This is a genomic window from Halorientalis marina (genome assembly GCF_023028345.1).
GTDB lineage: Archaea > Halobacteriota > Halobacteria > Halobacteriales > Haloarculaceae > Halorientalis > Halorientalis marina.
In genome coordinates this window covers 2,430,252-2,650,870 of record NZ_CP095487.1, presented here as the reverse complement: position 1 = coordinate 2,650,870, position 220,619 = coordinate 2,430,252, and the positions used below count along the sequence as shown (strand labels likewise).

The following is a 220,619-nucleotide window of genomic DNA, read 5'->3' as shown; positions in this document are numbered from 1 at the left end:
TCGGCTCCATCATCCCGCGGTTGTGCGCCTCCGGACAAGAACGTTCGCACTCGCCGCCGGTCCGGTCCCCGACCCGCGTTCCGCGTCCACCCAACTCAAGTCCCCGCGCCGCCAAGGCCGGCTGTGATCGTCGTCGCGACCGAGGACTTCGAGGTCTACCACGGCGTGGTCAACGAACTCCGCGACCGCGGCGTGGAGTTCACCACCGTCGAACCCGACGAGAAACTCCCCGAGGGAGCCGCGGTCCTCGTCACCGGCCCGGACGCCGACCCGGACGCGCCGATTCCCGTGATCCGCGCCGACCCCGACGACCCCCGCCGCGCGGTCGACGAGGCGCTCGCGACTCTCCGCGGCGATGGGGGCAGAACGGTCGTCGGCGTCGACCCCGGTGAACGGCCCGGCATCGCCGTCCTCGTCGACGACGTGGTGGTCGCCGCCTTCCAGGTTCCCGAATCGGAGGCCGCCTCGGTCGTCGGCCGCGAGGTGGCCGACGCCACGGACCCGCTGGTCCGCATCGGCGACGGCGCCCGCCTCGTCGGCGCTCGCGTCATCGACGATATCGAGGGCCCGGTCGAACTCGTCGACGAGACGGGGACGACGCCCTACCTCGGCAGCGGCGCCAGGGGCATGGGCGACGTGCTCGCGGCCGTCAACATCGCCCGCACGGAGGGCGAGCGAGTCGAATCCCGCGAAATCGAGCCAACCGACGGCGAGATCAAGCGGATCAAGGACCGCTCGCGAAACGCCTCGGAGACCAACCGGGCTATCGACGACGCGCTCGCGCGCCGGGTCGCGACCGGCGACCTCTCCATCGAGGAGGCACTGGCTCGACACCGCGAGCGCGAGTCGGACGCGGACACAGCGGGACCGTCCGACGCGGAGGAGTGAGTCCGCTCGTCGTCAGTGCGGTTCGTCCCGGACCGCTGCCTCGGCGACCCGGACGACTTCCCGTACCGGGCGGTCCGTCTCACGGGCGACCGCGAGCGCGTCGTCGTACTCCGCGCTCACGTCGTAGACTGCCCCCGACTCGTCGCTGGCGACCTTTACGTCGACCGAATACTCGGCTCCGTCGAGGGAAATTTCGGCAGTGACGACCTCTCGGGCGGCGATCCAGCGGTGGCCCGCGCCGTGTTCGCGGACGCCGAGGGTGCCCGTCTCCTCGGCCAGTCGCCGCGCGACGCGCTCGGCGTCCGCGGGCTCGACGACGACCTTCACGAGATGGCCGGGCCGGGATTTCTTCATCGTCAGCGGGACGACGGACACGTCGAGCGCGCCCGCATCCGCCAGCGTCGCCTGCAGTCCGCCGAGGACTTCCGGCGTGGCGTCGTCCAGGTTCGTCTCCAGGACGGTGATCTCGTCGCGCCGGAGGCCCCCGCTCCCGTCGCCGACGATGGCCCGGAGGACGTTCGGGTGGTCGGGCAGGTCGTACCCGCCGGCGCCGTAGCCCGACCCGGAGATGTCGAGCGTCGGGAGTGTGCCGACGCCGTCGGCGACCACCGCGAGGATCGCCGCGCCGGTCGGTGTGAGCAGTTCCCGGTCCACCGGCCCGCCACGGAGCGACCAGTCGGCTCGCTCGGCGATTTCGACGACGGCCGGCACCGGGACCGGATAGGTGCCGTGGCTCGTCTCGACGCTCCCGCCGCCGGTCGCGAGCGGCGTCGTGACGACTCGCGCGGGGTCGAGGTCGGAAAGCAGGAGGGCACAGCCGACCACGTCCGCGATGGCGTCGTCGGCCCCGACCTCGTGGAACGCCGTCTCGGCGAGTTCCGTCCCGTGGACCGCCGCCTCGGCCTCCCCGAGCGTCTCGAAGACCGCGAGTGCCTGCTCCTCGACGGCCGCCGGCAGGCTTAGCGACTCGACGATCTCGACCACTTCCTCGTAGGTCCGCGTCGGCCCGTGCCCTTCCGCGTGCGTGTGGTCGTGGCCGTCTGCGTGGTCGTGGTCCGATTCGCCGCCGTGTTCGTGGCTGTGGCCCGACTTGCCGTCGTCGCGGTCGACATCGCGTCCGCCGTCGAGGAGGACGTCGACGGCCGTGGCGTCGATACCGCCCTTGTCGACGGTCCGGACGGCGTACCGAACGTCGAGGGCGTCGGCGTCCTCGACGGGAGCGAGGGCGTCCCGGTCGGCGCCGGCGGCGAGCAGAGCGCCCAGGAGCATATCGCCGCTGGCACCCATCCGGCCGTCGAACGCGAGCGTGTGCATACCTCAACGAGCGTGGCCGACGAGGAAAAAGTCGTCCGGTCGCCGCGGTCAGTCGCCGGTCTCGACCCCGGCGATCTCGAACCGGGCGCCGCCGCTCTCGCTCTCGGTCACGGTCACCGACCAGCCGTGAGCGTCCGCGATCTCCGCGACGATGGGGAGGCCGAAGCCGGTGCCGTCCGGCGCCGTGGAGTAGCCCGACTCGAAGACACGGTCGCGGTCCGCCTCGGGGATCCCCGGCCCGTCGTCCGCGATGAAAAAGCCCATGCGTCCTTCGTCGTCGAGGGGCCCGACGGTGACCGTCACGTCCGGGCCCGCGTCGCCACCGTCCTGGCTGTCCGTCGACCCGTGTTCGACGGCGTCCTCAGTTTGCTGCGCGCTCGTGGAGCCATGCTCCACTGCGTTGGTGATCAGGTTCTCGAGCAGCTGTTGCAGGCGACCCCTGTCGGCCTGGACGGTCAGGTCCGTCTCGACCTGGAGGGTCGCATTGGCGGTCGCGACGGTGGCCCAGCAGTCCCGGACCACCGCGTCGAGCGCCACGGGCTCGAGCTCCCGGACCGCCTCGCCCTCCTGTGCGAGGGTGAGCAGGTCGTCGATCAGCGTCTCCATCCGGTCGTGGGCGCGGTCGATGTGGTCGAGGTGGTCGCTGTCACAGTCTTCCTGCACAAATTCGAGGCGGCCCCGGGCGACGTTCAGCGGGTTCCGGAGGTCGTGGCTGACGACGCCGACGAACGCCTCCAAGCGCTCGTTTTGCTGCCGGAGTTGCCGCTCGCGTTCCTTGCGCTCGGTGATGTCACGCAGGACACCGACGGTCCCTCGAAACTCACCGTCGTCCATCGGGAGGAGGGCGATGTGGTTCTCGTTGGGGATGCGGTCGCCGTCTCGCGTGACCACCTCCATCTCGAAGGAGCCTCGCTCCCGGTCGGGGTCCGACAGCAGGTCCTCGATCAGGCGTTCGCCCTGTTCGATGTCGTCCGCGTCCATCAGGACCGAGACGTGTTCGCCGATCAGTTCGTCCGGGTCGTAGCCGGTCGTCGTCCTGTCCTTGCCGGCCGGCGGGATTACCGAGGTGAAATAGCCCGCGGCATCGATAGTGTACACCTCGTCGGGGATCGCCGTGACGATGGTTTCGTACTGTTCGAGTTCGCGCTCGCGGTCCCGGCGCTCGCTGATGTCGCGGACGACGCCGACGGTGCCCCGAAACTCCCCGTCCTCTCGCGGGAGGAGCGTGAGGTTCGCCTCGATAGGGATCCGCTCCCCGTCCGCAGTGTGGAGCGTCGCCTCGACCGTCCGAACCCCTCCATCGGTGTCGGCCGAGAGCAGGTCCGCGATGGCGCGCTCGAACCGCTCGACGTCCTCGTCGTCGAGGAACTGAGAGGGTGCGCCCTCGCGCCACTCCTCCTCTTCGTAGCCGGACAGGGCCGCCATGTACTCGTTGATGTCGATGTACTCCCCCTCCTCGTCGACGGCGTAGACCCCGTCACCCATCGCGTCGACGATGCGTTTGTACTGCTCGCGTTCACGTTCCCGCTGTCGGCGGGCCGTGATATCCCGCGTGAACCCGACGATTCGCTCCACGTCGTCGCCGGCCATGATCGGCTCGGCCTGGACCCACACCCACCGCTCCGTCCCGTCCGCGCCTTCGAGGCGGAACTCCAGGTCGAGTGACTCGCCGTCGCCCGCCCGTTCGACCGCCGCTTCGACCCGCTCGCGGTCCTCGGGATGGACCGCGTCGAGGAAGCTCGTCGGTTCCGCGTGGAGCGACTCCCGCGACTGTTCCCAGATCTCCTCGTACGCGGAGTTGACGAACACCAGGTCGTCCCACTCCCCGTCGTAGATCCAGAGGACGTCCTTCGCGTTCGCGGCGAGTTCCCGGAGCCGCCGCTGGGCCCGCTCGGCGGCGCGGCTGGCACGGTAGCCCGCGACCGCGTTCTCGATCCGGTTCGCCAGCAGTTCGTACTGCTCGCTGCCCGACCCCTTCCGGAGGTAGTCCGACACACCGGCCGTGATCGCGTCGCTCGCGATCTCCTCGCTACCCTTGCCGGTGAACAGGATGAACGGGAGGTCCGGGTGTGACTCCCGGATCCGCCTCAGTAGCTCCAGCCCGTCCATCCCGGGCATGTCCTGGTCGCTGACGATACAGTCGACCGACTCCGTCTCCAGACGGGACAACCCAGCCTCGCTGCTCTCCGCGGTCACCACCTCCAGCCGGTCGTCCATCCGCTCGAGGAACTCCGCGGTCAACTCCCGGAACTCCGCGTCGTCGTCGACGTGGAGTACGCGAATCGACGACGCCTCGACTGCCATATTCTCTAATACGACAGACAGTTCAAACCACTTTCGGGTGTTTCACGGTCTCGACGCTCTCGAGAACGTCCTCGGCTGGAACCGAAATCCGGTTGCCGGTGGCTGCCAAACCGCCGGCATATGACGGAGTCGTCGGGGACGCGAGCGACCCTGTGGCTCGTCGTGGCGGCGGCGACGCTGACGGTGATGGCCGGAGCGATCCTCGGACCGGTCGTCCCCGCGATCCGGGACGGTCTCGGGGTCTCGGAGTCGGCCGCCGGCCTCATCATCACCACACACGGCCTCCTGATCGTCGTCGTCAGCCCGGTCGCGGGCGCGCTGATCGACCGGCTCGGCCCGCGCCGACCGTTCGTCGGCGGTCTCCTCCTCTACGCCGCCGGCGGCGGCGCGGGCCTGGTCGTCGACTCGTTTCTTCCACTGCTGCTCTCCCGGGCGGTGCTTGGCGTCGGCGTCGCCTTCGTCTACACCGGGGTCACGGTCCTGATCTACCAGCGGTTCGAGGGCCCGGAGATGGACCGGGCGCTCGGCCTGCGGAGCAGCGCCAACAGCGCCGGTGCGGCCGTCTGGCCGCTGGTCGGCGGCGCGCTCGGCACCGTCTCCTGGCAGCTCCCGTTCGGTGTCTACCTCGTCGCGCTCCCCCTCGGACTGCTCGCGCTCGTCACGATTCCCGAGACTGCTCCCTCGTCGGCCGCCGCCGACGGCAGCGGTGACGGCCGGGACGGCGACCCGTCGGACGAGCCACCGGCGGACGGCTCGGGTACGGATGCCGGCGGATTCGCCGGCGTCGTTGCCGTTCTCGGTCGTCGCCCCGAACTCCTCGCGGTCTACCTGCTGTACTTCGGTGCGAACGCGCTCCTGTACAGTATCGTCGTCTTTTACCCACAGCTGCTCGACGCGCTCGGGACGACCTCCTCGTTCTCCATAAGCCTCTATCTCGCCGCGAACGGCGCGGCGGGCGGGGTCTCGGCCGCCCTCTACGACCGGCTTCTGCGACGGGCCAGCCGGCACGCGCTCACCGGGCTGGCATTCCTGCTGTGGATCGTCGGGTTCGCGACCGCCACGGTCGCCGACTCCGCGCTGACGGCGGTGCCGCCGGTCGTCGCCTTCGGCCTCGGCCTCGGGCTCGTCTTCCCGTCGGCGTTCGCCTGGATCGAGGCGCTCGCGCCTCAGGACCGGCAGGGCCAGTACAGCTCGTATCTCGCCTCCGCGGGGTACGTCGGCCAGTTCGCCGCACCCATCGTCTTCGGCCCGCTGGTGGCACCGTTTGGCGTCCGTGGCGTGTTCGGTGCTGCCGCCACTGTCGCCACCGTCGCCGTCGCCGCGCTCGTCGGTGGGCTACTCGGTCGTCGGTGACCGCCAGCGAATCGCAGGACGTGGGGCGGTCTCCCGGGGGCGTTTTCGCTGGCCCAAACGGGGCCCGGTTTAATATACGGGCATCCTGTTCAATCCATTCAATGGTTGACACGGAGGACCTGCTGGGCAGGGAGGCCGAGTATTCGGACTCGGTGACCGGAACCGGTACGATACCGGAACTGTTCGCATCGGTCGCCGAACGGCACGCGGACGACCCGGCCCAGCGGTACAAGGGCGGTGTCTACGACCGGTCGCTGGCTCCCGCGGTCGTACCCGAAGCCCCCGACGGCGAGTACGCGACGCTCACCTACGAGGAGATGCACGACGTGGTGAAGGCACTCGCCGCCGGGTTCCGTGACATCGGCGTCGAGCCGGACGACCGGATCGGCATCTTCGCCAACACTCGGATGGAGTGGGCACAGACCGACTTCGCCCTGCTGGCCGCGGGCGGCATCGTGACGACGCTGTTCACCGAGTCCTCGGCCAGCCAGGTCGAGTACCTGCTCGCGGACTCCGGGGCCGTCGGCATCGTCGTCGAGAATCAGGAACTGCTCGAACGGGTCCTCGAAGTCAAAGACGACGTGGAAGTGGAGTTCGTCGTCCTGATGGACGACGAGCCGGTGGCGGCGAACCACGACAGCATCTACACGCTGGCCGACCTCTACGAACGCGGGCAGGCGCTGATCTCCGAGACGCGGTACATGTCGTTCCTCGACGAGCGCGGGCCCGACGACCTCGCGAGTCTCATCTACACCTCGGGGACGACGGGCGACCCGAAGGGTGTCAAATTGACCCACCACAACTTCCGGGAGAACGTCAGTCAGGTGCGGAAACGCTACAGTCCACGTCCGGACAAGGACGACGACGTGCCGACGCTCGATGCGGACTCGCTGACCCTCTCTTTCCTTCCCCTCGCACACAGTTTCGAGCGGACGGCGGGCCACTTCACGATGTTCGCGGCCGGTGCGACCGTGGCGTACGCGGAAAGTACGGACACCATCCAGGCGGACATGCAGGCGGTCGCACCGACGACGATGACGAGCGTTCCACGGGTCTACGAGCGGATGTTCGACGCGATGCGCGAGCGGGCGGGCTCCGGGCGGAGTCGCCGCACCTTCGAGTGGGCGATGGACGTCGCCCGCGCGTGCGGCCGCTCGGACAGTCCCGGCCTCGGACTGCGGCTGAAACGGAGCCTGGCGAACCGGCTGGTCTACAGCAAGGTCAAATCACGCATGGGCGGCAACATCGAGATGGTCGTCAGCGGCGGCGGCACGCTCGATACGGAGCTGACGGAACTGTTCCACGGCATGGGCATCAAGCTCTGTGAGGGCTACGGCCTCACCGAGGCCGCGCCGGTCGTGACGGGGAATCCGGCGGAGGATATGCGCCCCGGCCAACTGGGACCGCCACTGCCCGGAATCGAGACGAAACTGGACGAGAGTGTCGTCGAGGAGGACATCCGCGAACTGGCCGACGGGCCGGTCGGCGAACTCCTCGTCACGGGACCGAACGTGACCGAGGGGTACTGGCAGGACCCGGACCGCACCGCCGCCGCGTTCGAGGGAACGCGGGAGACGCTGACGAACGGTGACGAGCGGTGGCTGCGGACCGGCGACATCGTCGAGGAGTCCGACGACGGCTACCTCGTCTACCACGACCGGATCAAGGAGATCATCGTCCTCACGACGGGACGGAACGTCGCGCCCCGGCCCATCGAGGAGGCATTTGCGACGAAGGAGTCAATCGACCAGATCATGGTCATCGGTGACGACCGGACGTTCATCTCGGCGCTGATCGTTCCGAACGCCGAGGCGATAAAACGGTGGGGCGAACGCGAGGGTCACGACCTCCCCATGCGGATCGTCGATCTCATCGAACACGAGACGGTCCACGCCTTCGTCCAGCGTGCTATCGACGAGGTCAACGAGGACCTCGCCGAACACGAGCGCATCCAGGAGTTCGAGTTACTGCCGATGGAGTGGACGCCCGGGAACGATATGCTGACGGCCTCGCTGAAGAAAAAGCGCCGGAACATCCGCGAGAAGTTCAGCGACCGCATCGCCGACATCTACGGCGAGAAGACGCCGGCGAAGTGAGGCGACAGCAGGCCGCGCAGTGCGAGCACCGCCAGGATACCGGTGGCCAGCGCGAGCGCGAGGCTGTCGGTCCGCCACGCGACGACGACCGCCACGGCGCCCGCCCCCCACTCCGGCGGCCCGGCGCCGGCCAGTTCCGGCCCGAGGAGCGCGACGACGATGGCACCCGGGGTGGCTTCGAGCCCCGCCCGCGCCCGCTCCGGGAGGTCAACGCCGCCCAGGAGCCACAGGCCGGCGGCCTTCGTCGCGTAGGTCACGGCCGCCATCGCGGCCACGACGCCGACGACGACCGGGTCGAGGGCGAGGTCAGCGACCATCACGAGCCACCTCCGCGAGACCGCCGGCGAGCCCGCCGAGCAGGATGTAGGATTTCCCGGCGAGCACCGCGTCCGCGGTCAGTGCGACGGCGAGGGCGACACCCCACGGGAGCAGGTCGCCGGTCCCGTCCCAGAGGTCGACGGCGATGACGAGAAAGACCGCCGTCAGGACGAAATCCAGCCCGTAGCGAGCGGGGTCGCCGACGGCGGCGCCGGCGAGGCTCCCGGCGACGGTGGCGGCGACCCAGAACGCCCATATCGCCAGGCCGCTCCCGAGCAGGAACGCACCGCGCCCGCTCCCGGACCGCAGGTCGCGGACGGTCAGCGCCCAGTTCTCGTCGGCGGTGAAGAAGGCGCTCGCGTACCGTTGGGCCAGCGACAGCTCCCCGAGCCACGGGCGGAGCGTCGCGCCCAGCAGCACGTATCGGAGATTGACGACGAGGGTGGCCCCGACGACGGTCGCCGCCGGCACCGGAGCGGCCCAGAGGTCGACGGCGACCAGCTGTGCGGCACCCGCCAGCACCGTCGCACTCATCAGTGTGGCTTCCGCGACGCTCAGCCCCGCCTGGTTCGCGAGGACGCCGAATACCAGGCCGTACGCGCCGACGCCGAGCGCGACCGGGAGGCAGGTCACGAAGCCGGCCCGGAAACCGGTGAACGTGACGGGCCGTTCGGGCGCCGTCGCGTCCGACTCGTCGTCGGTGGTCTCGATTCGGGGTTCCGTAGCGACACCGTTCTCCGCAGTGGTCGGGTGCACCCCCGACCCGTCTGGCGGACCAGTCATCGGAGCAGTTCGAAGGACTGCCAGCTCCCTAAATACCCGGCGAAGAAATCTTCTCTCAGCTGTCCGACGGGTCCCCGAGGCGGGCCTCCTCGAACACGAGTTCGAGGACTCGCTCGCCACGGTCGGTCAGCGTGTAGCCGTCGGGCCCGTCGGCGACGAGACCGTCGAGCTGGCGGAGGTGGTAGTTGAACTGGCCGTTGTCGTCGACGTCCGTGTCGGCCCGGAGGTCGCTGTACGACGCCGGTTCCGTCCGGTCGAGGGTCGCGAGGATGTCGAGGCGAGCGCCGTGGGAGAGGGCGGCGACGGTGTCGGCGACCCGGTCGAGTTGCGCGGGCGTCGGTTCCGCCTCCGCGGTCCCCCAGCCGTCGTCGGCAAGCCAGGTGGGTATCGCCATCGTTATTCACGCTTGCACTCGTTCGATGAAAAACGTGACTTCACGTACCGCGAGAGACGTGCGTATCGTCTCCCCGACCGCGCCCCGGCATGCAAAAAGCATATCTCCGGGCGTACCCGAGTGTGACACATCCCCACAGGTATGAACGAAGTTCAACTGGAGGTGGCGAAGGCGTACCCGAACGATTCGGGTCGTGGAATCGCTCGCCTCGATCCCGACACCCTCTTGCACCTGAAGCTCTCTCCGGGTGACATCATCGAGATCGAGGGTGCCGACACGACGGCCGCGAAGGTCTGGCGGGCGGACCGGCAGGACTGGAACACCGACACCGTCCGGATCGACGGCTTCACGCGTCAGAACGCCGACGTCGGTATCGGCGAGCGCGTCACCATTCGCAAGGCAGAGGCACAGAAAGCGGACTCGCTGGTGCTCGCACCGCCCGAGGAGGCGTCGGTGCAGTTCGGCAGCGACGCCGCCGGCATGGTCAAACGGCAGATTCTGAAGCGCCCGGTCGTCGAGCGCGACATCGTTCCCGTGATGTCCTCGACCAACCATCCGTTCATGCGCTCGCCCGGCCAGGCTATTCCACTCATCGCCGTCGAGACCGAACCGGAGGGCGTCGTCCTCATCACCGAGGACACCGAGGTCGAACTCCGGGAGGAACCCATCTCCGGCTTCGAGAAGACCGGCGGTGGGATCACCTACGAGGACATCGGCGGCCTGCAAAAGGAGATCCAGCGGGTCCGGGAGATGGTCGAACTCCCGATGAAACACCCCCAGATCTTCAAGAAACTCGGCATCGAGCCGCCACAGGGGGTGCTGCTCCACGGGCCGCCCGGCACCGGGAAGACCCTGCTCGCCAAGGCCGTCGCCAACGAGACCTCGGCTAGCTTCTTCTCCATCGCCGGCCCCGAGATCATCTCCAAGTACTACGGCGAGTCCGAACAGCAACTCAGGGAGATCTTCGAGGACGCGAGCGAGGAAGCGCCAAGCATCATCTTCATCGACGAACTGGACTCCATCGCGCCCAAGCGCGAGGACGTGACCGGCGAGGTCGAACGCCGCGTCGTCGCGCAACTGCTGACGATGATGGACGGTCTCGAAAGCCGGGGCCAGGTCATCGTCATCGCGGCGACGAACCGCGTCGACTCGGTCGACCCCGCGCTCCGTCGCCCGGGTCGCTTCGACCGCGAGATCGAGATCGGCGTCCCCGACGAGGTGGGTCGCGAGGAGATTCTCCAGATCCACACCCGCGGGATGCCCCTCTCGGACGACGTGAACCTGGCGAACCTGGCGACCGAGACCCACGGGTTCGTCGGTGCCGACATCGAGAGCCTCACGAAAGAGGCCGCGATGAAGGCCCTGCGGCGCTACCTCCCCGAGATCGACCTCGACGAGGAGGACATCCCGCCGAGCCTCATCGACCGGATGATAATCAAACGGGACGACTTCCGCGGGGCCCTCAACGAGGTGAGTCCGTCGGCGATGCGGGAGGTCCTCGTGGAGCTCCCGAAGATCACCTGGGAGGACGTGGGCGGGCTCACGAGCGCCAAGGAAAAAGTCCAGGAGTCGGTCGAGTGGCCGATGAACTCCCCGGAGAAGTTCCAGCGCATGGGTATCCAGCCGCCCGCGGGCGTCCTGCTCTACGGGCCGCCCGGCACCGGGAAGACGCTGATGGCGAAGGCCGTCGCCAACGAGACCGACGCCAACTTCATCAGCGTCCGCGGGCCCCAGTTGCTCTCGAAGTGGGTCGGCGAATCGGAGAAGGCGATCCGGCAGACCTTCCGGAAGGCCCGGCAGGTCTCGCCGACGATCATCTTCTTCGACGAACTCGACTCGCTCGCGCCGGGCCGGGGCGGTGAGGTCGGTTCGAACGTCTCGGAGCGGGTCGTCAACCAACTGCTGACGGAACTCGACGGGCTCGAGGAGATGGAGAACGTGATGGTCATCGGCGCGACCAACCGGCCGGACATGATCGACCCGGCGCTCATCCGCTCGGGCCGGTTCGACCGGCTCACCTACATCGGCGAACCGGACGTGGAGGGGCGCGAACAGATCCTCCGCATCCACACCGAGGACATGCCGCTGTCGCCGGACGTGAGCCTGCGGGAACTCGCCGAGATCAGCGAGGGCTACGTCGGGTCCGACCTCGAATCCATCGCCCGCGAGGCGGCAATCCAGGCGCTCCGGGAGGACGACGACGCCGAGGCCGTCGAGATGCGCCACTTCCGGTCGGCGATGGAAGCCGTCCGCCCGACCGTCACCGACGACATCCGCGACTACTTCGAGCAGATGGAAGACGAGTTCAAAGGCGGCGGCGCCGAACCCCAGCGGACCGGCAGCGGCCGGATCGGGTTCCAGTAACGGCGCTGCGCGGCTTTCGTGATTTAATCGGCAACGCGTAAGCGACCGTATCAGAGTGATCGGTCCCTTCGTCAGTCCGCCGGCCGGTCCGACTGAACTCGAAGCGGCCGAGACCGGACGCCCCTTCTCAGCGCTGCTCGACGGAGAGCGTGTAGAGGCCAGTGTCGCTGCCGCCGAAGGTGGTGGCCCAGATGGTGTAGGTCCCGGTCTGTTCGAGTTCGGCCTGGAGCCGGCTGTTGAGGCCGCTGCCGCCGTCGTCGTCCTCGGCGACGACGGTCCCGTCCGGTGTCTCGAGCACCAGGAAGGTATCGAGTTCTTCTGACTCCATCGAGATGACGGCGGTGGTACCGCTCTCGGCTTCGAGAGCGACGGGCTCGGCGAGCTTGTCGTATCTGGGGTCCGCTCCGTCCCCGTTGTCGATGAAGCCCTCACGGGATTCGCCGAAGGAGATCGATTCGAGGTCTCGCCCCTCGGGGATGTCCGCCGCCGCCACCGAGAGTATGTAGCTGCCGGTGTCGGTACCGCTGAAGCTCCCGGCCCAGATGGTGTAGGTCCCGGTCTGTTCGAGTTCGGCCAGAATGCGGCTGTCGAGACCGCTGGCGCCGTCGTCGTTCTCGGCGACGATGGTGCCGTCGGGGGCCTCCAGGATCAGATAGGTGTCGAAATCCGCTTCCATCGTGATGTTGGCCTGCATCCCGGACTCCGCCTCGAGCGCGACGGGTTCGGCGAGGTCGCCGTCGACCGGGTCGGTCCCGTCGGCCGTGTCGATGTAGCCCTCGCGGGTCTCGCCGAAGTCGATCGATTCGAGGTCCGGTTGCTCGCTCGGGTCGGACTCCTCGACGGAGAGCGTGTACCGTCCCGTGTCGGTACCGCTGAAGCTCCCGGCCCAGATGGTGTAGGTCCCGGTCTGTGGGAGTCGGGTTCGGATACGGCTGTTGAGGCCGGTGCCGCCGTCGTCGTCCTCGGCGACGACCGAGCCGTCCGGCCCCTCGAGGATGAGGTACGTGTCGAATTCCGCCTGCATCGTGATCTGTGCGGTGATCCCGCTCTCGGCGTCGAGACGGACGCCTTCGGCGAGGTCACCGTCGGCCGGGTCCGACCCGTCCCCGGCGTCGACGAAGCCCTCGCGGGTCTCGCCGAAGGCGATCGATTCGAGATCGGGGCGGTTCGAGACGTCGATCTCCGACACGGAGAGCGTGTACGCGCCGACTTCGTCCCCCTCGAAGGTGCCGGCCCAGATGGTGTAGGTCCCGGTCTGCTCGAGTTCGGCCTGGAGCCGGCTGTTGAATCCCCTGGCACCGTCGTCGTTCTCTTCGACGATCGACCCGTCGGGAGCCTCCAGGATGAGGTATGTGTCGAGGTCCGACGACTCCATCGTGATCTCGGCGACGGTGCCGCCCTCCGCAGCGAGGGCGACGGGTTCGGCGAGGTCGCCGTCGACGGGATCGTTCTCGTCCTCGCTGTCGATGTACCCATCGCGCGTCTCGCCGAAGGAGATCGTTCGGATGCCGTTTTCCTCGGCTGGCGTGGCCGTCGGGGTATCGGTCGACTCCGTTACCTCCTCGTCCTCGTCATCGTCTTCGTCTTCGTCGGCATCGTCGCCGCCACTGTCAGTGATCTGAGAACAGCCAGCCGTTCCGAGACTGAACGCGGCAAGCCCGCCTGCGGCGATGAGCCGACGCCGGGAGACGTCCCGACCCGACCGACTCTCTTCCTGCTGTTCGTCGTCCGACATAATACCAGGACAGTTCCGGCCGAGTGGATTAAACGCTTCGTTCGTGTCGGCGGTCGGAACCGTCGGTGTCGCCGACACGGGTGTGGCCCGGGTCGCGCGTGTGAGCTGGCTTACAGTTCGCCGAGTTTCCGGAGCAACTGGCCGCGGTACTCCTCGTCGGCGCGGACGCCCTTGAGTTCGAGGACGTTCCGTTCGAGTTTGTCCTTGGCGACGTTGAACGACTGCTCGGCACCGTAGCCCTCGCCGGAGCCGGCGAGCTGGCCCTTCGTCGTGCGCAGGCGGATCTGACACTGGATCAGGGGCGTCCCGCGGAGCTTCTCCTTGTGCTCGTGGAACCGGACGTGCGCGTGGCGCACCTGCATGTCCTGGTACTTGTCGACGACCTGCTCGATCTCGGTCCGGATCGTCTCCCGCGAGATCGTATCGAGGAGTTTGATGTTGGTGATCTGGACGTCCATGTACTCCTCTTCGGTGTAGGTGAGCGCCCGGAGCACGTCGGTCTTCGTGAGGATGCCGGCGACGGTCCCGTCGTCGTCCTCGGGGGTGACGACCAGGCCGTTGTAGTCGTTTTCGAGCATCCGCTCGACGCTCGTTTTTACCGACTCCGAGAGGGAGGTCGTCGAGACGGGGCTGACCATCACGTCGTAGACCGGGATGTCGAGAACGCGCTCGTTGTCACCCGCTCGCTCGCCCACGGTGGTCTTGTCGCCCTCGCGGACGACCACATCCACGATGTCGTGGGTGGTGAGGATACCGGAGAGGTAGCCGTCCTCGTCGAGCACCGGGAGCCGGGAGATGCTGTGTTCTCGCAGGAGATTGATCGCCTGCCCGATCCGGGTGTCCTCCGAGATGGTGACGACGTTCTCCGTGTAGATGTCCCCGACGGTCAGCGCGTCGAGGTGTTCGAGGACGGCTTCCAGGATCTCGTTCGTCGTCACGATCCCCCAGAGGCGGCCGGCCTCGAACACGGGCGCGATCTTCGTCCCGCCCTCGACCAGGACGCGCGCGACCTCGCGGACGTCGTCGGTCCGCTCGACTTTCGGCGCGTCGACCATCAGCCGCGAGGCCTTCGTGTCGTCCTCGACGTGTGACCGGACGAGCTGGCGCTTTCCGATCACGCCCGCGTAGTCCCCGTCCTCCGTGACGATGATGCCGCGGGGGTTCTTCCGCTCGAAGATCGAACGAACCTTGGAGAGCCGTTCGCCGTCATCCACCTCTATGTAATCACTCGTAGCGATATCAGCAATATCCATCGTATCTACCTGGTTTGGTACCCCGACTAATCAAACTTAGCAGTTCCGTCTCCGACCGCTTCCGCCTCTGCCTCGGACCTGCCTCACCCCTCTCCCTGTGCCGCGAAACCGGCCCGCCTGCCCCGCCCGGACCCACAGTGGCCCAACCGCGACTGAAACCCGTCGTTCCCCCACGGGTACAGTTCCAGTCTCACTCCCTCGCATTGACCGTGGGACATTATATCGAAGGGGGAGGTATCATGTGGTATTGTTCCGATTAAAGGAACGTTTTAGACTGTTGCGTTACTACATACACATGGGAGGGGAAATCCTATGAGCGCAAATACGACTGATCCACTTCGACTCGAACTTTACGTCCGGACGCTGTCGCCGCCGGGTGCGCGGTCGCGCCAGGAGGCGGTCGTCGACCGCCTCCAGCGCCTCGAGGACGACGACCACGTGGACGACGTCTTCCTGAAGGTCTGGGGCAAGGGGATCGATCCCACGACCAGTGCAGCCGAGACGGAACAGGGTCAGCTCATCCTCAATCGCATCGCCGAGTTCCAGCAGTGGGCACTCGCGAACAACACCACACTCGATTCGTTCTACCAGGCTCGCCAGCAGTCCTCCTCGATCACCGGTGAGGAACACCGGACCATCGTCCTCCCGAAGATGGGACTGGCCGAATACCACGGGGACGAACTCAAGCAGGTCGCCCCCGTCGCCACCGGCGACGAAACCTACACCGTCAGCGACCACCTCGACGAACTCGAACGCCGACTCACCCGCGAGACGACCGCGCAGGCCACCGCCGTCACGCCCGTCGCGGAGGAGTAACGGGGTTCAGTTCTCGCTTTCGGACTCAGCCGCCGGCAAGCCGCTGAGCCGTCAATCCCGGTTCGATTACTCGCTTCCGACCGTCGGCGGCCGTCCCTGTCCGGTCTTGCGGGCTACCCAGTCCCCCGTCCGTGCGCCGAGGAGTCCGACCAGTGCGCCGAGTCCGGCAGCGATCGCCACAAACACCGTCACGTATAACAGGGCGACCGCGAACGCCGTCACCCGGAACCAGACCGGTCCCTCCAGCGCGGGCGCGATGCCCAGCAACTCGAGCAGGACCCACCCCGCCGGCAGCGATCCGACCACCCCGGCACGGAGACCGACGCTCCGTGTCCCTGCGCGGTCGCCCTCGTAGAGGTAGCCCGCGAGCGCGCCGCCCAGAAAGATCGGGATCGGGCTGACTCCGTCGGCCGCGGTCAGATAGACGAGCACCGTGAACGGTACCGAGGCGAGGCCCCCGAGGAGGGCGTACCGCCAGCGGTCGTCGAGCCTCATATCCGACCCGTGGCCCGCCACCGGCTTGAACCCGCACGGCCGGCTGCACAGCGAGCAACACTGCCGACGGTTTAAGTGAGTTACCGCGGGTCAGCCCACAGCTCGTACAGCCCCGTCGGTTCGTGAACTTTCGCCACGTAGTCGGCAGCCAGCAGAACGTTCGGACGGTTGTGGAGGTGCTGTCGGGAGTAGTTAGTCTCGTCGGCGAGATACCCAACCGTACACCGGCCCTCCGATAGACGGTCGAGAATTGCGTGGTCGGCGTCGGTGAGGTCGACAGGCACACCCGCCGACTCGACGGTGGCGGTAATCAGCCTTGCCGTTGCATTGACTGGAGGGTTTACGACTCCAGTTGTCCAGCAGTAGACTCCAATACGAGAGTTTACGTACTGAAACGCGAGGAGCGTGGATCGTGGTCTCGGAAGAGTGGCCGCCTGCTGGGACAGGCGACCGCGCTTCTCGGAGGAGAAGCATGTTCGAAAACGGTACGAGTAGCCAAAACTCTGACTCACGACTCGCAACTGATGGTGGCGAGAACCGACCATACCGAAGCGCGAAATTTCTCCGCGAACAGTACGTCGAACGCCGGAAGTCTTCGAACGAGATCGCCGATTCTTGTGATGTCTCTCCCAGTACTGTACGCCGGTGGCTCGATAGACACGATATCGACCGGACACCGCGATACAAGCAACGTGACTGGCTCTACGAACAGTACGTTACTGAGGGCAGGTATCAGGAAGCTATTGCAGAGGAGTGCGGCGTTGCGAAAACGACCATCTGCCACTGGCTCGCACGACACGAGATTACTGACGGCGGCTCACTCCAGCGGGCCGAGTGCGCGGAGTGTGGTGACGCGTTCCGGTACTACCCGTCCGTACGGGACGGTGCGTTCTGCTCGACCCGCTGTGCCAATAAACAGCGACGGCGGCAGGTCGAAGTTATCTGCCCCTTCTGTGACGAACCGTTCGAGCGCCGTGAATCGCTCGATACCCAGTACTGTTCTATGGAATGTTGGGGCCAGGACCAGCGTACTGGCGCCGACTACCGGCGGTATTACTCGACGTACTGGCTCGCACAGCGTGAACAGGTGCTTGAACGGGACGGATACGAGTGTGCAATATGTAGAATCAGTGATGGTTCACACAGAGACCGATTCGGACGTGGATTGGAAGTCCACCACATCGTCCCCGTCCGAATGTTTGCGGCCTGGGACAAGCCTCCGAAAGACGCTCACAGTATTGGAAACCTGATAACACTCTGCCGAACGCACCACCCGGATGCACCAGGGCGAACAGTTGAGCCCGACGAAAAGTGGTCAGAACCATCGAAAATAGCACTCAAGGAACGCATAAAGTAATCCATCTACCAACACCCGAAAATGTCAGAAAACCGGTCGGATGGGTTCGGACGGATTTGAACCGTCGGCCTCCTCCATGTCAAGGAGGTGTCGTAACCGATCTAGACCACGAACCCGTCCTGCCTGCACCTCACCGTAATCCGGGATGGCAATTGAAGGTTTCGGATTCCGAACCCGCTGCCGTCCGGCACTCGTTGTCGTCCCCCGAACGAACCCCGTCCGCGGCCCGCACGGACCCGACACGCTTAAGTCGGTGAACGGATTTGTACATTACAACTCGAAAAAGTCCATTGGTGTCCACAATGCAGGAACACATCGAACGCGTGACGGAGGGCGAAGACCTGACCATCGCCGAGGCCGAGGAGGCGGCGACGCTGGTCTTCGAGGAGGCGACGGAGGCACAGATCGGCGCCCTGCTCGCGGCGTTGCGGGCGAAAGGCGAGACGGAGGCGGAGATCGCGGGCTTCGCACAGGGGATGCGCGAGGCCGCGCGGACGATCACGCCCGACCGCCAGCCGCTGGTCGACACCTGCGGGACGGGCGGGGACGACTACGACACGATCAACGTCTCGACGACGAGCGCCATCGTCGCCAGCGGCGCGGGCGTGCCGGTCGCCAAGCACGGCAACTACTCGGTGTCGTCCTCGTCCGGGAGCGCCGACGTGCTGGAGGTGGCGGGCGTGACGGTCGACGCTGAGCCGCCAGCGGTCGAGCAGGCCATCGAGGACCGCGGCATCGGCTTCATGCTCGCGCCCGTCTTCCACCCGGCGATGAAGGCCGTCATCGGCCCGCGCCAGGAACTCGGGATGCGGACGATCTTCAACATCCTCGGACCGCTGACGAATCCCGCCGGCGCCGACGCGCAGGTGCTCGGCGTCTACGACCCCGAACTCGTGCCGCTGATCGGACGTGCACTCGCACATATGCCGGTCGACCACGCGCTGGTCGTCCACGGCTCCGGACTCGACGAGATCGCGATCCACGACGAGACGACCGTCGCCGAGGTCCGTGGCGACGAGATCGAGGAGTACACGCTCACGCCAGCCGACCTCGGGCTGGAGCAGGCGGGTATCGAGGCCGTGGCCGGCGGCTCCCCCGAGGAGAACGCCGCGGACCTGACCGGCATCGTCGAGGGCACCGTCTCCGGTCCGAAGCGCGACATCATCCTCGCGAACGCCGGCGCAGCCATCTACGTCTCGGGCGAGGCCGACTCCCTGGAGGCAGGTGTCGAGCGCGCCCGCGAGGCTATCGACTCGGGCGCGGCGGCGGAGAGACTCGAGGAACTCCGCGCGGTCGAAGCCGAGAGCGAGGCATGACCCGAGCCAAAATCTGCGGGCTCACGCGCGAGGCCGACATCGACGCGGTCGTCGACGCGGGCGCGGACGCCGTCGGCGTCACCGCCGCGGTCACCGTGGAGACGCCCCGCGAAGTGGCCGTCGAGCGCGCCCGCGACCTCGTCGCCGCGGTCCCGCCGTTCGTGACGAGCGTCCTCGTGACCATGCCGGAGACGGTCGAACGCGCGGTCGAACTCGTCGAGACCGTCGAGCCCGACGCCGTCCAGCTCCACGGCGCGCTCGACCCCGACGGAATCGCCGCCGTCGCCGAGGAGGCCTCCACGAAAGTCCTCGCCGCCGTCGATGCCGAGGCGGACGACATCGCCGACTACGCCGGGGCCGCCGACGCCGTCCTCGTTGACTCCGTGGACGAGCAGGGCGGTGGCGGAACGGGCGAGACCCACGACTGGGAGCGGACCCGCGAGATCGTCGCGGACCTCGACGTTCCGGTCGTCCTCGCGGGCGGGCTGACGCCGGCGAACGTGACCGAGGCGGTCGAGACGGTCCGGCCGTTCGCCGTCGACGTAGCCAGCGGCGTGGAGGCCGAGGGCGGCGTGAAAGACCAGGAGGCCGTCCGGCAGTTCGTCGAGCAGGCCACGAGCGCCAGGGTGACGGCATGACGGCCCTCGAACTTTCGCGGGGGTCGTTCGTCGAGCGGGCCAGCGGCGACGACGAGGGACCGGTCGTCGTCCGCGTCGCGGCGGAACTGGACGTGGACGTGGAGCCGCTGGCGGCCTACGCGGCACTGACGGGTCGGACGACCGACGCCGACCCCGCGCCGTACGCCTTCCTGCTCGAGAGCGCGGAAAAGATCGCCTCCAGCGACCCCGACGGGGCCTTCGCCCCGTCGCCGGCCGAGGCCCACGCCCGCTACTCCTTCGTCGGTTACGACCCCGAGGCCGTGGTGACGCTCGACCCCGGCGAGACGGACGTGACGGTCTTCGACGACCGCTACGCGGACTACGTGCGACCCGACGACGCCGTGACGGGCGAGGGTGCTGTGGCGGACGACGACGGCGCCGCGGCGGGGGCTGACGGGTCGGCGACGCCGGACGCGGTCGACCGCCTCCGCGCGGCCATGCCCGAGGCGGACCTGCGGGGCTTCGACGGGAACGACCGCCAGCACCTCGAGGGCGGCCTCGTGGGCTTTCTCTCCTACGACGCCGTCTACGATATGTGGCTCGACGAGGTCGACCTGGACCACCCCGAGTCGCGGTTCCCGGACGCCCAGTTCGTCCTCAACACGAAGACGCTCGTCTTCGACGACATCGAGGACACCGTCTCGCTCGTGTTCACCCCGCTGCTCGGCCCCGACGACGACGCCGGTGCGCGGTACGACGAACTCGCCGCCGAGGCCGAGCGCGTCGCCGACCTGCTCGCCGGCGACGCCGCCGTCGAGACCGGCGGCTTCGAATACGGGGGCGAGACGGCCGGCCCGCGCGAGGAGTACGAGGCGGCCGTCAGGACGGCCAAAGAGCACGTCCTCGACGGCGACATCTACCAGGGCGTCATCTCCCGGCAGCGGGAACTGACCGGCGACGTGGACCCGCTGGCCTTCTACGAGGCCCTGCGCGCGGTCAACCCCTCGCCGTACATGTACCTGCTCGGCTACGACGGGCTGACGGTCGTCGGCGCGAGCCCCGAGACGCTCGTCTCGGTCCGGGGCGACCGAATCACGAGCAACCCCATCGCGGGCACCTGCGACCGCGGGAACTCCCCGGTCGAGGACCGCCGGCTCGCGGGCGAGATGCTCGCCGACGGCAAGGAGCGGGCCGAACACACGATGCTCGTCGACCTCGCACGCAACGACGTGCGCCGCGTGGCCGAACCCGGCAGCGTCCGCGTCGAGGAGTTCATGAACGTCCTGAAGTACTCTCACGTCCAGCACATCGAGTCGACGGTCGTCGGGACGCTGGCCGACGACGCGGACGTCTCCGAACAGCGTTCGGGGGCCAGTGCGTCGGAGTCGTACGACGCCTTCGACGCGACCCGGGCGGCCTTCCCCGCGGGGACGCTCTCCGGCGCACCAAAGATTCGCGCCATGGAAATCATCGACGACCTCGAACCCGCGCCGCGGGGTCCATACGGCGGCGGCGTGGGTTACTACTCCTGGACCGGCGACGCCGACTTCGCCATCGTCATCCGCACCGCGACGGTCGAGGACGGGGCCGGCCCCTACACCGCCGACCGCGACGACGACCGCGACCGAATTACCGTCCAGGCCGGCGCGGGCATCGTCGCCGACAGCGACCCGACGAGCGAGTACGTCGAGACCGAACAGAAGATGAACGGCGTACTGACCGCGCTCGACCGAATCGCCGACGCGACCGTCGAGGCGGACGTGACGCCAGAGGGGGAGGGTGACGACGCGCCCGGGCACGACGACGCCGAGGAGGTGGCGCGATGAGCGCCGAAGCCGAGGTCGCCGACCGGGACGGCGACCGCAAGCGCGTCCTCTTCGTCGACAACTTCGACTCCTTCACCTACAATCTCGTCGAGTACGTCAGCGAACACGCCGAGACGGAGGTCGTCCGCAACACGGCGAGTCTCGACGACGTCCGGGCGTTCGACCCGGACGCCATCGTCATCAGTCCCGGTCCGGGACACCCCAAGAACGACCGCGACGTGGGTGTGACTGTGGACGTCCTCCGTGAGGTGAGCCCGGAGGTGCCGACGCTCGGTGTCTGCCTGGGGCTAGAGGCAGCGGTCTACGCCTACGGCGGGTCGGTCGGACGCGCGCCCGAACCCATCCACGGCAAGGCCTTCCCCATCGAACACGACGGCCAGGGTGTCTACGAGGGCCTCGAACAGGGGTTCCAGGGGGGACGCTACCACTCGCTGATCGCCAGCGAGGTGCCCGACTGCTTCGAGGTGACCGCGACCACCGAGACCGACGGCGGCACGGAACTGGTGATGGGCGTCCGCCACGAGGAGTACCCCATCGAGTGCGTCCAGTTCCACCCCGAGTCGGTCCTCACGGCGGTCGGACACGACGTGATCGCGAACTTCCTCGACGGCGTGGAGGCCTGATTACGCGACCGGCGTCGCAGTCAGTACGTCCGTCAGGCCGACCAGTCCCAGCAGCCACAGCGCGCCGACGACGACGAGCGCGATGACGACCAGTTTCCAGGCGAGGCTCAACAGGACCCGGCCGACCAGCAGGACGACCAGGAGTGCGATCAGGCCGAGCAGGAGGGCGGGCGGCGAACCGATACCGAGTGCCATACCGCTGGTCACGATGCCGAGCCTGTTAACGGTGCTGGCCGGCTCTCCCCCACTTTCGTGTCGAGATTCGAACGTGCTCGCAACCGGTGAGTCCCGGCCGACTGCCCTGCCGCCGCGCTCCCCCTGTCCTCGCACCCGAAGACGGCCCGTCAGTTCGGTCACCTGCACCGTCCGCCCGGGTACCTGTCAATCGGCCTGCATCGAAATCGGGCCTCTCCACGGGAACTTCGAACCCCCCTCTAATTTCCACTGGAAACTCCACCCCCGTCTTTCGGTTCCCGGCCCCCGAATTTCACTTTCACTCCGGTCTACCAGTCATTAAGAAGGCCCGTGTCCTTGCTAGTGCCCGTAGACACGACACCCGTGATGGCACGTTCACGGGGCGAGATTCACAGAAAAGCGACATCTGTATCGGCTGCCGAAAACCCCCCAAACGCAAGGGTTAATTGGGATCGACGTTTACAGAAATTCCGTCATAGATGACAGGTCAGCAGGCACGAGGTCGACGGGGAATCGCGCGCGAAACAGCCGGGAGGGACCGATGAGTGGGAGCGGTCTCTCTGCGGACGAACTGACGCTCCCGATCAAGCGGGTCGAGGGCAACACCCTCGAGGAGCGGCTGACGGGCAACGCCTACGACAACATCCTGCCGGCTCGCTACCTCCGGAAGGACGCGAACGGCGACCTGATCGAGGAACAGGAGGACCTCTTCGAGCGGGTCGCGAAGAACATCGCGCTGGCCGAGGCCGTCTTCGAGGCCGAGAAGCAAGACGAGGAGATCACCGTCACGCCCGACCAGCTCAAGCCCGACCACCCGCGCCGGGACGAGCTGGCCGCCGAGGTGTTCGGCAAAGGGACCACCGCCGACGACGATGTCGAGACCTCGCTCTCGGTGTACAACGTCAACAAGTTCGCCTACGAGACGCTGGTCCCCGACCTCCCCGACGGGGTCCGCGACCACGTCGAGGACACGGCCGCCGAGTTCCAGGAACTGATGGAGCGGCTCTCTTTCATGCCCAACTCCCCGACGCTGATGAACGCGGGGGACGAACTCCAGCAGCTCTCGGCCTGTTTCGTCGACTCGCCGGAGGACGACATCGACGACATCCACGAGACCGCAAAGGAGGCCGCACAGGTCTTCCAGTCCGGCGGCGGCATGGGCTACGCCTTCTGGCGGCTCCGGCCCTACGGCGACGCCGTCGGCTCGACCGGCGGCATCGCTTCCGGCCCCATCACCTTCATGCGGACCTACGACCAGATGTGCGAGACCATCGCCCAGGGCGGCGCCCGGCGGGGCGCCCAGATGGGCGTCATGCGCGTCTCCCACCCCGACGTCATCCAGTTCATCCACGCCAAGAACAAGGACGTCTCGCTGGCCGAGACCCTGCGCCTGAACGACCCCGACGACTTCACGCACAACTCCTTCGCCGACGCGCTGGAGGAGGCCCGCGAACTCATCGACGACGACGGCAAAGTACCGAAGCACCTCCGTAACGCCGTCGAGGGGCACCTCTCGAATTTCAACATCTCCGTGGGCATCACCGACCGCTTCATGGAGGCGGTGAAGAACGGCGAGGACTACACCTTCACCAACCCGCGGACCGGCGACCCCCACGTCGCCACCGCGGAGACCAAGGAACTGTACGATATGTTCGACCTCGGCGAGCACGTCGAGGTCGGCGAAGTGCTCTCGGTGCCCGCCGAGAAACTCTGGGAACACATCGTCGAGGGCGCCCACGAGAACGGCGAACCGGGCGTCATCTACCTCGAACGGGTCAACAAGGAGCATTCGTTCGATATAGATAAGCATCCTGAACATAGAATATTAGCGACAAATCCCTGTGGAGAGCAGCCGCTCGAGGAGTACGAGGCCTGTAACCTCGGACACATCAATCTCTCCACCATCGCGGACCTGGACGCGCCGGACTGGCGGGTCTGGTACGACGAGCACGGCGACGAGTACACGGACATCGAGGCCGCGGTCGACGCCTTCCTCGAGGACGCCGTCGACTTCGAGGAGTTCGACTACCGCATCGAGATGGGGACGCGCTTCCTCGAGAACGTGGTCACCATGTCGGACTTCCCGGTGCCCGAAATCGAACAGAAGGTCCGGGAGATGCGCAAAATCGGGCTCGGCGTCATGGGGCTGGCACAGCTGTACATCCAGCTCGGCATCGAGTACGGCTCCGACGCGGGCAACGAGGTCGCCCGCCAGCTGATGCGCCACATCAACCACGGCTCGAAGTGGGCGTCCCACGAACTCGCCGAGGACCGCGGGACGTTCGACGAGTGGGGCAAGTCCAAGTACGCGAACCCCACCGAGTACCGCGAGTGGTTCGAGAAACAGACCGGCGAGGACGCCGACGACTGGGCGGAGGGCTTCCCCATCCGAAATCACAACACGACGACCATCGCGCCGACCGGCACCACGTCGATGGTCGGCAACACCACCGGCGGCTGTGAGCCGATCTACAACGTCGCCTACTACAAGAACGTCTCCGACGACGTCCAGGGCGACGAGATGCTCGTCGAGTTCGACGACTACTTCCTCCGGACGCTGGAGGACAACGACATCGACGTCGAGGCCGTCAAGGAAGAGGCTCAGGAACAGATGGCCACCAACGAGTTCGACGGGCTCGAAGGGCTCGACACCGTCCCGGACGCCATCGGCGAACTGTTCGTGACGACCGGCTCGCTCTCCGCGAAGCAACACGCCGGCGTCCAGGTCGCCTGTCAGGAAGGCGTCGACTCCGCCATCTCGAAGACCGTCAACGCGCCCAACGACTCCACGGTCGAGGACGCCAAGGAGGTCTTCGAGTACATCTACGAGCACGGCGGGAAAGGCGTCACCTATTACCGCGACGGCACCCGCTCGAAGCAGGTGCTCACGACGCGCGCCAAGAACACCGAGTTCGCGGAGATGGACGAGGACGAGGCCGTCGACGTGCTCACCGAGCAGATCGAGGACATCTTCGGGAGCGTCGACGCCTTCCTCGACCGCGAGGAAGTCCGGGCGTCGCTGGCGGCCGACCCCACCGACATCTTCGACATCGACATCGACGCGGACATGTACGCGGACAAGCGCGCACGGCCCGACGCCCTGCGCGGTGTCTCCCAGCGCATCGACACCGGCTACGGGAAGATCTACGTCACCATCAACGAGGACCCCGAGACGAAAGAGCCGTTCGAGCTGTTCGCCAACATCGGCCACTCCGGCGGCTTCACCAACTCCTTCACCGAGGCGCTGGCGAAGGTCATCTCGACGGCCCTCCGGTCGGGCGTCGATCCGATGGAGATCGTCGACGAACTCCAGGGCACGCGGTCGCCGAAGGTCGCCTGGGACAAGGGCGAGCAGATTCAGTCCATCCCGGACGCCATTGGCACCGCGATGCGTCGCTACCTGGAGGACGAGGTCGACAAACCCTACCCCAAACAGAAGACGCTGGAGGAGACCGTCGACGAGACTACCGACGAAACCCCAGTTGAGGGGGCCGAGACCGCCAGCGACCCCAACGCCGAGGTCGCCACCGATACCGGATCGGGTGCGCCCGAACCGGACGGCGGTCCGGAATCGCTCGCCGATTCCGGAGCACACCAGAGCCCGCCGGGCTCTGGGGATGGTGCCACGGCCGCGGCGAAAAGCGGCGAGGACGCCACCCAGGACCTCATCTCGGCGGGCGAAAGCCCCGAGTGTCCCGAGTGTGGTGCCATGACGCTGTACTACTCCGAGGGCTGCAAGACCTGCGAGTCCTGTGGCTGGTCGGAGTGCTGAACTGAGAACTGCGGTCTGAGCGTGTGACACTGCGGGGAATCGAGTGCTCTGCGGTCTTTCTCTTCGATTCGGGGCTTCGGACAGCGCTGCCTGCACGGGACGAGGGAGCCTCCGGAGACGGTTCGACCGCTGCTGTCTTCGAGTTCGCACCGTCGGCGCACCCGCTGACGGGGTCGCGAAGTGTCAGTTCGGGACTTTCAACCCTAGTTATATGTTATCATGGGCCATATATTCCCCCACTCGAGCTCCCAGAAAGAACGCGCCACCATCACGACCCCGCGCCCACACAATGACACACAGTATCTGCACATCGGAAGGTGGGGAGTTGCGCTATTTTCAGCGCCTGTGGCGAACGCTGTTGGCTCCCAATCTCGATCCCAGGACCAAACTCGAACAACTGTTCGAACAGGAGACCGCCGAATTTGGCCTGGACCACGCGTTTCTGTCCCACATCGACCTGGAAAACGAGACGGAACGCTTCGAAGTCACACACGGTTCCCACGCGGCTCTCGAACCAGGGGCCACCGTCCCACTCTCCAAGACCTACTGCCGGAAAACCATCGCAGATCCGGAGGGGACGGTGGCCGTCAGTGACGCGGTCGCTGAAGGGTGGGAGGACGACCCAGCATACGAAGCCTTCGAGTTAGGGAGTTACCTCGGGACGACGGTCTCCGTCGAGGACCACCTCTACGGGACGTTATGTTTCGTTGGTGCCGCTGCCCGTGACGAACCGATCTGCGACGAAGAGAAAGCCATCGTGGAGATGCACAGCCAGTGGGTCGCGTACACGCTGGACCGCTTTGCCAGGCCGCCGTTTCGGGAGACGCGTCCCGATGTGATCGGGGGACGGCCCGTTTCCTCGGACGAAATCGACTCGATGATGGACGCACTCAGAGTCCGGACGAGGCGTGTCATTCTCATGTCGCTGTCGGGAGACACCACCGAGATCAGTGTCGAGGCCCTCGAACGGCACTTGAACCTCGAGAACGCTCGAATGCGACTGCATCATAGTGACTTACCCAGACTGGCGAGCGCCGGCTACATCGAGTGGGACGACGAGTCCGATACTATCTCCACCGGGCCGAAGTTCTCGGAGGTGGAGCCGCTCGTGCAACTGCTGACGGAATACGATTCGGCAGTCCCCGAGTAGACGTTTCGAGGTGGGGCACTACTGGAGCGTCACGTACGTCAGGAAGGCGATGGCGAGAAACTCCAGGCCACGGAGGACGGCGACGAACTGCTGGGCGGTCGGGCTCCCGGAGTAGAGCATCCCCATGGAAAAAAAGAAGTAGATCGCGGCGGCGTTTTCGATGAGCAGGATGCTCACGAACGCGAGCAGGCCGAGGATGAGCGGCGTCTTGAAGGTTCGGTAGTTGCGCAGCCAGACCGTCGCCAGGACGCCCAGCAGGAGGACGTTCAGGGCGGCGAAGGCGGTGGCGACCGTGATCCAGGTACTCATTGCCATGTGGGGTCACTCCATCTGATCGGTGATCGTCTCGAAGGTCTCGCGGTGGTGCTCGAAGCGGTCCGTGAGGAAGTACATCGCGCCGTAGTCGTCGCCGCCCTTCTCGATGACGTCGTGGTCGAGGAGCATATCGAGGTGGTGGCGAACGGTGTTGTAGTCGACGTCGAGCGCTTCGGAGAGCTGGTTGGCGTTGCGCGGGCGGTCGTCGAGCGCGCGGATGATGCGCGCTCTGTTCTCGCCGCCGCGCGTGCCGGCCAGCAGGTACCACAGGGCCTTCTCCATCGACGATAGGGCGGGATTTGCACGGTCTCGGTTTATCTCTGCTGGTTCAGTTGATCGTCTTCGACACCCAGCCCGAGGGGCCGCTCGGGAACGGGTCGGCCTCCTCGCGGGACTGGAGCCGTCCGTTCCCGTCGGTGGCCCGGGCGACGACCTCGTGGCTGGACCCCGGGTGGTCGTACTCGTAGCGCCACTGGCGCCACACGTCGATGCCGTCGAGCGGGGGCGTCAGGTCGGCCTCGTTCCAGGTCGAGCCGCCGTCGGTGGAGACTTCGACTTGCTGGATGCCGCGGGTCCCGGCGTAGGCGTGCCCGCCGACGGTCACGCGGCCGTCCTGCTGGCTGTCGTGGTGAATCTTCGCGACGGTGTTGACCGGGCCGGTGCCGTGCCAGCCGCGCTGTTCCCAGTAACCGTCGGCCTCGCGCTCGAGGATCTCGATCTCGTCGATCCACTTGACGCTGATTTCGCCCCAGTGACCGGGGACGAGCGCCCGCACGGGGTAGCCGTGGGCGCGGGGGAGCTGGTTGCCGTTCATCCCGTAGGCGAGCAGCGCATCTTCGAGCGCGGCCATGGGGAACTCCTCGAAGTAGTCGTCCTCGGCGCGGAGCATGACACACTCACAGCCGCTCTGTGGACCGGCACGTTCGACGAGGTCCATGATCGGCGTCCCGGTCCAGAGCGCCGTGTCCATCTTGTGGCCGTTGAGTTGCTCGCCGACACAACGGAGCGTCTCGAAGCGGTCGGTGGCGGGCATCGACCGCAGTTCCTCGTAGCCGACCGAGACCTCGGTCTCGACGGCGCCGGTGACCGACAGCGACCACTCGGACTCGTCGACGGTCGGGTCGACGGCGTTGATGTCGACCTGGTAGAAGTCGCCGCCCTCGACCTCGGTGACGAGGCCGTCCATCCCGCCGAGGTCGAAGGCCTCCTCTCGTCCCTGCTGGAGCAGCGCCTGCCGACTCGAGGCGTCGGTGCCGTTCGCGCCCGAGTCGCCGAGCGCCGGCGAAGACCCGACTGCGCCCTTTCCCGGCGTTCGCTGTTGGCCGAGCACGTAGCTCGTGGCGCCGATGCCGAGCACGGAGAGGCCGGCACCGACGACCTCGCGGCGGCCGTCGACGGTCCGGCTCTCCGATCCGACCTCGACCGTCCGGACGACGACCGCGAGCGCCACCACCGCAGCGGCGCCGCCGGCCGCGCCCAGCGAGAGCAAGACACTTCCGGTCAGCAGGACGCTCAGCGCCCAGGTGCCGACGCCGGTCAGGACCGCCGGGACCGCGCGGTTGTTGAGGTGGCGCCCGAGCACGAGCCCGCTCGCCGCGAGGACGCCGACGACGGTGGCGACGAGAGCGACAGCCGACAGCAGGTTCAGCTGTTGGCCGAGGCTCCCGAGGACGGTGATCGCGTAGCGGATCACCACGTCCGGCAACTGCCGGGAGAGGAAGCCGGCGACGGGCGCGGCGACGAACGACGGCGTGAACCCGGCGGCCGCGTACGACCCGGCGACGGCGGCGATCCCGGCGAACAGCCCGACGGCTGCCGTCGGGAGCGCCGCGAGCGTCCGGGTCGTGAGTGTGTCGGCATTCATCGTTTACTCCAGGGACTGGAACGGTTTACGCCCTCCGCCGGACGATCAGCAGGCCGACCGCGGCCAGCGCGACCAGACCGATTGCGACGGTGAAGCCCGGCCCCGCACCGCTCGTCGTGCCCGTCCCGCCGTCGTTCACCGTCGTCTCCTCGTTCATGTCGGTTTCCTCGTCCATCTGGGTTTCTTCACCCATGTCGGTTTCCTCGCTCATCTGAGTCTCTTCACCCATGTCAGTCTCCTGCATCGAATTGCCGTCCATGGTCGTCTCCATTGAATCGTCCATCGACCCGTCGTTCATGCTCTCGTTCGTGGAGTCGTCGTCCATCGTGGTCTCCATCGAGCCGTCACTCATCGTGGTCTCCATCGAGCCGTCGTCCATCGTGGTCTCCATGGAGTCGTCCATCGATCCGTCACTCATCGTCGTCTCGTTGCCGCTCGTGTCGTCGCCCTCGGTCATCTCCTGTGCGGTGACCGGTGCGGCGACGAGCGTCGCCGCGACGGCTGCGAGCAGTACCACCAGTAGCGTGCGTGTCGCGTTCATCGCACTCGGGACGACCACTGACCCACATAAACCGATTTTCCGAACTCCGGATAGGTTCCGGACAAACTCCGTTCGGTATGGTTCTAGAATTCGACCGGAGTTGCCAAGGGTGTGGGGCCCCGAGTGTGGTGCATGAGCGACGCGCGCGGCGATGCGGACGGCTCCGACGAAACGGAGGCGGCCACGGCTGGGGCGGCGAGCGACGGGGCTACCGAGTCCAGGGCCGCCGACGGTGACGCGGCCAGCGACACGGCCTCGGACACGGGTGGGCGTCCCTGTCCTCATTGCGACCGCCCGATGATTCACCGCCACTGCAAGTACGTCTGTCCCGAACACGGCGTCGTCTACGACTGTTCGGACACGTTCTACTGAGTCCCCGATTACACGAACTGATACTTTCCGGTACGGGATTTATTGAGTTTCGGCGACACCGAACTCTATGAGCAGTACAGGCAGGGAACCGATCCGGGTGTTGCACGTGGACGACGATCCCGACCTGGCCGAGACGGCGGCCCTCTTTCTCGAGGAGGAACACGACCGGTTCGAGGTGGTCACCGAGACCAGTGCGGACGATGGCCTGCACCGACTCGCCGCCGCCGACGTCGACTGTGTCGTCAGCGACTACGATATGCCCGGAAAGGACGGCCTCGATTTCCTGGAGGCCGTCCGATCTGCACACTCGGACCTCCCGTTCGTGCTCTTCACCGGCAAGGGCAGCGAGGAGATCGCGAGCGAGGCCATCTCGGCGGGCGTGACCGAGTACCTCCAGAAGGGCACCGGTACCGACCAGTACACGGTTCTCGCGAACCGCATCGAGCGGGCGGTCGCGGAGAATCGCGCCAAACAGGCCCTGGAGGAGAGCGAGCGGATGTTCTCGACGCTCGTCTCCAACCTCCCGGGGATGGTCTACCGGGCGTGCAACGAACCCGACTGGCCCATGGAGTTCGTCAGCGACGGCTGTCGAGACCTCACCGGCTACGACCCCGAACTGCTGGAGGACGGCAGCGTCCGGTGGGGGCCGGATGTGCTCCACGAGGACGACGCCGGGACGATGTGGGACGACGTCCAGGCGGCACTCGACGCCCGCGAACCGTTCGAGGTCACCTACCGCATCCGGACGGCGGACGACGAGGTGAAGTGGGTCTGGGAGCAGGGCCGGGGCGTCTACGACGGCGACGACCTCGTCGCCCTGGAGGGCTTCATCACCGACATCACCGAGCGGAAGCGCGCCCAGCGGTCCCGTCGGAAGTACGAGCGCATCGTCGAGACGATGGACGACGCCGCGTTCATCCTCGACATCGACGGCGAGTTCGAGTTCGTCAACGACGCCTTCCTGGAGGCCACCGGATTCGACCGCGAGACGGTCGTCGGCGCCGGAACCGGGCTGTTCGCCGACCAGACGGACACCGGCACCCACGCGGAGTTCGAGCGACTCATCGACGAACTCGGCCGGGGCGACCGGAGTCGGGCCAGCATCGAGTACGACCAGGTCGTCGACGACACTACCCGGACCATCGACCTCCGCCTGGTTCGGTTCGAGGACGACGGGGCGTTCGGTGGCATCATCGGGGTCGCGCGGGACGTCACGACGCGGCGCGAACGCGAACGGGAACTGGAGCGCTACCGGACTCTCGTCGAGACGGTCGGGGACCCGATGTACGTCGCCGACGAGTCCGGGTACCTCGAGATGGTCAACGAGGCGTTCGTGGAGCACGCCGAGTACTCCCGAGAGCGGATCGAGGGGACACACATGACCGAAGCGATGGACGACGTGGACTTCGAGCGCGGCAGTGCGATCCTGCACGACCTGGTGGCGTCGGACGAGCGGGACTGGGGTCGCTTCGAGTTCTCCCTCGGACTCGACGGCGAGACCCGCCGCTACGAGACGAACATGACGCCGCTGGTGGCCGACGACGGGACGCTCGACGGGTCCGTTGGTGTCATCCGCGAGGTGACCGAACGCAAAGAGCGGGAACTGGAACTCAGACAGTACCGGACGATCATGCAGGCCGCGGGCGATCCCGTGTACGCGCTGGACGACCGGGGCCACCTCACGATGGTCAACGAGGCGATGGCGGACGTGGTCGGCGCGGACTCGACGGACGAGGTGACCGGAACACACGTGAGCGACCTGCTCGTGTCCGAGACCGTCGAGCGCGGCCGCGAGGAGATCAGGGCGCTCCTGGACGACGACCGCGACCGCGCTATCTTCGAGGCCTCGGCCACCCCCGACGACCGCGTGTTCGAGATCGACATCGCACTCTTGACCGACCGGTCCGGACGGCTGGAGGGGACCGTGGGTGTCCTCCGGGACATCACCGAGCACAAGGAACGCGAGCTGGAACTGGAGCGCTACGAACTGCTCGTCGAGAACGTGGGGGACCCGATGTACGCCCTGGAGCCCGACGGGACGATCTCGATGGCTAACGAGGCGATGGCCGACCACCTCGACTGCCCCCGCGAGGAGATCGTCGGCGAGCCCGTCTCGACGTTCATGCCGGCGGAAGACGTCGAAACGGGCTCCGGCCTCGTCGCCGACCTCGTCGCCGACGACGACCGGAAGTGGGCCACCTTCGAGATGGAGGCCATCGCGCCCGACGGCGAGCGGACTATCAACGAGGACAAGATCGGCGTCCTGACTGACGGCGACGGGAACTACACCGGGTCGGTGGGCGTCATCCGGGACATCTCCGAACGGAAGGAACGCGAGCGGGAACTGGAGCGCTACGAGACGATCATCCAGGCCGTCGGCGACCCCGTGTACGCCCTCGACGGGGACGGCGACATCACGTTCATCAACGACGCTATCGAGGACCTCACCGGGCGCTCACCCGACGAACTGGTCGGGAAACACATCTCCGAGATCATCGACGACGAGGACGCGGCGAGGGGCCGGGAACTCAACCGCGAACTCCTGCGGAGCGACTGCTCGAACGCGACGTTCGAGATGGACCTCCTCGCCGAGACCGGCGAGCGGACGCCCTGCGAGAACCACATGGCACTGCTCCCCTTCGACGAGGACGGGAACTTCCGGGGTACCGCCGGTGTCGTCCGGGACATCACCGAGCGAAAACAGCGCGAACGCCGGCTCGAACAGTTCGCCAGCGTCGTCTCTCACGACCTTCGGAACCCGCTGAACGTCATCGAGGGCCGCATCGAGATGGCCCGCGAGACCGGCGACGGGTCGAACCTCGACCACGCGCTCGACTCCGTCTCCCGGATGCGCCGGCTCGTCGAGGACCTCCTCACGCTCGCCCGGGAGGGCCGGGCCGTCAGCGAGACCGAGCCGACCGACCTCGCCGGGGTCGCCGACAGCGCGTGGCGTGGTGTCGACACCGTCGACGCGACCCTCGTCCTGAACGACCCCGGGACGGTAGTCGCCGACGGCGACCGGCTCCAGGCCCTGTTCGAGAACCTCTACCGGAACGCGGTCGAGCACGGCGGCCGGGACGTGACCGTCACCGTGGATTCGCTCGCGGACGACGCCGGTTTCTACGTCGCCGACGACGGTCCGGGGGTGCCGCCGGAGCAACGCGACCGGATACTCGAACACGGCTACTCCACGAGCCGGGAGGGGACCGGGTTCGGCCTCTCTATCGTCGAGAACATCGTCTCCGCACACGACTGGGAACTCACGATCACAGAGAGCGAGGACGGCGGGGCCCGGTTCGAGATCGTCGTCTGAGGTGTCAAACGGGGTCGCCGCGCCCGCGCAGGTGTCGGTAGGCCGGGCCCGCGACGAGCAGGACCGCGAGCGCCGCCGCCCCGACGACCAGCGGGAGTCCCGCGTCGGCGCCCCGGAGCGAGAGCGACCGCATCGAACTCCCGGCGACGACGGCGGCGACGACCCACGGGAGTTCGCCGAGCGCGGTCCCGAGGAGGAACGACCGCGGGGACACGTCCGCCATGCCTGCCGCGTAGGAGACTGGGTCGACCGGAAGCGGCGCGAGATGGCCCGCCGCGACCCCGCGGACGCCGCCGGTCACGTCGACCAGTCGTTCCCCACGTCGGCAGAGTACCCCGCCGAACCCGCCACTGCGGGCGTAGTGACCCGCGAGGAAGGGCGGGACACAGGTCCCGACGGAACCGACGAGCGCGACGGGGACGCCGACTGCCGGGCCGTAGACGAACCCGACCAGCAGGGAGACGGCGCTGATCGGCCAGAAGACGAGCGGGCGCAGGAGATAGACCGCGACGAGCGCCGACGCGAACAGGGCCGGGCGGGCCGACAGCGTCGTCAGTCCGTCGAGGACCGCCGCGGGCGAGAGCAGGACCGCCCCAGCGGCCGCGACGCCGCCGACGACTCCGGCACCGAGCAGGCCGCGTCGTGTCGACTCGCGCATCTATCCACCGTCAGCGTCCGGGCCGGGAAACCTCTTGTGGTCGTCAGGCTTACGCTCGCGGCGCTCGCATCGTCGCCCGTGCCAGCCGACGACCCCGTGGAACTGGGCCTCGAACTGCTCGCCTGCCTCGAACACGAGCAGTTGAGCGTCGCCGCCGCCATGGACCGGATCGAGACGATCACCACCGACCCGGCGATCCAGCGCGAGATACTGGACACCGCCGAGGCACGCGGCATCGTCGACCGCGAGGACGGCGTCGTCGCCCCCCGGACTCGCGACTACGTCAGTTTCGAGGCGGACGTGATCACCAAGGAGGGGGAGTTCACCTGCCAGCGCTGTGGCGCCGGCCTCTCGACCGGCTACTTCATCGATTTCGACGCCGGCGAACACGGCCCCTTCGGGTCGTCGTGTATCAGGAAAGTCACTGGCCGCGAGTGAGTCCGGCGGGGCTGGAGGGGCCGGCGAGCGTGGTTAGCGGCCCTTTCGGAGCTCCTCGATGAGCTTCTCGATGGTCTGCTGTTGCTTCCGGATGAGCTCGTGCTGTTCGTCGACCGCGGCCGTGAGTTCGTCCAGTTGTTCGCGCATCGCGGCGATCTCCGCGGCGTCGACCGACTCGGCCGCCGAAGCGTCGGGCGACGCCGTGGACCTCGTCGTCGCACTCGTCCCGGCCGAGCGACTCCCGGCGCGACCGTTCCCGCCCTGGTCCGAGTCGCTGGCGGCGTCCGAACCGGTCGTCGCCGTCGTCGTTTCGTCGGTCGTCGTCCCCCCGGTCTGCGCGTCGCTCCCGTCGTCCTCGCCCGTGGTGAGCGGGTCGATCCCGCCGCCGAGGTCGATGTCGTCGCCGCCGGCGTCGGTTCCGCCCGGGTCCGCTTGGGCCGTCCCTGCGTCGTCGTCGGCCCCGATCCGGTCGTTGAGCGCATCGAGCGAGTCGACGCCGTAGTAGTCGAAGACGGCGTTTTCGACGACCTGCTGGACCTTCCGGGCGCGGTCGTTGGGCGTCTTGATGCGCTGTGGACGGCCGTCGACTTCGAGGACGACCTCGGTGGCGACGCTGGCGCGCTCGAACTCCAGGCCGGTCAGGGCGTCGAAGTCGTAGACCTCGTGGTCGTCGGACCAGACCGACGAGCCGATGTGTTTGACGACGCGGGCCTCGGTGACGAACAGGGCGAGTTCGGAGAAGCGGAACGCGCCGACGACCGACTCGTCGGCCTCGGCGACTTCGGCGCCGCGGAGGACGCCGGTCATGAACAGTTCGAGTGCCTGCTGGTCCCGATTCGCCGGGACGCTGAACGAGCGTGTCCCGTCGACGTACTCGACGACGAACTTCGTCTTGCGGCGGCCTTCCTTGACGTCGAGGCGCTCGATCTCGTGTGGGTACTCCTCGACTTTCTCGTCGCTCAACAGCCCCTCGGCCCGGTAGAGGAGCGTTCGGGTCGGCGTGAGACAGACCAGGTCCTCGTCACCGAGGTTGACGCCGGCCTCGATCTCCTCGCCCCCGAGCGACTGCCGGACGAGGTTCGGGATCTCCATACCCCAGGTGTACCTCGCGGGCGGCTTAAATCCGCGGGTGAATCGCGGGCGCCGAGCGGCGAGACGACCGCAAGCGGCACTGCGCCGACTGTCACTCCCTCCCGTGGTTCCAGAAGATGGGAAGGTTAAAGACGGCCACTCCTCAAGAATCGAGTGCGCCCGGGTGGCTTAGCTGGACATAGCGCCGCACTCATAGGGTTGTCGAGACTCACGCGGCGACGCTCCCGGTCCCGCGAGGCCCGTCGAGCCTCGAACCTGGGACATGCGGAGATCGAGGGTTCGGAGCCCTCCCCGGGCATTTTCCGTTACGTCGCGAACCTCGTGTGAGCGACAGCCACGGAAAATGCTCGCGGGTCGCGGAGAACCCGTAGGTATCACACGAGCGACCAGCGGGAGCGAGTGTGATGGAGGAAAATCTCCGATTTTCCGTGGTTCGGAGCCCTCCCCGGGCATGCTCACGAACCTCGTGTGAGTGACACCGCCGTCGACGGACAGCTTTCCGTTTTCGACGGCTCCTTTCACTTTCCGACGCCAGGGTGGCCGACCGTCGACTGCAACCCCGTTGTGCGAGCCGAAACTGACCGTTCCGACGAACCAGACAAAGAAAAATACATACTTGTTCTAATACCGCAGATAGGGATATGATTGTACACAATATAAGGTATCTAGGAGACGTACACACAGAAGTTTTTAGTATAGGTGGAAGTATGGTAATAACATGAGCGTTGAAGAAACGCCCCCCGAAACGGTATCGACGATCGAACCAGACGGTCCCCGCTACGGTATGTCGGCGAGCTACATGTCCTGTCGCCACTGTGCGGAGGGAAGCCTCGTCTACGATCCAGAAATCAAGGACAGTCGGTGTCGCGCCTGCGGCGCGATAGACCAGTAGGCCGATCAGATTCCCGGGACGCCGATCACGTCGAAGGCGCCGACACCGGCCGAGGCGAGGATCGACATGACCGCCAGTGACGCGATCCAGGCAACCAGCGCGATGCCGGCCGCCGTGAGCCATCCCCCGCGGTACCGCCACTTGATGACGGCCAGGTAGGCCAGCAGGCCGACGAACGGGCCGACGAGGGGAATCCACCCCAGCAGGGCCGCGGCGATGGCCCAGACCAGCGCCCCCACGAGCGCCGTGACGACGGCGTGACCGTAGTCGTCCTCGTCGGCCAGCACGCTCGCGCCGACGTAGACCCCCAGCCCACCGACGAGCAGGCTGACGACGAAGGTGACGAGCGAGCCACTCACCGGAACCGACTGTGCAGGTATCGCTGCCATACCCGAGGCGTCGACGACCGTTCGCTTAGCTCTGGTGGCTACCGATGGACCGTGACGGCCACATCGGATGCCAGCCATCCATCGCCGCTCCCCGATTCCGCCAGCACGAGTTTGTCCCCGCTCCTGTGGGCGGTCACGCGCGGTCCGTGCGCCGCCTGTCCACCCGCTCTGTCCCCCTCGATGCGTCCTCGTTCGGTGTCGTCGCTCGCCGCCATCTCGTTCCCACGCAGTGACCGGAGGCACCTGGCTGTGGTGCGAACGTATCGTGGTCGGTTTAAGTCGACCCTCGTCGCTTTTATCGGTCCCGTCCACAGCAGGGGTATGGACAAGCAGGCGGTTCGCGAGCGGATCTGGGACGCCCTCGAGGACAGCGGTGACGCACGGTTCCCGTTCCCACCCCACGGGCGGATCCCGAACTTCGCCGGGGCCGAGCCCGGGGCCGAGCGGCTGGCCGCAACCGACGCGTGGGCGGCGGCCGACGCCATCAAGGCCAACCCTGACTCGCCACAACGACCGATCAGAAAGCGGGCGCTGGCCGCGGGCAAGGTCGTCTACATGGCCGTCCCGCGACTGCGGGACGCGGACGCGTTTCGCCGGCTCGACCCGGCCGAGATCGACGACATAGACCACGCCACCACGCTCTCCGGGTCAGAGGAACTCGGCGAACAGGTCGGTCCCGAGGCCGTCGACGGCATCGACCTCGTGGTCTCCGGGAGCGTCGCCGTCACCGAGGACGGCGCCCGGATCGGGAAGGGCGAGGGGTACAGCGACCTCGAATACGCGGTGCTGACCGAACTCGGGCTGGTCGACGCGGAAACGCCGGTCGCGACGACGGTCCACGAGCTGCAGGTCGTCGACGACGACCTCCCGACGGCCGCGCACGACGTGCCGATGGACCTCGTCGTGACGCCGGAGCGGACCGTCGAGACGGGTGCGTCCGGCAGTCCTGTCGGGATCGACTGGGACCTGCTCGACGAGGACCGAATCGCCGAGATTCCGGTTCTCGACCGGCTCCGGGATCAGTAGTCGCGCTCGCCGACCGGCTGACGGGTGGACCGACCGAAGGGACTGCCGGTGGCGGCGGGGAGGTTATAAGGCTGGCACACGGACTGCCGATGGATGGAAGTCACCGAGTCAATCGCGCGCGCGGCGCTCGACACGTTGTCGAGTCAGATCGCCGTCCTCGACGACGAGGGCGTGATTCGGTTCACGAACCGGTCGTGGCGGACAGTCGGCGACGACGGATCGAGTGTTCCCGCGGGCGATATGCACGGTGTCAATTACTTCGATGCGGTCGATCCGCGGGCGGACGATTACGCCGCGGACGCGGTCAGGGGCATCCGGGCAGTCATCGAGGGCGACCGGACGGAGTTCTCCCTCGAGTACCCGTGTCACACCGACGAGGAGAAGCGGTGGTACCTGATGCGTGCGACCCCCTTCACTATCGGCTCGGACGAGTTCGTGACGGTCGCACACATCGATATCACCGACCGGCGGCTGGCGGAACTGGAAGCGCAGGCCCACGCCGAGCGGGCCGAGGAGGGGCGGCAGGACCTCGAACACCTCATCGACCGGATCAACGGGCTCGTTCAGAACATCACCACCCTGTTGGTGGAGGCGACGAGCCGAACGGAGGTCGAACGCGGCGTCTGTGACCGGATCGCGGCGACGGACTCCTACGCCTTCGCCTGGATCGGCACCGCCGACCCGTCCAGCGACCGGATCGAGCCGACGGCGTCGGCCGGACGTGAGGCCCTCACCGTCGACCCGGTTGCGGGCGCCGACGACCCCATCGTCCGCGCGATGGCAGACCGCGAGGTTCGGGTCGTAACCGGCGAGGAACGACCGTTCGACGAACTCTCGGACGCGACCGGGGTCGCGACCCGCGTCGTCGTCCCGCTCGTGCGGCCGGACACCTGCTACGGCGTGCTCGTCGCGTACGCCGCGGGGCAGGACGGCATCGACGAGCGCGAGCGCATCGTTCTGGCGGCGCTGGGACGGGCCATCGCCAATGCCATCAACGCCCTGGAGAGCAAGCGCACCCTCACCGCCGACTCCGTGGTCGAACTCCAGTTCACCGTCGAGGACGAGCGCCTGCTCGAGTGCCGGCTCACCGCCGACGCCGACGCGACGCTGACCTACTCGGGGTCGGTCTACCAGTCCGACGGCACGCTCCGGATGTTCTACACCGTCGAAGGCGAGGACGCGGCGGCGGTCCTCGACACCGCCGAGTCCCACTCCGACGTCGGCGAACTCCACTGCCTGTCCGAGTACGAGGACGAACTCCTCCTGCAGATGACCGTCGACGACACGCTGGTCGCCGCCCTCGCCGACCGCGGCGGGGCCACCCAGGAGATTACGAGCGAGCGCGGCGTCGCGCGGTTCACCGTCGAGACGTCACAGGACACGGACGCCCGTGACCTCTTCGAACTCGCCGACAGCCGGTACGACCGGACGGAACTGGTCGGCTATCACGAACACGAACGCCCGTTTCAGACCCGCCAGGAGTTCCGGGCCGACCTCACCGAGCGGCTCACCGACCGACAGCTCACGGCCCTCCGGACCGCCTACCACAGCGGCTTCTTCGACTGGCCGCGGGCCGTCGACGGCGACGAACTCGCCGAGATGATGGACATCGCCCGCTCGACGTTCCACCAGCACCTCCGGGTCGCCGAACGCAAGGTCCTCGAAGCCTTCTTCGAGCGGTCCTGACCGCCACCGCCGCGGGCGGTGTGTCACTCGATCACACATGGTATCAAACGTAACAATTTGGCCAGTACATACTAAGTAAATCAGTCCTCAGAACGGGTGTACATGGCATCGGACAGCGGATTCTCCGGGGGCATCGACCGGAATATCGAGGACGATATCGCTGAGGACATCGACCGGAACGCGGGGTACGACCACGAGGCGGCGAGCGAGATACAGACGGCAATCGCCGAACTGGAAGACTCCTCGGTCGATATCGCGGAGGAGACGAAGGACATCTCCCGGCAGAGCCGCGAGCAGTACGAGGCGATGACCGAAGTGGCCGACGAGGTGTCGACGCTGTCTGCGTCCGTCGAGGAGATCGCCTCTACCTCCGAGGAAGTCGCGGCCGCGAGCAAGCAGGCGACGGAACTGGCCGACGAGGGTCAGGAGTCAGCAGAGGAGGTCATCGACTCGATGGAGGAGATTCAGGACGCGGCCGACAGCGTCGCCGAGGACGTCCGGGCCATCCAGCAGAGCGTCCAGCAGATCGACGAGATCGTCGATATCATCAACGACATCGCGGACCAGACGAACATCCTCGCGCTGAACGCCTCCATCGAGGCCGCCCGCGCGGGCGAGGCGGGCAGCGGCTTCGCGGTCGTCGCCGACGAGGTCAAGGACCTCGCCGAGGAGTCCCAGAGCCAGGCCGGCGAGATCGAGTCGATGATCGCCGAGATTCAACACAAGACCGAGCGGGCCGTCGACAGCCTGGAGGACAACGACGAGCGCATCGACCAGGGGATCGACATCGTCGACGAGGCGATGGGCTCCCTCCGGGAGATCAGCGAGACGGTCCGCGAAGTGAACAACGGCATCGAGGAGGTCGCGGCGGCCACCGACCAGCAGGCCGCCTCCACCGAGGAGGTCGCCAGCATGGTCGACCAGTCCGTCACCAACGCCGAGGAGATCGCCGACGCCGTCGACGAGATCACCGACGAGGCCGACGACCAGACCAACCGCATCGTCGACATCAACCAGGCCGTCGACGACCTCATCGAGGATCTCGCGGGCGCGTCCCGCGCCGACTGACGCTTCGCCCGCCTCCCCGCCGTCCCGTAGCCGGTACGGTCAAGTCCGTCCCGCTCCCACCGTCCGCCATGGGTCCCGAGTCCGACGACCCCACCGTCGTCTCGACCATCGCCGTGCGCGCCGAGGACGTGGTCTCGGCCGTCGAGGCCACGGTCCGGAGCGACCGCGAGCCCGTCCTGCGGATCACGCCGCCGTTCAGCGGCCGCATGCGCGCTCGCATCCACGTCCCCGTCGACGAGGGGTACGCGGCGGACCCCGCGCCGATCCACGTCGACCCCGACACCCTGCTCGACGAGGGCGCACCGCCCATCCCCACGCCGGCGACCACGGAGGACGAACTCCGGGCCGACCCCGACGAGACCTACTCCCGGGACCGCCACCACGACTACCACGCCGAGCGCGTCGCCGAGTGGCGGGCCGAACTCCCCGACCACATCCTCGACACCGTCACACTCGGGACGCCCGCGGGCCCACACGAGGTCACCGTCGCGGTCCTCGGCTGAACCCCGCCACCCTTAATCCCTCGCTACTCCTTCAGTGCGTATGGACGAGAGCCAGTCGATCCTCAGCCACGGCGAACGCGAGATCGCGGCGATGCTCCGCGCTGGCCGGTCGGTCGAGGAAATCGCCGCCGAACGCGACGATCCCGTTCCCGTCGTCGAGAAGGCCATCGACCGTATCCGGGACAAGACCCGGCGGGCGCTCGTGACCCTCCTCCAGAGCCCCCACACCGACGCCGTCGCCGCCGACCTCGACGCCGAGGAGCGGTCCCGGCTTCGGACGGCGCTCGACCGCGCCGAATAAGCACCGTTTTCGCCGACAAACGACGGTGCGAGAACGCGTCATAAAACGTTTCGGCGGACGAGAGTCGACGGTAAAAGGTCCCTGACCCGCCCCCGTCGCCGTGAAACGAATTGAAAGCTCGGCCGGTTATATGTCACTACCGCTCGTGCTACCGTGTGAACCGATGTCCCCGCAAAGTCCCTCTCGTACCGAACTGTCGGGCGCCCTCGATAGCGACCTCCTCCCGTCGCTGAGCCGGTACGGCGCCGGCCTGAAGACCGGCATCACCAGCGTCGCGTTCTGGACGGCAATCATCCTCCCGTTCCTCCACGTTCCGCTGCTTTTGTCGGGACTCCAGCGCTCGTCGGTCCAGTTGGCCTTCGTCACCCTCGTCGCACTGAACGTCGTGGCCGTCCTCCTCGGGCAGCCCCACCGCCGGTCCGACTGACGCGGGTCCGCGCGCCCTCACTCCCCTCCGCCACCGTCGCCCCCGCCGTCGCCGAACACCGTCGCATCGAGCCGTGGCACCGCCGTCCGTAACGCCCGGCGCTTGACCAGCGCGAACCCGACGACGATCACGAGAAAGCCGACGACGGTGAACGCGTCGACGACTTCCCCGAGGAAGAGAAAGCCCGTCAGCGCCGCGAACACCGGGGCGACGTAGGAGACGAGGTTGATCTCGATGGAACCCAGCCGATCGAGGAGATCGAAGTAGAGCAGGAAGCCGACGGCGCTGGCCGCGACCGAGAGGTACGCGAGCGCGGCGACCCCCTCGACCGTCCACTGAATCGCACCGACCGACTCGGCGGGCAGCGCCGCGCTCGCGGCGTGCATGAGGACGGCCCCACCGACCATCGACCAGGCCTCCATCGTCTCGATTGGCAGGCCGGCGTCGAGGCGCTGTGTCAGCACGCTCCCCAGCGCGAACGACACCGTCGCGACGAACACCAGCCCCTTCGCGAGGACGCCGGCGGCCAGGAGGTTCGTCGGGTCCGGCCGTGCGATGACGACGACGCCACAGAGACCCAGGAGCAGGCCGAGGACGCCGACCGGCGTCAGCCGTTCCTCGGGAAGCAGCGCCCGCGCGAACCCGGTCGTCAGCACCGGCGAGAGGCTCACGATGACCGCGGCCGCGGCGCTGGTCGTCCCCTGCTCGCCGACGAACAGGAACGCGTGGTAGCTGGCGATCAACAGCGTCGCACCGACGGCGACGGCGCTCCACTCGCGACGCGTCCGCGGCCGCCAGCGGTCCGTCGCGGCCGCCGCGTAGCCGAGCATGAACAGCCCGGCGATATCGTAGCGGATCGCGGCGAACAGCACCGGCGGGAAGTACGCGAGGCCGGCCTTGATCGCCATGAACGCTGAGCCCCACAGCGCCGCGAGACAGAGAAACGACACGCCGTCACGATAGCTGGTCACGCCCGTCCGTACGTGGCCGCAGCCGTGTAGCTTTCGCTGTGCGGTCGAGAAAAGAGGAGAGGCGTGTCAGGGCGGCTGGACGACGTTACTCGTGGCGGCGAGCGGCCAGCAGCGCAGCTGCCAGCAGCGCGAGCAGGGCGATGCCGACCGTGAGGCCGGGCCCGGTCGTCGTCGTGGTTTCCTCCTCGTCGTCTTCCGGCGCGGTCGTCGTGTTCGCCGTGATTACCGTCGTGGTCGTCGTCGGCGGCGGCGATGTCGTCGTCGGCGGCGCGGTCGTCGTCGGCGTCGGCGTGCGGATCTGGATCGTCGCCGAGGCGTTCACCGCCGAGCCGTTGCTCTCGTAGGCCGGGTCGATGCCTTCCGAGAACTCGCCGTCGTCGTTGTCGTCGAAGTGCGGCACGGCGTATAGCGTCTCGCCGTCCTCGAGGTCGGCGTTGATCGAGATCCCGATGTTCTCGACCGTCCCGTTGTCGAGGAGGTCGCTGGTGCCGACGACGTCACCGGTGGGTGAGTCGCGGTGGATGGCGACGAAGCCGCCGTCGCTCGTGTCGACGGAATCGACCGTCACCTGCGTCCCGAAGGTGCTCTGTTCCTCGAACTCGATGGAAGCCGTCCGCGGCGGGAGGATGATCCCCGTCGTCGTGCCGTCGAAGCGCGAGGCTTCCGCCTCCCAGGAGGTGTTCCCGGGCTGGTCGGAGAAGTCGACCAGCGTCGAGAAGTTCCCGCCCTCGGAAACCGTCACCGTCGGATCCTTGAGGAACGGCGCGTCGTCCTCGGTGCCGCGCAGGCGGAGGCGAATTTCCGTGTTCGGCGCGACGGAGGTCTCGCCGGCGATCAACTGCTCGGGTTCGGCCCGGACCTCGATCACGTCGTCGTTGTTGGTCTCGAACTCCAGTTCACGCTCGACCATGTCGAACGTGTCCGTCACGGTGATCTTCTCGTCCTCGTCGGGAATCCCGCTCTCCGGACCGATGGTGTAGTTCGTCTCGTAGCTGTCGGTCCCGACCCCGAGGTCGTTGTCGTTGTCGCCACGGTCCATGTTCATCTGGTCCGTGTCGAAGAGCAGGTAGACCGAGCTGTTCCCGTTGTCCGGGATGACCGTCAGGCCGCCCCTGTCGGACGTGTCCTGGATGTCGAGGTGTTTCGGCTCCCGGTTGGCGTCGGGGTCTTCCTGCTCCATCCGGAAGGTGAAAGCGTTGGCCTCGACGACGTCGTCGCTGTCGTCGACCAGGTTCGCGAGCCCTTCACCGTAGTCGTCGCCGTCCGTCTCGGCTTCGAGTGCGCCGATGAGGCTACTCGATTCGACCTGATAGACCAGCGTATCGCCCTGTGCGATCTGGTCTGCCTCCGAAAGCAGTTCGTCCTCGTCGCGTGCCTCGAAGAACTCCTCCTGGTCGTCGATCTCGTTGAACGTGCGTTCGGGCGCTGTCCACGACTGGAGGTCGTCGTCGCCGGCTTCCTGGATGTTCATCGCGGCGACGGCCAGCTCCGTGTCGCCGACCGAGACGTTCACGTCGTAGAACGACGCGGCCAGCGGCGGCGAGCCGATCCCGTCACCGAGGCGGCTGACCGAGAGGATCTCGTCGTCGTCGTCGGCCAGCGAGTAGGCTCGCGCGATGTCCGGGTCACCGTCGTCGAGGTCGGTCGGGTCACCCTCTTCGAGGCTCTGCCGACCGGCGAGGTACGTGTTCACGCGGAGCGTCACGCGGTCGTCGTCGTCGTCGTCCTCGACCTCGACGGTCTCGTTGTACACCTGGCCGTCGTAGCCGAGGTTGATCTTCGCGGTGTCGGAGTTCTCCAGTTCGATGGGAATCTCGGCGACCCCACCCTGTGCCGTCTCGTAGACGCCGTCACCGAGGAACGACGCTTCGGCGTCCTCCGCCTGGCTGACAGTGATGGTCGCGTCGTCGTTGGCTGCCGTGTCGTTGACCTGGAACTCGAAGGTGTAGTCGTCGGACTCGATGTCCGAGAAGTCCAGGTCGCGCGTGTCGGAGGTGCCAGTGACTCGAATCGTGATCTCCTCGTCGTCGTCATCGTCGGGATTGTCGACGACCGTGAAGTTCGTGAAGATACCCTCCAACTCGTCACTGTCGAGACCGTCACTGGAGACCACCACGTCGTAGCCGCCCCGGTTCGAGTCAAGCGTGAACTCCGCGAGGTCTTCGGTAATCGTCTCCTCGTCGAACTCGGCCGAGAGGCTCTGGATCGTGATCTCCGCGCTCGCGTCGTCAGGGTTCGCGTTCTCGTCGACCGCCTCACCGTCCGAGTCGAACTCGACCGCGTCCCCGTTCTTGACGACGACGTAGTCACCTTCGAGTTCCTGACCGCCGCCGACACTCGCGGTGTCGATGACCGCTTCACCGTTCTCGTCGAGCGTGATATCCGAAATGAAACTCTCGATATCACCGTCGTCGACCTCACGGAGCTGGTACTCCGCGTTCGGATCGTCGGCGTTCTTGAGGAACAGCTTCTGTCCCTGCCAGTACGGGCCGCCGTTGGAGGTCCACGTCTCGTCCGCTTCGCTGAGGCGCACGCGGTCGCTACTGCCGACGATGGAGTACGTCTCGGAGAAGCTGTCGATGCTGTCGTCGTTCGTGTCGAGGTAATCGACCGACGCCGAGTGACTGCCCGACTGGTCGTTGTCGACGTTGTCGATGTCGACGTTCACGGTGTCACCAGGAGCGACCGTCTGGGCGCTACTCAGCGTGATGTCCACCGTTTCGCTGCCAGTCGATACCGACCCGACGCTGCCGACACTGACCGACACGTCACCGCTGTCAACGTCGCTCGCGTCGGCGCCGCTCCCGAGGTCGACGTTGATGTCCTCTAGATCACCCGAAGATTCGAGGGTAGCGTCGAGCTCGTAGGTTACGTCTGTCGCACCGTTCTGGTCGTCACTGAGTGTGACGCTCGTCGAGTTCGCTGCAGCCGCGGTTCCGGCGAACGCCACGGTCGTACCCACCGCGGATACCACCAGTAACGCCGTCAGGAACAAGCTGCGGAGTTTGTCTCGTGTCTGTGTCATGGTTTGCGGGGAGTGCCCTTCTGTTCCCACCGTTCACCCGTTTGCGGGCGTCAGCCCAACCGAACGGAGGGCATCTCGTACCCTGGGCGAGGGCTCCACTGAGTGGATGTATGGCCTGTAATAAATCCCTTCTGGAAACTAAAAACGGAGTCGTGCCGTCGTGAGACAGCCGAAAGTGCCGTCTCTGGCCCTCCTTACTCTGCAATTTTCGCCGTGCCGCTCGTGGACACCTCGCTCCGGGCGTCGACCCTCGTCAGCCCCGCGTCAGACTCGCGTCGGACCACATCTTTAAATTCCCGCCCCGCCAACTGCGTGTATGGCCGCTTACGGCCGGCCGTCCCTTCGGGACTTGTTCGACGAGTCGCCGACGCCACACATCGCACACCCCCCTCGCACCCACCACCGCGATTATTATCTCGCCACCGACGGTTCCTACAGAGCCGTCAGTGGCGGGTGCGAACCGGGCGAACCGTCCGGTGGTCTCGGGGTCGTTATCGAGACACGCGACGGCGAGCGCGTCGCGCGCCTCTCCGTCGAGGACCACGCGCCCGACAACAACGTCGCCGAGTACCGGGCCCTGCATCTCGGCCTCGACGTGCTCGCCGACCGCGCGCCCGACGACGCGCGTGTCGGACTCCTCATCGACCACGACGACCTCGCCGGGAACGTCAATCAGGCCATCCTCGCCTCGCGTGGCCCCACCTGGGAGTCGCGCGTCTCCGTCCCCGGCGGGACGGGCAACCACTGGCGCGGCATCCGCGCCCGTATCCGCGGCCTCGGGAACGTCCGCGCCGCGCGCATCCCCAGCGACGTGAACCCTGCACACCCACTCGCCAACGCGCCCGACCAGTACGCACACGTCAACCGCGAGCCCGAACGGTGCGTGTTGCCCAGCGACCTCGCCGACACCTCCGAGCAAGTCCCGCCACCGTCGCGGTCCGACCGTGGGGCCTCGGATTGACCGGTGGATCCGGCACCGGTCCCCCGGGCCGACGGCGGCCGGCCGCCGACACCACCAGATTTACTGGGTACCGCCCCTTATAAGTGAGAGTCCGCCGTCTTGACAGCGACGAGATCGACAACATCCTCGTCAGGAGAGGCATCGGTGTTATCGCGATGGTCGACGACGGATAGCCGTACGCGATCCCGATGTCGTTCGGATACGACGCCGACCGGATGGTGTTCCCGATGCAGTGGGGCGGCGGTCAGCAGAGTCGGAAAGGCCAGGCCGTCGATTCGAACCCCAACGTTTGTCTCACCGTGTACGAGCAGGACAGCGACGACGCGGCGATCTGGCGAAGCGTCGTCGTGATGGGCGAACTGTACGAGATACCCGACGATCAAACCGAGCGGGCGTACGCGAGTCTGGCCGCGAACGCGGAGTCCCTCCCGATTTCGGCGTCTGGGGTGTTCCGCTCGAAGATGTCGAATTCCGGCTGTTCGGGTTGAGCAACGCCGACTACACCGGGCGCGAGTTCGCGGCGGAATACGAGGGCTGGGACTGACCGGGTCGCGTTCGAGACGCCGGTATCCGCTCAGTCTGTGTAGTCCGACTCCGCCTGCACACGTCCGCACGAGCGACTGAAAACACGAACGGTGAGCACCGTCGACCGGCGAGTATCCCACTCGTGGTCGGCCGGGCCGCTACTCCTCGTTTTGAGCGTCCACCACCGCGACGCTGGCGAGGTTCACGATGTCTTTGACCTCGTCGCCGCGCTGGAGGACGTGGACGGGTTTGTCCATGCCGACGAGCATCGGACCGATGGCTTCGGCACCGCCGAGGCGCTGGAGGAGTTTGTAGCCGATGTTGCCGGCTTCGAGGTTCGGGAACACGAGGACGTTCGCGGCCTCTTCCAGTTGGGAGAACTCGTAGGTGCCGTTGAGGATGTCGTCGACGACGGCGGTATCGGCCTGCATCTCGCCGTCGACCGGGAAGTCGACCTCTGGGTCGTCGTGGAGCATCTCGGTGGCCCGCCGGACTTTCCGCGTGCCCTCGTTGTCCACCGAACCGAAGTTGGAGTAGGAGAGCATCGCCGCGCGCGGTTCGATGTTGAACCGACGGGCGAGGTTGGCGGTGTGTTTGGTGACCTCCGAGAGCACCTCCTCGTCCGGGTCCTGATTGACCGTCGTGTCCACGCAGAAGACGACCCGGTTCTTGAACGTGAGCATGTAGACGCCGGCCGCGTAGTTGGCGTCGGCGGCAGTGCCGACGATCTGCAGCGGCGGTTTCAGCGCCGACGGGTAGTTGTGCATCAGCCCCGTCAGCATCGCGTCGGCGTCACCCATCTCGACCATGACGCTCCCGAGGTAGTTGCCGTCCTGGATCAGTTCCTCGGCTTCGCGACGCGTGATCCCTTTCCGCTTGCGCAGGTCGTACAGCCGCTCGGCGTAGGGATCGAGGTTCCCCTCGTTGGGGTCGACGATCTCGGGGTCGAAATCCAGCGCGAGCGTCTCCATGATCGCCCAGATTCGCTCGCGGTCGCCGATGAGGATCGGCTCGGCGATGCCCTGATCGACGAGCTGGTGGGCCGCCCGGATCATCTTCTCGTCGTCGCCCTCCGCGAGGACGACACGTTTGGGCTCGCTCTTTGCCTTGTTGAGGACGACCCGCATCATCTCGCGGGACTTCCCGAGGCGGGCCTCTAGCTCCTCGACGTACTCCGCGGTGTCGATCTCGCGGCGGGCCGCGCCGCTGTCCATCGCCGCCTGCGCGACCGAGGGCGCGACCTCGAAGAGGACGCGCGGGTCCAGCGGCTTCGGGATGATGTACTCCGGCCCGAACTGGAGCGGCTGATCGCCGTACGCTTTCACCACCGCGTCGGGCACGTCCTGCCGGGCGAGGTCGGCCAGCGCTTCGGCTGCGGCGACTTTCATCTCCTCGTTGATCTCGGTCGCGCGGGCGTCCAGCGACCCCCGGAAGATGAACGGGAACCCGAGCACGTTGTTGACCTGATTGGGGTAATCGGAGCGCCCCGTCGCCATGATGACGGTGTCGTCGCGGGCCTGCTTGGCTTCCTCGTAGCCGATCTCGGGGTCGGGATTTGCCATCGCGAAGATGATGGGGTCGTCGGCCATCCGCCGGACCATGTCCCCGTCGACGATGCCACCGACCGAGAGGCCGACGAACACGTCCGCGCCGTCCATCGCCGTCGCGAGGTCGCCCTCGGGCACGTCGCGGGCGAACTCCTTTTTGAAGTCGTTCACGTCCTCGTTCTCCGCGCGGGTCTCAGTGATGATCCCCGATGAGTCACACATCGTGACGTTCTCGCGGCTGACGCCGAGGGAGACGTAGAAGCGGGCCGAGGCGATGGCGCTCGCGCCCGCACCGGAGAAGACGATCTCCAGCTCCGAGAGGTCTTTCCCCGCGATATCGGCCGCGTTCAGCAGTGCCGCCCCGGAGATGATGGCGGTGCCGTGCTGGTCGTCGTGGAAGACCGGGATGTCCATCTGCTCGCGGAGTTTCTCCTCGACCTCGAAACACTCCGGGGCCTTGATGTCCTCCAGGTTGATGCCCCCGAACGTCGGTTCCATCGCCGAGATCGACCGGATCATCTCCGTCGTGTTCTCCTCGTCGAGTTCGATGTCGAAGACGTCGATGTCGGCGAACCGCTTGAACAATACTCCCTTCCCTTCCATCACTGGCTTCGAGGCCTGTGCGCCGATGTCACCGAGTCCCAGGACGGCCGTCCCGTCGGAAACGACACCGACGAGGTTCCCCTTCGCCGTGTAGGAGTAGGCGTCGTTGGGGTTGTCGCGGATCGCCCGACAGGGCGCCGCGACCCCCGGCGAGTAGGCGAGGCTCAGATCCCGTTGTGTGTTGGTCGGCTTCGTCGTCGAGATCTCGATCTTCCCAGGCGGATCCTCCCGGTGATAGTCGAGCGAATCCTCGTCTAGTCCCATGCTCTTATGCCCCCCGCCCACGGTAAAAAGGTAACCGAAACCGACATTCGACGATTGCCGTTAGTCGGCTTCGGACGCCCGCATTCGGCTCCGCTGAGCGAGCTCGGCGCTCGCAGTTTCCGCTCCTCCCAGCGTCGTTCTCGCCCGCCGGGAACGAAAAGGCGGGTTCAAGTACCCGGAGTCCCGAGGCCGAGATATGCGATTCGGCTTCCGCCACCTCGCGGCCACGACCACCGGCCTCACTTTCGGACTGATCCTCCTCGGGGTGTACACGGGGGCGATCGGTGCTGGCCTCGCCTGCGAGGCCCGCTGGCCGCTCTGTGACGGCTGGATGGGCCTGTTCCCCGCGACGTGGCCGAGTTTCGTCGAGTGGTTCCACCGCTTCGTCGCCATGATCACCGGCTTCGCCATCCTCGGGACGGCCGCTGCCGCCTGGCGCGGTGGCTACGAGAAGCGGGTCCGCTACGGGTCCGTCGTCGCGCTCGCCGTCCTCCCCGTCCAGGTCCTGCTCGGTGCCAACACCATCTGGTTCTACGGCCCGACCGCGCAGGTCCTCCACCACACTGCCGCGCTGACAATCCTCGTCTCGCTGGTCGCGACCACCGTCTGGGCCTTCGAGTCCGCGCCCGCGGAGACCGCCGCCGATGCGGCTGACGCCGACGCCGACACGAGTTCCGGCCCGGTCCGGCTCTAATCGCGGCCCTGGAACCCGCGGCTCACATGAAGTCGCCCAGTCCCGACTGCTGGTCCTCCGCGGCGGCGTCGGCTTCGTCGTCGGCGTCCCCGTCTGCCTCCTCCTGCGCCGCACCGTCGTCCGACCCGTTCGCGTCGTCCGATTCCGTCCCCGCGCTCGCCGCGAGCGTCGCCTGTCCGTCGCCGTCCGAATCGTTCGCGTCGTCCCCGTCACCGCCCGAATCGCCCGCGTCGTCCCCGTCGCCGTCCGCATCCGCCACCGCGTCCCCGCCGTCGCTCTCGTCCGTCTCGCTGCTCGCGCGCCCGCCCTCGAACGCGCCGCCGGAGGCCTCGACGGCCGCCTCCTCGCGGAGCCGTTCGGCGTCCTCGACGATGGACTGGACCTTGTTCGTGTCCTCGCCGGACCCTGTGATGAGGGAGACGTGGTCGGCGTCGAGGTCGTAGCGAGCGGCCATCGCGACCGTCAGCTCGCGGTTCTTGCAGTGGTGGGTCATCGTCGCGAGGTAGGGCATGACCTCGCGGCGAGCCGTGCTCATGCTCACGCCGCCCTCCGCGGCGATCTTGCGAGCCACGTAGTCGCGCGTGTTCCGCGTCCCCCGCGAGCGCCCGAGTTTCGACCAGTAGCTCGGCGGGCCGTACCGCGTCCAGCCGCCCTTCTTGCCTTCGCGGGCGGCCGCCACGCCCGCGGTCATGTTGTCCGTGGCGTACCGCCAGTAGGTGTAGTCCTGTGTCGCCCGCACGCGCCCGAGCCAGCGGTCGGCGTTGGCGAGGAAGTCGTAGGCCCGCGCCAGTTCCCCCCCTTCGTAATCCTTGGGCATGTTGTCCTCGATCCAGTTGATGAGGTCGTCGGGCGTCTCGTCCACGTCGTAGGCCGTCTCCAGGGCCTCCTGTGCGCCCGCCTCTTTGATGACCGTATCGAGGTAGTCGAACACGCCGTGGGTGCGGTCGCGCTCGCCCGTCGCCACGTCCTCCTCGCGGAGTTCGTCCCGGCCCTCGGCGAGGGCCTGCAGGTCGTTGACCGCCCCGCGGAGGTCGCCGCTGTTGGTCTCGGCGATGGCCTCCAGCGCCGCGTCCTCGAAGGCGATGTCCTCCTGCCGACAGAGGTCACGGAGAACGGGAACGATGGAGCGTTTGCCCACGTCGCGGAACTCGATTTCCTGGCACGCGTTCCGGACGCCGTTGGACATCTCGTAGTAGTCGTTGGCGATGAGGACCATCGGCTGGTCGGACTCCTTGACGATGGACGTGACGGCCTTCGAGCCGCCGCGGTCGACGTTGCCGTGGAAGTTGTCGGCCTCGTCGACGATGATGAGCTGGTGGCCGCTCCCGCCGAGCGTGGCGTTTTTCGACGCGCGTCCGGCCAGCCGCTCGATGTCGTCTTTCGTCCGGGAGTCGCTGGCGTTGAGTTCGATGTGGTCCCACCCCATGTCGCTGGCGAGTGCGTGGGCCGCGGAGGTCTTCCCGATACCCGGACTGCCGTGGACGATGACCGCCTCGCGGTGCTGGTCCCAGGTGTCGGCCCACTCCCTGAGCGCGTCGCGGGCCTTGTCATTGCCCCGGACCTCCGCGAGGGTACTCGGTCGGTACTTCTCCGTCCAGTCTGCCATTACCGATGGCAGGCGTGGGCCGCGTTTAGTGGTTGCGGAGCGGCCACTCCGTGACGTCACTACGAGTCAACCGATTCGCCTTTTCCATCGGCACGTCCCCTCCAGTGGAATCGCCACGGAAAGTCTCGCGTAGCTTTTAGTGGGCCGGCGCCTGCAGGCGTGGTATGGCACGAGGGCCCCGTCGGGAACTGGCCGAGAAGATCGCCGGCGAGATCACGCTCAGCGACGACCCGGGGGCGACCCTCCGGAAGTGGCGGACGGACTTCGACGTGTCCCAGACCGAACTGGCCGACTCCCTCGACGTCTCCTCGTCCGTCATCTCCGACTACGAGAGCGGGCGGCGACAGAGCCCCGGTATCGGCGTGGTCAACCGCATCGTCCAGGCCCTGCTCGACATCGACGAGCGCCGCGGCGGGGGCCGCATCCGCCAGCACGCCCGCGTCCTCTCGGCGGGGTTCGACAGCGACATCGTCCACGCGCTCCGGGAGTACCCGGCCACCATCCCGCTGGAGCGGTACTACGACGCCATCGGCGCCGTCGAGATTGTCGGGGGGACACAGGACACCGTCGCGGGCCACACCGTCATCGACAGCATCGAGGCGATCACGCGCCTCTCCAGCGAGGAGTTCTACCGGCTCTACGGCCAGTCGACGAACCGGGCGCTGGTGTTCACGAGCGTCACCCGCGGGGAGTCGCCGCTGGTCGCCATGCGCGTCGTCACGCCGACGCCCAACGCCGTCGTCCTCCACGGCCTCGACGAGGACGACGTCTGGGAACACGCCGCTGACCTCGCCCGTATCGACGGCTTCTCGCTCGCGGTCGCCGACGGCGACCTCTCGACGATGCTCGACGGGCTCGACGACCTGCCCTGACGGGACTGCTGGCGCCTCGTCCCCGTCAGCCCGACCCGCACACTTCGTGCTGGTAGTAGCCCGACCCTGCGAGTCCGTTCGCGTTAATCTCGCTCGCGGTCGCGTCCGAGAGGAACGCATCGCGGGGATGCGCGGTCGGCGTCAGCCACCCCTCGTCGGTGTGGAGACTGCCGTCCACCTCGCCGACCACGTTGTGGAGCAGTTCGTGCGTGATGACGTGGACGCGTGGCGAGACCTCGCGGTCGAAGTCCGCCTTCTCGGTCAGTTCGACGTAGTTCTCGTTGCGCTCCGTGTCGACGTAGGCGGCGTAGCCGGGCGCGCTCCCCCGACCGGCGAGCGTCTCTCCCTGCACCTGTCCGACGACGACCTGGTGGTACCGACAGGACCGTTCGCCGAGGAACTGCGGGGTGTAGAACCGCGTGATCTCGTCGTCCCCGCTGCCCGCGTACGTCGTGTCCCCGTCGATCAGGCCGCCCTGGGGTCGCTGATCGTCGATGTGGAGCGTGATCCCCTGTGAGCCGTCGGGGTTGTCGACGGGCATCGACGCCCAGACCTCCCGCAACTGCCGCTTCTCGGTGGCCGAAAGCGGTGCCGTGCCGCTCCCGTAGTTGATCTGGACGTACAGGTCCATTCGCTGTGGGTTCGCGTCCGGGAGCTGGACCCCGTCTGGCGTCTCGCCGGCGCGTTCCCAGCTGTCCTTCAGGCGGTCGCCGTCCGTATCGGGCGTCGGTCGCTCGTACTCGGCGCCCCGGTACTCGTCGTGCTGATCGACGGAAGCGTCCGCCGAGAGGATCTGGAGGGCGTCCCGCTCGGTCTCGCTCAGGATGTCGCCGGTCCCGTTGCCGGCCACGACGTCGCTCGTGTTCGCGACGCCGCTGCTATCGCTGAGGTCGCCGATGACGTACGGGAGCGCCCAGACTGAGCCGATGAGAAAACAGATGGTGAACCCGAACGCGAAGGCGGCCTTTCCGATGGGCGTACTAGGTGTCACCTTGTCGAACGCCCACCGCGTGCGCGGGCCGGCGCGCCGCGAGATCGCGTAGAGGACGCGCGCGGTCGACAGCCCGATCAGGATCGTCACGGTCGCCGTCACGAGGAAGATAACGCCCAGAAAGACCGGCTGTGGGAGCGTGACGCTCGCCCACGTCACCGCGTCGACGAGGACCGCGAGCCCAGGGTCGAGCAGGAACGCCAGTTCCGCCGGAAAGACCAGAGACGAGAGGGCGAAGACGAGGAGGACCCCGACCGATACCTTCTCTACGAGACGAGCCATGACCCACAGTTTCGTGCCCCCGGTTTTGAATCTCCCGGCGAAATCACTATTTTTGATAACAACCTGCCGTTACACGGACTGACCGGCACCGCTAGGTCGCCGCAGTCAGGCGGTTTCCCGCTCGCCCGGGCTCGTTCGGCGAGGTTCGTACGTACGAGAATCCTACTCGACGTAGCGGTACTTTCGCTCGCCCATCCGGCCCCAGCCGTCGAAGGCGAACTCCGAGTCGGGCGTGGTGAACTCCTCGGCCTCGGTCTCCTTGTCGTGGTTGTGGACGTCGTGGACGTGTTCGTACTCCTCGAAAGTGAGCGAGTACCGGTCTTCCAGTCGCGACTCGATCTCCAGGGCCTCGATCTCCTCGCGCCAGCCGGGTTGGATCGTCTCCGCGTGAATCTCGGCCTGTGCGCCGCTCCCGTAGGAGCCGACGAGCAGGCGCTTGCCGGTCAGGTCATGGCCCTCCTTTGCCAACTGCCAGAGCCCGCTGGCGCGGGCGACGTGGACCGAACCGGTGTACCAGTTGCCTACCTCGCGGGCGATGGCGAGCGTCGGCTCGATGGTGTCCTCGTACCAGTCCAGGTACGCCTGCGTGTCCTTCAGTTTGTCAGTGTACTCCTTGATCGCGTCGAGATACGCCTCGTCGCTCTCGACCTCCTCACGCCGGGGCTGGCGCCCGATCTCCGCGGCGAGTTCGTCCTCGATCTCCGTGTCGCGGATGGCGTGTCGGAAGCCGAGCAGTGCGGCCTTCCGGACCATCCCCGGGAAGGGCGTGTGGAAGGGAATGAGCTCGAAATCGTCGGGGTGAATCGCGCCCGCGACGGACTCGAAGTCCTCCAGCGCCTCCCGCATCCGGGCGAGGTAGACCTGTACCGAACGCTTGCCGTCGACGCTCGGGAACTGCTGGTTCGGCTTGAGGAAGTCCGTCTCGTCGGCGCTGCCGTAGCCCTGCTCGGCCGATAGCTCCACGAGGTCGGGGTCCTCGCTCACGAGCATCGCCACCGCGCCCGCGCCCTGGGTGGCTTCGCCCGGGTCGCCGCGGGCGTACAGCGCCGTGTCGGTGGCGACGACCAGCGCCGACCGCCCACGATTTCGCCCCGCGCGAATCCAGTTGTACGCGTCGTCGACGCTCTGAGTGCCCGCCACGCACGCGAACTTCCGTTCGCCCTTGTTCGCGTGGTGGAAGTCCCCGTCGAGGACCTCCTCCAGACAGCCCGCGATGTACGTCGAGACGGGTTTGGAGTTGTCGAACGCGCTCTCGGTCGCCACGTCGATGCGGCCGATGTCGTCGGGTTCCAGCCCCTTTCGCTCCATCAGCCGATGGGCCGCGTTCGCGCCCATCGTCACGATGTCCTCGTAGGCGTCCGGGAACGAACTCCGCAGGAGGCCCAGCCCCTTCGTGTACTTTCCGGGGTCCTCCCCCATCGCGGGCGCGAACGTCTCCGCGAGGTCGAGTTCGAGGTTCCCGGTCCAGATCTCGATCGCATCGATACCTACCGACTTCATACCCTCGATTCCGGCGACCAGCTATAAGTCATTGTCGTCTAAACCATCGACGATCGTCGAAATTCTCGTTTCGATTCGCCTGTACGAGTGGGCCCGTTCCCGACGGGGGTCGGGGCCGGACTGATCGTGCATCTTGGCGTTGACGGGAAGGATGGGACATGGTAGTGCACTCTTTTCCGTACTCACCGACTCGCCGACGACGGCGACCTGCCGGTCGGTTCTCTGAACCTTTCCACCGGCTTGGACTTGACGCCCGTCGTTCGCCCCGTGGCAACGCTCCGATCCGACACGTCAGGCGCGGTGGATGCAGTGTGCCTCCACATGAGGAGACGGGAACCTGGGTCCGGCCAATAGTTCTAACGACTGAGGTCCATCAGACATCTACCGTCGCTTGGTCCGAGCCGGTGTTACCGTCGGTGTCAGAGACCGTTATTTCGACGGTGAAGGTCTCTTCAGGATCGTTGTTCCCCCGCAGCGATACCGTCGTCATGTAATCGGTGAGAGAGGCGCTGTCGCCGCTGATATCGTCTGCTGTATCGGTGTAGACGGGATTGCCGTCCTCGTCGCGGACCTCGATGTCGACACTCGTCAGTTCGTTCCCGTCACCCACTGGATCGGAGAAGTCGGCGTCGAGCTGAATTTTTCTGGAGTTCCCCGTTTCTCCGGCGTCGGTGATGGTCACCGACGGATTGTCAGCTCCGCCTCCGTTCCCACCGTCACCGCTGCCGGGTTCGCCCGGCCCGACCTCCGTCCCGAGGGCGGTAATCGTCGGATTGTCGATGAGCCATTCGTCATTGGCGTTGTCCGCACCGATCTGCCGGAACCGGAGCGAGAAATTGTCGTGGATCGCGTCCGACCCAAGTCGCGCGGTGCGCACTTCCCCTGGATTCGTACCGGTCAACGGAAGACTGTCTGCCGTCACCCACGACCCGCTCCCGGTAAGGTACTCGACCCTAAGCCCGCCGTTGCCGTCGCCGATGTCCCCGACGTCACTTTCCTTGACCCAGTACTGGAGGACGACCGACTCGCCGCCGGTCGTGTCGTAGCCGGTGGTCACGATCCCACCGTCGTTCCCTCCTTCAAGCACGACCGCGAACGATCCGCTATTGCTATTCTGGGAGGACTGCTCTGGGTCGTCACCCTCGAAGTTCCCGAACACGCCGTAATCGCCTAGGCCTGACTCGAAGTCGACTGCTGAGGGTGTCGAGACCACGAGTGTGTCGCTCGTCCCACCGCTTTGAGTTACGAGCGTCGTGTTCCCGGTCGACGGTCGGAACTGGACGGTTGTTCCCGCGACGCCGCTTTGGGTCGCGTTCAGCCGTTCGAGCACTCTAACGAGATTCGAGTCGCCAGTCCCGAACCCGACTGGTGCGGCTACCTGTGCGGGGTCAGTCGTCGCCTGAAGCGTCACGTTGCACGGGAACGAATCGCAGACCTCGGCGCTTGAGCCGGTCGGCCCTGGTACGGACGTGGTATCCGTCCAAAACAAGTCGTAGGAGGCTTGGTTCGTACTGCCCGATCGGGGGGTGACAGTGTACTCGACACTCAAGTCTCCTGGTTCGCCGCCGTCGAACGACGACTGGTTGAGCGCCGACTGCGGTCTGGTGATGCTCACGTTCACGAAATCGCGCGTATCGGAGTTGACGCTCGCGCCCTTTGTACGGTACACGAATTCGGCCCGTCCATCGTCGTCGGTCGTCGCGTTTATTTCTGCAAGACTGGCTACGCTGTCGTCCGTGTCCGTACTCGCGTTCACTGTCACGCCGCTTATTGGGTTGTTGTACCGGTCGCGGACCTCCACGACGAGACGATCACTGCCGCCCTCGGTGACCGTGCCGCCCCCTTCGATGTCGGTCACGTACGCTGCCTCTCGCCCCCGTACCCGTGAGCCGACGCCGACCTTGGCCATCCGGAGATCATACTCAGTGTCCGCCGGTAGAGTGATTTCCAGTAGACCGAACTCTCCGGGCGCACCGTTCGGATCGACCGTCACGTCGCTCCGCTCGATGTCGGGTTCGGGAGTGAGTAACTGTCTCCATTCTGACTCAGACAGGCGGGTCGGTGCGGTAAGTGTGAGCGGGTGGCTCTCGTTCATGACGCTTACGACTCGGTCGGAACTGCTGACAGGCCGAACGTTGACGGTGTAACTGCTGGTCTGTGCCCGACTCAGTGAGCCGTTCAACGACACCAATGTGATCGTCCGCTCATCGATCAGCAATTGGTCTCCCACTGTGACGCTCCGATCACGCCGGTGATTGAACAATACCGTGTGTGCATAACTCGTCGTTGGGGCACTCTCGTAGACGTTGTAGTTCGACACGTAATCCAGCGCTCCAGTGTCGTAGGTGCGTGCCGTACCGTTCCAAAAATCGCCGGTTTCGCCGTCAGCAGTCGCGTTTCGGACAGTCAGGTTCAGCGATTCGTTCCCGATCCCAACTGTTCTCAACGAACCGGTCGCGGGCCCCGGGTTTTGTGCGATGAGTCGACTGGGATACCTCGTTCCCAGACTCACCGCGACCGACCGACCATTATCCCCGCCCACGCTCGAAACGATCGCGTTCCGGACCTCCTGAAGCTCTTGTTGCGCCTGCTGATTGTGGTTAAACTCGACCCGTTCGTTCTGTGTGGGAACGACGAACGCCTGATAGCTCGCGAACGCGACCACTAGAATTCCGAACAGCAACACAGCGCCGATCTGGATGGCCTGGCCGCGCTCGTCGAACCCGGAGAGCATTCAAAAAGGCTTGGATACCTGCGTTGAAATATATAGCGGCCGACTTACTCGTGGATATCCGCGCCCGCGGTCGGATCGTTCACCATCGGTCGGCCGTGCTCGGGACGCCCCGGCCCGCCGCCCCCGTCACCGCCAGGCCGCCGCTACTCTTCGCCCTCTTCGACGACTTCGGGGTCGCGCATCGCGGTCTGGAGGGAATCGAGCCCGTTGACCCACTCCGCCACCAGCCCGAACTCCAGTTCCTCGGCCAGCTCCATCGAGAGCTCGTCGCCGTCGATGATGCGCGTCCCCGCCTGGGCGCAGTAACCGAGTGCCGCGTCGGGGTCCTCCTCGGCCTCCGCGTCGGCCGCGGCCTGGATGTACTCCTCGATGGTCCCGTCCTCGGCGACGCCGCCGGCGACGTACTCCTCGGCCGCGTAGAAGACACAGACGAGCGAGGTCTGGACGCCGTCGACGAGCATCAGTTTCTCCTCGTCGTCGATGTTCACCTCGTCGAGGACGATCTCGCGCACGTCCGTCAGCTCCTCGAGGGTCTCCTCCTCGTCGAGCTGCTCGTCGTCGTAGGCCGTGAGAATCTTCGCGATTGCGATGGCCGTGTCGTCCTGTAAGTTGAGTAAGAGCCGCGCGGAGTCCTCGTCCTCGGGGTCGATCTCCTCTTCGCTGATGCGCTCGATCCAGTTCTGCCAGCGTTCCTCGGTGTAGAATTGCCCCGGCGGTTCGCTCTCGCTCATACCTCCCCCTATGTACGGCCGGGGTTATGACTTTCCCTCTCCTCGGCGACGGGAACCGAGCCCGGTCAGTCGTCGACGTCCGCGTACAGCCGCAAGAGCCCGCAGTTCGGGCACATCTTCGTGTTCACGTCCAGTCGCTCTTTGTCCTCGAGGGACATCGTGTCGACGACGCCCAGGGACTGCAGGAGTTCCTCCTGGTAGTTCGTCACCTCCACGTAGCCACCCCCCTCCGCGGTGTTGAACTCGACGGCCTCCAGTTTCACCCCGCAGTCCGGGCACCGTCTGCGCTCCATACACGTCTCTTCACGCTCGGTCAGAATGAGTGTTATGACCGAACAGCCAGCCGTCCGACGGGCGGCACGCGCTCGTCAGTCCCGTAGATAGCTACTCCAGCGTCGCCTCGGTGTCGATACCGTACACTCGGGCCGGCGTCTCGACGTGGGCGCGCTCGACGGCCTCCTCGTACCCTTCCTCTAGCAGCCAGCGGACGCGGCGCGGGACCGTCTTCGGGCCCAGCACGGCGCCGGGGCGGTCCGGGTCGTCGATGAAGTCCGTCTCCATCAGGAACGGGTCGTCGCGCTCGGCGGCCGCCGCGAGGTCGTCCTCGTTGCTCAGGACGCTCGCTATCGGCCCCTCGACGTGGCTCCCCGAGTAGTGTTTGACGACGCGCTCGCGCGGGAGGCCGCGGTCCTCGGCCCACTCCGCGACTTCGGTGAAGTCCTCGCCGCCCTCGGTGTGAAGCTGGACAGCGGAACCGACCTCCGCGCCGAGCTCGAAGGCGTGTTTCATCACGTCGTTGGCGGCCGTCCACACGTCGTCGTCGACGTCGTAGTGCGGGCGGCCGGATTTCAGCGCCAGCGCCGGCCCGTCGGCGACGTATTCGGCGGCCACGTCGAGGCCGGCCTGCATCAGGTCGCGGGCCTCCTCGACGGCGAAACCGCGGTCTAGCAACTGCGAGATCAGCGCCGGGTGGACGCCGAGGACGGGCCAGGCCCGCCCGTCGAGGACCTCGGTGGCGTCCTCGACGGCCGCGACGGTCAGGTCGAACACCTCCCGGAAGTCATCCTTCGCCTCGACGTCGACCCCGAGCAGCCACGAGGGCTTGTTGAGCACGAGGAGATGCGTCCCGCCCAGCGACGCGAAGTCCTCGACGGCCGCGGTGTTGCGACCGTTCACCGGGTCGAGATGGAGGTGATTGTCTAGCACCGGCCGGTCGAGTTCGTCCATACGGCAAGGCCCGACTGCCGGCGGCAAAAACCGTTCGTCTCCGTGGCTGTCGGTGCCCCAGTCCGCAAGCACCGCTTCCTCGTCGACGGAGCGCCGTCCCCCGGAACGGATTTGTGTCCGCCGTGAGGTAGGTTCGGACATGAGCGAGGTCGCCGCGTCGGTGTCGCTGCTCGATGTCGGGATCATCGTCGTCACGACCGGAGCCATCTGGATCGGGAGCGGGTGGCTGGAGACGACGAGCGAACGGCTCGCGGCCATTTACGGCCTCCCGGAAGTCGTGCAGGGGGCCATCATCGCGGCCGTCGGCTCCAGTTTCCCCGAACTCGCGTCGGTGGTGTTCGCGGCGGTGTTGACCCAGCAGATCGAACTCGGCGTCGGGGCCATCGTCGGGTCTGCCATCTTCAACATCCTCGTGGTGCCCGCGCTCTCGGGGATCGCGGCCGAGGACGACATCGAGGCCAATCGGACGCTGGTCTACAAGGAAGCCCAGTTCTACATGCTCGCGGTCTCGGTCCTCGTCATCACCTTCGCGCTCGCGGTGATCTACTACCCCGATACCTCGCCGGGAGCCGCCGACCTCGCGGGGTTCATCACGCGCCCGCTCGCGGCCATCCCGCTCGCGCTCTACGGCCTCTATCTCTTCATCCAGGTGCAGGACACGGGTGACTACGAGGCTGGGGACCCGCCGACGGATGTCGACCCGCGGCGACAGTGGGGCTTTCTGATCGCCGGATTGATCGTCATCCTGGTCGCCGTCGAGCGCCTGGTCCACTCCGTCGATCTGATCGGCCAGGCGCTGGGCGTGCCGGGGTTCATCATGGGCGTCACGATCATCGCGGGGGCGACCAGCCTCCCGGACGCGCTGGTGAGCATCCGCGCGGCCCGCGACGAACGCGGTGTCGCCTCGGTCGCGAACGTCCTCGGGTCGAACACCTTCGATCTGCTCGTGGCGATTCCCATCGGCGTGCTCATCGTCGGGCGCGCTTCTATCGACTTCGCGATGGCGGTCCCGATGTTCGCGAGCCTCACCGCAGCGACGATCCTGCTGTTTACCGTCCTGCGGACGGACCTCGCACTGACCTCCCTCGAAGCGTACGTGCTCCTCGTCGCGTACGTCGGATTCGTCGCGTGGGTCCTCCTCGAAGCGTCCGGCGTTATCGTGGGTATCCTGCCGGCGTGACTCAATCCAGCGTCACGGCATCGTGGGCGGCCGTCCGGAGCGCGTCGGAGCGGCCGTACTCTCCGGGTGCGATGGCGAAGGTCCGCACGTTCCGCCGCGCAGCGAGCTCCACGACCGGCTTGAAGTCGGTGTCGCGGGACGCGATCGCCAACACGTCGAGGCCGTCGTCGGCGACGAGCGCGGTCGCGTCGACTGCGAGTTTCACGTCGACGTCGCCACTCGTCGTGATCACCTCGAAACCGTTGGCCTCGGCCGCCTGTACGAGCCCCGGCGAGGCGTGTTCGTCGAGGTACAACCGCGTGACCGCCAGTCGGCCCTTCTCGCCGGCGACCGCCCGGAGGTCCGCGAGGTCGACGTCGAACTCCGACCGGAGGACGTTCGGCCCGTCGACGAAGAGTCCGACTCGCTCGTCCGTTCGCCCGCCGACCAACCGACCGAGCCATCCCATACTCCCCACTCACGGCCCGGGGACTTAATCGGTCCGCGTACTCCCCGCAGCCGTCGCTGACCGAACGACGAACGGGAGAAACGAACGGCCGATCAGGAGAGGTCGGGTACGAGCGGTGCCTCGGACTCCGCGCCGTCCGCCTCGTGACTCTCGGCGGCGACGGGCTCGCCACCGTCCGCGCGGACGCTCGTGGTTGGCATCTCGGGCACCATCGGTTCGATCTCGGCAGACCGGTTCATTCTCATCCCTACCTGCGGCGTCCATAGATATAAACCTTCATGATTTATCCTGATATAACGAACGGGCACCGCCAGGTCGATATACATCTAATATACGGGTTACCACGGACGAATTTTACCACTAATGCTGACAAATGCCGATAAAAAATTGCGAACGTACGATTCGTCCACGGGCCTGCCGCGTATGCCCAAGCTATATTAGTGGATAATATAACTGTATTGTATGCCGAAGACGCAACTGGAGCGTGCACGCGACGGCGAGATCACGGCGGCGATGGAACGAGTCGCGAAGCGTGAGAACCGCGACGCGGCGTTCGTCCGCGACCAGGTCGCCACCGGGCAGGCGGTCATCCCGGCGAACCACGGCCACGAGTCGCTCGATCCGATGATCATCGGCCGGGAGTTCGCGACGAAGGTCAACGCGAACATCGGCAACAGCGAGACCACGAGCGATCTCGACGGGGAACTCGAGAAGCTCCACACTGCCGTCCACTACGGCGCCGACACCGTGATGGACCTCTCGACGGGCGAGCGCCTCGACGCGATACGGGAGGCCAACGTCGAACACTCCCCGGTTCCGGTCGGGACGGTTCCGATCTACGAGGCGGTCAAACGCGCCGGCGACCCGGCCGACATCACGCACGAACTACTGCTCGAGGTGATCGAGAAGCAGGCCCGGCAGGGCGTCGATTACATGACCATTCACGCGGGCGTGCGCATGGCGCACCTCCCGCTGACCGACGGTCGCAAAACCGGCATCGTCTCCCGTGGCGGCTCGATCCTCGCGCAGTGGATCGAGGAGAACGGGATGGAGAACCCCCTCTATACGAAGTTCGAGGAGATCTGTGAGATCTTCCGCGAACACGACGTCACGTTCAGCCTCGGGGACGGCCTCCGGCCCGGCTGTCTCGCCGACGCGAGCGACGAGGCACAGTTCGCCGAACTCGAAACCCTGGGCGAACTCACCGACGTCGCGTGGGACCACGGCGTGCAGGTGATGGTCGAGGGACCGGGCCACGTCCCGATGGACGAGGTGGCCGACAACGTCGAGCGCCAGCAGGACGTCTGTGACGGCGCACCCTTCTACCTGCTCGGCCCGCTCGTGACCGACGTGGCACCGGGGTACGACCACATCACGAGCGCGATTGGCGCGACCGAGGCCGCCCGCGCCGGCGCTGCGATGCTCTGTTACGTCACCCCGAAAGAACACCTCGGCCTCCCCGAAGAGGGGGACGTGCGCGACGGGCTGGCGGCGTACCGCATCGCGGCCCACGCGGGCGACGTGGCTGCCGGGAAACCGGGCGCCCGCGACTGGGACGACGCCCTCTCGGAGGCCCGCTACGAGTTCGACTGGCGCCGCCAGTTCGAGCTGGCCCTCGATTCCGAGCGGGCCCGCGAGTACCACGACCAGAGCCTCCCCGGTGACAACTACAAGGACGCCCGCTTCTGCTCGATGTGTGGGGCTGACTTCTGCTCGATGCGGATCGACCAGGACGCCAGGGACGCCGACGGCGAGGGCGAGATGGGCGACCGCGACCGCCAGCGGACCGATCTCGACGAGTCGGCGGCCGCCGAGGTCAATCTGCCGCCGGCGGGGACACACGACACGAGCGCCGTGCCGGACCTGCCGGCGGCCCTGAAATCGGACGGCGACGACGCCGCCGAGGCGAACGAGGCCGACGACTGACCGACAGCGGAAGAGTTAGGTCGCTGGCAGGGGGTCGAACACGTATGCCACTGCGGACGCCGCCCCTGCGCGAGCGCCACGCCGACCGCGGTGCGAGCTTCACCGAGTTCGGCGGCTGGGATATGCCCGTCGAGTTCGACTCCATCCGGACCGAACACGCCGCTGTCCGGGAGTCGGCCGGCATCTTCGACGTGTCACACATGGGCGAGACCGCCGTCGCCGGCCCCGACGCCGAACGGCTGACCCAGCGCCTCACCACCAACGACGTGACCGCGCTCGACCCGGGCGAGGCCCAGTACGCGATGCTGACCGACGATGACGGCATCATCGTCGACGACACTGTCGTCTATCGGCTCCCCGAGGCGCGGGACCACGAGCTCCTCTTCGTCCCCAACGCCGGCCACGACGCCGAGGCCCACGACCGCTGGACGACCTACCGCGACGAGTGGGGGCTGGACGCGACCGTCTACAACGCCACCGAGGACTACGCCATGTTCGCCCTCCAGGGCCCCGACGCCGAGGCCCTGCTCGCCGAGGCTGTGGCCGGCGACGCGGCCGAGGACGGGCGCTCCGACGGCGACGCTGCCACCGTCCGAGACCTCCCGCGGTTCGGCATCACGGAACTGGCCGTCGCCGGCGTCGACTCGCTCGTCGCCCGCACCGGCTACACCGGCGAGGACGGCTTCGAGTTGCTCGTCCCGTGGGACGACGCCGGGACCGTCTGGGACGCGTTCGCCGATTCGGGAGACGAGGACGCCGACGACTCGGGCGTCCAGCCCTGCGGCCTCGGCGCCCGGGACACCCTCCGCATCGAGATGGGCTATCTCCTCTCGGGGCAGGACTTCGACCCCGAGGACGAACCCCGGAACCCCTACGAGGCCGGCGTCGGTTTCACGGTGAAACTCGACACGGAGTTCCTGGGTCGGGACGCGCTGGAACGGGTCCAGGCGGAAGGGGTCGACGAGAAACTCGTCGGGATTCGACTCATCGACCGCGGCGTCCCACGGCACGGGTACGACGTGACGAACACCGACGGCAAGGTCATCGGAACCGTCACGAGCGGGACGATGAGTCCGACGCTGGAGGAACCCATCGGCCTCGCCTACCTCCCCGTCGCGTACGCTGACCCGGGGACGAACGTGCGAGTAATGGTCAGGGGCGAGTCGAAAAAGGCACAAACACGGACGTTGCCCTTTCTGGATAGATGAACTTCGCAATCCCCGAGGACTGTCGGTACCTGGCGACCCACGAGTGGGCGAGACCCGAGGACGGGACCGTTCGGGTGGGTATCAGCGACTTCGCACAGGACGAACTCGGCGACGTGGTCTTCGTCGAACTCCCCGACGAGGGCACCGAGATCACCGCCGACGAGGAGTTCGGCGTCATCGAGAGCATCAAGGCCGTCTCGGACCTGTACGCGCCGGTCTCGGGCACCGTCACGGCCGTCAACGACGACCTCTTCGACGCGCCGGAACTGGTCAACGAGGACCCCTTCGGCGACGGCTGGATGCTCGAATTCGACCCCGCCGACGAGAGCGAACTCGACGACCTGCTCTCGCCCGACGAGTACGAGGACCAGATCGCCTGAGCGGTTCTCGGCGTGGGGGAACGTCGGCCGTGACTTAAGTACCCCGCTGTGGTAGTATCACCCATGTACGACAGCATCCTGATTCCGACCGACGGGAGCGAGCGAAGCCGCCGCGCGGCCGCCCACGGGATTTCCCTCGCCGCTACCTACGGCGCGACCGTCCACGCGCTCAACGTCATCGACACCGGCGCGCTGGAAATCGGTGATTTCACCAACCTCGCACAGGTTCACGAAGCCCTCGAGACACAGGGGGAGGCCGCGACCGGCGCGATCGCGGAACTGGCGGCCGTCCACGACCTCGACACCGTCTCGGCCGTCCGCGACGGTACGCCCGCCCGCACCATTCTCCGGTACGCCGAGGAGGAGGACGTCGACCTCGTGTCGATGGGGACCCACGGCCGCACCGGCCTCCGGCGGACCCTGCTCGGCTCGGTCACCGAGCGGGTCGTACGGAAGGCCGAGCGACCGGTCCTGACCGCCCATCCCGGCGAGGAGGAACCGGACACGGACTACGACCGCATCCTCGTCGCGACCGACGGCGGCCCCGAGTCGCGTGCGGCCGCCCGCGCTGCCATCGACTTCGCGGCGCGCGTCGACGCCGAGGTAGTCGCCTTCTCGGTGATCGACACGACGATCACGCGGGAGAGCGCGTTCGTCAACGCCCTCGAGGGGAACAGCCACGACGCGGTTCGACGCGTCGCCGACGAGGCCGCCGAGCGGGACGTGGCAGTCGAGACGGCCGTCAGGGAGGGGTCCCCGGCCGAGGGCATCGTCGACTACGCCGAGGATCACCGGATCGACTTCGTCGTGATGGGGACCCACGGTCGGACGGGCCTCGACCGGTTCCTCACCAGTAGCGTCGCCGAGCGGGTGATCCGTCACGCCGAGATGCCGGTCCTGACCGTCCGGGGTGACGTGGTCGAACCCCTGGAGGAGGCGGCCGACACCGAGGAGTGAGGGCGCCGAGTCGCGGCGACCGTCGGTACTCCGTCGACCGTACCGGGAGAATCTTAAACACCGCGCCGTTACGCTTCTCCATCATGTCCGTTTGCGGGACGGCAAGACGTTTCCTGGGGCAGCGACCATGACAGGCAGTCCGTACGCGCCACACACCGACGCGGAGACGGCGGCGATGCTGGACGCGGTCGGCGTCGACAGCGAAGCGGACCTGTTCGACGTACCCGAATCGGTCCGGTTCGACGGCGAGTTCGGCATCGACGCCCGGAGCGAACGCGAGGCCCGCGCCGAAGTCCGGGACCTCCTCGGGCGCAACGACGACCTCACCGAGTTCATGGGCCGGGGCCACTACGACCACTACGTCCCCTCGCCCGTCGACCACCTCTCGCTTCGCTCGGAGTTTCTCACGTCGTACACGCAGTACCAGCCCGAGGTCGCACAGGGCTTTCTCCAGGCGCTCTTCGAGTACCAGTCCATGCTCGTCGAGTTGACGGGCCTGGCGGTAGCGAACTGCTCGATGTACGACGCCGCGACGGCGCTGGGCGAGGCCGCGACGCTCTCCCAGCGCGTCCGCTCGATCTCCGGCGACCGGATTCTCGTTCCCGAACTGCTCGCCGAGGGCCGCCGGGGTGTCCTCGACAACTACACCGCTGGTATCGACGTGACCGTCGAGACCTACCCGATGGCCGACGGCACCGTCGACGCCGACGCCCTCGCCGACGCGATGGCCGACGACGTGGCGATGGTCTACGCCGAGAGCCCGACGGTTCGGGGCACCATCGAGGAACGCCTCGGCGAAGTCGGTGCCCTCGCCGACGAGCACGAGGCGCTGTTCTGTCTCGGCTCCGACCCGGTCGCGCTCGCCCTGCTCGAAGAGCCGGCGAGCGTCGGCGCTGACGTGGTCGTCGGCGACGCCGCCTCGCTCGGCCTCGGGACGGCCTACGGAATGGGACTGGGGATGTTCGCCTGCCGCGAGGAGTTCCTCCGGCAGGTCCCCGGACGGCTCGTCGGCGCGGCCGAAGACGAGACCGGGCGGCGGACCTACACGCTCACGCTCCAGACCCGCGAACAGCACATCCGCAAGGAGCGGGCGACCTCGAACATCTGCACCAATCAGGCGTGGGTCGCGCTCCGGGCGGCCATCCACGCGGCCACGCTCGGCCCCGACGGGCTCGTTTCCCTCGCCGAGGACTGCGTGACCCTGCCCCGCGACCTCGCCGCGCGGCTGGACGACATCTCTGGCATCACGGCACCGGTCCACGACCGCCACCACTTCCGGGAGTTCTGCGCTCGAACCGACCGGCCCGCGTCGGCGGTGGCCGCCGCCCTCCGCGACGCGGGCTTCGCCGTCCACGTCGTCTCCGAGCACCTGCTTGGAATCGCTGTCACCGAGACGACCGCCGACGAGACCGACGAGTTCGTCGCCGCGGTTCGGGAGGTGGCGCAGTGAGCGACGACAACGGAGCGGCGGACGGCGCTCCTGCCGGCGACGACGCGGACCGACCGGACGACGACCCCCTCACCTACGACCAGGCGCGCTGGACTGCCGACGACGACCGGTACGAACCCCTGCTCTCCGAGAAGCGGACGAGCGAGGTCGAAATCGGCGATGGCGCGCCGCTTCCCGACGACCTGACGCGGGACTCGCTGGCGCTTCCCGACCCCAGCGAACCGGAGCTGGCCCGTCACTACACGCGGCTCTCCGAGATGAACTACGGCGTCGAGAACGGCCCGTTCCCGCTGGGGTCGTGCACGATGAAGTACAATCCGAAGTTCACCGAGGACGTGGCCGCACTCCCGTCGGCCGCGGTCCACCCCGACCGCCACCCCGACAGTGCTCAGGGCACGCTGGCGCTGCTGGCCCGCCTCCAGGACTACCTCGGCCGGATCGGTGGGATGGACGCGGTGACGCTCCAGCCGCCCGCCGGCGCCGCCGGGGAGTTCACCGGTATCCTGATCGCCGAGGCCTACCACGAGGCAAACGGCGAGGACCGCTCGGAGGTGATCGTGCCCGACAGCGCCCACGGGACGAACTTCGCGAGCGCGGCGCTCGCTGGCTTCGACGTGCTCGAACTCCCCTCCGCCGAGGACGGCCGCGTCGACCTCGACGCGCTCGAGGCCGCCGTCGGCGACGACACCGCGGCGCTGATGCTCACCAACCCCAACACGCTCGGCCTCTTCGAGCGCGATATCGAGGCAATCGCGGACATCGTCCACGACGCGGGCGGGCTGCTCTACTACGACGGCGCGAACCTCAACGCCCTGCTCGGCCGCGCTCGCCCGGGTGACATGGGGTTCGACGTCATGCACTACAACGTCCACAAGACGTTCGCCACGCCCCACGGGGGCGGCGGCCCCGGCGCGGGCCCGGTCGGCGTCACCGCCGAGCTCGAACCGTTCCTCCCGACCCCACACGTGCGGCGAGACGGAGGGTCCGGGCAGTACGAACTCGCCGAACCCGAGCAGTCGGTCGGGAAGGTCCACGGCTTCGCGGGCAACTGGCTCGTCCTCGTGAAAGCGTTCGCCTACATCGCCCGCCTGGGCGACGAGGGGCTGGCCGACGCCAGCGCGAAGGCCGTCCTCAACGCGAACTACCTCGCCGAGCAGATCGAGTACGAGATTCCTTTCGGCCCGTTCCACCACGAGTTCGTCGCGAGCGCGGGCGAGCAGGACGCCGCCGACGTGGCGAAGCGGATGCTCGACTACGGCGTCCACCCGCCGACGACGAAGTGGCCCGAGATTGTGAGCGAGGCGCTGATGACCGAGCCGACCGAAATCGAGACCAGGCGGACGCTCGACCAGCTCGCGGCCGCGTTCGACGCCGTCGCCGACGAGGACGACGCGACCGTCGAGGCCGCGCCCGAACGGACCAGCGCCCGGCGGATCGACCAGGTCGCCGCCGCTCGGTCGCCGCGACTGTCCTGGCAGGCCCTCGACGACGAGTAGCTGGACGGGCTACGCCGTCAGCTCCTCGGCGTCCGCCGCGATTCGCTCGCGGACGGCCGCCATCCGCTCGTCGTCGTACCCGGTGTGGTACTCCTTCGGCACGCCCGCCGCGGAGAGGTCGAAGTGGTGATCCGGGCGCTCGCCGTGGCCGTCGAGATACCGTTTCGCACACTGGAGGGGACAGCCGTCGATGACGACGGTCGGCCGTCCCGAAGTCGCGGTCTCGACGAGCGGGTCGACGTCGCCGCCGACGCCGGCGATGCAGGACATCTCCGCGACCCCGTCCCTGTCCAGCGACACGGCGATGTCGTTCGCCATCTGTGCTGCGCTCGAACACCCCGAAGGGGAGTACACCAGCGGGAGTTCGTCGTCCTCCGTCATTTCTTCGGAAGCGTGGCGACGTACTCGTTCGGCCCGACCTCGTCGACCTGGTACCCCTCCGCGTCGAAGGCCGGGACCTCCGCGCTCAGCTGGTGGTACAGCGGCGTCGGCTCGTGGTCGTTGACCAGCGTCAGCGCCTCGCCGCTGTCCAGTTCCTCGAACGCCTCGAAAATCTTCGGATGCCGTTCCGGCGGCGGTACCTCGCGTAAGTCGAGTTGCTGTGCTGCCATGTCGCTCGAACCTCGTGCCCGCGGCCCCGTCGTCGTTGTTCCGAAGGTGTTCGACTTCGCCGCCGAACCGTGCGGCCGGCCATTTGATATCGCGATACGTAGTTTATAGATGTGCTAACCGACGCTCACGGACGGTGGTTCGGGGTGTCAGCCGTCGCTCGCGCGGCCGCTCGCGGGTCGGTCCCGGGAGTGAGGTCGGGAAGCCGCACTGTGCGGTTCTTCGGTGGTCACGTTCGCTCGTCGGCGGCCTGGCAGCGAAACGGCTCGGCCCCCGGGGAACGGTCAGCGCTTGGGGCCCGGGCTCACGACACACTGGTAACCCAGCGGACGAACGGGTCGCGAGCCCGACCAGCCGGCAGGGGGACGCGTCGAAAAGGGGACTTCGGCAGTCGGCGGGGGGTCAGGCTTCGGCGCCGGTGTCGACGGTGCTCCCGATCCGGACGAACCCGTAGTCGCAGTCCGGGCAGTGCCACTTCACTTTCTCGCCGAGGTGGAGTTCCGTGCTCGCGGCGCGGTAGAACGTCTTCGTTTCGCCACACTCCGGACAGTTCCGTTCGAGTTCCATGCTCATACCCATCCGTTCCCCCGCCCGGTAGTTCAGTCTCCCGGTTTTTCACCGATAAACGACGACGTGCTATATCGAACTGCCGAGTAATCCGGTCGAGACGGTCCACCGATCTGGCCCCATCGTCGCCGAAACCAACCGTTTGCGCCCCGGACCGAAAGCGAGCGCACGGTATCAGGAACAAGAATTTGCACGAACCATTCATAAAAACCCGCGGCCTAGCCGTGGTAATGAAGAACACGGACGCCGTCGATCAGGAGACGATTCGCGTTCTCTATGTCAACGACGACACCGATTTCGCCGAGTTGACCCAGACGAAACTCCTGACCATCTCTCCTGACTTCGATGTCACGACTGCCGCGACGGCGGACGCCGCGCTCGACCAGCAGGACATCTCGGCCATCGACTGCGTCGTCACCTCCTATTCACTGTCGGACGGAACGGGAATCGATCTCCTGAAGCGGGTCAGGTCCGAACGCGACGCGCTGCCGACGATCCTGTTCACTGGCCGGGGGAGCGAACAGATCGCCAGCGAAGCGATGCAGGCCGACGTCTCCGATTACATCCCGATCCGGCCGGACCAGAACAACTTCGAGTTGCTCGCACGCCGCATTCGGACGCTGGTCGAGGCAGCGCGAAAGGAGGACATGGCCGAGCGGATGTCCGACCGCCTCCAGCGGACGCTCGAACGAGCGACCGACGCGATCTACGCCGTCGACGACGAGTGGCGCATCGAGTACGTGAACGAAAAGATGGCCGAGCGCGTCGAGCGCGAACCCGAGACGTTGGTCGGTGCAACGCTCTGGGACGAGTTCCCGTCGGTAGTCGGTACGGAACTCGAAGATCGATACCGCGCCGCCATGGAATCCGGCGAACCGACGTCGTTCGATCAGTATCTGGGCGACCCCTTCGACTACTGGGTGGAAATACGTGTGTTCCCCGACGATGACGGCCTGACCGTCTTCTCCCGTGAAGTCACGGCGGAACGGGAGCGCGAACTGGAGTTACAGCGGCGCGAAACCATCCTGCAGAACATTCGCGATCTCGTGTTCGTCCTCGACGATGCGGGCACCATCGAGTTCGCAAACGGGGCTGCGAAGCAGTTGATCGCCGGTGAGCGGTCGGCGCAGATCGCGGGACAGCAGTTCGAAACTGTCGTCGGTGACCGCGTTAGCGACGCCGACGGGGAGCGGTTCTCGGCGGCGGTCGAATCGACGCTCGACGACGGAGAGGGCGACAGCGGCCGCACTAGCCTGTACGACGCGGACCTCCAACTCGATGTCGCGGCCGGGAACGAGAGCCGGTCAGTCGACGTCCGTGTCACGCCGTTCGGGAGGGACACGAGCGATCAAGCGCTCGTCGTTGCGCGAGACGTCACGGACCAAAGCGCGGTCGAGAGACAGGCGGAACGAGAGCGGGATGCACTCCGGGAACTGCAGACCGTCATGTCGGAAAGCGGTCTTTCAGCCGAGACCCGGATTAGGGAACTGCTGGCAGTCGGTTGTCGGACCCTCGACCTCGAAATCGGAATCGTCTCGCAAATCCGGGACGACGAATACACGATCGGGGCGGTTCACGCACCGGAGTCCGATATCGAATCCGGGGACCAGTTCGATCTCGAAGCGACGTACTGCGAGGCGGTCGTGAACGAAGATGCCGTCTGCGCGTTCACGGACGCGGTTTCCGATGGTAAAGAGACCCATCCCGCCTACCGTGAGTTCGAGCTGGAATCGTACATCGGCGTGCCACTCGTCGTCGATGGCGACCGCTACGGGACGGTCAACTTCTCGAGTCCGACGACGCGCGTCGCCCCGTTCGGCACGTTCGAGCGAACCTTCGTCGAACTGCTGACGGAACTGGTGAGTGCCGAGATATCGCGCGGACGCGACCGGGCCGAACTCGAACGCCAGGAAGCCCTGTTCGAGTTGGCCCAGGACATCGCGGACATCGGTGTCTGGGAGTACGCCCCATCGACGGGGGACCTCGAATGGTCGAACGGTGTCCGTCGAATCCACGGCGTCGACGAGGAATACGAGCCGTCGCTGGACGATGCGCTCGACTTCTACCACCCCGCCGACAGGGAACCGATCACGACAGCAGTCAATCGGGCACTCGAGGACGGGGAACCCTACGACCTCGATCTCCGAATCCAACGGACCGACGGTGCGGTGCGTGACGTGCGGGCCTGGGGAGACCGCGTCGATAGTGACCGGGACGATGGCCCCGTGCTCCGAGGCGTGTTCCAGGACGTCACGGAACGAAAAGCCCGGGAACGCGAGTATCGCGAACTGGCGGAGGAGTACGAAGCGCTGCTCGACACGTCCGGGGATGCGATATTCCTGCTCGACGTCGAGACGACCGATGGCGATCCGGGATTCGAGTTCGCTCGACTCAGCCCCGGCTACGAGACACAGACCGGACTCACGACCGAGGAGGTCCGGGGGCTGACCCCACGGGACGTCTTCGGCGACGAACGGGGAGCGGAACTCGAGGCGAACTACACCCGCTGTGTCGAGCGGCGGGCGCCGATCTCGTATCGCGAAGAGCTAAACGTAGCCGACGACGCTCGGTTCTGGGAGACGAGCCTCGCGCCGGTCACCGTCGACGGCGAAATCGTCCGGATCGTCGGCATCGCTCGGAACGTTACCGAACAGGTCGAACGGGAGCGCGACCTGGAGACGACGAACCAGCGACTGGAAGCGTTCATCGAAGCGACGCCACTCACCGTCATGGAAATCGACGCTGCGGGGACCGTCACTCGCTGGAACGACGAGGCCGAGAATATGTTCGGCTGGTCCAGGGAGGAGGTACTCGGCGAGCCCAATCCGATAGTTTCGGACGAGCACCAGGCCGAGTTCGCGTCTCACCGGGAACGTGCCCTCAGCGGCGAGCGGATTCGAGGCAAAGAGATACGCCGGGAGACGAAAGACGGCGAGGAACTGGATCTGCTCCTGTCGGTCGCCCCGATTGCCGACCCCGACGGGGAGACAGATACCATCCTCGCCGTTCTGGAGGATATCACCGAACAGAAACAGCTGGAAAAAAAGCTCCGCTCACTGCAGGAGACTGCCCAGCGGCTCAGCGGCGCACAGGCAGGCGACGAGATCGGGGACATCGCCGCCGAAGCGGTCGTCGAGATTCTCGGCTTCGATCTCACCGGGGTCTGGGAGTACGCCGATCAACCCGACGCGCTCGTCCCACTGACGACGAGTCCAGCCACGACGGAGGTACTCGGCGAGTTGCCCCGGGTAGCGTCCGGGGAGAGTCCCGCCTGGAACGCGTTCGAGGCGGGGGATCTGCGCATCTACGACGACCTCCAGGCCGAAGGGGTCCTCGGTGAATCCGATACGAACCTCGAGCACGGCCTGTTCGTCCCACTGGGGGAGTTCGGAATGATCGGCGTCGGAACGCCCCAACACGAGCCGTTCTCGGAGACGGACCTGGACCTGTTCCAGATACTCGGTGCGACCGTCGAGGCGGCGTTCGCACGTGCGAGTCGTGAAGTAGAGCTGCAGCGTCAGAACGAGCGACTCGACGAGTTCGCCAGTGTCGTCGCCCACGACCTCCGGAATCCCCTGTCCGTTGCGATCGGCTTTCTGGAAGTCGTCGAAGAGACCGGCGATCTCCAGTACGTCGACCGCATCGAGTCGGCACACGACCGGATGGAGCGGCTCATCGGCGACCTTCTCACGCTCGCGCGTGGCGAGACGACGATCTCGGAGACGGAGGAAATCAACCTCGAAACCGTTACGACCGAGGCGTGGGGGTACGTCGACACTGCCGAAGCGACGTTGACAGTGGACGACACGGTCTCGACAGTGGCCGGTGACGGCAGCCGGCTGGCACAGCTCTTCGAGAACCTCTTCAGAAACGCGATCGAACACGGGGGCTCCGGCGTCGAAGTCCGCGTCGGTCTCCTGGACGCGGGTGACGGCTTCTACGTCGAAGACGACGGGCGGGGAATCCAACCCGAAAAGCGTGACGAGGTGTTCGACCACGGGGTCACGTCCAGAGAGGGCGGAACGGGATTCGGACTCTCGATCGTGGCGGACATCGCCAAAGCCCACGGCTGGACCGTCCGTGTGACGGATAGCTCCGAAGGCGGAGCACGGTTCGAGTTCACGGCGGCCGAGTGAGCGGTACCCTCTCAGGCCGCCCTCCACCACTGCATCCCTCTCGAATCGGGACGCTCAGCTACGGGGTGTGCGGTCGGCACGGGCGGTCCCCGTTCGAAGCAGGTGGAGGCGGCCGGACACGAGTCCCACGAACAGGCCGGTGAAGTGGGCGACGAGGGCGACGCCGGGGGAACCGGTCGCGACCGTCACCAGGACCGCGAGCAGTGCGAACAGGACGAACTGGACGTTCGGGGACAGCGAGACGCCCCGTACCACGGCGTCGGTGAGCCGATTGCTCGTGAGGAGATAGCCGATGACGGCGAAGACGGCACCGCTCGCGCCCAGCACGCCGGCTGGTGTGCCGACCAGCCCGCCGAGCGTAACCTCGGCGACGCCGGCGAGCAGCCCCGAGCCGACGAAGAAGGCGTGATAGCGCAGCCGCGTCGTCGCGCGTTCGAGCACGAATCCGGGTACCAGGAGCGCGAGCGCGTTCGCGACGAGGTGGCTGACCCCGGCGTGGGCGTAGACGCTCGTCACGAGCGTCCACGGGTGCTCGGCCAGCGGCGCCGAGAGGACGAACAGCACGCTCCAGGTGCCCCCGAGACCGAGCAGCGCGAGGAGACCGACGACCGTCTCCAGCAGGAAGACGACGGCGAACAGCGCGAGCGTCGTCAGCGTGGGACTGCGGACGGAGACCATACCCACGTGTCGGTGGGCCGCGACCAAAGGTGGTTCGCACGAGCCCGTCGGGTGGCTATAAGACGCTGGCTCCCTAGCCTCCGATATGAAGATTTACACCGGGCGCGGTGACGAGGGGATGACCGACCTTCGGACGATGGACCGCGTCTCGAAGGCGAGCCCCCGAATCGAGGCGTACGGGACCGTCGACGAAGTGAACGCGCTCGTCGGCGTCGTCCGACCTACCGGCTACGACGACATCGACGACCAGCTTCGCGAGATACAGAACCACCTCCACATCGTCCAGGCCGACTTCGCCAACCCCGAGCCCGACGCCGACGACCCGCAAGTCACCGACGAACACGTCGATCAGCTGGAGGCGTGGATGGACGGCTACGAGGACGAACTCGACCCACTGGAGTCGTTCCTCCTCCCGAGCGGGAGCGAGCCGGGCACGAAACTCCACCACGCGCGTGCGGTCTGTCGGCGGGCCGAGCGTCGCGCCGTCTCCTTCGCCTCCGAGGAAGCCGGCGTCAACGACGCCGCCATCGTCTACCTGAACCGCCTCTCGGACTGTCTGTTCACTATCGCGCGGGTCGTGAACAAACGCGAAGGCGTCCGTGAGGAGAGCCCGAGCTACTGAACCGCCTGTTTTTCACCCTCTTCGGGCAGTTCGCGGCGCACCCAGTCCGTATCGAGCAGGTACTCCGACAGTGGCGTCGGCACGAAGTCGTACGTGCGTTCGAGGTCGCGGACCGCTCCCTCGTGGGTCGCCGCGTTGTACCACTCGAAGAGGTCGGCGTACGCGTCGCCGACCTCGGCTCGGGCCACGTCGATTGGGATGTGGACCGGTTCGACCGCCCGGCCGAGGACGCGCCCGACGGTGTCGGCAATGGCAGCCAGTGTGAGTCGCTCGCCGACGAGTGGGATCGACGCGCCTTCGTAGGTATCCGGTTCGAGCAGCGCCCGAACGACCAGTCGCCCGATGTCGAAGGTATCCGCGAGTGGGAGGCTCCGGCCGGGCGCGAGCGGGAGCGCGAGCGTCCCGTCGAGGATGTCCTCGCGCCGGAGCGCGAAGTTCTGGACGAAGTACCCGGGCCGGATCACGGTGGCCGGGAGGCCGAGCCGGTCGATGTGGCGTTCGATCCGGGCTTTCGTCTCGATCATCGGGACGTCCGGGCGCTCCCCAGCGCCGGCGACGGAGCCGAAGACGAACCGGTCGACGCCGGCGTCGGCCGCCGCGTTCGCGAGATTGATGCCCTGTGTTATTTCGCCGTCGGAGCCGGCCTCCCAGTAGTCGGTCATGCCGTAGACGGCGTCGACTGGCTCCATCGCGGAGACGAGCGTCGACGGTTCCCACAGGTTCCCCCTGACGATACGGACACCGCGTTCGGCGAGGTGCCGTGCCGCCCGCGACGACGGGTCGCGGGTCAGCCCGTACACCTCGAAGTCGTGGTCGTCGTCGAGCAGTCGGCGCGCGACCGCTCCCCCCTGGGTTCCGGTCGCGCCGACGACGAGCACCCCCCGAGTGCTCATATGGATTCGCTATACCGGAGAGGAGTTTATAATATCCCCGCCCATACAGGGTCCCTTTTATGAACTCGGCTCGTAGACGAGCAGTCCACCCCGTTCACGGGCGGTCACGGCGCCGCGGGCTTCCAGCACGTCGAGGTGGCCGACGGCCTCGCTCATGCCGGCGAAGTACTCGGTGATCGGGAGGTCGCCGAACAGCCCTTCCATTACGTCTACGGGTGTCGTCGGGCCGTCGACGAGCGCCCGGACGTTTTCGGTTCGTTCCTCGTGCGCGGCGAGGATGTCCGAGACGCGCTCGCTCGGCGCAGTCACGGGGTCGCGGTGGCCGGTGAGCAGGCGGTCGAACTCGCGGTCGCGGAGCCGTTCGAGCGAGCGATTGAACGCCGGGAGGACCGGCGGCCGGTCGCCGCCCGCCTCGGGCGGGGGCAGCAGGAAGGGGTTGGGGGTAATCTCCGCGAGGACGTGGTCGCCGACGATGGCGTGGCGGTCCCCCTCGGCCTCGTAGTCGAAGATCGCTTCCCCTTCGGCGTGCCCGCTCACGACGAGCACGTCCAGGGTCGTGTTCTGGACGACGAGCGTATCGCCGTCGCGGACCGCGCGGTCGGTCTCGACGTCCGGGGCGTAGCGGATGTACGCTTCGGGCAGGTCCGTCACGGTGTCGGCGGTCCGTTCGGCCATGCCACAGCGTTCGAAGAAATCGGTGAAGAACGCGGCCTCGTGGTCGTAGCGGCCGCGGAAGTCCCGCATGATCGCCGCTGCTGGTTCGCTGGCGACGACCGTCGCACCCGCGTCGGACAGTCGCGCTGCCAGCCCGAAGTGGTCGGGATGGGGGTGCGTGACGAGGACGCGATCGATGTCGCCGGGGGCGAGTTCCCGCTCTTCGAGCGCGTCGAGGAGCGCCGACCAGGCCTCCTCGCTGTCCGGGCCGGGGTCGACGAGCGTCCGACCGGCGAGGTACGCGTTGACCGGCCCGACCTGGAACGGCGTCGGAATCGAGAGTCGGGTGAACATGGTACTCCGTAGCACTGCCGCTCACTACTAGTTTGTGTCGAACCGGACGACGGGGAACCGATGCCCACGGTCACCGACGCCGTCGTCTGACGTGCATGGTTGGGACAGACACGGGCCGACGACCTCCGTCGGCCTGGTTTTAGGTTCACCTAAAAGATACTAAAACGTTGTGGTTCCCCGCCCGAATGACCGTTCGTGGCGTTCCCGGTCTCCACGACTCCCGCCGTCGTCGGTCGATTCGACGAGCAGTCCGCCACAAGGGTTTTATTTGTTGTCGACGTAAGGTCACATATGAACAGATACTTCGAAGACGCACGATACTACGCGAAGCGAGCGGGAGAGACGACGATGCGTGGTGTTCGGGAGGAGCTGGCGCCCGTCACCGAGCGGATCGAGCGCCTGACCGGTGAGGACGAGGACCCGGAGCCGACTCGGGGCGAGGCGGTTCGGGCGAAGGCGGAGAAGGCTGTGATGAGAGCGCGGGCGGAGGCACGCCGCGCGGTGGCCGAGGGCCGGGAGAAACTGGCGGCGGTTCGGTCGGCGTAGCGGGGGTCGAAAGCAACCCTTAAGTCGCGGGCACGGATACCATCACCCGCCCGGGTTGGTGATCTAGTCCGGTTATGATACCTCCTTCACACGGAGGAAGCCGGCGGTTCAAATCCGCCCCAACCCACTCGCAGCCTTCCTGATTCTGAAGGAGACGAGGGAGTGCCGAGCTTCACGACGATTCGGTGGCGTACTCGGGGTCGACGAAAATCGTGACTTCGGTGCCGTAGCGACGGAGCTGGTAGGTCCGGGTCTCGTAGTCGGGGACGGCCGCGCTGACGTTTTCCAGTTCGGAGCGGCGGGTGATGACGACCGGCGGGGCGTCGCCGTCCTCGGCTATCTCGCCGACCGTCCGGGCACAATCGACGGTCGCGTCGTGGACCTGGAAGTACCACGGGAGCGGGAGCGACTGGAACCAGTTAGCACACGCGGGCTGGTACTCTGAGTCGGGATTCGCACCGTCCGAGACGAAGTAGGAACCATAGAGCAGCACGTCGGTGCCGTCGGTGTCAGCGGCGGCGGCACCCATCTCCCGCAGGGCCGGTTTCATGTCGTCGCCGGGCTGGGCGTACTGGACCATGTTCTCGTCGTCGAGGGGCGACGCGTAGGCGGAGCTGACGCCGAGAAACGCCATCTGGGAGACGGTCAGCACCACGACGAAGACGGCGACGGCGAGACTCACGGAATCCTCGCGGGCGAGGGCGTCTCGCCCCCAGCGGAGCACGGTGGCGAGGGCAACGGCGGCGGGAATCGTGAGCGGGACGACGACGTTCACGGCGAGCCAGGGGCCGTAGATGTCCGTCCCGAGGGGGTAGCCGACGAAACTGACGGCGCCCCAGTAGCTCGCGAACATCACGAGGTTGCGGGGGTTCGCGGACGCGAACCGCTCTTTCAGGAACCCGGCGACGGCGAATCCGACGAGCACTGCCGCGTAGGTCGCGAGCGTCCCGACCAGTCGCTCGCTGAAGCCGACGTACTTGTCGACGAGCGAGGACCGGTGGCCGGATTCGGTCGCGCCGCCGAACCAGTAGCCGTACCCCTCCTCGAGGTCGGCGACCGTGGCGTCGACGACCTCCGGGAACAGCCCGGGGTTTCCGACGGCGTTGTACAGGCCCACGCCACCGGGCGAGCCGGCGCGTGGCGCGTAGAAAAACAGGATCACGGCGGCGAAGAGGAGGACAATCACGACGACGTGGCCGAGAAACCGCGGCAGGTCGCGGCGGAGCTCGCGACGGCGAACGTTGCGGTCCCACCAGTCCCGGAGTACCTCGGTGCCGGTGGCGGCCGACCGCGGGCGGAAGAGTTCGTGGTCGAGCAGGAGGCCGCTCGCACCGAGCCAGACGAGGACGTAGACGGCGGCGTTCTCCTTCGCGGTGAACGCGAGCGCGAGGAGGACGCTGAAGGCGTAGAGATAGCGGGCGCGGCGCGTGTCCCAGTACCGGACGGCGAAGCCGAAGGCGGCGAACGCGAAGACGGCGACGGGGACGGTACTACGGAAAAAGCGTGAGTAGTACAGGAGGATGGGATTGCCGGCGAGAAAGAGCGCGGCAACGACCAGCTCCGTCCCGTCGAGGTGCTCCCGAAAGAGGAGGACGACGAGTGGGAGGGCGGCGCCGACGACTGCGACGACCAGCCGGAGGGTGAAGTCGTTCGCGCCGAACAGGGAGAACACGAGGTGGTCGACGTGCTGGACGAACGGGCCGTGAATGATGTAGCGGTAGTGGAAGTCGCCGGTCTCGACGTATCGACCGATCCAGTAGCCGACCCGTCCCTCGTCGAAGTGCGCGACGCGGGCCCCGAGCGCGACGAGACGCGCGAGGAGACCGGCGACCACGAGCCCCCAGACCGCCGCGGTCACGCGGTCGAGACCGACCGCGGATAGCCGGTCGTCGACGGTCTCGGTCCACGCTTGGATGCCGGCCATATCTCGTGGTTTCCGGCCAGCGAAGATAGGCTTTCGATGTCCATCGCCGTGACGAGTCGTGAAATAGCACAAGTATTATCATTACAGTAAGCAAACAGGCAGACAGATACGGCCGGCGACGGCCACGATAGCACATGGAGTACGAAATCAGCGGTGAGAACGGGTTCGCGGATGTCGAGGTGCAACTGGACACGAACGAACAGATCGTCGCGGAACCGGGTGCGATGATCAGTTACACGCCGGGGATTCAGATGTCGACCGACACCGGCGGCGGTGGGCTGCTGGATTCGGCCAAGCGCGCGGCCCTCGGCGGGGAATCGCTGTTCATGAACACGTTCACGGCTCAGCAGCCGGGAACGGTCACGCTCGCGCCGCCCGCGCCGGGCGCCGTCCAGGACCGGTTCCTCAACAACCAGACGATGTACGCCCAGTCCGGGGCCTTCCTCGCCGCCGAGCCGAACGTCGAAGTCGACACCGAGTTCCAGGGCGCCTCGAAGTTCTTCCGCAGCGGGAGCACCTTCCTGCTGAAGCTCTCGGGGACCGGCCACGTGTTCTTCGACAGCTACGGGGAGATGGAACGGGTCGAACTCGAACAGGGCGAGCAGTTCAACGTCGACAGCGACCACGTCGTCGCGTTCGACTCGACGGTCCAGTACACGACCAACCGCGTCGGTGGCATGAAGAGCCGGGCTTTCGGCGACGAGGGGAAAGTCCAGCAGTTCGCCGGCCCGGGCGTCGTCTGGTACCAGAACCGTGACTTCGAGAGCCTCGCGGAGAAGATCGCCGAAGAACTGCCCGGCGGTGGCGGGGGCGACGACGATGGCGGCGACGTCGGCGTCAGCGACTTCCTGTAAGCTCGCGTCCGACGTCTCGGCTCGGCCTCACTGGCCCATGTTCTCGTCGATGAGGTCCTCGAGTTCGTCGATGGTCCGCTCGAAGGAGACGGTCACGTCCGTCCCGTTTTGCGAGACTTCCAGGTCTCCGAGGAGCGCCGCCGCGGTCTCGTCGTAGGTGTTCTCCTCGGCGTAGCTGATCGCGCCCTCGACGATGTCCGTGAGGTTCTCGGCGGTGTCCGTGTCCTCGGCGGTCATCGTCACCTCGACGCCGCGAGTGTCCCCCTCGGCGTAGACCGCACCGGCGACCGTCGTCACGTCTTCGAGGACGCCGAGATCGACCTCGTCCTCGCCGCGACCGTACGATTCGGGGACGCTGTCGTGCTCTCCGGGATCGGGCATGATGCTCGCGTACCGGACCGGCGCGGAGCGCGTGTTCGAGTAGGCGCCGTCCAGTTCGTCCTCGATGCCGTCGTCCTCGCCCTGGTCGGCGTCGATGGCGTCCTCCACCGCGTCCTCCTGCCCGATGACCATCCGGTCGTCGCCGAGGACGCCGATGTACGACCCGTAGTCCTCGTCGGGTTCGTAGAACGGTTGGCCCGAGTGCTCCTCCTCGTCGAACTCGTAGTTGTTGTCCTCTTCGATGCTGTCGACCACGTCGTCGACGTCCCAGTCGGCGTCGACGATGACCGCCGTGTACTCGTTGTCGACGAGGCTGTACTCCCCGCCGTACTCGGCGAAGGCGACGATCTCGTGGGCCCCCTCGGGGTCGAGGTCCGACTCGTCTTCGAACTCCTCCAGTGCCTCCTCGTAGTCCTCCGGGCCGTCGTACCACTCGGACTCGCTCCGGGCGCTCAGGTACGCGTCCGTCACCGTCCGGACGCCCTCGTCCTCCCGGATCGCGTCGATGTCGGCGTACACGACCCCGTTCGTGTCCTCGGGGACGGCACTCAGCGACCCGCCGCCACCGATGAGCGGAACCGAGTCGAGACATCCCGCCGTACTGCCCGCCGCCACAACCGTCGCGAGACCGGCCGTCGCCTGGAGAAACGACCGCCGGCTTCGGTCTGACTTGCCCATACGTCGTGTATTCATTGCCCAATGTTATTCCTTTGGTTAATATCCGGGAGCTGAACCGAGTGTTCCCGGAGAAATACCCCTCTGCACGCCGGGTTTTTGTTGTCGCCCCGTCTATGCAGCCGCCGATGACAGCGACACCGTCGTCGGTTCGGCTCCGCCCGGTCGCCGGCGACTGGACCGGCCGCGTTCGCCGCTACCTCGCGGCGACCGACTGGGCGGCCACGCCCGTCGTCGACGTGGTGACCTACGCCCCGGCGACGACACGAGGGCTGGAGGGCGGGCACATGCGAACCGAGTGTTATCGGTACGCCTCTCCGCCCCACCCGTCGACGTACGCAACCGGCGAGCGGGCCTGTCGGGTCGAGCGTATCACACGGCCGCTGTACGAGCGGTTCGCCGACCGGTGACACGGGCAGTCACGCCCGGTGGCGGCCGCGTGCCCGCTCGACGAGGCGCTCGACCCGCTCGTCGGTATCGGGATGTGTCGAGAAGATTCGGCCCAGCGTTCCCTCCTCGTCGCCGCGGGTGTAAAGCGGCGAGAGCAGGCTCCAGTCCGGGTCCGAGACGCGGTCGATCTTCGAGAGCGCGCGGGCGAGCGCCAGCGGCTTCCCGGTCACGGTCGCCGCGCGGTCGTCGGCCGCGAACTCGCGTCGCCGGGAGTGTGCCCGGATCAACAGCGTCAGGACGACGAGCACGAGGAGAACGGCGGACCCCACCAGCTCCCGAAACCGGCCAACGGAGCCGTCCGTCCACCGCGTCGGCCGGCCGCGAATCCAGGCCAGCCCGCGTTCGAGCCCGGTGGCGAAAAGCAGGAGCGGCAACAGCGCGAGCGTCAGGAACCCGACGACGGTCCGCATGGCGCTGTAGGCCAGGGTCTGGACGAGACTGTCCCGGCTCTCCAGGTGGGCACACTCGTGGGCGACGATGGTCTCCAGTTCGTCGGGCGAGAGCAGCGTGAACAGCGAGCGGTCGACGGCGACGATCCCACTCCCGCGGCCGCCGAGCGCTATCGCGTTCGGGAGCGCCATCTCCGCGACCAGCAGGCGTGGCGGCTCGATAGCCATCCGCGACGCGACGGCGTCGACACGCCGGTACAGCTCCGGCGCGTCCCGTCGGGGAATCTCGACTGCGTCCACGCTCGCGAGCAACTCCGACCGCCCGAACTGGTAGCTCAGGAAGCCAAAGACGACCGTCAGCCCGGCGACGATGAGGAGGCTCGTCCCCAGCGGCGGCCGGTTCGCCCACAGCGTCGCGAGCAGGACGTAGGCCAGTCCGGCGACCACCGCGTAGAACACCAGCACGGAGACCCCGACTGCCGCCATGAGCGTTCGCAGGGCGAGGCGGCTCATCCGGTCGGCGGTAGGGTACCGTCCTGCAAAACCGTATCGGCTCCCGGCAGGTGTCGTGGCGACCGTGCCCGCTGCTGTGGCCCGGTTCTCATCCGACCGTGGCCCGCTCAGGCCGGCGCTTCGAGTTCGGCCTCGCCGGTGTACTCCCACTCGTCGAGGTCGGCACGGGCGAGCAGGTCCGCGATGGCGTCGGCGCCGGCCGTGATCGCGCTCGCGTCGCTATCGGCGTCGACGGACACTGTCACCGCTGTTTGGAGGTGGAACCGGTAGGGGTCGAAGGGTGCCGCGGGGAAGTCGTAGACGGACGCGTCGGTGACCTCGGTGTCGACCAGTTCGCCGTCGTCCGCGTCCCTGATCGCGGCCAGAACCGTCTCGGCAGCCTCGTCCTCGGCCGCGCCCTGGCTGGCTGCCTTCGCCGTCCCGACGGCCTCGATCTCGCGTCGCACCTGATAGCTCATTGAACCTCCTTCGGAGGCCGAGACGTAAATACCTGTAGTGCCGGGGCTGGCGTCCGGGCGGTCACTTGTCGGTCACGGTCACGAGCTTTTCACGCAACCGATCGGCTGTCGTCCGGTGGCTCGCGGCCGACCCCGACCGGAACTCGCCGGCCACCGACGCAGCGCTCTCGGCGTGGCCGAGTGCGACCTTGTAGGCTTCCGCGGCGGCCGCGTCGTCCTCGCCGGCCCAGTCGTCGCCCCGGGACTCGGCACGGTCGAGGACCCGCTCGTGGGAATCGAGGAGGTTCCCGGCCGCCCACTCGACCTGCCAGCGGAGGGCGTCGTAGTCCCCATCGAACCCGTCGTGTCTGTGGACGAGTACGAGGGCGTCGTGACACTTCCGGAGCGCGTCCTGCCACGCCTCGACGGCCTCGACCGGGTCCGACGCCGCTTTCGCGGTCTCGCAGGCGTCCATCGCGCTGACGAGTGGTCCGGTCTTGATCCGCGAGAGGGCGCCACGAACCTCCTCTTTTCTCTCCGTGAACTCCTCGACGCGCTGCGGGGCGGCGTCGGCGGCCAGCGACGCGGCGCGGTCGTACCCCTCGAGCGCGGACTGGTAGGCGTCGAACGCCCGCCCGAACTCGTCTGCCTCACGCGCCCGGTCTGCCGTCTCGACGTACTGCGCCGCCCGGACCTCGTAGCCCCTGATGCGCGTGAGCGTCAGCCGCGACTCCACCTGCTCGATACGCCGGTGCATCGCGTGGGTTCCCGAGCGAAAGCGGTCGGCCACGTCCCGGGCCTCCTCGATCAACTCCCGCGTCCGTCGGTAGGCGTCCGCGGCCGCCCGCGGTTCCCCCGCTTCGAGGTGGTCGTCGACGGTCGAGAGGTGCTCTTTGGCCTTGCTGAGCCGCCTGTCGACCGCGACCCAGTGGTTGATCGCACGGGTGATCGTCGCCGCCACCTCGTCGAGGTCCTCGCGCCCGCCAACGAGGAAGTGGTAGCGGTCGCTGGTCCGTGCGGTGACCGTGAGCCGACTCTTGAGGACGCCCTTGTTCGTCTCGACCGACCGGATTTCGGTGTACGGCAGCGAGACGCTGCGGTTTGGGTTCCCGCTCTCGTCGCTGTTGCCGCCGACGATCAACAGGACCCGTTCGTCGGTGATCGCCGCGACCGCCGCGCAGCTATCGCCCGGGGCCACCGTCTTGGACTCGTCGTCCCGTTCGTGTCTGATACCCTTGTCACTGGTCAGTATCGTCCGGGGGGTTTCGCTCCCCTCGAATCGCTCCTCCAGTCGTTTTCCCCGTAGATACTGCCCCTCCCGCTCGCTACCCACCGTCGGCGCTGGTACGTCGGTTGCGTTCATGCTACCCCCAATGCCCGTGGTTGCCACCCACTTGTTGCTCCTCCATAATGAATTGATTGCACCGACACCTCCCACTCGAAGGCGGACATCAAGCCCGGTCGCCGCCGCTCACACCGAACGCGCCTGCCTCGATGCCCTCCCTGACGGTCCGGTCGATAGTCCCCCGCAGCTCCGCCACGGTGGCCGCGTCGTCGTCCGTCCCGTCGGCCACGAGGTCGTGGAGTTCGATCGAGCATTCCGCGAGGCGACGGGCCCGGTCCGTCCCCGGCCAGGACGGCAGGGCGAGTTCCGAGACGACGGACTTCGAGAGGCTCGCCTTCCCGCCCGAGGCGAGGGTTCGGAGCGTCCGCTGGTACGGCGTCGAGTTCAACAGCGCACACAGAAAGTGGGCCTCCTGCCGGTCGTCGGTCGCGACGAACATGTAGTGATCGCCGGGAACGACCGTCTTCTCGCCGAGGTCCGGGTCCGGCCGCGTCGACGCCACCGCGAAGTCCGGCTTGAACCCCAGTCGGCACCAGACCACTTTGTAGGGTGCCCAGGTGTACGGTCCGAGTCCGAACTGGGTGTAGAAGGGACCACGGTCGAGCCACGCCGACGCGCGGTCCAGCAACGTCTCCCGGTGGGTCGCGAGGTAGTCGTACGTGTTCGGATAGTTCTCCTCGAGGTCGGCCTCGTTGTCCTCGCCCGCCAGGTCCGCCGGCACGAGCCGCAGGTCGTGGCCCGACAGCCCGAACTTCCGGACGTGGCGCGAGCGGAGATAGGGGAAGACCCGCCCCGTCTCGACCGCGGCGAGGTCGTCCCTGTCGAGCCCGAAGACCGCCGCCGCGTCGTCTTTCAGCCCGTGGCGAATCTCGTGGCTACAGTCCCCCTGGGCCTCCCTCGCGAGGTCTGCCCGCACCCACGCCGTCGTCCGGTCCGCCCCCTCCAGGGGCACCAGTTCCGTCTCGACGGTCGCCGTCGTCTCCCGCAGGCTGGCCGCCGAAACGAAGGCGGCCTCCCCGCCTTCACGGCCCCGCCACACCGTCGTCGGGACCGGAGTCACGGGGTCGGCGTCCGCGGTGAACGTGTACAGCGCCGCGTCCGCGCCGGCATCCGGGAACGGGTCGAGGGCGGCGAAGTCGTGGACGTGGCGCAGTCGCAGGGACCGTTCCCCCACCTGCAGGCGCCGGAGGACCGCCCCGGCCGGCCCGCGGACGAGGTCCCGCTTTAGAACGAACGCCGCGTCGCCACCCCGTCGCAGGTACCGGTGGATGCAGGTGAACGCGTAGGGCACCGACACGTCGTCGTTGCTGTGGCCGAGTCGCGCCTCGATTCCCTCGTGTGGCTGCAACCCCAGTTCCGAGACGTACTCGCGCCGCCAGGCGTCCTTGACCGCGTCCGGCAGCCGCTCCCAGGGAATCCACGGTGGATTTCCCACGAGGGCATCGAACGTCGTGTCGGCGCGCTCGCCCGCGAAGGTGATGTCGTCCTCGCGCGTGAGGCCGAGGGCGTCGGTCAGGAACACCGGGATCGAGAGTCGGTCCCGGTCGCTCGCGTCGAGCAGGTCCGACAGCGCGGACAGATATGCGAGCTTCGCGGTCGTGACTGCCACCGGATTCAGGTCGATTCCCACGACGGAATTGACAATCCTGTCGACGGTTTCGGCCGGTGGTGCGTCGATAGCGGCCCGCTTTGCGTCGATGGCCGCCGCGAGGAAGGCACCGGCACCACAACCGGGGTCGAGGATTCGCGCGGCGGTGAGGTCGACGTCGAGCGACGCGACGGCCAGTTCCGCGACCCCGGGCGGCGTGTAGTACTCCCCGAGCACGAGCCGGACCGCTCGCGGCACGACGGCCCGGTACAGTTCGCCGAGTGCCGCGGGATCGAGCGAGTCGAGCGTCGACGACGCGACGCCATCTCGAACCCCCACCGCGCCGGCCTCCAGTACTGCGTCGTGTACCGCGGTCAGGGACGTGCCGAGCGCTGTCGTGTTCGTCGCAGGGTCGCGGTTCGCGACGGTAACACCGATATATCCTTCGAGGGAATCGAACAGCGTCTCGACGAGGAAGTCGTAGTAGCAGGTGGCGACGAACGCTCGGTCGATGCCGTCGAGAGCGTCGACCGCGGCGGATGCGGGCCGTTCGACGGCGACGGCTTCGAGGGAGGAACCGGTCGTCTCGCGGACGAACTGGTGCCAGGCGTCGCGGGCCCCTCTGACCCGCTCGTCGCCCGCCGCCAGCCGTTCCGCGACGCGAGTCGTGTACGTCCGCCGGGGCTCGCCGGCGGGGTCGAGTCCGTCGAAATACTCCTCCATCCGGGTCGTCCCGCGGTTCGGTCGGGGTGTACAAATACCCGGTGGACGGCGGGGAGAATCGCGGCCGAGCGGCGTGGTCGCTCAGTCGGCCGTCGGCGGCTGGCCCGCCGGGTCGAAGTCGTCCACGCCTTCCGTTTCGAGGATCGAGGCGAGGTGGTCGCCGTCGATCAGTTTCACGCGCGTCTCCGCGGCCGCGTCGCGAGCGCCGTCGGTGAACCCGCCGGTCGTGACGAACGCGACCACGTCGGCGTCGTAGTCGGTCTCCACCGCCGCTGCGACGTTCGTGACCCGCTCGGCGTCGAAGCGCGCATCCGTCGGTGCCCCGTCCGTGACGAGCAGTTGCGTCTCCGGGACCGGGTGGGACCGCTCCGCGATCACGCCCACCCGCTCGTCGCGTTCGTCGTCGAGGACCGTCGCTTCCCAGCCCATCTCGCGCCAGGCTGACGCGACGACGGCCCTGAACGTCTCGGCGTCCGCCCGGCACAGTCGCTCACGGACCGACCCGGACAGGCTGTCCCCGTCCTCGTCGGCCCCTGCATCGCTCGTCGCTATGGCCCGGTTCGTGTCCCCGACGAAGACGAACTCGTTCGCCGCGGCGTTCTCGCGCGCTTGCTCGATCCGCTCGTCCAGCGTGTCCATCCGGTCGCGCAGTCCGTCCACGAGGCTCGGCCGGAGTTCCTCGGCGACGGAGGCCGCCGCCGCCAGTTGATCGCGGGCCGCGGCGTACTCGCGGCGTGCTCGTTCGTACTCTCCGCCCTCGGCGAGGTCGTCGGCGGTCAGTTCGTGGCGGTCGGCCAGCTCGCGCCGCGTCTCGTCGATCCGGTCGACGATCCCCTCGATTTCGACACGGATGTCATCGCTGTCGCCCGCGAACCGCCCGTCGTCGGTCCCCCAGTCGAGGACCAGCGTCGTCTGATACCGCTCCAGGGCCTCCTCCCAGGTCTCCACCGCGACCGCCGGGTCGTCGAGTTCGGCCGCGCGGTTCCGCGTCTCCTCCGCGCGGCGGAGCGGCGACTTCGAGAGGGCGTCCAGGTCGTGACGGATGTCGTCGATCTCGGCGACGATCTCCTCGCCCTCCGGGAACCCCTGGTCGCGGGCGATATCGAGGGCGGATCGGTACTCCTCACGGGCGGCCTCGTAGGATTCGTAGGCCTGATTGTACAGTTCCGTCCGCCACTGGCGCTCGGCCTCGTGTTCGTGTGCCACAGCCCAGGTCCGGTGGGTCTCCATCCGGGCGGCGTCCAGTCGCTCCTCCGCGTCGGTGATGCGCTCCCAGACCGCGTCGGCCCTGTTCGTCGTCAGCTCCGTCGCCATCCGCCGGGCTTCGTCGACGTGCTCGCGCGCTCGTGCCCCCGTCTCGACCGCCGCCTCGAACGACCGGTCCTCGACCTGGGCCGAAATCTCCGTCACGTACTCCTCGGCCCGGCCCAGTTGGTTCTCGACGCGCGACCAGACGACCGCCGCCTTGTCCAGGTAGTCCGCCGCGGGCTGGAGGTCGACCGACGACTTGACGTAGAACCGCCACCGCCGGCCCGAGGTCGTCCACACGTCGAGTTGCTTGGTCAACACCCCGCGGCCCGTCTTCACGTCCTCGATTTCGGTGTAGGGCACCGCGAACATCGCGTCACCGTCGGTCTCCGTGCAGTCTCCGACGACGAACATGACACGCGTGTCCGTCACCGCCGCGATGGCCTGGTACCGATCCCCGGGCGTGTACGCCGTCGCGTCGTCGTCGGACTCCTCCCTGACCCCCTTCTTCGAGTTCGACAACAGAAAGGCGACCCGCTCGGTCTCGTTCAGGTACTCGATGAGCGGCCGGTCACGGAGGTAGCCACTCGTGAATACCCCACCGCTGCCCGTCCCCGTCAACAGTTCGTCGTCGTCGATTCCGTTTTCTTCGCCGGAAGCCAGCATGGTGGGTATCGACTGTCGTTCGTTCTCGTCGGTAATCAGTCATCCGCTCACTCAGGCGACACGCCGCCGTTGGATTAACGAACTCGAAGCGAGAAAACTCGGAGGCGACGCCGCGACGGCCGCTGACCTATCGACCGTCTGTCCGGAATCAGTCCTCGCTCAGTTTCGCGGCGATGCGCTGGGCGCCGATGGTCGCGGCGGTGTCCGGGTTCTCGGCCGAGACGGCCTCCACGTCGCGGTTCAGTTCCTCGCTCAGGCGCTCCTCGAACTCGTCGACGATGCCGGGAATGCAGGCCATCCCGCCCGTGAGGACGATGGGCTGGTCGAGCGCCAGTTGGTAGACTTTCATGTAGTCGTTCGCCAGTTCCGGGAGGAAACTGTTCGCGACCTCGTCGACGGCCTCGTCGAGGTACTCGTTACACGCGTCCATGACGCTGCGCTCGATGGTGAACTCGTGGGAGCCGCCGCCGGGCTGCTGGATGACGTCGGTGAACGGCTCGAAGTCCACGAAGTCGGCGTGTTCCTCCTTGTACTCGCGGGCGGTCGTCTTGTCGATGTTGACCCGACCCTGGGTCTCCTCCTCGACGTGGTTGGTGATGGTCCGGTCGACCTCGTTGCCCGTCACGGCGCCGGTCGCGAAGGGGGCCAGCTGTTCCCCGCGACGGTACGCCGAGGCTTCGAGGTTCGTCGACCCCATGTTCACCGAGACGAAGATCTCGTTGATCGCTTCGAGCCCGTCGCCCATCGCGGGAATCGCGCCACACAGCGACTCGGGGTAGCTCTCGACGTGTTCCTGGCCGATGGGGCTGTCCTCGATCACCGCCTGCAGGTTCGCCAGGCCCTGTTCGTTGTCTATCGTCGGAATCGCGTAGACGACGACGCTGTTCTCGGGCACGTCGTTCTCCTCGATGAGCGCGTCGAAGAACTTCTTGGTCAGTTCCGCGCGGTCGTCGTCTTCGGGCAGTCCCGACCGGAGCATGAACTGCGCCCGGTCGGGGTACTCCGTCGCCGCCTGGTCGCCGTAGAGGACGCGCTCCTCGCCGGTGAGTGCGTCCTCGTAGGTCGCCAGACAGGTCAGCGTCCGGATGATCTCCATGTCGTCGCCGTCCGGAAGCGCGATCACGGTCCGCGTACTACCGAGTTTGACCCCGATTGGGACGGGCTCGTCGCCGTCGTCGCTCATACGAGGCCCGGCTACTCACGGCTGTGGTTTATACTTGGCCCCGGTGTCACACCCGAAAAGTCCCCACCCGTAACGCGTCACTGCATCGAGACGAGTCGCGCGATGTAGACCAGACTGAGCTTGTGGTCGTCGATATCGGACTCCGCCGGCTCGGCCCCCGCCGGGTTCTCCAGCCCGAGCAGGTAGTCGTTCAGCGACGACTCCACCGTCTCGGTGAGCCAGCCGACCTCCTCGTAGTACTGGAGCGCCTCGTTCGCGCCCTTGTACCCGAAACTGTCGAGCAGGAACTCGAGCCACTCGAAGACGACGAACTCGGCGGCGTAGCTCTCCGGCAGCGCCGAGAGGTACGGCTTGCTCAGGTCGTCCGCCCCCGCCTCCAGTGGCATCAGTTCGCGGTACAGCCCCGACTGGAACCGCTCGCGCGTCGCGGCGTCGGCCTCGCTCTCCATCGAGCCCGCGATGCCCGTCGGCGCGGCCCCCTCCTCGTCGCCCTCGGTCGTCGGGCCGCGCGGGCCGGCGTCCCGTTCCCGTGCCATCTTTCGCAGTTCGTCCAGGTCGTAATCGCGGGGGTTCAACGTCATAGGTGGGTTGATGGCGTTGATTTGCCACCACAGTGTGATAAACCTTACACCCGTCCCGACGCCCTCTGTCGGTCACGGACCCCGCTCGCGCGGCCCGTGTCCGCCGCCCGTCCGCCAGGTGTCGGACGACGGGTGTCGCCCGCCCCTTACCCGGACCAGTCGTAGTGTCGATCCGCGAGCCGCTGTGCCTCCGACCGGATGTCCGAGAGGTGATAGACGATGTCGGTCAGGGTGACGATACCGACGATATCCAGTCCGTCCACGACCGGGAACTTCTTGACACCGTCGTCGGCCATCCGCCGGGCGACGGCCTGGACGGTTCGGTCCGGCTCGGTCGTCAGGATCGCCCCCTCGCAGAACCGTCCGAGGTCGATCCCATCCAGCGGCGCGCCGGACTCGTGGGCGGCTTCGAGCGCGTCGGTCTCCGTGACGATGCCGGTCGGCTGGTCGTCTGCGAGGACGATCACGCTCCCCACGTCGTTCGCCAGTAGTTCGCCGACCGCCTCGTGCAGGGTCGCGTCACGGGGGACCGTCACGATTCCAGTCGACATCACGTCCCGGACGAGCATGCTTCATCCTCGGTCCCCTCGTACAAAACGCTCCCTCCGCCGAACGCTTTTTGTCACCGCGCGAGAGGCGTCGACATGGTTCGGGACGTGACCGCTCGTGTCGAACGGCGACGAGTCACCGACGGCGCTGGGGGTTCGCCGTGATCGCCGCGGCCGTCTTCGGAACCGACGGGATCAGCGAGTACGACGATCTCGACGCGGCAAAGGCCGCTCACGGGACCACCTGGGTTCGGGCGTCCGACGCCAGCGACGACGAAATCGACCGCGTCGCCGACGCCTTCGGCATCCACGCCCTAGCCGTCGAGGACGTGACGAACAACGTCCGGCCGAAGACGGAGGAGTACGACGGGTACACGTTCACGCTCGTCAAGACCGCCGAACTGGCCGGCGGCGACCAGGTCTTCGAGGAGGAGGTCCGCGACCACCCGGTCGGCGTCTTCGTCGGCGACGACTGGCTCGTGACCCTCGGCCCCGTCGGGACCCCGGCAGTCGAGCGCGTCTGGCAATCGGTCGTCCGCGGCGACGAACGCCTCCTCCAGCGGGGTCCCGACTTCACCGCCTACCGCGTCATCGACACCATCGTCGACGGCTACTACGACCTGCTCGACGACATCGAAAGTCAGATCGAGCGCGTCGAGGAGGACGTGACGACCACCACCGACATCGACACGCTGGAGGCCATCAACGCCCTCCGGCGGGACCTGCTCGCCTTCCGGAAGATCGCCTGGCCCGCACGCGAGGCCGTCGGCGTCCTCGCCCGCGGCGACCCCCGGCAGATCGGCGAGGACACCGAGAAGTACTTCCGGGACGTGTACGATCACCTCGTCGGGATCGTCGACCTCACCGAGACCTACCGGGACCTGACCCGTGGCACCCGCGACATCTACCTCAACACCGTCTCCCAGTCGACGAACGAGGTGATGAAAGTGCTGACCGTCATCGCCACCGTCTTCCTTCCGCTAACCTTCATCGTCGGCGTCTACGGCATGAACTTCGCCGACTCGCCGTACAACATGCCGGAACTCACCTGGCGGTACGGCTACCCCGCCGTCTGGGTGGTGATGCTCCTCGTCACCGCCGGGATGCTCCTCTTTTTCCGCCGCCGCGACTACATCTGAGCGATCAGCGGGACGAGCAGCACGCCCATCAGGGTCGCCCGCCGCGCTCCGAACCGCGGCGGAATCAGACCGACCGCCGTCGAAATCCCGAAGACCGCGACGCCCACCGGCCCGGCGAAGACGTAGGACAGCACCACGAGGACGGCGAGGACTGACAGCGAGAGCGCGGTATAGTCCACGGCACCCACCACCCGGAGGTATCGGTCGCCGACGACGAGCACGAGGAGAAACCCCGCCCCGGCCGCCAGCGCGATACTGGCGAGCATGATCGGGAGATTTAGCGGGACGCCCGCCTCGTCCACGGCGACCAGCACGCCCGTCCGCGGCGACCCCAGTGCGACCAGCGCGAACAGCGCGAAGATCGAATTGGCCGTGTTCACGCCACTGGTCGTCACGACGAATCCGCGGGCGCCGAAGCGGCCCGGCACCGCGAGCAGGGCACCGGTCGCCGCGATGGCGCTAGAGACTCCCGGGACGTAGCCGACGATGGCACCCGCGACGGTCCCCAGCGATGCCAGGGCGCCGACCGACGCCCGCGACTCCGTGACAGTCGGGTCGTCCTGTTCGGGGATGCCCGCGCCGCCGATGGCCTCTATCAGCACCGGCGCGCCGAACAGCCCCGCGAACAGCGGCGCGAGCATCCCACCCGCGTCGACGATGCCGTTCGCCGGGCCGTCGAGTGCGACGAGCCCGAGGAGCCCGCTCGCGCCGACCGAGAGCGCCGCCCCGAGTTTCCGACGGTAGCTGGGCTCGGTCGTCACGAGCCCGACGACGATGGCGGACAGAACCGCCGGGAGGTGTGCCGACAGCGTCGGGTAGACGCCCGTCATCAGTCGCGTCACGGGAATCGCGAGCGGGACCGCGAGCGCGACCGCCAGCCCGCTTCCCAGGGCTGACAGCCGGAGTGCCTCGCGCCCGCGGCCAGCGAGCACGAGTTCGTGTCCCGGCAGCGCGGAGGCCGCCATCGCCGGGTCCGGGACCCCGAGTGCCAGCGTCGGCACTACGTCGAGGAAGGTGTGGACCGTGCCCGCGGCGAGCATCGCCGCGCCGACGAGCCGCGGCGGCCCCGGAACCGCGCCCGCGGACGCGGCCAGCAACAGCGCCATGTTGTTCGCGTGCAGGCCGGGCAGGAGCCCGCTCACCGTGCCCAGCAGGACGCCGCCGCAGACGAACGCGAGCACGGCGGCTGTCGAGCCCGGTGCGACCACGATCTCGACTCCGAACGGCGCGACGACCCCCATCGCGCCGAGGTGGTCCCGTCCCCGGGTATAAGCGTTCGGTCAGTCGGACGTCGTCGCGGCCTCCACGCGTTCGACCCCGAGGACTTCGAACCGTGCGCCCCCATCGGTGCTGTCGGTCACCGCGACGTCCCAGCCGTGAGCGTTCGCGATGTCGGTGACGATAGCCAGCCCGAAACCCGTCCCGGACTCGCTCGTCGTGTACCCGCGGTCGAGGACCGCCTCTTTCTCCGCGTCCGGGATACCGGGCCCGTCGTCGGCCACGTAGAACCCCTGGTCGTCGTCCCGGCCGACGTCCCCCACGGTGACCGTCACGCTCGCTGTATCCGTCGAACCGTGTTCGACGGCGTCACCAGAACGCGAAGCGTTCTGGTTGCCCGTGGAGCCGTGCTCCACGGCGTTCCGAAAGAGGTTCTCGAAGACGTTGAGGAGCCTGTCCCGGTCGGCTTCGACGGTCGCCGTGCAGTCGATTTCCGCGGTCGCGTCGCCGGTTTCGACGTTCTCCCAGGCCGTCCGAGCCACCGACCCGACGGAGACGGGCGCGGTCTCGGTGATGGCCTTTCCCTGTCGTGCGAGCGTGAGGGCGTCGTCGATGATCGCTTCCATCCGCCCGTGCGCGTCCTTGATCGCTTCGAGGTCGCTTCTCGGAACCGTCAGTTCCTCGCCCTCGTCAGCGAGCAGGAGTTCGAGCCGTCCGCCCGCGACGTTCAGCGGGTTCCGGAGGTCGTGGGAGACGATGCTCGCGAACTCGTCCAAGCGCTCGTTCTGGTGTTCGAGCTGTGTGGTCTTCCCCTCCAGTGCCTCGGTCTGTCGCTGGAGGCGCTCCTCGCGTTCCTTCTGGTCGGTGATGTCGTGCATCAGGACGACGTGGGCCGTCTCGGCGCCGTCGTCCCCGTCACCGTCGAGCGCGGAGAAGGTGATGTCGTAACAGCGCTCGCCGTCGTGGGTCTCCACCCAGATCTCGGCGTTGAGTTCGTGGACCGGCTCCTCGCCTCGCAGGACCGGGAGCAACTCCCCGGCGTCGAGGACCAGCGACGGGCGCGTGATCTCCGTGATCTCCCGGCCGACCGGGCGTTCGAGCCCGAGCATTCGCTTCGCGGTCGCGTTGATGTCGACCACGCGGTCCTCGGCGTCGAGGACGACGATTCCGTTGTCGACCTCCTGCATCACGAAGTCACGGGCGAGTGGTACCGTGCTGTCGACCCGTGACCGGACCGGTGCCAGGACCCGACCTATCGGCAACCGCTGGACGAGCCGGGCGCTCGACGTGCCCAGCAGGAGCAGCACGCCCATCACCAGGTACGAGGTCGGCAACAGCGTGAAGTGCGGGAGCGGACTGATCCGGGCGAACGACCCGAGCGAAATCACTAGAAGGACGAACGCCGTCAGGAAGATGACGAGGCTGAGCCGTCGGTAGACGTTTCGCGACCGGCGGAACTTCCTGAGCAGCAGTCCGAGATACGTCGCCGCGATCAGATACGACAGAAACGAAACGGCGTAGAGCCCGAGGCCGAGGTCGTAGCCCAGCGCCACGTACTCGCCGCCGGTCTCCAGGGACGGGTCGACGAGCACGAGTCCGTGCACGCCGTTGGTAACGCTCAGAAGCAGCGCCGCGACCGGGAAGGCGAGCAGTGCCCGCCGTCGCCAGGGCGTGATCCGCGCGCTCAGCCCGCAGAAGTGGACGGTGAAGAGGAACGTCGTCACGACCAAAAACGGGATGGTCGGGACGAACAACAGGAGCGCCCAGAGTTTCGCCGTGTAGGTGGTGAACGAGAGCGCGAGCAGGTTCGTGAGCGCCCAGAGCCCGATGGAGACCTGAATGAACGTGGCCCAGGTCTCCGCCGGCCCCTCCCGCTGGTACCACGCGATGGCCGCACCCGCTGCACAGAGACCGACCACTAACACGAGCGGGAGCGTGTACGGCGTCGACTGGACTCCCGGGAGCATTTCGGTAGTGAACGGTTTTCACTCCCGTTCGTATTAAGCCACTCCCTCCGAGTTCACAGTTGATACTGGCGCAGCTCCGCCGACGGCAGCAGCTCTCGATTCGATCGCGCTCGAAAAAATCGGTGTCGAGTGGCGTCCGGCGTCGAGCGGTCAGCCGAAGAGCTCGCCGAGGCCTTCGCCGTCTGCGTCCTCGTCCTCGTCGTCGTCGCCGCCCTCGTCGGCTTCGGCTTCCTCGTCGCCGCCTTCGTCGTCGACCTCGTCGGCCTCTTCGAGCTCGCCGTCGCTGCTGCCGCCCGCGGGGGCAGCGGCACCGCCGCCGGCCGGCACGGCCGCGGCCTGCTCGACGGCTTCCTCGATGTCGATGTCCTCCAGCGCGGCCACGAGTGCCTTGACGCGGGATTCCTCGACGTCGACGCCCGCCGCGTCGAGTACGTCCGTCAGGTTGTTTTCGTTGATCTCTGCACCGGTCTCGTTCAGGATGAGTGCTGCGTAAACGTATTCCATAGTTGGTAATCGTGAAGGTGGGTCTTAATTGTTAGCCGAACATCTCGCCCATGGCATCGCCGGCGCCGTCGTCGTCATCGTCGTCGTCGGCGTCGTCGGCGTCAGCCTCGGGCTCGTCCGCTTCGTCGTCCGATTCTTCGTCCGCCTCGGCCGCCTCGTCGCTCTCCTCGGCCGCGTCGTCGGCCGGTTCGGGCGCGTCGACGTCCTGGAGTTCCTCGGGGAGCGCCTCGGGGTCGTCGATCTGCCCGACGAGCGCACGGACCTGGCCGTCCGCCTTGCTCAGGAGGTCCGGCATGAGGTCCTCGTCCTCGATAGCCGCCTGGAGGCCGAGGGATTTGGCCTCGCCGGCACCCTTCGACAGGAGCGCACCCGCCGTCTGTGCGGTCGGGTACACGGCGTTGACCGAGAGGTTCTGTGCCCGACTCGTCGCCGCTTCGATGTCCGCCTGGTACTCCTCGACGTCCAGTTCGAGTTCCTCGGGCTCGAAGAGCACGCCGTCGGCGAAGACGGCGCGCAGGTCGAGGCCGACCTCCTTGGGCTCGATGCCCAGTTCCGAGAGGACGTTGGCGAGCTGGTCGTCGACCGTCTCGCCAGCCGAGAGAACCGTCGAGTCCTCGAGGACCTGAATCGACCCCTCTTGAATGCGGGCCTCGGCGCCGACCGCCTGCAGTTCGCCGACGAACTGCCCGGGGTCCATGCCCGTGTCGCCCTCCGGGACCACGACGTCGTTGGGCGCGACCTCGCCCGCGTTGATCGGCGCGGAGGTCTTCGAGGATTCGAGCTCTTTGTACAGCCCGAAGGGGTTGTCGTCGGTCCCGATGATGCCGACCTGCCCCGAGATGTACTCGCCGAGGTCCTCGAGACCTGCGTCGACCTCGTCGAGGGCGCGTTTCAGCAGCGTGTTGCGGCTGACGCGCACCTCGGCGGTGCCGTGGAGACCACGGCGCATGTCCTGGAGCTGCCGGCTCGGAATGCCGGCGATGTCGACGATCCCGACGCTGTCGTAGCTCTCGATGGTCGCGACGAGGTCGTCGACCTCCTCCTTTTTCCACTGCGGGATGGTCTCGGTTTTGCGCTCTTCAGTGCTCATGGTCAGGCGACCTCCACTGCCGGCCCCATCGTCGTCTTGACGTACATCGAGTCGATGTTGAGGGGACCCTTCTCGAGTTCCGCGTGCAGGCGCCGGATGATGACGTCGACGTTGTCGGCGATCTCCTCGGCGTTCATGTCCTCGGCGCCGACGCGCGTGTGGAAGGTGCGCCGTTCCTTGCTCCGGAGCTGCACCGTGTTTTTCATGCGCTCGACGACCTCGACCACGTCGTCGTCGGGGTCGAGGGGCGTCGGCATCTTCCCGCGCGGGCCAAGCACCGTCCCGAGATAGCGACCGATCTCCTGCATCATGGACTGTTCGGCGATGAAGAAGTCGGTCTCGTCGGCGAGGTCCTTGGCTTCGTCGTCGTCGTCACCGAGGTCCTCGAGGTCGTTGCCATCGAGGACCTGGTCGGCGACGTCTTCGGCCCGGATGGCCGTTTCGCCTTCGGCGAAGACGACGATAGAAGTCTCCTGCCCGGTTCCTTCCGGCAGGACGACTCCCGTGTCGACGCGGTTCGACGGTTCGTTGAGGTCAATGTCGCGCAGATTGATCGCGAGGTCCACCGTCTCACGGAAGTTCCGTGGGGGGGCTTCCTCGAGTGCGCGAGTTACTGCTTGCTCTAAATCCTGATCTGCCATCGTTCACCTCCGTAGTACGCGTAACGCTCCTACGGCGTGAAACAGGCTACGCCTGTTCGCCTCGAACAAATCGGATGCCGAACTTAAACCCGTCGAACCGACCCCGCGTCGGGCGACGGTTCCTGACGGGAGAGAGAAACGCCCACTCGGGGGCTCAGGCCGAGGCTTCCTCGGCGAACTCACCGTCGGACTCCAGTCGTCGCCCGACGCGGTGTCGGCTCTAGCGACTACGCCGTCGCTTCCTCGGCGAAGCGGTCGTCGTACTCGCCGGCGTCGATCTTCGCTTTGAACTCGCGCGGGTTCTCGCCCTCGATGGTCACGCCCAGGGAGGTACAGGTCCCGACGACCTCCTTGGCGGCGTTTTTCAGGTCGTAGGAGAGCAGGTCGGGGTGTTTCTGCTCGGCGATCTGTTTGACCTGGTCGACGCTGAGGTCGGCCACGAACTCCTCGTGGGGTTCGCCGCTCCCGGTCTCGAAGCCGGCCTCGTCCTTGACGAGTTCGGCCGTCGGCGGGACGCCCACCTCGATGCTGAAGGAGCCGTCGTCCTCGTAATCGATGGTGACAGGGACTTCCGTCCCGTCGAACGCCGCGGTCTGGTCGTTGATCTGCTCGACGACTGCCTGCACGTCCACGGGCGTCGGGCCGAGTTCCGGACCGAGCGGCGGTCCGGGGTTGGCCTGCCCGCCGGGGACGAGTACCTCGATGGTTCCAGCCATACCTCACGGTTCACGCCGGGGCGCCTTTAAGAGTTGCTTTCCGCGTCCGGAATGTGTGCCGGCCACACACCGCGACGGCGGTAGCCAGGGGCCGTGCGGTCGTGCCGACGAGGCCGGCTACTCGGTGCGACTACTGCACGGAGATTCCGTTGCGGGCGAGGAACGCGCTCGCCTGCTTGATCTCGACGGGGCTGCCGACGATCCGTACGCGGGACTCCTCGCTGCGGAAGGTCAGCACGAACCGCTCCTCTAGTTCGTCCCGGAGTCCCTCGAGTGCGGACTTCGGGAGCAGGATCTGCGTGCTGTCGCGCAGGTTCGCCGCGTCTGGCATCACCGAAACGGTTGGTTGCTCTTCCTATAGGTCTGTCGAAACCCCGGCCCGTGTGTGAGTCGCTCAGACCGCACTCCACCTTCTTCTTCTCCGCCTCGGAGTACCTGCATCACTTCGTCGACGCGCCCGGGTTCGACGGCAACGATGTACTCTCCGCCCGGGGCGAGGGAGGCAGAGATTCGCTCCGGGGGACGCCGTGTCCGTTCATCCCACGCGAATCGACTCCACGCGAAGCGACTACCGGGGATGACATGATTCCCGGGCACCGTCGGATTCTGTGGCACTGGGCATAGGGCCGGGGCACGGAGTGGGGGACGCGACCGGCAACGAAAGCCCTAATGAGGGCCGAGGGCGGATGGACCGGTAATGGGGCTCGAGGAGGAAATCCGGGAGATCGAAGAGGAGATCGCCGACACGCCCTACAACAAGTCGACCGAGGAGCACATCGGCCGCCTCAAGGCCAAACTCGCGCAGAAAAAGGAGAAGCTGGAGAAACAGCAGTCCTCCGGCGGAGGCGGCTACGGCTACGGCGTCGAGAAACACGGCGACGCCACCGTTGCCCTCGTGGGCTTCCCGAGTGCCGGCAAATCCACCCTCCTCAACGCTCTCACCAACGCCGACAGCGAGGTCGGCTCCTACGAGTTCACGACCCTCGACGTGAATCCCGGGATGCTGAAGTACAACGGTGCGAACATTCAGATCCTCGACGTCCCGGGACTCATCGAGGGGGCCGCCGGCGGTCGCGGGGGCGGCAAAGAGGTCCTCTCGGTCGTCAGAACCGCCGACCTCGTGGTCTTCATCCTCGACGTGTTCGAGATCGACGACTACGCGCGCCTGCGCGAAGAGCTATACAAGAACAAGGTGCGACTGGACACGGACCCGCCACGGATCACTGTTCGCAAAAAGGGGAAAGACGGCCTCCGGGTGGATTCGAGCGTCGATCTCGACCTCGACGACGGCACCATCAAGGAGGTCCTGCGGGAGAACGGCTTCATCAACGCCGACATCACCATCGGCGAGCAGGTGGACCTCGACCGACTGATCGACGGCGTGATGGACAACCGCGAGTACTTGCCCTCCGTCGTCACCGTCAACAAGGTCGACCTGATCGACCCCGACTACCTTCCGACCGTCGAGGAGAACCTCCGCGGACACGACATCGATCCCGACGAGGCCGTCTTCATCTCCGCCGAGGAGGAGAAGGGCCTCGACGCCCTGAAGGAACGCCTCTGGGACGAACTGGGGCTGATGAGAATCTACATGGACAAACCCGGTCGCGGCGTCGACTACGACGAACCGCTGATCCTCTGGGAGGGTGACACCGTCGAGGACGCCTGCCGGAAACTCGGCGGGAACTTCGAGGACCGGTTCCGCTTCGCCCGCGTCACCGGCCCGAGTGCCAAACACGACGAACAACAGGTCGGGACGGACCACGAACTCGCCGACGAGGACGTGCTCCGCATCGTGAGACGCAAGTAATGCCACGAGCATCGGACCACGACGGCGAGGCCGCCGACGCGCCCGACCGGACCGCCGACGCGGACGGTGTGGTCCCCGAAGCGGTCCGCCAGTCCCGGCGACTCCCGATACTGCTTGCCCTGGGGATCGCCCCGTGGACGCTCGTCTCGGCCAACGGTGCGATCACGGTCGTCCTACCCTTTGGTCTGCTCAACTTCGACCCGGTCCAGTTGGCGACGATCTACGACTACTACTTCCGGTTCACTGCCGGCCTGCCGCGCTTCCTCCTGGCCTGGGGCAGTAGCGTCCTGCTGTACCTGCTGGCGGTCGGGAGCGCGCTACTCGGGGTGGTCTGGCGGGAGGACGGACGCGTGACGGCGACGCTGCTCGTGCTCGCCGGCGTCACACACTTCTGGGTGTCGCTCGGGTTCCTGCGCCGGCGTGGCTACTTCTCGGTGCCGGTCGGGACCCTGCTCTGCCTGCTCGTCGCCTGGACGTACTACCGGGGGGACCTGCAGTCGCTCGTGTGGCCGGCCGTCGAGTGAGCGCCGGTAGCCTTACGACGCCACCGACCCAGCAACCGGATATGCACGCGACGCTCGACCACACGATGATGCGCGTCGAGGACCTGGACACCGCACTGGACTGGTACACCACACACCTCGACTACGAGGAGAAAGGACGCTGGGAGGCCGAGACGTTCACCAACGTCTTCCTCGGCCCCGAGGAGATTCACGAGGAGGGCGCCCTGCTGGAACTCACGTACAACCACGACGGGCGCACGTACGAGATGGGCGACGCGTGGGGCCACATCGCCGTCCGCTGTGACGACGTCTACGACGCCTACGCGGAACTGATGGACAGCGGCGTCGAGGACTACCGCGACCCGGACTCCTGTGGCGGCAGCTACGCGTTCGTGAAAGACCCCGACGGCCACGAGATCGAGGTCGTCGAGCGCGACCACGGGTCGAAGTGGAGCCTCGACCACACGATGCTCCGCGTCGAGGACTCCGACGAGACCATCGGCTGGCTGACCCGGAAACTGGAGTACGGCCTGTTCCGCCGCGAGGAGTTCGACGACTTCGCGCTCTACTTCATGAAACCCGACGAGGCCGCCGACGAGGCGATGTCGCTGGAACTGACCGACAACCTCGACGACCGGACCTACGACCTCGGCGACGCCTGGGGCCACGTCGCGGTCCGAGCCGACGACCTCCAGGGGTTCTGGGGGACGCTGATGGATCGCCACGCTCCCGATTACCGCGACCCCGAGAGCTGTGGCAACCGCTACGCGTTCACGAAGGGGCCCGACGGCCACGAGATCGAGATCGTCGAGCGCTGAACTGAGGGGTTGAACCGTCTCACGACCGGCGTCAGAGATACTCGGTCAGTTCGCCGACGGCTCGGTCGAGGGGTTCGGAGCGAACCCGACAGACGTAGTCGGTCATCAGGACGGGCGTGAGCGACGCGATCGCGTGTGGCACTATCGCGCTCTCCCGCGGTGCTTTTCGATCCCGGAAATCGCTCTCGTCGAGCGGGATGCGCTCGTCGTACCAGGTCCGTGTCGTCAGGCCCATGACGACGTACTGTTCCTTGTCGAACGGGTGGGTTTCGTCGTTGACGACCACCCAGGGACGGGTCGCATCGTCGTCGGACTTGAAGGGATCGGGCGCGAGGACGACGTGTCCGCGTTCGAGGTCGTCGAAGTGGGACCGTGTCGGTCACTCGTCGCGGTCCTCGTCGGTTCGCGCCGCGGCGAGCCACTCCTCCCTGTCCTCCGGGCCGAGTTCCTCGTCGAGAAACGCCGCCGTGGAGTGGAAGACGGTCGCCTCGCTGATCGCGTCGAGGTCGCCGACGGCCCAGTACGGTTCTCGGTGTCGAACCAGCCCCCGTTCTTCGAGCCGGTTCAGAACGGGATGGATCGAGTTCTCGTCCACGTCGGCCGCGTCGGCGATCTCGACGGCCTTGTACGCCTTGTCCCGATTGTCCGCGAGGAATCGCAGTACCCGCTCCGCGTTCGTTCGCCTCGCGTCCGGGTCCCGTGACTCGAACTCGTCGATGCTGATCGGCATTCCGTACCTACCAATTCGGCACTCCAATTTATAAATGTATGTCTGTATCCTCGTATTTCGGTCGGTTTCTCGCCGCGAAGACCGTCCGGAACGCAGGGGGTCACGAGTTCGATCACTTTGCCAGGCGTGTGTGCGTCGGTACACGCGATTCTTCCGTCGACCTCGCTTCGCTCCGCGCCCGAGGCAATTCTCGCCTCGAATCCTCTAAATTTCGAAACAATTGTCAGACGGCTGTAAGCCGGCAGACGGACGGCCTCACATACGAGGCCAAACGGTCGTCGCATCCGCCGAAACACCCGATTTCGGGGTATGTGTCGTGGTGTCACCGGCCGTACCTGACCACAAAGCATTTATATGGATGGCCCAACCTTCTGACCGTACCCCTACCCATGGTGACAGTAGCGAGTACGCCGGACCGGTCTCCACGCGGCTGCTGTGCGAGCCGCGACCGGTCCGTGCTGAAAGGTGCTGGAACCGCCCCAGAAGCTAACCAAACCAAATATGACAGGAACACGAGATAAACTTCGCAGTCTCTTCCTGACTGCGCTGATGATCGGCTCGGTATTCGCCGGCTCAGTCGCATTCGCAGGAACGGCTGCAGCTTCCGCAAACTCGTCCATTACGGCGAGTCCCGCCACGCCGGGGTCGTCCTCGACCCACGACGTGCGGGCCGCAGTGGAATCGAACGACGCAACTAACTCATTACAGGACATCGAAATCGACTACAGCGTCGCGTCGGAATCTGCCGACGTGAGCAACGTTGTGCAGGCCGACGTTGTGACCTTCGGCGTTGACACTGACAATGACGGCACTGTCGATAACAGTGCAACTGTCTCCGGTGTCAGTGCCAGTAATAACGGTGAGACGCTGACGATTTCGTCCGACGGGAACACGAACCTGAACTCGGGCGACGACGTTCTCGTTACGGTTAACAACGTCCAGAACCCGGCCAACGGTGGCTCCTACACCACTGAGGTCGCGATCAACACGCAGAGCACGGACAACCCGTCCACTGCAACGCTGTCGATCAACCCGACCTCTAGCATCGCGCTGCAGCAGGACAACGACCCTGACGACGATCCGCAGGACCAGTGGGACGCGCGGCTGACGTCCAGCGGCGGTCCGTACTGGCAGGGTTCCGACCTGGTCATCAAGGTCAGCAGCCAGCAGAACTCCCAGCTCCAGCTCCGTGAGGCGGACGACACCGACAACGGCGAAGAAGTCGGTAGCTTCGTGTCCGACCTCTCGATGGACGGCAACGGTGAGGCCATCGTCGACACCAGCAACCGTGAGGGCGACTACGTCGTCACGCAGCCTGGTGGATCGGCCTCCGGTGTCTACAACTTCGAGAGCGGTATCGCGCAGGACGACGGCACAACAGTGTCGGACTCCGGCGGTTCGTCTGTCGACGCGTTCGACGGCAACGGACTGGTGCGAGCCGGCAGTATTGACAATACCGCAACCGAAGGTGCCATCGAAGCCGCTTCCTTCGAGGTCACCGTTCAGTCCCTGAGCGCGAGCTTCAAGGACACGGAGATCAGCCAGGAGCGGACCTTCATCGAGCTGAACTCCAACCGCGCGGGCTACGTGACCACCGTCACGGCTGACGGTCTCGACGGTGACGAGCTCGAGAACCTCTTCGCGGCTGAAATCGACACTGACGGCGACGACATCGGCGAGCACTCGCCGGAGTCGAACAGCGACGGTATCGGTGTCGACGACAGCTCGATCGCTCGGTACGACGGTGCTGCGTTCACCAGCACGGCCGAGCTCCAGCTGACGGGCAACAGCAGCCCGAACATCGACGACGACACTATCGCGTTCCGCACGCAGAAGGAGAACGCGAACATCAGCCTCAACTTCAGTGAAGTCGAGACTGGTGACTACACGCTGAACTTCGAGGTCGCCGACACGGACGCCTCCGCGTCCGACTCGATCTCGAACACCGAAGAGGAGGACGTCAACGCGGAGATCCTCCAGCCGATCGCCCGCGCTGGCGAGGGTGACAACGCTGCGATCCCGATCCAGCTCGAGAACACCGACACGGCAACGGTCAACGTCGGTTACAACGACGTGAACTTCAACCTCACCTTCGACATCGAGGACGGTAACGACGACGACGTCGTCACCGCTGGCATCGACCTGTACACGGTCGGCCGCGGTGACCTCGGTGCCGTTCCGGGTGACGTTGACGCAGAGACTGCACTCTCCATCAGCAACGGCTCCGTTAACGGTAATGATGCCCAGGAGCACACTCTGGAAGAGCTAGTCAAGTTCGCCAACGCGAACAACATCGATCTGACTGAGGGTCCGTACGCTCAGTTGGTCGAAGACGCTGACGGCGACGGAGACATTGACCTAGACAACAACGACTTCCCGAGTCGGACTTACGACGACCGTCTCCGTCAGAGCACCGAGCAGACCTACTACTCGGTCAACGCGCTTGCCGTGACGCCGACGTCGGTCGAACCGGCCGACGACGACGACACGATCAGCAACGTCAACCTGACCGCTATTCCGGGAAGCTCAGGTAGTGGCGGCGACATCTTCATCGACGACCCGCCGCTGGACAACGCCGACTACGACATCAACGTCACGGACGGCGGCATCACCGGGCAGGAGCTCGCCGTCGGTACCATGGACGTCACCGAGACGGTCAACGACGGCCTCCGCACCTGGACGATGTCCCGTAACAACTACAACGATCTCGACAGCGACGTCGAAGACGCTCGCTCCGAGATCTACGCGTCCATCGGTGACACGCTCACCGAGGACGACACCATCGCCGAGCGCGACGTGATGGTGTTCCAGTACCGCGGTACCGGCTTCTTCGGTGGCCTCGCGGCCGCCAAGGACGACGGTGAGGACTACGACGAAGCGTTCGTCGAACTGATGCGCGGCGACATCAGCGGCCAGTCCGCTGTGAGTGGTGAGAACTACAACTACGCTGGCGCTGAAGACGGTCTCGAGGTCACTGACGCCTACGTCGGTGACTTCGACTTCCGCGTCGAACAGCAGAACCCGGTTGCGAACCGGAACGGCAAGAGCCTGGACCTCGCGGAAACCGCGCTGCAGAACAACGGGATGCGCGTCGTTCCGGACCAGGCGAACTCCTCGCTGTTCATCTTCATCGATGAGCAGGAGGCCAACATGGACCGTAACGAGGCTCAGGACCGCGCTGCGGCCAATCAGGCCGTCTTCGGAGCTCTCGATGATGTCGACGACGTCGGTCGTACCGACCTCTCCATGCAGGATGGTGAGGAGTACACGGCCAACCTCAGCATCGCCGACGGTGCGCTGAACAACGACGGCGTCATCGTCGCTGACAGCGACTTCACCGTCGTCGAGAAGGAACTGACCTACGACACGAACGCGCAGGACATCATCCAGGTGTCCGCGCAGTCCGGTCAGACCATCTCGGGCTCGACCACCGTCGCACCCGGTACGGAACTCGACCTCCGTATCCGCTCGACGGGCGAGAGTCCGTTCCTGCGCAGCCCGCAGCCCGTCGTGCAGGCGGACGGTAGCTTCAACGCGTCGGTCGACTTCTCGACCGTCGCCGAGAACACGTCCTTCACGGCGAGCGCACGCGGCTTCGACGACGAGGACACTCCCGGCGTTGTTGGGGAGGCCCCCGTCGCGCAGGTCCGCATCGATGACCAGAGCGGCGACGGCACGACCGTCACCGTTCGCTCCGTGACCATGTCCGAGGGTGGCTTCGTCGCCATCCACTCGGTCACCGAGGACGGCGGTGTCGGTCCTGTCATCGGTAACAGTGAGTACCTGTCGGAAGGCCAGTCCACGGGCGTCGAGGTCACCCTCGACGAACCGCTGAGCGACGGCCAGCAGGTGATCGCGATGCCGCACCTGGACACCAACGGGAACCAGCAGTATGACTTCCCGCAGGCCGACAGCCCGTACACGGCGAACGGCTCCGCGGTGACGGACTCGGCGCAGTACACGATCGCTACGCCGACGCCGACCACCGACACGACGACTGAGCCGCCGACGACGACGACCGAGCCGCCGACCACGACGGAAGAGCCTGACACTGCCGAGCCGACCGACGAGCCCGGCACCACGGCTCCGCCCGAGACGACGACGACCGGCGGTCCCGGCTTCACGGCTGGCATCGCTCTCGTCGCACTCGCCGCAGCGGCCCTCCTGGCCCTGCGCCGTCGTGACTAAACACCCGGAGTAACCTCCGGCCTTCGACGAATCCTCATTTCTTTCGCACACGACCCGAACAGCGACAGCGCCATGCGCGTCCGGACGTGCATCCCGCGCGCGATTAACGACAAGACATATATCGGAAATCGCCCAACACCCGATAGATGCTAGACCAGGTGTTGGGCACGCTGGAGTGGCTGACCGGGTTCTCCGACCCGCTCGCCTGGCTCGTGATCGCGGCGTTCTCGCTCGCCTCCGTCCTGGCCTGGTACGACCGCGACCTCGATTCGACCCGGTGGGTCGCGGTCGCGGCCTGGGTCCTCTTCGCCGCTTTCTGGCTGACGCTCATCTATCACTTCGCGTTCGTCCAGAAGAGCATCGTCGAGGGTATCGGGACGCTGGTGGCGGTCCCGGGCGCGCTGTACGTCGCGTACCTGCTCGCGAACGGCCGCCAGTCGCTGCACGTCCTGACCCGCGCCGTCGCGATCATGGGGATCGTCTTCCTCCCCTTCGAGGCGCTCGCACTCTTCCGGCGCCCGCTGGTCGAGGCAGTGACGAGTCAGACGCAGTTCCTGATGAACCTGATCGGCTACGACCCGCAGGTGGTCAACGGCGACTTCGTCAACGGTGTCGTCGACTCCCCGCAGGGCCGGGTCGACCCCTACCGGAACACGTTCCTGTGGGTGCTCCCGGACGGCCACCAGGTGACCTACACGATCAAAATCGCCTGTACGGGGATCGGAAGCATGGCGATCTTCGCGGGCCTGATCGGTGCCGTTCGGGCACCGTGGCGACGGAAGGCCGCCGCGCTCGGCCTCTCGATCCCGATCATCTACGCGCTGAACCTGGTTCGGAACGTCTTCATCGGCCTCTCCTTTGGCAGGCAGTACCTCCACGTCTTCCCGGACGCCGTCATGACGCTGTTCGGCAGTGCCGACCCGTACAAGGTCTCCTTTTTCCTCGCGGACCGGGTGCTGGCACAGAGCCTCTCGGTCGTGGCGCTTGTGGCCATCACCTGGCTCGTCGTCCGGGAGCTCCCCGAGGTACTGGTCGTCATCGAAGACCTGCTGTTCATGGCGACCGGCAGCGAGTGGGACCTGCAGGGCGCGCTGGGCGTCCAACCGGTCCGCACCGACGGGCAGTGACCCGACGGCTCAGTCCGTCAGTTCCGCCAGGGGGTCGGCAGGCGCGTCCGCGAGCGCGGCGAGCGCGTCGCGTTCGAGGAGATGGAGGTCGCCGGGGACGACGAGGAGGTGCAGCGGCGGGCCGAACTCCCGGGTCGCGAGCGCTGAGAGCCGGTCGGCGGTGACCGTCGACTCGGGGCTCCCGGCCCGGCAGACCGCGACCGCGAGCGTGTCCTCGTAGTCGTCGGCGAGGAGGGCGGCGGCGGTACTGGCGCTCATGTAGTCGTCGTCGGCGGCCTTGATATCGAGATAGACGAGGGTGTGGAGGCCACGCTCGCGATTTTCGTCGAGCGTGTCGACGACGCTGTCGGGGACGCCGTCGCCGCCGTGGGCGCGCTCGAAGGGGAGCGTCGTGGCCTTCCCGAAGCGGTAGTTCTGGAGGCCGCTGAGCGAACTCGCGGCGGTCTGTGCGGTCGTCCCGTGGACGACCCGCGTCTCGATGCCGCGCTCGTGGGCGCGCAGGCGGAGGTCAACGTGGGTGGTCGAAATCATCGGGTCGCCGGCGGTACAGAAGACGGCGTCGCCCGCCGTGGCCGCATCGAGGATCGGCGCCGGGTCCTGCTCGACGCCGGCGCGGTCCCTGACCTCGATGGTCGCGTCGTGGTAGCGTTCCAGATCGGGTACGTCCGCGCCGACGAGGTGGCTGGTGTAGAACTCCGCGAAGACCCGGTCCGCGGCCTCGATGGCCTCGCGGCCGGCGACGGTGACCGACCGCTCGTCGTAGAGGCCGAGGCCGACGAAGGTGAGCATACCACCGCTCGGGGGCCGGGCGGATTAAACGGTCCGGATCGGCGAAGCGTCACGCTTAGTGCCCGGCGTCGTCGAGAACTGACCATGTCGGTGCCCTGCGTTCGCGTCGACCGCGAGACCGGTGAGGAGACACGCCGTCGGCTCGCGGACCGCGATCTCGTCGACGACGGCCACGAGATCGTCGTCGAGGAGGGCTCGCTGTACATCCCCGTGACCGATCCCGACGCCGTCCCCGAGGAGTTCGAGGTCGTCTCCCGCGGGGCACCGGACCGTGACACCCAGGACATGCCTGCCGACCTGGTCGACTTCGACCCCTCCTACGAGCGCGTCGGCGACGTCGTGGTGATCGACGAGGACGACGACGAGCGTGCACGGGCCCTCGCGGACGCCATCGTCGCGTCGGCCCTGCCGGTGACGACCGTCCTCGACCGCGCCTCGAAAGTCAAGGGCGAACGCAGGGTCCGCGACTGGGCCGTCCTCGCCGGCGGCGACACCGAGACTGTCCACCGCGAGTACGGGTGTGAGTTCGCGGTCGACCTCGCAGAGGTGTACTTCACGCCACGGCTCGCCACCGAGCGCCACCGCGTGACCGAGCAGGTGGCCGACGGGGAGCGGGCGTTCGATATGTTCGCGGGCGTGGGTCCCTTTGCCGTCCCGTTCGCGAAGCGAGGCGCGGCGGTCGTCGGCACCGACCTGAACGAACGGGCCATCGAGTATCTCCGCGAGAACGCCCGCCGGAACGGCGTCGCCGACCGCGTGACGGCGATCCACGGCGACGTGCGCGAGGTCAGCGACGACTACACCGACTGGGCCGACCGGATCGTGATGAACCTGCCCCACACCGCAGACGAGTTCCTCGACACCGCGGTTCGGCTGGCCGGCGACGAGACGGTCGTCCACTATTACGATATCCAGCACGAGGACGACCCCTACGGCCCGGGCGAGCGGGCGATCCGCGCGGCCGCCGAGCCCGAGTACGAGGTGGCCGTCGAGACGCGCCGAACGGTGCGCTCCTACGCCCCACACGAACTGAACGTGGTTCTGGATGTCCGATTGACCCGGACCTGAGCCGTGTCGATTCGCAACCCTTATTGCGGTTATGTGATGATGTGAGGATGCGTACTGACGGCCGTTGCCGGTGTAGCTCAGACTGGCAGAGCGAATCCTTCGTAAGGATTAGGCCGAGGGTTCAAATCCCTCCACCGGCTTTCTGCTGCGAACGGACGTGAGCAGCGAACGCCAAAGGGATTTGAAATAGACCGGACGAGCACAGCGAGTCCGGGCGTGGTTCACAATCCACTCCACCGGCTCTCACTCCGTTTTCACGTCTCCAGGACTTCGACGAGGTTCCCTTCCGGGTCGCGGACGAACAGGATTCGGGTCCCGCTCTCGGTGGTCTGTGGCTCGCTCAGCGTCTCGACGTCGTCGGGCAGGCCCTCGTAGAACGTATCGAGGTCGTCGACGGCGAGGCCGAGGTGGACGGCGCCGGGTTCGTTGAGGCTGGCGTCGGCCCGGGCCGGTGCTTCGGGGTCGTACTCGACGAGTTCGACGCGGACGTCGTCGGCGTCGAGGTGGGCGAAGCGGCCGGTGGCACCGGGGACGGCGACGCCGGTGGCGAACGCCTCCCCGCCGACGGAGAAGCGGTCGAGGACGGCGAGGTCGAGCGTGTCCCGATAGAACGCAACGGCGCGGTCGAGGTCGCTGACGGTGATACCGACGTGGTGGGCGGCGAGCGATTGCATGGTCACTGACGGGTCCTGCGGGGGGAAAACGACACCGGCTCGGGCTGATATGGTGACCCTGCTCACGAGGCGGGGCAGGCCTGCGCTGCGTGCGGCTTGGGGCCGTTCTAGCATCAATGCTTAACAGTTCACTCCTGCAAGGCGAACGTATGAGCGATGTCGATGTCGACCCGATTCGGGTGTTACACGTCGACGACGACCCGGAAATCGTCGACCTGGCGACGACCTTTCTTGAGCGGGAGGACGACCGGCTGTCCATCGAGCCGGCCGGGAGCGCGGGCGAAGCCCTCGACCGTCTCCGAGCGGGGTCGATCCACTGTCTCATCAGCGACTATCAGCTCCCGGACATGGACTGTCGGTCGTTCGTGGAGGCCGTCCACGAGGAAAATCCCGACATTCCGTTCGTTCTCTTCACCGGCCGCGACCGGACGCAACTCGACGACGACCTCTTCGAGAACGGGGTCACCGCCTATCTCCAGAAAGGGTCGGGCGTCGACCAGTACGGGGACCTGGCCGAGGCGATCCTCACCGCCGTCGGGGACGACAGCGTCCGGACCGACGGCGGCCGCGTCCCGGCGGACGACGGTCTCGGCGGCGACATCGACCGGCCCGACGCCGGGGCGGGCCTGGCGGGGCTGATCGAGGACGACCCAGAAGCGGTGCTCTCGGGCGCGCTCGATTCCCTCCAGGACGGGTTCTTCCTGCTCGACGCGGACGGCGACCTGGTCTACTGGAACCAGTTTATCCTCGACCGGACGGGCTACGACGACGCCGAAATGGCGGCGATGTCGCCGGCCGACCTGTTCGTCGAGCGGGACCGCAGCCGCGTCGTCGACGCCATCGAGCGGACCAGACGGGAGGGAGATACGGTGGCGGAAGCGACCGTGGAGGCGGCCGATGGCGAGGAGATTCCGGTCGAGTTCCGCGGTTCGCAACTTACCGACGCCGACGGGGACACGGTCGGGATCGCCGGCGTCGCTCGTGACGTGTCCGAACGGGTCGCCTACGAGCGTGAACTGGCACGGCAGAACGAACGGCTCGAGGAGCTGATCGGTGCGGTGTCACACGACCTTCGGAACCCGCTGAACGTCATCACCGGCCGGCTCCAGCTCGCTCGCGAGACCGGTGACGAGACACACTTCGACGCGCTCCGGCGCGCGACCGACCGGGTCGCGACCCTCATCGACGACCTGGTCGACCTCGCCCGCCAGGGAAACACCGTCGGCGAGCGAACGGCCATCGACCTGTCCGCGTTCGCGTCCGGGACCTGGGACCGGATGGAGACCGGTGAGGCGACGCTCTCGGTGGCGACCAACCGTGAACTCGCGGCCGACAAGGCCCGCCTCCGTCGGGTGTTCGAGAACCTCTTTCGCAACTCGATCGAACACGCCGGCCCAGACGTGACGGTGACCGTCGGTGACCACGACGACGGCTTTTACGTTGCCGACGACGGTCCGGGCGTCCCGCCCGAGGACCGCGAACAACTGTGGGAGTACGGCGAATCGACGACCGAGGAGGGGACCGGACTGGGGCTGGCGATCGTCCGGCGGATCGCGGAAGCACACGGCTGGCGGACGGAGATGGCCGAGAGCGAGGCCGGCGGGCTTCGAATCGACTTCCGCGGTGTCGACGGTTCGGGCCCGCCTGGGAGTTAGTCACTCCCCATCGTCGACTTCCCGGATAACCCCGACCGAACCACGGAAGTTACCGTCGTCGTCGACGAGGACGGCGACGGTGTCTTCGAGGCGGTTGAAGTTCCCTTCGACGTTCTGGACGGTGAACTCGAAGCGTCCCCAGTTGTCCTCGCCGTCGAGGAGTTCGAGGATGAGTTCCGTCCCTTCGCGGATGTCCGCCTCGCTCATGAACGTCGAGACGTGGGCGCCCTCGACGAACTCGCGGTCGAGGCCGGTCCGTTCGAGGAACGCGTCGTTGACCATCGTGAAGTACCCCCCCGTGTCGAGGGCGTACATCGCCTCGCCGACGTTGTTGACGAGGGTTCGGTAGCCTTCGAGGTCCCGCTCGCGCTCCTTGCGCTCGGTGATGTCGCGGGTGGTGACGACGAACCCGCGGACGATGGGGTCGTCGAGGAGGTTCCGGCCGCGGACCTCGACGGTCCGCCAGCTCCCGTCGGCGTCCTCGATGCGGAACTCGACCTGGGGGATGTAGTCGGAGTCGATGACGGCGTCGTAGAACTCCTCGCGGATGGCCTGCCAGTCGTCCGGGTGGACCTTCGAGAAGGGGACGACGTCGTCGATTTCGCCGGGTTCGTACCCCAGGACCTCCGTGACCGTCGGGTTCTGGTAGGTGACGGTCCCGCCCGGGCTGAAGACGGTGGTGATCTCGGGGCTGTCGGCGGCGATCCGGCGCGTGCGCTCGCGGTGGAGCGCCTGCATCCGCTCGGCCCGGTGTTCGTCGACCAGTTCGAGCGCCCGTGCCGTGAGGGTGTCGACCGCCCCGACGTCGGTCGCTGGCACGTACTCGGTGACGCCGGCGGTGATCGCCTCGCTCGCCAGGCTCTCGTCACCGTCCTCCGCGAAGAGCACGACGGGGAGGTGGTCGTGTGCCGCTCGGATCGCCGCGATTGCGTCGACCGCCGGCGGGTCGCTGTTCCCGTGCGTACACACGACACAGTCGAAGGGGTCCTCTGAGTCGACGAGCGGCGACCGCAACCGTGGATCGACTCGCTTTTGGGTTTCGGCGAGTCGGTCGAGCGCCGTCTCCAAGTCCGGGAGCGTCACGAACTCGACCGGTCTGTCGGCTCGCTCGAACCCCTTCCGCACCAACTCGGCGGCGTCTTCGTCGCCCCCGACGTGGCACACTCGCGGGTCGCCACGGCCGACCAGTTCCATTGGTCCATTTCTAAAGTCGTTCCATGATAAGTGTTGGCAACGTCTGTTCGCCAGGCGAACAGTTTAAATCCTCCTTCCGTGCTTGCCCGTTTTTTTCAGGCCATCGGCAGTGCTACCGAAGTCGCTCTATCGGTGATTTCGGACGGGGTGGCACGGGGAGAAGGCCGAACGCGTCGACTGTCAGGCCGCGCCGACGTAGAGAACGACGACGAGGAAGACCCAGACCACGTCGACGAAGTGCCAGTACATCGAGGCGGTGCTGACGGCGGTGTGCCGTTCCGCGGAGAACTGCCCGAGCAGGCCGCGCACGAAGACGATGCCGAGCATGACCGCACCCATCGTGACGTGGAGGCCGTGGAGACCGGTCAGCCCGTAGAAGGCGCTGTTGTAGATACCGCCGGTGAGGGAGAAGCCCTCGTGGACGAGGAACTCGTAGTACTCCAGGGCCTGCCCGCCGATGAACACCACGCCGAGCAGTAGCGTCACGCCGAGCAGACGCAGGAAGCGCTTGCGGTTGTCCTTCATGAGCGCGACGTGTGCGAAGTGGAGCGTGAAGCTACTGACGATCAGGATGGCGGTGTTGACGATAACGAGCGAACTGACGAGCGGCGGGAGTTCCGCCCCCGTCGGCGGCCAGGTGCCGGCCCGGATGAAAAAGTAATACACGAACCCGGCACCGAACGTCGCGATCTCGGAGCCGAGAAACGCGATCATGCCGAGCTTGAGCGTGCTGCCGCCGTGTGCTTCGGTCCCGTGCTCCCAGAAGTTGACCACGAACGCGTGGTAGAGCCAGCCGTACAGCCCGGCAAGGAACAGCACTGCGCTGGCGATGAACGCGTACGGGCCGATCATCGGCCCGATGATCGCGCCCTCGCCGCGTCCGAGGACGTACAGTGCCGCCGCGACGTACAGTCCGCTAGCACCGAGCGCGGTCAGGAACGGCCACCAGCTCGCTTCGCCGAAGCCACGGGGCCAGTCCTCGACCGCGGGCAGGTGGTGATCGTCGTGCCCGCCGTGATCGTCCGAACTCTCGTCTACAGTACCCATATCCCGCCGTTACCGTTCGATTACTAAAAGTCTGCCCAACTGCGGTCGGCGACGCTCCCACGGCCGTCGGTTTCGAGAACACGTTCGCCTCGCAGCGCGTCGCTTTCGGAAACTACACGGGGCCGAACCCCCAACCGGCGACGATGGCAGACTCCGGCGCCCACGCTCACGAGGACCGAGGCACGGGCGACGCCGCGGGACTCGTCGGTCGGCGGCTCCTCCCGTGGCTGGTCTCCGCCGTACTCGCGGCCGTCTGGATGGTCGGGGTCGCGAGCGCCCACGGCGGGAGCCTCGGCGCCGAGTCCCGAGAGTCACTGGCCGTCCCGACCTGGCTCTTTCTCGCTACCGGCGGCGGTGCGGTCGGCGCCTCCTTCCTCCTCGCGAGTTTCGTCACCGACCGGTCGTTCGTCCGGTCGATCCACGCCTGGCGCCGACAGGGGACCGTCCCGGCCCGTCGTGTCGTGGCCGGTCTCGTCCGTGCCGTCGGCGTCGTCGGCCTCGTCGCAGTCCTCGTCGTCGGCTTCACCGGCCCGAGCGCGGCGCTGGGCAACGCCGCCATCCTCGTCGTCTGGGTCGGCTGGTGGGCCGGGTTCACGATGACGACCTACCTCGTCGGGAACTGGTGGCCGGTCCTCAATCCCTGGCGGACGCTCGCAGACCGCCTGCCCTCCATCGACCGCGCCTACCCCGACCGGCTCGGGGCGTGGCCCGCCGTCGTCGGCCTCCTCGCGCTCATCTGGCTCGAAGTCGTCAGCCCGCTCGCGGACGAGCCGCGACTGCTCGCCGGCGTCATCGTCGGGTACACCGTCCTGACACTCGCCGGGGCCGTCGTCGTCGGCCCCGACACCTGGTTCCGCACCGTCGACCCCGTCGCCCGCGTGTTTCGGTACTACGGCCGCCTCGCGCCCGTCAGGTACGACGCGTCCGAGCGCCGGCTCGAATGGCGACTGCCGGGGAGCGACCTCACCGAGGCGCGCCTCGTCGACGGCCCCGACGAGGTGGCCTTCGTCGTCGCCATCGTGTGGGTGACGACCTACGACGGCCTCGTCGCGACGCCGCTGTGGGCCGGCATCGCTCGCCCCCTCGTCGACGCCGGGCTCCCACCCGCCGTCCTCTACCCCCTCGCGCTCGTCGCCGGCTACCTCGCCTTTCTCGGGGCCTACCGGCTCGCGGCCCGGTACAGCCGCCGGACCGCCGACTCGTTTCGCGCGCCCGCCCTCCTGGCCGAACGGTTCGCCCCGTCCCTGCTCGCCATCGCGGCCGGCTACCACCTCGCACACTACCTGGGCTACTTCCTGACGCTCCTGCCGGCCGCGTTGGTGGTCCTGCCGACCCCCTTCTCGCCGCCGGCGACGGTCCCCGTCGCACAGCTCCCCGGCTGGTTCGGCGGCCTGAACATGGCCTTCGTCCTGCTCGGGCACCTGCTCGCCGTCTGGGTCGCCCACGCGACCGCGTTCGACCTCTTTCCCGGCCGGCTCCAGGCGATCCGGAGCCAGTACCCCTTCGTGCTCGTCATGGTCGCCTACACGATGGTCTCGCTGTGGATCGTCTCGCAACCGTCCATCCAACCACCGTACATATGACCACGTCAGAACGACCCCCGGAACAGCGGCCCGCAGTGCCCGACGGCTACGTCGACCCCGACGGCGACGACCACGTCGCCTGCGAGTACTGCGGCGCGCCGTTCGCCGACGAGGAACTGCTCGCACTCCACCGCGGTCTCGACCACGAGGGCCGACTCACGGAGACCGAGCGCGAGGCCTTCGAGTCGGCATACGGGGACGAGGCCGAGGACATCAGGCTCTTCCGGCTGAAGGCGCTCGCCGTCCTCGTCGCGCTGTACTTTTTCCTGCTCATGACCTACTCGGTGTTCGCCTGACCGGAGCACGTTTCAAGTAGGCCGGGGGCGAACCACCCTGTCCATGCGTTCCCGGGTGACCGTCTCGCGGGAGCGGGCCTACACGCTCGTCGTCGGGACGGTCCTGACCCTCGTCGGCTGCTGGTTGCTCTGGGAGATGCACGACGACTTCGGGCTCGTGTTCACCGGGTTCGTGAGCCTCCCGTTCGTCGGCGTCGGCCTCCACTACCTCATGGGTGAGTCGCCGTTCTAGGCCTCGCGTTCGACGACGAAGCGTGTGAACTCCCGGAGGTTCTCCGCGGTCGACGGTTCGAGGTCGAGCGAATCGATGTGGCCGCGAGCGCGAGCGGACAGTTCGAGCGCGCGCTCACGGGCGTACTCGATGCTCCCCGTCTCCTGGAGGATGTCGACGACTTCCAGGATTTCCTCGGTCGTGTTCTCCTCGGTCCAGAGAATCTCTTCGAGCCGTGCCACGTCCGCCGCCGGCGCGTTCTCGGCGGCGTGGATGATCATCAGCGTCTTCTTGCCCTCGCGGATGTCGTTGCCGAACTCCTTGCCGAACTCGCCCGTGCGTGACTCCTCGGGGTCGTCGCTGCCCTCGATTTCGGCGGCCAGATCGAGCGTGTGTTCGATGTCGAGGATGTCGTCGCCGATCTGGAAGGCGACGCTCATGAACTGGGCGTACTGGGCGACTTCCTCCTCGACGGCTGCCGACTGGCCGGTGACGATGGCGGCGAGCCGTGCGACGATCCGGCCCAGACAGCCGGTCTTGCAGGCGCACATCTCCAGGTACTCGGACTCGCCGACGCGGATCGCCTGCTCGTTGTGCCAGTGGATGTCCATCCCCTGGCCGAGGTGCGTCCGGTTCAGTTCGTGCATCAGCATCTCGTAGGCGGCGAGTCGGGTCTCCGCGTTCAGGTCGGCGGGGTTGCGCGTGATGACCTTCAGCGGCAGGAAGTACATTGCGTTGCCGGCGTTCAGCGCGATGTCGGTGCCGTGCTGGAGGTGCAGGGCCGGTTCGCCACGGCGCATCGCGGCACCGTCCTCCACGTCGTCGACGATGATGGTTCCGTTGTGGAGCACCTCCGGGATACAGGCGTAAGGGAGGTACTCCTCGGGGTCCTCGCCGAAGGCCTCGACGAGGAGGAGGAAGACGACGGCCCGCCAGCGTTTGCCGCCGCGGTCCAGCAGTTCCCAGATGGGGTCCGCCAGTGCCTCCTGGACCGCGGTCGGGTCGTACTCGTAGGTCGCCTCGCCGAAGTAGTCCGTCAGGTACTGGTCGTCGATCTCCCGGGGCAACAGCTCTGCGATGGCCTCGTCAACGACAGGCCGCCACTCGGCCAGTACGTCCCGCATACCTGAACCCCTCACTACCGGGCACCAAAAATTTGCTCATGCGGGGCCGCCAGCGGCCGTGGACGAAACCCCTTTGCACGCGCCGCCCGCCCCACGGGCATGGACACGGCCTGGATCGGGCACACGTTCACCAGCGACGCCGGGTGGGACCACCTCGAACGCCTCGTCGACCTCGGGGACCGAATGGCCGGCAGCGACGGCGAACGCCGCGCGGCCGAACTGACCCGCGACGCGCTTGCCGACGCCGGCGCCCGGGACGCGCACCTGACGGAGTTCGACATCCAGGGCTGGACGCGTGGGACCAGCCGCATCGACGCCGCCGGGACCACGGGCGACTGCATCGCGCTCCCCCGAAGCCCCGCCGAGACCGCCACCGGCCCGCTGGTCGATCTCGGCGACGGACTCCCGGACGACTTCGAGGCGGCGGACATCGAGGGGGCAGTCGCCATGGTCAGCGACGGCGTCCCCGACTGGTTCGACCGGAGCATCCACCGCCGCGAGAAGTACTACCGCGCGGTCGAGGGCGGGGCCGATGCCTTCGTCTTCCGGAGCGACACCGACGGCTGTCTCGCGCCGACCGGCAGCGTCGGCACCGACGACGCCCCCATCGGCGCGATTCCCTCCGTCGGCGTCTCGAAGGAGGTCGGCCACCGGCTCGGCCGCCGTTTCGAGGGCGACGACGTGACCGTGACGGTCGAGGCCGAGATCGGGCCGGCGACCTCTCAGAACGTCCACGCGGACCTCGGCCCGGACACCGAGGAGGCCCTCCTGCTCACGAGCCACGTCGACGCCCACGACATCGCGGAGGGCGCGATGGACAACGGCGCGGGGACGGCGATGGTCGTCGAGGTCGCGACCGCGCTCGCCCGCCGCGACCTCGACACGCGCGTCCACGTCGTCTGCTTCGGCGCCGAGGAGGTCGGTCTCGTCGGCTCGAATCACCACGCCGCCCGGACGGACCGCGACGCGATCCGGGCCGTCGTCAACAACGACGGCGTCGTTCGGGGGCGGACCCTCGGCGTGACGACCCACGGGTTCGACGCCCTCGGCGACGCCGTGCGGACGGTTGCCGACCGCTTCGACCACCCGGTCACCGTCGACCCGCGGATGGGACCCCACAGCGACCACTGGTCGTACACGAAACGCGGCGTTCCGGGCGCGTACGTCCACAGCGACAGCGGGCCGGGCCGCGGCTGGGGGCACACGCGCGCGGACACACTCGACAAACTCGACGTCCGAGACCTCCGCGAACAGGCCATCCTCGTGACCGACCTCGTCGTCGAACTCGCCCGCACCGACCGCTCGATCCCCCACGCCGACACCGACGCTATCGCGGCCGCGCTCGAACGGCAAGGGGAGGCAGCCGCGATGAAACTGACCGGCGACTGGCCGTTCCGGTCGTGAGTCCCCACGCTTTTGCCGACCCGGTGCCAGGACCCGTGTGATGAGTGAGTCTGCCGCGGGCACGGTCGTCGGTGTCGTCGGCGAGGACAGCGACACCGTCCGTGCCGCCGTCGAGGCCGCCGGGGCCGAGGTCGTGACCGGGCCACCCGAGACCGTTCGCGAAGCCGATCCGGAGCGCCTCGTCGCCGTCGGCCCCCGGTCGCTCTCGGTGCTCGTCGCCGCAGACGTTCCGACCGCGCCGGTCCTCCCCGTGGACGCCGGGCCGGGAGTTCCGTCGGTCCCGCTCGCCGACGGCGAGGCCGGTGTCGAGGCCTTCCTCGCCGGCGCGAACGGGACGGTCACGGAGCCGGTCCTCGACGTGGCGGTCGACGGGCAGCATCGCACGCGCGCGCTGGCGGACGTGATGCTCGTGACGGCCGAACCGGCCCGCATCTCCGGGTACGCCGTCGCGACCGGCGAGCGAGCAGTCGCCGACTTCCGTGCCGACGGGGTCGTGGTCGCCACCCCGCTTGGCAGTCACGGGTACACGAGCCGCGTCGATGGGCCGACTGTCGCGCCCGGAACGGGCGTCGCCGCCGTCGTTCCCGTCGCGCCGTTCGCGACCGATCCCGACCACTGGGTACTACCCCTCTCCGATGTGGAACTCCGCGTCGTCCGCGACGAACACGCGGTCGAACTCCACGCCGACCACCGGACCGTCGGCACCATCCCGCCGGGAGCCCCCGTCTCGCTCTCCGTCGCCGATCACCTCACGCTCGCGACGGTGCCGGGGAGCCAGTCGGTGTTCGACGCCGACGGCGACACCTGATCGCGGCGGCGATTGGAAAAACTCTAATGGTGCAGGTACGGACGTTCGTGTATGGCAGCACCATCGGTCACGTTCTTCGGACCACTCGACACGGTCCTGGGGCCGTACATGGGGTACGTCTTGCTGGCCCTCGCCGTGGTCAACATCGCAACGCGGGCGTTCCAGCACCGCCAGCACGTCAAGCAGGCCGAGGAGGGTGCGGAGGCGCTGAGCCGGCACCCCATCCACGTCGCCTCCAACGTCCTGCTCGTGCTCGCGTCGTTCTACTACGTGAGCCTCCACCAGCACTCCGGCATCGTCGCCTCGTCGCTCATCGTCGGCCTGTTCATCACCGACTTCTTCGAGTTCGAGGCACGCAAGGTGGAAGCCCGCCGCGGGATCGACCTCGAACGACCGAAAGGCGCCATCGCCGCCTCGGCGTTCGTCCTGATGTACGTCGCGTACATCACCCTGTTTTTCATCGTCAAGCCCATCTGGTCGTCCATCGTCTGACGACCGCACTCCGTTCTCGGCTTCCTTCCCCAACGAGCAGCCGTCCCTGTGTCCCGCCTCCGGAACCACGATGCCGCGGTACCGACACTGGGGCTGCCAGCTCGGTCCCGACTCGTCGCCCGTTTCTTCCGCCCTCGAACCGCGACTGAGCGCTCGTCGGCGGTGGAGAGAAGACGGTCGACGACTGCTGCCTCGCTCTCACGACGGACACCCCCCCGAGGCGGGGCGCCAACGAGCCGCGAACTCGACGGCAGGCGCCAACCCCGTGGACCGGCCGGGAGCACCGCCATACTGTCGCCGGCGAGCGTACCGTCGGCTCACCGGCAGTGAAAGCGCGAAAAGCGAGTGTGGTTGATTAGCTGTTCCGATCGGACCAGGCGTCGCGGGCTTCGTCGACGGCAGGGATGATGACCCAGAAGGTGAGCGCGCCGATGAGCGCGAACCAGAACAGCGCGTCCTTCAGCAGCAGACCGAGCTGTCCGTACACCTCGACGTTCTCGGGGTCCGGTGCGATCAACTGGGTATCCTCGAAGCCTGCCGTGTTGTACCAGCCCGCCAGGACCATCCAGCCCAGCCCGGCCGTCATCAGGATGCCGAGGCCCTTGGCGAATTCGTCAGCCATTATCGGAATCTTCGTCGGTGTCGTCTTTAGACTTTCCCATTCCGTCCGCACGGAAGCGCGTCGAGAACGCGTACGCCGCCGCGCCCGCGACGATCAGAGCGATCCCGACCAGCGCGAGCAGCGGGTCGATCTCCGAGAAACTCGCCCGTGCCCGGTTCGTCGCCGTGTCCAGCACGACGAACCCGCCGACGACCGTCACCACCGCGAACAGCGTCGTGAACACCGTCACCGCTTTGTAGACTCGCATCGGGACGACCACGTCACGCGTCTTCCCGTCGTCGTCTCCGTTGCCCTCGGCCTCGTTCTCGCCGCTCGTTCCTACCGGCTCGGCGGCGGCAGTCCGTGCGTCACCGGCCGCCCCGCCGGCGTCCGGTGCCGGTGCTGCTATCGAGTCACCGGTCGCGGTCGTGCCCTCGTCGGCGGCTGACCGGTCTTCGGCCCCGTCCGAGTCGGACGGCTCTTTCGTTGTGTGGTCGTCGGTCATTGAGAAGTAGCACTGCGACGAAACGGTGGGCGCGCGTTACTTCGGCGGCCGGAGCCGGTAGTACCGGCGGTTGAGGGTGAACATGTATCCCTCGCGCATCGACTTGAGGATGGCGTAGCTGATGAACCCTGCCACGAATGGCAACAGGAAGGTCAGGTCGAGCAGCAGCGCCGACCCCATCGGCATCAGGTTCTTCACCGACAGCACTGCGATGGTGAACGCGAACACGACGCCGAAGACGCCGACCGACGCCCAGAAGGGCTGTTCGACCGGCCGCCGGGCCGCACCCTTGTTCAGGAAGGGCACGATGGCGATGATGCCGACGATCACCAGGTTCGCCAGGACACCGTAGGTCTGGTCGGCCATGAGCTTCGCGCCGCCCAGCAGGCTCAGCTCGGGGTTCAGCGGACCGAGCTTGAGCAGGCCAAAGGACCAGTAGAGGTACCAGTCCGGCAGGATGACCGCCGGGGTCTTCGAGGCGTTCGCCGGCGCGCCCAGGTGGGGCGGCAGCGTCGCCGACAGGAAGATGATCATCCCGACGAAGAAACTCGACAGCGCGAGGTTGCGGATCATCTCGTGGGGCCAGGCCGGGAAGCCAAGCACGTCGCGCTCGACGTAGCTGGACTCCTGGCGCAGGTCCTGGTCCTCGCGGCGTGCGCGCTCGAAGTACTCGTAGGTCAGCCGGGAGAGCCCCTGGGTGCGCTCCTTGCGCTCGCTCCAGGTCGGGGTCTCGTCGTCCGGCGGGACGATGCCCGTCCCGCCGTCGGTGACTTCCTCGCCACCGTCAGAGCGTAGCTCTGACGAGGCCCCGCTCGCTTCGCTCGCGGGACCACCGTCGGTCGCCGTCTCGGAGTTGGTGTTGTCCTCGGTCATTGTGTTAGTGTGGTTCCGCGATGCCCTGCATCCAGACGATGCCGATGTGGACCGCGATCAGCAGAGTCACGATAAAGGGCAGGAAGAACACGTGCAGGATGTACATCCGCTGCAGCGTGGCCTGCGTCAGCGTGAACCCGCCGAACATCAGCTGGGCGACCCACTCGCCGGCCAGCGGGATGGAGAGGGCCATGTTGACGCCGATGGTGCCGGCCCAGTAGGCCAGCTGGTCCCACGGGAGCAGGTACCCCGTGTATCCGAAGACCATCGTCAGGCTGATCAGCACGATGCCGATGATCCAGTTCAGCTCACGGGGTTCCTTGTACGCGCCCGTGAAGTAGACCCGCAGCATGTGCAGGAACACGGCCGCCGTCATCACCTGTGCCGACCACCGGTGGATCGACCGGAGCATGAACCCGAAGTTGAGCTGGGTCATGATCAGCTCCAGCTGTTCGTAGGCGACCGTCGGGTTCCCCGACGCCCCGGCTGCCGCCGGAGCGTAGTAGAACCCGAGCAAAGCGCCGGATATTGCCGCGACGATGTACGCTAATGTCGAGAACGACCCCAGCGCGTACAGCGGGTACCAGTACCAGAACTTGTTGTCGAGCCCGTACTGCTCAGTGTGGCTCTTCGGCATCTGCATGTTGACCTTGTAGTACAGGTCCTCCAGCAGCTCCAGGTAGTCGACCAACCGAAACCGCTTGTCGAGCCACATCAGGATGCCGAGGTACCGCTCCTCGACGACCGTCAGGTCGCGGGTCTCCATCCACCCTTCGTGATCGTGTTCGTCTTTCTTTTCGAGACTCATTGTATCACTCCTCCGGCCGCGGTAGTGCGACGAAGGACTTGCTCACCGGACTGAACGGGTCGTACACCGACTGGTGGCACTGACAGTACACTTCATTCTCCGCGTCGAACTTAGCACTTCCCTCGTACGCCTTGAACTGGGGCACACAGCAGAAGTGCGTACACTTGTTCATCCAGGCGATGAAGTCCTGTTCGGTCGCCGCCTCGTAGAAGTTCCGCACGCTGTCAGGGACGTCGCTGTATCTGCCTTCGCCGTTGATAACCTTCGAGACCTCCGGACTCCGGACGACCTGGACGGGGATGTTCGAGGCGTCCTCGGCGTCGGACCGCCAGTTCGTGATTGCCGGCTTGCCCAGCCCGGACTGACCGATGCCGTTACCCCAGTCCTGGTAGTCGTCGAAGTCCTCGACGAACATCTTGTCTCCGGGCTCTTTGGCCTCGGACTGCCAGCTGAGACCAGCCGGCGGGCCGGACGCGGCACGGAAGAAGTTCGTCACGTCGGCCTCGGGTTCGGGCTGGATGCCCGTGTAGTTCTGAATCCCGCAGTACTGGAACCACGTCGAGGAGTAGGTCGTCCCGCCGATATCGCTCTCCGCGAGCTTGACGGTCCGACCCTGCTGTTCCACCTCTTTCACCTCGGGCCAGACGCCCTTGAGTGCGCCCTCGGAGTCGATGGTGATCGGGACGATCGGCATCCCGCGCGGTGCGGGCCCGGCGGTGTTTTCGACGCCCATGAACTGCGTGATCCCGCCACCGACACCGGAGGGTCTGGTCACTGTGTCGAGCGCCGCGGCACCACCGGTGCCGACGCCCGCCAACGCTGCACTGCCGACGACGCCTTTCACGAAGCGTCGCCGGCCGGTTTCGCTCGGGTATTTGTCTTCATCAAGTGGCATATTATTTCTTGTAGTAGGGGTACAGCGCCCGCTTGACGCCGTCCCAGGGGTCTTCGACGAACTTCTGTCCTTCCACGTCGTCCTCGCGGATGTAGAGGTCCTCCCACTTCCGGCGGCGTTTCTTGACGATCATCACGTCAGGGAGGAACTCCTTGCGGTACAGGAGCATGATGAACGCCAGGTCGATGAAGATCGCGGCCAGCAGGCCGCCCAGGAACATGTTACCCAGTTCCGTCAGGCCCCAGCCGGAGATCAGTCCGTACGTGAACAGCCCGACGAACACGACCTCGATGACCGTCAGGAGGACGATCGCCAGTGCCGCCGCCGTGCTCTCACGCGGCGGCTCGTAGCGGTGGATGTCCCCGTAACTGCTGCCTTCCGAGGACATCAGTCGTTCCCTCCTTTGCTGTGGGCCGACTCGCCGTACTTCAGCAGGAAGAACGTGAAGATCAGGGAGACGACCATCATCAGGACCGTCGCGATCCCGACGTAGTGGGCCTGGAAGGGCACGCCCATGTGTTCGGGGTTCAGCGGCGTGTTCTGGTTACCGCCGGCCGCGACCGTCTCGAAGTCCGCGCCGGGCTGGCCGACGACGATCGAGCCTTTCATCCCGAGGCTCTTGTGCGGCGCACAGTAGTAGTTGAAGACGCCGCCCTCCTCGAAGGTGTGCTCGAAGTTGACGCCGGCCGACGCGACCGCCGACCCTGAGTCGAACGCACCGTTCTCGGCGATAACGTTGTGGCCGCCACCTTCGCCGGTCCACTCGAACTTGACCGTCGTTCCCTTCGAGACGTGGACAGCCGGCGGACCGAACCCGTAGGGCTGGCCGCCGTTGTCGACGCCGACCTCGACCGTCACCTCGTCCTGGCCGGTCATATCCTGGACGTTGCCGTTGTAGTTCCCGACACCGTCGAGGTAGCCGCCGAGGTCCGGCTTTCCACCGCCGCCGCCACCACCACCACCGCCGCCGCTCTCGGCGGCTGCGGCGGTGCCTGTGCTGGCTGACACGGCGGCGGTCCCGCCGGCAGCCCCGCCGGCTGTCCGGAGAAAGTCCCGCCTGTTCATATACATCCGAAACTCAGGACTGCCTTTTGATAAACCCACCGAATACGCCGGCAGGAACGGCACTGTACTCCCGAACCGCCGTTTGCGGCTCCGGCCGCTCGGCCGCTCGTCCGGGGCCCGGACGCACCCTCGAACTCAGCCCTCGCGGTCCGCGATATCCCCCTCGTCGCCGCCTGCTGCATCGTCCGTCTCGGCGGCCGCATCGTCTTCGTTTTCGTCCACCGCCGACTCTCCCGAGGTCACCGGCTGGCCGGAGTCGCCGCCGTCCGCATCCGCGGCCGCGTCCCCGACGAAGCGGCCGTCCTCGATGGGGACGAAGTCCGGGCGTTCGCCCGATTCCAGCCCGATCGCACGCAGGCGATTGCGGTACTCCTCCGCGCGAAAGCGGTCCGAGAGCCTGGCGTTCGCGACGACGGTAAAGAGGATCAGTCCGATGGTCAGGAAGCCGAGCCCGCCGATCAGGCCCACGATGTTCAGGTCCGTCACGACGAACGCGCCGATCAGCCCGATCCCGGCGAGCAACTGGATGCCGCCGATCACCTGTAACATGAGGTTCCCGAGTTCGCCGCTCCCCTCGGGCACCTCCTGCGGTTCGGGAAGGAGATCGCCGTCGGGCATCTCGGGGGCGTCGTAGGACTCCATCGAACACAGCGCGACGCTCGGTTTCACGTCCCTGAGGACGGTCCCGCGCCCCTCGATACTGCCGTCAGGGTAGACGACCGCGTATCCCTCGTCGGAGTAGGCGACGATCCGGCCGTCGACGCGCTCGATCCGCGCGAACACGTCCCGGTCGAGCACGCGCCGTTTGAGGTCCGCCTCCACCCGCCCGAGGAGTTCGTCGCCCGTGATCCAGGTGTCGGGGTCGAACGCGGCCTCCCACTCGTCGGCGCTCATCTCCTCCATCTGGTCGGGGCCGAAGTTCTCGAAGTCGTACTTCGCCTCGACCTCCGCACGCAGTTCTTCAGTGGTGACTTCCTCGGCCTCGCCGGGGGCCGGCGTTTCCGCTGTCTCGGCGGTCGCGCCCGCCTCGGTCCCGTCGGGGCTCGCGTCCTCGCGCTCCGTGGACTCGGTCGCCGCGCCCTCGCGTCGATCCGCGGCCGCGTCCTCGTCGGAGGCGTCAACCATTGTGCCCCTATAGGGTCGCAGGTCCCGTTAGGGTGACGGTTGCGGTCGCCGCTGAGGGATGGGTCCGTCACCGCCTTCCGGCACCCTCAAGCCTGCCCTGTCCCTAGCGCGATCATGCTCGGCCTCTCGGAGGGCGCGACCGCGACCGTCGTCGTCCTGGCTGTCACCCTGAGTTTCCCCTGTTTCCTGTACGGCGCGTGGATCATGATCGACGCCGAGAAGGTCACCTGGGGCGTGCTCACACACCACCTGAAGTTCATCCTCACCGGGCTGACCCTGACGACCGTTCCCATGGTGACGTGGATGATCCCGCGACTGACCCAGCAACTCTCCGGCGCCGCCGCGCTTCACGCCTTCCTCGGCCTCCAGGCGTACGCGATGCTCGCCTTCGGCGGCACCGGTATCGTCCGCATCTTCCGCGCCAAGTGGGAACACGACCTCTACTACGACTACGACGAGGACGTGTTGCTCGACGAGATCGGGTCCGAGCGGATGCAGTTCTGGCGCCGTCGCCTCCGCATCGGCGTCTTCGGTTACACCTTCTTCTGGATTCTCGCCTACCTCGTCGGGGTCGTCCGCTACTTCCTGAAATACCGGCCGATCTGAGGGCGGCGAGTACTCACGGCGCTCGCCACACCCCTTACACCCTCACCAGGCCTCGCCGCTCGCCAGGTCGGTGCCGTGGTCCAGTTTCGAGGAGGGACACAGGTCCTCGACCACGCACTCCCCGCAGTCGGGGTTGCGCGCCGAACAGACCGCGCGGCCGTGACTGATCATGAGGTGGGTGAAGTCCTGCCACTCCGACTCGGGGACGACCGGCATCAGGTCCTCTTCGATGGCCTCGGGCCGCTTTTCCTCGGTGATGCCGAGCCGCCGGGTCAGCCGCTGGACGTGCGTGTCGACGACGATCCCCTCGACCACGTCGTGGCCGTGCTGGAGGACCACGTTCGCGGTCTTTCGGCCGACGCCGGGGAGGTCAGTGAGTTCGCTCATCGTGTCCGGGACCTCCCCGTCGTGGTCCTCGATCATCTTCGTACAGGCCTCCCTGATGTAGCCGGCCTTGTTGTTGTAGTAGGTCACCGAGTTCAGGTCCTCGGCGAGTTCGTCCTGGTCGACGGCCGCGTAGTCCTCTGGGCCGTCGTACTTCTCGAAGAGGTCCGCAGTGACCGTGTTGACCCGTTCGTCGGTACACTGCGCCGAGAGGATCACCGCGATCAGAAGCTCCAACCGGTTCGAGAACTCCAGCGAGATGGTCGTGTCCGGGTACTCCTCGTGCAGCCGGTCGACGACGTCGGCGACCTGGTCCTCACGCGAGTCGCGTGGCGTGCCCATACCCGTACCCCGGCCGGCGACGCCTTGGACGTGTCGACTCGTCCGAAAAGCTTTGATACTTGCTAATAGTATTACAGGAAGTGCCCCTCCGAACCTACCTCCGTGGTCGCCTGCCCCCGGAGCGCCTGGAGCGGGTCGTCGAGACGGTAGCCGCCCGCCACGACTGCGACCCGGCCCGCGTCGAGCCGCTGGAGGCCGACAACTGGCTGTCGACCCCGCTGGTCGTCGACGACGAGCTGTTCGTCAAGGTCGTCTCGGAGCAAAACGCGCTCGTCCACGGGTTGCTGACGGCCAGCCGGAACCTCGGTGCCCTCGCCAGCGGTACGCAGGGGTTTTTCGAGCACGTGCGGACGCCGGCGGCGATGGCCGACCGCGAACTCGCCGCGACCGAACGGATTCGCGACCTGGGCCTCAACGCGCCCGAACCCGTCGAGGCGTTCTCCGTGGACGGCCTCGGCGTCGCGGTCTTCGAGTACCTTCCAGCGTTCGACACGCTCGGGGAACTCGACCCGGACTGCGTGCGGATGCTCGCACCGGAGCTGTTCGCCGCTCTCGCGACGATGCACGACGCCGGCATCGCGCATGGCGACCTCCGCGAGGAGAACGTCCTCGTCGCCGACGCCACCCTCTATTTCATCGACGCGACGACCCTCCGGGAGGCGCGACTGGCCGACGCCCGCGCCTACGACCTCGCCTGCGGGCTGGCCGCGCTCGCGCCGCTCGTCGGCGCACGGACCGCCGTGACCGCCGCCCGTACCGCGTACCCGCCCGCCGACCTGCTCGCCGCCCGCGAGTTCCTCGATTTCGTCCGTGTCAGGCCCGACCACCGCTTCGACGCGGCCGCGGTCAAGGGCGAAATCGACACCGATGCAGCCTGATCACTCGCAGGGCAAGGGCCCCGGTTTCGTCGCGCCCCCGACCAGTACGACCCCAAACATACGCCCCTGACCGTGGATCGAACAGTAGTACTCGTAGGCCCCGGCCGACTCGAAGGTGTAGCTCGTCGTCTCGCCGCCGGTTCCACCGCTACACCCTGCGATGGCACCCAGGAGTGCTGCCCCGCCGAGCCGGATGACCTGCCGCCTGTCCTGTTGCATACGATGTTGGTTCGTGCCACTGCGGTACGAAATCGACCGTTCACCGTGTGATGGAGACGGCGGTCGGGACTGGAAGCAGTAGCGAGTGGGAGTATGCGGTGCCGTGAGCCGACGTTCCTCACGGCACCGACGGGCCGGAGGTGGCTGTCCGGACAGCCTCCTCGGGCGAGCGACGGCGGTGGCCGAGCAGCGAGGCGGGTGCGTCCTGATGTGCCGGCTGCGACGTGAAAAGCGCCTGTGCCGGCATCACCCTATTGCGGACGCCGACTCAAGAAAGGTTCGGTCGGAACATTCGGGTTCTACGAGCGTCTGTCCGCCAGCGCGGGGAACGTCTCCCGCACTTCGGTCACGCGCTCGGGGTCGGCCGTCGCGGTGACCAGCGCCGGATCGTCGCCGGAACTCGCCAGGACCGTCCCCCACGGGTCGTAGGCCGTCGACCGCCCGAGCAACGTCGCTTCGTCGAACGCCCCGCTCCCGTTGACCGTCGCGACGTAACACTGGTTCTCCACGGCCCGCGCACGCGGGAGCAGGGTCCAGTGTTCGACTCGCGGGTACGGCCAGGCGCTCGGCACGACCACGAGGGTCGCGCCCGCATCGACCAGCCGCCGGTACTGCTCGGGGAACCGCAGGTCGTAACAGGTCGTCACCCCCACGGTGAACCCCCCGAACTCGAAAAGGCCGGGTGAGTCCCCGGGCGTCAGTAGCTCCGCTTCGGCGGAGTCGTAGCCGAACAGGTGTCGCTTCCGGTACACCGCCAACCGGTCGCCGCTCGGGCCGAAGACGACGCTCGTGTTGGCGAGTCCCCCCTCTGCCGGCACGTCCGTGTCCGTCTCCGTGGCCGTGGCGTCGAGGTCCTCGACGATGCTCCCGGCGACGACGGCGACGCCGTGCTCGGCGGCCGCATCCGCGATCCGGCGGAGCGTCGGCCCGCCGAGCGGCTCTGCGGTCCGGGCGTAGGCGTCGAACGCGAAGTAGCCGACCGTGAACAACTCGGGGAGGGCAACGAGGTCGGCGCCATCCGCGGCGGCTCGGGTGATGGCGTCGACTGCCCGGTCGACGTTCGCCTCCACGTCGGCGGGCGCAATCGAGAGCTGTGCGAGCGCGAGCTTCATCGGGCTTCGAGGCCGAGGTCTTCGAGCATCGCGTTCTCGACGTTCTTGAGTTCGGCGTCCATGTTGCGCTTGAAGAACCGCTCGACGCCCGGGAGCTTGCCGTCGACGACGAAACTGTTGGTCACGCGCGTCCCGCCGTCGACGGCTTCGAGGGTGTGCTCGCCGACGACGCGCATCACCTTGGACTTCCCGACGAACTTCACGTGGGTCGGCGGCTCGAACTCGATGTCCTCGGTCTCGACCTTGACGTGGCGGTTGATGACGGGGATGGGGAGCTTGACGAACCAGGTGGCAGAGTGCTCGTCGTGTTGTTCGAAGTCGTCCACGACGCTGATGGGGCGGGCTCGTTTCTCCGGGTCCGCGATGAACGCCCACACGCGGTCGGGCTCGGCCGGCAACTCGAACGTCCGCTCGACCCGGACTGTCATATCTACCCCTTCGTGACCCGCATCAAAAAAGCGTCCGGCTCGGTTCGACGCGCGCAGCGCGCGTCAACTGCGCGTCACGCGCCAGGTCGTCGACCGGGCGCGGCCCCACTTCTCGATCTCGACGTCGTCGGATTTCTCGGCCAGTCGGGGCAGGCGGGCGCCGACCTGTTTTGCCGAGAGCCCGATCTGTTCGGCGATATTTCGCGCGCGGACGTACGCCTCGTCCCCGGCGACCTGGTCCCGGAGGTGGTCGAGAATCCGCTCCTCCTCTTCACTGAAATCGGCCATAGTTGTCATAGGTGGTCCGAAGTTAAAACGGTTCGTTTATGGCAAATCTAACGACTCGACTGTCCGTCGGTCCCCCGCGGCGGTCGGTGGCCGATCACGAAAAGGCGTGGATGGCCGCGACCGAGAGCCCGCCGAACAGCATGGCGAGGGCGAAACCCCAGCCCGCGGTCAACTGGTCGGCCGCGGCGACGTACATGACGACCGCGCCCGCGACGCCGAGGAGCCCGAACAGCAACCCGAGACCGAGCGACTTGTCCGTCCACGAAGCGGTGTCTGCCATTGGCCCACGCTATCCACACTGCCTACTTAGTTCATTCGAACCGACCGGACCGTCGGCGAGATCGAACTCCCCGTCGAATCCCTCGATTACGAGGAGCGCGTCGAGACGGATGTCTTCGGTACAGAAAACGAGGCGAACGCCTCCGTTGACGGTTCCGGCGATGGGGACACGGAACCGGTGATGCGGAAACCCCGGACGGGACCACGACCGACGAGCGCGATTCGACGACCGGGACGCCGACGCCCATCCCGGTGCCCACCCCGACGCCCACCGACACCCCAACCGACGGGCCGCTCGGCCCGGACCGACCGACCCGGACCGACGACGCCGGCCTCATCGGATGATTGCCGGACGACTTCGTTTCGTCGACCGGCAGGGTGGATCGAACACCGGCAATTTCTGCCCTGACTTAAAGCACCCTCTCAGTCCGGAAGTAGGGTTAAAGTGCGGGGTCCGGAACGTGGGGTTGCATGACACGGAGTGGTCGCGCTCCTGATCGCGTTCTTCCCCTCTGAGGGGAACAACAACAACGCATCTGGGGTGAGGGTAATGACGAACGGAGAATCGATCGAAGTAACAATCGACGGACGGACGGTATCGCTGTCCCGCGAGCAGGCACGTGACCTGCAGGACGCGCTGGGCGACGCGATGACCCACAAGCGCGAGTTCCTGCACACGGCCGGGGAGCACCGTGAAGACGGCAAGTACGTCGTCTCACGCCGCAGTGCCGACTCGGCGGGAAACACCAAGGTGTTCGACGACTTCGAGCAGGTGCAACGCCTGTTCGAGCGCCTCCCGGATGAGTTCACCGCGGACGAGGTCAGTCGGACGGGGATCACCGGTTCGCGCCGGCACATGCTCGTCCGGCACTTCGCGGAACATCCGGCCTTCGACTGTACCATCGCGCGCCGCAACCCGCTCACGGTCGAAAAGACCGACGGCGGCGCGGGCGCCGAGGGGGACGTGGACCCGGCCGCTGCCGACTGACCCGGGTCCGACCGGTACCGCAGTTCTCGCGCCGCGGCGATGGCCGCTCGCCCGGCGCAGTGCCGCTGTCTCCGTGAGCTACTGGATCTCCGTGTGGACGGACTCCTCGTTGAGCGCGAGGTTCGTCGCGATCTCGGCGTTGCGGACCGCGTACTGTGCGGTCTGCTGGAGGCTGACCAGTACCTCGCGGACACGGAGCAGTTCCTCGTTTTCCATCTCGGGGAGGTCGCTGAGGATCTCCTGTTCGGTGTCGCCGATCTCCGCGAACTTCTCGCGGACGGCGATGGCGGTGTCGTAGTCCCGCTCGACCGCCGCTTCGACCGCCATCTCGGTGATCTCGTTGACCTGGTCCGTGAACTCGCGGATGCGCCGCATCGTCGAGGACTCCACGTTCAGGGTGTGGCCCTCGGTTTCGAGGACGATCTCGGCGATGTCCTCGGCGTTGTCGGCGGTCAGTTCGAGGTTCTTCGCGATGGAGCGGTAGCCGATGAGCGGGAAGCCGTTGTCCAGTCCGACGGCCCGCGCGAGGTTCGGGTTCTGGTAGGCGGTGAAGATCAGTCGCAGGAGGAGAACGAATATCTTGTTGGCCTGTCGCTCCCGGTTGAGTGCGCGCTGTGCGAGGTCGGGATTGCCGTGGGCCAGCGCCTTCACGGCCTCGTTGCGCATCGTCGACCCGGTCGATTCGAGGCGTTCGAGCAGGTTGTCGAGCGTGAAGTCCTCGGGGTCGACCGAACAGCGGATGGCGATGCGCTCGGGCGTCTCCTCGATGACCCCCAGACCCATCAACTGCGTCTCCGCGTTGTAGACGGCGTTGATGTGTTCGCTCTTGAGCGTCCCGTCCTCGCCGGCCTCGACGTGGATAATGCGCCGGCCGAGGACGTACTGTGCGACGATGGCGCGCTCGACCGAAGCCGCATCGAGGTCCTCCGCGTAGATGATCGCTTCGGACTCTTCGGTCTGTACCGATTCGGGCATCACCGTCAGCGTCCCTTTGCCGCCGATCCGTAGCGACACTTCGTCTCCTTTCTCGACGTTGTGCTCGGAGGCCCACTCCGCGGGAAGGGTCATCGCGAGCGTCGACGGACCGAGTCGTTGCACCTTCCGGGTTTCCATATGCCCTTTTTCAGACTCGCGCTCCCTTAATCCTGTCTATACACCATATAACTTGCGTGAGAATATTATACCACGTTCGTCAGATAACCGCCCCACGCGGCCGGTCCCCCGGTCACGTCCCAGCCCCTCAGACCACTTTCATCAGTCGGCGCTCGTAGCGGCCGACCCGTACCTGGAGCCAGCCACGCAGTTCCTCGTCCAGGTCGGGGTCGCCTGTATCGACCCGGAGCGTCCCCAGGTCGTCGAGCTTCCGCTTCGAGGCCACGACCTCGACCTCGCACTGGCGAACGACCGCCGGGGAGAGCTGCTGGTTCCCGCGGCCGAAGACGAACCCCTGGCCGCCGATGGGCGAGACGACGATGACGTTCTCGTCGCCGAGCGCCGCCAGGATGTCCGATTCCGCTGCGTCCGCGACCAGGACCTCGCCGTCGCGCCACACGTCGACGCCCAGCGCGGTCCCCGAAAAGCCCAGCGCCTCCTTGACCGCCCCGACGGTGCTCCCCGGCCCGAGGACGTACGTCACACCGTCACGGGCCTCGCGGGCGACGCCCTCCGCGAGGCTCTCGACGGTGCCCCCGCCCAACTGCTTGCTCGACTGGCGTTCGTCGGCCACGGGGACGTTCACGACCCCCCGGAGTTCGGTGTGGACCTCCCCCTCGCGGTACTGGTCCTCGTCGATGTCGTTGACCTCGGCGCGTTCGGTCTCCTCGAACCGCACTGCGATGCCGCCCGCGGCCCGCGGCGTGACGCCGAACACTTCCGAGTAGACCTTCACGCCCGCGGGGACGCCGATGACGGGCGTTTCGTCGTCGAGTTCGTCGAGCGTCTCGGTCACGTCAACGGCCGTTCCGTCCCCGCCGACGAAGAGGATCACGTCCACGCCGCGGTCGACGAACGCACGAACCGCCGCGCGCGTGTCCGCAGCCGTCGTCTCGCCGCTGTCGGGGCCGCCGACGACCGTCGGCTCGAACCCCGCCTCGCGTGCCTCCTCGGCACCCATCCGGCCGCCGTACGCGAGAACTCCGGTTTCGGGCGCGAGTTCGTGGACGCGCCGAAGCGCTGTCACTGCCCGCTCGGGCGCTCGCGGTTCCGCACCGCGGGCGCGGGCCTCCTCGACTTTCCCGTCGGTACCTTTGAGTCCGACGCGACCGCCCATCCCGGCGATTGGATTGACGACGACCCCGACCGTTCGCATTGGTCGGTGGTACTCGCGGCACACTCAAAAGCCGTCCGGGACCGCCGTGTGGCGGGACCGGCGGAGCGCTCGCGAGCGCAGTCCGGGACGCTTATGCCACAGCGGGGGGAACGCCGGTGTATGAGCGTCGTACTCGCCGAGGCAGCGGGCAACGCGACCGGTGCAGGTGTGCAGACGGGCGTCATCAACAACGCCGGCGCGCTGATCGGGCTGGTCAGCCTGATCCTCGTCGCCGCCTGGATCGCCTACTTCTACCGCTGAAGCGTCACTCTTCGGGCGCTTCGACTCGTTCCCGGAGCCACGCCGCCGCGTCCGCGACGACCGACTCGTCGGTCCCCTCTACCTTGATTCGGACGGTCTCGCCGGGATAGCTCCCCACCTTGACGCCGAACTCCTCGCGCAGGTCCCGCAGTCGGTCGAGCATCGCGCTCTCCGGTTCGTCGACCGCGACCGTCTCCGTGTACCGTCTGGTCCCCTCGAACCGGTCCGCGATTCCCTCGAACATCGCCTTCATCTCGTCGGGAACGCCGGGGAGGACGTACACCGAGTCCAGCACACAGCCGGGAGCGACGCCCGCCTCGTTGTGTAGCGGGTCCGCGCCCTCCGGGATGTGTGCGGTCCCCTCGGTGAGGTCCTCGCGGGCGTATCCCCCTTCGGATTCGAGCCACTCGAGGACGGCTTCGCTCCGGACAAGCTCGCGGCCGAACGCGGCTGCGACGCCGGCCATCGTCACGTCGTCGTGGGTCGGGCCGAGGCCGCCGGTGACGATCACCGCGTCGTAGTCCGCCCGGTACTCGTTGACGACGCGGGCGATGTCCCCGACCCTGTCGGGGACGACCGTCGTCCGCTCGATGGTCACGCCCCGGTCGGCCAGGCGTTCGCCGAGCCACGCGGCGTTCGTGTTGACCGTGTCCCCCGAGAGCAACTCGTCCCCGACCGTGACCAGCGCGACGCGCATACCCCCCGTACGCGTTCGGTGCCTAAAAGTCCCACAACTGTCGACCGGGACGGTCGTCGCCACACGCCGACCGCCCGGTCAGAACGCGTCCAGTTCCGGCTCCGCCGTCCGGACCTCGTCCATGTCGAGGTGGTCGAGCAGGTGGACGAAGGCACCGGGGTCGGGAATCAGGAAGATGCGGACCTGGAAGGCGCGATCCGGGTCGGACACGTCCACCTGGGAGTCAAGCACGACTGCCAGCGACTCGTGGCTGATGTGCGAGAGGTGCTCGGTCATCAGGTCGCGACCGCGCCCCGACTGCAGTTCCGGCGTTCCCATGTCGATGGACCGACGGAGCGTGTTGGCGATCCCGTCGATGAATCCCGAGGTGAAGATGTTACACATCTCCTGGAGTGCGCTCTCGTGAAACTGCGTGAGCTCGCCCTCGACCTCGTTGCCGGTCATGTGGGCGGCGATGTTGCGCGCCGTCTCCCGGCCGAAGGTCATGATGAAGGAGCCGTAGGGTGGCTCGGTGAGCTGGACGCTCGCGGAGTAGAGGTACTCGTCCCCGATGTCGTCGGGAATGTCCCCCGGATCGACCATCGAGAGGCTCTTGACGGCCACGTCCGCGGAGACGCCGGCGAGCGATTCGAGCGACTCCGCGACGTTCCCCGCGCCGTTCTCCATCAGGACGTTGATGACGCGCAGTTTCCGGATGTCGATCAGCAGGGGCATCGACCCGTTCGAGGGGACGCGGGCTGTTAGTGATTGCGGGCGCTACGAGCGCCGAAGCCGCACGAGCCGCTGCGGGGTCCTGCGTCGCCCCTCAGCCCATCCCCGGCGGCGGGCCGTCGTCGAACTCGTCGTCGTCGGTGTCGACGTCGAGCCCCACCTCCTCGCGCCGAGATTCGAGGGCACGAATCTGCCGGAGGTAGTAGAGCGCTCCGCCCCCGCCCGCGACGACCAGGAGGGCGAACAGGCCACCGAATATCAGCAGGTCACGCGCCAGGTAGTATCTGATCGAGAGCGACTGCGAGGTGACGTCGTCCCAGGTGAGCGTGACCTGGCCGTCCTCGCGGGCCGCCTCGTAGCCCCGCGGGCGCACCTGCGAGAGGATCGGCAGTCCGACGCGGGCACCCTCCGGGAGCGTCACCTCGTAGGTGCCGTCGACGAACGTCGGCGTCGCGAACTGTTTGCCCTGCCGGGGCTCGGCGAACGCGATCTGCCCGTAGCGTGCCGGCAGTTCGACGGTCGTTCGCTTCCGCTGGTAGGTGATGTTGTCCGCGGAGACGTTCGTCACCGTCCCGTTGCGGAACCGGAACTTCACGCCCTCGAGTTCGAGGTTGCTCTCGGTGCCGAGCGCGTCGCGGCCGTAGAACTCGATCTCGGACTGGTTGTGGACGCGCCAGACCGACCGGTACTCGGATCCGTTCAGCACGATACTGACGTTCCGGTCGGTCTCCCAGTCGTACGTGACGTTACGGTTGATCTTCTCGGGATCGGGGTCGCCCGGGCCGAGGACGGACCCACACCCGGCGAGGGCGACGACCAGGAGCAGCGCGCCGGCGGCGAGGTGCCTTCGTTTCATCTCAGGGAACGACTGCGAGCAGTTCCGATGGGAGGTACTCGCCGATGCTGGCGAGCAGTCCCGGCGGGTCGGTACCCTCCTTGCAGACGATGCTCCCCTCCAGCAGACCGAGCCGTTCGACGGTCACGATGTCGTCGGCGTGGCCGGCGCGGTTGACCGTCGCCCGTATCTCCGACCGGGTCGCGCTGTTGACGTTCACGCGACCCTCGCCACGCCGCCAGTCGTAGAGGCGGTCGCGCTCGTCGTCGGCAAGCCGCGGCGTATCGCCCCACACGAACCGAAGCGGGACGTGCTGGACCAGGCCGAACCGCTGGCGAATCTGCGTGGGCGTCCCCTGTCCCAGCCCGATTTCGGCGGCCGGAATCCGGACGCGCTGGCCGGCGTCCAGCACGAACCCCTCGTCGTCCCAGGATTCGAGCGTCCCGACGTAGGTTTCGCCGGCCTCGAACGTCGGCGTGATCGCGCCCCAGCGCTCTTCGAGGAGGTTCCGGGCCGCCGTCGCGTCAGGGCCGTCGACGGTGACGGTGGGGAACCCGTCGTCGCGCAATCCGATCTGGAAGTCAACGTCCAGATCGCCCACGTCGTCGGCGACCATCGACCGGAGGCCGTCGAGTGTACGGTCGCGGGCGTCGCCCTCGACGTACACTTTCGAAGCGAGGATGACCATCAGGCTTCGGTCTCTCGGTCCACGTTCAGTTCGTCGCGGAGGTCCGCGATGCGGTCGTCCATGGCGTCGACGAGTCCCGTGTTCTCCATGGCGTCGACCGGCGAGCCACACTCCGGACACTCGAACCCGAAGTCCATCGCCTCGTCGAACTCGAAGCGGATGCCACACACCTCACAGAGGTAGAACTCGTTGTTCGTCTCGTACTCCTCGCGTTCCTCCAGGGCGTCCAGCAGGCGATACATCTCCTCTTCCAGTTTCTCCGGGATCTTGTCGTACTCGAAGGTCCACAGGTACGTGAGCCACCCGGAGTCCTCGTCGCGGAGCCGTCGGTATTTCGCCAGATCGTTCTCGTAGAGGATGAACAGGGCCCGTCGCACGTCGTTGAGTTCGAGCCCGAGCTCCTCGGCGAGCTCCTCGTCGGTCACCTCGCCGTCCGGCGGCGCGGCGGCGACCGGCATCCCCTTCGGACCGACCAGCTCGTGGAGGTACTTCTGTATCACCGGGTCCTCCAGGAGTTCCTCAAAAGCCATTGCCTGTTGGTCCGGGCGTGAGTCGTTTAAACCCACCGGATGCGACCCCGCACACGCCACAAGGGATTAGTTTCACCCGGCCGGACTGTCGGCGAAACGCCGCCCATGAACGACCCTCCCCCCGCCACCGAGAGCCGGCCGTCTGCCGACGGACGGACCGGGAACGCCGACCAGGAGTTCTCACGCCGGCAGGTGCTCGCGGCCGCCGGCGCTAGCGGTGTCGCGGGCACGGGCCTCGGCGCGTTCGCCGGCGCCGGGTTCGATGTCTCGTTCGCCGCGGCCCGGGAGGACTGTGACTCGCCTCCGCTCTCCGTCCCCGACGACGGCTGGCCGATGCCGGGCTACGACCTCGCCAACACCGGCCACGCGCCGGCGGACGTAGCACCCGCGAGTCTCGACCCGTCGTGGACCGTCGACCGCGACCGAACCCGTTTCGGGCACCCGCTGGTCGCCAACGGGACCATCCTGCTCCCCGAGGTCGACGAGCAGGTAAACTCGCGCAGCCGCATCCGTGCGTTCTCGCTGGCGACGGGCGAGGAGCGCTGGCGGACGGCCGAACTCTGCTGTGGGTCGAGTCCGCACGGCGTCGTCGTCGCCGGTGACCTGGCGTTCGTCCGGAGCGAGGCCGGCGTCGCGGCGGTCGCGCTCGCCGACGGGAGCACGGTCTGGCGGGAGACGGTCGAGTCCGGCGCCTTCGGGTCGGTCCCGCTCGTCGCCGACGGGCAGGTCTTCCTGCGCCGGCGCGGCGAGGACTCGTTCACCGTCTACGCGATGGACGCGCGGTCCGGCGACCCCTGCGGGGAGACGACGGTCGAGGTCGACCCGCGTCACCGACCGGCGCTGTCGAACACCCACCGGTTCCACGGCACGGACAAGGGCCTGATTGCGCTCGCCCGCGACGACTGGTCGGTCGACTGGCGACAGTCGCTCCCCCGGACGCCGTACACGGCTCCCAGATACCGCGACGGTCGGGTCTACGTCTCTGGGTTCGCCGGCTTCCTCCACGCGTTAGACGCCGACTCCGGCACCGTGCAGTGGACCGTCGAGTTCGACCACTACGTCCCGGGAGGCCGCGCCGACGGCGAGGAGTACGCCCGGCCGACCCCGGAGTTCGGCGCCGTCACCGCCGACACAGTGGTCGTCCGCGAGGAGGTCTACAGCGACTACTCCGACCATGTCAAGGCCTTCGATGTCGCCAGCGGGGACCTGCTGTGGGACCGCGCACCGCCGGCCGAAACGGGGTCATCCTACGCCAACCCCGTCGTCGCCGGCGACACCGTGTTTACCGTCGAGTTCGACTACGAACGGGACGCGTACCGCCTCCTCGAACTCGACCTCGCGACCGGTGACCGCCGGAACGCGGCACCCGTCCGGATCCGGGGTGGTCCCGAACTCGTCGTCGCGGACGGCCGGGTCGTCGCGGTCGCCGAGACCGGCGTCCAGACCTTCGGTGCCTGATCGGCGACCGAAAGCTTAGGGGGGCCACGACCGACATCACCCCGTATGGGGTCCGCCCTGCCCACCTCCCTCCGGAAGGGGTCCATCCCGCGGTACCTCCTGCTCGCCGTCGGTATGATCGCCCTCTTCCGGTTCGGCTTCGACCAGACCTGGCTACAGGCACTGTTCGTCACCACGGTCGTCCTGCTCGCGGAGGTCACCGACCTCTCGCGCGCGTTCGGGGATATCGACCCTCGGCACGCTAGGGCCGCTCTCGGGGGTGTCCTCCTCGCTATCGGTGCGCTGGCGGTGGCTCGCGACAATCAAGTACTCGCGGCCGTCGGTGGCGCTGTCGGCGGCTGGATCGTTCTCGACGCCGTTCACAGCCTTCGATCCGGTATCCGACCGACCGGGACGGACGATGACCTCGACGGCCGGGACGTGATGCTCTCCGTGCAACTGTCCTCACTGCTCGCCGACGAACTGTCCGAGGAGCCGAAGACCGTCCCGGAACTCGCCGAGGCCTGTGATATGACCGAATCGCGGGTCCGCGACACGCTCGACCTGCTGGCTCAGAGCGGAACCGTTCACCGCGAGGGCGACGCGTGGGTCCTCGACGAGTCGAAAGTCGGCCCGTGGGCGTTCGTCCGGGACAACACCCGCCGGGTCGTCGCCCGGTTCGTCCGCCCGTTCCGGTTGTTCCTGCCCGCTTAGCGCTCCGCGTCGCTGTCACCCTCGGCATCGACCACCTTCTTGCCGGTCGCCTGCGGGACGACCGTCTTCTCGGCGTCTTCCCACTCGCGGTCGAGTTCCTGGCCCTCGAACAGGCGGTCGAGAAAGACTGCGAGCGACGCGATTTCGGAGTGTGGCTGGCTGGTCACGGCCACGTTCCAGTCCGCGCGCTCGTACACCTCGAAGGGAACCTTCTCGGCGCCGACGACGACCAGAACGGGATCGCGTCGCTCCCGGTGGCGCTCGCGGATGTCCGCTTCGACGTCCTGGACCGCCTCGCCGTACATCGTGAGGTGGACGACGGCTCCCTCCCAGTCCCGGAGTAGCGGGCGCCACTCGTCGGTGGTCTCGGTCTCGAAGGGGCCGCCGAAGCGGTCGGTGATGTCGCAAACGGTGTCGGCCCGGCCCGCCGCGTCGCCGGCGAGGACGACCCGGTCGGCGCCGAGCGCCCGCGCGGTCAGGCCGACGTGAGTCGTCATCCGCTCGTCGCGGCCCGGCCGGTGTCCGAGCCGGAGAACCGCGACCTCGGGGGTGGAGTGCATACGAGGGAGACGGCGCCCGCGCGGTTAGGTCGTTACGGTCGGCGACGTGTGGCCCGTGCGCCCTTACGACTGCGACCGGGCGTCCTCGATGGCACTCCCGATGGCGTCAGCGGTCGGCTCGACGGCCTTGCCGTCGACGAAGACCGCGGGTGTCCCCTCGACGCCCTCGTTTTGCCCCATCACTCTGTCGGCCTCGACGGTGTCGCGGTGGGCCTCTTCGACCGCAGCCTCGCGGACTGCATCGCCGTCGAGGTCGAGTTCGTTCCCGATCGCCTCGAAGGTGGGTGGGCCGAGTTCGGACTGATTGCGAAAGAGGAGCCGCTCGTACTCCCAGAAGGTGCCGTCGCCGCCGCGTTTCTGGGCCTCTCGGGCCGCACAGGCCGCCTGCCAGGAGAGCGGGTCCGCGACCGGAATCGGGAAGTCGTGGAACTCGTAGCGGACGACCCCGGGCTCGAAGTACTCCTCTGCAAGCTCCGGGACGACCGACAGCGAGTAGTCCCGGCAGTGGGGACACGCGAAGTCCTCGAACGCCATCACCGTCACGTCGGCGTCCGGGTCGCCACGCACTGGCGCCGGGAGCCGGCCGTTGTCCTGGAGACAGCCGGCCACGCCGGCAGCAGCGGTTGCGGCGACGCCCGCCAGCATCGCGCGCCGGCTCGTCGTGCGCTGGGCCGCGCCATGACCGCGGTTCATATGACGGACTATTTGGGGGGAGTACTTAATCACATCCCTGTCATCGACCGCTCCGAGGGGGACCAACCCCGCCGTATGTGCCAACCGGAACGTATTTGCACAGACCACTGACAGTTACCGGCATGGAACTCAGTGGGAAGCGGTTGCTGGTAACGGGTGGTGCGGGCTTCGTCGGCTCACACCTCTGTGAGCGTCTCCGGGCGGACAACGAGGTCCGCGTCGTCGACGACTGCTCGAACGGCGACCCCGAATGGCTCCCGGACGACGTGACGCTCATCGAGGGCGACCTCACGGACCCGTCGGTCGCCGAGGATGCCGTCACTGCTGACCTCGACGCGGTCTTTCACTTCGCGGCGGACAAGAACGCCGCTCGCGACGACGTGGCGCAGTACCGGTTCAACAACCACCTGACGGAGAACGTGCTCGAGCGGATGGACGAGGTCGGCGTCGACAACATCGCTTTCACGTCCTCTTCGACGGTCTACGGCGAGGCACCGCGGCCGACGCCGGAGGACTTCGCGCCCCTCGAACCCATCAGCATCTACGGCGCGAGCAAACTCGGGGAGGAGTCACTCATCTCCGTTTACGCGAAGAGCCACGACATGACCGCGTGGGTGTTCCGCTTCGCCAACATCGTCGGCCCACGGCTCCAGAAGGGTGCCGTCATCCCCGATTTCATCCACAAGCTTCGCGAGAACCCCGACACGCTCGAAATCCTCGGCGACGGCCGCCAGGAGAAGTCCTACATGCACATCGAGGAGTGTATCGACGCGATGTGTCACGTCGTCGAACACGCCCCCGACGATTTCAACGTCTACAACCTCGGGACGCGCACGACCACGTCGGTCACGACCATCGCCGATATCGTGAGCGACGAGATGGGGCTCGATCCGGAGTACGAGTACACCGGCGGCGACCGCGGCTGGGTCGGCGACGTGCCGCGGATGCGCCTCTCCATCGAGAAACTCTCGGCACTGGGCTGGGAGCCCGAACAGTCCAGCGACGACGCGGTTCGGAAGGCTACGCGCGTGCTGCTCGACGAGCACTGACCGGCACACCGGCCGTCCGCACGGCGGGCCGACCCGACCGTGCCGGAATCGCTGGAACGGCAGGCCTTTGACGCCGTCGCCGCTAGCGGCGCGCGTGCAGATCGTCGGCTACGACACCGGCGCGGACGACGCCGCCGACGAGTCGGCGCTCCGGCTCGCGACCGCGGACGGCCTCGACAGCCAATCGCTCGTGGCGGGCACGGACCTCGCGTACACGCTCGGCGAGCGCCGCTGTGCGGGGACGGTCGAGGACGGCCGTCACTTCGCCTGTGACCGGTCGACAGCCCCCTACTGTGACGACCACCGGAGCCGGTGGGCCTGTGCGCGCTGTGTCGGGGACTGTGACCTGCCCCTCCCCTCCTGCCGGGAGGAGCACGCGGTCTATCTCGCGGCGTTCGCCCCGGCGACGTTCAAGGTCGGCGTCACGCGTTCCTGGCGGCTGGAGACGCGCCTGCGCGAGCAGGGCGCCGACCGTGCGGCCCACCTGCGGACCGTCGCGGACGGCCGCATCGCCAGGCAGATCGAGGCGGAGATCGCGACCGACGTGACGGACCGGGTGCGCGTCCCGACGAAGATCGCGGGGCTCCACCGGGCGGTCGACGACGACGCCTGGGCCGACTTCCTGGCGGACTACGAGCCGCTCTCGACCGACGACTTCGAATACGGTCTCGACCTGACGGACCGGCCGGTCGCCGAGACGGTGCTGACGGGGACCGTCCGCGGGACCAAGGGTCGGGTGCTGGTGCTCGACAACGGGGGAAGCACGTACGCGGTCGATATGCGCGACCTGGTCGGGTACGAGGTCACGGCGGGCGGGACCGACCGAGAACTCCAGTCCAGCCTCGGTGCCTTCGGGTGATGGGGAACGTTCACGCCGCGACGTATTGCACACAAGACATTTACTTCGGGCTGGTGACCTGTCTCTATGCAGCGCGAACTGGCGCTCGGTGCCGCCGCCGTCGCCGTGGTCCTCGTCACCGTACTCGTCGCGGTCCTCGCGCCAGGCTCCGTGGCCGAGCCCTCGGAGGACGTACGCCGCGACGCCCTGTCCCTCCGTGAGATGTCCGTCGCCGCCGGACAGGTCGGCGGCGAGAACGTCGCCCTCCAGGTGGAAGCGCGCGTCCAGCACCGCGGCGGCCCCTCCGAGAACGTCACCGTGGAGTTCCGCGCGGTGAGTACCGAGTCCGGGCTGGTCGCGACGACCGAACGCGTCGACGTGGGCACGGTCACCGGCGAGCGGGAGGTGGCGGTGCCGGCGTCGCTCTCGGTCCCCCGAGCGGGTGGCTATCGCCTCGTCGCCGTCGTCTACCGCGAGGGTGAGCGCCTCTCGGAAGGCCAAACGACCGTCAGCGGCGTCGAATCGTTGACTCCCGAGTACGCCGAATCGGCCGTCGACTTCCATCGATTCGAGACTGGCGTCGACCGCGTACCGACGATCCAGTACGCCGTCCAGTCCGCCACCGAGGACCGCGCGACGATGAACGTCTCGACGTATCTCACCAATGCCGGGGCCGAGCCCTCGGAGGACGTGCGCCTCGAAATCCAGGCGCGCCAGGCCGACTCGAATATCGTCGCAGCCGAGCGGACGGTTCGGGTCGGCAAAATCGGCTCCGGACAGACTGCGCGGCCGTCGACGACGCTGACGGTCCCGTCCGAGTACAACTACTACCTCGACGCGGTGCTCTGGAAGGACGGGACCATCGTCGCGACCGCCACGTCCGCGGCCAACCTGAACCCGACGGAGACTATCTCGGTGAACGAGACGCGCCGCGAGGTCGGCCTCCAGGTCGAGGAGTTCGAGCGTGACCGCGGTGGCGACGAGGGCGACCGGCCGCGGCCGGACGAGGCCGAGCGAACGACCGCGGCCGGCCCCGGCTTCGGCGTCGGTGTCGCGCTCGCCGCGCTCCTGCTCGCTCTGCTCGCCCGCAGAGGTGGGTCACATGACTGATGCCAACGACACGACATCGGACGCGGAGTCCTCGGACGACGAACCGGACGAACCGAACACCGAACCACGAACCCGCGCGGGGAAACAGCGGACCGAGTCCGGCGGCCGCGCCGACGGCGGCGCCCTGGACCTCGACGACGGGCGGTCGCCCGCGACGTACCTCTACTGGGGGGCGTTCGCGGTCTTGCTCCTGCTCGCACTGATCGCCGTCGTCCGGTTCTACATGTCGGCGTCGCGGGCGATCTCGATCTGGATCGCGCCGGACTACGAGCCGGTCTTCCAGTCTGCGTTCAACCTCGCGGTCCTCTTTGCCTGCGGTGCCGGTCTCTCGGTCCTCGTCCGCCGTCGGCGTTAGGGGACACGACAACCCTTTTCCATCGTGACTCCGAACCTCGCCCCATGGCAGACGAACCTGACGAATCCGAAGACCAGGCGAACGAGGCCGAGAGCGAGGCCGACGAAGGAGAGAGCGAAGGGACGTCCTTCCGCGAGCGCGTCGAGGAGATCCGCCAGCAGCGCGCCGAGGAAGGCGAGGGCGAGGGCGACGGCGAGGGTATGTCCCGCGAGGAGAAACTCGAAGAGATGATGGGCGGCGGTGGCGGCCCCGGCGGCATGGGTGGCGGCAATCCCTTCGCCCAGATGATGGGCGGCATGATGGGCGGCGGTGGCGGCCCCGGCGGTCCCGGCGGCATGGGTCCGGGCGGCGGTGGCGGCCCCGGCGGTATGGGCCCCGGCGGCGGTCCGGGCGGTCGTGGCGAGGAGGAGTCCGGCGGCAACGAGGAACTCACCCGTGAGATGCGGAAACTGCGCGACGAGGTCCACGACGTGCGACGGACCCTCGAACGCATCGCCGAAGCTATCGAGAACTCCTAGTCCTCGATCCCTTTTCCGAGCCACGCGGCCACACGGGCCGCGACGAACGACGCCGAGCGGCGCGTCTCCCGCTCAGGTCACCATCTCGTAGACCGCGGCGAGTTTGTCGATGGCGTGGCTCGCGTCGATCCGCTCGCGCCGGTCGAGGCAGTTCTCACTGAGGGACTCGCGCTCGTCGAGGGTCCGCTCGATGACCGCCCGGAAGGCGTCGGCGTCGCCCGGTGGGGCGCGGTAGCCGGTGACGCCGTTCTCGACGGTGTCGGAGAGCGCGCCGGCGTCGACGGCCGCGACGGGCGTCCCGCAGGCGTTCGCCTCCAGCGCGACGAGGCCCTGCGTCTCGACGGAGGAGGGGAACGCGAAGGTATTTAGCGCGGCGTAGAAGGCCGGCAGTTCCTCGCGAGGCAGAAAGCCCAGAAAACGGATGTCCGCGTCGACTTCGGCGGCGGCGGCCTCCAGTGACTCGCGGGCGGGGCCGTCGCCGCCGAAGACGACCGTCGCGTCGAGTCCGTCGGCGGCCTCGACGAGCAGGTCGAGGTCCTTCTCGTAGCCGTGGCGACCGGTGTAGCCGACCAGGGGCCCGTCGCCGAGGTCGTACTTCTCGCGGAAGTCGGCGGTGTCGACGGGGCGGAAGCGGTCGGTGTCGACGCCGTTCGGGACGACCTCGATGGGAGCGCGGACGCCAATCTCGCGGAGGTGGTGCCGTGCGGGCTCGCTCGGGACGACGACCATCTCGGCGCGGTTCATGTACCACTTCTCGTAGGCCCGGGCCGCACGCTCGACGGGCGGACGGAGCCACCCCTCGGCGATGTAGTCGGCGTACTCTGCCGTTGGCGTGTGGTAGGAGGCGACGAGCGGTCGGTTGTACTTCCGGGCGCAGTGGAGGCCGGCCAACCCCATCAGGAAGGGAGTGTGTGCGTGAATCACGTCGGGAATAGCCTCGGCAACGGCGTCGGGGATCGACGGGCGTGCGGCGTGATAGCCGTCGTACCACGGGAAGTCGATACTGGGGACGGGGTGTTCGTTCGACCCCGGCTCGTAGTCCTCGGAGCCCGGGTAGACGACGGACATCGAGCCGCCGCGGTCGGCCCAGTGCTGGCACCACGTCTGGATCGTGTAGGTGACGCCGTTGACCGTCGGCAGGTACGTGTCCGTGAAGACGGCCGCACTGGGGAGCATCTGCCTCCCCCTGGTTCACCGACCCGTTTAGGGATTGTGGTCCGTGAGGAGGCCGCAAACTGGCCGGAAGCGGCGGGGTCCTCCACTCGCGAGCGCGCGACCAGTACCACGACGTTCTGCCCACGCTCCAGGGGTCACCGGCCCGCCGTTCCGCCCGAGAGCAGGTCCCGGTAAACCTCGCTCAGACGCTCGCCGACGCGGTCCAGGCCGTGTTCTTCGGCCGTCTCGCGGGCGTTCTCGCCCAACCGCTCCCGGAGGTCGGGGTCGTCGGCGAGTTCGTCGAGGGCGTCCCGGAACTCCGCCCGGGTCTCGCATTTCAGGCAGTCCTCGCCGTGGGTGTAGAACTCCTCGAAGACGGGAATGTCACGGAGGACGACCGCCTTCCGGCAGGCCATCGCCTCCAGCACCGCGATCCCCTGGTTCTCTGCCTTCGTGGGAAAGAGATAGACGTCGCCGGCACCGAACGCACCACGGATGTCGTCGACCCAGCCGGTGAACGTGACGTTGTCCGGGGGGTCGGTCGTCCACTTCCGGACCGTGCTGGAGGCCTGTGGCCCCGAGTCGTAGGGGCCGAACCACGCGAACTCGTAGTCGGTCTCCTGGGCCAGTCGACAGAAGGTGGTCAGCCCCTTCCGCTCGAAGACGTTGCCGACGGCGAACACGACCATGCCGTCGAGGTCGAAGCGGTCGCGGTACTCCTCGCGGCGAGCCTCGTAGCCGGCCAGCGCGTCGATGTCGACGCCGTTGCTGATCGGTTCGATGGGCGCGTCGACGGGGTAGGATTCGAGGACGCGTTTCGTGTACTGGCTCGGACAGCAAACGAGGTCGGCCCGGGAGTAGAACCACCGGAGGTACCGCCGCAGGGGGTCCGCCAGCCGGTTCGAGCCGCGGAAACTGCCCGCGAAGTCCTCTGCGGTGACGTGGGAGTGGAGGACCAGCGGGATGTCGTGGTGGTTCGCGAAGTGAGCGACGGCGGCCGATCCCGGCCCGATCATGTTGCAGTGGGCGAGATCGAAGTCGGCGAAGGCGCCGCGGCCGGTCAGCGTCCCGCCGACGGCGCCGGGGAGGGAGCCGCCGGCCCACGGCGACGTGACGACCTCGACCTCGGTGTCGGCGAGCGCCCGCCGCTGCTGGTCGACGGCCGTCCCGATTCCGCTGCGGTCGAGTTGGCCCTCGAGTTCGAGGTAGTTGCAGACGCGCACACCTGAGGCGAGCGCGGCGCCCGGCAAAACCCTGCCGGAAGTCGGTCGGGCCCGGAGCGCAACCTATAGGCCGGTCCGGCGGCCACGGTACGTCGATGGCCGATCAGGACCGCCTCGCGGCCGAGCGCATCGCCCGCCTGCACGACCTCGCGCGGGCGGCGACGGCCGACGGGCAGTTCGACCGCGCCCGCGCCTACGTCAGGCGCGCCCGTCGCGTGGCCGAGCGGAACCGGCTGTCGCTCCCGCGAGACTTCCGGCGGTTCACCTGCGACGCCTGTGACGCCTACCTCCGGCCCGGCGTGAACGCCCGCGTCCGGACGCGGTCGGGACACGTCGTCGTTACCTGTGACTGCGGGGCCCAGTCGCGGTACCCCTACGAGTGATCGGCCAGCACGACCAGTCGCAACGCAAGGCCTATCTTCTCCATTGGTCTGGTGCGTGACAAGGGATGGGAAAGCGAGTCTATCTCGTCGCGATGGTCGCCGTCGGGCTCATCATCTCGACGGTCGTGTTCGGCGTCGCGCTGGCGCTGCTCACGCCGTCACAGGGGGGTCCACCCGGCCTGCCGAGCGCGAGCGAGGCGACGGAGGAGTACCGGTCGCTGTCGGGACTGGCCGCGACACGGGTCACGACCGTCGAGTACGCGAACGGGACCGAGCGGACGACACGCGCCAGGGTCCGTCTCCGCCCGGCCGGGGACACGGTATCCGTCCGCTGGGAGGTACCAGCCGAGGTGGCCGGCACTGTCGTCGCCCGGAACGGGAGCGGCACGCTGACGTACGACCCGGACCGCGGGACCGCCATGCGGACGGGGCGGACGCGGACCGCCGCCGCTCGCGTCGCGTACGCGAACTTCCTCGACAGCGTCTTCACCGACGACACGAGCGGGACCGGCGAGGTCGCCCCGACCGGCGTCTCGCCAGTGCCTGTCCTGCCCGGCACCGATGGCGAGGCCGCCGGTCGACTGACCTTCGATTCGGTCCACAGCGTCTCCTACCGGGGCAACGAGACCGTCGACGGCCACGACACTATCGTCCTCGACCTGCGCCGTGGGGAGGGGAACCACACCGTGACCGTCTGGCTCGAACGCCGGCACTTCGTCCCCGTGAAAGCCCGTTCGGTGACCGGGAGCGGCGCCGACCGCCGGATCACGACCGTCCGCCACACGAACCTGCGGTTCGAGCCGCGGTACGACGACGGGTTCGCCTTCGAACCGCCCGCGGGGACCGCGGTGGCGGCCCGGGAGGAGACGGCTACCGTCGAGACCTTCGACGACATCTCGGTCGCGAACGCGAGCACGCCCTTTACCGTCCCCGACCCGGCCCCGCCCGGCGACCTCCGATTCGGCCGGGCGCAGTTCGTCCGCGACGATACCCGGCCCGTGCTCACCATGCAGTATCGGCCACAGACGGTCACGAACGAGTCCGCGATCCTGATCGTGAGCAAAGCGCCCGTCGAACCGGGGACGACGCTCGGTCGCGAAGGACTCAACGATAGCCTCATCACCGTCGCCGGTCAGCGGGCGGTGTTCAGCCCGGACGCCGGCGGCCGGTACGACCTGCGGACCGTTCGCTGGCGGTGTGACGGCTACGCCTACAGTGTCACCGGGAGCGCCAACCGGACGACAGCGGTGACGATGGCCGAACGGGTCGGGTGCGAGTGACCGAGCCGTAGTTTTTACCACCTCCCAGCGAGAAAGCGGTAGAGATGACTACAGAGGACAGGACAGGCCGGATTCACGACCTGGACGTGACACTTTGGGTCGGGAAACACGGTCTCGACCCGGCCGTCGACGAACTCGCCGAGCAGCTGTCGAACGAGGACCTCGTGAAGGTGAAGTTCCTCCGAGCGGCCCGCGGTGGGACCACGACCGACGAACTGGCCGCGGAACTGGCCGACCGCGTCGACTCCGACCTCGTCGAGACGCGGGGGCACACGGCGGTGATCGCACGGTGAGCGTCGTTCTCCAGTTGTCAGGTGGTCTCGCGCGGACGCTCGCGGAGAACGGCGTCCCCTACGCCAACGCAATCAGTTCGGCCCTGCGCTTTCTCGTCGCGTTTACGACCATCTACCTGGCCGGGCGTATCGTCATCCTCCCGCTGATCGGGCGCACTCTCGACCGCCGTGGCCTCGACGCACACGCGAAGAAGCCACTTCAGAAGCTCGTGAGCGTCCTGATCGTCTTCTTCGCCATCTCCTTCGCGTTCGGGTTCGCCGGCTACGGGAACTTCCTCCAGTCGCTGGCGACCATCGCCGCCGCCGCGACGCTGGCTATCGGCTTCGCCATGCAGGACGTCATCTCGAACTTCGTCGCCGGCATCTTCATCTTCACCGACCGGCCGTTCCGTATCGGCGACTGGATCGAGTGGGACGGCAACTCCGGCGTCGTCGAGGACATCTCCCTGCGAGTCACCCGCGTCCGGACCTTCGACAACGAACTCCTGACGGTCCCGAACTCACAGCTCACGGACGGGGTCATCAAGAACCCGGTCGCGAAGGACCAGCTCCGCCTGCAGTTCCTCTTCGGCATCGGCTACGACGACGACATCGACAAGGCGACCGAAATTATCATCGAGGAAGCCGAAAACAACGAGGACATCCTCGACGACCCGGCGCCGTCCGTCCGCCTGACCGAACTGGGAGACTCCTCCGTCGGCCTCAAGTCGCGCATCTGGATTTCGAACCCCTCGCGGGCGGACTTCGTGAAAACCCGCGGCGAGTACGTCCAGGCCGTCAAACAGCGGTTCGACGAGGAGGGAATCAACATTCCCTACCCGAACCGTACCATCGGCGGCGACCTCGAAATCGCCAACATCGAGGGCGTCATCGAACCCGCGGACGACTAGACAACCACTTTTTATCGCTCGGGTTTCCTCGGCGCTCTTCGAGCGCCTGCGGGAACCACTCGCGATAAAAACGTGGGGAAAAAGGCCGACTGCTCGGCTTCGCCTCGCAGTCGGTGAACCGCCCTCACTGCGTTCGCGCGGATGCTGGTCATCAGTTGCTCGATGTGTCTGCCAACCTACCGCTGTAGCTTCTACCAGTTCGCGTTGATGCTATCAGAGCGCTGCTGCATACAGAGGATGGATTCGGCACGGCACAATTGCTTAGGGAGGCGACCGACTGCCATATCATATGAGCGGTGACTCACCGCGAACGCTGGTCTCACGGGCTTCGGTTATCTGGGGGGTGGTCGGGGGGATCGTCCACGCAGGTGTGGCGACTCTGCTCTGGAATTATTGGTTTGACAATCTGGGGGAGATGCTCACGGTCAAACCACTCAATGGATCGTATATCATTCTTGGAATGTTTCTTCTCGGATTCGTCCCAGTCCTGTTCTACGTCGGTGAGGGGGTCATTGCACCTGGTATCGTCGTCGCTGTCTGCCTGCTGGTTTCAGTCGTCGGCTCGTGGCTGACGACCCCAGTTCGTGCACCTGCTGCTGTTCCGACACCATTCGCGTTGTATATTCTCTTCTGGGTCGGCGTCGTCGTTCTCGCGGGGTTGGCAGGTGGCGTGGAGTATCGGCGGATCCATCGGGCTACTGGGTGACCTGCGTCAAACCAATCACTCGCTCGCCGGCCTTCGCAGATTCGATGACCGATACGCGCGTTGCATTCAACACTCGCCACTCTGACGGATTTCAGACATGGGATGTGAGCGACCGCAAGACTCAGAACTTGCAGTCAGCAGTTGGCCATCGTTGGTTTCACACCGTTCCGGATGAATCAGCCGGTCAGTAGAACTGCCTATTTCGCACTCACTTCCTGATTGTCGAGAACAGATGAGGCAAGGTAGCTCAGGCAGAAATAGGACAGCAAGAGGACGATAATCGTCGTCAGTACGGTCATTACCGAGGAGTACCCGAACAGGTGTTCCCAGAGTTCGCTCAGTTCCCAAGAAATGAACAGTCCAACTCCACCAGCAACTCCGACGAGGAGAAACCACACCCATACTGAGTTGAAACTAGTTACGGTACTCCACGTTTCCTTGAGGGACTCTATAGGGGACACAAGCAAAAAACGACATGCAAAGGCAAAATATTTGTCTCATCCAGAAGTCACAGATGTAAGCGGTTGTGCACGATTTCGACAATATTATATGGGGATGGAATCTACTGTATGACATGACGCCCCTCCAGATGTTCGGAGCCAACCCACTAGGGAGTTTAGTGCTGGCACTTGTGATCCCGCTCTTAGTCGTTGTTTTCGGGACGTACGTGGGAGTCCTCATGGCGCTTCAGTCGTTCTTCGGTGAGTCGTCTTGGCAGGACGTCTCGACCGCTGAGAAGGAGTGAGACGTTTGCCTGCCAATCTCTGGTGCAGTTAGGATGAGCAACGGACCACGGTAGTTGGTGAAAGGTGCGTCTTCTGTACTGACCGGCTCTCTGCGCCGAGAACCGGACACTCGCTCTGCTCAGTGTGCGTGCGCACTGAGCAAATCTACGTCTGTTCACTCGGATAATCAAACGTTAGATCACTGTGAAATTGTGGGCATGTTATCTGTGTCCTGGCCGATGAACGAATATGAAGAATGTGGGGGCAGACAATCTCATTTGACGATATGGTGGACGCATTGGCCGACGTTCAGCGACGGAAGCTATTGGTTGCGTTGTTAGAGCACAATCCTCAAGACGATTCAGCAGTCGTCATTGCTGACTCCGAAAGCGAATCTGACGCGGTCGAGCGTCTCGTGTCGATGCAACACGTTCACCTGCCGAAGCTGACCGATTACGGGTTTATCGAGTGGGACGAGGACACACACGAAGTGATGAAGGGGCCGAACTTCGATGAAATCAGGCCACTGCTCGAACTACTGGATGACCACGAAGATGAACTCCCAGACGATTGGCTGTGACGTGCAATCGACACACCACTCAATGAATACCGAGAGCAAAGACGTTCTCCGACCGATACGCGCCCTGTATCGAGCGATTCAGAAGTGCCGAAAACTGGTGTGTGTGAACCGTTGTATGACACCGTTTCAGACACTGAAAACTATCAATAGAGTCTTGGCAGCAACGGTTGTCTGATCTCGTAGTGGCACTTCTCTCGTCATCCCTGATCTTTTCTCTGTACGTTACGCTGTTTGCCCTCGCGGCGCTCGCCTGTTTCGGTAGTCTCACTCGTCTCCAGCGCATTAGCGATGCAGACACGCGCCGGGGCCTGTTGGCGCTTCTCCTCACGAGTGGTGGATGGGCAACCGCACATGTCGGGCTACTCATATCGCCGACGCGGCAACTCAAACTCGGCTGGTATGTCCTCGGCCTGATTTTAGGCCTTGCAGCTGTGGGCGCGTGGCTATACTTCTGCTCGGCGTATACGAACCGCACATATCATCGCAACCCGACCTACCGCAAGCTCGCCGTCGGTGTCTTCGTCGCCCTCGTCGCTGTGAAAGTCACGAACCCCCTCCATCACGGGTATTTCACAGCGACTCCCCTCACTACGCCATTCTCCCATCTAGCCGTTGCCACAGGCCCGCTGCATTGGGCCGCAATGGGGCTGTCCTACGCGCTCGCCTTCATCGGCTACTTCATGCTCCTGGAATTGTTCACCGCGATCGACCTCGATACGCGCCCACTCGTGGTGCTGGTCGGGATTACTGGCCTCCCGGTCGCAGCGGACCTAATCGGCTATACAACGCCCGCCCTCATCGACATCACGTATGAACCCCTCGGAGTGGCCATCTTCGCCGTCGGCGTCATGTTCGTCTATCTCGACCGGTTTGAAGCTATTCAACTCGCTGCAGAACGGGACACTCCTGTGATTGCACTTGATGCGGACGGCCATATTCGGGACACGAATCGGGCTGCCCGTCAGCTCTTCACGAATCTCGCCACTGCACGCGGTGCACCACTCGATTCGATACTCCCGTCAGTGGCAGAGCGCCTCGATAGTGAAACCCCAATCCTGGAGAGACTGCACGATGGGGGAACGGGTTATTTCCGACTGACGGACACACCCTACGGAACGGCGAAACGGGGACTTGGTAGCACCCTAACGTTCACGGATGTGACCGAGCGCGAGCAGTATCGGCAAGAACTAGAACGCCAAAACGAACGTCTCGATCGGTTTGCCAGTCTCGTGAGCCACGATATGCGGAATCCGCTCAACGTGGCTCAGGGCCGGTTCGAACTCCTCCGCGAAGACCTGGAGGTAGACGACGACAACGTCGCGGCAATCGACCGGGCACTCACACGAATGGAGACGCTGATCGGTGAGATCCTCACGCTCGCACGAGATGGTCAGCAGATCGAACACTGGGATGCAGTACGGCTTTCGACGATTGTCCAGGACTGTTGGGCAATGGTTGCGACTGGCGATGCCGAGTTGACGCTCGACGATGACCTCACCTTCGAGGCGAACCCCGATCGGGTGAAGCGACTGTTCGAGAACCTCTTTCGGAACGCGATTGACCATGGAAGCCCGGACGTGACCGTCACCGTCGGGAAGCTAAGTGACCAGCCAGGATTTTACGTTGCTGACGATGGACCAGGAATCCCACCAGCAGAGCGGTCGGATGCCTTCGAAGCGGGCTACACGACTAGCGAGGCTGGTACCGGGTTTGGGCTGGCCATCGTCGCCGAGATCGTCGCTGCACACAGATGGGATATTCACGTCACCGAGAGTGAGGATGGTGGGGCACGATTCGAGATTACGGGTGTAACCATCGTCGAATGAGACTGTAGGGGCTCTGTTGAAATCCTCTTCTTCAGACATATTTTCTCCTGTAACGGCTGTTCGCTGAAGACTCCGTGTTGGCCTGCTGCTGTCTGTTTCGGTAGGATTATGAAGATACTATTAGAATTCCTATTGATGCCCTCCAAAACGAACGAACTACTCGGATCAATCCGACATCTCCTCATCGCTTGCGTCTTTTTACTCGGACTCGGGGTCGCAACGCTTGGTGATATTGCTATTGCGATTCGAGGGTATGAAACGGCAATATCAACCACCGCTCGCATGATCGGAAGTGCAATTGTGTTTGGAACACTCGTGCTGGTTTTAATCACGGTATTTCAAACAGATGGAGAGATACATTCAGGGAACTGACTGTGCTACGAAATTTGAGAGTTCCCTGTATTGAGCGATCTGTGCTTCACCTGTCTTGGCCACTCAGAGTGATCGCTCGATGTTGTGACTGAGACAGGAATAGTGAGTTCACGGGATTGCTTCCACCATCGTCGTGAGCGAACGAACGCACCGTACTTCCGCTTGAGTGTTGAGTTGACAGTCTCGGATTGACTCCGCTGACCGCAGAGAGACAAAGAGGGACTGAAGCCAAGAGTGCCCTTTTATTTCAGTGAGTTGAATGAGGCGTATGAGATCGACTCGATCACGGCGACGCTTCCTCGCTGGAATTGGGTTAGCCGGCCTTGTCGGGATCGCTGGTTGTGTCGATGGGGGCCGGAGTAGCCGGGGTGCAACTGATGTCATCATTCACAACGTTGCAGAAGTATCGCGGACAGTCGAGGTGACGGTAACGCAGCGCGGTGAGACGTCACCGAATATAGAGACCAGTTTCGACATGAATCCGCATTCGAGACAGAAGATCAACAACGAGGTGATAATGGACAGTGACTACGACGTAGAAGTCACGTATACCGACGAGACCAGAGAATCACCGTACTCAGAAACACAGGAATGGAACGACGCCGGCCAACCGCTTCAGATTCTCCTGACCGACCAGATCGTATTTGCCGTTCAGATAGGGTAACTCGATAGCGACCTGCTCATCCCGCCGTCCGCTCACGTGAGCCGGGTGCTCTGTATGAGTCGCTCCGTGGGAGATTCATACTCTGTACTGAGTGCCGATGTGCTCGTAGATCGAACGCCCGAACCGCTCGGTCCACCTGCTGGACGAACACCGGTCCGACAAGCATCCGCGCCGCGAAGCGGCCCGGTTCACCGGACGCGAGTGCAACGAGCGTCCGGCCTTTTTCGCCCACGTTTTTGCCGCGAGTGGGAGCCTGCGGCTCCCCGAGCTGGAAAAAGGTGGGATGAATGGACGGACAGCGAGATTGCCCGGCGTTCGGACACGGGTAGGCCCGCGCACCTCCTCCACCCCGCGACCCTACGAGCGACGGGTGTCCAGGGATCCGCTGCTCGCTTCCGCGCCTGACGGGGTGTCCCTGGCTAACCACGACCGAGCGTCCCTGCAGACGTCGCGTCGTGGACCGCCGCCCCCGCAGGACGAGGCTTCGACGTTGGCTTGCGGGGCCCGTGGCCGTCTGACCGGACGCCCCCGGGTTCGGTTCCCGCTCAAGACCGTAGTGCGGGCGAGGAGCAGGGCCTAACTGCCCAACCTAGTCCACCTCCATCTACCTCGCTCCCCCATAAGGGCCTTTCGGAACCGTGCCCCGTCTCCCGGTTCGACCGCGCGCGCCCCGTTCCGCGTCCGTCTCAGAGCACGTTCAGTGCGCGGGCGAACCAGAGCGCACTCACTGGAAGGAGGGCGGCGGCCGCGACGACGGCCCAGCGGTGGGCGGTGGCGATGACGAGTACGTCCACGCGCACGGTCAGTGCCCACGCGACGACGATCAACAGCGTGAACAGGCCGAGCGCGAGGGCGGCGCCGGCAGCGAGTCCGGGGTCGGTGCGTCCCTCGCGACCCGCGGCGAACACGATCAGGACGACGAGTGCGAACAGCCCTGCGAGCAGTGGATTGAGGGCGCCGGAACTGTAGTACAGCCCCACGTCGCCCGCCGACTCGGCGAGAACGTACGGCGCGGCGAGGGCGGCGAGAACCGCCAGACTTGCCACGATACCGACCGTCGGGGCGAGCCGCAGGTCGTTCATGCTCGGCCGTCGGAGTGCCCGCGACTTAACCGCGGCGTTCCCGCGTTCACGGCGCTCACGGCAGTCCATCGGTGCCGCCTTGGTCGTGCCGGAGCCGAAACGGCCACGTGGGTCCGGGAGCAACGGGTGCGTATGGTCGGACTCGGGAACACCAAACAGAAGATTCAGACGATGATCGACCAGGCCGAGAAGGCCTACACGAAGATGAACGAGGTCCGCGACGACGTGGACGAACTCCGCAACCGCGTCGAACACACGAGCGACCAGGTCGACGCCGTCTCTCACGAACTCGCCGAACAGCGCGCCGTCATCGAAGCCCTGGCCGAGAAGGAAGGCATCGACGTCGATCAGGCCATCGCCGACGCCGTCATCGACGACGCCGAGAGCAGTGGCGAAGGGGGCCAGTCGGGTGCCGAGGGGTCCGCCGACGCCGCCACTGACGAGACAGCCACCTCGAACGATTAGGCCAGCAATCGCTGGTGTTCGACCTTGAGACACCTGTCCTGGACGACCCGACGGCCGTCTTCCTCGGCGCGGGCCGCCGCCTCGTCGTCACGGATGTCGAGTTGCATCCAGATCACCTGCACGTCGTCGCGGTCGAGTGCGGCGTCGACGATCCCGGCGACCTCCTCGCTCGGCCGGAACACGTCGACGATGTCGATCTCCGTCTCGACCTCGTCGAGCGAGTCGTAGGCCTCCGTCCCCAGCACCTCGTCGGCGTACGGGTTGACCGGGACGATCTCGTAGCCCTGGCGCTCCATGTACCGGGGAATGTCGTGGGCGGCCTTCCCCGGCGTCGTCGACGCACCGACGACCGCGATGGTGTTCAGGCCCAGCACGTCGCGCAGTCCGTCGTCGCTCTCGATTGGCATACGGACACTGTGGTCGGCCGAGCGGAAAAGCGTAGCGTCGGTGCCAGCGTCCGAGCGTGACGCCCTCGGGAGGAACGGCGTCGCTGTCCTACGGTTCTGCGGCGCTGGTGTCGACGCCGGGGAGCTGGAGGGTGACGTTACGGTCCTCGTCGGTTCTGACGATGCCGTCGAACAGCTGTTTGAGCGTGTTCATCGTCTCCTCGTCGTGGGCCGTCGACTCGATAGTGTGGATGCCGACGGCGTCGGCGTTCTCGATGCGGCTCGTGAACACGTGCATGAACCGGAAGACCGTCTGGAGGTTCGAGTACATCAGCAGCGTCGACAGCGAGTCGAACATGACACGGTTCTTCTCGATCCCACGGTTGCGGTAGAACTCCTCGACGAACTCGGAGAACTTGATCCCGATGCCGGTCATGTCCACGGGCGAGGAGGCGTACTTGATCATCTCCGAGTCCCGGACGTTCCGGCCCTGGTGTTTGGTCACGCAGTCGACGATCCCGAGGTCCGTCGACTCCGGGTCGTCGAGGATGGTCCTGAAGTCGTCGATGATCCGCTGGGAGTTGTCACGGGTCGTCACGACGATCACGCCCTCGCCGGCATTCGAGCCGCGTTCCAGGGCGTCGACCGCCAGCCGTCGCTTCCCGCTCAGCGGCGGCCCGGCGATGAGGATGTTCGAACCGGGAGCGACCGTCGCGTCACCGAAATCGGGACCCAAATCATACATGGGAGGAGTTTACTGGTGTCTCCACGACGGGTGGGACGCACCGTCGTCGTTGCTTCCGAATTTTGTCCCACGGTACATATATTCTTTCGTGTCGTTCGTCCGGTGGACGCCCGTTCACCGACGATTCGCGGCGGTTCGTCAGACGAGCGTCGTCGCCCGACCCACCACGAACGCCGCCGCCGCGAGGAACATCCCGTACTTCAACCGCGCCTGTCCAGCGGCCGGGTCCGACAGGCTCTCGTAGCCCGCATACAGCATCACGAGGTCCGCGGGGACGACGACTGCCAGGTAAGCGACCCCGAACACGTCAGTGAAATAGGGGAGCGGACTCGCGACCGCCGCCACGACGAGCAGTCCGACCGCCACCGCGAGCGACCGCTGTTCCCCGATGGCTATCGGGAGCGTGTTCAGCCCCTCCTCGCGGTCGCCGGCCACGTCCTCCACGTCCTTGATTATCTCACGGGACAGCGTCGACAGCGCCGCGAGAAGGAAGAGTACGACCGTCGGGCCGACCTCGCCGACCGCCGCCCCGCCGAACAGGAACGTACTCCCGCCGAGGTAGGCAACGAGTGCGTTCCCCACGCCAGGCAGGCCCTTGAACAGCTCCGTGTAGGTCACGAGTGCGAGCAGGTTCACCACCGCGATGGCGATAGCCAGCACCGGGAGGACGGCGAGGACGAGCGCGACCGCCAACAGAAAGAGGCCGACGCTGAACCACAGCGCCGCACGCGGTGTGACCGCACCGCGCGGAATCGGCCGATCCGGATCGTTGATGCGGTCGATCTCCCGGTCGAAGTAGTCGTTGATCGCGTTGCCGGCACTCGTCGCCAACACGGTGGCGACGAAGGCTGCGGTGACGTTCAACCAGACGCCAACTGCTGTGCCCGCAGTGAGTTTGACGGCGACGAACGACCCGATGAACGTGAGGACGCCGGCCGCGATGCTGTTCACCGGCCGGGTCAACTCTGCGAGTCCGCGTCCGCGCTCGGCGAGCCCCATCGGTGAATTCTCCCGCGGTGGCGTGCATAAAGACCCCGGAACCGACCGCCCGGAACCGAGTCGTTTAACACCGAACGTCGTGTACCGCGGCGTGCCGGGCGCTTAGCTCAGTCTGGACAGAGTACTTGGCTTCGGACCAAGCTGTCGCGGGTTCAAATCCTGCAGCGCCCATACATCTGCTATGCGATAACCGCCCGAAAGCGTAGAAACCACCGGTCGAACGGGCCTGCTTATGCTTTCGTTCGATGGGCGACCGAGGGAATGTTCCGACTGGAATTCACGTACAACGAAACCCGTCGCTTTCCAGAAAATCAACCACCCCTCGACTAGTCTGCCACGCAATCTGCGTCAATCCCACGCATCGAGTTCTTCACGGCCCGCAAATTCGTCACGGCTCGGATAGGTGTCGACCATCCGTATCAACGCGGAGGCGACGCGGTAGGCGGGCATCGTGTCGTCGTAGAGGAGGACGACGCCAGCGTGGGCATCACTCGGGAGCGCTCCGAAATCTTTCACATCACTCGTGACTATCACGCGGTCGTGCTCACGAGCGTAGGGGAGGACATCATCTTCGTCGTCCGCTCCCTGTCCGAGCGTGTCTCGAACGTGCTCGGCGTCCAGTTCTTCTTTTTCGAGATACGTGGCTACTTTCGGGTCGATATTTTCGTCGAGCAGGAACTGCCACGCCGCCATGTCAGGCGCTGTCCGGTTCGACGCCGTCAGGACGCTCGATCGACTCCCGAACCGTATCAATCACGTCCTCGCGTTCAGCTTCGACGTCGCTCATCTCTCGCGGGTGATCGTGATAGTACGCGAGCGCGTGGTAGACGTCGGCTACGTCCACGTCGTATCGATCCGCGACAGTTTCGGCATCGATACCGCGTTCTTCGACGAGTGCGTACACCTGACGGACACTGACGCGATGTCCAGCGATGTGTGGCTCGCTCATAAGATCGTGAGCGACACGGCGAGTGTCCCGTTCGGCCATACCCCTCATTACCGCCCGGTGTCGCAAAAGCGTTCGCCCATGCACCGTTGCCGGGATTGTAACGGGGTCGAAGATTCGAACGAGGTCGCAAACCACCGTTCTCAGACTGCCGAATACAGCCGCCTCACGCCTGAAAGGTCGAGTCGTTCGATAGTCGAAGCGGAGCCTGCAGCGCCCATGTCTTCGAGAGGTCTAACCGCCCGACAGCGACGGGATAAAGATCGAACGAACGCGTGGTCATTTCGTTCGTCTGTCGAACTGGGTGTGTGGAGACTCAGATCCTATATTCTTCTAACCAGGGTAGTCTCCTCAGAGTCACCCGCACCTGACCTATTTGGCGTGCTGAATATAGAAGATGTAGTCAGCAATCAGCCGGTATCTGGGAGCTTACGGAGATCATTCCTCAACTTCTTCCTCACTCTCTTCCTGAACCCATCTCTGCATGGTTAACCAATCACTTACTTCATTGGGTAGGTGTGCAAAATGAGGGGCAACGGACTGTTGACTCATACCCGGCCGCCGTCCCATCGAAATCGTCATCAACCAGATTGTGGGTAACTACCGAACAATATCGATATCCATCAGTTGGTGGATTGGCTGTTTATCGAAGTCGTTCTTGTTTCTGGTCGCGAGCGTTGCGCCCAAGTCGCGAGCGATTGCGGCGATCAGGAGGTCACCGGCTCCGAGTGACGTCCCAGACGAACGCAAGAGGTTCTCGATGTCACTGGCCTCCAGCGCGGCGTCGGCATCCAGCGGTTGGACTGCGTCAACCCGCTTCTCCACCTGCCGGCGTTCCTTCCGACGTCGTGACTGTGAGCCGTAGTACGTGAGGTACTCGTACAGCCCAATCGATGGCACGATCCACTGCTCGTCCGCCCGTTGTGAGAGGTACGATTTCACCGTGGAAGCCGTGTTCGAACGGGCGAATTCTACCAGCACATCCGTGTCAAGAACGATCATCGGTCCGGCCCTTCCTCTGTTTGAGCGACTCGTTCAACTCTTCGCGCTTCTCCTGGACGTGCTCTTCCAGTTTCTCGGCCTCGTCCTCGTCGAGCCACCCGCCCATCTCCTCGACATCTTTCTCTGTTCGAGCGAGGCGGTCCAGCAGGTCGTCAAACGACTCTCCCTCCCGCTTCCTTGCCTCCAGTTTCCGTTTTGTCTCTTCGGAAATACGTATCGAACTGCTCATGACGAATACAACGTATTCACCACAAGTAGATGTTACGCTGGAGTCCAACGAACCTGGACACAGAATCGCTCTGTAAGATATGCGCCCTGTATCTCGCACCCGCATTCAGAATAGTCTGAATTCTGTTAAACCTCCTTGTGTGAGATGCCCGGATTCGCCTGTATCAGGGCCTAAAGGTGGATTCGTCCGTTCATCGAACGCACGCCTGCAGCGCCCATACATTTGGAACGGAGTAATCGCCAGACTGAGGTGCGATTATCAGTCGAACGGGTCTGATTTTGCTTTCGTTCGATGGGCGATTGGGCAAGTGGATGTCACCGGGATTCGCGTACAGCCAAACTCGTCGGAAATCAGAAAATCAATCACCGAATGATGCTGTGCCCACCATTACATCGTTCCTGAACTTATCGCTGGATACGTCAATTTAAAGATCTCCAAGCCGTAGCAGACGCGTCGATTACCTCTAGTGCATCCTGACTACCATCTGCTTCCCCTTTCTCGAAATCCTCCTCTGTCTGCCCCATTTGGTTGGTCACGTGGGCGAAGCAAACGACTGGCTGCTCTCGAACGTTGGCGAACGTGTAGAGTGCTGCTGCCTCCATTTCGACAGCAAGAATCTCGTCTGATCGGGCACGGTCGATTGCAGTCTCCGTTTCCCGAAACGGTGCGTCCGTTGTCCACGTTGCTCCCGTGTATACAGGTCGAGACACGGTTTCGCACTCCTCCACCACCGAAGCACGAAGCTCGTCATCGAGAGTTGCATAGCGACTCGTCGAATCGTAATGGTGACTCGTTCCTTCGTCGCGGAGCGCACGCTCGATGAGAACGAAGTAGGGCGGATCGTCCTTGGGTACGATCTGTCCTGAGGAAGTGACGCTTATGAGAAACTGGCAGCCTGCGGCGAACAATTGCTCTGCAAGCAGCACGGCGAACGGTGCCCCGACAGCACACCCGACAATTCCGAACTCCTCGCCGTTTCGTTCGAACCGATAGAGGTCAGTGTGATAACCGGGCCACGCTTCATCTTTGTGTGCTTCGCCGGTGGCCGACAACTGGCGGACGATATCTCCATCTGGATCGAGGATACAGATTTCCGGGACTGAGCGTTCTGGGAGATCCTTCTGGCGTCGGGCGTTCTCCAGCAGTGCTTCTGGCGAGAATACAGATGATTCGTCGAATTCTTTCGCCTCGAAAAGCGGAGACGAGTCCGGATCAGCCGAGTCAGTCATGTAGTTCGTGTTCACGGAACCCGGACAAGGATATTGTGGTCACTTGGGCAGCGTCCCGACTACCGCTGAGATAGCGGCTTTCGATGAATCTGCGCTCTCGAAGACTTGCTCGTCGGAGATACCCAAGAAGAACTCCTGGTCGCCCACAATGTATTCGAGTATCGTGTCCGCCAACGCCTCAGAGTCCCGTGATCCATCCGCTGGAAGTAGGAACCTTCTCGCCGGAGATTCGATTGAACGTACTCGGAACGTGTGTTCAACATAAGTGCAACGGGAGTCCCTCCAGGAGCGAGTACGCGAGTCGCTTCCGCGAGGACTGCATCGATATCGGGAATGAATTCGAGTGTCGAGACGGAGACGACAGCATCAACGGACGCAGTTGCGATAGGGAGCGCGGTCGCATCACCGAGAACGAACGGTGCAGAAACTCGATCCTGTGCTGCCTGGATCATCGCCTCCGAGCGATCCACCCCGATCATTTCGTGATCGGGAAAACGTTCTTCGAGCGAGCCGATGCCGCATCCAACGTCCAAAATTCGGTCGTCCGCGCTGACGTGCTGTTTCACGTACGCGGCCTCACGGTTCATGACCGCCGTCCCGAACTCGCTCTCACAGAACCGAATGAAACTCTCGACGTCGCTCATATCGTTACGAATGCTGGCACCTAATCGGCAGCCTGTTCCCCCTGTCGCGTCTCCTCGACCTGCAGCGGGTCGGCCGTCGATGTCGCGGTGACCAGGCGCAAGAACTGTCCCGCGTTCGTGAGGAGTTTGTTCTCCGCTTTCCGGAGGTGTTCTTCGTACGTCGAGCGAGCGACGGCCGTCTGGTCGGCCAGGTCCCGGAGTGAGGTTTTCCGCGGTTGCTCGTAGTACCCACTTTCCAGTGCCAATTGGAGCGCCGCTAACTGCCGGTCAGTGATGTCCTCGAACAGTTGATTCGCCGGAGCCAGCATGCTGTGGGGAATCTGTTTCTCCGAAATCGAGGTTTTCGAGAGCAGTTCGATCTCTCTGTCAGCTCGCAGATCGTCGAGCAACTCTCGAATGTCTTCACCGTCGAACGCGACCACCGTGTAGTGCTCCCAGCCCTGGCGGTAGATCGTCGGCGGCTGATACAGACAGTCGTGTTCCTCGAAGCGGTCGATGATCGACTGTTCAAGTGAACACAGGCAGGACTGCGTGACAACGTGATACCCGTCTTCATCCTCCGACTCGTGTAGAACGGTTCCGAGTTGATCGATGTCGTCAAGCAACTCGTCAGTCGGTGTCGCCTCCGATGTGATTTCCAGCACCTGGCAGTCGCTTAGCGGCCACTCACGTATTGTCAAGTCCGGGTGCCGTTCCGAAATCTCCCGGTATGGACACTCGTGTTTGACGCGGATCGAGGCCTCGTACAGACTCATACGGACGACTTCGAACTGGCCAAAATTAACAGTGCCGGTCATGTCCGGCAGCGCCTATATTCAAATATACCTGCTATTCAGGAATACCGATGCAGGAGATACCGCCGGAGGAACTCAGCGAACAGTTACAAAACGGTGACGAGGACCCGCTCGTCCTCGATATTCGCCACGAAGAGGATTTCGAGGAGTGGCACATTCCGGGTAGTATCAACGTCGATGTCTACGACGAACTAACTGCAGGGTCCGAACAGGCCAAGGAAGCCCTCTCGGATCTCCCCCGTACCGAACGGATCGTCACTGTCTGTGCTGCCGGTGTCGTCTCGGAGACCGCGACGGAAGTTCTCCAAGAGTTGGACTACGACGCGGCGACGCTCATCGACGGGATGAACGGTTGGAGCCGTGTCCACCGACACGCAGCAGTGCCAACCGACCTCGATGGCACGCTCGTTCAGGTCGCGCGGCCGGGGAAGGGCTGCCTCTCACACGTCCTCATTTCCGACGGTGAAGCCGCAGTTTTCGACCCGTCACAGTATCTCGACGAGTACGAGGCGATTCTCGACGAATACGACGCCGAACTCGTCGGGGTCTCCGACACCCATGCCCACGCCGACCACGTCTCCGGCGCTGCGGAACTCGCCGACCGACACGGCGTCCCCTACTTCCTCCACCCGAACGACGCGCTCGCAATCGACGCGACGCCGGTCGAGGACGGACAGACCGTGACGGTCGGCAGCCTCGATATCGAGGTCATCCACACACCGGGCCACAGCGAAGGGAGCGTCTCGTTCGATATCGACGGTGCTGCGCTGATCACGGGCGATACGCTCTTCCACGAGAGCGTGGGGCGCGTCGAACTCGGCGTCGAAGCGGGAATCGAAGACTCCGACGTCGAACAGAACGCCGCGACGCTGTACGAGAGCCTCCAGCGGCTGCTGGACAGACCGGACGATGCAGTTGTCCTACCAGCACACGATCCTGGCTCGCCGGAACCGCCTGTGACCGCGACCCTCGCGGAAGTCAGAGAGGGGAACGAGGATCTCGGCCGCGGCCGCGAGGAGTTCGTCGCGGAGCTCGCGTCGGATATCCCGGATCATCCCCCGAACTTCGAGCGCGTCAAGCGAACGAACGTCGGTCAGGAGTCGGTTCCTGCCGACGAGCTGGCCGAACTGGAACTGGGCCCCAACAACTGCGCCGCTGAATGAATCCATGAGTACGGGAACTAAACTCAAACAGGGAATCCGCGAGCACCTCGGACAGTTCTCACTGCACGTCCTGCTGGTGTTCGCCACCGGTCTAACCATCGGGTCCGAACGGACCGTCGTCCCCGTTCTGGGGGAAGAGGTACTCGGCGTCACGTCGTTCCTCGTTATCGGTTCGTTCGTCGTCTCGTTCGGAATCGTGAAGTCGATCCTCAACCTCTACGCTGGTAAATGGGGGGAGGAGTACGGCCGCAAGCCAGTTCTCGTCGCCGGGTGGGCGACGGCACTCCCCCTGCCGCTCATTCTCATCTTCGCTCCCAGCTGGGGCTGGATCACCGTCGGGAACGTCCTGCTGGGTATCAATCAGGCGCTGACCTGGAGCATGGCGATCAACGCGAAGATAGACCTCGCGGGGCCCGATCAGCGTGGCCTCGCGGTCGGCATCGACGAGTCGTTCGGATACACTGGCGTCGCTGTCGGTGCCTGGCTCACCGGCGTCATCGCTGGGCAGTGGAGTCTCCGTCCCGAGCCGTTCTACTTCCTCGCAGCGGTCGTCGTGCTGGCGTTTCTCGTCTCGATTTTCCTGATCAAAGAGACCGTCCAGTACGCCCAGGCCGAAGGTGACGACGACCACCACGACGCCCACCTGCCGTTCAACGAAGTGCTGAAGCGGGCGACCTACGGTGACAGGACGCTGTTCGCCGCGGCGCAGGCCGGTCACATCGAGAACTTCGTGGACACGCTGTTCTGGATCGCCGTCCCGCTGTATCTAGTGAGCCAGGGTCTTGGTATCGCGGCCGTCGGTGTCGTCGTCGGCGTCCACAGCGCGATGTACTTCCTCCAGATTGCGACTGGTGGACTCGCCGACCGCATCGGTCGCCGTCCGCCCGTTATCTGGGGGATGTTTCTCGCAGGAGCTGGCGTCCTCGGAATGGTGCTCGTCGGGGGATACCTGGCGTGGGCCGTCCTGGCCGCTATCTCCGGTCTCGGGATGGCGTTGCTGTATCCGAACCTGATGACTGTGCCGAGCGACGCCGCTCACCCGACGTGGCGGTCGTCGGGAATGGGCGTCTACCGGATGTGGCGCGATTCCGGCTACGCCGTCGGCGCGATCCTGATCGGACTCTCGATGGAGTTCGTGAACGCCGAAGCTGCATTCTACATGACTGGACTCCTGATGTTCGTCTCCGGCGCAGTCGTGTATGTCTGGATGGAAGAGACTCACCCGGACTTCGGGACACACGAGCCCCCCGCACCTGCCACGGCGCAGTCGACCCAGACAGTTCCGCAGGACTGAACGGGGCGGTTTTTCATACGGTTCGGCTTCGTACCTTGTCCCAGTCCCACCGCCACCTGCGGAGTACCTGGGGCCGTCCTCAGGCGTTACAGATTCCGTGGAGGTCGTCGAGCGAGTCGATATCCCAGGTCGGCCACACGTTGAGATACCAGTCGCGGCGGTGGGGCCGGCGGATGAACGCCGAGTCGATGCCAGCGTTCTCGGCGGCCTTGATGTCTGACTCGTTGTCGCCGACGAACAACGCGGATTCGGCTTCGAGGTCGGCGAGGGCACGTTCGAGGTAGTGGGAGTTCGGTTTTCTGAGATCGAGGCTCTCGATGGTCGCCTCACGGCCGTACGCGGTGTCGAACAACTCCGAGATATCGAAGTGATCGAGAAGAAAGTCGACCGTCTCCTGCTGGTTCGAACTGACGACCCCCATCGAGATGTCGAGTTCGGTGAGCGTCTCGACGTCTCCGTAGGGGGTCTTTCGTCCTGCGCGGGCTTCTTCCTGCTGGGCCCCCGACAGCGTCCGGTCGCGAGTGCGCCAGAACGACTCCGGTTCGAGGCCGTATCTGTCACAGACAGCGGCGACCTGCTCTGGGGTTGCTCCAATAGTCATGTCTTCGACGTGATCGGGGTCCGGGTCGGTCACACCAAACTGCTCGAACGTCTCCTCAGTAGCGTCCTGAAGAACCTCGAAACGCGTTCGACCGACGAGGACACCGTCGTTGTCGAAAACGACGGTATCGTAAGTCATGTCCCCACTTGGGGAGTCGGATTTATAAGGGTTTCAGTCGCCGTGTGGTCGGACTGTGTCACTGGTGGGGCGGGCTCCGACCGATTACCGGAGAAACGAATAGAGGAGCACGCCGAGTCCACAGGCCAGCGCGACGGACTCGACGATGTGGACCTGCGTCAGCGCCAGGTCCGTGTGCTGATACAGGAATCCTTCCACGAGGATGCCCAGCGTGATGAGCGCGAATCCGACTGTGGCGTTGCGGAGGTATTGGGCTTTCTCGCGGCGGTAGGCGCGAAAACTAATCGCCGTCGTAGCAACGCCGAGCAGGAGCAGAACGACCCGGACGGCGACCAACACCGTCGCCCAGTGGTCGGTCACGACTCGCCCTCCCTGTTGACGGACTGTCCCAGTCTGCCGCAGAGCGAGTACAGGATCACGATCATGGCGGCTGCGACGATGGCTTTCTGGATGGTACCCGACAGGAATTTCGAAAGTCCCACGACATCGAACAGGATGCCCTCGATGACGGCACCGATGCTGATGAACAGGAAGCCGATGGCGACGTACAGCATCGGCTCACTGCCGTACGCCCTGTACCCTCTGTAGGCCTGGTACGCTATCAACAGTCCCAGTCCGACCGTGACGAGTTTCCCGATGACGAGTCCGATGTGCATGATTATCTCTCCCGGATGTCGTTCCAGATGCGCGAGAACCGCTGGGCGGCGTCTTCGCGAACGTGCAGGCTGACGTCGATGGTGCCGTCGCCGATTTCGGGAACGAGGCGTGGCGACGAGGCTTCGTCAACGGTGAACTGCTCGGCCTCGTGTTGTTCATCACCGCAATCGTGGTCGGTGCCGGCCGCGTGTGGGGTCTCGATCAGTACCTCGAACGAACCACGCTCGTCGAATCGAACCCGTGGCTGCGGTACCTGCTCGGATAGGAGACGACCGATGACAGCACGTGAGACAGGGTACGAACGCGGGGACGAACTGCTGCTTGCGATCGGACTCGTCCTCCTCTTCAAACTCCTCCGGGGGCGTATCGCCGACCGGGCAGCGGCGATGCCGGACGAACAGCGTCTCCTCCACTGGAAGGCCTGGAAACTCCTGTGGTTCCTGATCGCGATGCTCATCGTCTTCGCCCTCCTCTCGCTGGTCGGGATCTACGACATTTCCGTCCTCGCCGTCCTCAACGCCTATCTGAGCATTCTGATCCGGGTCGCGTTCGCCCTCTTCCTGGTCGCCAACGTCGGTGCGGTCGAGCAGTTGCCCGTCCTCGACGGACAGGGCGGTGGCGGTTCGACGACCGCGGGCCGGCACCGGTCTCGAACTGACCACTGTCCGGGTCACGGGCTGGCAGGACCGTCGCTCGCGTCCCGCAGGAAACGGGCGGGACACGCCCGCGAGTATGAATAGTTATTACTCGTCCGGCACCGAGTTAATACATGGGAGTCGTCAGTATCTCGATGCCGGACGAACTGGAGGAACGGGTCGACGAATTTGGCGAGGAACACGGCTACACCGGCCGGAGCGAGGTTGTCCGGGAGGCCGTCCGGAACCTTCTCGGGGAGTTCGAGGACAAGCGCCTGGAGGACCGGGAGCTGATGGCTATCGTCACCGTCCTCTTCGACTTCGAGACGACGAGCGTCGAGGAGAAGATGATGCATCTCCGGCACGATTACGAGGACCTCGTCGTCTCGAACTTCCACAGCCACGTCGGGAACCACTACTGCATGGAGCTGTTCGTCCTCGAGGGGCAACTCGAGGACATCTCGACGTTCGTTGGCAAGATACGGGCCACGAAAGACACCGTCTCCGTGGACTACTCGGTCCACCCGGTCGACGACATCAGTCCGCTGTCCTGACTCCGGTCTCCGCCGACACCGTTCACTCCCCGTCCTCGACGGCGTGATGTGGACCGACCGGCCCGTGCTCCGGGCACGCGCCGACGATTTTCGTCGCGTTCAGACAGCAGGCCCGGCGCCCGGTCGCCACGAGGTCCTGGCGCAACTCCGCCCCACAGAGTCGACAGCACAACGTCTCGTCGGCCATATCCGCACTTCGGCCGCCAGCGCCTTAGCTTCGAGGCCGCCACTGTGGCGGGGCGTTCACACGACCGCCAGCTTTATTAGTAGGTGTAAAGTACACTTTACTGTAAAGCGAGCTTTACAATAGCTCGCGTTCCCACACCCATGACAACCACTGAACGCATCCGGATCGGATCGCCGCGGACGACATACGTGTCGCTATGGATCGTCGCGGCGCTCGGATTCACGGGACTGCTCCTGCTTGGTCGACAGCTCGCCGCGGTCGGGGTGTTCGCCCTCGCCGCTCTCGCTGCGGTCGCGTACCAGCGGGTCGGCGACGTCCGATTCGACGAACGCGACGACGAAGTGCTGCGCACGGCTGGTGCCAACACGATCGGCACGGTCGGTATCGCGTCGGCGGTCGTGTTCCCGTCGCTCGTCGTCGCGAACGCGCTCGGCTACTACGAGTGGACGCCGTTCATGGCGGGCGTCGGGGTGACGATCGCCGCCATCTACCTCCTCTGGCTGGGCACCCTCCTCGTCGCCCGAGCGAACCGCTGACGATGGACAACGACCTACGCGAACGGCGCGAGGCCGCCGACATGAGCCAGGCGGACCTCGCGGAGGCCGTCGGCGTCACGCGACAGACGATAAACAGTATCGAGCGCGGCCGCTACGACCCGTCCCTCGAACTCGCCTTCCGCCTCGCGCGCTTTTTCGAGGCCAGCATCGAGGAGCTCTTCGACCCCGACCTCGAGGACTGAGGGCGGTCACTCGATCGGTCGCCGCTCCGGATACCCCGCCGGGACGGTGAATCCACGTTCCCGCAGGCGTGAGTGCCCGATGACGAGCCGATCGACCCACTGCCGCCCGCGCTCGGTCAGCGCCGTGGCCGCGTACCTGATCGGGGTCCCCGGGAGTCGCTCGCCGTCGACCTCGACGGCGACCGAGCCGTAGTGGTCGGCCATATCAGGGTCCGAGAAATCGATGCGGGGCGGCAGATCGACGGTCGGCAGGCCCCGCTCGACGGCCATGCTCTCGTAGACGAACGCACAGTCGAGGCTCCCGCCGTCGACGAGGTTCGTGATCTCCGTCTCCGGGTGGATCGAACTCCGACGCAGGACCGCCTGCCCGTCGACGTCGGACGCCTCGGCGAGACGGAGCGCCATGACGGTGCGGTAGCCGAGCGGGTCGACTGCGGGGTCGGTCCGGCCGACCCGGATGTCCTCGGCGCCGAGCGCGCTCGCCCAGTCCGACTGCAGTCGATCCGCGTACGCCGAGTCGCGGTCGTACGTGAGCGCGAGCGCGTTCGTCGCGAACAGCCGCGCTGAATCGGCGATCCCCGCCAGCAGGCGCGGGTCGGCGACCGCGACGGCGTCCGGCTCCCGGGCGCCGTCACGGACCAACTGCCGGACGGCCGCGCTCCCGTGTGCCTCCACCGCCGCGTCGCCGACCGCTTCGGCGACCCCCAGGAGGCTCCCCGCGACGAGGGTCGACACGCGACCGTCGCTCCCGCCAGCGTTGAGACTGAGCGCCGTGACGCCGACGCCACCCGCTGCGGCGCCGCCGAGCAGCCCCGAAACCACCTGTCGTCTCGTGACCATTGTAACCGTTTCTGGTGTCGTAATAGAATACATGAAGTAAAATAGGTTTCCCCAGCCGGATTCGACGGGCGCGAGAGCGGTACGATGGGTGGACTTTTCACGCACGGGCGACGTAGGTTCGGACAATGACGAGACCACGCCTTCGAGAAGCGAATCGGGAGGTGCTGGACGCCATCGCGACGCCGCCGGACACGGGGGTCGAGGGCGACCTCGACCGGATCGCCTCACACATCTACTTCCTCGCGGAGGAGAAACCGATGGCGCCGGACCACGGCCGGCTGTCGCTGCTCCGGTACAAACTGCGCGAACTCGAGGAGCGCGCCCACGGCGACCGGGTCGTCGGCATCAGGCGCGCCCGGGAACTCCTCGCCGACTTCCAGCGCAACAGACGGGCCGAAACGCGGGCGACGACCGAGGGGTGACTCCCGTGGCCGACCACGCAGTCGAGCCGACGCCGACCGTCGACCACGACGCACCCGGCCACGTCACCGTCGTCGGCGAGGACATCGCGGTCGTGGCGCTCCCCGAACGCGGCGACACCGACGACGACCCGCTCCCGACGACGACGCTCGAAACCGGCTTCTCCTGTGACACCGGGACGAGCGCCGCCGGGGAGTGGTACGGGGTCCCGGTGACTGCCCTCCTCGACCGGGCGCCGATGCCCGACGACACCACCCATCTCGTCTTCCGCGCACGGGACGGCTTCCAGGTCTGTGTCCCCGTCTCGGTCGCCATCGAGGGCCTCGTCGCGACGCGGCTCGACGGCGAAGCGATCCCGGACGCGGAGACGCGCGTCGTCGCGCCCGCGCTGGAGAGCACGCGCAGCCTCCGCGACGTGACCGTGCTCCGTGCCGTCCACCTCGACCCCGGCGAGGACCGGGCCGACTACGAGTCGCTCTGAGCCGTCGGCGCCTGACTGGCCCGCGGTCCCGTCCGGAGCATACGTTATGTAGGACCCGGTCGACATAGCACCCGAGGGATTACCGTGACTGACTCCGATTTCGATCTGAGCGCGCCCGAGATCACACGCGACGATCTGCTCGTTCTCGACGATCCCCGGTTCACCGGGGACAACGTCGCCATCGTCACTGGTGCCGGCTCCGGCATCGGCCGTGCGACGGCCGTCGCCCTCGCCGCCAACGGCCTCACCGTCGTCGGCGCCGACATCGACGAGGCGGGGATGGCCGAGACCGGCGACGTCGCCGCCGACTGTGACGCGGCCGGCGAGTTCGTCCCCGTCGGCTGTGACCTCACCGACGAAGGGGACGTGGACGCGATGGTCGAGGAAGCCGCCGACGAGGGACGGATTCGCTACGTCGCCAACATCGCCGGGATGCAACACATCGCCTCCATCCCGAACTTCCCCATGGAGAAGTACGACCTCCTGCTCGACGTGATGCTCCGTGCCCCCTTCTACGTCGCCAAGAAGACCATGCCCCACATCCGGGCGACCGACGACGGCGTGGGTGCCATCGGGAACATGTCCTCCATCCACGGCCAGTACGCGACGAAGGACAAGCCGGCCTACATCACCGCGAAACACGGCCTGACGGGGCTGACCCGCTCCATCGCCGCGGAGGGCGAGGGAACCCTGCGCGGTTTCTCGGTCAGCGTCGGCTACGTGTTGACGCCGCTGATGGTCAACCAGATCGAGGACACCGCCCAGGAACGCGGCATCTCCGAGCAGGAAGTCGTCGAGGACGTGATGCTCGGCCAGGCCCGCACGAAGGAGATGATGACTCCCGCCGAGGTCGCGAACCTCTTCGCCTTCGGCTTCTCGAGCCACGGCAAACACCTCAACGGCGCGGATATGCTCTGGGACGGCGGCTACACGAACACCTACGATTGACATCCTCCCCGCCCTGAAGGGCGAGGATTTCTCCTCGATTCTCCGTAAGAGACGAGCGGAGAGCGGCGTAACTGACGACGGCAGCCGGGGCCATCGTCGGCCACGTCGACCGAGAGCGCCGTTCGGCCACGTTGCCCGGGAGTGTCGCTCGGCCACGTTGCCCGGGAGTGTCGCTCGGCCACGTTGCCCGGGAACGTCGCTCGGGGCGTCGGCGGGCGCGACCGAGGGGATGAGTATTTGTGGCTTCGCGGTAGAAACTCGGACCATGTCGAACGACGACAATCCGGTGAGTCAGGCGTTCGAGTTGCAGCGAGAGGCGATCGAGCGGAGCCAGGAGGCGTTCAAGGAGGGCCTGGAGTTCCAGCAGCGGCTCAACGAGGCGATGCTCCGTGGCGTCGAGGGCGGGAGCGAGGCCGGCGAGCGCAGCCGGGAGATGACACAGGAAGCGTTGCACAACACGCTCGACGCCATCGAGCGGATGGTGCCGGGCGACGAGGCGGCGTTCGAGCAGGTGCGGGAGTCCATCGACGAGGCCTTCGCTGCGGCCGACGAGGCCGCGGGCGAGGCGAGCGAGCGCGCCGTCGAGGTGACCGAAGAGGGCGTCGAGAACTTCGAGGAACGGTCCGAGGAGTACCTCGACACCGTCGAGGGCCAGCTCGACCAGCTCCTGTCGGCCCACGAGAACCTGGAGGAACAGACCGTCTCCTTCGTCGACGAGACGGAAGAACAGCTCCAGGAACTCCAGGAGGGTGCGCCGGGCGACGTGACCGAACAGATCGAGGCCATCCAGGAGCGGATGCAGGAACTCCGCGAGGGGATGCGGGACTAGTCGGGCCGCCGCACGGACCGAGAGACGCCGTCTCGACACGACGGTTCCGTCGAGGACTACGCTTATGTGGCCGGCACTGGAGGTATTGAGTATGGCAGACGAGACGCCAGTCAGTGAAGTCATGAGTTCTCCGGTGAAGACAGTCGACTCGGACACCACGATCGACGAGGTGGCTCGTGTGTTCGCCGAGGAAGGGGTCGGGTCGCTCGTCATCGGCGAAACCCCACTCCGGGGAATCATCACCGAGTACGACGTGGTCAAAAGCGTCGGCCAGGGGAAAGACCCGCAGACGACGACCGTCAGCGACCTGATGTCCGAGCCGGTCGTCACCATCCGCCCGACCGATACCGTCGAGGAAGCGGGCGACCGCATGGGCAAAAACGGCGTGAAGAAACTGCCCGTCACCGACGACGGGGAGCCGATCGGAATCATCACCACGACGGATCTCGCGCACTTCCTCCCCCACCACCGCATCGAGACCGCGGCCCACCCCGAAGAGGACGTCGACGACGGGGAGTTCGAGTAGATGCTCGACGGCGAGCGGATCGTCGTGACTGGCGCCAGTCGTGGGCTCGGTCGCTCGATGTCCGAACGGTTCGTCCGCGAGGGGGCGTCGGTCACGCTCGTCGCCCGCAGCCGCGAGACGCTCGACGAGATCGCCGCCGACCTCGCCGACGAACCCGGCGAAACCCTCGTGGCGACGGCGGACGTGCGCGACGAGGACGCGGTCGAGGCCGTCGTCGACGAGACTGTCGATGCTTTCGGCGGCGTCGACACGCTCGTCAACAACGCCGGAATCGGCCTCCTCAGTCTCGGCGACGGCGGGAAGCGCCTCGCCGACGTGACACCGGAGGAGTGGACGCGAATCATGGAGACGAACCTCACCGGCGTCTACCTCTTCACCCGCGCCGTTCTACCCCACATGGTCGAACAGGGTCGCGGGAACGTCCTCAACGTCTCCTCGGGGTTCGGACGCCGACCTGCCCCGAACTACACGCCCTACGTCGCCTCGAAGTACGGGCTGGAGGGCATGACCGGCTCCGTCGCCATGGAGTACGAGGACGACGGCGTCAACGTCAACGCCGTCGACCCCGGCGGCCGCGTGAACACCGGCTTCTGGGACCACCTCCCCGACGACGAGCGCCAGGAAATCCTCCAGCCGGACGTGATGGACGACGCCGCCGTCCTGCTCGCCGCACAGGGGGCAAACGGGGTCACTGGCGAGTCGCTCCCCGCCGACGAGTGGGAGTCGCGGCTCGACTGACCCGCCGGAGCCTCGCGTTCGAGGCACCACCCCTACGTTCCCGTTCAGTGAGTATTAGTCACACACGGGAGCAGGTGGATGCGCGCCTGCGACTACTACCGGAACCGGTTGTCCGACCGCGACCTTCCAGCCGCGTTCGTCGACCTCGACGTACTTGCCCGGAACGCCGACGCGGTGGCGGAGCGGGCGGGCGGGCTTCCGGTCAGTATCGCCTCGAAGTCGATTCGCTGTCCGGCGGTTATGGAGCGATTGCTCGACCGGGACGCCTTCAGCGGCGTCATGTGTTATCACGGCCGGGAAGCAGCGTTTCTCGCCGCGGCGGGGTTCGAGGATTTGCTCGTGGCGTACCCGGTCTGTGACCGCACGGAGATCGAGGCCGTCTGCGAGGCCGTCGTGGCCGGGACGACGATCACGCTGATGGTCGACTCGGCGGCGCACGTCGAGCGGGCAGCGACGGTGGCGGCCGCGGCCGTGACCGAGTGGCGCAACTGGGCCGGCGGCGCGTCCTGTCGCCCCCGGCCACGCGCCGGCGTCGGAGGCACAGTTCCGCGAGATCGTCGCCGACCTGCCGCCGTCGACGCGCTCGCTTCGCGTCGCCGGCTCCGGCCACTCGCTCCCGCCAGTCGTCCCGACCGGAGACGTGCTGGTGTCGCTGAGAACTACACTGGAATCGTCGACGTCGACGCCGACCAGCGTCGCGCCACGGTCCGGGCGGGCACGACGCTCGGTGACCTGACGGACGAACTCGCGGCCCACGGTCTGTCGATGGAGAACCTCGGCGACATCGACGCACAGACGGTCGCGGGCGCGCTCAGCACCGGGACCCACGGCACCGGGATCGACCTCGGCGTCCTCTCGCCGCAGGTGGCGGGCCTGCGACTGGTCACCGCCGACGGCGAGATTGTCGAACTCGGCCCCGAGGACGGCGACGCCTTCCGGGCGGCACAGGTCTCGCTGGGCGCACTCGGCGTGATCTCGACGGTGACGCTCGATCTCGTCCCGGCCTACGACCTCCGGTTCCACGCCCGGCCGATGCCCCTGGGCGAGTGTCTCGCCGACCTCGAACGCCTCCGGAGCGAGAACCGTCACTTCGAGTTCTTCCGGTTCCCGCACACGGACACGGCGTTCGTCAAGACGATGAACCGGACTGACGACCCTCACACGGGGCACGGCGGCGACTCCGACAGCAGACTGAAGAACCTCGCCTGGGAGGCGATGTGTCGGCTGTCGACGGCCGTCCCCGCGACGACGCCCGCGATGAGCACACTCGCCGCGTGGACGTTCTCCGAGGAGCGCTCGGTCGCGCCGAGCCACGAGCAGTTCGCCCACGACCGCGCCGTCAGGTTCGAGGAGAGCGAGTGGAGCGTCCCGGCCGACGACGGCGCCGCGGTCGTGCGTGCCATCCGCTCGTGGATCGAGGAGAGCGGCGAGGACGTGTGTTTCCCCGTGGAGTTCCGCTACGTCGCTGGCGACGATATCCCGCTCAGTCCGGCATACGGCCGCGATTCGGCCTTCGTCGCCGTCCACAAGTACCACCCAAACCCTACCGAACGTATTTCGAGGCGGTGGCGTCCATCTGTGGCCGCAACGAGGGGCGGCCACACTGGGGGCAACGCCACGACTGCGACGCCGCTACTCTCGCCGCTCGCTACCCCGAGTGGGACCGGTTCCAGGCAGTCCGACGCGAGTTCGACCCGGAGGGACTGTTTCTGAACGACCACCTGCGTGAACTGTTCGGCGAGCGCGTGCCCGCCTGACCGCGAACCAGAGCCATTATCACACCCTTCTGACAAGACGCGAGGAACGCGTATGTCAGACGGTTCGAGAACGGAAGAACAGTCACAGAGTGTCGTTCGCCCGGAGCCGTTCAGTCGCGGCTCCCGTCAGTCGTCGCCGTCCCAGTCCATCCGACACTGCTCGTCACAGAAGTGAGCCGACTGCACGTCGCCGTCCTCGATCCACGTAATGACGCGGTGACTCGTCGACTCAACGATGGACGCACCGCAGGTCGCACACGACGGCGCGTCCGCCTCGTCTACGCCCTCGCCGATATCCGATGTTGGATCAACCATTGGATGTACCTCCGGAACCGTCCTACTTAATCCCACATATCACAGATGACCGGTTCCGAACCGAAATCGAAACCCCGCGTCAGTACGGGCGCTCGTAGTCCGGGTCGAACATCGTCGCCGACATCGCCGCCGGGTCGCCCTCGGTCAGGTTGTACTCCGAGAAGTCCTCGAGCCCCTCTTCGAGGAGGATCTCCTCGTCGTAGACCGCCTCGCCCGTGAAGTCCCCGGGGTCGCGCTTGAGGATGGCGAGGACGGTGTGTGAGAGGATTTCCGGCTTGCGCCAGTCGTCCTCCGTGCCCATCCCGAAGTAGCGGGTGGCACGGGTGTCGATGGCCGTCGCCGGCCAGAAGGAGTTACAGCCGATGTCGTAGCCGCCCAGTTCGGTCGCGAGCGAGCGCGTGATGAAGGACATCCCCATCTTCGACCAGGAGTACGCGGCCTTGCCCGCGGCGCTTTCCATCTTGACCGGCGGCGCGTTGGTCAGTATCCAGGCGTCCTCCTCGACGTCTTTGAGGTGGTCGATGAAGCCACGGGAGACGAGGTAGGTCCCGCGGACGTTGACCTCGTTCATGAGGTCGAAGCGGTCGGCCGGCATCTCCTCGACGCTCGCGACCTGGATGGCGCTGGCGTTGTTGATGACGATGTTGATCTCGCCCATCTCGTCGATGGCCTCCTCGATGGCCGCGTCGACGCTGTCCTCGTCGCGGACGTTCAGCTGGATCGCGTGAGTGTCGACGCCCTTCTCCGCGCACTCCTCGGCGGTCTTGTGTATCGTCCCTTCCAGGTCGGAGTCGGAGTCGTCGACGGTCTTGCCCGTCGAGACGATGTCACAGCCCTGCTCCGCCAGGTCGAGGGCGATCCGTTTTCCGATTCCGCGTGTCGTGCCCGTGATGAACGCTGCCGAGTCACTGAGGTCTGGCTTGTCAATCATCCGTAGTACTTCCTCTCTCCCGATCCACTAATAACTCCTGCAACGGCTGACGATAGGGTTCGCAGTGGTTTCACCGGGGCGCCGGCGAAGCGGTGGTTCAAAGGGGGCCTCGGTCGAACCAGGTGGTATGAACAGGGTCGTCGCGAACCTGAAACGCCTGTTCGTCTGGGCGGTGGCCGCCGGCCTCTCTGCCGCGTCGGTCGCCACCGTCTGGGTGAAAGGATCGGGGCAGACGCTCCGGGAAGCCGCCCTCGCGCTCCTCTGAGCGAGGCCCGCTCCCGTCCCCGATATCGCCTCAGCGGTCCCGGGTGACGGTTTCGCCCGGCGTCGTCGTCGCGCCGCCCGAGAGGACGACGCCGGCGTTCAGGCTGGTGTTGATCGCCGTCTTCGCGCCGTCGCCGACGACTACGCCGAACTTCCGGCGACCGGTCGAGACCCGCTCGCCTTTGACCGTAATTCGCACTGATTCGTCGTCGTGTCTGAGATTGGCGACCTGCGTCCCCGCGCCGAGGTTCGCGTCCATGCCGAGGACGCTGTCGCCCACGTAGGAGAGGTGGGGGACGTTCGATCCGCGCCGGATGACCGTGTTCTTGATCTCGACGCTGTGGCCCACCTCGACGTCCGCGCCGACGAGTGTCGCACCGCGGACGTACGCGTTCGGGCCGACGTGGGCACCGCTCCGTATCATGACCGGTCCCTCGACCACGACGCCGGGTTCGACCGTCGCACCGTCCTCGACCACGACCTGTCCGCGGAGATCGGCGTCGCCCTTTACCGTCCCGTCGATACGGCGGTCGAGGTCGCCGAGTTTCCACTCGTTGGCTTCGAGCAGTTCCCACGGGCGGCCCACGCCCATCCAGCGGTCGATCTCAACGGTCCGGACCGCGAACTCCTCGATCACCCGGTCGAGTACGTCCGTGATCTCTTCCTCGCCGCGCTCACTCGTCGGCACGTCCAGCCACTCGCGGGCCGCCGCGGGGAAGACGTACGCGCCGACGTTCACGTGGTTCGACGGCGGGTCCGCCGGCTTCTCGACGATGTCGACCACCGTCCCGTCCTCGATGGCGAACACGCCGTAGGGCGTCGGGTCCGCAACCTCGTAGGTGCCCACCGCCGGCCCGCCGGAAAAGAGGTCGGCCAGGCCTGCGGGGTCGTAGAGGTCGTCGCCGTTGAGGACCGCGAACTCGCCTTCGAGGTGGTCTCGGGCGGCTTTGACGGCGTTTGCGGTCCCCAGCTGTTCCTCCTGCCGGGCGTAGGAGACGGGGACGCCGCGGTACTCATCACCGAAGTACTCGCGGACTCTTTCGGCCTCGTAGCCGACGACGAGGACCAGTTCGTCGACGCCGGCCTCGACGGCGGCGTCGGCCGTGTGTGCCATCAGCGGCCGGTCCGCAACCGGGAGCATCGGCTTGGGTGTCGACTCGGTCAGCGGTCGCATCCGGGTCCCTTCCCCCGCGGCCAGGATCACAGCCTGCATATCCGCGTCGTCCACGCCGACCCAGATAGACCTACCGACGGCGCCCGCTCAGGACTCCAGCCGCGAGCGCAACTCCGACTCGTCCACCCGGAACTTGAACGCCGGCCGCCCGTCGACGAAGACGTAGGGGACCCGGTCGCCGTACTCCGCCGCCAGGTCCGGGTCCGCGTCCACGTCCACCTCCTCGATTTCGACCGTCGCCTCGACCGCCGCCGCGACCGCCTCGACCGTCTCCAGTGCCTCCTCGCACAGGTGGCACTGCTCCCGTGAGTAGACCGTCACCTCGTGGGCCATATCCGCGACTTCGGCGCCCGCGATGCTATGTGTTCCGTCTCGTCCCCGGCCGCCGAGACGACGCGCCGCTGATGCGTCTCGTCGGGTGTCGGCTGGGAGTGGAAGGGGCGGGATTCGAACCACGCCAGCGTGCTTCCTCGCGGTGCTCGGACTCCACGCTGTCTCCTTCGAATCCCGGACACACACCGACACAGGCGATACCGCTCGACACAGACGTGTCTCGCGGTGCATCCTGTGTCGGAGTGGAAGGGGCGGGATTCGAACCACGCGAAGCCCATATGCGGGAAGACTGATGGCCGTGTCTGGCGGTGACCATCAGCGCTCTACCACTGAGCCACCCTTCCGATGAACGGTGTTGTCGCCGGCTATCAGTACGGTTTCGAGCGGTATTAACCCTATGGTAGGGACAACCACAACACCGTCTGAACGGCGACAGGTCCACGTATCTGACCGCCGTACACGGTAGTATGTGTGGTCGCACCTCGCTGTTCGCACCGGCGCCGGACCTGGCCGACCGCTTCGACGTCGCCGTCCCCGATACCTACCGGCCTCGCTACAACATCGCACCGACCGAGTCCGTCGAGGTGATCACCGGCGACGACCCCGACTCGATCCAGCGGTTCCACTGGGGACTCCGACCGTCCTGGGCGGACGCCGGCGAGGGTGGGCATATCAACGCCCGTGCCGAGACCGTCGCGGAGAAGCCCGCCTTCGCCGACGCCTGGGAGTCCCGACCCTGTCTCGTCCTCTCCTCGGGGTTCTACGAGTGGAAAGATGTCGAACGCGGTGGGAAACGCCCCTATCGTGTCTATCGCGAGGGGGATGTTGCCTTCGCCATGGCCGGTGTCCACGAACGCTGGGAGCCCGACGACGGGGGTGACCCGCTCGATACCGTCACGATTCTCACGACCGAACCGAACGACCTGATCGAGCCGCTCCACCACCGCATGGCCGTCGTGCTCCCCGCAGACGAGGAAGATCAGTGGCTCACCGGCGGTCCCGAGGAGCGCGCCGACCTCTGTCGACCCTACCCGGACGACGACCTCGACGCCTATCCCATCTCGACGGCTGTGAACGACCCGAGCAACGACTCGCCGGGAATCATCGAACCCGACGAGACCGAACAGTCGGGGCTCGGCGAGTTCGTCTGAGCCTGGTCGACCGGGCTTCACTGTCGTTCGAGCGATTACGAAGAACGCATCCGCCGAGCGCTGCTCGAACGGCGGAGCCGTGAGAGCGGAGCGAGGTGGTTCACGGGACCGAGCGAAGCGAGGTCCCGCTTTTTCGCCCACGTTTTTGCCGCGAGTGGTTCGCGCGAAGCGCGAACCCGAGCGGGAAAAAGGTGGTTTAGTAGGAGCGTTCCTTCGGCTCGTAGCTCTTGTTCTCGCCGTCGAGCAGGACGGGCTTGTAGTAGAGGTCGGGACTGCCCTCGTTCCACTGGAGCATGGTGTGTTTGATCCACTCGTCGTCCTTGCGCTCCTGGTGCTCCTTGCGCCAGTGGGCGCCGCGGAACTCCTCGCGGGCGAGCGCGCCGAGCGTGATACACTCGGCGAGGTCGATGATGTTCCGCGTCTCGATGGTGTGGATGATGTCGGTGTTGAAGGTCCGCGAGGGGTCCCGGACGTAGACGTCCTGGTAGCGCTCGCGGGCGACCCGGAGGTCCTCGAGGGCCTCCTTCAGCGCGCCCTCTTCGCGGAACACGTTGACGTTCTCGGTCATCGTCTCCTGCACGTCGGCGCGGATTTCGGCGTGGTTGACGCCCTCGTCACGTTCGAGGAGTTCCTCGATGCGCTGTTTCTCGGCAGTGACGTGGTGCTCGATGACCTCGTCGGCCTCGACGAGGGCACCGCCATCCGTTGCATGGCGAGGCCCCGAGTCGTCGACATCGGGACCACCGTCGGCGGCCACGTCCTCGTCGCCGGCGTCGACCGCGCCGGGCGAGACGGGGGTGTCGATCTCGTCTTTCTCGACGCTGGCGGAGGGGCCGGTCTCGATCTGGGCCGTCTCCATGTCGCGGTCGGCGGCGTGCCAGCCGGCACGGGCGCCGAACACGAGCAGTTCCGGCAGGGCGTTGCCGCCGAGGCGGTTGGCGCCGTGCATCGACACGCAGGCGCACTCGCCGGCGGCGTAGAGGCCGTCGATGCAGGTCTCGCCGTTCTCGTCGACCTCGATGCCGCCCATCGCGTAGTGCTGGCCGGGCTTGACCGGCATCGGCTCGTCGAGGCCGTCGACGCCCTCGAAGTCCTCCGCGAGGTGGAGGATGTTCTCCAGGCGGTCGAGGATGCGCTCCTCGCCGAGGTGGCGCATGTCGAGGTGGACGTACTCGTCCTCGATGCCGCGGCCCTCGTTGACCTCGGTGAGTTCGGCGCGGGAGACCACGTCACGCGAGGCGAGTTCGCCCTCGTTGTTGGCGTACCCGTGCTCGAACATGAACCGCTCGCCGTCCTCGTTGTAGAGGATGCCACCTTCGCCGCGGACACCCTCGGAGATGAGGACTCCCGTCGAGGGGAGCGTGGTCGGATGGAACTGGATCATCTCCATGTCCTCGACCGGGACGCCGGCGCGGTAGGCCATCGCCGGCCCGTCGCCGGTGTTGGCGACGGCGTTGGTCGTGTGGTCGAAGACCTGCCCGAGGCCGCCGGTGGCGAGGATGACGCCGCCGTCGGCGCGGAACCCCTCGATCTCGCCGGTCTTGATGTCGAAGGCCACGACGCCGTGGCACTGTCGCTCCTCGGGGTCGTCGTGGTCAGTGACTGCCAGGTTGCTCACGTACCATTCGTCGTAGACCTCGATGCCACGCTTGACACACTGCTCGTACATGGTGTGGAGCAGGTGGTGGCCGGTCTCGGCGCCGGCGTAGGTGGTCCGGGGGAAGGAGAGGCCGCCGAACGGTCGCTGGGAGACGCGGCCGTCGTCCTCGCGGGAGAACGGCATCCCCCAGTGTTCGAGCTGGATGACCTCGTCCGGCGCGTCCTGTGCGAACGTCTCGATGGCCGGCGCGTCGCCCAGGAAGTCCGACCCCTTCATCGTGTCGTAGGCGTGGTCCTCCCAGGAGTCCGCGTCACGGAGCGCGGCGTTGATGCCACCCTCCGCGGCACCGGTGTGGCTCCGGACGGGATGGAGTTTCGTCACGATAGCCACGTCGGCGCCCTCCTCGTGGGCCGCGATGGCCGCACGCAGGCCGGCTCCGCCACCGCCGATGACCAGAACGTCGTGTTCGTACATTGTTAGTCGGGGATATCTGCGCTTAGGGTTAGCAACCCTTGAATATGCTGGTCGTGGACGAGCGACCGCGCCCTCATACGAGAGACTGTCGTCTCGCTGTCAGCTCGTGTCGGTGGGTACGCCCGAGAATCGGAACACGTTCGGGTCGAACCGGGCGAGCTACTCGTAGAGCGTGTACTCGTCGGTGAGGTCGTCGACGCGCGCGGCGGCTTCGGCTTTCACGTCCGCGTCGTCGGGGGCGTCCACCACGTCGGCGATGACGTCGGCGACTTCGCGCGTCGCTGCCTCGTCGAAGCCGCGGGTGGTCAGGCCCGGCGTGCCCGCGCGGATGCCCGAGGGGTTGAACGCCGACCGTGTCTCGCCGGGAACGGTGTTGGCGTTCAGGACGACGCCGACCTCCTCCAGTGCGGCTTCGACTTCCTTGCCGGTGGTGTCCGGGTGCGAGGGGCGCAGGTCGATCAGGACGAGATGGTTGTCGGTGCCGCCGGAAACCAGTTCGAGGCCGCGCTCCCGGAACTGGTCGGCCAGCGCTTTCGCGTTGTCGACCGTCTGTGCCGCGTAGGCCTCGAACGCGGGTTCGAGGGCCTCCCTGAAGCCCACGGCCTTGCCCGCGATGTTGTGCATGAGCGGGCCACCCTGCCCGCCGGGGAACACGGCCGCGTTGACGTCGTCGGCGTACTCCTCGTCACACATGATGATGCCGCCGCGGCCGGCGCGGATGGTCTTGTGGGTCGAACCGGTCACGAAGTCGGCGACGCCGACCGGCGACTCGTGGACGCCGGCGGCGACGAGGCCGGTGATGTGGGCGATGTCCGCGAGGTGGTAGGCGTCGACTGCCTCGGCGGCCTCCTGGATGGCGCCGAAGTCGACCTCGCGCGGGTACGCGGAGTAGCCCGACACGATGATGTCGGGGTCGAACTCCTCGGCCTGTTCGCGGAGTTCGTCGTAGTCGATGTAGCCCGTGTCGGGGTCGACCTCGTACTGTTCGACCTCGTAGAACTGCCCGGTGAAGTTCGCCGGGTGGCCGTGCGAGAGGTGGCCGCCGTGTTCGAGGTCGAGCGAGAGAATCTTGTCACCGGGGTCGAGGACGGCGTAGTAGACGCCCTGGTTCGCCTGAGTCCCGGAGTGAGGCTGGACGTTGACGTGCTCCGCGCCCCACAGCTCTTTCGCGCGGTCGATGGCGAGCTGTTCGACTTCGTCGGCGTACTCACAGCCCGCGTAGTAGCGCTCGCCGGGGTAGCCTTCCGCGTACTTGTTGGTGAGGGCGCTGCCCTGTGCCTCGAGGACCGCTTCGCTGACGTGGTTCTCGCTGGCGATCATCGCGAGCGTGTCCCGCTGTCGCTCGACTTCGCCCACCAGCGCGTCGGCGACCTCGGGGTCGACCTCCCGAACGTGCTCGTAACTCATGGGCGACCCTCAGACCTGCCCGGACAATAATCTACCTCTCCGCGACGGCCGTGTGGTCGTCTGCCATCCCGACGGCGGTCAGCACCACGCCAGCTCCGCCCCCTGGGAGATAAAATTTACAACTTTGATCGAACAAAAATCGCCGGATAGCGACGGGGATATAATAGACCGTGCTCACCCGACCGAAGTATAATAACCCAGTAGGTCGATACAACTGACGTACATGTTGGCCTGGGTGGCGGCCAATGGGGGGGTGAGAGCCATCGGTGAGGCGGGCGCGGTGTCGATCCGAACCACGGACTGGCGTTCGTGCTCGGCAGCACCTGCGCTGTCGAAAGCGGCCGACGAGACCGTGACCGGGTCGGTCACCGGACTGTCGATACCGGCACCGACGGCACGGCTCACGGACGCGAAGCGCCGGGAGTACGATCTGACCGGTGGCGCGGTCGTGAGCGACGGCTCCTACCGACTGTCCTGTCGGCTGACGCCGGGCACCGAACCGTCCGTCGACGCCGGAATCGAGGCGACGTTCCGATTCGAGGGCCCGGCCAAGGTCGCGTCCGACGGGGAGACGGTGTGCATCGAGTTCCCGGTGCAGACGCCTGTCACGATGGGTTTCTCGGAACGGCTGAACGACCCCGCGACGGTCACGGTTCCGGCGACGCCGGAGGGGGTCGCGACGGCAGTGACACACCTCGCGGCCGCCCACCGGACCACGGGGCCGGGGCGGTCTCACCCGTCGCTCCGGGACCATCCGCCGGTGGTCGAGACCGGCGCGGAGCCGTCGATTCCGGACGCGGTTGCGGCGGCGACGCCGGAGACGGGGATCGAACTCCGGGTGCCGGCGTCGCTCGACTACCTGTTCGTCGCGGCGCCGCTCGCGTACTACCTCGGGGCCGAGGTGACCGTCGCCGACGCCGAGACGCCGGTGCTCGTGGCTCCCGAGGCAGGCGTTCGGTACCGGTTCAGGGAACTGCCGACCTTCCAGCACGGCGTGGCGCGCCTGCTCCGACAGGTCTTCTTCTTCGATACGCTCGTGCGCGACGTGGGCGGCGGTGACGGTCACCAGTCGGCGCGGGCGTTCGGGCTGGATCCAGTTCGCGTCCGTGAACTGACGCCGGCCGAGCGGCTGGCACGGTACTTCAACGTCTCCGAGGGGGACGTGGACGCTGCGCTGCCCGAGTGGCACTTCTCGACGTACGCAGCCCCGGAACCGGGGAACGTCGGTGCCCTCCCGTACCTGCTCGACGCACTCAGTCTGGTCTACCTTCCGGAGTCCTCGGAACTGCGGGGGACGGAACTGCTCGAACGGACGCTCGACGACTTCTACCGCACCGAGGGCGAGGTCGCGGTGACGGACGCGACGACCGTCGTCAGTCCGGAACTGCGGGCGGGCCGGATTCACGCCTGGCTCGCACCGGGGGCACCAATCGACGCGTTCAAGACGACGACGGCGGCCTACCGGAACCGCGGGCGGTACCGCGACCGGGGGACGCCGCTGTCCGTCGAGGTGGTTCTGAACGACGACGCGATGGCCGCGGAACACGCCGCCGTCGCGGATATCTACCGCGACCGTGCGGCCGACCTCCCGCTGTCGGTCACGGTTCGGGAACACCTCACCCGGGAGGAACTCGCCGATACCTTCGCAGCGCCCAACGACTTCGTCCACTACATCGGCCACTGCGACGAGACGGGACTGAAGTGCGCCGACGGCCACCTCTCGACGGCGACGCTGAACGACGTGCGAACGCGAACCTTCTTCCTCAACGCCTGTGGCTCCTATCAGGAGGGGGCGTCGCTCGTCGAGGGCGGCAGCGTCGGTGGGGCAGTGACGCTGACGAAGGTGCTCGACCGGCAGGCCGCGACCGTCGGGACGGCGTTCGCGCGGCTACTGGTCAACGGCTTCGGGCTGGAGCCGGCCATGCAGCTCTCCAGACGCCGGATTATGATGGGGAAAGACTACGTCGTGGTCGGCGACGGAACGTACACGCTCGCGCCGACGCCGGGCACGCCGGTCGTCGGCTGGCTGGAGGACACCCCTGACGGCTTCGAGTTGACCTGCGAGTCGCTGACCGGGCGGCGAAACGGGACGACCTACGAACCGCCGTTCGGTGACGACCCCGTGCTGGCCGGCCAGGCCTCGCGGGCGACGCTCGACCGCGACCGGCTCCGGGACGTGCTCGCGGACGCGTCGCTCCCGATCATCTACGAAAACGAGTTCCACTGGTCCGCCGACCTGGCCGCCCGCTTCTGACGCCCGCGGCCGACAACACTAAGTTCGGGAGTCCCTGACACACCTGGCGAATCCACCCATCCGTCGATCCACAGTCCGCGCGTAGCGGCCCCGCCTCCCGCCCTGAAGTTTTCATATTTGAAAACGACGAGGAAGACATATATTTAACCACGGTGAATTGCGGGTGTTTCCCGGAAGATTGCGTAATTCAACTCGTTATCAGCGATAAAATTAAATACGGTAAAACAATATATACTCAACTAGGACGATGAGTGAAACGTTACTGACGGACGGCATCGCGGATCTCCTCACGACGGTGATGGAGGAGCCAACCACGGAGCTGTACGTGGTCGGGCCGTCCCCCGAGACGATAGAAGAGCTCGTATCGGTCGCGACCGATCTGGAACCGGCGCCGACGATCAAACTCCTCGTATCGGAGCGCCCGCTGAAGGGCGTGATGGAGGATTTCATCGTCGCGAGTCGCGCGGCGAACCTGATCGAGGACGGGAGCCTGGAACTCCGAACGACCGAGGAGGCGCCGGCGAACTCCCTGCTGGTCACGGACGACGCGGTCGTCTCCGTGGTCGGTGCCTGTGAGCAGGTCGCTGGCCTCCAATCTGACGACGAGGAGTTCGTCGCGAACGCCCACCGCCAGTACGAGAGCGCGTGGGCGGACGCCGACGAGTACACGCTCCGGACGCCACCGCTCACGACGGTCCGCGACACGCTCGGAGCCGACATCGACGAGGCGACCGCCGACGACTTCGACGAGGTGCTCGCCTCTCTTCAGACGGCGCGCGGGAACGGCGACGGCCTCGACGAAGTGACCATCAGCCTCCTGGTCGCCGCCAAAAACGGCGAGTTGCTCTACGACATCAGCAAGTGGGGCGAGGATATCGGCCTCGCATCGAAGGCCACGTTCTCGCGAACCAAGACCAAACTGGAGGACATGGGCCTGATCGACACCGAGAAGGTCCCCATCGACGTGGGCCGGCCCCGCCTGCGCCTGATGCTTGGCGACGAGCGCCTCGAAGACGCCGAGGCCGACCAGTTGGCGAACGTCGCACAGAGCATCCTCTCGAGCTAACCCCCGCGCTTTTTCTCTCTCCGTCTCCACGGGCCGCCAATGGCAGTTGCCCTCGTCGGGTCCGGGCCAGCACGCGATGCGGTCGCGGCGGCCCTCGACGACGTCGGTGCCGGCGTCGCGGATGTCGACCCCGGTGGTATCGCTCAGGCCGACCTCGCCGTCGTGGTCGGACAGGCCGGCGACGTGGCCTTCGAGACCGCGAACGCGACGGCCCTCGAACACGACGTGCCCTGGCTCGCCGTCGAGATCGGCGGCCTCGGCGGCTACCCCGTCGTCGAGGGTGCCGTCGCCGGCTTCGGCCCCGAGACCGGCTGTTACGCCTGTCTCTCCGAACGCGTCCGGGCGAACGCCGACCCCGAGCAGTCACCACAGGCCGCGCCGGACCCCGAGACCGCCCGGTTCGCCGGCGCCATCGCCGGCCGCGAGGGTGCCCGCCTCCTCGCCGGCAAGGACTCGACGGCCCTCGGCGGCGTCGTCGAGATCCCACACGCCGAACGACGCTTCCTCCCGGCACCTGGCTGTGAGTGCGGGACGGACCGCGACCGCACGCTTTCGCTCACGAGCGTCGACCGCAACCTGGAGGAGTCGCTGGCCCGCGCCGAGGGTGGCCTCGACGACCGCGTCGGCATCGTCAGCGAGGTCGGGGAGGCAGAGTCCTTCCCCGTCCCCTACTACCTCGCCCAGCAGGCCGACACGAGCGGCTTCAGCGACGCGACGGCCGCCCGCCAGGCCGCCGGGGTCGACGCCGACTGGAACGCCGCGTTCATGAAAGCGCTCGGTGAGGGGCTGGAGCGGTACTGCGCCGGCGTCTACCGAACCGCCGAGTTCGAGACGGCGCCCGCCGGCGAGGTCACAGCCCCCGTCGAACCGTCCGCGTTCGTCGCGCCCGACCCCGACGACGATGCCGTCGACCTCGAGGGGTCGGCCGACGCGCCCATCGAGTGGGTCCCCGGGACCGACCTCGCCACTGGCGAGACGGTGTCCCTCCCCGCGGAGTTCGTCCACTTCCCGCCTCCGAGCGAGCGGTTCCGGCCGGCGGTCACCACCGGCCTCGGCCTCGGCAACGGGGGCGTGGAGGCTGTTTTGAGTGGCCTCTACGAGGTCATCGAGCGTGACGCGACGATGCTGGCCTGGTACTCGTCGTTCGAGCCGCTCGGCCTGGACGTCACCGACGACCGGTTCGACACCCTCGTTCGCCGCGCCCGCTCGGAGAACCTCCGGGTCGACCCGCTTCTCTTGACTCAGGACGTGGACGTGCCGGTCGTCGCCGTCGCCGTCCACCGCGAGGCCTGGCCCCGCTTTGCCCTCGGGTCGAGCGCCCACCTGGACGCCGCGCGCGCGGCGACTGACGCTCTCGCAGAGGCCCTCCAGAACTGGCTCGAACTCCGTGGGATGGGCATGGAGGGTGCCGAGGACGTGGAAGGGGCCATCGGGGAGTACGCGAACTTCCCCGAGAGCGCACAGGCGTTCGTTAGCACCGACAGCGGCGTCCCCGCCGGGAGCGTCGGTCCCGACTCGGTGCCGACAGGAGCCGACCACCTCGACGCCGTCGTCGACCGCGTCACCGACGCCGGCCTCGACGCCCACGCCGCACGCACCACGACCCCCGATGTCGAACGGTTGGGCTTCGAGGCCGTTCGCGTCCTGGTCCCCGAGGCACAGCCGCTCTTCTTCGACGCGCACTACTTCGGCGACCGTGCCACCGACGTGCCGACCGGAATGGGGTTCGAGCCGCGTCTCGACCGCGACCACCACCCCTTCCCCTGACGTGCCGAGCCAAAAATCACCTGTCTTGTCGGCCGAGACGAAGATTTATAGCGACGCCTGTGAATAACTTGCACGGGGTTGCTTACCGTCAGGTCAGCGACCCGTTTCCAATGACAACCGAATACGAACTCCCGTGTGCCGAGTGTGGTGGGGACCTCGTCAGGGGCGAGGTCGCGCGCGCTGGGACGACGGTGTCCGTCGCGGAGTGTCCCGATTGCGGCGGCAAATACTACCCGGAGTCGGCGCTCGAACGGCTCTAGATGCCGAAGGTCGCCCGGACCATGTCCCGCGTCCCGGGCCCGAGCCCGACTGCCACGATAGCGGTCAGCAAGAGCAGGGCGTAGCGCGGGCTCTCCTCGAAGATCTCCTCGTCGAAGATCCAGACCACAGCTAGTGCGACGACCATCTTCACCACGAGGAAGGGCCACGACGACCCCGTGACTGCGATGATCGACTCCGGCAGGATCGACTCCGTCACGTCGATGATGAATCGGTTTGCGGGGTGTTTGGCACTGTAAACGAGGTCGACGCCGAGCGCGCCCAGCCAGTCGGCCGCGATGACGTTCGCCACGCCGTCGATGGCGTGGCCCCACAGCACCACCAGCCCGATCAGCCCCGTGCCGGCGTTGATGTGGGGTGCGAACCGCTCGACGCCCAGCCAGATGCCGCCCGAAACCAGCGAGGCGATCACGACCACCGACAGGAGAATCTGGGGGTAGAGGGAGACGTAGTCGGCAGTGACGCCGAGAAAGAGCAGGTACCCAAAGGACAGCACCAGGAACACGCCCCCGAAGACCGCCATCAGCCGCTGGTATTCGTCGACGACCCCCTCGCGTCCCAGGCGGTAGGCCACGATGAGCGACCCCAGCGTGAGCAAGAAGACGGTGAAGTAGATCAGCGGGCTGATGATGAGGGTGTTGAGTGGGTAGCTGATCGCCTGCTCGACCCCCTGTGGGACGGCGTCGTTCGCGTCCTCGATTACGCGGAGGACGCCCCCGAACAGCATGAAGGGCACGAGGGCGTAGAAGAGGTCTCGCTCGCTGTAGATGTCGAGGTACCGCAGGAGTTGGAGCACGCCGACCAGCATGAACAGGAGGATGACCATGTACCCGATCTCGGAGACGACGGTGTAGCCGGGTTCGGCGACGATGGCACCCGACGACTCCGCGACCCGGCAGGCGCCCCGCTGGTAGAGCAACTCGGTGGTCCCGCCGCCGGTCACCGCACAGGCGGCGTTGTGCGCGTCGGCGTAGATCGGCCCCCAGAAGTAGTGCCAGACGAACCCGTCGTAGACGCGTGTTGGGAACACTAGCGATCCCACGAGAAGGAGGGCGGTGGCCGCCAGGGCGGTGCCGAGCCACGTGCGACCCGAGTCGAGTCGCGCGATCACGTCCATGTCCGCATTCGTGCGACCCGCCCGTTTGGGTTTTCCGGTCCCGTGTGCGGGCTACACACCGCCGCTGGGGCGTCGCCGACCGCCTCGCGTCACTCCCAGTCGTCCGCGGCCGCCCGGGCGACCGCCAGCACGTCCTCGTGACAGCGGCCGTTCGAGGCCACCAGCGCGTCGCTGTCGTGACGCCACTCCGCCCCGTCGAGGTCGGTCACCCGTCCCCCGGCCTCCCGGATGAGGTGGACGCCGGCCAGCGAGTCCCACGGGTTCGGCTGACCCGTCGTGATCGCCGCGTCGAGCGACCCCGCCGCGACGAACGCCAGCGCCGTCTGCATGCTCCCGAACCGGCGCATATCCCCGACTCGCTCGACGATTGCCGACGCGAGTCGCGAGTAGTCCGCCCGGTCGCCGTGTGCTCCCCAGCCCAGCACCGCGGCCGCGAACGTCTCCACGTCATCGCGGTCGCTCACGCCGACCCGGTCTCCATTCAGCCGCGTTCCGTCGGCTCCTGCGGCGTACGTGTCCTCGGCCGCCGGCGCGACCGACGCGGCCGCCACGGGCCGCCCGTCCTCGACCGCCGCGACGCTCGTCGTCCACGTCCGGATACCCCGGAGGAAGTTCGCCGTCCCGTCGATAGGGTCGACCGCCCACGCTCGACCGGCCGCCGGGACCGCCCCTTCGGCCCCCGCTTCCTCCGCGACGATGGCTGCGTCGCTCTCGGCCTCCAGCGTCTCGATGACACGCTCTTGGGCCGCCCTGTCGGCTTCGCTCACCAGATCGTTCTTGTGTGCTTTCGTCTCGATGCCGACCGTCCGGCGGAACGAGTCCATGGCGACCGCACTGCCACGCTTCGCCGCACGCTTCGCGAGCGCCTGCGCGTCGTCCATACCGTTTGGACGGCCGCCGACCGAAAGAACTCCCCGGTCCCGGGTCAGGTGACGATGTCGTTCATCGTCCGCATACCGCGGACGATCTCGTTGGACTCGATGTGTTGTTGGGCGGCCCGCCGTGCTTCGTAGAAGACCAGGCGTTCGTCGTTGAGCTGAGCCTGTGCCGCCCGCCGCAGGTCTGACGTCGCCTGTTCGAGCGTCTGGGCGACCCCGACGATCTCCCTGACCTTCGATTCGACTTCCCGGGACCCGCTGGTCAGTCGGAAGGACGTGCGCGCGATTGCGAAGTCGGCGCTCGCACCGGAGAACCGGCGCTCGGCCTCCTCGTATCGCTCGTCCAGAAACGCCGGCACGCCAGCCTGGAGTTCGGTGACGCCGTTTTTCATGTCCCGAAGACCGCTCCGGGATTCGTCGAGCGCCGCGATTTCGCTGTCCAACTGCTGGACCTTCTCTCTGAAGATAGCCTCCGAGAGCGTCCCATAGGCGCCGAAGGCGTCCTCTTCGACCTCGCTTTCGATGACCTGGTAGGCGTCTCTCGCTTCGCGGATCGCGCTTCTCGCCTGCCGGTTCCCCTGATCGACGAGCCGCAGACTCTCGTTGTACAGCCGCTCGGACATGAACTCGACTTCCTCGAAGGCGTCACCCAGCGCCTTCTGACACCGTGCCGCGTACCGGATGAACACGGAGACGTGTGCCAGCCCGATGATGTTCATCTTCTGCCCGTCCGTCGCCGACTCGACTGCCTCGTCGAGCGTCGACTCCGCCTCGCTGACTCGATCCTCGACCGTGAGGTTATTGAACGAAGTGTGTGAAGCGTTGACGTCCGTGATCGAAGCGTTCGTTCCCGCGTACTCCCTGTAGGCGGCGAGGGCGTCGTCGAGCTGGTTCCGAGCCTCCCCGATCAACTCGGCCGCCTCCTGGTTCGCCTGGGTCGGCGTCCCGTCGTCACGGCCCCCGTCGACGCCGAACGGGTCGCGGATGTCGGCGTCGCCTCCCCCCACGCCGCGAATTTCGGAATCCACCTCGGTGTTGATTCGGTACTCGTTTTGTGCTCCACCCGGCGGTTCGGGAAGCGTCCGCTCCGGGCGCGCCGTGAAGTCCGGCCCGTCCTCGTCCCCCCAGTCCTCGGGCCCGCGGTCACCGCTCCCCCCACCGTTACGGCCACCCGTCAGCGCCCCACACCCAGCCGATAGCAGGGTCCCGGCCGTCGCAAGGAATGCGCGACGTCGCATATGTATAGCTCGTCTTCTCCTCACTGCTCGATATGTTTTAAAAATCCCCCGGTTAGAGACGGTGCTTTTTATCATCCGTCGTCGGGCCAGTGGCTGATTCAGCACTCGATTGCGCTGCTGGTCGTCGATCGTCAGTAGAGTTTGCGAGGGAAGACCGCTCCGAACGGACTTCCGCGCACTGTTTGCGATGGGCCGTAGCGGCCAACAGTGCGAGGGAAGGGATTTGAACCCTTGGACCCCTACGGGAGCGGATCTTGAGTCCGCCGCCGTTTCCAGGCTTGGCTACCCTCGCACGCAGTCACGACTGCGAGAGGCGGCGAGTAAAGCGTTGCGAACCCGCGATCACCAGAACTTGAGGTTGCTCTTCACCGCTTCGCGTTTCAGCTCCTGGATGTGCTCGGTGAGGGGGATGTCCTTCGGGCACACCTCGGTACAGGAGAACTGGGTCTGACAGCGCCAGACACCGTGTTCCTGCTCGATGATCTTCAGGCGCTGCTCCTTCCGGTTCTCGCCCTCGCGTTCGTCCATCGCGAACCGGTAGGCCTTGTTGATAGCTGCCGGGCCGAGGTACTCGTTGTCGCCCGCGGCGATGTTACACGAGGACATACACGCGCCACACCAGATACAGCGCGTGGACATCTTGACCTTCTCGCGGTTCTCCCGGCTCTGTCGCTGTTCCTCGTCGTCGGCCGGCAGTTCCTCCGCGTCGAAGAACGGTTCGACCGCTTCCATCTGGTCGTAGAAGTGCTCCATGTCCACGACGAGGTCCTTGACGACCTCCTGGTGGGGGAGCGGCTCGATCCGGATCGGGGTGTCGAGCTCGGCGATCTGTGTCTTACAGCCGAGTCGCTGCTGGCCGTTGACGAAGAGCGCGTCCGAGCCACAGATGGCCTGGCGACAGGAGTGCCGGAAGGTCAGGCTCGAATCGTAGTGGTCCCGCGCGTAGATGAGCGCGTCGAGCACCGTCATCCCCTTGAAGAAGGGGACGTGGAAGGTGTCGAACCGGGGCTCCTGTTTGCCCTCGACCTCGGGGTCGTAGCGGAAGACCTTGATCTCGATGGCGTCCTCGGCGTCGTCGAGTTCCTCTTTCGCCTTCCGCTCCATGTCCCTGCGGGCGGCGTCCTGGCGTTTCTTCTCCAGGCGTCGCTCCTGGTGGGGCTTGCCCTGTGATTCGGTCTCTGTCTCCGCCTCGTCGGTCTCTTGCTCCTGGATTCCGGTACTCATGGTTAGATTCCTGCCATCGCGATTGCGGTCCGCACGCCTTGGGCGATCAGGATGACGCTCGCGAGCACGAGCGTCCACTTGACCGCCTGTTTCTTGGTGCCCGTCAGGCCCTGGTTGATGAAGGCGTTGTACACGCCGTTGACGCCGTGGAAGGTGGCGGTCACGAGGAAAGCCACCATCGTCCCGAAGTAGCCGATCTGGCTCATCCGGGCGTTGGTGCCCATGAACGTGATCTCGGCGGCGTGGTTCACGAAGTGCAACAGCATGAAGTGGAACGCGAGCACGCCGATGAGGAAGACGGCGGTGAGCCGCTGGAGGAACCAGCGGAGGTTGCCGCGCTCGAAGGAGGAGTAGTGCTCGGCCATCTCAGAACGCCCCCGAGACGAACGTCGGCACGCTGGCGGCCACGATTGCGCCCGAGAGCACCAGCGACGCGTAGAAGCTTTTGTCCTGTACTTCGAGGCCGACACCGAGGTCCACGAACAACAGCCTGATTCCGTTCAGAATGTGGAACACCGCGACGGCGAGCAGACCCACCTCGAGGACCCGGACGATGGCAAGCGCCTCCAGCCCGCGGATCGTCTGGGTGTAGGTCGTCGCCCCCTGGGTCGCGGTCGAGAGCACCGCGATGTGGGTAAAGAGGTAGCCGACGAGGACCCAGCCGGTGAACTTGTGGAAGATCCAGGCCCACATACCGGCCTTGAACTCCCGCCACCGGCCGAAGTCCTCGACGGTGCCCCGGTCGTACGACTGGCTCATAACACTCTGACCCAGGGACCAGGGGTGTTTAGACCTTTCTACCTCGCCCCGTCGAAACACCCGCGGAGAACCGTCCGACGGCCGCGTCCCGAACGTGTTGGGACCGGCATCGGTGGGCGGCCAGGAGCGGGGGGTTCGAGGTCGCGCTCCACGGGGTCGGTCGTCCTGACACCAACGTTATACACGTCCGTCGGGAAGGGGGTGGGTATGCAGACACGCACGCTCGCGGCCCTCGCGGTGGCACTCGTGACCCTCTCGGCAGGCTGCGGGTTCCTGCTGGGCAACGAAGCGCTGGAGTTCGCCGCGAACCCTGCGACGGTCGCCGACGACGCGACCACCGAGACCGGGTACGAGGAGACGAACGTGACCGCGGTGAACCTCACCCAGAACGTCACCGTCGCCGACCAGACCCGGACGGTCCGACTGGTCAACCACCGGGCCACGTACGAGCGTCAGGTCGACCTCACCGGCCTCGACACGGACCAGCGCGCCGCACTCCTGATGACGCTCTCCAGTCCCGAGATCGACGTAGCAGGCCAGACGCTCAACCCGCTCTCCGGCGTCGACGAGCGCGACATCGTCCAGCGGTTCGACACGGGCTACGAGGGGCTACAGGTCGGCCAGCAGGTCGACAACCGGAGCGTCCGGGCGCTCGGCGCGAACCGCTCGGTCGAGCAGTTCGAGGGGACCGCGACCCTCGGCGGTGCCGAACTCGACGTCTACGTCCACGCGACGACGTTCAAACACGGCGACGACTTCGTCACTGCCGTCGCCATCTACCCGCGGGCCGTCGACGGCGAGGACGAGCGCGTCGTGACGCTACTCGAGGGACTGGAACACGAGCGCGGCGAGGGCTCGGAGTAGCCTCAGTCCGACTGTTCTCTCTCGACGGCCCGGAGCGTCCGGTCGTCGAGCCGCACGAGGTGACAGAGCGGGTTCCCGGGATAGACCAGCGGATTCTCCAGTACGCCCACGATGACGCCGGTGAACGGTGCCGTAACCGCGTCCGTCTCCGCCTTGAACGGGTTGGTGATGGTACAGATGGTATCGCCCTCGTGGACGAGCGATCCCTGGCCGTGGTGGATATCGACGAGGCCGCCCGCGTCCGCTCGGAGCCAGGTCTTCTCGTCGTCGCCGTCGATGATCGTCCGCCAGCCGGGCCAGCGGACCGACTCCGTGGGGCTGAGGCCGTACTCGGCGAGGACGCTGACGACGCCGTCGAACGCCCGGTCGATCAGGTCGCGCTGGAACCGATGGGCCTCCCCCATCTCGACGGTGACCGTCGGGACACCGGCGTCGGTCGCCTCGCGGCGGAGCGATCCGCTCGGCCCCTCGCTGGAGATGACGAGGTTCGAGGCGAACGCCCGTGCGGCCCGCGCCACCTCGTCGTCAGCCATGTCCGCTCGGACGTGGAGCATATTCGTCCGCCCCCGCGTCGAGGTGTGGAAGTCGATGCCAACGTCGCACGGCTCGATGAAGTTCTCGAAGATGCGGGCGGCGATGCGTTTCGCGTTGGTCGACTCGTCCGAGCCCGGAAACGAGCGGTTCAGGTCCCGGTCGTAGATCGGCAGGTACCGCTGCTGGGTCATAAAGGCCGGGACGTTCAGTACGGGGAGACAGACGAGCGTCCCGACGAGGTCCTCGTGGTCCCACTCCTGGGCCACCTCACGAACGACCTCGACACCGTTGAGTTCGTCGCCGTGGACGGCCGCCGAGAGATAGACCGTCGGGCCCGACCGCTCCCCGTTGATGATCGTCACCGGGATGCGGATGGGGTCACCGAAGTACGTCTCGCTGACCGGAAACCGAATGTCGACCGTCTCCCCCGGACCCACCGTCCCGCCGCTGTAGGTGAATGACCCGGAATCGCCCATACCAACCGGTCCGGCCGGACGATATAAAAACCGTCCACTCAGTTCGGGGGCCGAAACCGTCCGCGAACTGGGGGATGGCGCCAGGGCTTTCCCCTCGGGCGTGGCAATTGATAGCATGACAGCGACCGATGCGCCGACCGTCGGCGTCCTCAGCCTCCACACGAGCAAGGAGACGAAGGCGATCTGCAACGCTGCCGCCGACCTCGGGGCCGACACCGAGTGGCTCCGCGCGGAGAACACGGCTATCGACATCGCGGACGGGGTGGTGACCCTCGAACCGGACGTGGACGTGATCGTCAATCGCCTGCTGCTCTCCACCGACGAGTACCCGGCAGAGGGGCTGGGACTCGCCCGCGCCGTCGAGGGAATCGTCCCGACCCTCAACGACCCGAGTGCGGTACTGACGCGGCGATGCACAAGTTCGCGACCGCGGTCGCGCTGGCCCGCGAGGGCGTGCCCGTGCCCGACGCCCTGCTCGCGCTCTCGGGCGACCGACTGAACGCCGACCGCGACCGGTTCGGGGGCGAGGCGGTGTACAAGACGGCCATCGGCACGCACGGGGGCGGGACCTGGAAGGTGGACCTCGATTCCCCGGTCAACCCCCGCGTCGGCTCACGGCAGGCGTTCCTCCAGGCGTATCTCGAACGCGACGCCGACCGGCACAGCGACCTTCGGGTCTACGTGGTCGACGACCGGGTCGTCGGTGCGATGCACAGGCACGCACCGGAGGGCGAGTGGCGTACCAACGTCGCGCTCGGCGGCGAGGTGACGGACGCCGGTGACTCACTCCCCGCGGATGTCGCCGAAATCGCCCGTACCGCGACCGATGTGGTCGGGCTGGACTACGCCGGCGTCGACATCATCGAAGGATCGGACGGCTGGGCCGTTCTCGAAATCAACCCGACGGCCGGATTCAAGGGGCTGTTCGAGGCCACGGGGACCAGTCCGGCCCCACACATCGCGGCGCTGGCAATCGAGCGAGCCGGCGGCAGCGTCGATCCGGAGACAGTGACGAAACTCGCGGCCACCCTCGACGACTCCCGGCCGGCCTGTATGCCCCGACCCACGGACCAGGGGCCGACCGAGCCGCTCGTCGTCGGCTACATCGAGGAAGTCGTCGTCAGCGGGACACGGGGCTCGAAGACCGTCGCGGCCAAGTCCGACACGGGCGCGACCCGCACGAGCATCGACGCACGGCTCGCCGCCGAGATCGGCACCGGCCCGATCAAGGACACCGTTCGAGTGAAATCCGGGAGCGTCAAGACGGGGAAATCGAGGCCGGTCGTCGATCTGGTCGTCGGCGTCGGTGGGACACAGCACACCGTCACCGCCAGCGTGGAGGACCGGAGCCACATGGAGTACTCCCTCCTGCTCGGGCGGGATATCCTCGAACACTACCTCGTCGACATCACTCGCCGCGCGGACGACGACACCGACGCGACGGAGACCGAGGAGTAGTACCGGCAGACCACTTTCGCCGGCCGCTATCCGGACTAAGATACCGGGAGACCCGTGAGCGAACGCTCTCGTGACGGCTCCGCGGTTGCAGATCGCGCTTCACTTCCGCCGTGCTCTCCCGTTCGGTCCGGCGGCGGTCCGTCCGTTCCACGCTCTCGTCGGTCAGCCCGACGGTCACTCGTCCGCCGCGCGCCACAGGTACAGGCTGGCGTAGCTCCGGTAGGGTGCCCACCGCTCGGCGCGGTCGACCATCTCCGCCCGGGTCAGGTCCGCGTCGAGGACCGTCTCCATCCCGTTCCGGATGCCGAGATCGCCGACGGGGAACACGTCCTCCCGGCCGAGCGCGAAGAGCAGTTGCATGTTCGCCGTCCACTCGCCGACGCCGGTCACGTCGGTCAACGCCGCGCGCACCGCATCGTCGCTCATACCCTCGAAGGCGGCCCGGTTCCACCCGCGCTCGACGAAGGCCGCCGCGATGTTGTTCACGTACCGGGTCTTCTGCGTCGAGAGACCGACATCGCGGAGCACCTCGTCGTCGGCCGCCAGGATGCCCTCCGGCGTCACGGTGACGGCGTCGAAGAGGCGCTCGCGCGTGGCGGCGGCCGACGCCATCGACACCTGCTGTCTGAGGATCGAGGTGACGAACCGCTCGAAGAAGTCCTCGGCCGGTTCGATCTCCAGGGGGCCGTGGGCCACGACGAGCGGCCCGAGGTACTCGTCTGCGCGTAACTGCTCGTGTGGTTCTGACACGTGTGCGGTAAAGACCTGTCCTCGCTTAGCCGTTACGCGTCGGTTTGCTCGGGTGGGTCCTCGTTGAGTCGCTCTTCGGGAGGGCGAGTGTCGTTCTGCGCGGACTCCCGGAAGTACCCCTCCGCCAGTGCCGCCTCCGCCTGGCGCAACCGGTAGGAGACGGTCGACTGCGGGATGTTCAGGCGGTCCGCGAGCTCGCTCACGGTGACCTCTCGCGGCGTCTCGTAGTAGCCGTACTCGATTGCGGCCCGGAGCGTGTCCCGTTCTTTGCTGGAGAGGGAGACGGTCGCCAGCGAATCGAAGTCCCAGCGGTTCACCTCGCCGAGGTGTCCGATGTGCAGCGTGATGCCGTCCCGGAGGTGTTCGCCGACGGCCTCGTAGAACACGTCGACGTTGGCTTCGGAGCGCATGAGCAAGCGCCACTCCTGGCACTCCTCGCGACGCTGAGCCTGGAACACGTGCCCGAGGTCGAGGTGCCTCGCAGCCAGCGCAACGACCGAGTTACATGTGTGGAGTCGTTCGACGAAACTGTACGTGACCAGGCTGGATGGCGACCGTTCCAGCAGTTCGTGGTGTCGGTCCGCGCCACACGCCGTCGCCGTCATCTCGGCCTGCGGCGTGTCAGTTCCGCAGCGGACGCGTTCGACTCGTTCGAGCGCGTCGTCGGGGCCCACGAACCGTTCGACGTTCCAGAACCGGTCCCGGCGCACCGCGCTCCCTATCGAGTCCGCCCTGAGCTGTGGGAACTCGAGGCAGACGTCCATGAGCGGGTCGACGCCCGACTTGAACTCGAGTGCGAACGTTAATTCACGCACTCCTTCGCACCTCGTTTCCAGCCGAGGGTGGGATGGCCTCTGGTGCGGCTACGTTACGAGCGGCTCCGCCCCGAATCCGTTCTCCTGACCCTGCCCGGGGTTGCCAGACCATTGTCCTCCTGTCCAATCCAGACGCAGGATAAAATGTATTGTGCCGGTTCCTCCCCGTTGGTTCCCTCCTGCCGGGGTCGGCCCGGGTGGTAGCGGGGGACGAGACGGACACCGCGACCGGTTTGGTGCTCACCAATTCAGGTTATTTATTGGTGCCGCTCCCTGAACCGGTGTAGATGGTTGAACGACGCACGTTCATCCGGATGACGGGGGCCCTGGCGACGGGGACGCTCGTCGCCGGCTGCACTGGTGGCGGAAACGGAGACGGTAGCGCAGACACGACGACTGAGGGTGAGGCCACGACGACGGCCGCGCCCACGACGACCCAGTCCAGCACCGTTGAGGTCGCGGTCGGACCCGAGAAGCGGCTTCGCTTCGACCCCGAGGAGATCGAGATCAGTACCGGGACGACCGTCGTCTGGACGTTCGAGAGCACCGGCCACAACGTGACGAGCAAACCCGGTGCGTCCGACAAGTGCCGGAATCCCGAGGGTGCGGAACCGTTCGCGTCGTACGAGGGGTCGAGCCACTTCACGATCAACGAACCCGGGACGACGTACGAACACGAGTTCACCGTCCCGGGCGAGTACGTTTACGTCTGTGCGCCCCACGAGGGACAGGGCATGGTCGGCGACATCACTGTGACCGGGTAGGACCGGTCTAGTTAGTCCTCACCAAACGACCATTGATGTTCCTTACCGTGGTTACCTGAGGGCATGTCACGGCAGCAGCTGGACGACAGTGACGAGGGAAGCGGATCGCGTCGCGAACGGTTCATCCAACGACGCAAGTTCCTGATGGCGACCGGATCGCTCGCGGGCGTCGGCGTGCTCGCAGGATGCGGGAGCGGTGGCGACACGGACACAGCGACGGGCGAGCCGACCGATACCGCCACCCAGGAACCGACGGCCGAGCCGACCGACACGGCCACACCGACACCGGACGAACCGGCACAGCAGGAGCCCTCGCTGGCGGAACGGTACCCCGGGCTTCGGATCCTCTCGCCGGAACCGGAGAACGGCGAGGCAGCCGAACGAGCGACGTACACGGACTACGTCACGACGCGGGAGGAACACTACATCAGGAATCACTACCCGACGCCGGATATCGAGGAGTCCGAGTGGTCCGTGTCTCTGACCGGCCTCGTCGACGACGAGGTCGACCTGTCGATGGAGGAGATCAAACACTCCTTCGCGACGGATTCGGTCACCCACACGATGCAGTGTGCCGGTAACGGTCGGTCGTACTTCGATCCGCAGGTCGGGGGCAACCAGTGGAGCTTCGGCGCCGTCGGGAACACCGTCTGGACGGGGACGCCGGTCTCGGATATCCTCGAGTACTACGGGGCCGAGACGAGCGAGGACTACTTCCTCACGGTGATGGGCGGCGAACACCCCGAGGGCGAGGACGTGTTCACGCGGTCCATCCCGATGGAGAAGGTGATGGACGACGTGTTGCTGGCGTACAACATGAACGGCTCACCGGTGTCGCCGGACCACGGATTCCCGGTCCGACTGCTCGTCCCGGGCTGGTACGGCTGCAACAACGTCAAGTGGGTCAACCGGATGCACGTCATGGAGACGATGGTCATCGGGAACGAGTGGGAAGAAGAAGGCGCGCCCGAGAACGGCCAGCGGACCTACACGCACTGGCAACAGTACTCCTACCGCGTCGTGCCCGAAGAGGACGACGGCGCGACGCACTACGAGGACATCCCGGTGTACGACACGCGCGACCAGATGGAGCAGACTGACCAGATCGACAACGCCTACATGTACGATCAGGTCGAGAAGTCACTTATCGGGTACCCCGGCGAGGGCCAGACGGTCTCGCCGTCGCCCGCGGGCACCATCGAGGTGATCGGTGTCGCCTGGGCCGGTGACGACGCGGTCGAGACGGTCGAAGTGTCGACCGACGGTGGCAACTCCTGGGGCGAAGCCGAATTCTTCGGACCGGTCGACGAGGCTTCGGGCTGGCGTCAGTTCCGGTACGTCTGGGAGGACCCGTCTGCGGGCGAGCACGTGCTCGCCTCGCGTGCGACCGACGAACGCGGTTACACACAGCCGGCGACGATCTCGGCCCCCGACGATCAGCTCCGTGGCGTCGAGAGCGACCAGTTCCCCTGGAACACGGGCGGCTACGGCAACAACGCGTACATGTCCCACGCCCTCTCCTGTACGGTCCAGCGATGACGGTCGAACCCGGACAGATCGCCATCGTCCACCTGACGGGGCGGCTCGTCGACGGCCCCGATGCGGGCGAGGTGTTCGAGACCACGGACGTCGACGTCGCCCTCGAGACGGAGGTCTATCACGGACACCGGGATTTCAAACCGCTGGAATTTCGAGTCGGTGAGGGACATGTCATCGAGGGCATCGACCGCACTGTCCAAGAGATGGAACAGGGCGAGACCCGGACCGTCGTCCTCGACCCGGACGAGGCCTACGGTGAGCGCGACGAGGGCGACGTGGTGACCGTCCCGCGTTCGGACCTCGAAGCGCGGAGCGACACGACCGCAGAAGTGGGCGAACTCGTCCACAGTCAAACGGGCGACGCCGGCTGGATCACCGAGGTCACCGACGACGAGGTGACCATCGATTTCAACCACGAACTCGCCGGCGAGCGTGTCGAGTTCGAAATCCGACTGCTGGAAGTCCACGCCAACGAGACAGGAAACGACGTGGACGCTTCGGCGGACGGCGCGGCCTGATCAGCAGTCCGCGAGCCAGTGTGGCTGTTCGGTGTCGGCCGCTCGGCCGCCTTCCGGGGCGGGTTCGGCCTCGGCCTCCGCAGGTCCGGACTCGACGATTTCCGCGGGGTTGCCGGCGACGGTCACGTCCTCGGGGACGTCCGTCGAGAGGACGGCCCCTGCGCCCACCGTCGCGCCCTCACCCACGGTGATGTCGCCGAGGAGCGTCGCGTTGGCGCCGACGGTCACGCAGTCCTCGATGGTGGGGTGGCGTTTCTCCCGGTGCATCGACTTCCCGCCGAGCGTGACGCCGTGGTAGATGAGCACGTCGTCGCCGATTTCGGCGGTCTCGCCGATCACGATGCCGTCGCCGTGGTCGACGAACAGTCGTTTTCCGATCGTCGCGGCCGGGTGAATTTCGACGCCGGTCAGGACGCTCGCGAACTCCGAGAGCGCCCGGGCCGCGAGCCGGTGGTCTGCGGTCCAGAGCGCGTGGGCGATCCGGTAGAGCCAGACCGCGTGGACGCCCGGATAGAGCAGGGCGACCTCCAGGGCGCTCTTGGCCGCGGGGTCTTTCGCGAGTGCTGTACGTACGTCCTCTGTCAGGTGCGTGCGGACGGTGTCGAGTCGGTCGAACATCGTTGTGTGTGGTCGAAACGGTCGAATGCGGGCCTGTCCTCGATGTCGGTCGGGTTCACGGGGCGGCTCAGAAACAGCGACACGGACCACGCCCGGTCGGGCGTGGCTGGCGAACGGGACGGAGCGCCGACACCGAGCGACGAGCGTGCATACTACTCCGTCGGTTCGCCGCGACTGTAAAAACTGTTGCCGAACGCGGTCAGAAGCCTTTGCCCAGCAGTTCGCGGGCGATGATGTTCTTCTGGATCTCGGTGGTGCCCTCGTAGATCTGGGTGATCTTCGCGTCGCGGTAGAACCGTTCCACGTCGAAGTCGTCGACGTAGCCGGCGCCGCCGTGAATCTGGACGGCTTCGTTCGCCACGTCAACCGCGACACGGGAGGCGTACTCCTTTGCCATCGAGGCCAGCGTCGTCAGCTGTTCGTCCCTGTTGTCCACGCTCCAGGCCGATTTGTACGTGAGATTGCGGGCGGCTTCGAGGTCGGTGAACATCGTCGCGAGTTTGTGCTGGATGGCCTGGAACTTGGCGATGGGCTGACCGAACTGCTCGCGCTCCTGGGCGTATTCGAGGGCGCGATCGGCGGCCCCCTTCGCGATGCCGACGCCCTGGGCTGCCACCTGGGTCCGGGTCTCGTCGAAAAACTGCATCTGCTGGAGGAAACCCATACCGCGGTTGCCGACGAGGTTCTCCTCGGGGACGCGCACGTCGTCGAAGATCAGTTCCGCCGTGTCCGAGGCACGAATCCCCAACTTCCCGGTGATCTTGTCGGCCTCGAAGCCGTCGCGGTCGGACTCGACGATGATCTGGGAGAAGCCGTTGTAGCGGCCCTCGGCCTCGGGGTCGGTTCGGCAGAGGACGACGAAGAAATCACCCACGGAACCGTTCGTGATCCACATCTTGTTCCCGTTGATGACCCACTCGTCGCCGTCCTTCTCGGCGCGGGTCGAGACGGAGGAGACGTCCGAGCCGGTGTCGGGTTCGGAGATTGCGGAGCCACAGATCTTCTCCCCCTTCGCGAGCGGCGGGAGATACTCCTCTTTCTGTTCCTCGGTCCCGAACTCGAGGATCGCCTCGCTGCCGAAAGCGGTCCCGAGTATCGCGCCGGCACACCCCGGGTCGGCGGCGTACAGCTCCTCGACGATGACCGCCCCTTCCAGCGAGTCGTAGCCGGCGCCGCCGTACTCCACCGGGATCTGAATCCCCGTCAACCCCATCTCCGCCCCCTTCTCGATGAGTTCGTGTGGCGTCTTCTCTTCGCGGTCGTGCTCGGAGGCGACCGGCTCGATCTCGTTCTCGGCGAACTTCTGCAGTTCGCTCCGTATCTGCTCGATCTCGTCGGAGAGCTCGAAGTCCATCTATGTGACCTCTCCACACACTGGTTTCCAATCCATTACGAAAGTTACGCTCCCGGTTACGATATTAACGGACGGGCCGAGAGAATTAACAGGTGTGGCCGGCCGCCCGAGAATCGCCGTTTCCCGGTTGCGCCGCTGTCTGTCGATGCGGCGAAAAAACGGTGTGTTCGCGGCCTCAGAAGCCCTTGCCCAGCAGTTCGCGGGCGATGATGTTCTTCTGAATTTCGGTGGTACCCTCGTAGATCTGGAGGATTTTGGCGTCGCGGTAGAACCGTTCCACGTCGAAGTCGTTGACGTAGCCGGAGCCGCCGTGAATCTGGACGGCCTCGTTGGCCACGTCGACGGCGACCCGCGAGGAGTACTCCTTGGCCATGGAGGCGAGTTTCGTGATGTCCTCGCCCTGGTCGACCTGCCACGCGGACTTGTGCGTCAGGTTCCGGGCGGCCTCCGTCCGGGTGAACATGTCCGAGAGCTTGTGCTGGATGGCCTGGAACTCGGCGATGGGCTGACCGAACTGCTCGCGCTCTTGTGCGTACTCCAGGGCGCGTTCGGCCGCGCCGCGGGCCAGTCCGATACCCTGGGCGGCGACGCCCGTCCGGGTGTCGTCGAAGAACTGCATCTGCTGGAGGAAACCCATACCGCGGTTGCCCACGAGGTTCTCCTCGGGGACGCGCACGTCGTCGAAGATCAGTTCCGCCGTGTCCGAGGCGCGGATGCCGAGTTTGCCCGTGATCTTGTCGGCCTTGAAGCCGTCGCGGTCCGATTCGACGACGATCTGGCTGAAGCCGTTGTACCGGCCCTCGGCGTCGGGGTCGGTCTGACAGAGGACGACGAAGTGGTCGCCGACCGTCCCGTTCGTGATCCACATCTTGTTCCCGTTGATGACCCACTCGTCGCCGTCCTTCTCGGCGCGGGTCGAGACGGAGGACACGTCGGAGCCGGTGTCCGGTTCCGAAATCGCGGCGCCCATGACGGCGTCGCCCGTCGCGACCGGCTCGAGGAATCGCTCTTTCTGCTCCTCGGTCCCGAACTCCATCAGGGCGTCGGAGCCGAAGGAAGCCGACTGAATACAGAGCGCGATCCCGGGGTCGATAGCGAACAGCTCCTCGGAGATAGCCACGACCTCCAGCGTCGAGTAGCCAGCGCCCCCGTACTCGATGGGGATCTGTGCCCCCGTCAGCCCCATCTCGGCGGCCTTGTCCATGATCTCGTGGGGGTACTTCTCCTCCACGTCGTACTCGGTTGCCACCGGTTTGATCTCGTTTTCCCCGAACTTCCGCACCTCTTCCCTGATCTGCTCGATCTCTGCTGGCAGCTCGAAGTCCATGCTGTGAGTGACCGTTGGGAATTTTCCTTTAAGTTTTCTTTGCAACCTGCTCGCCGAATTGTAAACGGAAAACGCCGCACGCGGAGTTTTTTCGGGGGGTTCCTGCGAGCCCCCGCTCGCACGACCCGACTGGTGACGGTCGATACGTACACCGGGGGTCGGTGTGGACGGTAGGACCGGTATCGCGACTCACCGTCGAGAGAAAGAAGGAAAGTCCGGCGTCGACAGCCGCGGCCTCAGAAGCCTTTGCCCAGCAGTTCGCGGGCGATGATGTTCTTCTGGATCTCGGTGGTGCCCTCGTAGATCTGGGTGATCTTCGAGTCGCGGTAGAACCGCTCGACCGGGAAGTCGTCGACGTAGCCGGCGCCGCCGTGAATCTGGACGGCTTCGTTCGCCACGTCCACGGCAACGCGGGAGGCGTACTCCTTGGACATCGAGGCGAGCTTCGTGATGTCCTCGCCCTGGTCGACCTGCCAGGCCGCCTTGTAGGTGAGGTTCCGGGCGGCCTCGGTCTTGGTGAACATGTCCGAGAGCTTGTGCTGGATGGCCTGGAACTCGGCGATTGGCTGGCCGAACTGCTCGCGCTCCTGGGCGTACTCCAGGGCGGCCTCGGCCGCGCCCTTCGCGATCCCGACGCCCTGTGCGGCGACGCCGACGCGGGTGGCGTCGAAAAACTGCATCTGCTGGAGGAAGCCCATACCGCGGTTGCCGACGAGGTTCTCCTCGGGGACGCGCACGTCGTCGAAGATCAGTTCCGCCGTGTCCGAGGCGCGGATGCCGAGTTTGCCCGTGATCTTGTCGGCCTTGAAGCCGTCGCGGTCGGACTCGACGATGATCTGGGAGAAGCCGTTGTAGCGGCCCTCGGCGTCGGGGTCGGTCTTACAGAGGACGACGAAGAAGTCGCCGACCGTCCCGTTCGAGATCCACATCTTGTTGCCGTTGATGACGAACTCGTCGCCGTCCTTCTCGGCGCGGGTCGAGACGGAGGAGACGTCCGAGCCGGTGTCGGGCTCCGAAATCGCGGCGCCGGAGATCTTCTCGCCCTTGGCGACCGGTTCGAGGAACTCCTCTTTCTGTTCCTCGGTCCCGAACTCCTCGATGGCCTCGGTCCCGAACGACGAGGCGAGGATACAGAAGGCGATCCCGGGGTCGATGGCGAACATCTCCTCGGCGATGATCGAGGATTCCAGGACGGAGTAGCCGGCACCGCCGTACTCGACGGGGATGGACGCGCCGACCAGTCCCATCTCGGTGGCCTTGTCGACGACCTCGTGTGGGTACTTCTCTTCGCGGTCGTACTCGTTCGCGACCGGCTCGATCTCGTTTTCACCGAACTTCCGGACCTCGTTCCGGATCTGTTCGATTTCCGCTGGCAGTTCGAAATCCATACGCTCCACTGTCGGGACCAGGAACATAACGTTTTGTAATCCCCGAGAAACTGAGAGTCCGTTGTCGCCGGGACTGGCCGCCGGACCAGCCTGAACAAACTCCTCTTCTGTTGTCCCGTGTGAAGATAAACGTTGAAACCCCCCGGTCGAGGAATATAGAGTGTTCAACTCATGGAACTCGACGACATAGACACCGTTGCGGTGCTTGGTGCCGGCAATATGGGGCACGGGATCGCAGAGGTCGCCTCGCTCGCGGGCTACGAGGTCCGTCTGCGCGACATCAAAGAGGAGTTCGTCCAGAGCGGCTACGACGACATCGTCTGGAGCCTGGAGAAACTCGCCGAGCAGGACCAGATCTCCGAGGAGGAGGCCGACGCCGCAGAAGAGCGTATCACGCCGCTGGTCGACATGGAGGAAGCCGTCGGCAGTGCAGACGTCATCATCGAGGCCGTCCCGGAGAAGATGGACATCAAGAAGGACGTCTACGCCGAGGTCGAGGAGTACGCGCCCGACCACGCCATCTTCGCGACGAACACGTCCTCGTTGTCGATTACCGAACTGTCCGAGGTCAGCGAGCGACCGGAGCAGTTCTGCGGAATGCACTTTTTCAACCCGCCGATCCGGATGCAGCTCGTCGAGGTCATCTACGGCGAGCACACGGCCGACGAGACCATCGAGGTCGTCGAGGCCCTCGCCGAGGACTTCGGCAAGACGCCGGTCCGCGTCCGCAAGGACTCGCCGGGCTTCATCGTCAACCGCATCCTCGTCCCGCTGATGAACGAGGCCTGCTGGATCGTCTCCGAGGACGTCGCCACCATCGAGGAGGTCGACTCCACGACGAAGTACGACATGGGCCTGCCGATGGGCGCCTTCGAGCTCGGCGACCAGGTCGGTAACGACATCACCTACCACGTGCTCGAATACATGCACGAGGTCGAGGGCGACGCCTACGAACCGGCACCGCTCCTCGAGGAGACCGTCGAGAACGAGCACCTCGGCAAGAAGACCGGCAAGGGCTTCTACGACTACGAGGACGGCGACGGTGCGGACATCCCGACCGACCAGGTCCGCGAGGACGTCAAAGAGCGCCTGCTCGCCGCGATGGCGAAGGAGGTCGCCTACCTCGTCGGGGACGACGTGGCCCCGCCCGAGGACGTCGACGAAGCGACGATGCTCGGCGCCGGCTTCCCGGACGGCCCCGCCCGCATCTGTGACGACTACGGCCTCGAAACGCTCGCCGATACCCTCGACGACCTCCACGAGGAGACCGGCTCGCCGCGCTACGACGCCCACGACTACCTCTACGAGGCCGCCGAGGCCGGCGGCTTCTACGGCAGCGAGGACGAAGACGAGGGGCCGTCCTTCGAGTCCATCGCCTTCGAGCGCCGCGACATCGACGTGCCGGAGGGCCACAGCGAGAAGCAGGTCGCTCACATCGAGATCGACCGTGCCCACCGGATGAACACCATCAACATCGACATCCTCGACGAACTGCAGGACGCTGTAGACATCGTCGAGGACGACGATACCATCCGCGCGGTCCTCGTGACCGGCGACGGTGACCAGGCCTTCTCCGCGGGCGCGGACGTGCAAGCGATGGCGACCAGCGCCGAACCGCTCAGCGCCATCGACCTCTCCCGGAAGGGCCAGGAGACCTTCGGCAAACTCGAAGAACTCTCCGTCCCGGTCGTCGCCGGTATCGACGGCTACTGTTACGGCGGCGGCATGGAGCTGTCGATGTGCTGTGACATCCGCATCGCCACGGAGCGCTCCGAGTTCGGCCAGCCCGAACTCAACCTCGGCCTGATCCCCGGCTGGGGCGGCACCCAGCGACTCGCCAACATCGTCGGCGAGGGCGTCGCCAAGGAGATCATCCTCACGGCCGACCAGGACTACACCGCCGAGGACATGCAGGACTACGGCTTCGTCTCCGAGGTCGTCGAGAACGACGAGATCGAGGAGGCCGCACTCGACATGGCCGAGGAACTCGCCCAGGGCCCGCCGGTCGCCCAGAAGTTCACGAAGCGCGCGATGCTCAAGGGCCGCGACGACACCGAGGCCGGCCTGGAGATCGAGGCACAGGGCTTTGGCCACCTCATCGGCACCGACGACATCATGGAGGGTATGACGGCCTTCATGGGTGACGGTGAGCCGGACTTCGAGGGCAAGTAACGCTCCTCCTCGCGGATTTTCTTTCGGGCGTAGATTTATGAGTGAGAGCGGTGCCACTGTCGCCCGTGACGAAGCGGTACCGTTCCGGCTGGTGGCTAGCGATCAAGTATCACGACGAGGATCTCACGCAGCGGGAGATCGCAGCCGAGTGTGCGATCTCCCCGCGGTGTATTCGGTCGTATATGGACGAGTACGGTATCGAGACGCGGGACGTGGAAGGGGAGCACCACGGCCTGTACGGCAAAAAGCGCGACGAAGACGTGGAGGAAGCGATCTCGGCGTCGCTGGAGGGCCGGGAGTTCTCGGACGAGACGAACGAGAAGCGCGCGGACGCACAGCGTGGGCGGTCACCCTCGGCCGAAGTTCGGCAGAAAATCTCGGACGCGCTCGAAGGGACCACGAAATCGGCGGCGACGCGACGACGGATGAGCGAGGCGACTGCGGGCGAGCAGAACCCGAACTGGCGTGGTGGGTACAGCCGACGGTACGGTGCGGGCTGGTCCGTCGCGCGTGAGACGGTGCACGAACGCGACGAGGTGTGCCAGCGCTGTGGCGCGGACGGGACGGACCGACGACTGGAGGTTCACCACATCGTCCCAGTTCGGCGGTTTCGGACGGCTAGTAACGCCGAAATATCCGATGCCCACGATCCAGGGAACCTCGTCTTGCTGTGCCATCATTGCCATCCGAAGGCTGACCACGGACTGATCTCGTTCGATTCGAGCCTCGACGATCCGCTCGACTGACCCTGTGACCGCTCCTCACTGCCGTACCGAAAAGCAGGGTTTATTACCGGACGCCCCACAGTCGAGAGTGCGCACCGTTGGTGTAGTCCGGCCAATCATCTTGGCCTTTCGGCCGCGAGTTCGGAGTCTTCCGACGCGGGAAGACAGCCGAGGACCTGGGTTCAAATCCCAGACGGTGCACTTCTCCGACGCCGAGTCAGTGCTAACACACGTCCATCTCTATTTATATCATCAACAGTCGTATGTATGGTGTTATGAACGACCGAAACACACCGTTCGAGGGGTTCGACCGTCTGTTCGAGACCGTGATGCGTTCGATGAGTGCGATGCCGGCGGCCGGGACCGAAGCGGGTGTCCGCTCGGGCCGGCTCCGGATGGAGCAGACCGACGAGGGGTACGTCGTGGTGGCCGACCTCCCGGGCTTCGAGCGCGAGGACATCGACCTCCGGTTCGGGGACGGCGTCCTGACCGTCGAGGCGGATTCCGAGACCGAAACCGGTGGTGTGACTCGGAGCCGTCGCGTAACCGAGGGAATCAGAGTGCCGGGAGACGTGGACGTGGCCGACGTAGAGGCCTCCTACCGGAACGGTGTCATCGAGATCACCGTCCCGGTGACGGACGGCGGCGACGAGTCACACCACATCCCGATCAGGTGACGGCGTAGCGTGCTCGGACCCCGGCGTTGCCCCGGTAACCATCTGCTACCACTATTTTCCACGAGGGTATTTGTGGGACGGCGAGGCGGCGCTGGTCGGCGCACACGATTTCGGGTCTTGCCAACGACCCACGGGTATTTATCTTCGCACGTAATACAACGGCTCATATGACTCCACCGGACGCTACATCGTGGCGAGAAGCCGAGGAGGAGTACACGGACGAGGTCATCGGGACGAACACGTTACCGGAGCTGTTCGAGCAGAGTTTCGAGCGGTACAGCGACACGGACGCCCATATGTACAAGGGTGGTATCTATCCCCGTTCGATCACGCCGGGCATCCTTCCGGAGCCCGAACCTGGCTCGTACCACTCACTCACGTACGACAGGCTGTCCGATATCGTGCGGAACCTCGCGGCCGGGTTCCGTGAGCTCGGTGTCGAATCGAACGAGCGGGTGGGGATTTTCTCGAACACGCGGATGGAGTGGGCACAGTGCGACCTCGCCCTCCTCGCGTCCGGCGCCGTCGTCACGACGGTGTACACGGAATCCTCGCCGAAGCAGATCAAGTACCTGCTGAACGATCCGGGGGCGATGGGTGTCGTCGTCGAAAACGAGTACCTCCTCGACCGGATCATCAAGGTCGAGGACGACCTGAGTCTGGAGTTCGTCGTCGTTCTCGACGAACTCAACAAGTACGACGACGTGGACCAGATTCACTCGCTGGCCGACGTCTACGAGATGGGTGAGGCGAACTTCGACGAAGACGAGTACCAGTCCTGGATCGACGACCGGAGTACCCACGACCTGGCGAGTCTCATCTACACCTCGGGGACGACGGGCAAGCCGAAGGGGGTCAAGCTCACCCACTACAACTTCCGGGCGAACATCAATCAGCTCCGCAAACGGTCCGGGCCCCGGCCGGACAAGGCCGACAGCGTCCCGGAAATCGACGAGGGGAGTCGGTCGATATCGTTCCTGCCGCTGGCGCACGTCTTCGAGCGGACGGTCGGGTCCTTCTTCATGCTCGCCAGTGGCGCAACCATCGGATATGCCGAGGCGCCGGACACGGTGAGCGAGGACATCCGGAAGATCAAGCCGGCGGGGGGAGCGAGCGTCCCCCGCGTCTACGAGCGAATATTCGACGAGATGCGCGACCAGGCACAGGGGTCGGACCTCAAAGAGCGCATCTTCGAGTGGGCGGTCGAAGTCGCTCGCGAGGCGGGTCGCACCGATAATCCGGGGTTCGGCCTGAAAGTGAAACACGGCATCGCGAATCAGCTCGTGTACAAACAGGTCAAAGACCAGCTCGGCGGGAACGTCGAGTACCTCGTCAGCGGCGGCGGCAGTCTCGACAAGGGGCTGGCACAGCTGTTCAACGGCATGAACGTTCCCATCTACGAGGGATACGGCCTGACGGAGGCCGCCCCCGTCGTTACGTCGATGCCGCCCGAGAACCTCAAAGCGGGGACGCTCGGCACGCCGATGCCGGACATCGAGACGGACATCGACGAGTCGCAGGTCTCACAGGACCAGTTCGAGGACGCCGAGGGGACCGTCGGCGAACTCCTCATCAAGGGACCGAACGTGACCGAGGGCTACTGGGAAAAGCCGGGCAAGACGGAGGAGGTGTTCACCACCGAGGGCTGGTTCAGGACCGGCGACATCGTCGAGCAACTGCCGGACGGCTACCTGAAGTACCACGACCGGCTGAAGAACTTGATCGTCCTCGACACGGGGAAAAACGTCGCCCCGGAGCCCATCGAGAGCGAGTTCTCCACCTCTTCACGCATCGAGCAGATCATGGTGATGGGCGACAACGAGAAGTTCATCTCCGCGCTGATCGTCCCGAACTTCAACGCTATCGGGCGGTGGGCAAACAACCGCAACGTCGATTTGCCCGGCACTAAAGCGGAGATCTGCGAGGAAGAGCGCGTCCGCGAGTGGATCAACGAGGATATTCAGCTCGTCAACCGCAATCTCGAGAAACACGAGACCATCAAGCAGTTCGAGCTGGTCGCCCAGGAGTGGACGCCCGAAAACGACATGTTGACCCCCTCGCTCAAGAAGAAGCGCCGGAACATCCGCTCGGAGTTCGAGGAGAAGTACGACCGCATCTACAGCGGCGAGGCGGAACCGGCCGCCGCGGACGACTGACCTACCGCATCAACGCCGAGAGGACGCGCGATTCCGCTTTTCGCAGGTGTTCGTCGACGGTGCTCGGCGCACAGCCAAGCGAGTCCGCGATGTCCTCGTGAGTCGCCTCGCGGGGAATCTCGTAGTAGCCCTCCCGAATCGCCGTCTCGAAGACCTCGTGCTGGCGCTCGGTGAGAATCGAGAGGATGTCCTCGCGGTCCGGCGAGTACTGGCCGGCCTGTTCGACGGCGAAGCGGACGCCGTCGGGCGTCTCGCCGAGCGCCTGCCGGAGCATCTCGTGGGTGCCGACGACGGTGGTGCGGAGCCCGCCGTTGTCGGTGTACTTCAGCGGCGTGTCGATGATGAGTGCGTACTTCTGTGCGAGGGCCATCAGGCCGCCGGCGGGCTGTCCGGGCGGGACGTGGAGGTAGAGGTGGAACGCGTCGTCCTGGACGTCGAGGATGTCCCAGGCCAGGACGGCGTCGCTGTCGTCGATGGCCGCCGTGAGCGACTCGTGGTCCCCGTAGAGCCGGTAGAGAAGCACCCCCGTCCCGTCCCCCAGAGCGTTGACGTGCATCAGCGAGTCCCTGGTCACCCCCGGGTGGTCCGCGATCACCTTGTCGGCCGGGTGGATAGCCCCGTCTTCCGGTGAGATTGTGAAATCGAAATACCTCATGTAACGATCCTACGTACCAATGTCATCGTCCCTTTCGGACACTGGGCATTATTTGTTTCGGCAGAGCGGTCAGTGCCGCCAGTCCGCGCCCGCCGGCAGCGAGCAGTCGTCGGCTCACGCCGTTACCGAGACCGTTCGCGTCCGCGGCCCGTCACACTCCACGAGGAGGATGGACTGCCAGGTACCGAGGTCGAGACTCCCGTCCGTTACGGGAACCGTCACCGACCGCCCCAGCAACATCGACCGGAGGTGCGCGTCGGCGTTGTCGTCGATCTCGTCGTGTGCCCAGCCCGACTCCGGGACCAGCTCGGTCAGGGCTCGCTCGATGTCCTCGCGTAGCCGCGGTTCCGCCTCGTTGATACTGAGTCCCGCCGTCGTGTGTTCGACGAAGACGGTACAGGTCCCGGTCGCAGTCTCGGGGACGGCTGCCTCGACCCGGTCGGTCAGTTCTACAGTGGTCACTCGCTCGTCAGTCGAGACCTCGATGGAACGCCGGTGTGACATACGTCGTGCTACGGCCCCGTTCCCGAAAATCACTGGGGGGCTCGTACTGCCGGAGAGACTGACGCGACCGCCACCTGGCCGCTCGGGGCGCAATCCTGCGGATACCCGTTCTGGAGACACGGCTCGCGAAACTGCCGTCCGACAGTATCAGTCGTCCGCCGTCGGTGGCCCCGAGCTCTGGGCACGCAGTCCCTCGAAGAGGCTGCGGTCCTGCGAGAAGACGTGATACGCCGCGGACCCGCTGAGCAGGAGGAGATAGACTGCCGCGACGGCGGGAGCGCCGAGCGCGCCCAGAAGCGGCGTGCCGATGCTGGCTGCCAGGACGGTCCCGAACCCGAGGACGCCCAGCACCAGATAGTACTCCGCCCAGGTGATGCCGTATCGTGGGACGACTTCCATGTAGGTCGTGATCTCCGCGGCTCGGTCCCGGAGGCTCACCTCCTTGGTATCGGTGTCGTAATCGACGATTCGGAGGTCGTCGAGTTTCGGCAGGTGGGTCTGGTGGAGCGAGACGTAGACGCTCCGCCGTTTGTCCCGCGGGGCCGGTGCTTCGCCAGTCTCCCGGGTCGCGACCTCCTCCGAGAGGTCGCGGACGCTCATCGATCCGCCGACCTCGCGGAGGCACCTGATCGCCAGTCTGCGGCGGTCGTTCCGGAGGATGTCGTGAATCTGTCCAGCGTCCAGGTCCTCAGTCTCCTCTTTCTGGACGCTCATGGATCACCTCCCCACGCTCGCTCGTCTGTCGTCGGTCGTCTCCGTGCATAGCTCCTCGAACTCTCACAACCTACACCGTTCTCGCGCGTGTTAATACCTTCTAACAACTCATTACGCCATACGACGGACAGTTTAATATGCCCCGACTGTCGATTATCACGTGTTTAAATCGGCGGACGGGGCAGGGAAGCGGGAGGACGGACTGCTCGGTCCCGTTTAGTGAGTTTTTGGGGTCCGCCGGGGCCGGCCACTCGGGGCTCCGTGGCATCCCCTCCTGAGTGGTCCACGTCTACAACTCCCGTCGAAACGACCTCGGCAGCGAAGTCCACGTTGGAGTATCGGTACTGATCGACTCACGACTCCTCGTCACGGGTATTCCTCCGTTTGAACCACGCTTAACCAACGACCCATCGGTTCGAAGCGACTCCCGTACCTGTCTGAACCGATCATTTAACATCCGACAATCGGGAAATGTATAAGTGCAATCAGGTGTAGGGTGAAAGTAACGCATCCGGATCGAGATACCGTCGTAAGGGGGGTGAGGATTCGTTCGACCGTGGGGGGTGCGTTGCCAACCCTTTGGGGAGTAGCTACGAGTATGTCAGACGACGGACTGAACATGTCACGACGCAAAGTACTGGGCGGTATCACCACAGTCGGCGCGGCGAGCGCGGCCGCGGGGGCCGGGACGTTCGCGCTGTTCTCGGACACGAGCCGGACAAACGAAAAGACAATCAGTACTGGGACGGTGAGTTTCCAGGACGGAAATCCTACAGAACTGAATATCAGTGCAGATAAGGCTGGTGCGAGCGGGGAGATTGAAGGAAGTACAAAATTCACTTATGATGGTAGTATAGACGGTGCGGCGTTCGTAGTTGGGATGGATGTGAACGGTACTGATAATAGTAACAACCTCGCGAAAGCGATCAATCTTGATGCGGGCTATGACGAAAACAGTAACGTTGCCACTGGAATTACAATTACCAAAGTAAATGACAGTGGGTCCGAGGAGAAATATTCCGACGTCGTAGATTTTGACGGTGAGCAGACGTTGCAGGGCCGTCAGGAAAACCTGTATGTTGATCAGGAGACGATAACACTGAATGAACTCGCGAACAACGTCTTGACTGGCAACGAAACTATCCAACCAGAGGACAGTGACAGTGCTGATAGTGATGTGACCGATGACGTTAGTGCCTTGAGGTACTACGAGGGGCTTTCAAGCGGTGAATCGGTAACTGTGAGTATTCAGGGTAGTTGGAGTGACCTCTCGAACGATTACCAGGGGAAAGAGATCGGCGTCACGGTGTACGGGAAAGTCGTAGAACCAAGCTCGAACTGAATATCGGGAGTACCCCACTAAATTGGGGTTCGATTTCATACGATGAACCTACATACTGCCGGTACCGTGCTCGCGCTGGTTGCAATAGCGCCGTTTCTCGTCTTCGCGGTGCCGAGCGCGGTCGGCGCGAGCCATAGCTACGTCGTTCTCAGCTCGAGCATGTCGCCGACCATCCACGCCGGCGACGTGGTTTTCGTCGAGGACGTCGAGCCGGAGGGTATCGAAGAGGGCGACGTCGTCACGTTCGACCCCGAGCGGGGGACGCTCGCCGAGCGCGAGAAGGCGATCACGCATCGAGTGATCGAGGTCCAACAGCGGTCGGACGGGCGGTACTTCGTGACGAAAGGCGATGCCAACGACTCGCCGGATGCGACCCCGGTCGCGGCGGAGAACGTGGTCGGGCGCGTGACGTTCCAGCTCCCGCTGATCGGCCACGCCATCGTCTTCGTCGGGACCGACCTCGGCATCCTCCTGCTCGTGGTGTTGCCGGCGGGACTGCTGGCCGTGACCGAACTCAGGGACCTGCTGCGGGCGGCGACCGACGAATCGACGGAGTGACAACGAGTGTGGGAAAGAACGGGGGACTCGGGGTGATCGACGACCGATTCCAGAAGCTCGGGGCGCTGTACGCGGTCTCGGTGCTCCTGTTAGTGACTGTAACGGGTGGAACGTTCGCAGTCGGCTCGTTCCACGACCGGGCGAGCACGAGCGGCTCCTTCTCGACGGCCGCGGACTTCACCGCGGACCTCGGAACCGTCGGGAACGAGGAAATGGACCCCGGCACCCTCCGGGCGGAGGGCACACACCACGACATCCGGATCACGTTCGACGTGCGGGACGTACCGAACGTGTCGGAGAACGACTCGCGGATCACGTTCCGCTTTACCGACCACGGTGATCCGGTCAGGGCCGCCGACATCGAGTGTGACAGCGAGCCGTACGAACGCGACGGCACCTGTACTGTCACGTTCGAGAAGCGCGACCTGCTGATGGAGACGGCGGGAACCGGGAACCGCTCGTTCGCCGTCCGGGGCTGGTGGAACTACGGCCGGGATTTCGTCTTCCGTGGTACCATCCCGGTCAGGGATGACGGGTTCGTGACCGACTCGATGCGGGAGGACAAGACTGAGAGCGGGAACGCGGCCACCGACGAGACGACGACCGGAAACGCCGGACTGGTGGCTGGAAACGCCGGATCGGTGGCTGGAAACGCCGGGGCGACGGCCGGGAATACCGGGACCTGTGCCGGTAATGCCAGCAACGCCGGCTGTTCGGGCGATTCAGCTGTCGTTAAGCACGTGGCACTCCCGTCAGCGACGGTGGGTCGGCGCGGTACTGGCCGGCCCTGATCAGGCCAACCACTCGTCGGGCTTCGTGTCGTAGTCGATATCGGTCGCTTCGAGGTGTTCGACGGCTTCCCAGTCGAGGTCCTCCACGCTCACCTCGTCGCCGTCGTAGCGGATGAGTTTGCCCCGTTCGTCCGGCTCGGGCTCGCGGTCCCGTCGCTTCGCCACCTCGATGTCGTGTTCGTCGAGCTCCTTGACGATGGTCTTGAGGTTCACCGGGCGGCCCCAGAGGTCGAATACGCGTTCGAGCACCTGCTTTGCCTGTCCGATGTCGAGCATGACACCGTTGTACTTGTGGGCCAAGAGGAGCTCGTTGCGGTTGTTGTAGTTCCCGTCCTCGACGACGATGGTCGGCTTGCCGAAGTTGGTGAACCGCAACATCAGTTTCTTCTTCACGTCCTCGTAGTCCGTCGAGGTCACCCGGTAGTCGCCGGTCGACTGGGTGAACTCGTAGGTGAAATACTCGTTGTCGTCGACGAACTCCTGGGTCAGGAACTCGTCCAGGAAGGTCACGTCGTTGTGACTCTCCCGTATTTCCCGCATCCGGTCCCAGCCGCGGGCGTAGTCGATGTCTTCGAGCGCCTCCGCGACGCTCTCGTAGCGGGCGTCGTCGAACATGTACCGCGAGAGCTGTTCGAGTTCCTCCTGTCCGATGCGGCTCACGAACCCGCGGCTCCGGGGCTCGACCAGCGAGTAGTGGCGCTCCGCGAGCCCCTCGTAGGTCAGCACCTTCCAGGGGTACGTCTGGACGTCGATCTCGCCGGCGCGAGCGGCGCCGAGCGCCTCGGCGTCGATTCGTGGGTCCTCGGGGTCGAGGTCGTCGAGGTGGCCGGGAATGTCCTGGAGTCGTTCGTCGGGCGCGATGAGGGCCTGGACCTGCTCGAAGTCGACGCGGTCCTGGAGGTTCCGCCAGGTGATGTCCTCGACGCGGAGCAGGCGCTCGATGACCTCCCGCCTGTTTTCGGTGTTCTCGATGTACTGCCAGAGTTCGAGGCCGAGCTTGTAGGGGTTGAGGCCGGGCGAGCCGAGGACCTGTGCCATGTGGTCGGCGTAGTTGATGAACTCGTCGGCGGCCGCGAACGCCTCCTTGGTCATCATCACCGACTCCCAGTAGGCGGCCCACCCCTCGTTCATGACCTTCGTCATCTTCTGGGGTGCGAAGTAGTAGGCCTCGCGGCGCAGGATTTCCAGGATTTCCCGCTGCCAGTCGCTCATCGCGACGGCTTTCATCGCGTCGGAGTCGTACTGCATCCCGTGTTTCCGGAGGAAGCCGAGGACGTCCTTCTCGGGTTCGGCGGGGAACGTGACGTCCCCGTCGTCGTCCCGCTGTGCGTCCAACCACTCCTCACTGAACACCTGGCCGCGGACTTCCTCGGAGAGGTTCAGATCCTCCAGCCGGTCCTCCAGGTCCTCGAGGTCCTCGTCGTTGTCCACGAACTCGTCGCGGTACTCCGTCTCGACGGGCCGGAAGGGGGCGTGCTGGTCGATGTTGTCCTCCAGACAGAGAATCGAGTCGATCCACTTCTCGACCTCGGCGCGGTCGATGTCGGGATCGAGCATATACTCCTGTACCGTATCCGAGTGCCGGGAGAGCATCGCCGCGGCGTCGGGGTCGTCCGCGAACATCCCGAACCACTCGTTGTTCTGGAAGAAGTCCGCGTGGGCCTCGACGTGGGTGATGACCGCCTTCTGGTCGGCCAGCGTGTTCGACTCCTGGAGGAAGGCGTGGGAGGGGTCGTCGTTGTTGACGATCTCGAAGGCCTTTCCGCCGAGGAACTGACTCTGTTTCTGCTGCTGGTCGTACTGCATCCCCCAGCGCCAGTGCGGGTAGCGCTGCTGGAAGCCCCCGTACGCGATGAGCTCGTTCATCTCGTCGTAGTCGACGATCCAGTAGTTCACCGGGTAGGGCTCCAGTCCGAGCTTGTGTGCGAGGTTCGAGGCCTCCTCGACCGGCTCCTCGAGGCCCTCGGCGATGCGTTTGGCTTCGTGTCGCTCAGTCATCGTTCTCCTCCGTACTCAGGATGGTGTAGATGGCGTCGATCACGTCCGCCGGCCCGGAGACGTACGCGACCGCGACGTTCTCGCTCTCCCGGAAGTGCCGCTCCACTTCCTCGGCGTGGGTCGCGTTGATCGCGTTGCCGCTGGGCTGTGTCTCGACGTAGGCGTGGAGGTTGGCGGGAATCTCCTCCATCATGGGAATGACCCGCTCCTCGGTGTCGTTGCTCGAGTTCTCCGAGTCCCCGGCCGCGAACACGTAGCGGTTCCAGTCGCTCCAGGGGTACTCCTCCTCCAGAATCGCGGCGGCAAGTTCGTACGCGCTGGAGATGCGCGTGCCGCCGCCGCTCCGGATGCCGAAGAACTCGTCGCGGTCGACCTCCCACGCGTCCGCGTCGTGGGCGATGTAGACGAACTCCGCGTTGTCGTACTTCCCGGTGAGATACCAGTCGAGCGGCGTGAACGTCCGCTCGACGAGTTCCCGTTTCTTCTCGCGCATCGACCCGGAGACGTCCCGGATGTTCACGACGACGACGTTCTTCTCGCGCTCCTCGACGACCTCGGGGTAGCGGTAGCGTTCGTCCTCCCGGCGGAAGGGGATCTGGTCGACGCCCTCCCGACGAATGCGCGTGGCCGTCGACTCGCGCTCGACGTTCGCCTCCATCTCGTCCATCGAGGCCCAGGTCGTTTTCTCGTCGTCCGGAATCTCGGCGTACGCCTCCTCGATCCAGGACCGGGAGACGGGGACGTTCTCCTCGCGTGCCCACTCGAAGACCGAGGCCGGTCCCATGCCGTCGATCTTCAGGGCCTCGCGGACGTAGTCACGGTCGAAGTCCATCGCGAGCTTCCGCTTGAGCCCCTTCTTGAACAGCGTCTCGAAATCGAGCGTCGAGGTGGGCCCGGAGCGGGTGATGTCCGTGAAGTCGCCTTCCTTCTCCTCGACGACCTCCTTCCCCTTCGGTTCGAGGTCGAGCCCGAGTTCCTCGTCGAGCTCCTGGGCGAACTCCTCTGGGTCCATCTCGTAGTACTCGTGTTCGCCGCCCTCCTCGCCGGGTTCGCCGTCCTCGTCGCCGTCGCCGGGCTGGGGCTGTGGCTCGC

228 protein-coding genes, 8 tRNA genes, 1 other RNA gene and 5 pseudogenes (2 of these 242 cut by a window edge) are annotated in these 220,619 nt (G+C 66.3%); 112 read left to right on the top strand and 130 right to left on the bottom strand.

The features are described 5' to 3' along the window. On the bottom strand, positions 1 to 13 hold the start of the coding sequence (gene radB, locus MUG96_RS13620; RefSeq protein WP_246983582.1) for a DNA repair and recombination protein RadB. The gene continues 680 nt to the left of window position 1, outside the view; only the first 13 of its 693 coding nucleotides appear in the window; its start codon is at positions 11 to 13; the stop codon falls past the left edge of the window. A gap of 110 nt (positions 14 to 123) precedes the next feature. Here radB and MUG96_RS13615 point away from each other — a divergent pair, with 110 nt between their 5' ends. Further along, a complete protein-coding gene (locus MUG96_RS13615; protein WP_246983581.1) occupies positions 124 to 888 on the top strand; it encodes a hypothetical protein in 765 nt (254 codons plus the stop codon). Between the two features lie 12 nt (positions 889 to 900). Here the strand turns inward: MUG96_RS13615 and larC are convergent, their stop codons facing one another. After that, the gene (gene larC, locus MUG96_RS13610) at positions 901 to 2,202 is read right to left on the bottom strand and encodes a nickel pincer cofactor biosynthesis protein LarC (RefSeq protein ID WP_246983580.1); all 1,302 of its coding nucleotides are present in this window, start codon (positions 2,200 to 2,202) and stop codon (positions 901 to 903) included. 48 nt (positions 2,203 to 2,250) lie between these two features. After that, the gene (locus MUG96_RS13605; protein WP_308220107.1) at positions 2,251 to 4,506 is read right to left on the bottom strand and encodes a hybrid sensor histidine kinase/response regulator; all 2,256 of its coding nucleotides are present in this window, start codon (positions 4,504 to 4,506) and stop codon (positions 2,251 to 2,253) included. A gap of 120 nt (positions 4,507 to 4,626) precedes the next feature. Between MUG96_RS13605 and MUG96_RS13595 the strand changes: the two genes are divergently transcribed. Then, positions 4,627 to 5,859 (top strand): MFS transporter, encoded by a 1,233-nt coding sequence (locus MUG96_RS13595; RefSeq protein WP_246983579.1) that lies wholly within the window; start codon positions 4,627 to 4,629, stop codon positions 5,857 to 5,859. A gap of 101 nt (positions 5,860 to 5,960) precedes the next feature. Next, positions 5,961 to 7,955 carry an AMP-dependent synthetase/ligase gene (locus MUG96_RS13590; RefSeq protein ID WP_246983577.1) on the top strand — a complete coding sequence of 665 codons (1,995 nt, stop codon included), beginning with the start codon at positions 5,961 to 5,963 and terminating at the stop codon, positions 7,953 to 7,955. On the opposite strand, the gene MUG96_RS13585 is transcribed toward MUG96_RS13590, so the two are convergent. The 3 genes from MUG96_RS13585 to MUG96_RS13575 are packed head-to-tail and all read right to left on the bottom strand — an operon-like array spanning position 7,928 to position 9,450. Next, positions 7,928 to 8,272, bottom strand: coding sequence for an AzlD family protein (locus MUG96_RS13585; protein WP_246983575.1), 345 nt, complete (start codon positions 8,270 to 8,272; stop codon positions 7,928 to 7,930). The two genes, MUG96_RS13590 and MUG96_RS13585, sit on opposite strands and share 28 nt — an antisense overlap. Further along, positions 8,262 to 9,056 (bottom strand): AzlC family ABC transporter permease, encoded by a 795-nt coding sequence (locus tag MUG96_RS13580; protein WP_246983573.1) that lies wholly within the window; start codon positions 9,054 to 9,056, stop codon positions 8,262 to 8,264. The genes MUG96_RS13585 and MUG96_RS13580 overlap by 11 nt, the downstream gene beginning before the upstream one ends. Positions 9,057 to 9,111: 55 nt before the next feature. Further along, complete coding sequence (locus MUG96_RS13575; protein ID WP_246983571.1) at positions 9,112 to 9,450, bottom strand: winged helix-turn-helix domain-containing protein; 339 nt, start codon at positions 9,448 to 9,450, stop codon at positions 9,112 to 9,114. Between the two features lie 141 nt (positions 9,451 to 9,591). Between MUG96_RS13575 and MUG96_RS13570 the strand changes: the two genes are divergently transcribed. Further along, complete coding sequence (locus tag MUG96_RS13570) at positions 9,592 to 11,814, top strand: CDC48 family AAA ATPase (RefSeq protein WP_246983570.1); 2,223 nt, start codon at positions 9,592 to 9,594, stop codon at positions 11,812 to 11,814. A gap of 127 nt (positions 11,815 to 11,941) precedes the next feature. Here MUG96_RS13570 and MUG96_RS13565 read toward each other — a convergent pair whose 3' ends face one another. Then, on the bottom strand, positions 11,942 to 13,549 hold the full coding sequence (locus MUG96_RS13565; RefSeq protein WP_246983569.1) for a hypothetical protein: 1,608 nt from the start codon (positions 13,547 to 13,549) through the stop codon (positions 11,942 to 11,944). Positions 13,550 to 13,659: 110 nt separating this feature from the next. Further along, complete coding sequence (locus tag MUG96_RS13560; protein WP_246983568.1) at positions 13,660 to 14,802, bottom strand: CBS domain-containing protein; 1,143 nt, start codon at positions 14,800 to 14,802, stop codon at positions 13,660 to 13,662. A gap of 312 nt (positions 14,803 to 15,114) precedes the next feature. On the opposite strand from MUG96_RS13560, the gene MUG96_RS13555 reads away from it, so the two are divergent. After that, the gene (locus MUG96_RS13555) at positions 15,115 to 15,618 is read left to right on the top strand and encodes an HTH domain-containing protein (protein WP_246983567.1); all 504 of its coding nucleotides are present in this window, start codon (positions 15,115 to 15,117) and stop codon (positions 15,616 to 15,618) included. A gap of 66 nt (positions 15,619 to 15,684) precedes the next feature. Here MUG96_RS13555 and MUG96_RS13550 read toward each other — a convergent pair whose 3' ends face one another. Both MUG96_RS13550 and MUG96_RS13545 read right to left on the bottom strand, forming a co-directional pair. Continuing rightward, a complete protein-coding gene (locus tag MUG96_RS13550) occupies positions 15,685 to 16,113 on the bottom strand; it encodes a DUF5518 domain-containing protein (protein WP_246983566.1) in 429 nt (142 codons plus the stop codon). A gap of 80 nt (positions 16,114 to 16,193) precedes the next feature. Next, entirely contained in the window at positions 16,194 to 16,397 is a 204-nt protein-coding gene (locus MUG96_RS13545; protein ID WP_246983565.1) for a MarR family transcriptional regulator, read from the bottom strand. A 188-nt stretch (positions 16,398 to 16,585) separates the two neighbouring features. Here MUG96_RS13545 and MUG96_RS13540 point away from each other — a divergent pair, with 188 nt between their 5' ends. Then, positions 16,586 to 17,470, top strand: coding sequence for an HNH endonuclease (locus MUG96_RS13540; protein ID WP_246983564.1), 885 nt, complete (start codon positions 16,586 to 16,588; stop codon positions 17,468 to 17,470). Between the two features lie 41 nt (positions 17,471 to 17,511). On the opposite strand, the gene MUG96_RS13535 is transcribed toward MUG96_RS13540, so the two are convergent. Further along, positions 17,512 to 17,586, bottom strand: a tRNA-Val gene (locus tag MUG96_RS13535). A gap of 186 nt (positions 17,587 to 17,772) precedes the next feature. Between MUG96_RS13535 and trpD the strand changes: the two genes are divergently transcribed. Genes trpD through trpG form a run of 4 tightly spaced genes read left to right on the top strand, consistent with a single transcriptional unit; the run spans position 17,773 to position 21,834 of the window. Then, the gene (gene trpD / locus MUG96_RS13530) at positions 17,773 to 18,786 is read left to right on the top strand and encodes an anthranilate phosphoribosyltransferase (RefSeq protein WP_246983563.1); all 1,014 of its coding nucleotides are present in this window, start codon (positions 17,773 to 17,775) and stop codon (positions 18,784 to 18,786) included. Further along, positions 18,783 to 19,424, top strand: a complete 642-nt coding sequence (locus MUG96_RS13525; RefSeq protein ID WP_246983561.1) for a phosphoribosylanthranilate isomerase — start codon at positions 18,783 to 18,785, stop codon at positions 19,422 to 19,424. Before trpD ends, MUG96_RS13525 begins: the two co-directional genes overlap by 4 nt. Then, positions 19,421 to 21,211 carry an anthranilate synthase component I gene (trpE, locus tag MUG96_RS13520; protein ID WP_246983559.1) on the top strand — a complete coding sequence of 597 codons (1,791 nt, stop codon included), beginning with the start codon at positions 19,421 to 19,423 and terminating at the stop codon, positions 21,209 to 21,211. Before MUG96_RS13525 ends, trpE begins: the two co-directional genes overlap by 4 nt. Next, positions 21,208 to 21,834, top strand: coding sequence for an anthranilate synthase component II (gene trpG, locus MUG96_RS13515; protein ID WP_246983557.1), 627 nt, complete (start codon positions 21,208 to 21,210; stop codon positions 21,832 to 21,834). Before trpE ends, trpG begins: the two co-directional genes overlap by 4 nt. On the opposite strand, the gene MUG96_RS13510 is transcribed toward trpG, so the two are convergent. After that, a complete protein-coding gene (locus MUG96_RS13510) occupies positions 21,835 to 22,029 on the bottom strand; it encodes a DUF8029 family protein (protein WP_246983555.1) in 195 nt (64 codons plus the stop codon). A 541-nt stretch (positions 22,030 to 22,570) separates the two neighbouring features. On the opposite strand from MUG96_RS13510, the gene MUG96_RS13505 reads away from it, so the two are divergent. Together MUG96_RS13505 and MUG96_RS13500 are read left to right on the top strand one after the other, a co-directional pair. After that, positions 22,571 to 25,801, top strand: coding sequence for an adenosylcobalamin-dependent ribonucleoside-diphosphate reductase (locus MUG96_RS13505; protein ID WP_246983553.1), 3,231 nt, complete (start codon positions 22,571 to 22,573; stop codon positions 25,799 to 25,801). A gap of 289 nt (positions 25,802 to 26,090) precedes the next feature. After that, the gene (locus MUG96_RS13500) at positions 26,091 to 26,951 is read left to right on the top strand and encodes a GAF domain-containing protein (RefSeq protein ID WP_246983551.1); all 861 of its coding nucleotides are present in this window, start codon (positions 26,091 to 26,093) and stop codon (positions 26,949 to 26,951) included. An 18-nt stretch (positions 26,952 to 26,969) separates the two neighbouring features. Here MUG96_RS13500 and MUG96_RS13495 read toward each other — a convergent pair whose 3' ends face one another. Genes MUG96_RS13495 through MUG96_RS13480 form a run of 4 tightly spaced genes read right to left on the bottom strand, consistent with a single transcriptional unit; the run spans position 26,970 to position 29,671 of the window. Next, complete coding sequence (locus tag MUG96_RS13495; RefSeq protein ID WP_246983549.1) at positions 26,970 to 27,266, bottom strand: DUF8036 family membrane protein; 297 nt, start codon at positions 27,264 to 27,266, stop codon at positions 26,970 to 26,972. Between the two features lie 6 nt (positions 27,267 to 27,272). Beyond that, positions 27,273 to 27,548: a winged helix-turn-helix domain-containing protein gene (locus tag MUG96_RS13490; RefSeq protein ID WP_246983547.1), complete on the bottom strand. Its 276-nt coding sequence runs from the start codon at positions 27,546 to 27,548 to the stop codon at positions 27,273 to 27,275. Between the two features lie 46 nt (positions 27,549 to 27,594). Beyond that, a complete protein-coding gene (locus MUG96_RS13485; RefSeq protein WP_246983545.1) occupies positions 27,595 to 29,130 on the bottom strand; it encodes a molybdopterin-dependent oxidoreductase in 1,536 nt (511 codons plus the stop codon). A gap of 25 nt (positions 29,131 to 29,155) precedes the next feature. Then, on the bottom strand, positions 29,156 to 29,671 hold the full coding sequence (locus tag MUG96_RS13480; RefSeq protein WP_246983543.1) for a PGF-CTERM sorting domain-containing protein: 516 nt from the start codon (positions 29,669 to 29,671) through the stop codon (positions 29,156 to 29,158). Between the two features lie 261 nt (positions 29,672 to 29,932). On the opposite strand from MUG96_RS13480, the pseudogene MUG96_RS24220 reads away from it, so the two are divergent. Together MUG96_RS24220 and MUG96_RS13470 are read left to right on the top strand one after the other, a co-directional pair. Continuing rightward, a pseudogene (locus tag MUG96_RS24220) lies at positions 29,933 to 30,043 on the top strand (HVO_2523 family zinc finger protein); the annotation flags it as partial. 67 nt (positions 30,044 to 30,110) lie between these two features. Continuing rightward, positions 30,111 to 33,356, top strand: a complete 3,246-nt coding sequence (locus tag MUG96_RS13470; protein ID WP_246983542.1) for a PAS domain S-box protein — start codon at positions 30,111 to 30,113, stop codon at positions 33,354 to 33,356. A 4-nt stretch (positions 33,357 to 33,360) separates the two neighbouring features. Here the strand turns inward: MUG96_RS13470 and MUG96_RS13465 are convergent, their stop codons facing one another. Then, entirely contained in the window at positions 33,361 to 34,014 is a 654-nt protein-coding gene (locus MUG96_RS13465) for a TVP38/TMEM64 family protein (RefSeq protein WP_246983541.1), read from the bottom strand. A 36-nt stretch (positions 34,015 to 34,050) separates the two neighbouring features. Between MUG96_RS13465 and MUG96_RS13460 the strand changes: the two genes are divergently transcribed. Continuing rightward, positions 34,051 to 34,452 (top strand): DUF5830 family protein, encoded by a 402-nt coding sequence (locus MUG96_RS13460; protein ID WP_373221770.1) that lies wholly within the window; start codon positions 34,051 to 34,053, stop codon positions 34,450 to 34,452. Between the two features lie 33 nt (positions 34,453 to 34,485). Here the strand turns inward: MUG96_RS13460 and MUG96_RS13455 are convergent, their stop codons facing one another. Continuing rightward, complete coding sequence (locus MUG96_RS13455) at positions 34,486 to 35,544, bottom strand: DUF7115 domain-containing protein (protein WP_246983539.1); 1,059 nt, start codon at positions 35,542 to 35,544, stop codon at positions 34,486 to 34,488. A 157-nt stretch (positions 35,545 to 35,701) separates the two neighbouring features. On the opposite strand from MUG96_RS13455, the gene MUG96_RS13450 reads away from it, so the two are divergent. Both MUG96_RS13450 and MUG96_RS13445 read left to right on the top strand, forming a co-directional pair. Next, a tRNA-Met gene (locus tag MUG96_RS13450) sits at positions 35,702 to 35,842 on the top strand. A 420-nt stretch (positions 35,843 to 36,262) separates the two neighbouring features. Next, positions 36,263 to 36,436, top strand: a complete 174-nt coding sequence (locus MUG96_RS13445; protein ID WP_246983538.1) for a hypothetical protein — start codon at positions 36,263 to 36,265, stop codon at positions 36,434 to 36,436. Positions 36,437 to 36,441: 5 nt separating this feature from the next. On the opposite strand, the gene MUG96_RS13440 is transcribed toward MUG96_RS13445, so the two are convergent. Then, the gene (locus tag MUG96_RS13440) at positions 36,442 to 36,825 is read right to left on the bottom strand and encodes a hypothetical protein (RefSeq protein WP_246983537.1); all 384 of its coding nucleotides are present in this window, start codon (positions 36,823 to 36,825) and stop codon (positions 36,442 to 36,444) included. A 321-nt stretch (positions 36,826 to 37,146) separates the two neighbouring features. On the opposite strand from MUG96_RS13440, the gene MUG96_RS13435 reads away from it, so the two are divergent. The 6 genes from MUG96_RS13435 to MUG96_RS13410 all read left to right on the top strand — a co-directional run bounded on the left by MUG96_RS13435 (position 37,147) and on the right by MUG96_RS13410 (position 41,836). Then, complete coding sequence (locus MUG96_RS13435; RefSeq protein WP_246983535.1) at positions 37,147 to 37,851, top strand: 5-formyltetrahydrofolate cyclo-ligase; 705 nt, start codon at positions 37,147 to 37,149, stop codon at positions 37,849 to 37,851. 93 nt (positions 37,852 to 37,944) lie between these two features. Then, positions 37,945 to 39,537 (top strand): bacterio-opsin activator domain-containing protein, encoded by a 1,593-nt coding sequence (locus MUG96_RS13430; protein WP_246983533.1) that lies wholly within the window; start codon positions 37,945 to 37,947, stop codon positions 39,535 to 39,537. A 102-nt stretch (positions 39,538 to 39,639) separates the two neighbouring features. Then, positions 39,640 to 40,605, top strand: coding sequence for a methyl-accepting chemotaxis protein (locus tag MUG96_RS13425; RefSeq protein ID WP_246983531.1), 966 nt, complete (start codon positions 39,640 to 39,642; stop codon positions 40,603 to 40,605). Between the two features lie 68 nt (positions 40,606 to 40,673). Further along, positions 40,674 to 41,108, top strand: a complete 435-nt coding sequence (locus MUG96_RS13420) for a DUF8009 family protein (RefSeq protein ID WP_246983529.1) — start codon at positions 40,674 to 40,676, stop codon at positions 41,106 to 41,108. 40 nt (positions 41,109 to 41,148) lie between these two features. After that, a complete protein-coding gene (locus MUG96_RS13415; RefSeq protein WP_246983527.1) occupies positions 41,149 to 41,409 on the top strand; it encodes a hypothetical protein in 261 nt (86 codons plus the stop codon). Between the two features lie 163 nt (positions 41,410 to 41,572). Beyond that, the gene (locus tag MUG96_RS13410; RefSeq protein ID WP_246983525.1) at positions 41,573 to 41,836 is read left to right on the top strand and encodes a DUF8028 family protein; all 264 of its coding nucleotides are present in this window, start codon (positions 41,573 to 41,575) and stop codon (positions 41,834 to 41,836) included. Positions 41,837 to 41,853: 17 nt separating this feature from the next. Here MUG96_RS13410 and MUG96_RS13405 read toward each other — a convergent pair whose 3' ends face one another. Together MUG96_RS13405 and MUG96_RS13400 are read right to left on the bottom strand one after the other, a co-directional pair. Next, positions 41,854 to 42,807: a DMT family transporter gene (locus MUG96_RS13405; protein ID WP_246983523.1), complete on the bottom strand. Its 954-nt coding sequence runs from the start codon at positions 42,805 to 42,807 to the stop codon at positions 41,854 to 41,856. Between the two features lie 85 nt (positions 42,808 to 42,892). Next, positions 42,893 to 45,832 (bottom strand): DUF7282 domain-containing protein, encoded by a 2,940-nt coding sequence (locus MUG96_RS13400; RefSeq protein ID WP_246983522.1) that lies wholly within the window; start codon positions 45,830 to 45,832, stop codon positions 42,893 to 42,895. Positions 45,833 to 46,148: 316 nt separating this feature from the next. Here MUG96_RS13400 and MUG96_RS13395 point away from each other — a divergent pair, with 316 nt between their 5' ends. Beyond that, positions 46,149 to 46,793, top strand: a complete 645-nt coding sequence (locus MUG96_RS13395; protein ID WP_246983520.1) for a ribonuclease H family protein — start codon at positions 46,149 to 46,151, stop codon at positions 46,791 to 46,793. Between the two features lie 188 nt (positions 46,794 to 46,981). Then, positions 46,982 to 47,281, top strand: a complete 300-nt coding sequence (locus tag MUG96_RS13390) for a pyridoxamine 5'-phosphate oxidase family protein (protein WP_246983518.1) — start codon at positions 46,982 to 46,984, stop codon at positions 47,279 to 47,281. 195 nt (positions 47,282 to 47,476) lie between these two features. On the opposite strand, the gene MUG96_RS13385 is transcribed toward MUG96_RS13390, so the two are convergent. Continuing rightward, complete coding sequence (locus tag MUG96_RS13385; RefSeq protein WP_246983516.1) at positions 47,477 to 49,732, bottom strand: NADP-dependent malic enzyme; 2,256 nt, start codon at positions 49,730 to 49,732, stop codon at positions 47,477 to 47,479. A 196-nt stretch (positions 49,733 to 49,928) separates the two neighbouring features. On the opposite strand from MUG96_RS13385, the gene MUG96_RS13380 reads away from it, so the two are divergent. Next, positions 49,929 to 50,426: a COX15/CtaA family protein gene (locus MUG96_RS13380; protein WP_246983514.1), complete on the top strand. Its 498-nt coding sequence runs from the start codon at positions 49,929 to 49,931 to the stop codon at positions 50,424 to 50,426. Between the two features lie 22 nt (positions 50,427 to 50,448). Here the strand turns inward: MUG96_RS13380 and MUG96_RS13375 are convergent, their stop codons facing one another. Next, complete coding sequence (locus MUG96_RS13375) at positions 50,449 to 52,032, bottom strand: replication factor C large subunit (RefSeq protein ID WP_246983512.1); 1,584 nt, start codon at positions 52,030 to 52,032, stop codon at positions 50,449 to 50,451. Between the two features lie 164 nt (positions 52,033 to 52,196). Here MUG96_RS13375 and MUG96_RS13370 point away from each other — a divergent pair, with 164 nt between their 5' ends. Beyond that, positions 52,197 to 52,904: a helix-turn-helix domain-containing protein gene (locus tag MUG96_RS13370; RefSeq protein WP_246983511.1), complete on the top strand. Its 708-nt coding sequence runs from the start codon at positions 52,197 to 52,199 to the stop codon at positions 52,902 to 52,904. Positions 52,905 to 52,929: 25 nt separating this feature from the next. On the opposite strand, the gene MUG96_RS13365 is transcribed toward MUG96_RS13370, so the two are convergent. From MUG96_RS13365 to MUG96_RS13340, 6 genes are all read right to left on the bottom strand, one after another. Continuing rightward, a complete protein-coding gene (locus MUG96_RS13365; protein ID WP_246983510.1) occupies positions 52,930 to 54,177 on the bottom strand; it encodes a hypothetical protein in 1,248 nt (415 codons plus the stop codon). 162 nt (positions 54,178 to 54,339) lie between these two features. Beyond that, positions 54,340 to 55,677 (bottom strand): hydroxymethylglutaryl-CoA synthase, encoded by a 1,338-nt coding sequence (hmgB, locus tag MUG96_RS13360; RefSeq protein WP_246983509.1) that lies wholly within the window; start codon positions 55,675 to 55,677, stop codon positions 54,340 to 54,342. 373 nt (positions 55,678 to 56,050) lie between these two features. Further along, positions 56,051 to 57,772, bottom strand: coding sequence for an Ig-like domain-containing protein (locus MUG96_RS13355; protein ID WP_246983508.1), 1,722 nt, complete (start codon positions 57,770 to 57,772; stop codon positions 56,051 to 56,053). A gap of 782 nt (positions 57,773 to 58,554) precedes the next feature. Beyond that, the gene (locus MUG96_RS13350; RefSeq protein ID WP_246983507.1) at positions 58,555 to 59,142 is read right to left on the bottom strand and encodes a DUF2150 family protein; all 588 of its coding nucleotides are present in this window, start codon (positions 59,140 to 59,142) and stop codon (positions 58,555 to 58,557) included. A 65-nt stretch (positions 59,143 to 59,207) separates the two neighbouring features. Beyond that, on the bottom strand, positions 59,208 to 59,435 hold the full coding sequence (locus MUG96_RS13345) for a hypothetical protein (protein ID WP_246983506.1): 228 nt from the start codon (positions 59,433 to 59,435) through the stop codon (positions 59,208 to 59,210). Positions 59,436 to 59,526: 91 nt separating this feature from the next. After that, entirely contained in the window at positions 59,527 to 60,369 is an 843-nt protein-coding gene (locus tag MUG96_RS13340; RefSeq protein WP_246983504.1) for a TatD family hydrolase, read from the bottom strand. Positions 60,370 to 60,508: 139 nt separating this feature from the next. Here MUG96_RS13340 and MUG96_RS13335 point away from each other — a divergent pair, with 139 nt between their 5' ends. Next, positions 60,509 to 61,549 (top strand): sodium:calcium antiporter, encoded by a 1,041-nt coding sequence (locus MUG96_RS13335; RefSeq protein ID WP_246983503.1) that lies wholly within the window; start codon positions 60,509 to 60,511, stop codon positions 61,547 to 61,549. A 1-nt stretch (position 61,550) separates the two neighbouring features. Here MUG96_RS13335 and MUG96_RS13330 read toward each other — a convergent pair whose 3' ends face one another. After that, a complete protein-coding gene (locus MUG96_RS13330; protein WP_246983502.1) occupies positions 61,551 to 61,997 on the bottom strand; it encodes an NYN domain-containing protein in 447 nt (148 codons plus the stop codon). 92 nt (positions 61,998 to 62,089) lie between these two features. Then, a complete protein-coding gene (locus MUG96_RS13325) occupies positions 62,090 to 62,236 on the bottom strand; it encodes a hypothetical protein (RefSeq protein WP_246983501.1) in 147 nt (48 codons plus the stop codon). A gap of 223 nt (positions 62,237 to 62,459) precedes the next feature. Between MUG96_RS13325 and thiC the strand changes: the two genes are divergently transcribed. The 6 genes from thiC (at position 62,460) to gcvPB (ending at position 69,414) form a co-directional block, all read left to right on the top strand. After that, entirely contained in the window at positions 62,460 to 63,923 is a 1,464-nt protein-coding gene (gene thiC / locus MUG96_RS13320) for a phosphomethylpyrimidine synthase ThiC (RefSeq protein WP_246983500.1), read from the top strand. 44 nt (positions 63,924 to 63,967) lie between these two features. Next, a complete protein-coding gene (gcvT, locus tag MUG96_RS13315; RefSeq protein WP_246983499.1) occupies positions 63,968 to 65,131 on the top strand; it encodes a glycine cleavage system aminomethyltransferase GcvT in 1,164 nt (387 codons plus the stop codon). After that, positions 65,128 to 65,511: a glycine cleavage system protein GcvH gene (gene gcvH, locus MUG96_RS13310; RefSeq protein WP_246983498.1), complete on the top strand. Its 384-nt coding sequence runs from the start codon at positions 65,128 to 65,130 to the stop codon at positions 65,509 to 65,511. The genes gcvT and gcvH overlap by 4 nt, the downstream gene beginning before the upstream one ends. A gap of 63 nt (positions 65,512 to 65,574) precedes the next feature. Continuing rightward, positions 65,575 to 66,468 carry a universal stress protein gene (locus tag MUG96_RS13305; RefSeq protein WP_246983497.1) on the top strand — a complete coding sequence of 298 codons (894 nt, stop codon included), beginning with the start codon at positions 65,575 to 65,577 and terminating at the stop codon, positions 66,466 to 66,468. Between the two features lie 127 nt (positions 66,469 to 66,595). Continuing rightward, positions 66,596 to 67,918: an aminomethyl-transferring glycine dehydrogenase subunit GcvPA gene (gene gcvPA, locus MUG96_RS13300; protein ID WP_246983496.1), complete on the top strand. Its 1,323-nt coding sequence runs from the start codon at positions 66,596 to 66,598 to the stop codon at positions 67,916 to 67,918. Then, positions 67,915 to 69,414: an aminomethyl-transferring glycine dehydrogenase subunit GcvPB gene (gene gcvPB, locus MUG96_RS13295; protein WP_373221764.1), complete on the top strand. Its 1,500-nt coding sequence runs from the start codon at positions 67,915 to 67,917 to the stop codon at positions 69,412 to 69,414. The genes gcvPA and gcvPB overlap by 4 nt, the downstream gene beginning before the upstream one ends. A gap of 9 nt (positions 69,415 to 69,423) precedes the next feature. On the opposite strand, the gene MUG96_RS13290 is transcribed toward gcvPB, so the two are convergent. The 3 genes from MUG96_RS13290 to MUG96_RS13280 all read right to left on the bottom strand — a co-directional run bounded on the left by MUG96_RS13290 (position 69,424) and on the right by MUG96_RS13280 (position 70,596). Further along, on the bottom strand, positions 69,424 to 69,795 hold the full coding sequence (locus MUG96_RS13290; protein ID WP_246983494.1) for a putative zinc-binding protein: 372 nt from the start codon (positions 69,793 to 69,795) through the stop codon (positions 69,424 to 69,426). Next, complete coding sequence (locus MUG96_RS13285) at positions 69,792 to 70,025, bottom strand: DUF2249 domain-containing protein (RefSeq protein WP_246983492.1); 234 nt, start codon at positions 70,023 to 70,025, stop codon at positions 69,792 to 69,794. The genes MUG96_RS13290 and MUG96_RS13285 overlap by 4 nt, the downstream gene beginning before the upstream one ends. 400 nt (positions 70,026 to 70,425) lie before the next feature. Continuing rightward, a complete protein-coding gene (locus tag MUG96_RS13280) occupies positions 70,426 to 70,596 on the bottom strand; it encodes a DUF7838 family putative zinc beta-ribbon protein (protein ID WP_246983491.1) in 171 nt (56 codons plus the stop codon). A 224-nt stretch (positions 70,597 to 70,820) separates the two neighbouring features. Between MUG96_RS13280 and MUG96_RS13275 the strand changes: the two genes are divergently transcribed. Continuing rightward, positions 70,821 to 74,726, top strand: a complete 3,906-nt coding sequence (locus MUG96_RS13275) for a PAS domain-containing protein (RefSeq protein WP_246983490.1) — start codon at positions 70,821 to 70,823, stop codon at positions 74,724 to 74,726. A gap of 54 nt (positions 74,727 to 74,780) precedes the next feature. Here the strand turns inward: MUG96_RS13275 and MUG96_RS13270 are convergent, their stop codons facing one another. Further along, positions 74,781 to 75,404 carry a rhomboid family intramembrane serine protease gene (locus MUG96_RS13270; RefSeq protein WP_246983489.1) on the bottom strand — a complete coding sequence of 208 codons (624 nt, stop codon included), beginning with the start codon at positions 75,402 to 75,404 and terminating at the stop codon, positions 74,781 to 74,783. Between the two features lie 85 nt (positions 75,405 to 75,489). Between MUG96_RS13270 and MUG96_RS13265 the strand changes: the two genes are divergently transcribed. Further along, positions 75,490 to 76,026: a cob(I)yrinic acid a,c-diamide adenosyltransferase gene (locus tag MUG96_RS13265; protein ID WP_246983488.1), complete on the top strand. Its 537-nt coding sequence runs from the start codon at positions 75,490 to 75,492 to the stop codon at positions 76,024 to 76,026. On the opposite strand, the gene MUG96_RS13260 is transcribed toward MUG96_RS13265, so the two are convergent. Then, positions 76,020 to 76,919 carry an NmrA/HSCARG family protein gene (locus MUG96_RS13260; RefSeq protein WP_246983487.1) on the bottom strand — a complete coding sequence of 300 codons (900 nt, stop codon included), beginning with the start codon at positions 76,917 to 76,919 and terminating at the stop codon, positions 76,020 to 76,022. The two genes, MUG96_RS13265 and MUG96_RS13260, sit on opposite strands and share 7 nt — an antisense overlap. A 57-nt stretch (positions 76,920 to 76,976) precedes the next feature. After that, the gene (locus tag MUG96_RS13255) at positions 76,977 to 77,927 is read right to left on the bottom strand and encodes an MBL fold metallo-hydrolase (RefSeq protein ID WP_246983485.1); all 951 of its coding nucleotides are present in this window, start codon (positions 77,925 to 77,927) and stop codon (positions 76,977 to 76,979) included. Positions 77,928 to 78,218: 291 nt separating this feature from the next. Between MUG96_RS13255 and MUG96_RS13250 the strand changes: the two genes are divergently transcribed. Next, complete coding sequence (locus MUG96_RS13250; RefSeq protein WP_246983484.1) at positions 78,219 to 78,473, top strand: DUF7553 family protein; 255 nt, start codon at positions 78,219 to 78,221, stop codon at positions 78,471 to 78,473. 52 nt (positions 78,474 to 78,525) lie between these two features. Continuing rightward, positions 78,526 to 78,600 (top strand) — tRNA-Val (locus MUG96_RS13245). A gap of 45 nt (positions 78,601 to 78,645) precedes the next feature. Here the strand turns inward: MUG96_RS13245 and MUG96_RS13240 are convergent. Further along, the gene (locus MUG96_RS13240; protein WP_246983483.1) at positions 78,646 to 80,397 is read right to left on the bottom strand and encodes a flippase activity-associated protein Agl23; all 1,752 of its coding nucleotides are present in this window, start codon (positions 80,395 to 80,397) and stop codon (positions 78,646 to 78,648) included. Positions 80,398 to 80,531: 134 nt separating this feature from the next. Here MUG96_RS13240 and MUG96_RS13235 point away from each other — a divergent pair, with 134 nt between their 5' ends. After that, positions 80,532 to 81,251 (top strand): TIGR00266 family protein, encoded by a 720-nt coding sequence (locus MUG96_RS13235; RefSeq protein ID WP_246983482.1) that lies wholly within the window; start codon positions 80,532 to 80,534, stop codon positions 81,249 to 81,251. A 27-nt stretch (positions 81,252 to 81,278) separates the two neighbouring features. Here the strand turns inward: MUG96_RS13235 and MUG96_RS13230 are convergent, their stop codons facing one another. Next, on the bottom strand, positions 81,279 to 82,310 hold the full coding sequence (locus tag MUG96_RS13230; protein ID WP_246983481.1) for a twin-arginine translocation signal domain-containing protein: 1,032 nt from the start codon (positions 82,308 to 82,310) through the stop codon (positions 81,279 to 81,281). A gap of 125 nt (positions 82,311 to 82,435) precedes the next feature. Here MUG96_RS13230 and MUG96_RS13225 point away from each other — a divergent pair, with 125 nt between their 5' ends. Next, complete coding sequence (locus MUG96_RS13225; protein WP_246983480.1) at positions 82,436 to 82,717, top strand: hypothetical protein; 282 nt, start codon at positions 82,436 to 82,438, stop codon at positions 82,715 to 82,717. A gap of 9 nt (positions 82,718 to 82,726) precedes the next feature. Here MUG96_RS13225 and MUG96_RS13220 read toward each other — a convergent pair whose 3' ends face one another. The 8 genes from MUG96_RS13220 to MUG96_RS13185 form a co-directional block, all read right to left on the bottom strand. After that, positions 82,727 to 83,659 carry a M48 family metallopeptidase gene (locus MUG96_RS13220; RefSeq protein WP_246983479.1) on the bottom strand — a complete coding sequence of 311 codons (933 nt, stop codon included), beginning with the start codon at positions 83,657 to 83,659 and terminating at the stop codon, positions 82,727 to 82,729. 107 nt (positions 83,660 to 83,766) lie between these two features. Next, complete coding sequence (locus MUG96_RS13215) at positions 83,767 to 84,117, bottom strand: hypothetical protein (protein WP_246983477.1); 351 nt, start codon at positions 84,115 to 84,117, stop codon at positions 83,767 to 83,769. 61 nt (positions 84,118 to 84,178) lie between these two features. Next, complete coding sequence (locus tag MUG96_RS13210) at positions 84,179 to 85,459, bottom strand: PH domain-containing protein (protein WP_246983475.1); 1,281 nt, start codon at positions 85,457 to 85,459, stop codon at positions 84,179 to 84,181. Positions 85,460 to 85,547: 88 nt separating this feature from the next. Then, positions 85,548 to 87,752, bottom strand: coding sequence for an N-6 DNA methylase (locus tag MUG96_RS13205; RefSeq protein WP_246983473.1), 2,205 nt, complete (start codon positions 87,750 to 87,752; stop codon positions 85,548 to 85,550). Between the two features lie 81 nt (positions 87,753 to 87,833). Next, entirely contained in the window at positions 87,834 to 89,666 is a 1,833-nt protein-coding gene (locus MUG96_RS13200) for a restriction endonuclease (protein ID WP_246983471.1), read from the bottom strand. A gap of 148 nt (positions 89,667 to 89,814) precedes the next feature. After that, on the bottom strand, positions 89,815 to 90,849 hold the full coding sequence (locus tag MUG96_RS13195; RefSeq protein ID WP_246983470.1) for an actin-like salactin: 1,035 nt from the start codon (positions 90,847 to 90,849) through the stop codon (positions 89,815 to 89,817). Positions 90,850 to 90,926: 77 nt separating this feature from the next. Then, entirely contained in the window at positions 90,927 to 91,430 is a 504-nt protein-coding gene (locus MUG96_RS13190; RefSeq protein WP_246983468.1) for a FlaD/FlaE family flagellar protein, read from the bottom strand. 146 nt (positions 91,431 to 91,576) lie between these two features. Continuing rightward, a complete protein-coding gene (locus MUG96_RS13185) occupies positions 91,577 to 91,999 on the bottom strand; it encodes a CBS domain-containing protein (protein ID WP_246983466.1) in 423 nt (140 codons plus the stop codon). Between the two features lie 140 nt (positions 92,000 to 92,139). Here MUG96_RS13185 and corA point away from each other — a divergent pair, with 140 nt between their 5' ends. Continuing rightward, positions 92,140 to 93,117 carry a magnesium/cobalt transporter CorA gene (gene corA / locus MUG96_RS13180; RefSeq protein WP_246983464.1) on the top strand — a complete coding sequence of 326 codons (978 nt, stop codon included), beginning with the start codon at positions 92,140 to 92,142 and terminating at the stop codon, positions 93,115 to 93,117. Here corA and MUG96_RS13175 read toward each other — a convergent pair. The 7 genes from MUG96_RS13175 to MUG96_RS13145 form a co-directional block, all read right to left on the bottom strand. Further along, positions 93,108 to 94,358, bottom strand: coding sequence for a tripartite tricarboxylate transporter permease (locus MUG96_RS13175; RefSeq protein ID WP_246983461.1), 1,251 nt, complete (start codon positions 94,356 to 94,358; stop codon positions 93,108 to 93,110). The two genes, corA and MUG96_RS13175, sit on opposite strands and share 10 nt — an antisense overlap. Positions 94,359 to 94,397: 39 nt before the next feature. Then, entirely contained in the window at positions 94,398 to 96,302 is a 1,905-nt protein-coding gene (locus MUG96_RS13170) for a histidine kinase N-terminal 7TM domain-containing protein (RefSeq protein WP_246983459.1), read from the bottom strand. A 150-nt stretch (positions 96,303 to 96,452) separates the two neighbouring features. Continuing rightward, on the bottom strand, positions 96,453 to 96,806 hold the full coding sequence (gene rpl12p, locus MUG96_RS13165) for a 50S ribosomal protein P1 (RefSeq protein ID WP_246983457.1): 354 nt from the start codon (positions 96,804 to 96,806) through the stop codon (positions 96,453 to 96,455). Between the two features lie 31 nt (positions 96,807 to 96,837). After that, positions 96,838 to 97,896: a 50S ribosomal protein L10 gene (locus tag MUG96_RS13160; RefSeq protein ID WP_246983455.1), complete on the bottom strand. Its 1,059-nt coding sequence runs from the start codon at positions 97,894 to 97,896 to the stop codon at positions 96,838 to 96,840. A gap of 2 nt (positions 97,897 to 97,898) precedes the next feature. After that, on the bottom strand, positions 97,899 to 98,537 hold the full coding sequence (locus MUG96_RS13155; protein ID WP_246983454.1) for a 50S ribosomal protein L1: 639 nt from the start codon (positions 98,535 to 98,537) through the stop codon (positions 97,899 to 97,901). Between the two features lie 227 nt (positions 98,538 to 98,764). After that, entirely contained in the window at positions 98,765 to 99,253 is a 489-nt protein-coding gene (locus MUG96_RS13150) for a 50S ribosomal protein L11 (protein WP_246983453.1), read from the bottom strand. Positions 99,254 to 99,383: 130 nt separating this feature from the next. Beyond that, positions 99,384 to 99,584 (bottom strand): VNG_1110C family protein, encoded by a 201-nt coding sequence (locus MUG96_RS13145; RefSeq protein ID WP_246983452.1) that lies wholly within the window; start codon positions 99,582 to 99,584, stop codon positions 99,384 to 99,386. Between the two features lie 366 nt (positions 99,585 to 99,950). On the opposite strand from MUG96_RS13145, the gene MUG96_RS13140 reads away from it, so the two are divergent. From MUG96_RS13140 to MUG96_RS13130, 3 genes are read left to right on the top strand one after another with little or no spacing between them, the layout of a single operon-like run. Then, positions 99,951 to 101,063, top strand: a complete 1,113-nt coding sequence (locus MUG96_RS13140; protein ID WP_246983451.1) for an OBG GTPase family GTP-binding protein — start codon at positions 99,951 to 99,953, stop codon at positions 101,061 to 101,063. Continuing rightward, a complete protein-coding gene (locus MUG96_RS13135; RefSeq protein ID WP_246983450.1) occupies positions 101,063 to 101,587 on the top strand; it encodes a TIGR04206 family protein in 525 nt (174 codons plus the stop codon). The genes MUG96_RS13140 and MUG96_RS13135 overlap by 1 nt, the downstream gene beginning before the upstream one ends. 41 nt (positions 101,588 to 101,628) lie before the next feature. Continuing rightward, a complete protein-coding gene (locus MUG96_RS13130) occupies positions 101,629 to 102,384 on the top strand; it encodes a VOC family protein (RefSeq protein ID WP_246983449.1) in 756 nt (251 codons plus the stop codon). A 31-nt stretch (positions 102,385 to 102,415) separates the two neighbouring features. On the opposite strand, the gene MUG96_RS13125 is transcribed toward MUG96_RS13130, so the two are convergent. Further along, positions 102,416 to 102,670, bottom strand: a complete 255-nt coding sequence (locus MUG96_RS13125; RefSeq protein WP_246983448.1) for a hypothetical protein — start codon at positions 102,668 to 102,670, stop codon at positions 102,416 to 102,418. Between the two features lie 93 nt (positions 102,671 to 102,763). Next, positions 102,764 to 103,114, bottom strand: coding sequence for a helix-turn-helix domain-containing protein (locus tag MUG96_RS13120; RefSeq protein WP_246983446.1), 351 nt, complete (start codon positions 103,112 to 103,114; stop codon positions 102,764 to 102,766). Positions 103,115 to 103,615: 501 nt separating this feature from the next. On the opposite strand from MUG96_RS13120, the pseudogene MUG96_RS24260 reads away from it, so the two are divergent. From MUG96_RS24260 to artA, 3 genes and pseudogenes are all read left to right on the top strand, one after another. Continuing rightward, positions 103,616 to 103,708, top strand: a pseudogene (locus MUG96_RS24260) (surface glycoprotein); the annotation flags it as partial. Positions 103,709 to 103,789: 81 nt separating this feature from the next. Further along, positions 103,790 to 107,302 (top strand): DUF7282 domain-containing protein, encoded by a 3,513-nt coding sequence (locus tag MUG96_RS13115; RefSeq protein ID WP_246983444.1) that lies wholly within the window; start codon positions 103,790 to 103,792, stop codon positions 107,300 to 107,302. Between the two features lie 146 nt (positions 107,303 to 107,448). Next, positions 107,449 to 108,429, top strand: a complete 981-nt coding sequence (gene artA / locus MUG96_RS13110) for an archaeosortase A (protein WP_246983442.1) — start codon at positions 107,449 to 107,451, stop codon at positions 108,427 to 108,429. A 9-nt stretch (positions 108,430 to 108,438) separates the two neighbouring features. On the opposite strand, the gene dph5 is transcribed toward artA, so the two are convergent. Further along, entirely contained in the window at positions 108,439 to 109,218 is a 780-nt protein-coding gene (gene dph5 / locus MUG96_RS13105) for a diphthine synthase (RefSeq protein WP_246983440.1), read from the bottom strand. Between the two features lie 84 nt (positions 109,219 to 109,302). Between dph5 and MUG96_RS13100 the strand changes: the two genes are divergently transcribed. Together MUG96_RS13100 and MUG96_RS13095 are read left to right on the top strand one after the other, a co-directional pair. Continuing rightward, the gene (locus MUG96_RS13100) at positions 109,303 to 110,286 is read left to right on the top strand and encodes a class I SAM-dependent methyltransferase (RefSeq protein ID WP_246983438.1); all 984 of its coding nucleotides are present in this window, start codon (positions 109,303 to 109,305) and stop codon (positions 110,284 to 110,286) included. 66 nt (positions 110,287 to 110,352) lie between these two features. Next, positions 110,353 to 110,426: transfer RNA gene (locus MUG96_RS13095), tRNA-Thr, on the top strand. 114 nt (positions 110,427 to 110,540) lie between these two features. On the opposite strand, the gene MUG96_RS13090 is transcribed toward MUG96_RS13095, so the two are convergent. Next, complete coding sequence (locus MUG96_RS13090; RefSeq protein WP_246983436.1) at positions 110,541 to 110,960, bottom strand: VOC family protein; 420 nt, start codon at positions 110,958 to 110,960, stop codon at positions 110,541 to 110,543. 149 nt (positions 110,961 to 111,109) lie between these two features. Here MUG96_RS13090 and MUG96_RS13085 point away from each other — a divergent pair, with 149 nt between their 5' ends. Then, positions 111,110 to 112,615: an ATP-binding response regulator gene (locus tag MUG96_RS13085; protein WP_246983433.1), complete on the top strand. Its 1,506-nt coding sequence runs from the start codon at positions 111,110 to 111,112 to the stop codon at positions 112,613 to 112,615. Here the strand turns inward: MUG96_RS13085 and MUG96_RS13080 are convergent, their stop codons facing one another. Both MUG96_RS13080 and MUG96_RS13075 read right to left on the bottom strand, forming a co-directional pair. After that, on the bottom strand, positions 112,616 to 113,809 hold the full coding sequence (locus MUG96_RS13080; protein WP_246983431.1) for a PAS domain S-box protein: 1,194 nt from the start codon (positions 113,807 to 113,809) through the stop codon (positions 112,616 to 112,618). It abuts the gene before it with no gap. A 180-nt stretch (positions 113,810 to 113,989) separates the two neighbouring features. After that, positions 113,990 to 114,856, bottom strand: coding sequence for a cytochrome c oxidase subunit 3 (locus tag MUG96_RS13075; RefSeq protein ID WP_246983429.1), 867 nt, complete (start codon positions 114,854 to 114,856; stop codon positions 113,990 to 113,992). 257 nt (positions 114,857 to 115,113) lie between these two features. On the opposite strand from MUG96_RS13075, the gene MUG96_RS13070 reads away from it, so the two are divergent. Genes MUG96_RS13070 through MUG96_RS13060 form a run of 3 tightly spaced genes read left to right on the top strand, consistent with a single transcriptional unit; the run spans position 115,114 to position 116,967 of the window. Continuing rightward, positions 115,114 to 116,439: a hypothetical protein gene (locus MUG96_RS13070; RefSeq protein ID WP_246988681.1), complete on the top strand. Its 1,326-nt coding sequence runs from the start codon at positions 115,114 to 115,116 to the stop codon at positions 116,437 to 116,439. Beyond that, positions 116,436 to 116,735 carry a DUF7410 domain-containing protein gene (locus MUG96_RS13065; protein WP_246983427.1) on the top strand — a complete coding sequence of 100 codons (300 nt, stop codon included), beginning with the start codon at positions 116,436 to 116,438 and terminating at the stop codon, positions 116,733 to 116,735. Before MUG96_RS13070 ends, MUG96_RS13065 begins: the two co-directional genes overlap by 4 nt. Positions 116,736 to 116,778: 43 nt before the next feature. After that, positions 116,779 to 116,967, top strand: coding sequence for a hypothetical protein (locus MUG96_RS13060; protein WP_246983425.1), 189 nt, complete (start codon positions 116,779 to 116,781; stop codon positions 116,965 to 116,967). On the opposite strand, the gene MUG96_RS13055 is transcribed toward MUG96_RS13060, so the two are convergent. Next, entirely contained in the window at positions 116,964 to 118,070 is a 1,107-nt protein-coding gene (locus MUG96_RS13055) for a polyprenyl synthetase family protein (protein ID WP_246983423.1), read from the bottom strand. The genes MUG96_RS13060 and MUG96_RS13055 overlap by 4 nt on opposite strands. Before the next feature lie 99 nt (positions 118,071 to 118,169). On the opposite strand from MUG96_RS13055, the gene MUG96_RS13050 reads away from it, so the two are divergent. Genes MUG96_RS13050 through MUG96_RS13040 form a run of 3 tightly spaced genes read left to right on the top strand, consistent with a single transcriptional unit; the run spans position 118,170 to position 120,774 of the window. After that, entirely contained in the window at positions 118,170 to 119,474 is a 1,305-nt protein-coding gene (locus tag MUG96_RS13050; RefSeq protein ID WP_246983421.1) for a M28 family peptidase, read from the top strand. Positions 119,475 to 119,514: 40 nt separating this feature from the next. Then, positions 119,515 to 120,282 (top strand): NAD(+)/NADH kinase, encoded by a 768-nt coding sequence (locus tag MUG96_RS13045; protein ID WP_246983419.1) that lies wholly within the window; start codon positions 119,515 to 119,517, stop codon positions 120,280 to 120,282. A 51-nt stretch (positions 120,283 to 120,333) separates the two neighbouring features. Further along, positions 120,334 to 120,774 (top strand): DUF7313 family protein, encoded by a 441-nt coding sequence (locus tag MUG96_RS13040; protein ID WP_246983417.1) that lies wholly within the window; start codon positions 120,334 to 120,336, stop codon positions 120,772 to 120,774. A gap of 355 nt (positions 120,775 to 121,129) precedes the next feature. Here the strand turns inward: MUG96_RS13040 and MUG96_RS13035 are convergent, their stop codons facing one another. The 8 genes from MUG96_RS13035 to MUG96_RS13000 form a co-directional block, all read right to left on the bottom strand. After that, positions 121,130 to 121,396 carry a DUF7314 family protein gene (locus MUG96_RS13035; protein WP_246983414.1) on the bottom strand — a complete coding sequence of 89 codons (267 nt, stop codon included), beginning with the start codon at positions 121,394 to 121,396 and terminating at the stop codon, positions 121,130 to 121,132. Further along, the gene (locus tag MUG96_RS13030) at positions 121,389 to 121,655 is read right to left on the bottom strand and encodes a DUF7315 family membrane protein (protein WP_443984568.1); all 267 of its coding nucleotides are present in this window, start codon (positions 121,653 to 121,655) and stop codon (positions 121,389 to 121,391) included. The genes MUG96_RS13035 and MUG96_RS13030 overlap by 8 nt, the downstream gene beginning before the upstream one ends. 261 nt (positions 121,656 to 121,916) lie before the next feature. Continuing rightward, entirely contained in the window at positions 121,917 to 122,753 is an 837-nt protein-coding gene (locus tag MUG96_RS13025; RefSeq protein WP_246983413.1) for a cytochrome b family protein, read from the bottom strand. A gap of 4 nt (positions 122,754 to 122,757) precedes the next feature. Further along, on the bottom strand, positions 122,758 to 123,561 hold the full coding sequence (locus MUG96_RS13020) for a cytochrome b (RefSeq protein ID WP_246983411.1): 804 nt from the start codon (positions 123,559 to 123,561) through the stop codon (positions 122,758 to 122,760). 4 nt (positions 123,562 to 123,565) lie between these two features. Further along, positions 123,566 to 124,456: a Rieske (2Fe-2S) protein gene (locus tag MUG96_RS13015; protein WP_246983410.1), complete on the bottom strand. Its 891-nt coding sequence runs from the start codon at positions 124,454 to 124,456 to the stop codon at positions 123,566 to 123,568. A gap of 1 nt (position 124,457) precedes the next feature. Next, on the bottom strand, positions 124,458 to 124,844 hold the full coding sequence (locus MUG96_RS13010; RefSeq protein WP_246983409.1) for a DUF7318 family protein: 387 nt from the start codon (positions 124,842 to 124,844) through the stop codon (positions 124,458 to 124,460). Continuing rightward, positions 124,844 to 125,521, bottom strand: coding sequence for a halocyanin domain-containing protein (locus MUG96_RS13005; RefSeq protein WP_246983408.1), 678 nt, complete (start codon positions 125,519 to 125,521; stop codon positions 124,844 to 124,846). Before MUG96_RS13005 ends, MUG96_RS13010 begins: the two co-directional genes overlap by 1 nt. A 135-nt stretch (positions 125,522 to 125,656) precedes the next feature. Beyond that, positions 125,657 to 126,646 (bottom strand): DUF7319 domain-containing protein, encoded by a 990-nt coding sequence (locus tag MUG96_RS13000; RefSeq protein ID WP_246983407.1) that lies wholly within the window; start codon positions 126,644 to 126,646, stop codon positions 125,657 to 125,659. A 114-nt stretch (positions 126,647 to 126,760) separates the two neighbouring features. Between MUG96_RS13000 and MUG96_RS12995 the strand changes: the two genes are divergently transcribed. Next, positions 126,761 to 127,252, top strand: coding sequence for a DUF7321 family protein (locus MUG96_RS12995; RefSeq protein WP_246983406.1), 492 nt, complete (start codon positions 126,761 to 126,763; stop codon positions 127,250 to 127,252). A 42-nt stretch (positions 127,253 to 127,294) separates the two neighbouring features. On the opposite strand, the gene nth is transcribed toward MUG96_RS12995, so the two are convergent. Continuing rightward, a complete protein-coding gene (nth, locus tag MUG96_RS12990) occupies positions 127,295 to 127,978 on the bottom strand; it encodes an endonuclease III (protein WP_246983405.1) in 684 nt (227 codons plus the stop codon). A gap of 80 nt (positions 127,979 to 128,058) precedes the next feature. On the opposite strand from nth, the gene MUG96_RS12985 reads away from it, so the two are divergent. Beyond that, positions 128,059 to 128,856, top strand: coding sequence for an RIO1 family regulatory kinase/ATPase domain-containing protein (locus MUG96_RS12985; RefSeq protein ID WP_246983403.1), 798 nt, complete (start codon positions 128,059 to 128,061; stop codon positions 128,854 to 128,856). On the opposite strand, the gene MUG96_RS12980 is transcribed toward MUG96_RS12985, so the two are convergent. The 5 genes from MUG96_RS12980 to MUG96_RS12960 all read right to left on the bottom strand — a co-directional run bounded on the left by MUG96_RS12980 (position 128,857) and on the right by MUG96_RS12960 (position 131,183). Further along, a complete protein-coding gene (locus MUG96_RS12980) occupies positions 128,857 to 129,075 on the bottom strand; it encodes a cupredoxin domain-containing protein (RefSeq protein WP_246983401.1) in 219 nt (72 codons plus the stop codon). Positions 129,076 to 129,374: 299 nt separating this feature from the next. Continuing rightward, positions 129,375 to 130,187 (bottom strand): carbon-nitrogen family hydrolase, encoded by an 813-nt coding sequence (locus MUG96_RS12975; protein WP_246983399.1) that lies wholly within the window; start codon positions 130,185 to 130,187, stop codon positions 129,375 to 129,377. Further along, positions 130,184 to 130,615 carry an SRPBCC family protein gene (locus MUG96_RS12970; protein ID WP_246983398.1) on the bottom strand — a complete coding sequence of 144 codons (432 nt, stop codon included), beginning with the start codon at positions 130,613 to 130,615 and terminating at the stop codon, positions 130,184 to 130,186. The genes MUG96_RS12975 and MUG96_RS12970 overlap by 4 nt, the downstream gene beginning before the upstream one ends. A 63-nt stretch (positions 130,616 to 130,678) precedes the next feature. Continuing rightward, complete coding sequence (locus MUG96_RS12965; RefSeq protein ID WP_246983396.1) at positions 130,679 to 130,903, bottom strand: DUF7123 family protein; 225 nt, start codon at positions 130,901 to 130,903, stop codon at positions 130,679 to 130,681. 94 nt (positions 130,904 to 130,997) lie between these two features. After that, positions 130,998 to 131,183 carry a DUF7525 family protein gene (locus tag MUG96_RS12960; protein ID WP_246983394.1) on the bottom strand — a complete coding sequence of 62 codons (186 nt, stop codon included), beginning with the start codon at positions 131,181 to 131,183 and terminating at the stop codon, positions 130,998 to 131,000. A 549-nt stretch (positions 131,184 to 131,732) separates the two neighbouring features. Between MUG96_RS12960 and MUG96_RS12955 the strand changes: the two genes are divergently transcribed. Beyond that, entirely contained in the window at positions 131,733 to 132,170 is a 438-nt protein-coding gene (locus tag MUG96_RS12955) for a DUF7528 family protein (RefSeq protein ID WP_246983391.1), read from the top strand. Positions 132,171 to 132,248: 78 nt separating this feature from the next. Here MUG96_RS12955 and MUG96_RS12950 read toward each other — a convergent pair whose 3' ends face one another. Then, positions 132,249 to 133,283: a phosphate signaling complex PhoU family protein gene (locus tag MUG96_RS12950; RefSeq protein ID WP_246983390.1), complete on the bottom strand. Its 1,035-nt coding sequence runs from the start codon at positions 133,281 to 133,283 to the stop codon at positions 132,249 to 132,251. Positions 133,284 to 133,410: 127 nt separating this feature from the next. Continuing rightward, positions 133,411 to 134,478, bottom strand: coding sequence for an ATP-NAD kinase family protein (locus tag MUG96_RS12945; RefSeq protein ID WP_246983388.1), 1,068 nt, complete (start codon positions 134,476 to 134,478; stop codon positions 133,411 to 133,413). A 120-nt stretch (positions 134,479 to 134,598) separates the two neighbouring features. Here MUG96_RS12945 and MUG96_RS12940 point away from each other — a divergent pair, with 120 nt between their 5' ends. Beyond that, entirely contained in the window at positions 134,599 to 134,739 is a 141-nt protein-coding gene (locus MUG96_RS12940; RefSeq protein WP_246983386.1) for a hypothetical protein, read from the top strand. Between the two features lie 4 nt (positions 134,740 to 134,743). On the opposite strand, the gene MUG96_RS12935 is transcribed toward MUG96_RS12940, so the two are convergent. The 5 genes from MUG96_RS12935 to tfe all read right to left on the bottom strand — a co-directional run bounded on the left by MUG96_RS12935 (position 134,744) and on the right by tfe (position 138,200). After that, positions 134,744 to 135,436, bottom strand: coding sequence for a competence/damage-inducible protein A (locus MUG96_RS12935; protein WP_246983385.1), 693 nt, complete (start codon positions 135,434 to 135,436; stop codon positions 134,744 to 134,746). A gap of 78 nt (positions 135,437 to 135,514) precedes the next feature. Further along, a complete protein-coding gene (locus MUG96_RS12930) occupies positions 135,515 to 136,150 on the bottom strand; it encodes a chemotaxis protein CheC (RefSeq protein ID WP_246983383.1) in 636 nt (211 codons plus the stop codon). A 91-nt stretch (positions 136,151 to 136,241) separates the two neighbouring features. Beyond that, on the bottom strand, positions 136,242 to 137,003 hold the full coding sequence (locus MUG96_RS12925; RefSeq protein ID WP_246983382.1) for a DUF5803 family protein: 762 nt from the start codon (positions 137,001 to 137,003) through the stop codon (positions 136,242 to 136,244). 1 nt (position 137,004) lies between these two features. Continuing rightward, the gene (locus MUG96_RS12920; RefSeq protein WP_246983379.1) at positions 137,005 to 137,670 is read right to left on the bottom strand and encodes a DUF2110 family protein; all 666 of its coding nucleotides are present in this window, start codon (positions 137,668 to 137,670) and stop codon (positions 137,005 to 137,007) included. Beyond that, positions 137,670 to 138,200, bottom strand: a complete 531-nt coding sequence (tfe, locus tag MUG96_RS12915) for a transcription factor E (protein WP_246983378.1) — start codon at positions 138,198 to 138,200, stop codon at positions 137,670 to 137,672. Before tfe ends, MUG96_RS12920 begins: the two co-directional genes overlap by 1 nt. 105 nt (positions 138,201 to 138,305) lie before the next feature. On the opposite strand from tfe, the gene MUG96_RS12910 reads away from it, so the two are divergent. Together MUG96_RS12910 and MUG96_RS12905 are read left to right on the top strand one after the other, a co-directional pair. After that, on the top strand, positions 138,306 to 139,658 hold the full coding sequence (locus MUG96_RS12910) for a PQQ-binding-like beta-propeller repeat protein (protein WP_246983376.1): 1,353 nt from the start codon (positions 138,306 to 138,308) through the stop codon (positions 139,656 to 139,658). A 45-nt stretch (positions 139,659 to 139,703) separates the two neighbouring features. After that, positions 139,704 to 140,351, top strand: coding sequence for a hypothetical protein (locus MUG96_RS12905; RefSeq protein WP_246983374.1), 648 nt, complete (start codon positions 139,704 to 139,706; stop codon positions 140,349 to 140,351). On the opposite strand, the gene MUG96_RS12900 is transcribed toward MUG96_RS12905, so the two are convergent. Continuing rightward, a complete protein-coding gene (locus MUG96_RS12900; protein WP_246983372.1) occupies positions 140,348 to 140,911 on the bottom strand; it encodes a tRNA (cytidine(56)-2'-O)-methyltransferase in 564 nt (187 codons plus the stop codon). The genes MUG96_RS12905 and MUG96_RS12900 overlap by 4 nt on opposite strands. A 63-nt stretch (positions 140,912 to 140,974) precedes the next feature. Next, positions 140,975 to 141,604: a DsbA family protein gene (locus MUG96_RS12895; protein WP_246983370.1), complete on the bottom strand. Its 630-nt coding sequence runs from the start codon at positions 141,602 to 141,604 to the stop codon at positions 140,975 to 140,977. A 122-nt stretch (positions 141,605 to 141,726) separates the two neighbouring features. On the opposite strand from MUG96_RS12895, the gene MUG96_RS12890 reads away from it, so the two are divergent. From MUG96_RS12890 to MUG96_RS12870, 5 genes are all read left to right on the top strand, one after another. Next, entirely contained in the window at positions 141,727 to 142,653 is a 927-nt protein-coding gene (locus MUG96_RS12890) for an NAD-dependent epimerase/dehydratase family protein (protein WP_246983368.1), read from the top strand. A gap of 94 nt (positions 142,654 to 142,747) precedes the next feature. Beyond that, positions 142,748 to 143,512: a DUF2797 domain-containing protein gene (locus tag MUG96_RS12885; protein ID WP_246983367.1), complete on the top strand. Its 765-nt coding sequence runs from the start codon at positions 142,748 to 142,750 to the stop codon at positions 143,510 to 143,512. A gap of 66 nt (positions 143,513 to 143,578) precedes the next feature. Beyond that, entirely contained in the window at positions 143,579 to 144,601 is a 1,023-nt protein-coding gene (locus MUG96_RS12880) for a DUF7490 domain-containing protein (protein ID WP_246983366.1), read from the top strand. Next, positions 144,594 to 144,956 carry a DUF8060 family membrane protein gene (locus MUG96_RS12875; protein WP_246983365.1) on the top strand — a complete coding sequence of 121 codons (363 nt, stop codon included), beginning with the start codon at positions 144,594 to 144,596 and terminating at the stop codon, positions 144,954 to 144,956. Before MUG96_RS12880 ends, MUG96_RS12875 begins: the two co-directional genes overlap by 8 nt. A 44-nt stretch (positions 144,957 to 145,000) precedes the next feature. Further along, positions 145,001 to 145,474, top strand: coding sequence for a hypothetical protein (locus tag MUG96_RS12870; RefSeq protein WP_246983364.1), 474 nt, complete (start codon positions 145,001 to 145,003; stop codon positions 145,472 to 145,474). A gap of 72 nt (positions 145,475 to 145,546) precedes the next feature. Here MUG96_RS12870 and MUG96_RS12865 read toward each other — a convergent pair whose 3' ends face one another. Further along, entirely contained in the window at positions 145,547 to 146,650 is a 1,104-nt protein-coding gene (locus MUG96_RS12865; RefSeq protein WP_246983363.1) for a glycosyltransferase, read from the bottom strand. A gap of 134 nt (positions 146,651 to 146,784) precedes the next feature. Further along, the gene (locus MUG96_RS12860) at positions 146,785 to 147,852 is read right to left on the bottom strand and encodes a glycosyltransferase family 4 protein (RefSeq protein ID WP_246983362.1); all 1,068 of its coding nucleotides are present in this window, start codon (positions 147,850 to 147,852) and stop codon (positions 146,785 to 146,787) included. 95 nt (positions 147,853 to 147,947) lie between these two features. On the opposite strand from MUG96_RS12860, the gene MUG96_RS12855 reads away from it, so the two are divergent. From MUG96_RS12855 to MUG96_RS12815, 9 genes are all read left to right on the top strand, one after another. Next, complete coding sequence (locus tag MUG96_RS12855) at positions 147,948 to 148,235, top strand: ribonuclease P protein component 4 (RefSeq protein ID WP_246983361.1); 288 nt, start codon at positions 147,948 to 147,950, stop codon at positions 148,233 to 148,235. A gap of 65 nt (positions 148,236 to 148,300) precedes the next feature. Beyond that, a complete protein-coding gene (locus MUG96_RS12850; RefSeq protein WP_246983360.1) occupies positions 148,301 to 149,515 on the top strand; it encodes a LolA family protein in 1,215 nt (404 codons plus the stop codon). A gap of 44 nt (positions 149,516 to 149,559) precedes the next feature. Next, positions 149,560 to 149,808, top strand: coding sequence for a YhbY family RNA-binding protein (locus MUG96_RS12845; RefSeq protein WP_246983358.1), 249 nt, complete (start codon positions 149,560 to 149,562; stop codon positions 149,806 to 149,808). Next, the gene (locus tag MUG96_RS12840; RefSeq protein WP_246983356.1) at positions 149,805 to 150,698 is read left to right on the top strand and encodes a mechanosensitive ion channel family protein; all 894 of its coding nucleotides are present in this window, start codon (positions 149,805 to 149,807) and stop codon (positions 150,696 to 150,698) included. Before MUG96_RS12845 ends, MUG96_RS12840 begins: the two co-directional genes overlap by 4 nt. A 289-nt stretch (positions 150,699 to 150,987) precedes the next feature. After that, positions 150,988 to 151,404 (top strand): hypothetical protein, encoded by a 417-nt coding sequence (locus MUG96_RS12835; RefSeq protein WP_246983354.1) that lies wholly within the window; start codon positions 150,988 to 150,990, stop codon positions 151,402 to 151,404. A gap of 574 nt (positions 151,405 to 151,978) precedes the next feature. Then, a complete protein-coding gene (locus MUG96_RS12830; RefSeq protein ID WP_246983353.1) occupies positions 151,979 to 152,149 on the top strand; it encodes a hypothetical protein in 171 nt (56 codons plus the stop codon). Between the two features lie 266 nt (positions 152,150 to 152,415). Next, on the top strand, positions 152,416 to 152,709 hold the full coding sequence (locus tag MUG96_RS12825; RefSeq protein WP_246983352.1) for a DUF7344 domain-containing protein: 294 nt from the start codon (positions 152,416 to 152,418) through the stop codon (positions 152,707 to 152,709). Between the two features lie 182 nt (positions 152,710 to 152,891). After that, on the top strand, positions 152,892 to 154,535 hold the full coding sequence (locus tag MUG96_RS12820; RefSeq protein ID WP_246983351.1) for a sensor histidine kinase: 1,644 nt from the start codon (positions 152,892 to 152,894) through the stop codon (positions 154,533 to 154,535). Positions 154,536 to 154,670: 135 nt separating this feature from the next. Next, entirely contained in the window at positions 154,671 to 154,907 is a 237-nt protein-coding gene (locus MUG96_RS12815) for a hypothetical protein (RefSeq protein ID WP_246983350.1), read from the top strand. 63 nt (positions 154,908 to 154,970) lie between these two features. Here MUG96_RS12815 and MUG96_RS12810 read toward each other — a convergent pair. Further along, a pseudogene (locus MUG96_RS12810) lies at positions 154,971 to 155,116 on the bottom strand (IS5/IS1182 family transposase); the annotation flags it as partial. Positions 155,117 to 155,175: 59 nt separating this feature from the next. Between MUG96_RS12810 and MUG96_RS12805 the strand changes: the two are divergent. Further along, a complete protein-coding gene (locus MUG96_RS12805) occupies positions 155,176 to 155,571 on the top strand; it encodes a hypothetical protein (protein ID WP_246983349.1) in 396 nt (131 codons plus the stop codon). A gap of 289 nt (positions 155,572 to 155,860) precedes the next feature. Here the strand turns inward: MUG96_RS12805 and ffs are convergent. Then, positions 155,861 to 156,171, bottom strand: an RNA gene (gene ffs / locus MUG96_RS12800) — signal recognition particle sRNA. An 86-nt stretch (positions 156,172 to 156,257) separates the two neighbouring features. Continuing rightward, the gene (locus tag MUG96_RS12795) at positions 156,258 to 156,653 is read right to left on the bottom strand and encodes a DUF7548 family protein (RefSeq protein ID WP_246983348.1); all 396 of its coding nucleotides are present in this window, start codon (positions 156,651 to 156,653) and stop codon (positions 156,258 to 156,260) included. Between the two features lie 132 nt (positions 156,654 to 156,785). Between MUG96_RS12795 and MUG96_RS12790 the strand changes: the two genes are divergently transcribed. Beyond that, positions 156,786 to 157,118: a DUF5798 family protein gene (locus MUG96_RS12790; RefSeq protein ID WP_246983346.1), complete on the top strand. Its 333-nt coding sequence runs from the start codon at positions 156,786 to 156,788 to the stop codon at positions 157,116 to 157,118. Here the strand turns inward: MUG96_RS12790 and MUG96_RS12785 are convergent. The 3 genes from MUG96_RS12785 to MUG96_RS12775 form a co-directional block, all read right to left on the bottom strand. Beyond that, positions 157,115 to 157,525 carry a CoA-binding protein gene (locus MUG96_RS12785; RefSeq protein ID WP_246983344.1) on the bottom strand — a complete coding sequence of 137 codons (411 nt, stop codon included), beginning with the start codon at positions 157,523 to 157,525 and terminating at the stop codon, positions 157,115 to 157,117. The genes MUG96_RS12790 and MUG96_RS12785 overlap by 4 nt on opposite strands. An 88-nt stretch (positions 157,526 to 157,613) precedes the next feature. Next, positions 157,614 to 158,249, bottom strand: coding sequence for an RAD55 family ATPase (locus MUG96_RS12780; protein WP_246983342.1), 636 nt, complete (start codon positions 158,247 to 158,249; stop codon positions 157,614 to 157,616). Positions 158,250 to 158,387: 138 nt separating this feature from the next. Next, complete coding sequence (locus MUG96_RS12775; protein WP_246983340.1) at positions 158,388 to 159,248, bottom strand: geranylgeranylglycerol-phosphate geranylgeranyltransferase; 861 nt, start codon at positions 159,246 to 159,248, stop codon at positions 158,388 to 158,390. Positions 159,249 to 159,344: 96 nt separating this feature from the next. Here MUG96_RS12775 and MUG96_RS12770 point away from each other — a divergent pair. Next, positions 159,345 to 159,419, top strand: a tRNA-Arg gene (locus MUG96_RS12770). Between the two features lie 177 nt (positions 159,420 to 159,596). Here the strand turns inward: MUG96_RS12770 and MUG96_RS12765 are convergent. The 7 genes from MUG96_RS12765 to MUG96_RS12735 form a co-directional block, all read right to left on the bottom strand. Then, positions 159,597 to 159,941: a DUF5615 family PIN-like protein gene (locus MUG96_RS12765; protein WP_246983338.1), complete on the bottom strand. Its 345-nt coding sequence runs from the start codon at positions 159,939 to 159,941 to the stop codon at positions 159,597 to 159,599. A gap of 1 nt (position 159,942) precedes the next feature. Beyond that, on the bottom strand, positions 159,943 to 160,236 hold the full coding sequence (locus MUG96_RS12760) for a DUF433 domain-containing protein (RefSeq protein WP_246983336.1): 294 nt from the start codon (positions 160,234 to 160,236) through the stop codon (positions 159,943 to 159,945). 558 nt (positions 160,237 to 160,794) lie between these two features. Beyond that, the gene (locus MUG96_RS12755) at positions 160,795 to 161,196 is read right to left on the bottom strand and encodes a type II toxin-antitoxin system VapC family toxin (protein WP_246983334.1); all 402 of its coding nucleotides are present in this window, start codon (positions 161,194 to 161,196) and stop codon (positions 160,795 to 160,797) included. Further along, a complete protein-coding gene (locus MUG96_RS12750; protein ID WP_246983332.1) occupies positions 161,183 to 161,425 on the bottom strand; it encodes an antitoxin VapB family protein in 243 nt (80 codons plus the stop codon). The genes MUG96_RS12755 and MUG96_RS12750 overlap by 14 nt, the downstream gene beginning before the upstream one ends. Positions 161,426 to 161,844: 419 nt before the next feature. Further along, positions 161,845 to 162,654: a nucleoside phosphorylase gene (locus MUG96_RS12745; protein WP_246983331.1), complete on the bottom strand. Its 810-nt coding sequence runs from the start codon at positions 162,652 to 162,654 to the stop codon at positions 161,845 to 161,847. Positions 162,655 to 162,713: 59 nt separating this feature from the next. Then, positions 162,714 to 163,298: a class I SAM-dependent methyltransferase gene (locus tag MUG96_RS12740; RefSeq protein WP_246983330.1), complete on the bottom strand. Its 585-nt coding sequence runs from the start codon at positions 163,296 to 163,298 to the stop codon at positions 162,714 to 162,716. A gap of 20 nt (positions 163,299 to 163,318) precedes the next feature. After that, positions 163,319 to 164,053, bottom strand: coding sequence for a helix-turn-helix domain-containing protein (locus MUG96_RS12735; RefSeq protein ID WP_246983329.1), 735 nt, complete (start codon positions 164,051 to 164,053; stop codon positions 163,319 to 163,321). Between the two features lie 89 nt (positions 164,054 to 164,142). Here MUG96_RS12735 and MUG96_RS12730 point away from each other — a divergent pair, with 89 nt between their 5' ends. Both MUG96_RS12730 and MUG96_RS12725 read left to right on the top strand, forming a co-directional pair. Then, positions 164,143 to 165,255: an MBL fold metallo-hydrolase gene (locus MUG96_RS12730; RefSeq protein WP_246983328.1), complete on the top strand. Its 1,113-nt coding sequence runs from the start codon at positions 164,143 to 164,145 to the stop codon at positions 165,253 to 165,255. 4 nt (positions 165,256 to 165,259) lie between these two features. Further along, the gene (locus MUG96_RS12725; protein ID WP_246983327.1) at positions 165,260 to 166,549 is read left to right on the top strand and encodes an MFS transporter; all 1,290 of its coding nucleotides are present in this window, start codon (positions 165,260 to 165,262) and stop codon (positions 166,547 to 166,549) included. A gap of 79 nt (positions 166,550 to 166,628) precedes the next feature. Here MUG96_RS12725 and MUG96_RS12720 read toward each other — a convergent pair whose 3' ends face one another. The 3 genes from MUG96_RS12720 to MUG96_RS12710 form a co-directional block, all read right to left on the bottom strand. Then, positions 166,629 to 167,288: an HAD family hydrolase gene (locus tag MUG96_RS12720; RefSeq protein ID WP_246983326.1), complete on the bottom strand. Its 660-nt coding sequence runs from the start codon at positions 167,286 to 167,288 to the stop codon at positions 166,629 to 166,631. A gap of 84 nt (positions 167,289 to 167,372) precedes the next feature. Then, positions 167,373 to 167,648 (bottom strand): DUF7521 family protein, encoded by a 276-nt coding sequence (locus tag MUG96_RS12715; RefSeq protein ID WP_246983325.1) that lies wholly within the window; start codon positions 167,646 to 167,648, stop codon positions 167,373 to 167,375. After that, on the bottom strand, positions 167,645 to 167,944 hold the full coding sequence (locus MUG96_RS12710) for a DUF7521 family protein (RefSeq protein WP_246983323.1): 300 nt from the start codon (positions 167,942 to 167,944) through the stop codon (positions 167,645 to 167,647). Before MUG96_RS12710 ends, MUG96_RS12715 begins: the two co-directional genes overlap by 4 nt. 62 nt (positions 167,945 to 168,006) lie before the next feature. On the opposite strand from MUG96_RS12710, the gene MUG96_RS12705 reads away from it, so the two are divergent. The 3 genes from MUG96_RS12705 to MUG96_RS12695 are packed head-to-tail and all read left to right on the top strand — an operon-like array spanning position 168,007 to position 169,134. Then, a complete protein-coding gene (locus tag MUG96_RS12705) occupies positions 168,007 to 168,210 on the top strand; it encodes a hypothetical protein (RefSeq protein WP_246983322.1) in 204 nt (67 codons plus the stop codon). A 10-nt stretch (positions 168,211 to 168,220) separates the two neighbouring features. After that, positions 168,221 to 168,685, top strand: coding sequence for a hypothetical protein (locus MUG96_RS12700; RefSeq protein ID WP_246983321.1), 465 nt, complete (start codon positions 168,221 to 168,223; stop codon positions 168,683 to 168,685). A 29-nt stretch (positions 168,686 to 168,714) separates the two neighbouring features. Further along, positions 168,715 to 169,134, top strand: coding sequence for a CopG family ribbon-helix-helix protein (locus MUG96_RS12695; RefSeq protein WP_246983320.1), 420 nt, complete (start codon positions 168,715 to 168,717; stop codon positions 169,132 to 169,134). A gap of 22 nt (positions 169,135 to 169,156) precedes the next feature. Here MUG96_RS12695 and MUG96_RS12690 read toward each other — a convergent pair whose 3' ends face one another. Next, complete coding sequence (locus tag MUG96_RS12690; RefSeq protein WP_246983319.1) at positions 169,157 to 169,321, bottom strand: hypothetical protein; 165 nt, start codon at positions 169,319 to 169,321, stop codon at positions 169,157 to 169,159. A 140-nt stretch (positions 169,322 to 169,461) separates the two neighbouring features. Between MUG96_RS12690 and MUG96_RS12685 the strand changes: the two genes are divergently transcribed. Together MUG96_RS12685 and MUG96_RS12680 are read left to right on the top strand one after the other, a co-directional pair. Next, entirely contained in the window at positions 169,462 to 169,857 is a 396-nt protein-coding gene (locus MUG96_RS12685; protein ID WP_246983318.1) for a hypothetical protein, read from the top strand. Between the two features lie 2 nt (positions 169,858 to 169,859). Further along, positions 169,860 to 170,060 carry a helix-turn-helix transcriptional regulator gene (locus MUG96_RS12680; RefSeq protein WP_246983317.1) on the top strand — a complete coding sequence of 67 codons (201 nt, stop codon included), beginning with the start codon at positions 169,860 to 169,862 and terminating at the stop codon, positions 170,058 to 170,060. 6 nt (positions 170,061 to 170,066) lie between these two features. On the opposite strand, the gene MUG96_RS12675 is transcribed toward MUG96_RS12680, so the two are convergent. Further along, positions 170,067 to 170,900: a substrate-binding domain-containing protein gene (locus MUG96_RS12675; RefSeq protein ID WP_246983316.1), complete on the bottom strand. Its 834-nt coding sequence runs from the start codon at positions 170,898 to 170,900 to the stop codon at positions 170,067 to 170,069. A 125-nt stretch (positions 170,901 to 171,025) separates the two neighbouring features. Here MUG96_RS12675 and MUG96_RS12670 point away from each other — a divergent pair, with 125 nt between their 5' ends. The 7 genes and pseudogenes from MUG96_RS12670 (at position 171,026) to MUG96_RS12640 (ending at position 176,599) form a co-directional block, all read left to right on the top strand. Further along, entirely contained in the window at positions 171,026 to 171,322 is a 297-nt protein-coding gene (locus tag MUG96_RS12670) for a DUF7553 family protein (protein WP_246983314.1), read from the top strand. Between the two features lie 5 nt (positions 171,323 to 171,327). Beyond that, a complete protein-coding gene (locus MUG96_RS12665) occupies positions 171,328 to 171,801 on the top strand; it encodes a molybdopterin-dependent oxidoreductase (RefSeq protein ID WP_246983312.1) in 474 nt (157 codons plus the stop codon). Positions 171,802 to 171,885: 84 nt separating this feature from the next. Further along, a complete protein-coding gene (locus tag MUG96_RS12660; protein WP_246983310.1) occupies positions 171,886 to 172,749 on the top strand; it encodes an SDR family oxidoreductase in 864 nt (287 codons plus the stop codon). Positions 172,750 to 173,014: 265 nt separating this feature from the next. Next, complete coding sequence (locus MUG96_RS12655) at positions 173,015 to 173,578, top strand: hypothetical protein (protein WP_246983309.1); 564 nt, start codon at positions 173,015 to 173,017, stop codon at positions 173,576 to 173,578. A gap of 91 nt (positions 173,579 to 173,669) precedes the next feature. After that, complete coding sequence (locus tag MUG96_RS12650; RefSeq protein WP_246983308.1) at positions 173,670 to 174,104, top strand: CBS domain-containing protein; 435 nt, start codon at positions 173,670 to 173,672, stop codon at positions 174,102 to 174,104. Beyond that, positions 174,105 to 174,842, top strand: coding sequence for an SDR family NAD(P)-dependent oxidoreductase (locus MUG96_RS12645; RefSeq protein WP_246983307.1), 738 nt, complete (start codon positions 174,105 to 174,107; stop codon positions 174,840 to 174,842). It begins immediately after the preceding gene. 78 nt (positions 174,843 to 174,920) lie between these two features. After that, positions 174,921 to 176,599 (top strand): annotated as a pseudogene (locus MUG96_RS12640) (D-arabinono-1,4-lactone oxidase). A gap of 126 nt (positions 176,600 to 176,725) precedes the next feature. Here the strand turns inward: MUG96_RS12640 and MUG96_RS12635 are convergent. Then, the gene (locus MUG96_RS12635; RefSeq protein WP_246983303.1) at positions 176,726 to 176,914 is read right to left on the bottom strand and encodes a DUF7576 family protein; all 189 of its coding nucleotides are present in this window, start codon (positions 176,912 to 176,914) and stop codon (positions 176,726 to 176,728) included. A gap of 79 nt (positions 176,915 to 176,993) precedes the next feature. Then, entirely contained in the window at positions 176,994 to 177,845 is an 852-nt protein-coding gene (locus MUG96_RS12630; protein ID WP_246983301.1) for an SDR family oxidoreductase, read from the bottom strand. Positions 177,846 to 177,972: 127 nt separating this feature from the next. On the opposite strand from MUG96_RS12630, the gene MUG96_RS12625 reads away from it, so the two are divergent. Beyond that, positions 177,973 to 178,110: a hypothetical protein gene (locus MUG96_RS12625; protein ID WP_246983299.1), complete on the top strand. Its 138-nt coding sequence runs from the start codon at positions 177,973 to 177,975 to the stop codon at positions 178,108 to 178,110. A 30-nt stretch (positions 178,111 to 178,140) separates the two neighbouring features. Here the strand turns inward: MUG96_RS12625 and glmU are convergent, their stop codons facing one another. The 3 genes from glmU to MUG96_RS12610 all read right to left on the bottom strand — a co-directional run bounded on the left by glmU (position 178,141) and on the right by MUG96_RS12610 (position 179,960). After that, entirely contained in the window at positions 178,141 to 179,322 is a 1,182-nt protein-coding gene (gene glmU / locus MUG96_RS12620; RefSeq protein WP_246983297.1) for a bifunctional sugar-1-phosphate nucleotidylyltransferase/acetyltransferase, read from the bottom strand. 48 nt (positions 179,323 to 179,370) lie between these two features. Next, positions 179,371 to 179,616, bottom strand: a complete 246-nt coding sequence (locus MUG96_RS12615; protein WP_246983295.1) for a glutaredoxin family protein — start codon at positions 179,614 to 179,616, stop codon at positions 179,371 to 179,373. A gap of 243 nt (positions 179,617 to 179,859) precedes the next feature. Further along, a tRNA-OTHER gene (locus tag MUG96_RS12610) sits at positions 179,860 to 179,960 on the bottom strand. Between the two features lie 123 nt (positions 179,961 to 180,083). On the opposite strand from MUG96_RS12610, the gene MUG96_RS12605 reads away from it, so the two are divergent. Next, positions 180,084 to 180,767, top strand: coding sequence for an SOS response-associated peptidase (locus MUG96_RS12605; RefSeq protein ID WP_246983293.1), 684 nt, complete (start codon positions 180,084 to 180,086; stop codon positions 180,765 to 180,767). Between the two features lie 196 nt (positions 180,768 to 180,963). On the opposite strand, the gene MUG96_RS12600 is transcribed toward MUG96_RS12605, so the two are convergent. Both MUG96_RS12600 and glyA read right to left on the bottom strand, forming a co-directional pair. Then, positions 180,964 to 182,841 carry an FAD-binding protein gene (locus MUG96_RS12600; protein ID WP_246983291.1) on the bottom strand — a complete coding sequence of 626 codons (1,878 nt, stop codon included), beginning with the start codon at positions 182,839 to 182,841 and terminating at the stop codon, positions 180,964 to 180,966. Positions 182,842 to 183,000: 159 nt separating this feature from the next. Continuing rightward, positions 183,001 to 184,248, bottom strand: coding sequence for a serine hydroxymethyltransferase (glyA, locus tag MUG96_RS12595; protein WP_246983289.1), 1,248 nt, complete (start codon positions 184,246 to 184,248; stop codon positions 183,001 to 183,003). Between the two features lie 223 nt (positions 184,249 to 184,471). Here glyA and MUG96_RS12590 point away from each other — a divergent pair, with 223 nt between their 5' ends. From MUG96_RS12590 to MUG96_RS12575, 4 genes are all read left to right on the top strand, one after another. Further along, positions 184,472 to 186,502, top strand: a complete 2,031-nt coding sequence (locus tag MUG96_RS12590) for a hypothetical protein (protein WP_246983288.1) — start codon at positions 184,472 to 184,474, stop codon at positions 186,500 to 186,502. 247 nt (positions 186,503 to 186,749) lie between these two features. After that, positions 186,750 to 187,568 carry a transcriptional regulator TbsP gene (gene tbsP / locus MUG96_RS12585; protein ID WP_246983287.1) on the top strand — a complete coding sequence of 273 codons (819 nt, stop codon included), beginning with the start codon at positions 186,750 to 186,752 and terminating at the stop codon, positions 187,566 to 187,568. A gap of 39 nt (positions 187,569 to 187,607) precedes the next feature. Further along, on the top strand, positions 187,608 to 189,335 hold the full coding sequence (locus MUG96_RS12580) for a YcaO-like family protein (RefSeq protein WP_246983286.1): 1,728 nt from the start codon (positions 187,608 to 187,610) through the stop codon (positions 189,333 to 189,335). Positions 189,336 to 189,445: 110 nt separating this feature from the next. Next, positions 189,446 to 189,595, top strand: coding sequence for a hypothetical protein (locus tag MUG96_RS12575; protein WP_246983285.1), 150 nt, complete (start codon positions 189,446 to 189,448; stop codon positions 189,593 to 189,595). Here MUG96_RS12575 and MUG96_RS12570 read toward each other — a convergent pair. The 7 genes from MUG96_RS12570 to sdhC all read right to left on the bottom strand — a co-directional run bounded on the left by MUG96_RS12570 (position 189,592) and on the right by sdhC (position 194,830). Beyond that, positions 189,592 to 190,731, bottom strand: coding sequence for a DUF63 family protein (locus MUG96_RS12570; RefSeq protein WP_246983284.1), 1,140 nt, complete (start codon positions 190,729 to 190,731; stop codon positions 189,592 to 189,594). The two genes, MUG96_RS12575 and MUG96_RS12570, sit on opposite strands and share 4 nt — an antisense overlap. An 89-nt stretch (positions 190,732 to 190,820) precedes the next feature. Continuing rightward, entirely contained in the window at positions 190,821 to 191,612 is a 792-nt protein-coding gene (locus tag MUG96_RS12565) for an inositol monophosphatase family protein (RefSeq protein WP_246983283.1), read from the bottom strand. Between the two features lie 44 nt (positions 191,613 to 191,656). Next, entirely contained in the window at positions 191,657 to 192,847 is a 1,191-nt protein-coding gene (locus tag MUG96_RS12560) for a hypothetical protein (protein WP_246983282.1), read from the bottom strand. A 208-nt stretch (positions 192,848 to 193,055) separates the two neighbouring features. Then, positions 193,056 to 193,139: transfer RNA gene (locus tag MUG96_RS12555), tRNA-Leu, on the bottom strand. Between the two features lie 50 nt (positions 193,140 to 193,189). Beyond that, positions 193,190 to 194,071: a succinate dehydrogenase/fumarate reductase iron-sulfur subunit gene (locus MUG96_RS12550; RefSeq protein WP_246983280.1), complete on the bottom strand. Its 882-nt coding sequence runs from the start codon at positions 194,069 to 194,071 to the stop codon at positions 193,190 to 193,192. A gap of 2 nt (positions 194,072 to 194,073) precedes the next feature. After that, positions 194,074 to 194,436, bottom strand: a complete 363-nt coding sequence (locus MUG96_RS12545) for a succinate dehydrogenase hydrophobic membrane anchor subunit (protein WP_246983278.1) — start codon at positions 194,434 to 194,436, stop codon at positions 194,074 to 194,076. A gap of 1 nt (position 194,437) precedes the next feature. Beyond that, a complete protein-coding gene (sdhC, locus tag MUG96_RS12540; RefSeq protein WP_246983276.1) occupies positions 194,438 to 194,830 on the bottom strand; it encodes a succinate dehydrogenase, cytochrome b556 subunit in 393 nt (130 codons plus the stop codon). Between the two features lie 207 nt (positions 194,831 to 195,037). Between sdhC and MUG96_RS12535 the strand changes: the two genes are divergently transcribed. Beyond that, on the top strand, positions 195,038 to 195,694 hold the full coding sequence (locus MUG96_RS12535) for a DUF6517 family protein (protein WP_246983274.1): 657 nt from the start codon (positions 195,038 to 195,040) through the stop codon (positions 195,692 to 195,694). A gap of 2 nt (positions 195,695 to 195,696) precedes the next feature. Here the strand turns inward: MUG96_RS12535 and MUG96_RS12530 are convergent, their stop codons facing one another. Further along, on the bottom strand, positions 195,697 to 196,704 hold the full coding sequence (locus MUG96_RS12530) for a succinylglutamate desuccinylase/aspartoacylase family protein (protein ID WP_246983273.1): 1,008 nt from the start codon (positions 196,702 to 196,704) through the stop codon (positions 195,697 to 195,699). 115 nt (positions 196,705 to 196,819) lie between these two features. Between MUG96_RS12530 and MUG96_RS12525 the strand changes: the two are divergent. After that, positions 196,820 to 198,162: pseudogene (locus tag MUG96_RS12525) on the top strand (RimK family alpha-L-glutamate ligase). 174 nt (positions 198,163 to 198,336) lie between these two features. On the opposite strand, the gene MUG96_RS12520 reads toward MUG96_RS12525, so the two are convergent. Continuing rightward, on the bottom strand, positions 198,337 to 198,912 hold the full coding sequence (locus tag MUG96_RS12520) for a DNA-3-methyladenine glycosylase family protein (protein WP_246983272.1): 576 nt from the start codon (positions 198,910 to 198,912) through the stop codon (positions 198,337 to 198,339). Between the two features lie 32 nt (positions 198,913 to 198,944). Continuing rightward, complete coding sequence (locus MUG96_RS12515; protein WP_246983271.1) at positions 198,945 to 199,727, bottom strand: helix-turn-helix domain-containing protein; 783 nt, start codon at positions 199,725 to 199,727, stop codon at positions 198,945 to 198,947. Positions 199,728 to 200,014: 287 nt separating this feature from the next. Between MUG96_RS12515 and MUG96_RS12510 the strand changes: the two genes are divergently transcribed. From MUG96_RS12510 to MUG96_RS12500, 3 genes are all read left to right on the top strand, one after another. Beyond that, positions 200,015 to 200,491, top strand: a complete 477-nt coding sequence (locus MUG96_RS12510) for a plastocyanin/azurin family copper-binding protein (RefSeq protein WP_246983270.1) — start codon at positions 200,015 to 200,017, stop codon at positions 200,489 to 200,491. A gap of 63 nt (positions 200,492 to 200,554) precedes the next feature. Further along, positions 200,555 to 202,030: a sulfite oxidase gene (locus MUG96_RS12505; protein ID WP_246983269.1), complete on the top strand. Its 1,476-nt coding sequence runs from the start codon at positions 200,555 to 200,557 to the stop codon at positions 202,028 to 202,030. After that, a complete protein-coding gene (locus tag MUG96_RS12500; protein ID WP_246983268.1) occupies positions 202,027 to 202,548 on the top strand; it encodes an FKBP-type peptidyl-prolyl cis-trans isomerase in 522 nt (173 codons plus the stop codon). Before MUG96_RS12505 ends, MUG96_RS12500 begins: the two co-directional genes overlap by 4 nt. On the opposite strand, the gene cysE is transcribed toward MUG96_RS12500, so the two are convergent. The 4 genes from cysE to MUG96_RS12480 all read right to left on the bottom strand — a co-directional run bounded on the left by cysE (position 202,549) and on the right by MUG96_RS12480 (position 207,235). Then, a complete protein-coding gene (cysE, locus tag MUG96_RS12495; protein WP_246983267.1) occupies positions 202,549 to 203,166 on the bottom strand; it encodes a serine O-acetyltransferase in 618 nt (205 codons plus the stop codon). It abuts the gene before it with no gap. A 199-nt stretch (positions 203,167 to 203,365) separates the two neighbouring features. Next, positions 203,366 to 204,520: an acyl-CoA dehydrogenase family protein gene (locus MUG96_RS12490; protein WP_246983265.1), complete on the bottom strand. Its 1,155-nt coding sequence runs from the start codon at positions 204,518 to 204,520 to the stop codon at positions 203,366 to 203,368. 175 nt (positions 204,521 to 204,695) lie between these two features. Then, the gene (locus MUG96_RS12485) at positions 204,696 to 205,847 is read right to left on the bottom strand and encodes an acyl-CoA dehydrogenase family protein (RefSeq protein ID WP_246983263.1); all 1,152 of its coding nucleotides are present in this window, start codon (positions 205,845 to 205,847) and stop codon (positions 204,696 to 204,698) included. A 236-nt stretch (positions 205,848 to 206,083) separates the two neighbouring features. After that, entirely contained in the window at positions 206,084 to 207,235 is a 1,152-nt protein-coding gene (locus MUG96_RS12480) for an acyl-CoA dehydrogenase family protein (protein ID WP_246983261.1), read from the bottom strand. Positions 207,236 to 207,406: 171 nt separating this feature from the next. Between MUG96_RS12480 and MUG96_RS12475 the strand changes: the two genes are divergently transcribed. The 5 genes from MUG96_RS12475 to MUG96_RS12455 all read left to right on the top strand — a co-directional run bounded on the left by MUG96_RS12475 (position 207,407) and on the right by MUG96_RS12455 (position 212,965). Next, positions 207,407 to 209,407, top strand: coding sequence for a 3-hydroxyacyl-CoA dehydrogenase/enoyl-CoA hydratase family protein (locus tag MUG96_RS12475; RefSeq protein ID WP_246983258.1), 2,001 nt, complete (start codon positions 207,407 to 207,409; stop codon positions 209,405 to 209,407). A 65-nt stretch (positions 209,408 to 209,472) separates the two neighbouring features. Next, on the top strand, positions 209,473 to 210,153 hold the full coding sequence (locus MUG96_RS12470; protein ID WP_246983256.1) for an HNH endonuclease: 681 nt from the start codon (positions 209,473 to 209,475) through the stop codon (positions 210,151 to 210,153). 71 nt (positions 210,154 to 210,224) lie between these two features. Beyond that, positions 210,225 to 210,333: transfer RNA gene (locus MUG96_RS12465), tRNA-Glu, on the top strand. 74 nt (positions 210,334 to 210,407) lie between these two features. Next, positions 210,408 to 210,809: an Hsp20/alpha crystallin family protein gene (locus MUG96_RS12460; protein WP_246983254.1), complete on the top strand. Its 402-nt coding sequence runs from the start codon at positions 210,408 to 210,410 to the stop codon at positions 210,807 to 210,809. Between the two features lie 167 nt (positions 210,810 to 210,976). Beyond that, positions 210,977 to 212,965 (top strand): AMP-dependent synthetase/ligase, encoded by a 1,989-nt coding sequence (locus MUG96_RS12455; RefSeq protein ID WP_246983252.1) that lies wholly within the window; start codon positions 210,977 to 210,979, stop codon positions 212,963 to 212,965. 1 nt (position 212,966) lies between these two features. Here the strand turns inward: MUG96_RS12455 and MUG96_RS12450 are convergent, their stop codons facing one another. The 3 genes from MUG96_RS12450 to MUG96_RS12440 all read right to left on the bottom strand — a co-directional run bounded on the left by MUG96_RS12450 (position 212,967) and on the right by MUG96_RS12440 (position 214,838). After that, positions 212,967 to 213,620, bottom strand: a complete 654-nt coding sequence (locus tag MUG96_RS12450) for a helix-turn-helix domain-containing protein (RefSeq protein ID WP_246983250.1) — start codon at positions 213,618 to 213,620, stop codon at positions 212,967 to 212,969. 114 nt (positions 213,621 to 213,734) lie between these two features. Then, complete coding sequence (locus MUG96_RS12445; RefSeq protein WP_246983249.1) at positions 213,735 to 214,124, bottom strand: secondary thiamine-phosphate synthase enzyme YjbQ; 390 nt, start codon at positions 214,122 to 214,124, stop codon at positions 213,735 to 213,737. A gap of 147 nt (positions 214,125 to 214,271) precedes the next feature. Further along, complete coding sequence (locus MUG96_RS12440; protein WP_246983248.1) at positions 214,272 to 214,838, bottom strand: DUF7344 domain-containing protein; 567 nt, start codon at positions 214,836 to 214,838, stop codon at positions 214,272 to 214,274. Between the two features lie 598 nt (positions 214,839 to 215,436). Between MUG96_RS12440 and MUG96_RS12435 the strand changes: the two genes are divergently transcribed. The 3 genes from MUG96_RS12435 to MUG96_RS12425 are packed head-to-tail and all read left to right on the top strand — an operon-like array spanning position 215,437 to position 217,529. After that, the gene (locus tag MUG96_RS12435) at positions 215,437 to 216,180 is read left to right on the top strand and encodes a SipW-dependent-type signal peptide-containing protein (RefSeq protein WP_246983247.1); all 744 of its coding nucleotides are present in this window, start codon (positions 215,437 to 215,439) and stop codon (positions 216,178 to 216,180) included. Positions 216,181 to 216,222: 42 nt separating this feature from the next. Continuing rightward, complete coding sequence (locus tag MUG96_RS12430) at positions 216,223 to 216,738, top strand: signal peptidase I (protein ID WP_246983246.1); 516 nt, start codon at positions 216,223 to 216,225, stop codon at positions 216,736 to 216,738. A gap of 8 nt (positions 216,739 to 216,746) precedes the next feature. Then, on the top strand, positions 216,747 to 217,529 hold the full coding sequence (locus tag MUG96_RS12425) for a hypothetical protein (RefSeq protein ID WP_246983245.1): 783 nt from the start codon (positions 216,747 to 216,749) through the stop codon (positions 217,527 to 217,529). On the opposite strand, the gene MUG96_RS12420 is transcribed toward MUG96_RS12425, so the two are convergent. Then, complete coding sequence (locus MUG96_RS12420) at positions 217,530 to 219,527, bottom strand: SpoVR family protein (protein ID WP_246983244.1); 1,998 nt, start codon at positions 219,525 to 219,527, stop codon at positions 217,530 to 217,532. After that, positions 219,520 to 220,619, bottom strand: the 3' portion of a protein-coding gene (locus MUG96_RS12415) for a YeaH/YhbH family protein (protein WP_246983242.1). 214 nt of this gene lie beyond the right edge of the window; the window shows 1,100 of its 1,314 coding nt (coding positions 215–1,314); the start codon falls outside the window, past its right edge; the stop codon is at positions 219,520 to 219,522. The genes MUG96_RS12420 and MUG96_RS12415 overlap by 8 nt, the downstream gene beginning before the upstream one ends.

Bases quoted from the DNA above. Each gene is read 5' to 3' on its own strand.
- MUG96_RS12980 (WP_246983401.1), bottom strand. From the start codon at position 129,075: ATGCAACAGGACAGGCGGCAGGTCATCCGGCTCGGCGGGGCAGCACTC.
- MUG96_RS12870 (WP_246983364.1), top strand. From the start codon at position 145,001: ATGGCAGACGAACCTGACGAATCCGAAGACCAGGCGAACGAGGCCGAG.
- MUG96_RS13150 (WP_246983453.1), bottom strand. From the start codon at position 99,253: ATGGCTGGAACCATCGAGGTACTCGTCCCCGGCGGGCAGGCCAACCCC.
- MUG96_RS13015 (WP_246983410.1), bottom strand. From the start codon at position 124,456: ATGCCACTTGATGAAGACAAATACCCGAGCGAAACCGGCCGGCGACGC.
- MUG96_RS12625 (WP_246983299.1), top strand. From the start codon at position 177,973: ATGAACAGGGTCGTCGCGAACCTGAAACGCCTGTTCGTCTGGGCGGTG.
- MUG96_RS12490 (WP_246983265.1), bottom strand. From the start codon at position 204,520: ATGGACTTCGAGCTCTCCGACGAGATCGAGCAGATACGGAGCGAACTG.
- MUG96_RS12775 (WP_246983340.1), bottom strand. From the start codon at position 159,248: ATGGGGCTCGCCGAGCGCGGACGCGGACTCGCAGAGTTGACCCGGCCG.
- MUG96_RS13435 (WP_246983535.1), top strand. From the start codon at position 37,147: ATGGACAAGCAGGCGGTTCGCGAGCGGATCTGGGACGCCCTCGAGGAC.
- MUG96_RS13495 (WP_246983549.1), bottom strand. From the start codon at position 27,266: ATGGCAATGAGTACCTGGATCACGGTCGCCACCGCCTTCGCCGCCCTG.
- MUG96_RS12900 (WP_246983372.1), bottom strand. From the start codon at position 140,911: ATGCACTCCACCCCCGAGGTCGCGGTTCTCCGGCTCGGACACCGGCCG.
- MUG96_RS13305 (WP_246983497.1), top strand. From the start codon at position 65,575: ATGTACGACAGCATCCTGATTCCGACCGACGGGAGCGAGCGAAGCCGC.
- MUG96_RS12735 (WP_246983329.1), bottom strand. From the start codon at position 164,053: ATGAGTCTGTACGAGGCCTCGATCCGCGTCAAACACGAGTGTCCATAC.
- MUG96_RS12750 (WP_246983332.1), bottom strand. From the start codon at position 161,425: ATGAGCAGTTCGATACGTATTTCCGAAGAGACAAAACGGAAACTGGAG.
- MUG96_RS12740 (WP_246983330.1), bottom strand. From the start codon at position 163,298: ATGAGCGACGTCGAGAGTTTCATTCGGTTCTGTGAGAGCGAGTTCGGG.
- MUG96_RS12925 (WP_246983382.1), bottom strand. From the start codon at position 137,003: ATGAAACGAAGGCACCTCGCCGCCGGCGCGCTGCTCCTGGTCGTCGCC.
- MUG96_RS13075 (WP_246983429.1), bottom strand. From the start codon at position 114,856: ATGGGTACTGTAGACGAGAGTTCGGACGATCACGGCGGGCACGACGAT.
- MUG96_RS12930 (WP_246983383.1), bottom strand. From the start codon at position 136,150: ATGCCCCTGCTGATCGACATCCGGAAACTGCGCGTCATCAACGTCCTG.
- MUG96_RS13400 (WP_246983522.1), bottom strand. From the start codon at position 45,832: ATGACACAGACACGAGACAAACTCCGCAGCTTGTTCCTGACGGCGTTA.
- MUG96_RS13100 (WP_246983438.1), top strand. From the start codon at position 109,303: ATGTCGGTGCCCTGCGTTCGCGTCGACCGCGAGACCGGTGAGGAGACA.
- MUG96_RS13575 (WP_246983571.1), bottom strand. From the start codon at position 9,450: ATGGCGATACCCACCTGGCTTGCCGACGACGGCTGGGGGACCGCGGAG.
- MUG96_RS13335 (WP_246983503.1), top strand. From the start codon at position 60,509: ATGAGCGAGGTCGCCGCGTCGGTGTCGCTGCTCGATGTCGGGATCATC.
- MUG96_RS12725 (WP_246983327.1), top strand. From the start codon at position 165,260: ATGAGTACGGGAACTAAACTCAAACAGGGAATCCGCGAGCACCTCGGA.
- MUG96_RS13285 (WP_246983492.1), bottom strand. From the start codon at position 70,025: ATGGCAGCACAGCAACTCGACTTACGCGAGGTACCGCCGCCGGAACGG.
- MUG96_RS12965 (WP_246983396.1), bottom strand. From the start codon at position 130,903: ATGGCCGATTTCAGTGAAGAGGAGGAGCGGATTCTCGACCACCTCCGG.
- MUG96_RS13605 (WP_308220107.1), bottom strand. From the start codon at position 4,506: ATGGCAGTCGAGGCGTCGTCGATTCGCGTACTCCACGTCGACGACGAC.
- MUG96_RS12825 (WP_246983352.1), top strand. From the start codon at position 152,416: ATGGTGGACGCATTGGCCGACGTTCAGCGACGGAAGCTATTGGTTGCG.
- MUG96_RS13500 (WP_246983551.1), top strand. From the start codon at position 26,091: ATGACACACAGTATCTGCACATCGGAAGGTGGGGAGTTGCGCTATTTT.
- MUG96_RS12815 (WP_246983350.1), top strand. From the start codon at position 154,671: ATGCCCTCCAAAACGAACGAACTACTCGGATCAATCCGACATCTCCTC.
- MUG96_RS12875 (WP_246983365.1), top strand. From the start codon at position 144,594: ATGACTGATGCCAACGACACGACATCGGACGCGGAGTCCTCGGACGAC.
- MUG96_RS13050 (WP_246983421.1), top strand. From the start codon at position 118,170: ATGGACACGGCCTGGATCGGGCACACGTTCACCAGCGACGCCGGGTGG.
- MUG96_RS12600 (WP_246983291.1), bottom strand. From the start codon at position 182,841: ATGTACGAACACGACGTTCTGGTCATCGGCGGTGGCGGAGCCGGCCTG.
- larC (WP_246983580.1), bottom strand. From the start codon at position 2,202: ATGCACACGCTCGCGTTCGACGGCCGGATGGGTGCCAGCGGCGATATG.
- MUG96_RS13170 (WP_246983459.1), bottom strand. From the start codon at position 96,302: ATGCTCCCGGGAGTCCAGTCGACGCCGTACACGCTCCCGCTCGTGTTA.
- MUG96_RS13035 (WP_246983414.1), bottom strand. From the start codon at position 121,396: ATGGCTGACGAATTCGCCAAGGGCCTCGGCATCCTGATGACGGCCGGG.
- MUG96_RS13140 (WP_246983451.1), top strand. From the start codon at position 99,951: ATGGGGCTCGAGGAGGAAATCCGGGAGATCGAAGAGGAGATCGCCGAC.
- MUG96_RS12795 (WP_246983348.1), bottom strand. From the start codon at position 156,653: ATGAACGACCTGCGGCTCGCCCCGACGGTCGGTATCGTGGCAAGTCTG.
- MUG96_RS12675 (WP_246983316.1), bottom strand. From the start codon at position 170,900: ATGGTCACGAGACGACAGGTGGTTTCGGGGCTGCTCGGCGGCGCCGCA.
- MUG96_RS12695 (WP_246983320.1), top strand. From the start codon at position 168,715: ATGGGAGTCGTCAGTATCTCGATGCCGGACGAACTGGAGGAACGGGTC.
- MUG96_RS13540 (WP_246983564.1), top strand. From the start codon at position 16,586: ATGTTCGAAAACGGTACGAGTAGCCAAAACTCTGACTCACGACTCGCA.
- MUG96_RS13145 (WP_246983452.1), bottom strand. From the start codon at position 99,584: ATGCCAGACGCGGCGAACCTGCGCGACAGCACGCAGATCCTGCTCCCG.
- MUG96_RS13595 (WP_246983579.1), top strand. From the start codon at position 4,627: ATGACGGAGTCGTCGGGGACGCGAGCGACCCTGTGGCTCGTCGTGGCG.
- MUG96_RS12455 (WP_246983252.1), top strand. From the start codon at position 210,977: ATGACTCCACCGGACGCTACATCGTGGCGAGAAGCCGAGGAGGAGTAC.
- MUG96_RS12765 (WP_246983338.1), bottom strand. From the start codon at position 159,941: ATGGCGGCGTGGCAGTTCCTGCTCGACGAAAATATCGACCCGAAAGTA.
- MUG96_RS12505 (WP_246983269.1), top strand. From the start codon at position 200,555: ATGTCACGGCAGCAGCTGGACGACAGTGACGAGGGAAGCGGATCGCGT.
- MUG96_RS13085 (WP_246983433.1), top strand. From the start codon at position 111,110: ATGAGCGATGTCGATGTCGACCCGATTCGGGTGTTACACGTCGACGAC.
- glyA (WP_246983289.1), bottom strand. From the start codon at position 184,248: ATGAGTTACGAGCACGTTCGGGAGGTCGACCCCGAGGTCGCCGACGCG.
- MUG96_RS13205 (WP_246983473.1), bottom strand. From the start codon at position 87,752: ATGGAGGAGTATTTCGACGGACTCGACCCCGCCGGCGAGCCCCGGCGG.
- MUG96_RS12950 (WP_246983390.1), bottom strand. From the start codon at position 133,283: ATGGAAACCCGGAAGGTGCAACGACTCGGTCCGTCGACGCTCGCGATG.
- MUG96_RS12450 (WP_246983250.1), bottom strand. From the start codon at position 213,620: ATGAGGTATTTCGATTTCACAATCTCACCGGAAGACGGGGCTATCCAC.
- MUG96_RS12575 (WP_246983285.1), top strand. From the start codon at position 189,446: ATGACAACCGAATACGAACTCCCGTGTGCCGAGTGTGGTGGGGACCTC.
- MUG96_RS12635 (WP_246983303.1), bottom strand. From the start codon at position 176,914: ATGGTTGATCCAACATCGGATATCGGCGAGGGCGTAGACGAGGCGGAC.
- MUG96_RS12785 (WP_246983344.1), bottom strand. From the start codon at position 157,525: ATGCCAATCGAGAGCGACGACGGACTGCGCGACGTGCTGGGCCTGAAC.
- MUG96_RS13570 (WP_246983570.1), top strand. From the start codon at position 9,592: ATGAACGAAGTTCAACTGGAGGTGGCGAAGGCGTACCCGAACGATTCG.
- MUG96_RS13055 (WP_246983423.1), bottom strand. From the start codon at position 118,070: ATGCGGGACGTACTGGCCGAGTGGCGGCCTGTCGTTGACGAGGCCATC.
- MUG96_RS13480 (WP_246983543.1), bottom strand. From the start codon at position 29,671: ATGAACGCGACACGCACGCTACTGGTGGTACTGCTCGCAGCCGTCGCG.
- MUG96_RS12435 (WP_246983247.1), top strand. From the start codon at position 215,437: ATGTCAGACGACGGACTGAACATGTCACGACGCAAAGTACTGGGCGGT.
- MUG96_RS13490 (WP_246983547.1), bottom strand. From the start codon at position 27,548: ATGGAGAAGGCCCTGTGGTACCTGCTGGCCGGCACGCGCGGCGGCGAG.
- MUG96_RS12430 (WP_246983246.1), top strand. From the start codon at position 216,223: ATGAACCTACATACTGCCGGTACCGTGCTCGCGCTGGTTGCAATAGCG.
- MUG96_RS13060 (WP_246983425.1), top strand. From the start codon at position 116,779: ATGCGTTCCCGGGTGACCGTCTCGCGGGAGCGGGCCTACACGCTCGTC.
- MUG96_RS13425 (WP_246983531.1), top strand. From the start codon at position 39,640: ATGGCATCGGACAGCGGATTCTCCGGGGGCATCGACCGGAATATCGAG.
- MUG96_RS13230 (WP_246983481.1), bottom strand. From the start codon at position 82,310: ATGGGCAAGTCAGACCGAAGCCGGCGGTCGTTTCTCCAGGCGACGGCC.
- MUG96_RS13375 (WP_246983512.1), bottom strand. From the start codon at position 52,032: ATGGCAGACTGGACGGAGAAGTACCGACCGAGTACCCTCGCGGAGGTC.
- MUG96_RS12420 (WP_246983244.1), bottom strand. From the start codon at position 219,527: ATGACTGAGCGACACGAAGCCAAACGCATCGCCGAGGGCCTCGAGGAG.
- MUG96_RS13120 (WP_246983446.1), bottom strand. From the start codon at position 103,114: ATGCCGATCAGCATCGACGAGTTCGAGTCACGGGACCCGGACGCGAGG.
- MUG96_RS12935 (WP_246983385.1), bottom strand. From the start codon at position 135,436: ATGCGCGTCGCGCTGGTCACGGTCGGGGACGAGTTGCTCTCGGGGGAC.
- MUG96_RS12960 (WP_246983394.1), bottom strand. From the start codon at position 131,183: ATGGCAGACACCGCTTCGTGGACGGACAAGTCGCTCGGTCTCGGGTTG.
- MUG96_RS12760 (WP_246983336.1), bottom strand. From the start codon at position 160,236: ATGGCCGAACGGGACACTCGCCGTGTCGCTCACGATCTTATGAGCGAG.
- MUG96_RS13380 (WP_246983514.1), top strand. From the start codon at position 49,929: ATGCGATTCGGCTTCCGCCACCTCGCGGCCACGACCACCGGCCTCACT.
- MUG96_RS13200 (WP_246983471.1), bottom strand. From the start codon at position 89,666: ATGCTGGCTTCCGGCGAAGAAAACGGAATCGACGACGACGAACTGTTG.
- tbsP (WP_246983287.1), top strand. From the start codon at position 186,750: ATGAGTGAAACGTTACTGACGGACGGCATCGCGGATCTCCTCACGACG.
- MUG96_RS13470 (WP_246983542.1), top strand. From the start codon at position 30,111: ATGAGCAGTACAGGCAGGGAACCGATCCGGGTGTTGCACGTGGACGAC.
- MUG96_RS12460 (WP_246983254.1), top strand. From the start codon at position 210,408: ATGAACGACCGAAACACACCGTTCGAGGGGTTCGACCGTCTGTTCGAG.
- cysE (WP_246983267.1), bottom strand. From the start codon at position 203,166: ATGTTCGACCGACTCGACACCGTCCGCACGCACCTGACAGAGGACGTA.
- MUG96_RS12580 (WP_246983286.1), top strand. From the start codon at position 187,608: ATGGCAGTTGCCCTCGTCGGGTCCGGGCCAGCACGCGATGCGGTCGCG.
- MUG96_RS13370 (WP_246983511.1), top strand. From the start codon at position 52,197: ATGGCACGAGGGCCCCGTCGGGAACTGGCCGAGAAGATCGCCGGCGAG.
- MUG96_RS13260 (WP_246983487.1), bottom strand. From the start codon at position 76,919: ATGAGCACTCGGGGGGTGCTCGTCGTCGGCGCGACCGGAACCCAGGGG.
- MUG96_RS13430 (WP_246983533.1), top strand. From the start codon at position 37,945: ATGGAAGTCACCGAGTCAATCGCGCGCGCGGCGCTCGACACGTTGTCG.
- MUG96_RS13065 (WP_246983427.1), top strand. From the start codon at position 116,436: ATGACCACGTCAGAACGACCCCCGGAACAGCGGCCCGCAGTGCCCGAC.
- MUG96_RS13585 (WP_246983575.1), bottom strand. From the start codon at position 8,272: ATGGTCGCTGACCTCGCCCTCGACCCGGTCGTCGTCGGCGTCGTGGCC.
- MUG96_RS13555 (WP_246983567.1), top strand. From the start codon at position 15,115: ATGAGCGCAAATACGACTGATCCACTTCGACTCGAACTTTACGTCCGG.
- MUG96_RS12530 (WP_246983273.1), bottom strand. From the start codon at position 196,704: ATGGGCGATTCCGGGTCATTCACCTACAGCGGCGGGACGGTGGGTCCG.
- MUG96_RS12670 (WP_246983314.1), top strand. From the start codon at position 171,026: ATGACGAGACCACGCCTTCGAGAAGCGAATCGGGAGGTGCTGGACGCC.
- MUG96_RS13220 (WP_246983479.1), bottom strand. From the start codon at position 83,659: ATGAGCCGCCTCGCCCTGCGAACGCTCATGGCGGCAGTCGGGGTCTCC.
- MUG96_RS12745 (WP_246983331.1), bottom strand. From the start codon at position 162,654: ATGACTGACTCGGCTGATCCGGACTCGTCTCCGCTTTTCGAGGCGAAA.
- trpG (WP_246983557.1), top strand. From the start codon at position 21,208: ATGAGCGCCGAAGCCGAGGTCGCCGACCGGGACGGCGACCGCAAGCGC.
- MUG96_RS13000 (WP_246983407.1), bottom strand. From the start codon at position 126,646: ATGGTTGACGCCTCCGACGAGGACGCGGCCGCGGATCGACGCGAGGGC.
- MUG96_RS12845 (WP_246983358.1), top strand. From the start codon at position 149,560: ATGACTACAGAGGACAGGACAGGCCGGATTCACGACCTGGACGTGACA.
- MUG96_RS13580 (WP_246983573.1), bottom strand. From the start codon at position 9,056: ATGACTGGTCCGCCAGACGGGTCGGGGGTGCACCCGACCACTGCGGAG.
- MUG96_RS12835 (WP_246983354.1), top strand. From the start codon at position 150,988: ATGAGCGGTGACTCACCGCGAACGCTGGTCTCACGGGCTTCGGTTATC.
- MUG96_RS12560 (WP_246983282.1), bottom strand. From the start codon at position 192,847: ATGCGACGTCGCGCATTCCTTGCGACGGCCGGGACCCTGCTATCGGCT.
- MUG96_RS13195 (WP_246983470.1), bottom strand. From the start codon at position 90,849: ATGAGCGACGACGGCGACGAGCCCGTCCCAATCGGGGTCAAACTCGGT.
- trpE (WP_246983559.1), top strand. From the start codon at position 19,421: ATGACGGCCCTCGAACTTTCGCGGGGGTCGTTCGTCGAGCGGGCCAGC.
- tfe (WP_246983378.1), bottom strand. From the start codon at position 138,200: ATGGCTTTTGAGGAACTCCTGGAGGACCCGGTGATACAGAAGTACCTC.
- MUG96_RS13005 (WP_246983408.1), bottom strand. From the start codon at position 125,521: ATGAACAGGCGGGACTTTCTCCGGACAGCCGGCGGGGCTGCCGGCGGG.
- MUG96_RS13175 (WP_246983461.1), bottom strand. From the start codon at position 94,358: ATGGGGGTCGTCGCGCCGTTCGGAGTCGAGATCGTGGTCGCACCGGGC.
- MUG96_RS13355 (WP_246983508.1), bottom strand. From the start codon at position 57,772: ATGAACGAGAGCCACCCGCTCACACTTACCGCACCGACCCGCCTGTCT.
- gcvPA (WP_246983496.1), top strand. From the start codon at position 66,596: ATGACAGGCAGTCCGTACGCGCCACACACCGACGCGGAGACGGCGGCG.
- MUG96_RS12445 (WP_246983249.1), bottom strand. From the start codon at position 214,124: ATGTCACACCGGCGTTCCATCGAGGTCTCGACTGACGAGCGAGTGACC.
- MUG96_RS12485 (WP_246983263.1), bottom strand. From the start codon at position 205,847: ATGGACTTCGAGCTGCCAGCAGAGATCGAGCAGATCAGGGAAGAGGTG.
- MUG96_RS13465 (WP_246983541.1), bottom strand. From the start codon at position 34,014: ATGCGCGAGTCGACACGACGCGGCCTGCTCGGTGCCGGAGTCGTCGGC.
- MUG96_RS12535 (WP_246983274.1), top strand. From the start codon at position 195,038: ATGCAGACACGCACGCTCGCGGCCCTCGCGGTGGCACTCGTGACCCTC.
- MUG96_RS12570 (WP_246983284.1), bottom strand. From the start codon at position 190,731: ATGGACGTGATCGCGCGACTCGACTCGGGTCGCACGTGGCTCGGCACC.
- MUG96_RS12720 (WP_246983326.1), bottom strand. From the start codon at position 167,288: ATGACTTACGATACCGTCGTTTTCGACAACGACGGTGTCCTCGTCGGT.
- MUG96_RS13395 (WP_246983520.1), top strand. From the start codon at position 46,149: ATGGCCGCTTACGGCCGGCCGTCCCTTCGGGACTTGTTCGACGAGTCG.
- MUG96_RS12790 (WP_246983346.1), top strand. From the start codon at position 156,786: ATGGTCGGACTCGGGAACACCAAACAGAAGATTCAGACGATGATCGAC.
- MUG96_RS13560 (WP_246983568.1), bottom strand. From the start codon at position 14,802: ATGGATATTGCTGATATCGCTACGAGTGATTACATAGAGGTGGATGAC.
- MUG96_RS13590 (WP_246983577.1), top strand. From the start codon at position 5,961: ATGGTTGACACGGAGGACCTGCTGGGCAGGGAGGCCGAGTATTCGGAC.
- MUG96_RS13485 (WP_246983545.1), bottom strand. From the start codon at position 29,130: ATGAATGCCGACACACTCACGACCCGGACGCTCGCGGCGCTCCCGACG.
- sdhC (WP_246983276.1), bottom strand. From the start codon at position 194,830: ATGAGCCAGTCGTACGACCGGGGCACCGTCGAGGACTTCGGCCGGTGG.
- trpD (WP_246983563.1), top strand. From the start codon at position 17,773: ATGCAGGAACACATCGAACGCGTGACGGAGGGCGAAGACCTGACCATC.
- MUG96_RS12920 (WP_246983379.1), bottom strand. From the start codon at position 137,670: ATGGTCATCCTCGCTTCGAAAGTGTACGTCGAGGGCGACGCCCGCGAC.
- MUG96_RS13185 (WP_246983466.1), bottom strand. From the start codon at position 91,999: ATGCTCGTCCGGGACGTGATGTCGACTGGAATCGTGACGGTCCCCCGT.
- gcvT (WP_246983499.1), top strand. From the start codon at position 63,968: ATGCCACTGCGGACGCCGCCCCTGCGCGAGCGCCACGCCGACCGCGGT.
- MUG96_RS12605 (WP_246983293.1), top strand. From the start codon at position 180,084: ATGTGTGGTCGCACCTCGCTGTTCGCACCGGCGCCGGACCTGGCCGAC.
- MUG96_RS13070 (WP_246988681.1), top strand. From the start codon at position 115,114: ATGGTCGGGGTCGCGAGCGCCCACGGCGGGAGCCTCGGCGCCGAGTCC.
- MUG96_RS13505 (WP_246983553.1), top strand. From the start codon at position 22,571: ATGAGTGGGAGCGGTCTCTCTGCGGACGAACTGACGCTCCCGATCAAG.
- MUG96_RS12545 (WP_246983278.1), bottom strand. From the start codon at position 194,436: ATGGCCGAGCACTACTCCTCCTTCGAGCGCGGCAACCTCCGCTGGTTC.
- MUG96_RS13225 (WP_246983480.1), top strand. From the start codon at position 82,436: ATGACAGCGACACCGTCGTCGGTTCGGCTCCGCCCGGTCGCCGGCGAC.
- MUG96_RS13265 (WP_246983488.1), top strand. From the start codon at position 75,490: ATGAAGATTTACACCGGGCGCGGTGACGAGGGGATGACCGACCTTCGG.
- MUG96_RS13410 (WP_246983525.1), top strand. From the start codon at position 41,573: ATGTCCCCGCAAAGTCCCTCTCGTACCGAACTGTCGGGCGCCCTCGAT.
- MUG96_RS13240 (WP_246983483.1), bottom strand. From the start codon at position 80,397: ATGGCCGGCATCCAAGCGTGGACCGAGACCGTCGACGACCGGCTATCC.
- artA (WP_246983442.1), top strand. From the start codon at position 107,449: ATGCTAGACCAGGTGTTGGGCACGCTGGAGTGGCTGACCGGGTTCTCC.
- MUG96_RS13550 (WP_246983566.1), bottom strand. From the start codon at position 16,113: ATGAGGCTCGACGACCGCTGGCGGTACGCCCTCCTCGGGGGCCTCGCC.
- MUG96_RS13040 (WP_246983417.1), top strand. From the start codon at position 120,334: ATGGCAGCACCATCGGTCACGTTCTTCGGACCACTCGACACGGTCCTG.
- MUG96_RS13135 (WP_246983450.1), top strand. From the start codon at position 101,063: ATGCCACGAGCATCGGACCACGACGGCGAGGCCGCCGACGCGCCCGAC.
- MUG96_RS12975 (WP_246983399.1), bottom strand. From the start codon at position 130,187: ATGAAGCTCGCGCTCGCACAGCTCTCGATTGCGCCCGCCGACGTGGAG.
- MUG96_RS13025 (WP_246983413.1), bottom strand. From the start codon at position 122,753: ATGACCGAGGACAACACCAACTCCGAGACGGCGACCGACGGTGGTCCC.
- rpl12p (WP_246983457.1), bottom strand. From the start codon at position 96,806: ATGGAATACGTTTACGCAGCACTCATCCTGAACGAGACCGGTGCAGAG.
- MUG96_RS12940 (WP_246983386.1), top strand. From the start codon at position 134,599: ATGAGCGTCGTACTCGCCGAGGCAGCGGGCAACGCGACCGGTGCAGGT.
- MUG96_RS12700 (WP_246983321.1), top strand. From the start codon at position 168,221: ATGACAGCACGTGAGACAGGGTACGAACGCGGGGACGAACTGCTGCTT.
- MUG96_RS13340 (WP_246983504.1), bottom strand. From the start codon at position 60,369: ATGGACGAACTCGACCGGCCGGTGCTAGACAATCACCTCCATCTCGAC.
- MUG96_RS13330 (WP_246983502.1), bottom strand. From the start codon at position 61,997: ATGGGATGGCTCGGTCGGTTGGTCGGCGGGCGAACGGACGAGCGAGTC.
- MUG96_RS12755 (WP_246983334.1), bottom strand. From the start codon at position 161,196: ATGATCGTTCTTGACACGGATGTGCTGGTAGAATTCGCCCGTTCGAAC.
- MUG96_RS12865 (WP_246983363.1), bottom strand. From the start codon at position 146,650: ATGCTCCCCAGTGCGGCCGTCTTCACGGACACGTACCTGCCGACGGTC.
- MUG96_RS13160 (WP_246983455.1), bottom strand. From the start codon at position 97,896: ATGAGCACTGAAGAGCGCAAAACCGAGACCATCCCGCAGTGGAAAAAG.
- MUG96_RS13190 (WP_246983468.1), bottom strand. From the start codon at position 91,430: ATGACGTTGAACCCCCGCGATTACGACCTGGACGAACTGCGAAAGATG.
- MUG96_RS13385 (WP_246983516.1), bottom strand. From the start codon at position 49,732: ATGGGACTAGACGAGGATTCGCTCGACTATCACCGGGAGGATCCGCCT.
- MUG96_RS12500 (WP_246983268.1), top strand. From the start codon at position 202,027: ATGACGGTCGAACCCGGACAGATCGCCATCGTCCACCTGACGGGGCGG.
- MUG96_RS12850 (WP_246983360.1), top strand. From the start codon at position 148,301: ATGGGAAAGCGAGTCTATCTCGTCGCGATGGTCGCCGTCGGGCTCATC.
- MUG96_RS12970 (WP_246983398.1), bottom strand. From the start codon at position 130,615: ATGACAGTCCGGGTCGAGCGGACGTTCGAGTTGCCGGCCGAGCCCGAC.
- MUG96_RS12650 (WP_246983308.1), top strand. From the start codon at position 173,670: ATGGCAGACGAGACGCCAGTCAGTGAAGTCATGAGTTCTCCGGTGAAG.
- MUG96_RS13090 (WP_246983436.1), bottom strand. From the start codon at position 110,960: ATGCAATCGCTCGCCGCCCACCACGTCGGTATCACCGTCAGCGACCTC.
- MUG96_RS12655 (WP_246983309.1), top strand. From the start codon at position 173,015: ATGTCGAACGACGACAATCCGGTGAGTCAGGCGTTCGAGTTGCAGCGA.
- MUG96_RS12645 (WP_246983307.1), top strand. From the start codon at position 174,105: ATGCTCGACGGCGAGCGGATCGTCGTGACTGGCGCCAGTCGTGGGCTC.
- MUG96_RS12955 (WP_246983391.1), top strand. From the start codon at position 131,733: ATGACGAACGGAGAATCGATCGAAGTAACAATCGACGGACGGACGGTA.
- MUG96_RS12910 (WP_246983376.1), top strand. From the start codon at position 138,306: ATGAACGACCCTCCCCCCGCCACCGAGAGCCGGCCGTCTGCCGACGGA.
- MUG96_RS13235 (WP_246983482.1), top strand. From the start codon at position 80,532: ATGGAGTACGAAATCAGCGGTGAGAACGGGTTCGCGGATGTCGAGGTG.
- MUG96_RS13270 (WP_246983489.1), bottom strand. From the start codon at position 75,404: ATGGTCTCCGTCCGCAGTCCCACGCTGACGACGCTCGCGCTGTTCGCC.
- gcvH (WP_246983498.1), top strand. From the start codon at position 65,128: ATGAACTTCGCAATCCCCGAGGACTGTCGGTACCTGGCGACCCACGAG.
- MUG96_RS13210 (WP_246983475.1), bottom strand. From the start codon at position 85,459: ATGAACGCAACCGACGTACCAGCGCCGACGGTGGGTAGCGAGCGGGAG.
- MUG96_RS13510 (WP_246983555.1), bottom strand. From the start codon at position 22,029: ATGGCACTCGGTATCGGTTCGCCGCCCGCCCTCCTGCTCGGCCTGATC.
- MUG96_RS12855 (WP_246983361.1), top strand. From the start codon at position 147,948: ATGGCCGATCAGGACCGCCTCGCGGCCGAGCGCATCGCCCGCCTGCAC.
- MUG96_RS13445 (WP_246983538.1), top strand. From the start codon at position 36,263: ATGAGCGTTGAAGAAACGCCCCCCGAAACGGTATCGACGATCGAACCA.
- MUG96_RS12830 (WP_246983353.1), top strand. From the start codon at position 151,979: ATGACGCCCCTCCAGATGTTCGGAGCCAACCCACTAGGGAGTTTAGTG.
- MUG96_RS12615 (WP_246983295.1), bottom strand. From the start codon at position 179,616: ATGGCCCACGAGGTGACGGTCTACTCACGGGAGCAGTGCCACCTGTGC.
- MUG96_RS12805 (WP_246983349.1), top strand. From the start codon at position 155,176: ATGAGATCGACTCGATCACGGCGACGCTTCCTCGCTGGAATTGGGTTA.
- MUG96_RS12440 (WP_246983248.1), bottom strand. From the start codon at position 214,838: ATGAGCGTCCAGAAAGAGGAGACTGAGGACCTGGACGCTGGACAGATT.
- thiC (WP_246983500.1), top strand. From the start codon at position 62,460: ATGCCGAAGACGCAACTGGAGCGTGCACGCGACGGCGAGATCACGGCG.
- MUG96_RS12730 (WP_246983328.1), top strand. From the start codon at position 164,143: ATGCAGGAGATACCGCCGGAGGAACTCAGCGAACAGTTACAAAACGGT.
- MUG96_RS12510 (WP_246983270.1), top strand. From the start codon at position 200,015: ATGGTTGAACGACGCACGTTCATCCGGATGACGGGGGCCCTGGCGACG.
- MUG96_RS13440 (WP_246983537.1), bottom strand. From the start codon at position 36,825: ATGGCAGCGATACCTGCACAGTCGGTTCCGGTGAGTGGCTCGCTCGTC.
- hmgB (WP_246983509.1), bottom strand. From the start codon at position 55,677: ATGAAGTCGGTAGGTATCGATGCGATCGAGATCTGGACCGGGAACCTC.
- MUG96_RS13325 (WP_246983501.1), bottom strand. From the start codon at position 62,236: ATGAACCGGTCTGCCGAGATCGAACCGATGGTGCCCGAGATGCCAACC.
- MUG96_RS13525 (WP_246983561.1), top strand. From the start codon at position 18,783: ATGACCCGAGCCAAAATCTGCGGGCTCACGCGCGAGGCCGACATCGAC.
- MUG96_RS13215 (WP_246983477.1), bottom strand. From the start codon at position 84,117: ATGAGCTATCAGGTGCGACGCGAGATCGAGGCCGTCGGGACGGCGAAG.
- MUG96_RS12780 (WP_246983342.1), bottom strand. From the start codon at position 158,249: ATGTATGATTTGGGTCCCGATTTCGGTGACGCGACGGTCGCTCCCGGT.
- MUG96_RS12680 (WP_246983317.1), top strand. From the start codon at position 169,860: ATGGACAACGACCTACGCGAACGGCGCGAGGCCGCCGACATGAGCCAG.
- MUG96_RS13565 (WP_246983569.1), bottom strand. From the start codon at position 13,549: ATGTCGGACGACGAACAGCAGGAAGAGAGTCGGTCGGGTCGGGACGTC.
- MUG96_RS13290 (WP_246983494.1), bottom strand. From the start codon at position 69,795: ATGACGGAGGACGACGAACTCCCGCTGGTGTACTCCCCTTCGGGGTGT.
- MUG96_RS12565 (WP_246983283.1), bottom strand. From the start codon at position 191,612: ATGGACGACGCGCAGGCGCTCGCGAAGCGTGCGGCGAAGCGTGGCAGT.
- MUG96_RS13350 (WP_246983507.1), bottom strand. From the start codon at position 59,142: ATGAGCGAGAGCGAACCGCCGGGGCAATTCTACACCGAGGAACGCTGG.
- MUG96_RS12895 (WP_246983370.1), bottom strand. From the start codon at position 141,604: ATGAACCGCGGTCATGGCGCGGCCCAGCGCACGACGAGCCGGCGCGCG.
- MUG96_RS13455 (WP_246983539.1), bottom strand. From the start codon at position 35,544: ATGGAGATCCCGAACCTCGTCCGGCAGTCGCTCGGGGGCGAGGAGATC.
- MUG96_RS12945 (WP_246983388.1), bottom strand. From the start codon at position 134,478: ATGCGAACGGTCGGGGTCGTCGTCAATCCAATCGCCGGGATGGGCGGT.
- MUG96_RS13345 (WP_246983506.1), bottom strand. From the start codon at position 59,435: ATGGAGCGCAGACGGTGCCCGGACTGCGGGGTGAAACTGGAGGCCGTC.
- glmU (WP_246983297.1), bottom strand. From the start codon at position 179,322: ATGCAGGCTGTGATCCTGGCCGCGGGGGAAGGGACCCGGATGCGACCG.
- MUG96_RS12590 (WP_246983288.1), top strand. From the start codon at position 184,472: ATGTTGGCCTGGGTGGCGGCCAATGGGGGGGTGAGAGCCATCGGTGAG.
- MUG96_RS12880 (WP_246983366.1), top strand. From the start codon at position 143,579: ATGCAGCGCGAACTGGCGCTCGGTGCCGCCGCCGTCGCCGTGGTCCTC.
- MUG96_RS13250 (WP_246983484.1), top strand. From the start codon at position 78,219: ATGAACAGATACTTCGAAGACGCACGATACTACGCGAAGCGAGCGGGA.
- MUG96_RS13045 (WP_246983419.1), top strand. From the start codon at position 119,515: ATGAGTGAGTCTGCCGCGGGCACGGTCGTCGGTGTCGTCGGCGAGGAC.
- MUG96_RS12475 (WP_246983258.1), top strand. From the start codon at position 207,407: ATGGAACTCGACGACATAGACACCGTTGCGGTGCTTGGTGCCGGCAAT.
- MUG96_RS12905 (WP_246983374.1), top strand. From the start codon at position 139,704: ATGGGGTCCGCCCTGCCCACCTCCCTCCGGAAGGGGTCCATCCCGCGG.
- MUG96_RS12995 (WP_246983406.1), top strand. From the start codon at position 126,761: ATGCTCGGCCTCTCGGAGGGCGCGACCGCGACCGTCGTCGTCCTGGCT.
- MUG96_RS13255 (WP_246983485.1), bottom strand. From the start codon at position 77,927: ATGTTCACCCGACTCTCGATTCCGACGCCGTTCCAGGTCGGGCCGGTC.
- MUG96_RS13280 (WP_246983491.1), bottom strand. From the start codon at position 70,596: ATGAGCATGGAACTCGAACGGAACTGTCCGGAGTGTGGCGAAACGAAG.
- MUG96_RS13020 (WP_246983411.1), bottom strand. From the start codon at position 123,561: ATGAGTCTCGAAAAGAAAGACGAACACGATCACGAAGGGTGGATGGAG.
- MUG96_RS12630 (WP_246983301.1), bottom strand. From the start codon at position 177,845: ATGATTGACAAGCCAGACCTCAGTGACTCGGCAGCGTTCATCACGGGC.
- MUG96_RS13080 (WP_246983431.1), bottom strand. From the start codon at position 113,809: ATGGAACTGGTCGGCCGTGGCGACCCGCGAGTGTGCCACGTCGGGGGC.
- MUG96_RS12550 (WP_246983280.1), bottom strand. From the start codon at position 194,071: ATGAGTACCGGAATCCAGGAGCAAGAGACCGACGAGGCGGAGACAGAG.
- MUG96_RS13415 (WP_246983527.1), top strand. From the start codon at position 41,149: ATGGACGAGAGCCAGTCGATCCTCAGCCACGGCGAACGCGAGATCGCG.
- nth (WP_246983405.1), bottom strand. From the start codon at position 127,978: ATGGGCACGCCACGCGACTCGCGTGAGGACCAGGTCGCCGACGTCGTC.
- MUG96_RS12890 (WP_246983368.1), top strand. From the start codon at position 141,727: ATGGAACTCAGTGGGAAGCGGTTGCTGGTAACGGGTGGTGCGGGCTTC.
- MUG96_RS13420 (WP_246983529.1), top strand. From the start codon at position 40,674: ATGGGTCCCGAGTCCGACGACCCCACCGTCGTCTCGACCATCGCCGTG.
- MUG96_RS12480 (WP_246983261.1), bottom strand. From the start codon at position 207,235: ATGGATTTCGAACTGCCAGCGGAAATCGAACAGATCCGGAACGAGGTC.
- MUG96_RS13390 (WP_246983518.1), top strand. From the start codon at position 46,982: ATGTCGTTCGGATACGACGCCGACCGGATGGTGTTCCCGATGCAGTGG.
- MUG96_RS12710 (WP_246983323.1), bottom strand. From the start codon at position 167,944: ATGCACATCGGACTCGTCATCGGGAAACTCGTCACGGTCGGACTGGGA.
- MUG96_RS13010 (WP_246983409.1), bottom strand. From the start codon at position 124,844: ATGTCCTCGGAAGGCAGCAGTTACGGGGACATCCACCGCTACGAGCCG.
- dph5 (WP_246983440.1), bottom strand. From the start codon at position 109,218: ATGCTCACCTTCGTCGGCCTCGGCCTCTACGACGAGCGGTCGGTCACC.
- MUG96_RS13365 (WP_246983510.1), bottom strand. From the start codon at position 54,177: ATGGCTCGTCTCGTAGAGAAGGTATCGGTCGGGGTCCTCCTCGTCTTC.
- MUG96_RS13275 (WP_246983490.1), top strand. From the start codon at position 70,821: ATGAAGAACACGGACGCCGTCGATCAGGAGACGATTCGCGTTCTCTAT.
- MUG96_RS12685 (WP_246983318.1), top strand. From the start codon at position 169,462: ATGACAACCACTGAACGCATCCGGATCGGATCGCCGCGGACGACATAC.
- MUG96_RS12690 (WP_246983319.1), bottom strand. From the start codon at position 169,321: ATGGCCGACGAGACGTTGTGCTGTCGACTCTGTGGGGCGGAGTTGCGC.
- MUG96_RS13130 (WP_246983449.1), top strand. From the start codon at position 101,629: ATGCACGCGACGCTCGACCACACGATGATGCGCGTCGAGGACCTGGAC.
- MUG96_RS13155 (WP_246983454.1), bottom strand. From the start codon at position 98,537: ATGGCAGATCAGGATTTAGAGCAAGCAGTAACTCGCGCACTCGAGGAA.